We start from the raw sequence: 227,988 nt of genomic DNA, 5'->3' as shown, positions 1-227,988 counted from the left end.
CGATCTCGCCGCGATGCCCGATAAAAGCCGTGGCGCACTCCAGACCGCCTGGCCGCTGTGGTTCAGCCACGGCCAGGCACATTATGAAAAGCCCGTTTTTTACTGCATCAATACCGAAAGGCCGGAAGCATTGAGGACGCTGCTGACTGAAGTTAACCGGCGGGCTATCTTTCTTAACCTCGCGGATGATGGCGACAGCTTTTTACCGAAAGGCGTGTTGCCCTGGTTTCCAATCGGCGTGACGGCAATTCAGGACTGTCTGCCTTACGATCCGGCCAATGCGCAGGAAACCCGCGCAATTGTCAGCCACGCCCTGCGCTCGCTGTATCTGGACGATCGGCATAAAATAGCCTATATCGCCACGCATGGTGAGCGGGTCGTTTTACCCGATTTAACGGCGTGCGATGGGGAGATGGCCTGGAAGGGGATGTATCGTATTCGCCGTGATAATCCCCCAAATGACCTGCACGTTCGCCTGTGCGGCGCGGGAAAATCGCTGTCGCGCGTGCTCAAGGCCGCGGCGATTCTGGAGCAGCACTGGGGCGTCAGTTCTGATGTCTGGAGCTGCCCCAGCTATACCCGGCTGGCGCAGGAGGCAGAAGCGGCGCAGCTGGCCTCGCTGGCTGACGATGCTGATGAATTATCCCTTTCGCATCTGCACCGCTGCATGGCGGGAGAGGATTCCCCGGTGATAGCCGTTACCGATTATCACCATCTGATTGCCACGCAGCTGAAACCGTTTATCCCCGGACGGTTTATGGCTGTGGGTTCAGATTCCCTGCGCCGCGACGGGGCGAACGCTCCCCGCGCCGAATGGATTGCCCTGTGCGCGCTGAAGCTGCTTGCCGACGACGGCAAAATAGCGACTGCGCAGTTAGAAAGCGCAATGAAGCAACTACGCCTGATGTCTGACTAGGTTAACCGCGCCGTTTCGGGGGCGATCAGTCAGCCCCCCGGACGGAATGCGCAGCGGCATCCAGTGCAGCAGAGAACTGAGCAATCTGCTCTTTATTGAACTGGCTGAGAAAGTGCTGCTGGATCACCGCCTGATAAACAACCCACATTTCTTTCCGCAGCGCCTTACCCTGCGGGGTGATCGTAGCAAACGCGGCACGACCGTCATCCACCGAACGGTGGCGCTCCACCAGATTTTCTTTCTCCAACCGGTCGATCAAACGGGTGAGGTTATAGCGCTCGATCACCAGCACGTCGGCCAGTTCATGCATCCGGCGGGTGCCGTTCTCGCCGCTTTCCAGCCCCCAGAGCACATCGTACCAGGCATAAACCGGCAGCCCGGCCGCGCTCAGACGCGCCTCAACCAGCCTGATAATAGTGCGGTGGGAGCGCACAAATGAAAACCATAAATCCGGTGTGTTACCTGCCATTGACGACCTCTTTGTCTGTCCGTGAGTTGCAAATGCAATTATAAGCGGATAGAGTTGCTTTTGCTATTGTTGCAGTTGCAATGATTGCGGTTGCAATCGATTGGTGGGTGAGACTCGCTGTCGCGCAGATTTCACCGCTACTATTCTCGGAGAAGATATGAATCAACACGCAGTAGAAGCAGACCTGGACCCGCAGGAAACGGCCGAATGGCTTCAGGCTTTTGACAGTGTCGTCGATGCGGACGGGCGGGTGCGGGCGCATTTTCTGATCGATAAAATGGCGGAAGCGGATAACCGGCGGCACGGTGATTTTTACAGCCTGGTTACCACGCCCTACGTCAATTCGATTCCTGCCGATAAGCAGCCGGTCTACCCCGGTAATTTAGCCACCGAATCGAAGCTGAATGCGCTGGTGCGCTGGAACGCGATGGCCATCGTGCTGCGGGCGGGTAAGCACTCTAACGTCGGCGGACATATTGCCACTTACCAGTCTGCGGCGGTGCTTTACGATGTGGGATTCAATCATTTCTTCCGTGGCCGAACGGAAAGCTTTGCCGGGGATATGGTCTATTTTCAGGGGCATTCGGCCCCGGGAATTTACGGCCGCGCATGGCTGGAAGGGCGGCTGGATAACGAGCTGATGGATAACTTCCGCCGTGAATCAAACCGGCGCGGGCTCTCTTCTTATCCCCATCCGCGCCTGATGCCGGACTTCTGGCAGTATCCTACCGTGTCGATGGGGCTGGGGCCGCTCACCGCGGCTTATCAGGCGCGCTATATGCGCTACCTTGAATACCGCGATCTCAAACCGCATCAGGGGCGAAAAGTCTGGGCATTTCTCGGCGACGGCGAAATGGATCAGCCGGAATCGCTGGCGGCTATCTCCCTCGGCGGCCGAGAGAAACTGGATAACCTGATTTTCGTCGTTAACTGTAATTTGCAGCGGCTGGATGGCCCGGTGCGCGGTAACAGTAAAATTGTTCAGGAGCTGGAAGGGGCATTTAAAGCCGCTGGCTGGAACGTAATAAAAGTCATCTGGGGCAGCGGCTGGGATGCGCTGCTGGCTAAAGACACCAGCGGCCTGCTGGCACAGCGCATGATGGAGTGCGTGGACGGTGATTATCAGACCTTTAAGTCGCAAAGCGGGGCCTACGTTCGCGAGCACTTCTTCGGTAAGTATGCGGAACTACTGGCGCTGGTAGCCGATATGAGCGATGACGATATCTGGCAGCTGAACCGCGGCGGCCACGATCCTGAGAAGGTCTATGCCGCCTACCATCAGGCGGTGAATACGCGCGGTATGCCGTCGGTGATCCTCGCCAAAACGGTCAAGGGCTTTGGCATGGGGGAGGCGGGAGAAGGGCAGAACATTAATCATCAGCTGAAAAAAATGAGTCAGGATGCAGTCAGGGCGTTCCGCGATCGCTTTAAGCTGCCGGTGCCTGATGCGCAGCTGGAAGAAATCCCCTTTCTGAAAGCGGAGGCAGGCAGTGACGAAGAGCACTATCTGCACGCCACGCGGGCGCGGCTTGGTGGGTATATTCCTGCCAGATTTAACCAGTCGACGGCCCTGCCCGTGCCGCCGCTCAGCCAGTTTGCCAGCCTGCTAAAGGGCAGCGGCGAGCGCAATCAGTCTACGACCATGGCCTTTGTTACCATTTTGAACGTGCTGCTGAAGGATAAGGAACTCGGCAGGCTGGTTGTTCCTATCGTACCGGATGAGTCACGAACCTTTGGTATGGAGGGGCTGTTCCGCCAGATTGGTATTCACTCCTACCTCGGCCAGCTTTACACCCCGCAGGATGCCGGTCAGCTGAGCTATTACAAAGAGGCGAAGGACGGCCAGATTATGCAGGAGGGGATTAATGAGTCCGGTGCTATCTCCACCTGGATTGCCGCCGGAACGTCTTACAGTAACCACGATGTGCCGACGATCCCATTCTATATTTTCTACTCGATGTTTGGCCTGCAGCGCGTGGGCGACCTCGCCTGGGCGGCGGCCGATGCGCGAACCAAAGGCTTTTTGCTGGGTGCGACGGCAGGAAGAACCACGCTGATGGGCGAGGGGCTACAGCATGATGACGGCCACAGCCACGTTCTTTCCTCGGTGATCCCCAGCTGCGTTTCTTACGATCCTGCCTTCTCCTTCGAGCTGGCGGTGATCGTTCGCGACGGGATGCGCAGGATGTACGCCGATTTTGAGGATATCTATTACTACATCACGCTGCTGAATGAGGGCTATCCGCAGCCCGCGATGCCGGAAGGAGCAGAAGACGGCATTGTGAAAGGGGCTTATCTGTTTAAAGCGCATGGGGATGCCAGCCATACGCGGCCCTGCGTACAGCTGATGGGAAGCGGCGCGATTCTGCGCGAGGTGATGGCCGCCGCCGATCTGCTGCTTAATGATTTTGGCGTGGTAAGCAATATCTGGAGTGCGACCAGCCTGACGGAACTGCGCCGCGAAGGGATGGCCGCCGACCGCTGGAATATGCTGCATCCTGACGACGCGCCGAAGATCCCTTACGTCCAGCGGATGTTCGACGGGCACGCCGGGCCGATTGTGGTGGCGACGGACTATATGAAAATCGTCGGCGACCAGATTAAGCCGTTCCTGGCCGACAGGCGTTTTATGTCGCTCGGCACCGACGGCTTTGGTCGTTCGGATACCCGCGAGGCGTTGCGCGAGTTCTTTGAGGTTAACCGGCACTATGTTGTTGTCGCCTCGCTGAAGCTGCTGGCCGACGAAGGCGCGGTGCCGAGGGAGACGGTGGGACGGGCCATGGCGATGTATGGTCTTCGCGGTGACAAGCCCGATCCGGCGGTGGTGTAACTGGGTTCACTGCAGATTGTGAGGGTTTTTATTAGCGGGGAAGCGTCGGCTTCCCTGCTGTTTGTCGTGGTGGTGGTGCGGAAAAATGCTCAGCGTTTCTGCTTTATTTTTTCCGCGGTGGCGGCCTTTAACCAGCGCTGAAAGGTCGGGCACTCTGCGTGGCTGGCGGCCGGGCATTCCGCCACGTGGCGCAGCCCCTGGCTCATGGCACGCAGGCGGCTGATGGTGGCATCGATTTCATCGGCCCGGGTCAGCAACACCGCCCGGTCAACCTGCGGTTCGCCGCCGGGAGACAGCATGCTGCGGATTTCATCCAGCGAAAGTCCCCCTGCCTGGCCCAGGGCAATCAGCGCCAGCTGGTCCAGCACGTCTGCGGCAAAGTGACGCCGTTCCCCCTCGGGACTGATTGCGCGGATCAGGCCCATCTTCTGATAGTAGCGCAGCGTGGAGGCGGGCACCCCTGAACGCCGGGCAGTCTCGGAGATATCCATTGTGAGCCTCTTGACTTGAAGTTGACTTTAACTTCTATCATGCCTGCAACCGTAAAAATGAGAAAGAGGAACAGGCTGTGATGGGCATTTTTGATGAGGCGATAAAAATTATTCTGGTGGGGATGGGCGCAACGCTGGTGATGGACATCTGGTCTTCGATCCTGAAACGGCTGGGGAACCCCACTCTGGATTATGCACTGGTCGGTCGCTGGGTCGGCCACATGCTACACGGACGGTTTGCACACGAGGCGATCGGCCGCGCGTCGCCGATTGCGGGGGAGCGCTGGCTGGGCTGGATGATTCATTATGCCACCGGGGTGGTTTTTGCGGGACTGTTGGTGCGGGTTGCAGGCCGCGGCTGGCTGGCGAACCCGACCTTATTGCCTGCCTTATCCGTTGGTGTAGTAACCGTCGCATTTCCGATGCTTATTATGCAGCCCGCGATGGGCGCTGGATTTGCCGCGTCGCGCACGCCCACACCGATGAAAAACCGCCTGCGCAGCCTGGCTACACACGCGGTCTTCGGCTGCGGGATGTATCTGGCGGCGGTGTGTTTGTGGTGGGGATGGGGTGGGTGAGGTTTGGGAGAATGTGTGTTGGAGGCCGGTGTCTGAAAGATGTTGGCCTGCGTCAGGTTTTATTACTGCCCGCAGCTTGTGTTCCTGGATGTTTGCTTTTAGCGAGAAGCGGACATTAAGTTGGCAGGATTATTGGACTAGAGCTTTATGGCCAGGATGGCTATGAAAAGATCCACCATGAAACTGCGTAATTAAAGTGTTCAGCCTGATTCGTCATCATAATCTGTCAACACGAACAAGTCTTACTCATCGTTAAAAATGATTTACTTATAATTTCAATCCTATTCTATCCTCTAATCACTTAATATCCCTTCTCAGATATACCCCCTGTATTCGTTAAAAAAGCAAACGCCAGATTGGAGCATCGACTTAGAGTTTTCATTTCTGCCAGCGCTCGGCTGCGATTTTACAGCTGTTTTTCGAAAATTAAGCTGTTTCCGGTGCTTACCCAATCGGCTCTTTCAAGTTCGTTCTGCCGCAATACCGTCAGGCGCTTTCATCAAGAAAAACGTTTCTAAAAAATGCCGCTGCACGAGGTGCCCTCGTCTGCACCGCTCATCTTTCCTCTCCCTTGGCAGGTTTTATCTTAAACTCAGGCGCGGGCTGGGCAAGGAAACCTCTGCAGTCAGCATAAACAGCCTGCAGAGGCTGGCTTCCGTAAAGCGACATTGTCAGGGCTGATATCACGCCTGACTGATGTCTCAGATAACATAAAGCTCAGACAGGTATTTTACGGTTTGAATAGCGAAGCGCGTCAACCAGCAGGGCAAAAGCCGGCGTCGGCTGTCGATGCGCAGGATAATAAAGGTGATACCCGGAAAAGGGTTCACACCACTCTTCCAGTACCCGTATCAACTGCCCTGACGCAATGTAAGGTTCTAATTGACGTTCTGGCAGGTAGGCGAGACCGCGGCCTGCCAGGGCAGCTCTCAGGATCATGCTGCCGGTGTTGAAAACAAGCTGACCATCAACCCGCACGTTCAGTTCACGGCCACCCTTCTCAAACTCCCAGGCGTAAAGTCCACCGTGTCCGGAAAGCCGCAGGTTGATACAGCAGTGCTCCGTCAGTTGCTGGGGTACTTCCGGTACCGGTTTGTTGTTGAAATACGCAGGCGACCCCGCTACTGCCATGCGCATGGGAGGTCCCACTCTGACCGCAATCATGTCTTTGGCAATGGTTTCGCCCGGGCGCACGCCGGCGTCAAAGCGATCTTTAACGATATCGATCAGGCCGTAGTCCGTCAGGATTTCGACTTTAATATCGGGATATTCAGCGACAAGCCTTTCCACGGCCGGCCAGAGCACTGATTCTGCAGCATATTCCGTTGATGTCAGCCGTATCGTACCGGCAGGTTTGTCACGCAGTTCACTCAGCCCCATCAGCTGCTGCTGAATTTCTTCTATACGGGGTCCCACGGAGGCAAGCAGGCGCTCTCCTGCCTCGGTCGGAACGACGCGACGGGTGGTACGGTTCAGTAGTCTGAGCCCGAGCTGAGCCTCCAGTCCCCGTACTGTCTGGCTCAGCGCAGACTGTGAAACGCCCAGACGTTTGGCAGCGCGCGTAAAGTTTTGCTCTTTCGCCACCACCATGAATGCGGCGAGATCGTTAAGGTTATCACCTGCCATTTAGAACCTCTCCTTATAATTTCAATCTCATTTTAGCCTCTAATCACTGAATAAGTCCTCCGATATACTCTCCGTGTTCATTAAACAATCAGATGTGGGACGTGTGCATCAGAAACCGATTCGGCACATCTGATTTCTTATGGCCCTGCGGAGTGTGGGGTTGAATGCGGCGGGAGCCGAAAGCTGAACAAGGAGTACATGATGTGCGGAAACTGCAGTAACAACTCTCATACGGACGCGCCAGCCAGCCCTACACGCAGGCGAGCGCTTCTGGCTGGGGCCGGGCTGGCCGCGGCGTCGTCTCTGGCGATTATGCCGGGGCAGGCACAGGCACAGGAGTCGTCTTCGCCTGCCGGAAACGGCCCGTGGCGCGTCCGGGCATACGGTAACCAGCGGGCCGACGGCCCTTTCGGGCCGCTGGAAATCCCGCGACGCGCTCTTCGTCCGAACGATGTGCTCATTGACATCATGTACTGCGCCATCTGCCATTCCGACATCCACATTGCCAGACAGGAATGGGGGCCTCCTTATCCGGCAACGAATTTTCCGTGCGTGCCGGGCCACGAAATTATCGGCCGGGTGACCGCTGTTGGCAGTGAAGTTACCCGGTTTCGGCCGGGGGACATCGCGGGTGCCGGCGCGATGATTGACTCCTGTGGCGAGTGCGAAAACTGCGTCAACGACCTTGAGCAGTATTGCGTGAAGGGATGGACGCTTAATTTCAACACGCCGGATAAATTCCTGGGCGGCTATAACTACGGCGGGTTTTCCCAGCGCGTGGTCGTGCCGGAGCGCTTTACGGTTCGCATCCCGCCGGGCATGAACCTGGCCGCCGCCGCGCCGCTGATGTGTGCCGGCATCACAACCTTTTCGCCTATGCAGCACTGGGCCGTTAAGGTCGGGCAGCGCGTGGGTGTAATTGGCATGGGCGGGCTGGGACATCTGGCCGTGAAGCTCGCCGTGGCACGCGGCGCTCACGTCACCGTCTTTACCAGCACGCCGGCAAAAGTGGCGGACGCGAAGAAAATGGGCGCCCGTGAGGCCGTGGTCTGGACGAAACCCGACGCGCTGAAAGCTTACGCGAACAGCTTCGATTTCCTGATTTCCACGGTGCCGACCAGCGTGCCCACCCACCCGATTACCGGCATGCTTAAGCTTGACGGCACGTACGTCATCGTGGGCGCACGCGAACCCATTGAAGACGTACGTGGCTCCGGCCTGTGGCTGCAGCGCCGTCAGGTCTCGGCTTCACTGATGGGCGGCATGGCTGAAACGCAGGCGTTTATCGACTACTGCGCGCGCCGCAACATCGTGGCGGACATTGAACTGATTAAGCCGGACCAGATTGATCGGGCATTTGAGCGTATCAAGACAAAGGACGCCCGTTACCGTTTCGTTGTGGACTTGACCTGATGACCGTCTCCGGTTCCCGCCGGAGCCGTCTGTGAACACATAATTAACTGTGAGGTGAAAGATGAAAGCGATTATCGCTGCGGCCGCTATGGCTGTACTGGGTACGGCGCAGGTGTCGGCCGATGAAATTGAAATTCGCCGTAACGGTCAGACGCCTTCCGTATCGGGCAAAGCGGAAAACTTTACGGGGCAGGCGGTTATCAGCTCCCTGCTGCCGCCGAACGACAGCACCCGGGCAAACCTGGGCCAGGTAGATTTCGCGCCCGGCGCGCGTACCGTCTGGCACACGCATCCGGCCGGACAACTGCTGATTGTGACCACCGGACAGGGCTGGGTACAGGAAGAAGGCAAGGCGCGTCAGGAAATCAGCCCGGGCGACGTAGTGTGGATACCGGCAACGGTGCGCCACTGGCATGGTGCGACGGCCACGTCTCCGATGAGCCATCTGGCCATGACGTATATGGTGGGCGGCAGTAATGTTGAGTGGCAGGAGCCCGTGACTGACGAACAGTACAAGTGAACCGGAGGCAATGATGAAAAAAACAACGGCCGCTGCGCTGGCGCTCACGCTCGGTTCCGGCGGAGCCATTGCCGATGCGGGCTCCCAGAGAGGACCATTGTCAGAATCGGATATGCAGGCGGTTTCCCCCGCCTTAGAGCGCTATGCCGATAACAGGCTTGTCAGCAAACTCTGGAAGGGCGCTGACCTGTCGCCGCGCGACCGGAGCCTGATCACCGTGGCCGCTGTCATCGCCCGCAACCAGACCATTCTTTTGCCGGAGCAGTATGAGCTGGCGCTGGATAACGGCGTCACGCCGGCAGAGCTTTCGGAGACCATTACACACCTGGCGTTTTATGCAGGCTGGGGCAATGCCGTAGCCGCCACGGCTGCGGCAAAAGAGGTCTTTGCCGCCAGAGGCGTCAGGGCCAATCAGCTTCCTGGAGCCAAAGAGCCGCTTTTGCCGCTCGATGAAAAGGCTGAAGCAGCGCGCGCGGCCCGGGTGGATAAAAGCATCGGAACAGCGGCACCAGGTCTGGTCAGGGACACCACTGACGTGCTCTTCCGTGATTTGTGGCTTCGCCCGGGGCTGACGCCCCGGGACAGAAGCCTGATCACCGTTTCAGCGCTGATTGCGAACGGTCAGGATCAACAGATCCCGCCACATCTGAACCGGGCGATGGACAACGGGCTGACCCAGGAGCAGGCGTCGGGTGCGCTCAGTCACCTTGCTTATTATGCCGGCTGGCCGAATGCTTTTTCAGCCGCTCCGGTCTTCAAAAAGGTCTTTGAACAACGTGAAACTAAGTAGCGCGGGCTGAAAGTCTGCCGTACAGGAGAAACTCATGTCTCAGAATATTGAAAATAAAGTTGTCGTTATCACCGGCGCCAGCAGCGGCCTGGGTGCTGAAACGGCGCGCCATCTGGCGGCTCAGGGCGCGAAGGTCGTTCTGGGTGCCCGCCGGCTGGACCGCCTCGAAAGTCTGGCCGCCGAGCTGGGACTGGATGCCCGTGCGATTCTGAGCACTGACGTGACGGACTACCTGCAGGTTCAGGCGCTGGTTGATCGCGCGCTCGAGCTGCACGGTTGCATTGACGTGCTCATCAACAATGCCGGCCTGATGCCAAGCTCAATGCTTGATAAGCTGAAAATCGACGAATGGAACCGAATGATTGACGTCAACATCAAGGGCGTGCTCTACGGCATTGCGGCGGTGTTGCCGAAGATGAAAGAGCAGAAGTCCGGTCAGATAATTAACGTCTCTTCCGTTGCTGGCCACAAGGTTGGTCCTGGCGGTGCAGTCTATGCAGGCACCAAATGGGCAGTAAGGGCCATTTCGGAAGGTTTGCGTCAGGAAGTGAAGCCCTGGAATATCCGCACGACCATCGTTTCGCCCGGCGCAGTTGACACCGAGCTGACCGGCACCATCACCGATGAGGATATTGCGAAAGGCATGGCAAAAACCTATGAAAATGCGATCCCGGCCAGCTCGTTCGCCCGCGTAGTGGCCTTTGCCATCAGCCAGCCAGATGAGGTGGACGTAAACGAAATTCTGTTCCGCCCGACGGTTCAGGTTTATTAATCATCCTGTCTGGCGCGCACCTGCGCGTCAGACAGCTCCCGTCAGCCTGACATTGCCCGGACGGGAAGATCTGAGATTAAACATCATGACAAAAATATTAACAGGCCGCTGCGGCAGCCTGCGGGTTTTTTTACGCCTGAATTTTCCTCTGGAAGGCCACGCTGAGCGTCTGCAGGGCGGCATACGCCGGCGGCTTATACAAGTGGCAGCTCTGCCGGCCGCTTTCCCGGCACTGCTGTTAACAAACGCCTTTGCTGCAGAGCCGAAAGTCGTTTTTCCGTCGGAATACGCGCAGGGGAAGCACTACGCCAGCATTGTACGCGGCGACACGCGCGAGGAGCTGTACACCACCCCGGAGGTTATTGCGGCGGCCAGTCGCGGTGAACCGCTTCCTGAAGGGACGGTAATTACCATGGAAGATTACCGGAACAATCAGCTTTACCGGTATGTGGTCATGGAGAAGCGCAAGGGATGGGGGCAGGCGCATCCGGCAGAGCTTCGCACGGGCGACTGGGAGTTTCAGTGGTTCAATCCTGATCGCTCGGTCAGGCCCGGCGAAAACCTTGACCGGTGCCGCGCCTGCCATACCTCGCAGGCCGGCAATGATTACGTTTTCAGTTACGACAGAATGAAGGAGGCAAACTGATATGCCGTTAAACCACTCTTCCCCCCCTGCTGGCTCTGGAGTAGTGATGACCCTGATGCCGGTCATCGCCGCTGTGCTGGTTGGCTTTATCATTATCGGCGTGGCGCTTCCCGTTCTGCCCCTGCATGTGGAAAACGGTCTGGGATACGGAACCTTCATCGTAGGATTAGTGGCAGGCGCGCAGTTTGCCGCCTCACTTATCTCACGCATCTGGTCAGGCTCCTATTCTGACCGGCGCGGGGCAAAAAAAGGCGTCGTTGCCGGGCTGATTGCTGCGGCGGCAGCCGGACTGCTTTATCTGGTGTCACTCTGGATGATCAACTTACCTGCCCTTTCTGCCAGCATTCTGATGGCGGGCCGTGCCATTCTGGGCGGCGCTGAGAGCTTCATTATCACCGGTGCGGTAGCCTGGGGGCTGGCGCTGGTTGATAAAGCTCATGCCGGAAAGGTGATTGCCTGGGTCGGGACGGCCATGTTTGCCGCCATGGCGCTTGGCGGTCCGGTGGGAACGGTGCTTTACGGTGCGTTTGGCTTTAAGGCCATTGCGCTGATAACCCTGCTGCTGCCCTTGCTCGTACTGGTTTATCTGTCACGCATGCCTGCCGTGGCTCCGCATCCGCACGCTGATCACGCCTCGTTTGGCTTGGTCATGAAGGCGGTATGGTTACCCGGTCTGGGCGCCGCGCTTGCCAGCACGGGCTACTGCACCATCCTGGCGTTCAGCTCGCTCTACTACAGCGCCATGCACTGGCAGCCGGTGTGGATGGCATTCACCGCGTTCGGCATTGCCCTGATAGTGGCCCGTACTTTTGCCGGCCACCTGCCGGACCGCTTCGGCGGCGCGCGCATCGCGCTCATCTTCGTGCTGGTTCAGGCGGCAGGGCTGTTTCTGATGTGGTACGCCAGAACCCCGCTAACGGCTTCCGCCGGGGCCGCGTTTGCCGGCTTTGGCTATTCGCTGGTTTACCCTGGGCTGGGTATTGAAGCCATCAGCGGCGCAACGCCGCAAAGCCGGGGCATGGTGATGGGTATCTACACGGCCTTTCTCGATGTGGCGATGGCCGTTGGCAGCCCGGCGCTTGGCTGGGTCGGCGGCCACCTTGGGCTGGACAATATCTTCCTGGCCGGGGCGCTGGCCGTGCTGAGCACCGCCATCGTGGCCGTCCTGCTGCTCAGGCGTTCGGCGTTAAGGAAAGCGCACGCTTCCTGAAAAATTTTCCGGTGAGTGTGTATCTCTCACCGGAGTGAGCACTGCACGTTTATTCATCCTCTGGAGCGTTAAGGAGTTAACATGAAGCTTGTGTCATCAGTGAGTAAAATTGCAGCCGTTGTGCTGCTGGGCGCGACGCTGGGCATGAATATCAGCGTCGCTCAGGCGGCTGATATGTCCCATGGCGCGGACAACTTTTATAAAAGCGACAAGGTTAATTCTGAGGTCGTGAGATTTAAAAATGCCTACGGTATGGAAGTCACCGGCACGCTGTTTACGCCGAAACAGATGGAGAAAGGTAAAAAATACGATGCGCTGATTGTCGGGCACCCTTTTGCTGCCGTCAGGCAGCAGGCCGCCAACCTTTATGCGACCAAAATGGCGGAAGCGGGTTTCGTCACTCTTTCCTTTGACCAGTCTTACTGGGGGGAAAGCGCAGGCACGCCGCGTGGCGCAGTTTTACCGGACGTCTACGCGGAAAACTTCAGCGCAGCCGTCGATTATCTGGGCACCCGGACTTTTGTTGATCGGGAAAAAATTGGCGTCATTGGCATTTGCGGCAGCGGCGGGTTTGCTATTGCGGCAACGAAAGTTGATCCACGCATCAAGGCGCTGGCAACGGTTGCTATGTACGATATGGGTGAATACTTCCGTACCGGCCTGAACCATGAGCGCACACCTGAGATGCGAAATAAAGATCTGGCCACAGCTGCTGAGCAGCGTTACCAGGCCTTTACGACCGGTAAGCCTGTTTATGGTCCGGGCCAGAATGATCCTATCTTTATCGAAGGTAAAGAGTCGAACGATTTTTACCAGACTGAGCGCGGTAAAGTCGCTTCAAACGATCGCCGTACCGTGCCTGCTACATATGCCAGGTTCATGAATTTCCATCCGTTTATCGATATTGAGACCATTTCTCCCCGTCCTATATTGTTTGTGGTCGGCGACGCGGCACCGTCCCGCACATATACCGATACCGCCTATAAAATGGCGGCTGAGCCTAAAGAACTTGTGGAAATCAAAGGTGCCAACCGCATCGACCTGTATGACCGCACCGAGCTGATCCCCTGGGACAAGCTGATTTCATTCTTTGATAAAAATCTGAACAGCACCCGCTAATCGATCACGTGCTACCCGGGGCGACACCTCATTATGCAGGTGTCGTTTTTCACCGATACAGAAGATAAAACCGGAGATTTTATGTTTAAACCGACTCTGCTCGTTCTGGCTTCCATTACTGCTGCATCATTTTCAGCAGTGGCGGCTAACTCAGCGGGCATTAAAGTCAAAATCACTGCTGGCGATCATACAATGACCGCCACGTTTTATGATAACGCCACCACCCGTGAGCTGATTTCGCGGTTCCCGCTGACCCTGCCCATGGAAGATTTATATCACCGTGAGATGTGTTACCGCTTCCCTGACGCCCTGCCGGCCACTGAAACGCAGACAAGCGGATATGAGGTAGGCGACATCGTATACTGGGCACCTCGCCACAGCTTTGTGATTATGTACGGTCAAAACGGAGAGCGGATCAACAACCTGCAGAAGGTTGGACGCATCCATTCCGGCGTGGGAATATTCAAACACACGGGAGATGTCAGTGTGAGATTTGAGCTGGACGATGAACGGATAGCTCAGTGAAAAATTTACAGTCAGTTGGTTAAGGCGAACCTGCGCTTTAAGCCTGGTTAAATCTCATTATGAATAACGCCGTATATTTTCTTCTATAGTTCATACATAAAGGCAACTAGTGCCTCCTGGTGCTCTTTACCATTAATCGGGCAGGAAGTTTAAATCAGCAGGCTCTGCCCCCTGAATGTCCGCTCCTGCCAAAGAGCGGGCGTAACCCGCGTCCCGCATCGATCAAAACCTGCCTAATTCAAAATAAGGATGCTGGCGGACAGCCCTGCCACTAACTCAATCCCGGCGGGCAAGGTATCTAACTGGATACGCACCGGCACGCGCTGAGCCAGGCGCACCCAGTTAAACGTCGGATTGACATCCGGCAGCCCAAGTGCGCCCGTCTCGTCGTTGCTGTCACCGATCCCACGTCCGATGCTCTCCACGTGCCCCGTAATCAGCGGGTCAAACCCCATCAGCGAAATCTGCGCGCTGTTGCCAACGCGGATATGACGCAGCTTCGTCTCTTCAAAATAGCCCACCACCCAAAAACTTTTTGCATCGACAATCGCGACTTTTGTTTCTCCCGCCGTGGCATAGTCGCCGGGGCGCAGCCGAAGGTGGGTGACGTAGCCCGCAACGGGTGCGCGAACGGTGGCATGGGATAAATTAAGCTGTGCCAGCTCAAGCGCGGCCAGTGCACCCTGATAATTGGCTGCCGCGATGCTGGCCGTACTGCCCGTTTGCCGGATGTCCTCGCCGGAAATGACGCCTTTGATCAGCGCACGTCGCCTGGCGGCATCCTGGCGCATCAGCATCTCATGGCGTTTTGCTTCAACATCGGCCTGTGCGCTGAGCACGGCCAGCTTCAGCCAGTGCGGATCGATAGCATAAAGCACATCGCCACGGTTAACCCACTGATTATCACGGACAGCCACACTGCTCACCTGTCCCGAAACATCCGGCGCAATTTGCACCACATCTGCGCGAACCCGTCCATCCCGGGTCCAGGGTGTTTGCGCATAGTGCTTCCATAAAATAAATGCCAGAACCGTCGCCACCGCTACGGCCGTGAATGTCAGTGCGTAACGTGCCAGCAAAGAGAGTAATGATTTCATGTGAATAACCCCAAAATGGTCAGACCATGTAAGAGCAGGAAAAAGGTAACGACATACGCCGAAAAATCTATCAGCGGGCGAAAGGGCAGGCGGCGATAAACTCGGCTGAAAGAGAAAAACGGTAAGAGCGAAAGCGTGCAGACCAGAGCGGCGAGCGCTGTCACCAGCAGGCCGGGGATAAACACGCCCCCGATATTGATGTCATTTATCATCGTCGGGTTCCTTATCCTGCGTCCTTAATGCGCAATGCAGATCGACCAGCCCGTCGACAAACTGGCGCGATGGTTCGTCTGCGGCGGGCAGGCAACATTCTGCCATTGCCAGAATTTGCTCGCGTAAAGCGTCGGTCTGGGTGGTGCGTGTAAGGCGATGCAGCACATGGTTGATTTCGCCGCCCGTCGGGATGGCGCAGCGGCGCAGGCGCATGACGCAAAGGCCAATGCGCAGAAAGTGAAGCAGATGATCGAGTGCCAGTGCGGAGGACGGCCCGCTGCGCTGTAAGCGCGGCAATAACAGGGCAGCCCGGTCAATCATCAGATTGGTCCAGTGCGTCTCATTGCCTTTAAAAACGCCGTTTACGCTGCGTCGAATATCGCGCTGGCAAAGTTTCAGCAGGCGTTTAATCGCCGCGTCTGCCTGTACGGTTTGCAGCAGGCTCATGCTGATAACCGCGAAGCCGGTCGCGAAAAATAACGCGGCAGCCGTGTTGGCCGCACTGGCGAAGTCGCCCGTGTAGTGCGCACCCAGTTCACATAGCACAGGCAACGTTAACGTTATCCCCATCGCCATAAAGGTTGTGGGCGGCCGCGCCTGGAGTGACCCGGCAAACAGAAAGGCGGGGGCGAAAACGGCCACCAGAACGGGGAAATCACTGACCTGTGGCAGCAGGGCGAAGGTGTAGACAAGGCTTATCAGTACGCCCCACACGGAGCCGATAATGTATTTCACGATATGCGGTGCCGGGGTATCGAAACTGCCAAACAGCGTGCAGCAAACCCCAAGAATGGATACGGCCGTGCCGCCCTCTGGCCAGGCTGAGAAAATCCAGAGCAGACAGCCGACGAGGATGATAGCGAACGCCCCCAGTGCCGTTCGGCCAGCACTTAAAGGATCGCGATGGAAAACATACCCCTTTACTGCGCTATCTTCCTCCAGTTCGAGGGTGGGTTTTGCGTGACGGATGGCATCCGAAAGGCGCTCACACTGCTCTATGAGACAGATCAACTCAGCGATATAGCCAACGAAATTCGCCCGCATCGCGTCCTCAAACGTCAGTGCCTGTGCTGCGTACGACGCCATCAACTGCGCGCTGCGTTTTTGTAGCGCATTCGCCGCGCTTTTGTGTTTCCCGATATTGTCACAGGTCAACCAGGCCTGAACATCATCCAGCAGCGTCTGTATATCGGCTGGCATATTCGCGATCGTGCGTAAGCGATCGTGTAATTCACTGTTCACCATCACTAACCGTGCCAGCCGGTCATGAAGTGCTTTCCTTGCCTGACGGACGGGAGCCGAAAGGGAAAAATCATACGGGATGTGGTGGCTGATGCCCTGTAGAAACTGCAGGGCCAGTGCGAGGTGCAGCGGTTCTGACACTGTATCGGACCTGCCTGCCAGGGTGTCGGCAATCCGCCGTCGCGCGGTGTGCATCACTTGCGCTAATTTGCTGTTAAACAACCCGGATATGCGGGTGGGCAAAATGTATCGGTGAATCAGCGCGGCGCAAAGGATACCGATCGTTATCTCCTGTACGCGGACGATAGCGATAGTAAACACCGAGCCAGGATCGGAGACGGCGGGAAAACCAATCAGACTTGCGGTGTAACCGGCCAACACAAAGGCATAGGCGCGGGGTGTGCGTTCAAGCAGCGATAACCAGAGGCAAAAGGTTATCCAGCCTGTCAGCATCACACTGCATAGGATGGGCATATTCACAAATGTCGGCACGATCAACACGGTTGCCGCCGCACCTGCCACGGTACCCGCCAGGCGATAAAGGCTCCTGCTCAGTGACGCACCGACTGAGGTTTGCGAAACGATATAGACGGTGATGATGGCCCAGGAGGGGCGATCAAGACCGATCGACAGGGCGATATAATACGCGAGCATGGCGGCCGCAAAACTCCTGACGGAATAGAGCAGGGCATGCGCGTCGCTCAGCAGCGTGGGGGAGATGATGCGCCCTGGCCAGCGACTTATCGCGTGCAGGGAGTGTCTGTAACGAAGGTTTATTTTGATCATGCCCGGGATTATTCCCGGTTTGCACATGTCCTTAAATACTCTATTCTGTCAAAAAATACCTAAATGTTGCCAATGCTATGCCATCCAGACTCGCCCATACTCTGTTCGATCCCGACAGCACGCTCGCCCCTGCCGTCGCACGCCAAATCGACTTCGCGGACTACGCAGCAGAAGTGCCGGTTCACACGCACCGTAAAGGGCAGTTGATCATCGCCCTGTATGGCGCGGTGATTTGTCGTGCCGAAAATGATATCTGGATAGTGCCGCCGGATTGCGCCATGTGGATTCCAGGAGGCGTCCCGCATAGTGCCAAAGCCACCTGGAATGCCCATCTCAACTACTTGTTTATTGAACCCGGCGCTGCCGCGCTGCCGGAGAAATGCTGCACGCTGGCGATTTCACCGCTGATTAAAGAGTTAGTTGAGCGCTTAACGAATGAGGACATTGATTACGCGGCGGAGAGTCATGCTGGCAGACTGACCAGAGTGACGCTCGACGAACTCGTTACCATGCCACAGCAGAAATTAAGCCTGCCGGTTTCGACGCACCCTAAAATCCGCGCGATGGCCGATGCGCTGGTCAGCCAGCCGGAAGATCGGAGTACGTTTAAAGTCTGGGCCAAGCGGCTGGCAATCAGCGAGCGTTCATTAGCCCGTTTGATGCTGCGCGAAACCGGCTTGACCTTCGGGCGGTGGCGCCAGCAGCTGCATCTGATAATTGCACTCCGGGAGCTGGCAAGCGGCGTATCAGTACAAAACGTGGCGGCTAATCTGGGCTACGAGTCGGTTAACGCGTTTATCACCATGTTCAGAAAAACGATGGGGAGTACGCCAGCGCAGTATTTCGCGGTTCAAAGAGCGGCGAATCCGTGAGTGAGCGGGATGTTTGCTGCGGTGTGAGGTTCCTGAGACAGCGACGGTAGGCAGCGGACAAAAGGTCTTTTGCACGTACAGAACCAGATATCATCTCGTGCGCAGGTAAGTGGTTTGGACCAGTGTCTCCAGTACGACTTCATTTTTTGTCACTTTGAAGTTCAGTGACTGTTTCAGTTCACTAAACAATGGGATGCCGCCACCCAGTAAAAGGGGAAAGCGAGTAATAATCAGTTGATCGATAAGATCCTCATTGAGGAAGCTTTGAATTGTTGCGCCACCGTCGATGTACAGATCGTTAAATCCCCTGGCATTCAGCTCAGCGATAATGTCTTTTAATTCACCTTTGACTATGAATACCTTTTCCTCATAGCCCTGCGGCACTTTCGTCATCGTATTGCTTAACACAAACACGGGCTTTGAATAGGGCCAGTCGCAGTCAAAACCGAGTACGGCCTCAAGGGTGTTACGCCCCATCACCAACCCGTCAATTTGCTCCATCAAAGCGAAGCAACCCGTATCGATGTTATCGGGATTGGGCACCGAGTTTAGCCAGTCGAGTTTCCCCTGCTTATCTGCAATGTAGCCATCCAGACTGGTTGCAATGAATACGATGTTTGCCATAAATCCCTCATCAAATTAGTCGTGGTTGAGCCAGGCGGAGACAGCGTGTATAGTTAATTCTACAGTGTAGAATAAAGTGAATTTTATGGGAGGGATCGGATGGCTGTCAATGAGAAAAAACGTGGACGACCCGTTGGCAAGTTGACTCAGCTAACCGCTGACGGGATTCTGGAAACGGCGAAATGTCTGATGAAGGAGAATGGGAAAATCCCCAGCATCCGCGCATTAGCAACGCGGTTAAATGTGGACCCCATGGCGATTTATCACTACTTTGAAAACAAGAATTCGCTGTTAGAGGCACTAACGACATCGCTGGTGGTGGGGATCTATCTGCCTCAGGCACGTTCGGACTGGCAAAACGAGTTAAAGCACTTATGTGAGAGTTACATCGAAATATTGCGCGAGTACAGCGGACTCCTGGAAACCATGCTGAGCATGACATCACACGGCCCGGCGCAGATATTTACTGAACGCTATAAAATTATTGTTTCTCCTCTGGCGCTACCCAAACAAACCGAAAAAGACGGCCTGGATCTGCTGGCAGATTATTTGCACGGTTTCGCGTTATCGATTAGCTGTAACCCTGACGAAAGTAGGATCAAAACTGAAATGATGAATGGGCCTTTGGCATTAATCTGTCATGCACTGGAATCTTCAAGAACCTGAGCCTTTGAGTGTTGTATCTAATCCTGGGTTTCAGGACAGCTTAGCTGTGATGAATGAAACATCAAAAGTGACTGGTGCACTAAAGTGAGATACTTACACCGCCATCGAATGAAAAGTCCGTTGCTGGGAATAGTCTTGAGAAATACCGGGATTCAGAAGCCTGCTGAAGATAGCGGATTGCATATGAGGAGAGTGACTGATTCAAAGTAAAGTACGAGAAAATACCTCTGAATTGTTGGCGATTATCGCCTATAATTGAAGACTAAAGCCTATCTTCCAGGAGTCTCAATGAGCAATAACAAAAATACTCAGGAAAGTTACGCTCAGCCATCTCGTGCGGATATTGTTCGCTCTGTAGTGACCTCTACGGCTGTCGAAACAGGAAAGCCGTCCGCGAAGATTGAAGCTTTGCTTGAAGCTACGCGAAAAAAATTCTCCCATTTACGTCTTGCTGTTTAGTCCTTTCTTAATGCTTCTCTGACCCAGTGTTTCATCGGCTCGTAGTCCATGGACATGCCTGCATGAATAGCCGAAATATATTGGGTTTTGTTTTGTTCCCAGCGTTGATAGTCAAGTGGTTTAAAACCCGCCTGAACCGCCATGACATCGGCTAAAAGCCGCGATAAGCGTCCGTTTCCTTCTCTGAACGGATGAATGAGTATCAGCTCGACATGTGTTATGGCGATAGCTTCAATCAAATTGTCTTCATTCATATCTGTACACGGTGTGTAACGGGCGAGATATTGCACATCATAATCGTTCTCAGTTTTGACAGTTGCGCTGAGGGAGCAACATAAAACCTCCTTTGCTTATATTGACCGTCCTTTCATGTCCTGCCCACTGATAAATGTTGCCTAACCACCGACGATGCCAGCTTTTTAGCAGGGATAAACTGAGTTGCCCGTGTGGAAAATGTTCTTCAAAAACAGAATGGTAAAGTTGTTCTAATAGTACAAGCTCTGCCTCATCTATTTAATCTAAAGAAGCAATCCCTAACTTATTAGCCAAAACTTGTTCGCCGGAATCTTTCTCAAACTGACCTTCGCTGCCAGGAACGTGGTATCGGTTCATGAGTACGCTCGGGAACGGTGACGGGTGGATATATGAAGTATATCGTTCTGTGACTAACGCAACAATATTATTAGAATCAGAGGATTAATAAAAGGCAGGTTAAAACATGGCTTTTTTTGATGCAATATGAAAACAAAAATCCACGCAGCTGCGTGGATTTTTAGATTTCCGCTGTCCCAACGAGGTTCAGAAAACTTCGTTTGGCAGCAAAAGCGAGAAAACGGATTACACGTTAAACAGGAAGTTCATCACATCGCCATCTTTCACGATGTAGTCTTTACCTTCTGAACGCATCTTACCGGCTTCTTTCGCGCCCTGTTCACCCTTGAAGGCGATGAAGTCATCAAACGCGATGGTCTGAGCGCGGATAAAGCCTTTTTCGAAGTCGGTGTGGATTTTACCGGCGGCCTGTGGCGCGGTCGCACCAACAGGGATAGTCCAGGCACGCACTTCCTTCACGCCAGCGGTGAAGTAGGTTTGCAGGTTCAGCAGGGCATAACCGGCGCGGATCACGCGGTTCAGGCCCGGCTCTTCAATACCCAGCTCGGCCATAAACTCTTCACGGTCGCCGTCTTCCAGCTCGGCAATATCAGACTCAACGGCAGCGCACACCGGCACCACAACGGAACCTTCAGCGGCGGCGATTTCGCGCACTTTATCCAGGTACGGGTTGTTCTCGAAGCCGTCTTCGTTGACGTTGGCGATGTACATGGTTGGCTTCAGAGTCAGGAAGCTCAGGTAGCGGATGGCCGCTTTGTCTTCTTCGCTCAGGTCCAGCGCGCGCAGCATGCCGGCTTTTTCCAGCTGCGGCAGGCATTTTTCCAGCGCGGCCTGTTCGGCTTTCGCGTCTTTATCGCCGCCTTTGGCTTTCTTCTGCACGCGCTGCAGGGCACGTTCGCAGGTATCAAGGTCGGAAAGCGCCAGCTCGGTGTTGATGGTTTCGATATCGTCCGCCGGATCGACCTTGTTATTCACGTGAATAATGTTGTCGTTCTCAAAGCAGCGCACCACGTGGCCAATCGCTTCGGTTTCACGGATGTTGGTCAGGAACTGGTTGCCCAGGCCTTCACCTTTAGATGCGCCCTTAACCAGGCCCGCGATATCCACGAATTCCATAGTAGTTGGCAGAATGCGCTGCGGCTTAACGATTTCGGCCAGCTGATCCAGACGTGAGTCAGGCATTGGCACTACGCCGGTATTCGGCTCAATGGTGCAGAACGGGAAGTTAGCTGCTTCGATGCCCGCTTTGGTTAACGCATTGAACAGGGTGGATTTCCCGACGTTTGGCAGGCCCACAATACCGCATTTGAATCCCATGTTTGAATCACCTTAATAGCTTGATAATCAAGGTATTGTTAAATACCTCAATGTTGTCACAGACAGTGTCTTAAAAGTTTCCGCACATTATACACGTAAAACCGGCCGCGATGGCGTTGATTTGTCACGCAGCGGGCAGGTTTCACTTGAGATCGCCTTCACAATTTCCCATACTGACATATCTTTACCCTTATCGGAGAACCGCGCAGATGCATTGCTTCCTGCTTACGCCACCCTGAGAATGCTCCCCTCTGCGCAACAGATCCGTTGCCTTCACTCGTCGCTTGAACGAGTCCGCTGTACTCGCTGATAGCCTGAATCGCGCGGTGCAGAACTTCTGTCTGAAAAAAATAACTGGAAATAACATGTTTAACCTGAGCAATTTCAGGGCGAGAGACGTCAAAAACGACGTGCTGGCCGGTGCTGTCGTTTCGGTGGCGCTGATCCCTGAAGCGACCGCCTTTTCCCTGCTGGCCGGGCTGTCGCCGACTATCGGCCTGCATACCGCCTTTATCCTCGGCATTATTACCGCCTTTTTCGGCGGAAAGCCGGGGATGATCTCCGGTGCGGCCGGGTCGATCGTGGTGGTGCTGATTAGCCTGATTACCCAACACGGCTACGAGTATGTGCTGGTGGCCAGCATCCTCGCCGGGCTGATCCAGCTGGCGATTGGCGTGCTCAAGCTGGGCAAGTTTATTCGCCTGGTGCCGCAGCCGGCGATTTATGGTTTTGTTAACGGTCTGGCGATCGTCATTATGCTGGCGCAGTTCCCGATGATTAAAGGGCAGGGGCCGATGATGTACGCGCTGGTCGCGCTGGCGATGCTGATTGTCTGGCTGTTCCCGAAAGTGACCAAAATTATTCCCGGTTCGCTGGCGGCGCTGATCGTGATTAGCGCGATCGCCATTGGCTTTGGGCTGGATACTAAACGCGTTGGCGATCTGGCGGATATCTCCGGCACGCTGCCGATGTTCCACCTGCCGCAGGTGCCGGTGAGCTGGGAAACGCTGAAAATCGTATTGCCGTATTCGGTGGTGATTGCGCTGGTCGGACTGATTGAGTCACTGCTGACGCTGGCGGTGCTGGATGAAATGGGCAGCAAAAAAGGCGCGGGTAATCAGGAGTGTGTGGCACAGGGCATCGGCAATACGCTGTGCGGCTTCTTCGGCAGTTTTGCGGGCTGCGCGATGATCGGCCAGTCGATTATTAACTTCACCTCCGGCGGCCGCGGGCGCATCTCAAACCTGGTCGGTGCCGTGCTGCTGATCCTGTTTGTTGTCAGCCTGTCGCAGTACATCGCGCTGCTGCCGGTGGCGGCGCTGGCCGGGATTATGTTTGTGGTGTGCATCAATACCTTTGAGTGGAGTTCAATCAAGCGCCTGAAGCGGATGCCGAAAGCGGATGCGGTGATCATGATTGCCGTGACGCTGGTGACGATCTTTACCGATCTGGCGATGGCGGTGATTTGCGGGGTGATTATCTCCGCGCTGGTCTTTGCCTGGCAGCATGCGCGCATCACTATCGTCGCGCAGGAGAGTGAAGAAGGGCAGAAAACCTATCGTCTGGAGGGGCCGCTGTTCTTTGGTTCGACAACCAGTTTCCAGGAGCTGTTCGATCCGCAGCAGGACCCGGATCGGGTGGTGATTGATTTTGCGCGTACCCGGGTGATGGATTCCAGCGGCGTGGAGGCGATTGATAAGCTGACCGCGCGCTATCTGGAAGCAGGAAAAACCCTGCGCCTGCGCCATCTCAGCGAGGACTGCGTCAGCCTGCTGAAAAAGGCGGGGCCATACTGTACGCATGAACTGGACGACCCCGATTATAAGGTCGCCAGCAACGACGCCTGACGGAGAACGTCGCAAGCAGGCCCGAATCCGGGCCTGCTGCGATTAACCCGCTTTATAGCTGTGCAGGCGGTTCATCGCCTTCAGCTTATCTTCCTTCAGCCACACTTCGGTGCAGCGCGCCGCTTCGTCAATGGCGTTATCAATCAGCGGCTGTTCAGAGGCCATCGGTTTACCCAGCACGAATCCCACCACTTTATTACGATCCCCCGGATGACCGATGCCGATGCGCAGGCGGTGAAAGTTCAGGTTATTACCCAGCTTGCTGATGATATCTTTCAGGCCGTTGTGCCCGCCGTGGCCGCCGCCCTGTTTGAATTTTGCCACGCCCGGCGGCAGATCCAGTTCGTCGTGCGCGACCAGAATCTCTTCCGGCGCGATGCGATAAAACGTCGCCATCGCCGCCACGGCTTTACCGCTGAGGTTCATAAAGGTAGTCGGCACCAGCAGGCGCACATCTTCACCGCCGATATTCAACCGCGCGGTGTAGCCATAAAATTTACTTTCTTCCTTTAGCGACTGATTGTGACGTTCAGCCAGCAAATCAACATACCAGGCGCCGGCATTATGGCGCGTAGCGGCGTATTCAGCGCCGGGATTGGCAAGGCCAACAATCAGTTTAATGCTGCTCACGGTGTATTTTCCTGAAGCGTACGAATTAAGGCAGGTAGTTTACTGAAGCGGAAGGGATAACTCAAAGGCCACCGGACGCTCGCTGCGAATGGCAGATAGTTAGTCAGCGTGATAATACATTTTCTATACAAATTCAGTCGATTAGATGTAAAGAACTGTCAAAGATTTAGCGATAAATGTGATCGCGCCCGCAACGACCGCGCAGACGATTTCCTACACTATGGACATCTGGCAACGGAGTTTGCCCTGTTAAACCGTCTGGAGGTGCGTAATGAAACGTAAACATACACATGTAATGGGCAACGCCCTGATGGTGCTGGGTTTAGTGGTGATGATATTCGGGGTTGGTTACTCGGTGCTTAATCAGATGCCGCAGCTGCAGCTACCGCAATTTATGGTGCATGGGGCGATTTTCAGTATCTTCATCGGCGCGCTGCTGTGGCTGGTTGGTGCCCGCGTTAGCGGACGAGAGAAAATTGCCGACCGCTACTACTGGGTGCGTCACTGTGGCGATAAACGCTGCCGCCAGGGTAATCGCCAGCACTAATTAAGTCCCGTAGTGGACAATAGGGTTAAATCATTCAGCTTCGCTGACCTTCATTAATGCCCGCCTTCGCGGGCATTATGCTTTGCTCAGGCTTGATTTAAGCAATCATCAGCTTGAGATGGCGTAGCTCATTTGTCTATTGTTTAACCGGCTACCGGCAGGGTTTGTAATCGCTGTTCGTCCGGACGATACACCTTTATCTGATTACGTCCGGCTGCTTTGGCCTGATACAGTGCATCATCCGCCGCCGCAATCAGCGAATCCACGAGCAGGGGACCATAAGAGCTGCTGGCAACGCCGATGCTGACGCTGTAGTGCACCTGCTGCGGCCTCGAAGCTTCTATTGTCTGACGAATCCGCTCTGCCGTTTCCATCCCCACTTTTTCATCGCATAAAACAATGGCGGCAAATTCCTCGCCCCCAAGCCGGGCAAAAAAACTGTCCGCGGGTAGTTCAGTGACCACTTTGTGGCAAAAATCGATCAGCACCTGATCGCCATGATAGTGACCAAAGCGGTCGTTGATGCTTTTAAAATGGTCGAGATCGAATAACATCACGGTGATCTCTCGGGCCGTGCTGACAGGGTTTGCCAGCTGATCGGCCTTTTCGAACAGCGCGCGACGATTCCAGACGCCGGTCAGTGGATCGAGCAGCGAAGCCTGCTTGTACTTGATCTGCGTGCGTTCGTTGACCATCGCCATCAGGGTAAAACTCATTCCGATCACAATCAGTATCGATTCCAGAATGACATAAACCGAGAAGGTTGAGCCGCCGATTGCCCCGTAGAGTGGGCTGGGTATACCGCCGTCTAACAGCGCCCGCGCCACGCTGAACAGCAGATGTATCCACAGCAGAAGTCGGGCGGGCCAGAAGGTCACCGGCAGCATGGCGCGCGCACGGTGCAGTTCGCGGATCATCGCCGCAGTGTAGATAATGCACATCAGGCAGGAAACCAGAATCCGGTTATGCATCGAGTTCCAGAACCACGGGAACAGGCACAGTACGCCCCAGAACACCATGCCCAGAGTCCAGTCGTAGCCGCACCGCGCGCCGCGAAAGGCGCGGAATGCGCTGAGTAACAGACCATAGGCCAGCAGCACGCAGATATTGCCCACCGCCACTGACCAGAACAGCAGGCCTTCACTACGAAGGCTGCTTAACCAGACGGCAATAACACTGACGATCAGCGAGATACAGTTAAATCCCAACACTTTATCGTACTGCGCACCGCTCCAGGCGAAGGCGGTGATGACGATAAGAAACAGCAGTACGTACAGCTCGCAGATAAACAGGGTTGCGACGTCTAGCGCCATATAAGAATATTCCGATTAAGTCAATTCGAGCAAAGTAGCATTAATAAATGGTCCTCAAAAGGGGGGGTTATGCCAAATTGCTAAAAAAAACTGTCCGGCATCACTATCCGCTTAATTAATCTGCTTACCCCGGGGAACCAGGCACAGCCAGATCGCGATGGCACAGATCACGGTAACAACTAAAAGCACCCACAGCAGCTGCTGGAAGGCGTGCTCCGCCATCGGTAACAGTGCGGAGTCGATGGCCGATCCGGCACTCAATGTCGGTAGCGATTCGGCAGAGACGTGGTGAAGATTCGCCAGGCGGGCCAGCAAAAAGGTAAACAGACTGCTGACGCTCGCCAGCGCCACGCCTTCCCCGGCTACGCGCACCGTACTGAAAATTCCGGTCGCCATACCCGCACGCTGCGGCGGCACCACGCTGACCGACAAGTTGTCCATCAGCCCCCACGGCAGCCCGCTACCCGTTCCGATCAGTAACATCGCCAGCAGGGTTAACAGCAGCGAGCTTTGCGGCGTTACCGCACTCAGCAACCCGATACCCGCAGCGGCCAGCAGCAGGCCACCCGCGCTGACCGTGCCGGGATGGTAGCGGCGGGTCAGACTGACCGCGATCGAGGGAATAATCAGCATTGGCAGCGAAATGGCTAACATCAGCAAACCCGTGCTTAAAGCGTCATAGCCGTAAAAGCCCATAAATCGTAGCGGCAGCAGCACCAGCAGTACCACGAAGCAGTAGCAGGTCGCGACCGGCAACAGTTGTACACCAACGAAGCGTCCATAGCGGAACAGGCTCAGATCGAGCATCGGGAAGGCAGTGCGCCGCTCAATAAAGACAAACAGCGCCCCCGTCAGCAGGGAAGCCAGCAGCAGAATGCGGGTGAGCGGCGTACTGCCGCCGTCGGCCATTTGTAATAATCCCCAGGTAAACAGCGTCAGCGCGGTGCTGAAGGTGATGATACCGGCCCAGTCCAGCGGCTGCGGCTCGGGGTTGCGTGACTCGGCCAGATAGCGGGTGCCAAAAAGTAATGCCACCGCACCAAACAGGGCACAGCAGAGGAAAACGCTGTGCCAGCCCGCCGCCTGCATCAACATTCCTGCCACCACCGGTCCCGCCGCCAGTCCCACGCCGAAACTGGTTCCCAGCATGCTAAAAGCCCGGGCGCGCGCTTCGCCGTTAAAACTGTTGGCCATGGCTGCTGAACCTCCGGCCAGTGCGGCAGCGGCAGCCGCCCCTTGTAGCGCGCGAACAATATCCAGCCAGACCACCGAAGGCAGCCATGGGGTCAGCAGTGAAAGCAGGGTGAATACCGACACGCCGCTGATAAACAGGCGCTTGCGGCCATAGCGATCGGCCAGGGAGCCAGCGGCCATTAGCAAACTGCCGAAGCTGAGCAGGAATGAGTTGGTTATCCAACTCAGCGCGAGGGGAGATCCGCCGGGATGAACGGCAATGGCGGGCGTGGCGATGACCCCGGCAGAAAAACTCAGCGGCAGCATCAGCGCCGCGCTGCAAACGGCCAGCACGCTCCAGCGGCTGCTTTGGGCTTCAAGTGTCAGGGAACTCATTTTTTATCTCCGCTTTCATCAGTCAAAAAAGCAGGATAGATTGGCATGTGTGGGTGATAAACAGGCCGCATGGCCGAAGATAAAGGACAAAAAGTATCGAATGAGCAGCGTGGAAAGCCTGAGTGGTTTGACGGCCTTTGTGAAAGCGGCGCAGGCGGGGAGTTTCGCTTCGGCGGCAGAGCGTCTTGGCGTGTCGGCGTCGGCGGTGGGTAAAAGCGTGGCGCGGCTGGAAAGCAGCCTCGGGGTGAGCCTGTTTAACCGCAGTACGCGCAGCCTGAGCCTGACGGAAGAGGGGGCGCTGTTTTATGAGCGCAGCCAGCGCATTGTGCAGGAGCTGGAGGAGGCCGAGCAGGAGCTTTCGCGGCTGATGTCCGCCCCGCGCGGGCGTTTGCGGCTGAGTTTTCCGGCGATTGGCTACCGTCTGCTGCTGCCTCTGCTGCCCGGGTTCACCGCGCAGTACCCGGATATTGAGCTGGATCTTGATTTCAACGATCGGCTGGTGGATGTCATTAGTGAAGGCTATGACGCCGTGCTGCGCAGCGGGGATTTTGCCGATTCGCGGTTAAAGGCGCGGCGGTTGGGCGGCTTTCGTTTTTGCCTGGTTGCCTCCGGCGATTATTTTTCCCGTCGAGGGCGGCCCATGCAACCCTCGGACCTGAGCGAACATGAGTGCCTGCTGTACCGCTTTTCCGGCAGCGGCCAGCTTCAGCCCTGGCAGTTTGACGGCGTTGATGCGCGTCAGCTTTCGCTGCAGGGTTCGCTGGTGTTCAACAATCTTGAGGCGCAGATTTCGGCCGCCCGGCGTGGGCTTGGGTTGATTTACGTGCCGGATTTTGCGGTGCAGGAGTATCTGGATAGCGGGGAGTTGGTTTGCGCTCTGGATGATTGTATCAGTGCCGGAGGGCAGTTTTCGCTGCTGTGGCCGGGGAATCGGCATCTGTTACCGAAGTTGCGGGTGTTTATTGATTATCTGGCCGAGCATATTGGTTTGGATCGGTGATTTACTGCTTAGGTGGTTTTTGCAGCGACGGTGTTTGCGCTGACTGGCCCATTAACACGGATGCTCCAGCTATGACAGACCAGACACAAAAAAACCGCCGTCCCGAAAGACAGCGGCTATATAAATTTGAACGCTAAAAACAAACCGGCCGGAATAACCCGGCCAGTGAATTAATGCTCAAACATCGCAGAAATGGATTCTTCGTTGCTGATACGACGAATCGCTTCCGCCAGCATGCCTGACAGCGTCAGGGTGCGCACGTTTGGCAGCGCTTTAATCTCTTCTGGCAGCGGAATCGTATCGCACACCACAACCTCATCAATCACCGAATGACGCAGATTTTCAACCGCGTTGCCGGAGAAGATTGGGTGAGTTGCGTACGCGAATACACGCTTGGCGCCACGCTCTTTCAGCGCTTCCGCCGCTTTGCACAGGGTACCGCCGGTATCGATCATATCGTCAACCAGCACGCAGTCACGGCCTGCCACATCACCGATGATATGCATCACCTGAGAGACGTTAGCACGTGGGCGGCGCTTGTCGATAATCGCCATATCGGTATCGTTCAGCAGCTTGGCAATGGCACGGGCGCGAACCACGCCGCCAATGTCCGGGGAAACCACAATCGGGTTCTCCAGGCCAATCTGCATCATATCTTCCAGAAGAATCGGGCTACCGAAAACGTTATCAACCGGAACGTCGAAGAAGCCCTGAATCTGTTCGGCGTGCAGATCAACGGTCAGAACGCGGTCAACACCAACGCTTGACAGGAAATCAGCAACCACTTTAGCCGTAATCGGTACACGAGCAGAGCGCACGCGGCGGTCCTGACGGGCATAGCCAAAATACGGAATGACCGCTGTAATACGACCAGCGGAAGCACGACGCAGGGCGTCAACCATCACAACCAGTTCCATCAGGTTATCGTTGGTTGGGGCACAGGTGGACTGGATGATGAAAATATCACCACCGCGTACATTTTCATTAATCTGTACGCTCACTTCACCATCACTGAAACGACCGACGGCGGCGTCGCCCAGGCTGGTGTAAAGGCGGTTGGCAATACGTTGTGCTAGTTCCGGGGTGGCGTTACCAGCAAAAAGCTTCATATCAGGCACGAGAAGAACCTCAGGCTTTGCGTCGAGAGAATGAAATTAAGTCAGGGTTGGCGCAAGACCACTGACGATTTCATGCGGGTGTTAAATGAGCCTGGTGCAGCGTCCGGATCATGGTGACGCTGTCACTTCAGCTCGAATGCTCTGAAAGAATGCGGTGAAGCGGCGAAACGTTTGCGCCTCGCGCGACGAATCCCTGCAATTCTTTCGGGGCCAGCTCAAGCACCTGGCGTGCGGCGGACTCGGTGTCAAATTCAGCAAACACACAAGCACCCGTTCCAGTCAGGCGCGACGGCGCATATTCTAGCAGCCAGGAAACGAGCTGTTCAACCTCGCGGAAACGTTTTCTGACGACGGCCTCACAATCATTGCGGAAATCGGCCTCTAACAGCTCATTGATTTGCCGATATGGCGTATCTCTGGTCAATAACGGATCGTTGAACACCACCGGGGTCGCCACGCTGACGCCGGGGTGCATGACCAGATACCATTTTTCCGCCGGGGAGACGGGCGTTAGCTTTTCACCCACACCTTCTGCATAGGCCGCAAAACCCTGCACGAACACCGGTACGTCGGCACCGAGGCTCAGGCCCAGCGCCGCCAGTTCTTCAAAACTGAAACCGGTCTGCCACTGATGATTCAGCGCAACCAGCACCGTAGCCGCGTTAGACGAACCGCCGCCCAGGCCGCCGCCCATCGGCAGGCGTTTATCTACCGCAAGGCTGGCTCCGGCATTGGCGGGCAGGGTGCCGCGTGCTGCTGCCTTCTCGCGCAGCAGCCGGGCGGCGCGAACAATCAGGTTCTGTTCATCCGACACGCCGGCAACCGGCGTTAACAGTTTTAGTTCACCGCTGCTGTCGGCGGTAATGGTCAGCGTGTCACCATAGTCCAGAAACTGGAACAGCGTTTGCAGATTATGATAGCCGTCTTCACGACGGCCGGTGATATAGAGAAATAAATTTAGTTTTGCCGGTGAGGGCCACTGTTCGATCATTTAACGGTCCAGCTATCCATTTTCAACTTGATGCGCTGACTGCCTTCCTGCAGTTCCAGGTTTGACGGCAGCGTGGGGTTCTGTTTGCTGTCGTAGCCCTGATAGGTCACGTGCCATGTTTTGCCGTCCTGGCTGTAGTTCAGCTCGCGCAGGCGATACTGGTCGTCAAGCGAGTAGTCGGTGGCATCGCCCGGCAGGCCAAGAATCCACTGACGTAAATTATCCAGCGGAATGGTCATGCCGGTCAGCTGTGAGATCATCTGCGCGGCATCGCGGCTGACGTAGCGCTTACCTTTGTTATCCACGATTTGCGCCACCTGGCCCTGCTGGTCGAGCTGTAGCTCTGTACTGCCCAGCGGATTGGTCAGCAGCAGGCGATAGCGGTCCGGGGCGGTTTGCTGCCAGTTAAAGCGGGCATAAACTTTCTGCTGGTCGGAAAGGAAAGCAAAGGCACCGCGAGTTTGATACTGAGTAATTTTTTCCACCGCCTGCTGGTGGTCGCGCCACTGCGGTGAGGTCGGGCTCTGGCCGGGAGTCTGTGGCTCTGGCGTGATGCTACAGGCCGCCAGCAGCACGCTGGCAAGGGGAATAAGCCGCATCAGGCGGCGATTCGACAATAACATTATCAGGTCAACTCCTCGGACGTAATTCGGGCATACTTGCCGCAATCAACCGCTCACGCTAACCAGCTTGCCGGGCGGCGTCAACGCTCAAATTGTCTGATTTGCGCTACAACAGGTAAATCTTGTTGCAGGGATAGGCCACGCATGACTTTTATTGATCCCGCGCATCTTGTAGAATGCGCTTCAGAAAACCCTATCAACTGTGGGATATACCCAATCTGGCACCATGACGTTACTGGCTCTTGGCATTAATCACAAAACCGCTCCCGTTGCGCTGCGTGAACGTGTTACGTTCGCGCCGGATACGCTCGATCAGGCTTTAAACAGCCTGCTGGCGCAGCCGCTGGTGCAGGGTGGCGTGGTGCTTTCCACCTGCAACCGCACTGAAATCTATCTCAGTGTAGAACAGCAGGAGAATTTGCAAGAGCAGCTGACCAAATGGCTGTGCGATTACCACCAGTTAAGTCCGGAAGACCTGCTTAAAAGCCTCTACTGGCACCATGATGATGGCGCGGTCAGCCATTTGATGCGCGTGGCCAGCGGTCTGGATTCTCTGGTGCTCGGCGAACCGCAAATCCTCGGGCAGGTTAAGAAAGCCTTTGCCGACTCCCAGCGCGGCCATTCTCTTTCCAGCGAACTGGAGCGGATGTTCCAGAAATCGTTTTCGGTGGCCAAACGCGTGCGTACCGAAACCGAAATCGGTGCCAGCGCCGTTTCGGTGGCGTTCGCGGCCTGTAGCCTGGCGCGGCAGATTTTCGAATCACTTTCCACGGTCACCGTACTGCTGGTTGGCGCGGGCGAAACGATTGAACTGGCTGCCCGCCATCTGCGTGAACACAAGGTCAGTAAACTGATGATTGCCAACCGTACCCGCGAACGCGCTCAGGTGCTGGCCGATGAGGTGGGTGCTGAAGTGATTAGCCTGCCGGACATTGATTCTCGCCTGGCCGAAGCCGACATTATTATCAGCTCCACCGCCAGCCCGCTGCCGATTATTGGTAAAGGCATGGTTGAGCGGGCGCTGAAGCAGCGCCGTAACCAGCCGATGCTGCTGGTGGATATTGCCGTACCGCGCGACGTTGAGCCGGAGGTCGGTAAATTACCTAACGCCTATCTGTACAGCGTGGACGATCTGCAGGCAATCATCGAAAGCAACCTCGCACAGCGCAAAGCGGCGGCGGTGCAGGCCGAAACGATCGTGGTGCAGGAAAGCAGCGAATTTATGTCATGGCTGCGCGCACAGGGCGCGGTGGAAACTATTCGCGAATATCGTTCTCAGGCCGACCAGGTCCGCAGTGAGCTGGAGGCGCGCGCGCTGGCCGCGCTGCAAAACGGCGGTAATGCGGAAGAGGTCATTCGCGACCTCGCGCATAAGCTGACCAACCGTCTGATCCATGCCCCAACCAAATCTCTTCAGCAGGCCGCACGCGATGGCGATGGCGAACGTCTGCAAATTTTACGCGACAGCCTCGGGCTGGAATAGCGTTTCAAGCCTCTATTAACAAGGTAAAACTACACGAATGAAGCCTTCTATTGTTGCCAAACTGGAAGCATTACAGGAACGTCACGAAGAAGTCGAGGCGATGCTGGGTGATGCCGGTGTGATTGCCGATCAGGAACGTTTCCGTGCGCTGTCACGTGAATATGCTCAGCTGACCGACGTCAGCCAGTGTTTCCGCCGTTGGCAGCAGACCCAGGAAGATATTGAAACTGCCGAGATGATGCTCGACGATGCGGAAATGCGCGATATGGCGCAGGAAGAATTAAAAGAAGCGCGTGAAGCCAGCGAAGATCTGGAACAGCAGCTGCAGGTGCTGCTGCTGCCGAAAGATCCTGACGATGAGCGCAACTGCTATCTGGAAGTGCGCGCAGGAACCGGCGGTGACGAAGCAGCGATCTTCGCCGGCGATCTGTTCCGTATGTACAGCCGCTATGCTGAAGCGCGTCGCTGGAAAGTAGAAATCATGAGCGCCAATGAAGGCGAGCACGGCGGCTTTAAAGAAGTGATCGCGAAAGTGGTCGGTGAGGGTGCCTACGGTCGCCTGAAGTTTGAATCCGGCGGCCATCGCGTACAGCGCGTGCCGGAAACCGAATCCCAGGGCCGCATTCACACCTCCGCCTGCACCGTGGCGGTGATGCCGGAGCTGCCGGAAGCCGAACTGCCGGATATCAACCCGTCAGACTTGAAAATTGATACTTTCCGTTCTTCCGGCGCGGGCGGCCAGCACGTTAACACCACCGACTCCGCCATCCGTATTACCCACCTGCCAACCGGTATTGTGGTGGAGTGCCAGGACGAACGTTCGCAGCATAAAAACAAAGCCAAAGCGCTGGGTGTGCTGGGTTCACGTATCCGCGCCGCTGAAATGGCCCGCCGCCAGCAGGAAGAATCCTCCACGCGTCGCAATCTGTTGGGCAGCGGCGATCGTTCAGACCGTAACCGTACCTATAACTTCCCGCAGGGGCGCGTTACCGATCACCGAATCAACCTGACTATCTACCGCCTGGATGAGGCGATGGAAGGTAAACTGGATTCGCTGATCGAGCCTATCGTGCAGGAATATCAGGCCGATCAGCTGGCAGCCCTCGCCGGGCAGGACTGATGCAGATCCGAGCCTGGCTGCGTGAGGCCATCATCCGCCTGGCAGGCGGCGACAGCCCAAAGCGTGATGCGGAAATTCTGCTCGGCTGGGTAACGGGAAAATCGCGCAGCTGGCTGATCGCCTTCGACGATAGCGAACTGGATGCCGACCAGCAGGCGCGGCTCGATGCCCTGCTGACGCGTCGTGCGGCAGGCGAACCGGTGGCCTATCTCATCGGCGAGCGTGAATTCTGGTCGCTGCCGCTGCGCGTCTCTCCCCATACGCTGATCCCGCGTCCGGACAGTGAAGTGCTGGTTGAGCAGGCGCTGGCGCGCTTGCCGCAGAGTGCCTGTGCGGTGCTGGATCTCGGCACCGGGACCGGGGCGATTGCGCTGGCGATCGCCAGCGAACGGCCCGACTGTCAGGTCACCGGCGTCGATCGCATTGCCGATGCCGTCGAACTCGCCCGGTATAACGCCACAAAGCTGTCGCTGAGCAATGCGCGTTTCCTGCAAAGCAACTGGTTCTCAGCACTGACCGGGCAGCAGTTTGCCATCATCGTCAGTAATCCTCCTTATATTGATGCCGAAGACGGCCATCTCAGCCAGGGCGATGTGCGTTTCGAACCGGCCAGCGCGCTGGTTGCGGGCGATCGCGGTCTGGCCGATATCAAACTGATTGCCGCCGCTGCCGGGCAGCATCTGCACCCTGAAGGCTGGCTGCTGCTGGAACATGGCTGGCAGCAGGCGGAGGAGGTTCGCCAGATATTGCGCGATAACAACTTTACCGCAGTAGAAACCTGTCAGGATTACGGCGGTAACGATCGCGTGACCTTTGGACAGAAACTGGCTGAGTAAGGAGTCAACATGGCTACATGGTATCTTCCGCTAAAACATTTCCATCTGCTGACGGTTTGCATTACCGTGCTGATGTTTGTTTTACGTTTCTGGTGGTTACAGCGCCAGTCTGCCATGCTGCAGCGTCGCTGGGTTCGTATTGTGCCGCACATCAATGACACGTTGCTGTTGTTGTCCGGTGTGCTGCTGGTCACGATTACCCACTTTTACCCGTTCTCGCCACAGGGCAGCTGGCTGACTGAGAAGCTGTTTGGCGTTATTATCTATATTGCACTGGGCTTTATTGCCCTCGGACGACGTCCGCGTGCGCAGAAAGTGCGCTGGATAGCGTTCATTGTGGCCCTGGTCGCGGTTTATGCGATTGTCCGGTTAGCCACAACTAAAATGCCACTGTTGGGGTTTGTATGACGTCCTTAGCTGATTTTGATTTTACTGCCGCCCCGCTGAGTGAAGCGGTTATCGCGGCATCGCTGGCCATTCGCAGCGACTTTCCGGCTGAAAACGTCAGAGAGCAGTTGTCGGCGCTGGTAGCCGAAGCGCGTGCGACTATTTCGCCGCAGCTTGAAGCCGATTTACAGCTGGAGAAGCTGATTGAGCTTTTCTGGCACCAGTGGGGATTCGGCGGCGCGGGCGGTATCTATCGCCTCTCTGATTCTCTGTGGCTGGATAATGTACTGCGTACCCGTCAGGGAACGGCGGTGTCGCTGGGGATTGTGTTCCTGCATATTGCCCGCCAGCTTGAGCTGCCGCTGTGCCCGGTTATTTTCCCCACGCAGCTAATCCTGCGCGCCGAGTGGATTGATGAAGATATCTGGTTAATCAATCCCTTTAACGGTGACACGCTGGATGAACATACCCTTGAGGTGTGGCTGAAGGGCAATATCGGCCCGATTGCCGAACTGTATGATGACGATTTGCAGGAAGCCGAGCCGCTGGCCGTGCTGCGCAAAATGCTCGATACGCTGAAGGCCGCGCTGATGGAAGAAAAACAGATGGAAACAGCGCTACAGGTGAGCCAGGTTCTGGTACAGATGGACCCTGAAGACCCCTATGAAATTCGCGATCGCGGGCTGATTTTCGCCCAGCTGGAATGCGAACACGTGGCGTTGAGCGATCTGGCTTACTTTGTGGAGCAGTGCCCGGAAGATCCGGTGAGTGAAATGATTAAGCTGCAGATCCACTCCATTGAACAGAAACAGATAACCCTGCACTGATGCACTGTGCGCGGTGAATACCTCTAAGACATAAGGCGAAGACATGAAACAAAAAGTGGTTAGCATTGGTGATATCCCGGTAGCAAACGATCTGCCATTCGTCCTGTTTGGTGGCATGAACGTGCTTGAATCCCGCGATCTGGCCATGCGTATTTGTGAACATTACGTCACCGTAACCCAGAAACTGGGTATTCCTTATGTGTTCAAAGCGTCATTTGATAAGGCCAACCGTTCTTCTATTCACTCCTATCGTGGTCCGGGACTGGAAGAAGGGATGAAAATCTTCCAGGAGCTGAAGCAAACCTTCGGCGTGAAAATCATCACCGATGTGCACGAAGCCAGCCAGGCTCAGCCAGTGGCGGACGTGGTTGACGTTATCCAGCTTCCGGCCTTCCTTGCCCGTCAGACCGATCTGGTGGAAGCGATGGCGAAAACCGGCGCGGTAATCAACGTGAAGAAACCGCAGTTCGTCAGCCCGGGCCAGATGGGCAACATCGTGGATAAGTTCGCGGAAGGCGGCAACGATAAAGTTATTCTGTGCGATCGCGGTGCTAACTTCGGCTACGACAACCTGGTGGTCGACATGCTGGGCTTCAACGTGATGAAACAGGTTTCCAACGGTAGCCCGGTGATCTTCGACGTGACCCATGCCCTGCAGTGCCGTGACCCAATGGGCGCCGCTTCCAGCGGACGTCGTGCACAGGTGAGCGAACTGGCTCGTGCCGGTATGGCGGTGGGCATTGCCGGTCTGTTTATTGAAGCACACCCGGACCCGGCCAATGCCAAATGCGATGGCCCGTCGGCGCTGCCGCTGGACAAGCTGGAGCCGTTCCTGGTGCAGATGAAAGCGATTGACGACCTGGTCAAAAGCTTCCCTGAGCTGGATACCAGCAACTAAGATAGCGTAATCTCTCCGGGCCTGATTTTCAGGCCCGTTTTCTTTCCTGCTCTTCTCGTTACCCGCCGGAGTGTGGGCCGAAAGCTTGACTCAAGGAGCCATGATGAAGAAATCTATTCTGCTGATGCTGGCGGCGCTCGTCGCCAGCGGCTGTAGTAGTGACGGCAACCGTTTAAATGAGCAGCAGCTGCTGAATCAGTACTTCGTGCTGAGTGCGGTTGATGGCAAACCCGTTGAGCAACGTGCCGGGATACGTCCGGGCATTAGCTTTGCACCGGGTTTGAGAGTCAGCGGCGTGATGTGCAACCGCTTCTTCGGACAGGGACAACTCGAACAGGGCCGACTGACGGTTCCGCAGCTGGCAACGACCAGGATGCGGTGTCACGATGGTGAACTTAACCAGTGGGAACAACTGCTGGGTCAGGTGCTGACGGCGGGGGCCAGCGTGACAATGCAGCAGCAAACTCTGACGTTGAATGGGGCTGGACATACGCTGGTGTATCGGGTTGAGCAGAGCGCAGAAAAGAATTAAGCAGTAAAGAATAAAAAAAGGCCGGTGAACCCGGCCTTTTTTACGTTACAGCATAACCGTCATCAAATAGGCGGCAAACAGCGCCAGATGCGCCGCGCCGTTCAGCACGTTGGTGCGGCCGGTAGAGAAGGAGATCTGGCACAGTATCAGTGCGGAAATCATGACCACCATCTGCGGTGACTCCAGGCCGAAAATCAGCTCCTGCCCGGTCAGCGAGGCGATAATTGTTACCGCAGGTACGGTCAGCGAGATCGTCGCCAGCACCGAACCAAAGAACAGGTTCATCGCGCGCTGTACCTGATTGGCCAGCACCGCTTTAATCGCGCCAAGTCCTTCCGGCGACAGGATCAGCAGCGCCACCAGGAAGCCGGTAAACTGCTCCGGGGCATTCATCGCCGTCAGCAACTCACCCAGCGGATTCGCATTCATTTTCGTGACGGCAATGACCGCAATCAGATGCACAATCAGCCACGCGGTATGCCAGGCACTGCTGTGTACGGAAGGCTTGCCGTGGTGCGGATCGCCGTCATCGTCTTCATGTTCGTAAACAAACAGGCTCTGATGGGTTTTGGTCTGGATCAGCAGGAACACCCAGTACATGGCGGCTGAAATGGCTGAAACCAGCAGCGCCTGCGCAACGCTAAAATTACCGCCCGGAAGCGCCACGGGAAGCACCAGAACGATAATTGCCAGCGGGAAGATGGCGATCAGATACTGTTTTACACCCACCAGATTAACGTACTGAGTGGCGAATTTGCGGCCGCCGAGCAGCAGGGCAAAGCCGACCAGGCCACAGGTAACGATCATAATGATCGAGAACAGCGTGTCGCGCATCAGCGCCGGTGCGGCATCGCCGGTGGCCATCAGTGCGGAGATCAGGCTGACCTCAAGAATAACGACGGAGAGACTGAGAATAAGCGAACCGTAGGGTTCACCCAGACGGTGCGCCAGGACGTCGGCATGACGCACTACGCTAAAGGCGCTGCTGAGAATAGCGACCAGCGCCAGTAAATTAATGCCGACAACGACAGGTAGCGATGTGGTATTTCCCCAGAACCACAATATCAGCAGTGCGGCCAGGGGGAAGATCAGGGAGTACTCGGTGTGGCGGGTTTTACTGCTCTCGTGGGCACTCATAGGCTAACGCTCCTTATCGAAATCCGCTGGCCCAAAACCGACGAAATCGGGGGGCCTCTTAAAGTCGTGACTGAAGTATCAGTGACAAGTGGCGAAAGTGTAATCTTTTTTTTTAACGTGGCGGTAAATATTTACGCGATTTTACGGACTTTGGGTTAATTAATGCTGAAGTCTTCATTTTTAATAATTAACTTTTTATCCCAATGAAATATCAGGGTGTTTATTTTTTATAATCTAATGATTGGGTGAAATTAACCGCTCGTAGTGAGTTTTGTGGTCGGATAATGTGCCCGGTAATGAGAAATTCAATCCAGGCTTGTAAAAAAAGAAGGTGGCAAAAAAGCGTCTGTGCGCCAGGCTTAACGGTGATTGATTTATGCTCATTCAGGAGGTCAATAATGCCCTACGATTCCCGCCAGGCGCTGCCTGATGCCGTTAAACACGTACTGCCTGCACATGCCCAGGACATCTATAAAGAAGCATTTAACAGTGCCTGGGAACAGTATAAAAAGAGCGACGATCGCCGTGGAGATGATTCACGCGAGGAGGTCGCCCACAAAGTGGCCTGGGCTGCAGTCAAGCACCAGTACCATAAAGGCGACGATGATAAGTGGCACAAGACGCGCTGAAGTCATAATGCAACGCGCTTACCGAAGGCGAAGCGAGGTTTTGCTGATGTCAGAATGATGTCGCTCACCCGGACAAGTTGAGCTCTCGTTTTCCAAACGGACATGGCATTACGCCCGAAAGGGCGTATTACCCGGTTAAATTTCTGGATTTTTCGCCCGACGCCATTTCAGCCGCGCAGGTAGCCAGCGCTGAGTTGTCTCCGGGGGCTGTTCATCAATCAGTTGAGTGATCATTTCAAAGCAGTTCCACGCCAGCAGGCGCTCGTCCTGCTCGACCGTATCAATACGTACCGACAGGGCGTCATAAAGATAGTGATCGTCAAAGCTACAGAGATGCATCGGGGTATCCAGCAGTCCGTGCTGGCTGAGGTAGCGCAACACGCCTTCCTGTAGTCCACAGGCGGCGCAAAACAGCGCCTGCGGCACGCGGCCCAGACGGGCATAAAGATCGGCAAACATCTCGTAACCGGAACTGGAGTGGTAATGGCCGTGCATGATCCACTCCGGGCGCACCGTCACGCCAGCGCGTTCCAGCCCCTGTTGATAACCGGCCAGACGATCGCGGGTGGGGGAGATACGCGGCTGCCCGCCAAAGAAATAAATTTCTTCATAGCCTTCTCGCGCCACCGCTTCCAGCAGGGTCGCCGTCGGGGCTGTCGCGTCGGTGATCACCAGCGGCAGCGATGACTCACCCAGATGGCGGTCAAACAGCACTACCGGCAGCTGCTGGTTAATCTTCTGATACTCGGTGTCATTGAGCATGCTGGAGGCAACAATCAGACCGTCGATCTGACGCTGGATCAGGCTACCGACAGCCAGCGTTTCCTGGCTGGCATTTTCAGCGGTGCAGGCGATCAGCAGCTGTAGTCCGGCATCGCGGCACAGCATCTCAAGTTCATGAGAGAAGCGGGCAAAACCGTGGTTGGTCATTTCCGGTACCACCAGGCCAAGGGTATTACTGCGGCTGGAGTTTAACGCACGGGCGTGGATGCTGGGCTGGTAGTGATGCTGGCGGGCGATTTCCATTACCCGACTGCGGGTGGCTTCCGCTACGCGCAGCTCTTTACCGCGACCATTAAGTACCAGACTGGCGGTGGATTTGGATACACCGGCCAGTCGGGCGATATCGTTAATGGTGATACGTTTGTTTTTAGTCACAGTGGCTTAGGCGTGAATGAACAGGCGATCATTCTATCACGCATTGCCGCAACCTCCAGTGACTGAGGCTAATCTGCGCGCTGCCGTTAAACCTCAGATGCGGCTGAGCGTCCGGGAAATAGCGCGATGACAGCACTGCCTCGCCATCGTTAATAAAGATCTCCACGCTGGAGCGATCGCAGAGGATTTGCAACGTGCGCACCTCACCGCCCCAGTGGCGCTCTTCCAGTTCGCCGGTACGCAGATTTTTACGCGCCAGCGTCAGGCCATGACGATCGACATGAAGATTGAGTGCATCGGCAAAACTGGCGCTGAAGCTGCCATCAATCGATACGTGCAGCTCAGCACTGTCCACATCCAGCGCGGGCAGGTTACCGGCAATACCTTTAAGCTGAGTCTCATGCTGACGAAGTTGCTGAAGTTCGCGCGCCGGGCGCTGAATTACGCGATCGCCGCTCAGGGTCAGTTCGCGGGGGCAGGTCATGGTGTGTATCCAGCCATGGCTCAGCGTTGGCTGATAAAACTCATCCGCGTCCGGCAGTCCCATCCAGCCGATCAGCAGGCGGCGGCCATCGTCGCTCAGACAGCTCTGTGGCGCATAAAATTCAAAGCCGAGATCGAGCTCATTAAACTCCCCGTGGCTGAACTGCGCCGTATCGTAATCCAGCGTTCCGCAGAAATAACCGCTCTGGAAGGTGTTGCGATAGCGCCAGCCGTCGGCCTCCAGACCCTGCGGACAGGTGAGCAGAATTTCACGATCGTCCAGACGGAACAGATCCGGGCATTCCCACATATAGCCGAATTCACCCAGCCCGTTCAGGCCGCTGCCGGCCATCTCGCCCAGCAGCGTCCAGCTGTGCAGATCGGGGGAAATCAGCAGCAAAATTTTACCCTGTAGCTGCTGGTCCTGCGCCGCCAGCACCATGTACCAGCTGCCGTTATGCTGCCAGACCTTGGGATCGCGCACGTGGCCGGTATAGCCTTCCGGCAGCGGCAGTACCGGGCCCAGCTTGCGGAATTCACCATGCTCGTCGCGCACCGCCAGGCACTGCCAGGCGGTGCGTCCGTCGTCAAACTTCACATTACCGGTGTAGACCAGCGTCAGCTCGCCGTGGTTATCCACCGCGCTGCCGGAGTAGCAGCCGTGGCTCTCATAGCTTTCAGAAGGCGCCAGCGCCAGCGGTTCATGCCGCCACTGCACCAGGTCCGCCGAGCTCCACTGCCCCCAGAACTTGGCGCCGTGCGCACAGGCCAGCGGATTCCACTGATAGCACAGGGTATAGCGACCGTTAAACTGGATAAATCCGTTCGGATCGTTCATCAGCCCGACGGGCGGAGCCAGATGCCAGGCCGGGCGATGACGATCGGCGGCCGCGCGCTGCTGGCCGCTCAGTACCGCACGCAGCGCCTGTTTCACCAGATGGGCGTCGCTCATGCTTTCACCTCAACTTTGATTTTCAGCAGCAGCGACAGCACAAAAGCGGTAACAAACGCAATCACCATGCCGATCAGGTAGTTGATCATCGAACTGCTCTGTACGATCGCCAGCCCCGGCAGGGCGGTCAGGCCGACGGCTACCATATTGACGTGCATCGCGACCACCCATGCCCCGCCGAGCGCGCCGCCGATCAGACCGGCGATAAACGGCTTAATAAAGCGCAGGTTGATACCGAAAATAGCCGCTTCGGTAATCCCAAGCATCGCCGAGAACGCCGAGGGCAGAACGATACTGCGGGTGCGCACGTCGCGGGTTTTAAACCACACGGCCAGGCAGGCACCGCCCTGGGCGACGTTGGCCATTGACCAGATCGGCAGCAGGAAGTTAACGCCAATCGACGGATTACCCAATAACCCCGCCTCAATGGCGTGGAAGCTGTGATGCACGCCGGTAATCACAATAACCGAGTACAGACCGCCGAAAATTAAACCGGCCAGCCATCCCGCGTGGGCAATCAGCGTGCTGAGTACCAGGGAGATCCCTTCTCCCAGCCCGCGACCGGCGGGGCCGATAACCAGCAGGGCAACGAAGCCGGAGATCACCACCGTCAGGAACGGCGTAAGGATAATATCCAGCGCGTTAGGGATAAATTTGCGTAAGGTTTTTTCGCAGTGGCTCATAAACCAGACCGCCAGCAGCACCGGGAATACCGTGCCCTGATAGCCGATCATCGCAATCTCCAGACCAAAGAAGTTCATGGTATGGAAACCGCTGGCCACGCCCCACGCGTTGGTTAGCGCCGGATGGGTGAGAATGCCGCCCAGCGTTGCGCCCAGATACGGATTGCCGCCAAACTCGCGCGCGGCGGTAAAACCAATCAGGATCGGCAGGATGATAAAGGCCGCCGAGCTGCACATATCCAGCATGATAAATAGCGCGCTGCTGGCATCGACCCAACCATAGGTTTTCACCATACCCAGCAGGCCCATCAGCAGGCCTGATGCGACAATCGCCGGAATAATCGGTACGAAGATATTCGACAGCGTGCGGGCGATGCGCTGTAGCGGATTCAGCTTTTTCGCTGCAATATCAGCCGCTTCGCTTTTGCTGGATTCATTAATACCCGCTGCTGTAATAAACGCGGCGTGGACTTTATTGACGATGCCGCTGCCAAAGATAATCTGCATCTGGCCCGCATTACGAAAACAGCCTTTCACGCCTTCGATCGCTTCAATGGCCTCTTTCTGCACTTTATCATCATCGACCATCACCAGCCGCAGCCGGGTGGCACAGTGCGCGGCGCTGGCGATATTTTCCCGGCCGCCCAGCAGCGGCAGTAGTTCACGGGCTATTTTGTCAAAATCCATCATTCCCTCAGTCGGTGATTTAATGTTTCAGGCCGGTTATCAGAACCAGGTTTCCATCTGTACGCCAAAGTTCCATTCACCACCGGCACTGAAGCCGGTGCTGCCGAACGAATCATCGCTGGCGTAGCGATCCAGTGAGCTGTTCCAGTCCATCCAGGTGGCGAAGAGACGAATTTCAGGGCGCGTGAAGAAGTCACCGATATCGGCAACTTTAAACGTCGGCGCAAAGGTCAGCTTCCAGAAACTGCCGGAGACCGCCTGCCGATCTTTATAGCCCTGCGGATCGAGATCCATGTATTGATAGCTGCCTTCATAAGCCAGCGCAAAACTCGGGTTGATTTCCTGGATCAGGCGCGCATTTAATGTCGCCCAGCGGTAGTGGTCGCCCGCTGCATAGCGGTCGCTGCTACTCTGCGCCAGCACCGCCGGGGCAAAGCTCCAGCGATCGCTGAGTGGGGTGACACCGTAGCTGGCCAGGCGCCAGGTTTCCGCCTGCTGGGTCAGGTTACCGTCGGATCCGATGCCTTTAACTTCGGCACCCAGCCCGCGTCCGTAAAGCACGGCGGTTTTCGCCTGACCCTCACGCAGCCCCCAGAAGCTGTCGTTGTGCAGGGCCAGCATGGCGTGCAGGCCGGTGTCGCCCGCGTTATCGTTCTGGCGGGCGGTATTCACCCGCTCGTCGTTATCCTTCGCCCGCAGGCCGCTTAGCATCAGCTGGAACGGACCGGCAAAGTTGTTGGTGGTGACGATGTAGTTTTGAATGGTGTTATCAATCGCTTCGATATCGCCGAAGTTACGGCCATATAGCGAGAAGCTGCTCTTCAGCCCTTCATTCCACTGCACGTCGTAAATACCGCCGCCGGTCCCGGCGAGGAACACCACGTCGGAATCCAGCCAGTGAATATCAAAGTTATCGCGGTCGAAGCGCTTACCGGCCCACAGGGTACTGTGGCTAAACGGACCGCTGAAATCCGGTAAATTGCCCAGCTCCACGAACGCCTGGCGAATATTCAGTTCGCTGGTGCTGCCGGTCCAGTCGTTGTAGTCCTTCTGACCGTCCGCCAACATCGCCTTAAAGCGGGTGGTTGCGCCGTTAGCCAGCTGCTGTTTGTGTTCAAAATTCAGTTCAACGTAGGTGTTGTTTTCATTGCCCAGTCGGCCTACCGCACCACCGGTTTCCCCGGCCGGCGTCAGATAAGGACCGCTCTGTGTGCCTGCAGCAGAGTCGTTCATGATCAGGCCGGAACGGGCATAGCCGTGGAATTCAAATCCGTCAGCGAACGAGGGTTTGCTTTCCACCGGGGCGGCACTGGCCGTTTGCGCTGGCTGGGCGTTCGCCGCAATGGCAGAGCCCGCGACGGCAGAAGCCGCTACGGATGCTGAACCCGGCTGGGCGCTACCGGATGCGGAATGTGAAGACGCCGGAGAATCTGCCGTTGCCGATCGGGCTGAAAGCGTAGCCGTTTCATTTTGACGCGCCGTCTGTGCCTGAAGTCTGGCGACATCTTTTTCTGCCCGGCTGGCGCGGGTTTCCGCGTTGGCAGCACGGTTTTCAGCCTGTTGCAGGCGTGCTTCCATCGCGGCTAATCGCGCTTCAAGACTGCTGAGAGTCGGGGCGGCGAAACTGAGTGTGGGTGTTGCAAGCGCCAGACCGATGGCAAGGGTCAGAATTGATGGTTTGATCATCTTCTCGGTTTTCCAGAGTGTGTGTTTTATGATTTTGCTAAACCGGTTCGATCGCGAGGTTATGCCAGGTGGCACGAAATGATCAATCTGAATTGCTAACCCGGTTTAGGAAGTGTGATCGGGTTAGCATTTTATCCATCTAATTAGTGAATTTCGGCCAGGTCAGCGGCGTAGGGCAGAGCGGTCATTGCGCCTTTGGCGGTAGTGGCTGCTGCCCCGCTGCGCTGCGCCTGCTGGATAGCGGTTTCCAGCTGACGCGGTGCCAGCGGATTGTCTTCCTGCGCCAGTGCCGCCAGCAGCCCGGCAACGAAGGCATCGCCCGCGCCGGTGGTATCGACGACATTCACGGTCGGAGCCGGGAAGTGCCGCTGCGTGCCGTTCTGCCACAGCCAGACGCCTTCGGCACCGCAGGTCACCAGCAGCAGTGCGGGCTGATAGCGGCTGCCGAAATCGGCAATACGTGCGGCAAGATCGCTGGCGTCACTGAGGGTCGCTAACTCGTCTTCAGACAATTTGATGATATCGGCCAGCTGGAAGGCGGTATCCAGCAGGGATGTCAGCAGCTGGTGGTCAGGCCACAGATCTTCGCGCAGATTGGGATCGAAACTTACCCAGCCCCCGGCCTGTTTGATGGCACGCATTGCCTCCAGCGCTGCGCTGCGGCTGGGTTCGGCGCTGAGCGCAATCGAGCAGAGGTGCAGCCCTTCACCGGCGGCGAAGCGCGGTAGCCGCTCGCTGCTGAGGAACAGGTCAGCGGCGGGGCGCACCATAAAGGTAAACTGTCGCTCGCCGTGCTGGTCCAGGCTGACCAGCACGGTAGAGGTGCGATGGCCTTTTTCGCGATGCATATTGCTGATATCAACGCCTTCGTCGCGTAGTGTGTGCTGCAGGAATGCGCCGAACGGGTCATCGCCCACGCAGCCGATAAAGGCGCTATTACCACCAAGCCGCGCGATACCAACCGCGACGTTAGCCGGTGCGCCGCCGGGGCATTTCAACAGGCGATCGTCCTGTTCCGGTAGCAAATCGATTACTGCATCACCCAATACCCAGATTCGTTGCGTCATTGTGATTGTCCTGAAGTAAAAATCTGCCAGTAAGCTAAACTGGTTTAGCAAAAAAGAAAAGTGTTAATGATTGGATAGTTGATGGTTGTCTGAGCATTCAGGGACATAGTGATGTGAGCTTGTAGCTGCGTATCTGGAGTGTTGGGACCCGCCTCTGCGGCTGACGGGCGGTCCTCGCGCCGCTATGCGGTGCCTTCGGTTACGGCATCACGCCTTTCGGATCGGCGCGGTGCGGGCGTCCTGCCCGCGCCACGCCTGATGTCAGCATCCCTGCTGCCATCTCCGGTCGTGCTGCCTTCACCTCAGCGCTGCGGATTGCCCGTCAGCCGCAGAGGCGGGTCCCTTCGGTACTAATGAGTCGCTACAGATCTAAAAACTTACATTTCAGGCCACACAAAACTGTCAAAGCAGACGGGTAGCGATCCCGAATGGGTTATCCGTCAGCGCGGGCACTGCGGATGAACACATATCAAATTTCACCTGCCCGTCACCACCCGGTCATTTTTTTTCTTTTGTGATCCACCTCCAACTTGAAAGCTGCTGAATAAATGCATAAGGTCAGTAATAATGTTTGATAAAATAACTAAAAATAGTTAAATCGCGGACGGCGAAATCAGCAGGGTGTATTTTGAGCAGTGGCTTGGAGGTAAAAGTGTTAACAAGAGATTTCTTATTAAAAGCTGACTGTAAAACCGCTTTTGGTGATATCGAGGAATCACTGTTATGGAGTGCGGAGCAGCGGGCTGCTTCGCTGGCGGCGACCCTCGCATGCCGCCCTGACCACAGCCCGGTATGGATTTTCGGCTACGGTTCGTTAATGTGGAACCCGGTGTTTGAAGCCGATGAAGCCGCTACCGGTACGCTGGTCGGCTGGCATCGCGCTTTCTGCCTGCGCCTGACCGCCGGACGGGGAACGGCCAGTCAGCCCGGACGCATGCTGGCCCTGAAAGAGGGCGGTGAAACCACCGGCCTGGCCTTTTGCCTGCCGGAGGCAAAGCTGCATGAAGAGCTGGAGCTGCTGTGGAAACGCGAAATGATCACCGGCTGCTATCTGCCTACCTGGTGTGAACTGGCGCTGGACGATGGCCGAAAAGTCACCGCACTGGTGTTTATCATGGACCCACGCCATCCGCTGTATGAAACCGACTCCTGCCCGCAGACCATCGCGCCGCTGATTGCTAAAGCCACCGGTCCGCTGGGAACGAATGCGCAGTATCTGTTTTCACTGGAAAAAGAGCTTAACCAGCGCGGCATCAATGATGACTGCCTGACCGACCTGGCAAGTAAGGTGCGCGAACTGCAGCAGTGCCACAGTGGACTGGCGGGATAACCCCGCCGGATCTGCACATCAATGCGCCGGGTTAATCAGCCAGGTTCCGGCGCGGTCGATTTTCAACTGCTGACTGTAGTCGCCTTGCGTACTGTGTACCTGAAGCAAATAGTCACCTGCCGCAAGATTCAGCACGGCGTAGCCACTGTTATTTGGCGTCACCGTCATCGCGTTATTGTTAAGCAACAGCGTATCCCCATTGCTTAGTTTCAGATACACCGTTGCCAGCGCTGGCGTGTCGGCAGCGGCTGCTGTGGCGTCGGCTACGGGAGCTGTTGGTGAAGCCTCGGTTACCGGCTGCGCGACGTCAGACTGCGGAGCGCGGTTTAGCATCCACAGCACCGTGCCCACGGCAAGAACGGCCAGGGCGCTCAGCAGCAGCAGCGGCTTTGACAAGCGAAGTGGGCGCTTTGCCGCAATGAGTGGTTCAGCGGCGCTGGCTGCCGGGTTTATCGCTGCCACAGGTGCTTCTGTCTCTGTTGCCGGAACGGGTTCCGCTTCGGGCTGCGCTGTCGGCGAAACGGGCGGTTCGCCAATTGTGCTGAGCAGATCTTCAACGTCAGTCACCGGCAAATTAATCAGCGACGCCAGCTCATCTATCGACTGCGGGCGCTGCGTGGCATCCATCATCAGCGAGCGGTCAATGGCGTTGAGCAGCGGCAGCGAATATCCCTCAGGGCGAAGATCGCTAAGCGGCTGATAGCTGTCCTCAATGCTGCGCACAACGCTAACCGGCGGAGGGGTTCCGATAATCAGCGTATGCAGCACCGCACCCAGGGCATAAATATCGGTCCACGGCCCCTGTTCCGCATCGCTTTCTTCGCAGTACTGCTCCAGCGGTGCAAAGCCCGGTTTGAGCATAATCTCGGTTTCGTCAGAGAGGTTTCCAATCTCCTTGCGGGCAGAACCAAAATCAAGCAGCACCGGCAGCTGGTTTTCCTGGATTTGAATATTATCCAGCGAAATATCCCGATGCAGGAAGCCTGCGCGATGGATGGTGTTGATGGCACCAAACAGCGGCGGTAGCAGTTGACGGATCAATGCTTCATTAATCGTCTGCGGCTGGCTGGATTGCCATGCTTTAAGCGTCATCCCGCTATAGAACAACGTCCCCATGTAGGCGGTGCCATTGCCTTCCCAAAAGCGCAGAACGTGCAGCAGTCCGGGATGGTTAAAACGCGCCAGCAGCCGGGCTTCCTGCACGAAACTGTTCATCCCGGCGTTAAACAGCCGCTGATGGCGCTCGGCCCGAAGTATGACGGACAGATCCTCGCTGCGAGTCGCCAGCGAGTTCGGCATAAATTCCTTGATAGCGATAGTGCGTTCCAGCAGATGGTCCCAGGCACGATAAACAATGCCGAAGCCACCGCCGCCAATCACTTCCTGAATTTCGAATTCATTGAAGCGATAGCCCGGCGGAAGCGCTTTGGTCGCATTTTGTTGCTGCTCGTTTGCCGACATAATAAAACTCTCCTAACGTACGCTACGCCAGATACTTAATTAACGGTGCGCCAGGCACCTGTTGCCGGGTCGGCAAGATCGGCATGCAGGGCATCAACCAGCAGCACGTTCACTTTCACTTTGGGATCGATCGTCGCTGACCATGTCTGGCGCAATTTCTCAACCCGCTCTTTAATTTCTGCGGCGTTACTGGCGTCGGTTTTGTCCATCTTAATCAGCAGCGTTCCTTCAAAAGACCAGACGTGAAGCTCAGGAATGAATGGCAGTACCAGCCAGCTGTCCGGTGCATCCGGGCGGCTGACTACCATGCGCTGATTATTCACTGTGACAACGTCAAGTTCGCCCGGGGCAGGATGCAGATCCCGCAGCGGGTAACCCTGATAAAAAGTAACTTCCAGCGGCAGCGCAGGTTTTTGACCATCCATCAGGCTCAGTTCACTGCGCCCCTCCAGCCAGCCGTCGGAGGTACAGGTCATCGATTTCGTTTCGGGGATAAACAGCGACGAGCCGCGATCGTCCCACCAGGTACGGAAGTGGCAGCCGCCGGGCAGATCGAAGTAGTGAAGCGGTACGGTGTTTGCCGGGCGGGAGATATCCAGCGGTGCGGCGTTATCGGCGGTGGCCGTGGCGGTGGCATCGGCGGTAATGACCGGCTGCCAGCCACCGCTCTGCAGGGCATTGCCCACTGCCAGTACTGAGCCACGACTGCTGGTCATTTGCCACGGCAGCTCTTTCAGCTTGCCGCACTGGTTGTGCAGCAGCTTTCCGACCTGCGGCAGGAACTTATCGAGCACGACGGATTCAGTGGCTTTTGCGGAAACAATGCGCAGGTTGATCGTTTCCTGGCACCAGGACTGCGGAGCACTGCTGGCAACATTATCAATAAATACGTCCAGCGAAAGGCTGGGAGAGGATACGACCCGGTAATCTTCCGCCCGCGCGCTGGCGGCAGCCATCAGGCCCAGGACAACTGGCAACCAGTATTTCATAGCATTCCTTGAAATTAATCGCGCGGTGGTAAAAACCGGGCTGAATCCGTCAGAGAAAAAAGCAAAGTAGTGTCCTGCGGTGACCCATACCAGACGGCCACGGCGCTAAGATTATCCTTTTTTTCACTGCGGTCGATAGCTTTCTGCATTAGAGCCAGCCATTCCTGCGGTGAGTTTACCATTCTTAGTGCCTGTTCCATCTCGGCAGGTGTCAAATTATTCCAAAAACCATCGCTGCACAGCAGAAAAACATCGCCATCTTCCAGCGGCAATACGGCGCTGTAATCGTGGGGCTGAACGCTGTCGGTGCCCAGGGCGTTATACAGTAAATGACTGTTTATTCCCGTATTATCATACCCGGCGTCATGAAGTTGCTGCACCAGACTATGATCGCGGGTCATGTCATGAACCACACCGCGACGAAAATGATAAACGCGGGTGTCTCCGGCGTGGCACCACCAGGCCCGCCGTCCGGGGCGATCGATAAATAGTGCGGCAAGGGTGGTACTCATTTTCTTCAGTGCGGGTTCTGCCCGCTGCGCCGCACGGATGGCCTGTTCGCAGGCGGCAATCATCTCTTCGGTCTGCAAAGGTGAAAGCGCATTGTGCCCGGCAGTCTGCGAAAGCAGCGTATCGCGTGCAATGATGGCGGCCCGTTCACCGCCGGGGCTGCCCGCCACGCCGTCGCAGACGACGAACGTACCGAATTGCTCGTTAAGCTGTGTACCGGTGGCGTCCTGATTACTGACGCGCCCACCAATCTGTGACGTGCTGCAAAAGGTGATATTCATCGATCCTCCTCGGCGCTTTGAGAATCTTTGTACTGGTTGACTTCCATCTCATACGCCTGCAAAAACGCCTCGCCAAACAGCGAGTGAAAGTCATCCTCAATATCTCCGGATGTGTTCTGATAGTGGCGTAAAAAGTAGTCCCACAGAGCCGCCTTGCGCGATGTGCTGAGGGCCAGTCTGGGGATGGCGCTGTCCTGGCGGGCGTGTTCTTCCAGCCGCTGCGGGTTAAACGACTGAAGCATTGCGGCAATAATTGCCCGAATCCCGGAGGTCATCCCCAACTGATGGGCCTGTAAATCAACCAGCGCGTCGCGCACCGCCTGCTCCGGCGGCATAAATCCCGGCATCTGGCTTTGATAAATTTGCATCAGTACCGTTTTACCGCTGGGCAGGATTTTAAACGGATTGTTTGCCTCATTGAGGATCATGGTCATTTCGGCTTTGACCCCGCGTTTGAGGATTGAACGAGAGGAGAGCAGGGCGACCGTGCCCTGTGAGAACAGGCTCAGCATACGGCCGGTCAGGCGCATCTGCTCTTCGCTGAGTTCAGCGGTTTGACCGGCCGCCGGCTCCAGACCCATACCTTCCAGTAGTGCATTGAGCAGCCGCTGCTCATGACTGCCATCCCTTGCCGGATCGCCGTTATCACTGTAGCTGGTGGGCAGAGGGTTTATCGTCAGCCTGGCGGCAGCATCGCGTGCGGCGCGCAGTTCAAGCTCTTCCGCACTGGGTTTTTCCTGAACGCTATCGGGTAACGTAACCGGGTTAAGAATCCCCAGTGGATCTTCCGTGCTGCTGCTTTCACCATTAAACAGCAGCAGTGGATCGTCCAGTACCGTACTGTCGTCGGTCCTGTGGGGATCGGTAACCATAATATGATAGTGACCAATCGTCAGCGTATCGCCGTGCATCAGCCTGACCTGTTCACCGCGGGCAAGGGAGCGTTCATTATGTATCACCGCGATAACGCTACCCTGGCTGGTCAGACGACATTCCCCGGCGGGAGAAACATGAACCAGCGCCTGTAAACGAGAAATGGTGCGTTCAGGGTCGGGAAGGATCAGATTGTTATCCGCGCTGCGGCCGATGGTGCCACCTGGCGGTGCGAAATCACAGCTTACGGAGACGTCCTGCTCCAGATGGTTTAAAAGAGTAAGTCGCATACTTCTGTTTTCGCCCCCGGATCAGTCAGCCTGGTCAAACATGGGTGGATAAAGTCCGTGGCGGCCCGGATTTTCGGCCAGAGTCGGATGAAATAATTGTGTAAACAGCTGCGCGGTTAAATTACCGCTGTGCTTGTGCGTAACCAGCGGGCAGCCATCATACTGATTCGTCCACCAGTAGCTGGTGTACTGTAGCGGATCGAAACGGCGCGAAACCTCCGGCCATGCGAGAGTCGGACTATCGCGATAGCCAATAATCGTGCTGGCGTCGAGTTTTACAGTCTCAGGCAGCGGGGCGAGGTTAGTTATCGCCAGCTCGGCCTCATCGACGCTTTTCTGCTGGCGAACGGCCTGTTGCAGCGCAGTGCCCAAAGCGTTAAACCACTCACCGGCCATTGCCAGCTGAACCGGGTGCCACTGCGACACCGCGATCTTTTGTGCGGCCATCAGCGGCCAGACGCGGCCCACCCGATCCCGCGACGGCATCAGGCAGCCAATTTGCACCTGCTGTACGCCAAGTGTGGCAGGCAGCGCAAAATTCCAGATCGGCGCACGCGCGAAGGCTTCAGTACAGTTGTTGTGCAATTGTTGCCACTGTACTACGCCGGATTTAAACCAGTTTGACCACTGGGCAAGCTGCGATTCGGGCATCCGGCGATGGACAAAATCCCCTGCTGCCGGGAGTTTGCCATACCATCCCAGTTCAGTGCTGGTTGCCATTTTGTTTTCTCATTATCAATACGCCGTCACGCGCGTAGGGTGAGCTTTGGATCTGCTTATCGAGAAGCTGGCTTAAATGCCAGTCCAGTTGCTTAAGCTGGGCATCGGTAATATCCGGTGGCGGATTTTTTGACAGATTCTGCATCACCCAGCCCCGCAGAAAACGCCCATCGTATGTCCGCGGCTGGTACAGCATCTGATAAGCGCGGATCGCGTCGCGGGTGAAAGATTCGTCTGCGCCGTTATCTTCCTGCAGCGTGAGCGTGATCGCCTGGGCAACGCGCGGCAGCAGCAGGGATTTCAGGGCATTTTGATACAGGCCCCAGCTGGCGTTATACAGTTGCTCACCCCGATACAGCCCCGCTCGCATTAACGTCGGCGGAGAGGAGAGCGAAAAGTCCGGCGCTTCAGGTAGTGCCACCAGGCTGTTTAAAAACGGCAGCAGCCCGGTAATATCGCCGCTGTTGTTATCGCTCAGCGTACGGGCCTGCTGCTGAATTTCCGGTAACCTGGCGTCAATTTGTTGCAAATAACGCTGATTCTTATCATAGCTGGTGTACCACAGCCCACAACACGCCACTAATGCAGCAGCCGTGGCGGCATACCCCATGCGGTGCAGGCGCTGGTTACGTAACTCCCAGCGGCTGTCGCTGCCAGCCAGCGCACTTTCACGAAACACCACTTTACTGAGCAGGTCGTGAATAAAATAGCTTTGCCCTTTATTGGCCGGGATGGGCGAAGTACGGCTGACGCTGTTCCAGCTGGCAATTGACTGCCCCTGCGACTGTGGCAGCTGGAGTTTACGCGCCAGTTCGCCCATCACGCGATCGAACGGCAGACCTTCCTGCGTGCCGCTGGTAAAGAATAGTCCACGTATGGACCAGGCCGGGTCACCCTGTCGGGGCGAGAAAATGGTGGTGAGATATTCTGCCAGCAGCGGGCGTAAGGACGCGAATTCCTGCGGAAAAAGGAAGCAGTCTGCGCGCTGCTGTAAATCAGTTTGCCTTGCCATATTGCAGGCGAGATCGTTCATCAGCTGGTTGCACAGCTGATGGAAATAGTGCTCAAACTGGGGCAGCAGCGGGTCGTGTTCAACCGCTGTGGCCTTTAGCGGGAAAGTGAAGCCAAAGACCTGCTCCCGCTGGCTTTTGTCGCACTGGGCAAAATAGCTCATAAAGCCTTTAAGCAGATCGCTTTTCGTCACCATGATATAGACTGGGAAGTGGATACCCGTTTGCTGGTGAAGTTCTGCCATGCGGTTGCGTAGTGCTGTCGCCTGCGCCTGACGCATCTCCGCCGAGTCACTTAACAGGTCGGCCACGCTGAGCGTAACGATCACGCCATTGATTGGCTGACGCGGACGATAGCGTTTAAGCAGGGCGATAAATGTCTGCCATTCACTGGCATCACGTGTACGCTGGCTCTCCTGAAGGGTATATCTTCCCGCAGTATCAAGCAGTACGGCCTGTTGTGTGAACCACCAGTCGCAGTGGCGCGTGCCGCCCACGCCTCGCAGTGCGCCTTTATTCAGGCTGTCGGGTAGCGCAAACTCCAGTCCGGAGTTCAGCAACGCGGTAGTTTTACCCGCACCCGGTGCGCCGACAATCAGATACCACGGCAGCTGATAGAGGTAGCGGGCGCTGAAAAAGCGCAGCCAGCGGCTGCGGCGTGATGGGGAGCTATTCGGAAACTGGATCTTTTTTAGCAGTTGAGTTGCGTCGTGAAAGCGCATATCCAGCATTTCACTGGTAGCCTGTAACTCATTCTGCTCGTGGCTGTTCAACTGTAATCGCGTTAGCATCCGTCGGTTATACCAGGCGCGATAGAGCTGGGGCAGCAGCATAAACAGCCCCCACAGCAGATAGCAGCTGGCGATCAGCAACTGACGGTTCAGATCGCTATCAAGTAACTGAAATTGACTGAGGGCCAGTAAAGGCCCGAGCATCCAGATCAGGGCGCAGAGGGCGCTGACGCCGAGCAGGCCCCATATCGGTCGGCAGGTAAGCAGGGCGAAAATTGTTTTCAACATCATGATTTTCCGGTGCTGTTGCTGCGGTCATCGTTTTCAGGCGCGGCGAACAGGGTAATCTCTACACGCCTGTTCTGAGCCCGATTCTGAGCGCTGTCGTTGGGCATCAGTGCACCGCTGTCGCCCCGCCCCTGGGTGCGAATAGACACACCGGGCTGGGCAATCAGCTGCTGCATCAGGCTGGCGATGGCGGATGCCTGCGCCTGGGAATATTCATAGCTTGAGGGGAAACGTTCTTCACGCCGCGGTCTGTCATCGCTGAAAACGCTAATCAACAGCGTTCCGTGAACGGCTTCCAGCGCCGTGGCAACTCGGGCGATAAGCGCGCGCCCCTCGGCTGAAAGTACCGTACCAGAGGCATTGAACAGGCCGTCTACCGGCAGGATCACCCGGCTGCCACTGCTGGTATCCACCACATCCAGCTGATGAGCGGTAATCAGATCGCTAAGCCGCAAACGCAGGTCGGTTAACGCCTGTGGAACGGGGCCGCGCTGGCCAGCGACCGTTTCCGGTAGCGGGGTTTGCCAGATTTGCTGTAGCAGGGTGGTGGCGGTGTTACCCAGACGCCAGTTCAGGCTGGAGAAGACCAGGCAGGCGATAAAGGCAGCAATTGACATGCATGCCCAAAGTGGCACCGGCGCGCGCCATGGTGCACCTTCATGCGGCAGCTCGACCGGGGGAGAAATACGGTTGTGATGCGGCGTATCACGGACATTAGCAATGAGCGTGGCAAGTCGATCGCGAATGGCATCGCGCTGGCTGCGACCGTTTTCCATTGTGCGGTAGCGGCCTTCATAACCCAGTAGCAGACAGTAGTTAATGACTTCTAACAGCGAAAGATGCTGATCGGGATTCTGCGACAGTCTGGAAAGCAGCTGAAAAAACTTATCGCCGCCCCAGGCTTCGTTATGAAATGTTACCAGTAGTCCGTTACCTGACCAGACGCCGCGATTGCCCCACGGCGTTTGCGCAGCCGCCTCATCGAGTACCGTGCACAGGCAGTAGCGGGCACCGATAATCGTCTCAAACGGCAGTTCCACCTTGCGGCAGCGACTTTCAAACAGGCGGATCTCATCAACCAGCTGCTGGCGTAAACCTGCCGGATCGTCATGGCTGATGGCCTGGCGGATCTGCACCACGGCGTTCAGCAAGGGAAATGCTGCTGCCAGCAGAGGATTATCAAGGGCCGCGTAGCTCTCTGTCGCCGGAGAAAGTTCTGGCATCATCAGGATTCGAGGATCTCAGCTGTGTGCTGCAGCCAGGAAAAGGCCCGCAGCCGCATAAATTATTTTATCCATTCACCGGCAGTGTGGCTGCCGCATCGGGTTCGGGTTATTGCAAGATCCATGTCGCCGTATCGCCGCTGCGGCAGGCTTTGCTCTGCCCACCCACGTCGACGCACTCTTTTTTACGCGCTTTGCGCGGGCGAGGACGATCGTTGCGCAGCGTAGCGTCATACAGTTCGCTTTTTACACCGGCCTTCAGCGGAACATATCCTGCCAGCTGTTGCGGATCGTCGCCGGCAATGGCCAGCCAGTGGTCCGCTTCACCCAGTACGGTGAAGGGTTTTCCGGTTTCCAGGTAACGAACAATCTTGCCGCTGTAGTCGGGCCGGGTCATCACCGAGGCTTTATACAGCGCACGATATTGCTGGTTTACAGGTGTAAAAGAGGTGGGGGCCTGTACTGCATATCGATGGACCAGCTTCACGCCATTGACCTCACTGGTCACCAGAGTGTCATCATCCGGCTGTGACGGGGCCGTTTTGCATCCTGCGAGGGAAAACACGGCCAGCAAGATTAACGCGCTGCTAATTTTCACTTTGATCCCCGTGAATCTGTTCAGAATATCTGGCTTTAAAACGCGACAGCGCCGCGCCAGCCACGCTCCATTGCAACCAAAATGAATGTGTTGGCACATTTTTCGGTTGAGAGGAATAAAATTGCCCGGTTTGACATCAGGATACATCGTTAATGGTCTTACCTGACGTTTTTGGGAATAGAATCCATTGCAGGCGCTGAATGAACATGCTAGCAGTCGCCTTGTTTGCCAGATTTTGCCTGAAAGGAGTGATAACGGCAATTTGATTAGCGCTAAAAATGCTAATTTTCCTTATCTGCTACATAGTTGGCGTGAAAACAGGCGTTTGGCGTGGCCCGGTGATGCGCAGGGCATCACCGGACGAGTGATTAGCTGAAGGCGTAAAATGAGATCGCTTTAGTCGTTGCCATAGCGGCCGATGATTCCGGCACCGGCCAGCGCGTGGCCTTTCAGCGCGTTGAGCAACTGGTCGCGGGTCAGCCCGGAAGGAAGTGCATCTGCCGCCAGATCGCTGGCGATAAGCGTAAAGACATAGTGGTGCGCGCCGCTGCCTGCCGGAGGGCAGGGGCCGTGGTAACGATCGGTTCCCGGGCTGTTTTTTCCGCCGGTGAATCCGTTGCCGCTGGTCAGGTCGCCTCGGGCAAACTGGGTACGGCTGGCGGGGATGTTGTAGGCCACCAGATGTGAGACGCCGAGTCCTTTCGCACCTTCAGGGTCAAAGACCATCAGCGCAAAGCTTTTGGTTCCTGCGGGAGCGTGGTTCCAGCTAAGTGCCGGGGAGACGTTTTTACCCGTGCAGCTGACGTTACCCGGGGTCGCACCGGCGAACTGTTTGTCCAGCAGGGCATTATCGGTAAAGTCGGGTGAACTGAGGGTGAAGATTTCCTGTGCGCCAGCGCCGAGGCTGGCTAACAGGAGTGAGGCGGCGAGTAGCGTTTTTTTCATTGACGTTCTCCGTTTTAAAGTGGTGCTGATTATCTGATGGTTGATATTGTCACTGGCTGGCCTGTCATCGCGCTGTGGATGGCCCCTACGGTGGACCGGCCAGCCTGCTTTGTTTATTTTCGTGCTGTCTGAAGAAACGGACCAATGGCCGGGTTTCAGTGTGGTCGGCGTTAGCGATGGTGCTGGCTGGGCGACTTCTTATCTTTCAGTATGGTCTGAGAATGGTGAGCTGCCAGTCTGTTGAATCTGTTCAGGCAATTCAACGGTTGGGCTAAATCAAACAGCAAGCAGAATGGTTGAAGGGGGAACAGCCTCTGCGGAGGTCGGGTAATCCGCAGCGCTGAGATGAAAGCATCAGGCCAGGATACGCCAACAGGACGTTGGCGTAAGGCTGCCTCGTGTCAGGGATGACGCGTCGCAGGCGGTCCGACAGGACGGATGCTGGAATCGAAGGCACCGGGCGAAGCACGGCGCGAGGACCGCCCGGCAGCCGCAGAGGCTGTTCCCCTGATACCCAGGCACCAGCGACTATCCAGACACACAGTTAGTCAAGTAGCCACTAAAGTCGTGGAACCTGTGCACCAGCTGGTTAATGGTCCACGAGTTCACCTGAACGACGCATCTCTCCCCGGCGATTTTCACCGACCCGCCGAATCTGTGTTAAGGTTATAACTCGCCAATTTTGTGAGGCACCACACATTTAACCCGCTATAAAAACATTGCTTTTGCTATTTTAAATGCCTATGAACCGATTTATCCGCCGCTATCCCATTGCACTTTCCCTGCTGATCGCCTTATCCGGCCAGCTTGCAGAGCATGCCTGGGCCTTTGACGCTGAAAATCAGGTTGCCGAAGCCCCCTTTGACGATCCCGCCCGCTTCAGCAATATGGTGCAGCAACTGCCCGCGCTGAATAGTGGAGCTAACGACGACCTGCTGGAAAAACGTATTGCCGAAGCGGCGAAAAGTATCGGGGAAGCCAGCATGGCCAGCGACAGTGATAAGCCCCTGCGTGAACAGGCCGAGCTGTGGGCATTCAACCGCTTTCGCGATTTTGCCGCCGAACGCGCGGCCAGAGAAGGGGAGCAGCTGCTGTCGCCTTACGGGCGTGCCAGTGTCTCGCTGGCGGTCGACGATGCAGGTAGCTTTAATGGGACGTCGGCGCAGTTGATTACCCCCTGGCAGGATAACTACCAGTATCTTACCTTCAGCCAGCTGGGCCTTGAGCAAACGGAATACGGCGCGGTGGGTAATGCCGGACTGGGGCAGCGCTGGATAGCCGGAAACTGGCGGCTGGGCTATAACGCTTTTATCGACGATCTGCTGACCGAAAACCAGCAGCGCGGATCGCTGGGTAGCGAAGCATGGGGCGAATATCTGCGTTTTTCCGCCAACTACTATCATCCCCTTAGCGGCTGGCGTAATCGCGGGAGCACCAGCCAGATGCGTATGGCGCGCGGCTATGACATTACCACCCGCGGCTACCTGCCGTTCTATCGCCAGCTTGGCGTTTCCCTGAGTTACGAGCAGTATCTGGGGCGCAATATCGACCTGTTCCACAGCGGAAATATGATGGACAACCCTACGGCGGTGACGCTGGGGATTAACTACACGCCGGTTCCGCTGTTTACCTTCAGCGCCAATCACAAAGAGGGCGACAGCGGCGAATCCCAGGATCAGTTTGCCCTGAAGATGAACTACCGCATCGGCGTGGCACTGAGTAAACAGCTCTCCGCCAGCAACGTTGATGCCGCGCAGTCGCTGAGCGGCAGCCGTTATGATGCGGTGAATCGTAATAATTCTCCGGTGATGGCCTTCCGGCAGCGGAAAACGCTGTCGGTGTTTCTTGCCACGCCGCCGTGGCAGGTGCAGCCGGGAGAAACGCTGCCGCTGAAATTGCAGATTCGCCACAGCAATCCGATCAAAGCAGTGAGCTGGCAGGGGGATACTCAAACCCTGAGCCTGACGCCGCCCGCTAACAGCAGCGATCCGCAGGGATGGAGTATCATTATTCCCGCCTGGGACAGTTCGTCAGGGGCGAGCAATGAGTATCGTCTGTCGGTGACGCTGGAAGACAGTAAACAGCAGCGCGTCACCTCAAACTGGATCACATTGAAACTGGCTCCGCCGGTAGCATTGCAGGACCCGCGTGCGGAGAATTACGATTTTCTAACCCCCTGACGACGGGAAAGATAGCCCCGCTGAAATGCAAAAAGTTGTCAAGATAGCGCCCTAAAATATATGTGATTAAAGTCACAAAATACTCCTTCCCAACGTCAGGGTTTTTCTGCACAATCTGCGAAAAATTCTACTCACCTGCTCATCATGATCATCCGTCCGCATCGTCACTGGTTTGTTCGCCTTTTCGCCTGGCACGGCTCTGTGCTACCCGGAATCTGGTTTCGCCTGACACTCAATTTAATGATGTCAGTGATCGCGATTTTGTGTCTTGACTGGTATGAAACGCTGGGGATTAAGTTGACCCTTGCCCCGTTCAGTCTGCTCGGGGTGTCGATCGCGGTATTCCTTGGTTTCCGCAACAGCGTCTGCTTTGGCCGTTTTATTGAAGCGCGCATGTTCTGGGGTAACCTGCTGATCGCCTGCCGTACGCTACAACGCCTGGCGCTGGCCATCTCCCCGGCTGAAGCGCCGCGCGTGATGTCGCTGCTGCTGGCTTTCTGCTACAGCCTTAAGCACCAGCTGCGCCGTACCGATGCCCACGAGGACATGCGCCGCTATCTTGGCGATGAGGCCGATGAGATCCTGACCCGGCGCTCACCGACCAACTTTATTGAGCTACAGCTTTCCAACTGGCTGGCGGTACAGCGTCGCAACGGTAATCTTTCTGACATTCTGTATGCGCATATGGATGCCAGCATCAATCAGCTGTCGCAGGTTCTGGGAGGATGTGAGCGGTTGGCGAGTATGCCGATTCCGTTTGCCTACGGCCTGCTGCTGCACCGTACGGTGTATCTGTTCTGTACGCTGCTGCCGTTCGCGCTGGTGCCGGATTTGCACTACATGACTCCGCTGGTATCGGTGTTCATCGCCTATACCTTCCTGTCGCTGGATACCCTGGCGGAAGAGCTGGAGATGCCCTTTGGCCTGGCCAACAACCATCTGCCGCTGGATGCCATGTGCACCAATATTGAGATCAACCTGCGGGAGATGAATCTGGAGCAGGAACTGCCGGATACGCCTCAGCCTGACAGGCATTATCGTTTAACCTGATATGACAAAAGGGCGATCTTAACGATCGCCCCTTGCTATCCCATCAGAACTGATAGTTCAGACCGATGCCGGTAACGTCGTCGTTCGCCAGCCCCAGCGGGTTGTTGTCGCTGAGCAGGTTAACTTTGTATTCAGCGTACGCCAGGAAGTTTTTGTTGAAGTAGTAGTTCGCACCGAAGGAAACGTACTTCACGATATCCGCGTTGCCGATGTTTTCAATGTCCTTACCGCGTGATGACACGTAGGCCAGAGACGGACGGAAACCGTTCAGGAACTGGTACTGCGCCACGGCTTCAAAATTCACCGCTTTGTTAGCAAAGCCGCCGCTGATTGGCGTCGCGTTATGGGTGTTGCCGTACACCGTTGCCAGATAGATCTGGTTAGCGTCGTACTTAATCGCCGTTGCCCATGATTCCGCACGGTCGCCTTCACCACGCGCTGCGTTATTTTGTGCCTGAGTGCGGCCGAGGTTGGCATAAGTTCCCACCACGCCCAGACCCCAGTCGGCGTTGTAGCTGACGGACGTCGCGTAGCCGTCACCGTTGCTGCGGCGCACGGCATCAGTGCCGGTACGATCGTTTTTACCCTGGTACTGCAGCGCCACATTCAGGCCATCAACCAGACCGAAGAAATTGCTGTTACGCCAGGTTGCCACGCCGGTTGAGCGCGTGGAGAGGAAGCCGTCCGCGTAACCGGAGTCGCCGCCGAATTTCGGCAGCATATCGGTCCAGGCCAGCGCGTCATACACCAGACCATAGTTACGACCGTAATCGAATGAACCCCACTTGCCAAACTTCAGACCGGCAAAGCCCAGACGGGTTTTGTCGCCGCTCAGCGCATCCGCGCCTTCGGTTTTGTTCAGCTGGAAGTTGTACTGCCACTGGGCGTAGCCGGTCAGGTCCTTCGCAATCTGCGTTTCGCCTTTAAAGCCAAAACGAGCATAGGAAACATCGCCGTCGTTGCCCGTATCGTCTGAGAAGAGGTGGCCGACGTTGATCTTACCGTTCAAATCCACCTTGTTGCCGTCTTTGTTATAAATCTCTGCTGCCTGCACGCCGCCAGTGGCCAGAAGAGCCGGTATCAGTAATGCCAGTAAAGAACGCTTCATCATGAGTAACCCTGTTTTAAAATTATATTTTCTTTGCATTTAGTGCGGTGGTGAAGGTGACATAAAAATATGTTTCATGAAAATTGAATATATGTAACAAATTATTTCATAATGATTTTTGACAGGGTGTTTATAAGTTATTCCTTATGATGCAATACGTATTAGCTATGCATCTTTTAAGAGTTTGTGGAATTTAAGTGAGTTAATTGCATGATTTAAATGTATAAACTAATATTTCATTTTTATGAAAAACAATATTTATTTATCGCATTATGAGTAATTATTGAGCGATTTCGGCGGTTTTGGTTTCATGGTTAATTATCGAAATTGGGTTAATGCTATTTATCGTAAAGCTTTTCTATTAATACAAAATGTCCATATGTAATATCTGTGTTTTTGGGTTTTTTTATTAATATATCTAAATAATACAGGGCGGGATTATAAGGCTGAGTGTTAAAAAAATGATTTCTCCAGCGAGTTTACGCTGAAGAGGTGGTGTGCACGGTTCTGGTGCGCACCTGCTGCATTATGGTGCGTTAACCTCCTCTTTTTACGACCAAATTCTATCGGCGATCACATAAACAATATTTTATTTTACCAATGCATAATTCCTCTTTTTTTTGTGTGGCGAAGCCGGGGATTTACATTGATATTCACTTTTTATGCATTTATGGTGAATAATAAGCTGTCGTAAGTTATTGATATTTGGTTGTTGAATTTGGTTTATGCATTTTTTTGCTGGCTGGCACGCTCTGTGCAATTTACAGTAGAGCTGCAATGAATCATTTCATTAACATTTTATACATCTTTAGTTCACCACAAAAACTAAAGGGTTAAGCGATAAACGAGGCCGCTATGCAACCGTCAATCACCCGTGAAAATTTCGATCAATGGATTGTTCCAACTTACGCTCCTGCCAGTTTTATTCCGGTGCGCGCGGAAGGTTCAACGCTGTGGGACCAGGAGGGGAAGTCCTATATCGACTTCGCCGGGGGAATTGCGGTGAATGCACTGGGCCATGCACACCCCGATCTGCAGCTGGCCCTGCAACAGCAGGCTGCGCTGCTGTGGCATACCGGAAATGGTTATACCAATGAGCCGATCCTCCGCCTGGCAAAGCAGCTGGTGGATGCTACCTTCGCCGACCGCGCGTTTTTCTGTAACTCTGGTGCGGAAGCTAACGAAGCGGCGCTGAAGCTGGCGCGTAAGGTGGCTCACGATGGCGGCAATCTGCAGAAAAACGGCATCGTGGCGTTCAATAACGCGTTCCATGGTCGCACGCTGTTCACCGTTTCTGCCGGTGGCCAGCCTGCCTATTCGAAAGATTTTGCGCCGCTGCCGGGTGGCATTCAGCACGCGGTTTACAACGATTTGGATTCCGCAGCCGCACTGATCAACGACCAGACCTGCGCAGTGATTGTGGAGCCGATTCAGGGGGAAGGTGGGGTCGTTCCTGCTGAACCTGCCTTCCTGCGCGGGCTGCGTGAGCTCTGTGACAGGCATCAGGCGCTATTGATTTTTGATGAGGTGCAGAGCGGCGTGGGCCGTACCGGTTCGCTGTATGCCTACATGCATTATGGCGTGACGCCGGACGTGTTGACCACGGCTAAAGCACTCGGCGGTGGCTTCCCGATCGGGGCCATGCTGACGACCGAAAGTCTTGCTGCACATCTCAATATCGGCAGCCACGGCACCACCTACGGCGGCAATCCGCTGGCCGGAGCGGTCGGTGGCAAAGTGATGGAACTGATCAACCGCCCGGAAATCCTGGCGGGTGTGGCAGAGCGCCATCGCTGGTTTGTTGACGGCCTGAATGAGATTAACCAGCGTTTACAACTGTTCAGTGAAGTCCGTGGGCTCGGCCTGCTGATTGGCTGCGTGCTGAATCAGGATTACAGCGGTAAAGCCAAACTGATTAATCAGGCCGCTGCACGTGAAGGGCTGATGGTACTGATTGCCGGAGCTAACGTTGTACGTTTTGCTCCGTCGCTGATTATCACTAAACAGGAAGTCACGGAGGGGCTGGCACGCTTCGAACGCGCCTGCCGCGCCGTCATTGAAGGAGCCGCCGTATGATGTTTATTCGTCCCGTTGAACGAGACGATCTGGCTCAGCTGATGTACCTCGCCGGCAAAACCGGCGGGGGACTGACCTCTCTGCCCGTTGACAGCGATACGCTGTCAGCGCGTATCGAACGTTCATTAATGACCTGGCAGGGAAAACTGCCGCGGGCTGAACAGGGATACGTTTTTGTGCTGGCAGATGGAGATACCGGTAAAGCCGTGGGGATCTGCGCCATTGAGGTGGCGGTGGGTTTACAGGACCCCTGGTACAACTTTCGTGTCGGCACCCAGGTGCATGCCTCGAAAGAATTGAATGTATACAACATGTTGCCCACGCTGTCGTTAAGCAACGATCACACCGGCAGCAGCGAGCTGTGCACGCTGTTCCTTGACCCGGACTACCGCAACGGAAAGAACGGCTATCTGCTGTCAAAATCGCGATTTTTATTTATGGCGGCGTTTCGCGACCGCTTTATGCAAAAAATTGTCGCTGAGATGCGGGGTGTCAGTGATGAAAATGGCCATTCGCCATTCTGGGATAGCGTCGGCAGCCGCTTTTTTTCGATGTCATTCAGCGATGCCGACTACCTGAGCGGCACCGGGCAAAAGGCGTTTATCGCCGAGCTGATGCCTAAACATCCTTTATATATTGATTACCTGTCGCCGGAAGCACGGGCGGTTATCGGCGAAGTTCATCCGCAGACGGCCCCTGCACGTGCGGTGCTGGAGGCTGAAGGTTTCCGCTTCCAGAACTATGTCGACATTTTCGATGGCGGACCGACCCTTGAGTGCGATATCGACCGCGTGCGCGCTATCCGTAAAAGCCGCGAACTGGTAGTTGAATTGAGCGAGCAGCCGGATCAAACCCTGCCGCTGTGCCTGGTGGCGAATCAACACTATCAGCACTTCCGCGTGATGCTGCTACCGGCCAATATGCAGAGCGGCACGATTGCTGTCACCGCCGCGCAGGCTGAAATTTTACATTGCCGTGCAGGAGAGAACCTGCGGGTAGTGACACTTTGTCGTGAGGAGAAAACAGCATGACGCACTGTATTAATGGTCAGTGGCTGACCGGCGGTGGTGAGACCATCGCTAAACTGGACCCGGTAAAAGGCGAACTGCTTTGGCAGGGCAAATCGGCTACCGCCGCGCAGGTTTCCGACGCCTCTGAAGCCGCCCGGGCGGCATTCTCCAACTGGGCACGCCGGCCGTTTGCCGAGCGTCAGGCGATCGTAGAAAAGTTTGCGCAGCAGCTGGAAAAGAATAAGCGCGAGCTTAGCGAAACGATTTCTCGCGAAACCGGCAAGCCGCGTTGGGAAACGTTGACCGAAGTGCAGGCGATGATCAATAAAGTGGCGATTTCTCTGCGCGCTTATCATTCCCGTACCGGAGAACAGGCTGAAGGTGAAAGTTCACTGCGGCATCGCCCGCATGGTGTGATGGCGGTCTTCGGACCTTATAATTTCCCCGGGCACTTGCCTAACGGCCACATTGTTCCTGCGCTGCTGGCCGGGAATACCGTGGTCTTTAAACCGAGCGAACTTACGCCGCTGACCGCGGAACTGACTGTCAGAATGTGGATCAATGCCGGGTTGCCTGGGGGCGTAATCAATCTGGTGCAGGGCGGCCGCGACACCGGCCAGGCGCTGGCGCAGGATAATCAAATCGACGGCGTGCTGTTCACTGGCAGCGCGGCAACCGGTTACCAGCTGCATCGTCAGCTGGCCGGTAAACCTGAAAAAATGCTGGCGCTGGAGATGGGCGGCAATAACCCGCTGATCGTCGAAGATCCTGACGATATCGATGCAGCCGTGCATATCGCCGTGCAGTCGGCCTTTATCAGCGCGGGACAGCGCTGTACCTGTGCCCGCCGACTGCTGGTGAAAAAAGGGTCCGCCGGAGATGCCTTCTTACAGCGTCTGGTTGACGTGTCGGCGCGAATTCGCGTTGGCGGCTGGGATGATGAACCGCAGCCGTTTATGGGCAGCGTGATTTCATTGTCTGCGGCGGAAAAAATCTATGCCGAATGGCAGTCACGGGTGGATGCCGGTGGCCGGGTGCTGCTGCCGATGCAGTGGCCACAGCGCGACAGCGCGATCCTGACGCCGGGCATCATTGATGTGACCGGTTTGCAAAATCTGCCGGACGAAGAGGTCTTTGGTCCACTGCTGGCGGTGATCCGCTACGATGATTTTGATGCGGCTATTCGCATCGCCAACCACACGCGCTATGGCCTTGCCTGCGGTTTGATCTCCCCGCAGCGTGAGAAGTTTGAACACCTGCTGATTGAAGCGCGAGCCGGCATTGTGAACTGGAACAAACCGCTGACCGGTGCCGCCAGTACCGCACCGTTTGGCGGAATAGGGGCCTCGGGCAATCATCGTGCCAGCGCCTGGTACGCGGCTGACTACTGCGCGTGGCCGATGGCGACGCTGGAATCGGCGGACTTGAATCTGCCTGCAACCTTATCACCGGGGCTGGACTTCAGCACGGAAGGAGAGACGCGATGAGCGCCCGTGAAGTCAATTTCGATGGTCTGCCGGGGTTAACCCACCATTACGCCGGCCTGTCGTTTGGTAATGAAGCCTCAACCCGCAATCAGCACCAGCTGTCTAATCCCAAACTGGCCGCGCAGCAGGGTTTGGTGAAGATGAAAACCCTCGCGGATCTGGGTTTTGCTCAGGGGGTGATCCCGCCGCATGAGCGGCCAAACGTTGAAGCACTGCGGCAGATTGGCTTTTGCGGCAGCGATGCGCAGGTGGTGGCCCGGGCGGCAAAACAGGCACCGCAGCTGCTTTCCGCCGTCAGTTCGGCCTCTTCGATGTGGGTAGCGAATGCTGCCACGGTGTCACCCTCCGCTGATAGCGCCGATGGCCGTGTACATCTGACGGTGGCTAACCTGAATAATAAGTTCCACCGGGCGATAGAAGCACCGACCACGGCGAATCTGCTGCGGGCGATTTTCCGCGATGGTAACCATTTTTCAGTGCATGATGCGCTGCCGCAGGTGGCGATGTTCGGTGATGAGGGGGCGGCCAACCATAACCGCTTCAGCCACGGTTACGGCACACCGGGCGTGCAGATGTTTGTCTATGGCCGCAGCGAACGCGGTGGCGTAGCCCCGACCCGCTATCCGGCTCGTCAGACGCTGGAAGCCAGCGAGGCGGTGGCGCGCTTGCACCAGCTCGATCCGGCCCGCACGGTGTTTGCTCAGCAGAATCCGGCGGTGATCGACCAGGGCGTTTTCCATAATGATGTGATCGCGGTGAGCAATCAGCAGGCGCTGTTCTGTCATCAGCAGGCGTTCCTCAACCAGCCGCAGCTGCTGGCCGAACTGGCTGAAAAGCTGCCGGGCTTTACGGCGATTGAGGTGCCGGATAATCGTGTCAGCGTGGCCGATGCGGTGGCTACCTATCTGTTCAACAGCCAGCTGCTCAGCAAACCGGATGGCAAAATGCTGCTGGTGCTGCCGGAAGAAGCGCGTCGCCATGCGGGCGTCTGGGGCTGGCTCAATGAGCTGGTCGCCAGCGGCAGTCCGATTGATGAGCTGAAGGTGTTCGATCTGCGTGAGAGTATGTTCAACGGCGGTGGTCCGGCGTGTCTGCGCCTGCGGGTGGTGCTGGATGATGCGCAGCAGGCGGCAGTAAATCCTGCGGTGATGATGAACGATCGGCTGTTCCAGACGCTGAACGGCTGGGTAGAACGCCACTATCGCGATCGCCTGTCGCAGGCCGATCTTGCTGACCCGCAGCTGTTGCTGGAAGGTCGCGAGGCACTTGACGAACTGACTAAGCTGCTAAACTTAGGTAACGTATACCGTTTTCAGCAGTAACGCGATCGTTGCAGGGCCGGGGCATGTCCCCGGTCCCTCAGGGCTGAGCGGCGATGCTTGAAGGAGTAATGATGCAAGATTTTCTCACCTTAACCCTCGCCGGAGACCGGCCCGCTGCCGTTGCCGGGCAAAATGCCCAACTGAGCTGGCGATGGATTGATGAAGGTATTCTGGAGCTGACGCCAAATCACCCGGCGCAAATGGCCCTGGTGATCTCCACCGGCATCCACGGTAACGAAACGGCTCCCGTTGAAATTGTCGACCGACTGTTGAATTCGCTGCTGAGCGGTGAGATACCGCTGGTGGCGCGCCTGCTGGTGATTTACGGCAATCCGGCGGCGATGCGGCAGAATAAGCGCTATGTGCATGGCGATATGAACCGGATGTTCGGCGGCAGATGGCAGCAGTACGAAGACTGTCCCGAGGCGCGCCGCGCATGGCGTCTTGAGCAGGCAATGGAGAATTTTTGGCAGTTAAGCGAGCATGATGAAGTGCGCTGGCATATTGATATGCATACGGCGATTCGCGGTTCGTATCATCCACGCTTTGGGGTGATGCCGCAGCGTGAAACGCCGTGGCCGGAAGATTTTCTTCACTGGCTGGGTGCTGCGGGGCTGGAGGCGCTGGTGTTCCATCGTGCGCCCGGCGGAACCTATACGCATTACAGTAGCCATCATTTCCATGCGGCCAGCTGTACGCTGGAGCTGGGTAAAGCACTGCCGTTTGGCCATAACGATCTGACGCAGTTTTCCGCAGCCGACAGGGCGCTGAGCGCGCTGGTGAGCGGCGACACGTTGCCTGCGGTGGGGGTTCCACCGCTGCGCTATCGCGTTTCGCAGCAGATCACCCGGCATTCAGACCGTTTTGTGCTGCATATGGGGGGAGAGACGCTGAACTTTACCGCGTTTGCTCAGGGGACGCTGCTGGCCGAGGATGGTGATACGCAGTATTACGTTCAGCAGGCGCGGGAGTATGTTTTGTTCCCTAATCCGAATGTGGCTGAAGGTTTGCGGGCGGGTTTGATGCTGGTGGCAGAGGATGCCAGCGAGGTGATTGATGTCCCTGAGGCTGAGGGAGCCAGCGTTTTTAGTCCTCCTGCTTGACTGGTGTCGCGGTGGCATTGGTGGCTGGCTGAGCCTCTGTGGCTGCGGTCGGGCGGTCCTCGCGCCGTGCTTCGCCCGGTGCCTTCGATTCCAGCATCCGGCCTGTCGGACCGCCTGCGACGCGTCGTCCCTGACACGACGCAGCCTTACGCCAACGTCCTGTTGGCGTATCCTGGCCTGACGCTTTCATCTCAGCGCTGTGGATTACCCGGTCGCAGCCACAGAGGCTCTGCCTGTAATATCTCCGTCGCTGGCTTTTAACAGGCAATTCTGGATTCCAGGAGCATGCTGGCGGTTCCCCAGGCTGGTAATCCGCAGCGCTGAACGCAGAAAGGAAGCCAGGATGTGCCCGCAGGACGCGGGCACAAGGCTCGGTCGGCGCAGGGACGCGACGTCTGAGCCGGTCCGGCAGGCTGACGAACGGAGTGAAGGGACCGCACAGCGGCGAGAGGACCCGCCAGCCTGGGGAACCGCCAGCGTGCTTATCCCCCCCTTATCGCTACAAATCTTACCCTCAAATTTCCAGCAGCGGACATTCGCAGAAAAGTGTAAAGGGCTTAACTTTTTCCTTCCGAAATTCAACCTGGAGGATTACACTCCTCCATATTCCCTGCATAAATCCCTTCAAATTCATATTCTTTTGCAATTCTTCACCATAATCTTCTCATTCTCTCCATGATTGGCTTCAAATTGTCTTTTATGCTTTCAGGCCTTTACCAACCCTCTGAGTACTTGACGTTGGGCATCGTAAACTGGCTCCCGACAACGCGACAACCGGGTCGCCATAGAAATGAAACATAAGGACAATACTATGCGTAAATTAACTTCCCTGATTGTTGCTGCCACGCTGGCAGTGGGTGCAGCAAATATCGTTCATGCTGCAAACGACAACCTGACTCCACCTCCTGCCGGTGGCGACAAACCGATGATGCATAAGCCACCTCGTCACGGCGGCGGTATGCACGATATGTTTAAAGGTCTGAATCTGACCGATGCGCAGAAGCAGCAGATTCGCACCATCATGAAAGAGTCGCACAAGGACATGAAACGTCCTTCGCTGGAAGAGCGCCGTGCAATGCACAGCATTATCGCTTCCGACACCTTCGATCGGGCTAAAGCGGAAGCACAGGCAACGCAGATGGCCGCCAACGGTAAAGAACGCGCCCTGTCTATGCTGGAAACGCAGAACAAGATGTATAACGTGCTGACGCCTGAGCAGAAAAAACAGTTCAACCAGGATTTTGAGAAACGTCTGACTGAAAAACCGAAGCATGAAGGTAAAATGCCTCCTGCAGACGACTAATCCTCGTTAAACGTATTTGAAACCGCCGGTGTTGCTCACCTCCGCCCTCAGGGCAGTGGGCAACACCGGCGGTTTTGTTTGGTGATGAGTTCAGAGTGCCACGATCGGCAGTTTGCCGGCCATCAGCGGTTTACTGAGGATCTTATAGCCGTCGCTGTCAAAACCCGGCAGTGTGGTGCAGAGCGATGTTGCTTCCGCGATATCGCTGACCGAGCCCAGATAGAGCCAGTTGTTAATGATGTGGATTTGCTTCCGGTCAACCCCTTCTTCAATCACGCCAACGGCTCCCTGCCACGGCCAGCACTGCACACGCACCGCTTCCAGAGCGGCCAGCAGCCGCTGTTGATGCGCTTCCACGCTCTCTTTACCGCAGCAGGCCCCGCCACAGCGCCGTAGCGCCGAACGGAAACAGCCGCGACCGGCTTTCAGCGGTTCCATACCCAGCAACCCGTAGCAGAGCTGCTGCTCGTCGGCAATTTTCTGTAAATGCTGAAGAGCAGCGCGGCGATTGGCATACAGACCGAACAGGTTTGGCGTGTGTGAGAAATCAACCTCTTTGGCGTAGACCACCTGCGGGCGCTGATTCACCAGCTGCAGCGCGCACAGCTGACGGTTTTTGCGCAGACGTTTGTTAAACAGCGGCTGCTGGATCTTAATCATCTGCGCTTCAAGCAGCAGCGCGCCCAGTTCGCCGGCAGTGGTAATAAAGCTGATACGCGTTGACTGACGCAGCATTTTTGCTTCATCAGCGGTACGCAGGTGCGACATCACCCGGCTACGGATATTGACACTTTTGCCGATATAGAGCGGCAGGTTGTCACTCTCGCCATGAAAGGTATAGACGCCGGGAAGGTTGGGGAGATCGTCTATCCACGGGCGCAGATGCTCTGGATATTGATAAATTGCCGCCGCTTCAAACTCCAGACGGTGGCTGACGATTTTTTTGACCACTACGGACTCCAGTTGCTGGTTGTTCATACAGTATAGCGAAAATATCTATCAGCGGTTAGTTGTGGACAGCTGCGCGGAACCAAAGACCAGGGGGAGTAGAAGTAGTAACAGGAATAAGTGAATCAGAAGCAATAAGTTGGAGGCAGGCAGTTTGCGGTAGGAAATCGGCAGGAGAAAGATCATCCAGCTGGCAACAGAAGCCGCCGCCGGCCAGATGATATGAAATGCCTTAGTAAACCAGCGGCTCGCGATGAGCCGCTTTATTATCGCATTGGGCGATGGCCTGAACGGTTATCTCTAACTCCGTGCAGCCACAGAATGAATTACCGGCTTATTTTTTCCAGAAATCATCAAACACGGTAATCGGCGTACGGCGCTTGTGCTCGGTTTTCTGATACCAGCCTTCAATGATTTTCGCTGCGGCAGGATCGATAGTTTCACCTTCCAGGTAACGATCGATCAGCTCATAGGTAACCCCTAGAGCAACTTCATCCTGCAGGCCGGGGCGATTATCTTCCAGATCCGCGGTCGGCTGCTTCAGATAGAGGTGTTCCGGGCAGCCCAGCGCTTTCAGCAGCTGTTTTCCCTGTCCTTTATTCAGGCGGAAAATCGGGTTGATGTCGGTGCCGCCGTCGCCATATTTGGTGAAGAAACCGGTCAGCGCCTCGGCCGCATGGTCGGTTCCCACAACGACGCCCGCCGTCATGCCTGCGATGCTGTACTGGGCTTTCATGCGTTCACGCGCTTTTTCATTGCCGCGAATAAAATCAGACAGGGTAATACCGGCATCGCGCAGCGCCTGCTCGCTCGCCAGCACCGCCTGCTTGATATTCACCGTCAGGACGCGGTCTGGCTGGATAAAACCAATCGCATCCTGACAGTCCTGTTCATCCGCCTGCACGCCGTAGGGCAGACGCACGGCAATAAACTGATAGGTGGTGTCAGTGGTTTCTTCGCGCAGTTCGTTAATCGCGGTCTGGCACAGCTTTCCGGTGAGCGTTGAGTCCTGACCACCGCTGATGCCCAGCACCAGGGTTTTCAAAAACGGATACGTTTTCAGGTAGGACTTAAGAAAATCAACGCTGGTGCGAATTTCTGCATGTGCATCAATCACCGGTTTCACACCCAGTGCCGCAATAATGTCCTGTTGCAGAGCCATTTACCTCTCCTCAGATTCAGCGCCGATGGACGGCAGCCAGTAAAATTATGTCTGTTTAAGCTAACGCGCCCGGCGCGAAACAACAATCTTCATCCGCGATGTTTATCACCGACTGCTGACAAATCAGACTTTTTTTGGCTTTTGTGCCAGTAGCGTAAACATCACAATAGCCAGCATGTAACAGCCAAAGATGGTGGCCGCCATGGTCATTACCGACGTTCCGCCAATGCCGGTAACCGGCACGCTGATGCCACCGAGGGTGAACATTGCCACGCCCAGCACCGCCGATGCGCTACCGGCCCGGTGTCCCTGGCTTTGCATCGCCAGCGAGGAGGCGGTAACCGAAATCACCCCGTTGCTGGCTACACTAAAGAACAGGGCGATCAATACGATCGGCAACGCCGCGGCGCTGAGACCGGCAAGCAGTAGGGTACCCGACGAGATAAATGCCAGTATCAGTCCACCCTTCAGTACCCGATATTCTCCCCACAGCGGGCTGAGGCGCGCGCTAACCTGAGAGGCAATAATCAGGCCGATACCGTTAGCCGCGAAGCAGAAGCTGAATGCCTGCGGGGACAGATGGTAGATTTCCTGCAGGACAAACGGCGACGCGCCGATGTAGGCAAACATGCCCGACATCATAAAGCCCTGGGTCAGGCAGAAGCCCATAAACGGACGATGGGTAACAACCTGGCCGAGTGCAGCCCATGCGGAGAGAATGCTGCCCTGGCTCCGGCGTTCTGCAGCCAGCGTTTCATGCAGCTTAAGCTTAGCCAGAATAAACAGCAGCACGGCGATAACCGCCAGCGCCATAAACAACCCGCGCCAGTTAAGGAAGGTCATCAGCGCACCGCCCATCACCGGAGCGGCAATCGGTGCAAGACCATTCACCAGCATTAGCAGGGCAAAAAAGCGCGTCAGCTCATGGCCGGTATACATATCGCGAGCAATGGTGCGCGACAGTACGGCACCACCTGCACCCGCCATTCCCTCGAACAGTCGCGCCAGCAGCAGCTGGTGGATATCCTGTGCGAGCGCGCAGCCAATGGAAGCAATCAGCAGCAGGACCAGCGACAGCAGCAGCGGGCGAATGCGGCCGTATTTATCGCTGAGTGGGCCAAAGAACAGCTGGCCGAGACCCAGACCAAGCAGACCCGCGGTGAGGCTTAACTGAGCGGTGGCTGTTGGGGTTTGTAAATCGCTGGCAAGTTCCGGCAGCGCCGGCAGATACAGGTCTATGCACAGCGGGCCGAGCGCTGCCAGAAGGCCGAGCGTAATGGCGTAGCCAAGACGGTTTGGAGATGCAGGTGTCATGAATCCTCTGAATGAAATAGCAGTTGGTGGATCTCTTGGTAGAGCGGGTAGAGCATTTCGGCTGACGCTTTCTGCGGCGTCAGGCGGCGGTAAGCAGTGCCTTCAACCAGCACAGCAAGGACTTCCACACAGCTGCGGATCTTCTCGTTGCTAAAGCCGGGGTACTCTTGTTTAACGTTTTCGCAGGCCCGATCAAATATGCGGGTGTCGGCTTCCTGCATCATCAGTGCAACACGAGGATTGCGGGTCGCTTCTGCAGCAACCTCCAGCATTAACGCCTCATCATCTTCATTCAACACATGACGCCAGGCCAGGAGTTGGGGTAGATGATGACTGCTACTGGTATCGATCATTTGCTCGATTCGCCGGTCGATAATGCGCTTAATCATCTCTTCGATAATCGCGTCTTTATTGGAAAAATAACGATAAATCTGCCCAACGCTGAGTTGGGCTTCCGATGCCAGGTGCGCCATGCTTGCAGCATGAAAGCCGTACTGACGAAAACAACGGCGTGCGGCGGTGATGATTTCATCCTGACGCAGGCGGTGTCTGGCATCACGCGCTTCGTTATGCATGGTGAAAAGCCCTCCGCGACCGGGTATTTTTACCCGGTATTGCATATGAAACGGGTTAAAACTGGAATGTGAACGTTCATTCTCATTAACAGCAGTATAAAGCCAGCGGTGGCAGAAACGTAATAATTTCGCCAGTTAAAGTTGAAAATCCGGCACTTATATTCCAGGCTTATATCCACATGGACAATAAATGAGGAATAACATATGCGTAAATTAACGGGATTGATTGGTGCTGCTGTGACTCTGGCCGTTCTTTCTGGCTGTACCGCTTACGATCGTGCCGAAAGCTATGTCACCAAGCCCGTGGTACAGGATGTGAAAAAAGGCATGACCCGCCAGCAGGTCCGTGATATCGCGGGTCCACCGTCTACGGAAATCACCATGGTGCACGCGCGTGGCACCTGTCAGACCTACGTTCTGGGTGAGCGAGACGGCAAACAGCAAACCTACTTTGTGAGCTACAGCGACACGGGGAAAGTGATGAACTACGGCTTCCAGAGCTGTAAAGAATACGATACCGATCCGCAGGCCGGGCAGTAATCCAGCAAAGGGTTGAGTTAGTACAGCCTGGATCGCTAAAACGAACGGCAACGCGCAATATGCAGCGTTGCCGTTTTACGTTGCAGATAGCTATTCTTTCTGCGCCTTGTGGCCGGTCATAGCCCCGGTGGACGAGGAACTTCCAGGTACTCACCGTTGATATTGCGGCGGTAGTAGTGGCCGTCCTGAACGTAGTAGCGTTCACCGTTATAATCCAGCGCACGCATATCCGTTACCCGGTCAATGGGGCGATCAACCACCACATAGGTATTGTCGTTTTGCCGCTGATAGTAGTTACCGTTAAGCACATAGTAGGTCAGCCCGCCGATCAGTACCGCTGCTGCCGCATCAGGCAGAAACGACAGCCTTCCTGGCCCGCCGCCGCCGTGCCAGCCTGGACCAGGCCCCGGTGGGCCCCAGCCTCCTGGATGGGCGGATGCCAGCGCGGGTGCCAGCAGGGATAAGGCGAGCAGGGTGGTCATCACCTTTTTCATAAGCAGTTCTCCAGGTTCTTTGCGCTAGCATCGCCCCAGGCGTAGTGAAATACAAGCGGCTCCCGGCCGCTATTAGCGGCTGCTTACAGCGCTTAACGCTTCCTTAACCTGAGGACCACGATCGGGGGGGAATATGGGCAAGGCCAGCGACATTTTGAGGGAGCCGACGGCAAGGCTGCTGAAGAATGAGATTTCTGGCGAGGGAATCAACGCGTTCGTAAAAGAGCTGAGGTTGAACGAGCGGCGAGCGTAACAGAGAGTATGGCTGCTTAACCCGATGCCCATCAAGGCACCGGGTTAAAGCGAACGGCTGGCGATCAGCGGTGAGCGAGCTCGGCGTCGTTTTCCGCATCGGTGTTCAGGATCTGCTTGTCGGTCTGCTTAAGCCACTGGCTGGTCAGCGTGCCGGCAGTCATGGAACCGTTGACGTTAAGCGCGGTGCGGCCCATGTCAATTAGCGGCTCGATGGAGATCAGCAGAGCCACCAGCGTGACAGGCAGGCCCATGGCTGGCAGCACGATCAGCGCAGCGAACGTTGCACCGCCGCCTACGCCTGCAACGCCCGCAGAGCTCAGGGTAACGATACCGACCAGAGTGGCTATCCATACCGGGTCAAACGGGTTAATGCCAATCGTTGGCGCGACCATGACCGCCAGCATTGCCGGGTAAAGACCGGCACAGCCATTCTGACCGATGGTGGCACCGAATGACGCCGCAAAGCTGGCGATGGATTCTGGTACGCCAAGGCGACGGGTCTGTGCTTCTACGCTCAGTGGAATGGTTGCTGCGCTGGAACGGCTGGTAAAGGCGAAGGTAATCACCGGCCACACTTTGCGGAAGAAACGCAGTGGGTTCACGCCGTTTACCGACAGCAGCAGAGCGTGCACTGCAAACATGATTGCCAGTCCAAGGTATGACGCCAGCACAAAGCTACCCAGCTTAATAATGTCAGCGACATTCGAGGTCGCTACCACTTTGGTCATCAGTGCCATGACGCCGTAAGGAGTCAGCTTCATAATCAGGCGCACCAGCTTCATCACCCAGGACTGCAGGGTATCGATGGCTTTCAGCACGCGCTGGCCTTTCTCTGCATCATCCTTCAGTAACTGCAGCGCCGCTACCCCGAGGAAGGCGGCAAAAATCACCACGCTGATAATCGACGTTGGATTCGCGCCGGTCAGGTCCGCAAACGGGTTTTTAGGGATAAAGGAAAGCAGCAGCTGCGGGGCGCTCAGATCGGCAACTTTACCCACGTAGTTGTTCTGAATCGCCGTCAGGCGCGCGGTTTCCTGCACGCCCTGCACCAGACCGCTGGCGTTCAGCCCGAACAGCCAGGTAACCAGCACGCCAACCGCCGCTGAAATGGCGGTAGTAAACAGCAGCACGCCAATGGTCAGTACGCTAATTTTACCCAATGATGACGCATTGTGCAGGCGAGCAACGGCGCTGAGAATAGAGGCGAAAACCAGCGGCATAATGATCATCTGCAGCAGCTGGACATAACCGTTACCGACGAGATTGAACCAGCTGACGGATTGTTTAATCACGTCACTGTTTTCACCATAGATGGTGTGCAGCACCAGGCCAAACAGCACGCCAACCACCAGGCCTGCGAGGACCTTTTTCGACAGGCTCCAGCCGCGGCGGCCGGTTTTTGCCAGCAGCAATAACAGGGCGACGAAGGCCACCAGGTTAATAATGAGCGGGAAATTCATTAGGACATTCTCCAAAAGTGACGGCGCGATGGCACCGCCGTAGTGGGCGACAGTTAATTTCTGCCGCGCAGCAAGTAGGTCAGTGGCGAAATGGTAACAGTTTGGAATGGTGCAGGTTTATATCCAAAAGGAATTATTTATAACTTTTTGGTGTTATTTGTTTGATTATCGCTCTGGTTGCACATTAATTATTCTGCTGATGCTGTTTTGTACGGTATTCATTACGGAACTGGCCCATCCGCCCGCACCAAAATGCTGCATGCCGGGTGGGAAGAACATTGCATAGCCGACCAGCGCCAGGCATAACATACGTTCCAGCTGATTGCCTTTCTGGCTATTGAGCAGCGGAAGCCGAAAACGCCAGCGGCACGGCCAAAGCAGCGGCACGCCTGCGGGCGTGAGCATATCGGCAACAATATGGCTGAGATAGCCCAGCACCATTCCCTGAAACGCATCGGCGGGAATAATCCAGCCCGCGGGAAGTTTCATCTGTAACAGCGCTACGCCACCGGCCACGGCCAGCAGGCTGTGGGTAAACCCCCGATGGCCAAAAGCGCGGGCAATGGGCTGCGACAGCCATTTAAGCCGCTGACCGAGCAGCGACTTTGGGTGATCGATATCGGGTAGCAGGCAGGTCAGCAGCGTGGCCGGAATAATGTGCCACCAGTCCGCGCTGGCCAGAACCGGGGTCAGTTCGGCGCGCTTGGCAAAAATTGCGCTGGCAATGGCAAAAATAAGATGGCCTTCGGCCGTCATGGGAAGTACCTGGCTGCATAGCTGTCAATGCATCCAGTATAGGGAATATATACAGTAGAATAAATATGTGACGCTGTAACGAAAGATAAATATTTTTAGCCCGGATTAACATTTAAGCAACGAAAGGTGAAAACAGCCTCGCTGCGTTAGCTTTCCGGGCGATAAAAGTGAATTAGTTGACCTTTTAGCGGCCGAGTAAATGCTGGCCGGTCAGCTCGGTCAACGACGTGAGCTTAACGTCCGCCAGCGCCCAGCGCGGATCGGCAGCGTACTCTGCATCAGGTACGACAATGGATCGCATACGCGCGGCTTTGGTGGCAACCATACCGTTGAAGGAATCCTCGAGCGTGACGCAGTTGAGCGGATCAACGCCCAGACGTGCTGCGGCATCAAGGTAAACCTGTGGGTGCGGTTTGCTGTAGGGCAGGGATTCAGCAGAGGCGAGGATCTCAAAGTAACTGCGGATGTTAAACATCTCCAGTACCCGCTCAAGCATAAACAATGGAGAGGCGGAGGCTAATGCAATCTTTAACCCTGAACGCTGGCAAAGCTGCAGCGCGTTTTCCACGCCGGGCAGCAACGGTCGTGTTTCTTCCACCAGACCGAGTGCACGGTCGATAACACGCTTTGTAACTTCCTGCTGCGTTGGACCGCTCCACGGCAGCGTTTCGTACCACATGCGTACCACCTGATCGATGCGTAAGCCCAGGGTGTCGGGCAACTCTTCACGGCGGCTCAAATCGATGTCAAGCGTGCTGAAAATATCCAGTTCAGCCTGTTCCCAGAGTGGTTCGGAGTCGATCAGCAGGCCATCCATATCAAAAATGGCGGCAACGACGGGGCGGTGATAGGACATTTTGTGGCTCCATTAAACGGTTTATGTCATTTTAACATGAACATGGCATCGACCAAAAATCGCCGCAGGCCGTGACATTAAGTGAACGCAGGCATAAAGCCGCCCCGCGGGCAGCATTTAGCAGGCACTTTTCTTTCAGTACAGGTAGACTGTCGGCGAAATATCATATGGACGGGAGAAAGCATGACTTATCAACGGGCTGGCCAGATCGCAATCGTCAAGCGTATCGCAGGCTGGATTATCTTTATTCCTGCACTGCTATCCACGCTGATTTCGCTGATGGGTTTCCTGGAAAAAAGCCAGGAACAGCGGGACGGCATTAACGCGGTAATGCAGGATTTTACCCATGTGATGATCGATATGATCCGCTTTAACACCGGTTTTTTGCACAGCTTCTGGACGAATTCTCCGGTGCCGAACTTTAACGGCGGCAACAATCTTCTGTTTTGGGCGATCTACATACTGATCTTCGTCGGGCTGGCACTGCAGGCTTCCGGCGCGCGTATGTGGCGCCAGTCGCGACATCTGCGCGAAGGGATTGAAGACCGTATGATTCTGGAGCAGGCAAGAGGGGATGAAGGCCTGAGTCGTCAGCAGCTGGAGGAGAAAATTGTGGTGCCACGGCACACCATTTTCCTGCAGTTTTTCCCGCTCTATATTTTGCCGCTGATCGTTGCCGTGGCCGGGTATTTTGTGCTGAAACTGCTCGGTTTTATTGTCTGATCGCAGCGCGCGCAGGCTGGCATTCAGGCCAGATGCGCGCGCTTCCTACCTGATTCATCCTCGTCCAACAGTGCAACGACTGCACGCTGCGCCTCACCCAACCAGCTACCGCCAAAGACATTTGCCCTGTTAAGCAGATAGTAAAGCTGATAAACCGGCTGTCGTTGAATATAGTCCTCCGGAAGCGGCCATACCGACTGGTAGCCAGCCAAAATCTCTGCGGGAAGATCGGGATACCAGGCCAGCATTGCCAGATCGCACTCCCTGTCGCCCCAGTAGCAGGCAGGGTCGAAGATCCACGGCCCGCTGCTGCTGCCTGCACAGTTTGCCGGCCACAAATCACCGTGAAGCAAGGACGGTTGCGGATGATGCGATGCCAGAATGCTCTGCGCGCAGCGAGTGATTAATTCGATGTCGCCGTACTGAATCCCTTTTTCCGCCGCCAGCTGCAGCTGCCAGCCGATACGCTGTTCCGCAAAGAACAGTGACCAGCGGCGAAGCCAGCTGTTGGGCTGTGGTGAGGTGGTGATATTGTTATCGAAATCGAGGCCAAACTGCGGCTGCTCGCTCCACTGATGCAGACGCGCCAGCTGTTCGCCGAGCGTTCGGGCTGTAGAGGCATTCAACGGGCAGGGTTGGGTATATTCCAGCAGAAGGAAGCTGGCTTCACGAACGCTGCCGACGCCGTAGACCTTCGGCACGCGCACGGTTCCGCTGCGAGCCAGCAACTGGAGCTGATCGGCTTCCCAGGTGAACAAATCCAGCATCTCTCGCTGATTGCACTTAACGAACACCTGCTGTTCGCCATAATGCAGAAGCCAGGCTGGATGGACGTCCCCGCCCGGTAGCTCCGTACGGTGGGTGATTTCTCCGGGACCAAGCTGTTCATTCAACAAACGACTGATGGCTGACCACATAGGAAGCTCCTCTTTTGTACGCCGTGAACAGGGTTACCGTATCGCTTAAAGGATAACCAGTCTGCGCGTGAATGCACGTTAATCGTACATTTTTACAAAAACTTAGCTTTGATCCTGCTTATTAAATGATTCCAAAGTCCGGACTTCGACCTCCGGTTGTTTTCCCAGAACCAGTTCACCAATACTTTGCGCCTGCTCCCTGAGTTCTTCGAGAGACAGGGCACTGACGATACCGAAATTGTTGGTGCCCAGTTCATGCGGGTGCCCATCAGAATCGTTGTGGGTGGTTGAAAAACCGGCATTTGCCATAGTGCTGTTAAGTTCAAGCAGATTAGCGAGCCCGGTTTCGTGATAGCGGAAGGTCACTACGTATTGGGTTACGGAAGAACTCATGGCGTACCTCTTTGTCAGAAAACTCATTACATCATAGGACATGGCCGGGTCTGAATGGATGATCTGGTCATGGTGTGCTCATGAATTTTATTAACACTCCCACCAATTTATTGGTAGCGGCATAGAATCAGGTCGCACGTGATGCCTTTTTTTTCCCAAACGTTGCCAGATACCGAGTGTGGTTTATCTGCCGGTCTGAGGTTCGATCACACTTTGCAAACGTCAGTGGAAGAGGGCATGAGACAATGCTTCTGAATATTTACTTTTTGTTACATTACTGCGTTTTCCTGATGCTATTTTCGCAGTGGCTAGAGATATTTCTTATTTACAGGCTGATGTTTTCCCGTCAAATACCCTCTATAATGCGCGCCGTTAATGAGATTGTTCTCATTCGTAGAGTAATTTCGTCATGATGCTTGTGAAAAAGAGTGATTTAACAAATTGTTACGTTTATTACCGTAAATTGCGTTGATCGTCCTTCAAAAGGCTTCAGACTTAATCTTTTCAAAACTGCCGTACGGGTCACATTAAATGAAAGCGCTGAGTAAACTGTCTGTCGTTCTGCTGCTCTCCGGGGGAGCACTGTGTCAACAAGCCCTGGCTGATAACAACGTATTTACGGTTATGGATGACCCGAGCACTGCGAAGAAACCATTTGAAGGGAATGCTGCGGCGGGCTATCTGGCTCAGAGCGGCAATACCAAAAGCTCATCGGCCACGGCAAATACCAATATGACCTGGTATCAGCCAAGCACCGCCTATAGCCTGTGGGGAAATGCGAGCAACACCTCCTCTAATGATGAGCGCTCTTCCGAAACCTACCAGGTGGGCGGACGTACACGTTATAACATGAACAGTGCAGACTACCTGTTCGGTCAGGCCAGCTGGCTCAGTGACCGTTTTAACGGCTACGACGGTCGTTCAATTCTGGCCGCCGGTTATGGTCGCCAGCTGCTGAATGGTCCGGTGCACTCTCTGCGTGTGGAAGCCGGTCCTGGCGTGCGTTATGACGACTTCCATGAAGGCGGCCATGAAACTCAGGCCCTGGCCTATGGCGCATTCAGCTACCAGTGGCAGCTGACCGACAGCACCAAATTCATTCAGGGTGTGTCCGTGCTGGGTAGCGACGATACTACCGTCAACTCTGAAACCGGCCTGCAGGTAGCCATCAACGATCACTTCGCGCTGAAATTGGCATACAACGTGACCTGGAACCAGAACCCACCAGAGTCCGCGCCGGAAAGAACCGACACCAAAACGTCGGTATTACTTTCCTACGCAATGTAATGCTCAACGGGCCGATAATTCGGCCCGTTATTCTTTTGGCACACAGTCAGATCTCTGGCGACACTTAATTCCCCTGCCGCAATTTAATCCCGCACCGTGCAATTACCCGCCATGACGTGTAAGATACTACACCTTCAAAGGTTTCTCTGAATTTGAGTCGCTTTTGAGTCTGTGTACCAAACCGTGTACCAAACCGGCAAATGTGAGCGGGTTTTAAGTACTAAGGGTCTGGTTTATAAAGTAAAACCAATGTTTGTATGTAGCCTTGCGTATGGGTTACCACTGCAATTAAGGATGTTACATGCCAGTTATTACTCTTCCTGATGGAAGTAAGCGTTCGTTTGACCACGCGGTAAGCGTGATGGATATTGCCCTGGATATCGGTCCTGGCCTGGCGAAAGCCTGTATTGCCGGACGGGTAAATGGTGAACTGGTGGATGCGGTTGATCCGATCACCGAAGATGCCAATGTGGCCATCATCACCGCCAAAGATGAAGCCGGTCTGGAAATTATTCGCCACTCCTGCGCTCACCTGTTAGGTCATGCGATCAAGCAACTGTGGCCTGATACGAAAATGGCTATCGGTCCGGTGATCGACAACGGATTCTACTATGACGTAGACCTCGATCGTACCCTGACGCAGGAAGATATCGAACAGCTGGAAAAGCGTATGCATCAGCTGGCCGAAACGAATTACGACGTCGTCAAGAAGAAGGTCAGCTGGCAGGAAGCGCGTGACGCCTTTGCTGCACGTGGGGAAACCTACAAAATGACCATTCTTGATGAGAACATCAGCCATGACGATCGTCCTGGGCTGTATCATCACGAAGAATATGTCGATATGTGCCGTGGTCCGCACGTACCGAATATGCGTTTTTGCCATCACTTTAAGCTGCAGAAAATCTCCGGTGCCTACTGGCGCGGCGACAGCAATAATAAAATGCTGCAGCGTATCTACGGTACCGCATGGGCCGATAAGAAACAGCTCGCCGCGTATCTGCTGCGTCTGGAAGAAGCGGCAAAACGTGACCACCGCAAAATTGGCAAGCAGCTCGACCTGTATCATATGCAGGAAGAAGCACCAGGTATGGTGTTCTGGCACAACGACGGCTGGACTATCTTCCGCGAGCTGGAAGTGTTTGTGCGTACCAAGCTGAAAGAGTACGACTACCAGGAAGTGAAAGGTCCGTTTATGATGGACCGTGTGCTGTGGGAAAAAACCGGCCACTGGGAAAACTACAAAGAAGCCATGTTCACTACCTCTTCTGAGAACCGTGAATACTGCATTAAGCCAATGAACTGTCCGGGTCACGTGCAGATCTTTAACCAGGGGCTGAAATCGTATCGCGATCTGCCGCTGCGTATGGCTGAATTTGGTAGCTGTCACCGTAACGAGCCGTCAGGTGCGCTGCACGGCCTGATGCGTGTACGTGGCTTTACTCAGGACGATGCCCATATCTTCTGTACGGAAGAGCAGGTGCGTGATGAGGTGAACAGCTGCATCAAGATGGTGTACGACATGTACAGCACCTTTGGCTTTGAAAAGATCGTGGTTAAGCTCTCCACGCGTCCAGAAAAACGTATCGGTAGTGATGACCTGTGGGATCGCTCCGAGGCCGATCTGGCCGCCGCGCTGAAAGAGAACGAGATTCCGTTCGAATATCAGCCGGGTGAGGGTGCTTTCTACGGTCCTAAAATTGAATTTACCCTGCATGACTGCCTGGACCGTGCCTGGCAGTGCGGCACAGTACAGCTCGACTTCTCTCTGCCGGGCCGTCTGAATGCCTCTTACATAGGTGAAACTAATGAACGTCAGGTGCCGGTAATGATTCACCGTGCAATCCTGGGGTCCATGGAGCGCTTTATCGGGATTTTAACCGAAGAATATGCCGGTTTCTTCCCGACCTGGCTTGCTCCGGTACAAGTTGTGGTAATGAATATTACCGATGGCCAGTCCGAATATGTTGCAGAATTGACTCGAAAATTGCAAAATGCGGGCATTCGTGCAAAAGCGGACTTGAGAAACGAGAAGATTGGCTTTAAAATTCGCGAACATACTTTACGTCGTGTCCCGTATATGTTGGTCTGTGGTGATAAAGAGGTGGAATCTGGCAAAGTGGCCGTTCGCACCCGCCGCGGTAAAGACCTGGGCAGCATGGACGTAAACGAAGTGATAGCGAAGCTGCAGAATGAAATTCGCAGTCGCAATCTTCATCAATTGGAGGAATAAAGTATTAAAGGCGGAAAACGAGTTCAACCGGCGCGTCCTAATCGCATTAACAGAGAAATTCGCGCCACTGAGGTTCGTCTGACAGGCGTCGATGGCGAACAGATTGGTATTGTCAGTCTGAATGAAGCTTTAGAAAAAGCTGAAGAAGCAGGCGTTGATCTCGTAGAGATCAGCCCTAACGCCGAGCCGCCCGTTTGCCGTATTATGGATTACGGCAAGTTCCTTTATGAAAAAAGCAAATCTTCTAAGGAACAGAAGAAAAAGCAAAAAGTTATCCAGGTTAAGGAAATCAAATTCCGTCCTGGTACCGATGATGGCGACTATCAGGTAAAACTACGCAACCTGATTCGCTTTCTGGAAGATGGCGATAAAGCTAAAATCACACTGCGGTTCCGTGGTCGTGAGATGGCGCACCAGCAGATCGGTATGGAAGTGCTTAACCGCGTCCGTAAAGATCTGTGTGAAGATATTGATCTGGCAATTGTCGAATCCTTCCCTACGAAGATCGAAGGTCGCCAGATGATTATGGTGCTCGCTCCCAAGAAGAAACAGTAGGCCCTAAAGTAATCTTGCCGTGCGTTTCGGCGTGCGGCGTGATTCGCCTGTCTGGTTCATTTTATTAACAATGCGAAGTGGATATTTTTTAAATGCCAAAGATTAAAACTGTACGTGGCGCGGCCAAGCGCTTCAAGAAGACCGCTTCTGGCGGCTTCAAGCGTAAACACGCTAACCTGCGTCATATTCTGACTAAAAAATCTACTAAGCGTAAACGTCACCTGCGTCCGAAAGGTCTGGTGTCTAAAGGCGATCTGGGTCTGGTTATTGCCTGCCTGCCGTACGCATAAGTATTTTTTTTAAACTTTCAGAATATTAACAGGAGAGCTAAATGGCTCGTGTAAAACGTGGTGTAGTTGCTCGCGCACGTCACAAGAAAATCTTAAAACAAGCTAAAGGTTACTACGGAGCACGTTCACGTGTTTACCGCGTTGCCTTCCAGGCCGTTATCAAAGCTGGTCAGTATGCTTACCGCGACCGTCGTCAGCGTAAGCGTCAGTTCCGTCAGCTGTGGATTGCGCGTATCAACGCAGCAGCCCGCACTAACGGTATTTCTTACAGCCGCTTCATCAATGGCCTGAAAAAGGCTTCTATTGAGATCGACCGTAAGATCCTGGCTGACATCGCCGTATTCGACAAAGCAGTATTCTCTGCTCTGGTAGAAAAAGCGAAAGCAGCTCTGGCGTAAGCCAGATTTGAAGAGGGGAGCCTGTCTCCCCTTTTTTATTGCCTGTAACCTAAGCAAAAGATTGACTTTTCTGCCTCCGGGCATTTCAATAGAACGGTTTCCGCAAGCAACCAGGTAACATTAAGCATGAACGCTAATTTTCGTTTCTTTTTTTACTTTAGCACCTGATTCTCGGGGGCTTTTGCGCAAAGAAAAGAAACGAAAAATCGCGCTAAAAGCCTCCCCCGTGGAGGCTTTTTTCGTTTCTACACTGAATACATAACGATGTTATCGTAAAGACTAAAAACAGACCGGCCACGGTGGCTGGAAGAAGAGGAAAGCATGTCACATCTCGCAGATCTGGTGGCGCAAGCGAAAGCCGCCATCAATGATGCTCAGGATGTCGCCGCGTTAGATAACGTTCGCGTCGAATACCTGGGGAAAAAAGGGCTTCTTACCCTGCAGATGACTACCCTGCGTGAACTGCCAGCGGAAGATCGCCCGGCAGCCGGTGCGGTAATCAATGAAGCTAAACAGCAGGTGCAGGATGCGCTTAATGCGCAAAAGAACGTGCTGGAATCTGCGGAGATGAACGCCCGTCTGGCCCAGGAAACTATTGATGTGTCCTTGCCAGGTCGTCGCATTGAAAATGGCGGTCTGCATCCGGTTACTCGTACCATCGATCGTATTGAAACCTTCTTCGGCGAACTGGGCTTCTCGGTGGAAACCGGGCCGGAGATCGAAGACGACTATCATAACTTTGATGCGCTGAATATTCCTGGCCATCACCCGGCGCGCGCGGACCACGATACATTCTGGTTTGATGCCAAGCGCCTGCTGCGCACTCAGACTTCCGGCGTGCAGATCCGCACCATGGAAACCCAGCAGCCACCGATTCGCGTCATTGTTCCGGGCCGCGTTTATCGTAATGACTACGATCAGACCCACACCCCAATGTTCCATCAGATGGAAGGCCTGATTGTTGATAAAAACATCAGCTTCACCAATCTGAAAGGCACGCTGCACGACTTCCTGAATAATTTCTTCGAAGCCGATCTGCAGGTTCGTTTCCGTCCTTCCTACTTCCCGTTCACTGAGCCTTCGGCGGAAGTGGATGTGATGGGCAAAAACGGCAAATGGCTGGAAGTGCTCGGCTGCGGCATGGTGCACCCGAACGTATTGCGTAATGTCGGCATCGATCCGGAAGTGTATTCCGGCTTTGCCTTCGGTATGGGTATGGAGCGTCTGACCATGCTGCGCTATGGCGTTAACGATCTGCGCGCCTTCTTCGAAAATGATTTACGTTTCCTCAAACAGTTTAAATAAGGGCGGGTAAAACCAATGAAATTCAGTGAACTCTGGTTACGTGAATGGGTCAATCCGGCCATTGACGGTGAAGCCCTGTCCGATCAAATTACCATGGCCGGTCTGGAAGTTGACGGCGTCGATGCTGTTGCCGGTGCTTTCAACGGCGTGGTAGTGGGTGAGGTGGTTGAATGCGGCCAGCACCCTAACGCGGATAAACTGCGTGTCACCAAAATCAACGTAGGCGGCGATCGCCTGCTGGATATCGTCTGCGGTGCGCCAAACTGCCGTCAGGGCCTGAAAGTGGCCGTTGCCACCGTCGGTGCCGTACTGCCAGGCGATTTCAAAATCAAGGCTGCCAAACTGCGCGGCGAGCCGTCTGAAGGGATGCTGTGCTCCTTCTCAGAACTGGGCATTTCCGACGATCACCAGGGCATCATTGAACTGCCGCTGGATGCGCCTGTCGGCACCGATATCCGCGAATACCTCAAGCTGGACGATAGCACCATTGAGATCAGCGTGACGCCAAACCGCGCCGACTGTCTGGGCATTATCGGCGTAGCGCGCGATGTTGCTGTGCTGAACAAACTGCCGCTGGCTGAGCCGGAAATTTTACCGGTAGCGGCAACACTGACCGATACTTTCCCGATAAGCGTGTCTGCGCCAGAAGCCTGCCCGCGCTATGTGGGCCGCGTTGTTAAAGGCGTTAATGTCAAAGCAGCAACCCCGCTGTGGATGAAAGAGAAGCTGCGTCGCTGCGGCATCCGTTCTATCGATCCGGTAGTGGATATCACCAACTTTGTACTGCTGGAGCTCGGTCAGCCGATGCACGCCTTCGATCTGGATCGCATCAATGGTGAAATCATTGTGCGTCTGGCAGAACAGGGCGAAAAACTGACTCTGCTTGACGGTAGCGAAGCCACGCTGAACAGCGATACGCTGGTGATTGCCGATGCCGGAAAGGCGCTGGCGATGGCCGGTATCTTTGGTGGCGAGCATTCAGGCGTTAACGAAGAGACGCAGAATGTGCTGCTGGAGTCCGCTTTCTTTAGCCCGCTGTCAATTACCGGCCGCGCGCGCCGTCACGGCCTGCACACCGATGCGTCTCACCGCTACGAGCGCGGCGTTGACCCTGCGCTGCAGCACAAAGCCATTGAACGCGCGACGCGCCTGCTGCTGGATATCTGCGGTGGTGAAGCCGGTCCTCTGATCGATGTCACCAGTGAGCAGCACCTGCCGAAACGCGCCACTATCACCCTGCGTCGTGAGAAGCTGGATCGCCTGATTGGCCATGTCATTTCCGATGCGGACGTTACCGATTTCCTGACCCGTCTGGGCTGCGAAGTGACCGTCGGTAACGGCGAGTGGCAGGCGAAGGCACCAAGCTGGCGTTTCGATATGGAGATTGAAGAAGATCTCGTTGAAGAAGTCGCGCGCATTTACGGCTACAACAATATTCCACACGTTCCGGTCCAGGCATCTCTGGAGATGACCAAACACCGCGAAGCGGATCTGTCTCTGAAACGCGTCAAATCTCTGCTGGTCGATAAAGGCTATCAGGAAGCGATCACCTACAGCTTCGTTGACCCGAAAATTCAGGCGCTGCTGCATCCGGGTGAAGAGAGCCTGCTGTTGCCGAGCCCGATTTCCGTAGAAATGTCGGCGATGCGTCTGTCATTATGGAGCGGACTGCTCGGAGCTGTGGTGTATAACCAGAATCGCCAGCAGTCTCGTGTGCGTCTGTTCGAAAGTGGCCTGCGCTTTGTTCCTGATACACAGGCAAACCTGGGTATCCGTCAGGAGGTTATGCTGTCTGGCGTGATCACCGGTAATCGTAATGAAGAGCATTGGGATCTGGCGCGTCAGGCCGTTGACTTCTATGATTTGAAAGGTGATTTAGAGTCTCTGCTGGAATTAACCGGCAAGCTCGATGAGATCCAGTTTGTAGCAGAAGCTAATCCGGCGTTGCATCCGGGGCAGAGCGCAGCAATTTATTTACGCGGCGAAGCCATCGGATTCATCGGTGTGGTACACCCGGAACTTGAGCGAAAACTGGATCTTAACGGTCGTACGGTGGTGTTCGAACTGCTGTGGGATAAGGTCGCAGACCGCGTCCTGCCTGATGTCAGCGGTATTTCGCGCTTCCCGGCAAACCGCCGTGATATTGCTGTTGTAGTGGCAGAAAACGTCCCTGCAGCAGATATCATCACAGAGTGTAAGAAAGTTGGCGTAAATCAGGTAGTTGGCGTAAACTTGTTTGACGTGTACCGTGGTAAGGGTGTAGATGATGGTTTTAAGAGCCTCGCTATCAGCCTGATTTTGCAAGATACCAGCCGGACACTCGAAGAAGAGGAGATTGCCGCTACCGTTGCAAGATGTGTAGAGGCACTGAAAGAGCGATTCCAAGCATCCTTGAGGGATTGAACCTATGGCGCTTACAAAAGCTGAAATGTCTGAATATCTGTTTGAGAAGCTTGGGCTTAGCAAACGGGATGCCAAAGAGCTGGTAGAACTGTTTTTTGAAGAAGTGCGTCGTGCTTTGGAGAACGGTGAGCAGGTTAAGCTGTCAGGATTTGGCAACTTCGACCTTCGCGACAAGAATCAACGTCCGGGACGTAACCCAAAAACCGGGGAAGACATCCCGATTACGGCCCGTCGGGTAGTGACTTTCCGCCCTGGTCAGAAGTTGAAGAGCCGGGTAGAAAACGCTTCACCGAAAGAAGACTGATATTCGCAATTCAAAAAGGCCGCGCAAGCGGCCTTTTTCACTGGTGTATTTGCATGATTTTAAAGGTAAAGTTTTTGTTTGTGTCCACTCAATGACCACGCCAACAAAAAAGCCACGATACTCCGTGGCTCAATGTCATAATCACCGCGACTATTTCCAGCCACAAGCCTGCTTCAATGGCTGTAGTGCATCACTCAACCCCGCAACATCGAATGTGACTGATACGGGACTCTCATTGTATGGTGTTATCCTCGCAAACAACTTGTCAGCCTTGGATATGCTCTTAACAAAATCAATAACCTTCCCACTATAGAATGTGGCTTTTGTGTCAGTTGATATTGTCCATGTTCTTTCAACGGCTTTTTGTTTGTCCAGTCGATACAGCATGCTTGTTTCATTGAGCCCCAGATAAACATCCCAGTTCACATATAGCTCTGTCTTTTTCTCTCGACAGGTAACAAAAATGGCTGGCGTTACCGTTTCTCCAAATGCTGTTCTGATAGTGTCGTTACTTTCAAGCATAAGCACTACATTTTTTGAGTCATCAACAGGTGAGGTTGTAGTGTGGGTAAACCACTTCCCAGTGTTTATTGCTGGCTTGTTAGCTGATTCTTCACCCTCATCTGATGATCCAATTGGGAATAGCTTGTCATAGCATGCAAGCCTTTTAGTGCCGTTTACCTCTGTTCGGCATTCAGCAATATCGGCTTTGCTTGTAGTTACTTCTTTTGGGGCGGGGGGTTTGGATACGTCTTCAACTTTGAATGTGGGTAAAAAGAATGAGTCATAGCATGTTAATCTTCTCTCAATGTCTTTTTCATCAGGACATTGCTCTCGACTTTCAAATTTTTTAGTAGTCTGCGTTTGTGTGGGAGCGATAGTTTTATCGTAACAAGAGATACGCTGCGTATTGTCTTTTATTGAGCGGCACTGAAGTACACCGCTAAAGTCAGTAAACTTCTCCTGTGCACGAATAGCAGAAGGGGATGTTGCCACCACTAAACATGCAACTAAGAAAATAAAACGTGCCTTCATGAAATTATCCTTTCAGTTTACTAAAGCCCTTAAAGAACCCGTCGAACAAATTGTTAACTGATAAATGTTACAAAACATTTTGATTTTATCTGATTGTCTTACCCTGACAAGAAAATAACCCCGCATATGCGGGGTAATTTTAAAGAGCAAGGTTTAGCTGATCGCGTCCGTAGTGCGACACGGGAAAAGCGTCTTTAGGGATAAAGTCCGGCGGTAACGGTTCGCGGCGGCCGCGCTTAGTCACCAGCTTTTCTACGCTGTTCAGGGTGGTAAAGGTTTCGCTGCATTCTAAATTCTGGCACTGATGATACTGGCGTATTGTCAGTTCACTAAGACGACGGCTGGTGCGGGTACGGGCGTGAGCGCCGCAGATTGGGCAAATAAACATGATGGCTCCCTCATGGGAGTTGAACTCGCTGTTATTATGACCGTTATGTCGTCGTTTCTGCAATCCACTCCGGTATTTTTGCTTCCAGCTCCAGGCGGGTTTTAAAGCCACCGTCATCAATCGTGTGGCTCACCCGCGATAATACCCAGTCCTGATTATCAATATCGGTTTTAAATCCTGAAACGGTGCCTTGCATTTCCGGGTACAGATCAGCGCGGCCCTCGGTCAGGGTAAGCGAAAACTCTGCGGCACCGCGTTTTAGCTGCTGCCACTTCGCCGCAGCTGCGCGGCGGGCTGCTGTCTCGTTGCTGTACGTTGAGCGCAGCACAAATAAATTCCCGTCTTCACCGGCAATATAATCCCCCTCACGGCTGCTGCTTTTTGCTGGCTTGTCCGGCTTAGGTTTTGTCGCGCGCTTCTTAACTGTGACCGTTTTCTTTTTGCCGTAATCCAGATCCAGCCAGTTTGCCTGCACGCCGGTATAAGCATCCCTGTCCGCGATGCGAAACGAATGCCGGTCACCGCTTGAACGGGTGAGGGCAAACTGCGGCAGTGCGATACCACTGGCACTGACGCCACCGCCGGGCAGTATAAACAGCAACGATCCGTTCTTCACCGTAGCGATGGCCCCTAACAGCTCCGCAATGCGCGTCAGAAATGACATGTCGCTTTCCTGCGTCTGGTCTGCGTGGTCGATTTCCGCTTTCATCAGCTGTTCTGAAATCACCGGCGTCAGCTTGTAGCGCCGGGCGATAGCAGAAACGATGCGCTCAACCGTCACGTCATGCCATGACACCTCACGTTTGACGTTAAATTCATCCCGAAAGTCGGCGCTGCGGGCGGTGATATCGATCCTGTCCGGCGGCCCTGAATAAGCCACCTCGTCAACGGTGTAAACCCCTTTGTAAACCAGTGGTTCGCCATCCCAGCCAAGCGACAGGGAAAGCTCGGCACCGCGAGGGGGTAACTGGAGGTTGCCATCCGTATCGTCAATCGAGATAGCCAGTTCATCGGCTTCAAAACCGCGGTTGTCGGTCATCTCCAGTGAGATGATGCGTGGGTCCAGCTGCGTCAGCGCCTTGCCGCCCATCATGACGCTGAAAGCCGGTACCCGTGACAGGCTGGACTGGTACTCCTTCAGGTTTTTCAGCCCGTCATCCATCAGCGTTTTTGCCTTGTCGATCGTGTCTGTAGTCAGCGCCATTTTCGTTCCTCCGGCGCTGATGTTTTCATGCGCGCGCGATGGCGGAAACAGCCCGTTGTTGTCGGCGGACGGCGAGAGCAGGCAGGGCGTGTGCGGGGCGTTAAATTCAGCGAACATCATCCCCGAACTCAACAAACATGATGGCGGTACAGTATGACCGACAACTTTTTCCACGGGGCACGCGTCCAGGAAAACACCGACCTCCAGACGGCGATCAATGACATTGATTCAACCGTTATTGGCCTGGTTGCTGTTGCCGACGACGCCGACCCGTTAGCATTTCCACTCAACACGCCGGTGCTGATCACGCGGGTTATCAGCGTGCTCGGCAAAGCCGGTAAAACCGGTTCGCTGTACAAATCCCTCAAGGCGATTTCCGACCAGGTCAGCACCCGCGTGATTGTGGTACGCGTGGCAGCGGCTGGTACGGCTGAAGGTGCGCCAACGCAGTCACAGCTGATTATCGGCGGCACGCAGGCGGATGGCAGTTACACCGGGATGTTTGCGCTGCTGACGGCGGAGCAGAAAACCGGGTATCGCCCGCGCATTCTCGGCGTTCCTGAGTACGACACTGAAGAAGTGACCGCACAGTTGCGCGTTATTGCGAAGCAGCTGCGGGCATTCTCTTACAGCTACTGCGACGGCTGCGAGACTATCGCGGAGGCCAAAACCTACCGCGAAACCTTCGCAGAGCGTGAAGGTATGCTTATCTGGCCGAACTTCATCGCCTTTAACCCGCTGACCGGCGTTAACGAAGAGTTTCCGGCGGTGGCCTATGCACTCGGCCTGCGTGCGCTGATCGACAGCGAGCAGGGCTGGCATAAGTCGCTGTCCAACGTGGCGGTTAAAAACGTGCTGGGGATTTCTAAGGACGTATTCTGGGCGTTGCAGGCGGAAGACTCCGATGCCAACGAGCTCAACGCGCATGAGATCACCACTCTGATTAAGCGCGACGGGTTCCGTTTCTGGGGTAACCGTACCACCGACACCGAAGAGTTTACTTTCGAGGTCTACACGCGAACGGCGCAAATCCTGGCTGACACCATCGCAGAGGCTCAGTTCACCACGGTAGATACCCCGCTGACACCGGCCAACGTGAAAGACGTGGTAAGCGGCATCAACGCCAAACTGCAGGGGCTGGTGACCGCCGGTAAGTTAATTGGCGCGGCCTGCTGGTTTGATATCGTCGATAACCCGACTACCGGTATTCGCCAGGGTAAAGCGGTAGTGCGTTACAACTACAGCCCGGTGCCGCCACTGGAAGATCTGACGATGATTCAGACGTTCACCGACCAGTATTATGAAGCGGCGTTTGCGTCGCTGGGGAGTGCGTAAATGGCCATTCCAAAAAAACTCCGCCTCTTCACGCTCTTTGTTGATGGCACCAACCACGTCGGCAAGATCCCCAGCGTCACGCTGCCTAAAATCACCCGTAAAACGGAAGATTTTCAGGGCGGCGGCATGCTCGGTGCAGTAGCTGTCGATCTCGGTCTGGATTCCGGGGCGCTGGACGCGTCTATGATTGTCGGCGGCGTGGAGCAGGAACTTATTCTGAAATACGGCGGTGACATTGACGGGCTGCGCCTGCGCTTTGTCGGTGAAATTTACAGCGGCGGTGTCAGCTCGTTGATGGAAGTCGAGATGCGCGGTCGTATGACGGAAATTGATCAGGGTGAGTCGAAACAGGGTGATGATACCAACCACACCTACGCGATCAAGAACACTTATTACAAGCTGTCCATTGACGATAAGCCGCTGCTGGAAGTTGACCTGTTGAACTTTATCTATAAGCGCAACGGCGAAAACCTGTACCCGGACCGCATTACGTCTGCGCTGGGCCTCGGCAGCTGATAACCCCTTATGGCGGCCTGCGGGCCGCCCGGAGAATCCTATGTCCGTAACGCTGAATACCCCGATTGTTCGTGGCAACCAGACAATTACCAGCATCACCATCAATGACACAATTAAGCAGGCTGGCTCCCTGCGCGGCCTGCGCCTGGTGGATGTTCTGAACTTTGATTACACCGCAGTTTCCACGCTGCTGACCCGTGTTGCCACGCCTGCGCTCACCGGGGCGGAGATTGCTTCGCTTGAAACCGGTGACTTCGTGGCGCTGTGCGAAGAAATCACACCTTTTTTGACGAAAGCGGAGCCGTCAGCATCGAACACGGTGGCAGTGGCGAAAGAGTAAGAGAGGCACGTTTTACCGACGTCGATGACTTGATCGCCGACGTCGCGGTTATCTTTCACTGGCCGCCCTCTGCCATGTACGGCATGGAGTTGCGCGAACTGATGGCCTGGCGCGATAAGGCGGCCATCAGAAGCGGCAACAACGAGGAGGATGACGACGATGGATCTTAGTATTCGCGTTGCGTTCAGTGCAATTGACAGGCTATCCCGCCCCGTGAATGCGGCCAGCGCTGCTGCTGGCCGTCTTTCTGAATCACTCAAATCCACACAAAACGCCGTCAGAGAGGTGGAGCGCCAGTCCGTGGCGTTTAACCGGCTTCGTGACAACGTCCAGAAGACCTCCCGCAAAATTGATGAAACCAGCAACACGCTGGAGGGGTTACAGCGGGCGCAGCAGTCCGGTGTCGCGCTTACGGATAAGCAGCGACGCCAGATGACGAACCTGGCAGCGCAGCTGGACAGGCTCAAGGCTAAGCGTGATTCAGAGGTAAACGGCCTGCGCCTGGCCTCTGAGGCGCTACGCCGTCACGGTGTGTCCCTGGCTGGCGGCGCGGCGACAACGGAAAGCGCACGACGACGGCTGGAGCAGTTTAATCAGACGCTGGAACGGGAGCGACGACAGCTGGCCGCTGTGACGCAGGCGCGACTGCGCTATGACCGTGCGCAGCAGGTGGCAGGGAAAATGCGTGGCGCTGGCGCGATGGCCGTGGCAGGTGCTGCGGGGGCGGGTTATCTGGGCGCGCGTCTGATGGCACCGGAGGTGGAAACACAGCAGCACGCGTCCGTCATCGCTGCACAGAATGGCGAAGGTGTGGCAGGCAGCGACCGGTACTCAAAAATCATTCAGGATCTGAACGGCTCAGGCGTCAGCAATGACCTCAATCGTATCGCGGAGTCCGTTGCAGCAGTGCGCAGCACGTTGGGTGCGCTGGGCGAAGTGGGAGACGACGAACTGACGCGCATATCCCGGAAAGCGATGGATATGCAGAAAGTGTTCGGCGGGGATATGACGGAAAATATCCAGATGGCCGGGATCATGATGAAAAATGGCCTCGCGCGTAACAGCGATGAAGCCATGGACCTGATCACCGCAGGCATGCAGCGCGTTTCAACGCAGATGCGCGGCGAGCTGCCGGAAATCCTGCACGAATACTCCACGCACTTTCGCAATATGGGCTTCACAGGCGCTGAAGCGATGTCGCTGCTGGTCAATATGTCGAAGCAGGGCAAGTTTGCGCTGGATAAAACCGGGGACGCGATCAAGGAGTTTTCGATCCGTGGCTCCGATATGTCAAAGAACAGCGTGAAAGCCTATGAGGAAATCGGGCTTAACGCAGCATCCATGTCATCCTCGATCGCGAAAGGAGGTGACAGTGCGCGGGTGGCGATGCAGAAAACAGCGCAGGGGCTGCTGAAAATTCAGGACCCTGCCACGCGCGCCAATGCGGCTATCTCGCTGTTCGGCACGCCGATTGAAGATCTTTCCGTAGACCAGATCCCGGCGTTCCTTTCTGCCCTGGCGAATGTGTCCGATCAGATGGGCGATACACGCGGTAGCGCCGATAAAGTTGGCGACACGCTGCGTGATAACCTGGCCGGTGATATTGGCAAACTCGGCGGCGCTTTTAACAGCCTGCGCACCGGTGCGATGGCGAGTCTGGATGGCATGCTCAGGCAACTGGTGCAGGGTATTACATCCGCCGTCACCAGTACGCAGGCCTGGATGAAAGAGCACCCGCAGCTTACACAGGGGCTGCTCGTTGCTGCGGGCGCGCTCGTCGCACTGGTTGGTGTTATCGGCATTGCCAGCCTTGCGGCTTCCTTCATTCTCGGCCCGTTTGCAAAGCTCAGGCTGGCTATCGGCATGATGGGGCTTTCCAGTGTTACCGCGGGCACCAACATTGCGACGCTGAATCTGACGCTGACTGGCCTGCGCACCATTCTTTCCGGTCTGCTGGGCGTTCCGGGACTGATAGCCGCCGCGTTCATCGCCGCCGGTCTGCTTATCTGGAAATACTGGGAGCCGATAAAGGCATTCTTTGGCGGGTTCTTCACAGGTGTCTGGCAGGCACTGGCACCGGTCAGGGACGCACTGGCCCCGTTTGCGCCGATATTTTCCGCCATTGGTGATGCGATAAAAACCGCGTGGGAGTGGTTCAAGAGTCTACTCACCCCGATGGAAGCCAGCAAAGAAACCCTGGATAAATGCGCCAGCGCCGGTGAGACGTTCGGCAATGTAATCGGTGGTGCATTGCAACTAGTGCTTACACCGGCACGGATGCTGCTTGATGTGCTGGGCTGGATTCTGGAGAAACTGGGCGTATTGCCAGACGAGGCGGAGCGCGCCCGCAGGAAAATTGAAGAGGCGCAGGCATCAGCAACCTTGCAGGGAAGGATCGCACTTCTTCAGGGTGATTTGGCGGCCATCAATCCGAAAAAGCCTGACGGACCGACTGGATTTGTTGGCCCGCTTCAGCCGCCTGGTGGTGTCCTGACCGGGGCAAATTCTGATACAAACAAAAAACTCAGCAAGATAGCCGACAACACGAAAGCCACCGCTGATAACACAAAGAAAATCGGCCCCGGCGATATCGTGTTTAAAAATCTGCCGCAGGCGCTGGCGTTGCGCGGGGCATACCAGGAGGCACGTGTAATACCGCAGCCAGTGCCGCGTGTTTCAGCTGCGGCGGCGGGCGGCGTTCTGTCTGTACCGAGTGCAACAGAACGGCCAGCTGCGGTGCCGGTTTCCGCTTCAGCAGGTGCCGCGCCGATCATCCAGATAATTTTTCAGGATGCTGGAAAATACTCGCTGCAGGAGCTGGAAAAAATGGCACGCAAGGCTATTCGCGAAGAGATGGCCAGCACCCGCAGATCTAACCGTGGTTCTTTCCGTGACAGGGAATAAGGGGATGATTTTATGATGATGGTTTACGGGATGTTCGTTTTTACACTGCGCACCGTCCCTTATCAGTCGTTGCAGCATTCGCAGTCATGGCGGCATGTCAAAAACGACAGAGTGAATGCGTCGGCGGGCTGGCAGTATATCGGCCCGGGTGATGATACCGTTACCCTGGAGGGGGTACTGTATCCTGAGATCACCGGCGGCAATCTCTCGCTGGCAGCGCTGAACAGTATCGGTTTTTCCGGGCGGCCGTGGCCGCTGATTGATGGTGTTGGGCTGATTTACGGTATGTACGTCATGACGGCGCTGGAGCGGGGAAAATCGGAGTTTGACCGCTACGGGAACCCGAAGAAAATAGAGTTTACCCTGAGTCTCAGTCGTGTTGACGCCGACTTCCGTGAAAAGCTGCAATCCTCATCCGTCAGTGACGTGCTGAATGATCTGAAAACCAGCGCGATGAAAGCCGTTAACTCGGTTTCTGATTCGGTTAACATTTTTTAGCTAAGACTTGACCCGACAAATCTAAGGCACAGAGCTGAATCTAATTTGACAGGCGGCTCTGTGCCAGAAGCGGATTTTGTAAGCATCAGCGCGTATAGGTTCGTCAGCAAAAACCACAATGTATGTTGAAACAAATGAGAGTGATGATATTTTACTGTCATGGCGTATTGGAGCTAAAATTTTACTTAAGGGGATGAAATAATGTTCAACATATTGTCAGGTTGTTTTCACGCAGTAGGAAATGGCACTTTTTTCACTTCAAAAATTAGAGGTATAGATGGCAGGGAATTCAATTGGGGTTATGACTGTGGCTCTACCAGTGAAAGCACCATAAATAAAATAATTGACTCATCTTATTTGGAGTTCAATGACGGTGATAGTATAGATATGATGGTCATTTCTCATTTTGACGATGACCATGTTAATGGATTATTAACTCTATTAAAAAAGCACACAATAAAGAGATTAGTCCTCCCCTATAGCGACTGGACTCAGACCGTTAGGGAAATATCTGTAAATGGGTCCCATGGAGTATCAGCTTCTGTCGCACTTTTTCAGTTAAATCCAGCGTTATGGTTATATAATAACGAGCTGTCAGATCGGGTTGAAAAAATAATATTAGTACAAGGCAACGGAGGTCCTGAGGATTCTGATGAACCGAAAACCCCTAAACCTTTTCCAAAAATTCTTGACGAGCCTTTAATACTACGAGGTGATTCAGAGGATTTAAACCTTCCAGAACAAGAAAGAAGTATAAATGATGCGTTCGATAATGTTTTTTTTGATTTGGGAAGGCCAATCAATAGTAGCGGAATAAAACTATCAAAAATTACCCACATGCAACCTATTGGTGCACTCAGTGGTGTGTTTGAGTTTATATTTTATAATGCCGAAAAAACATTTAAAAAACTCAATCTTGTATATGAAAAAAACGGGGAGCTTTATGCAAGCAAATCTCATGTTAAACTTGCCGATGCTAAGAACGATATACAACAGACAATTGAGAGTATAAACCTACACCAGAGTGTAAAATCTAGCCTAGATGCAAAGTGGAGGGAAACGCTCAAGACTTGCTACCAGAAACATTTTGGCAGTACTAGCAAAGCGAAGAACAACATTTCTTTATGCATGTATGCTTCACCTAAAATGACACTACATACTCACTATCCCATATTCACTCTATATCACCAAAGCTACGAAATTCATTCTGCTGGTTTGATATTTACAGGAGACATTAATCTCACAACCCCTGTTTTGGATGATTTCAAGTCTCATTTGGGCGCTGATCGATGGATGAATTGCGGATTATTTCAGATTCCTCATCATGGTTCTGCCGATTGCTGGGAGAAAGGACATACTAAGAAGATCAAGCCAGCTTATTTTATTCAATGCGCCACTCCTACATTAAAGCATCCCAGTCAGTTTGTTTTAGATGATTTGAATGATGAAAAAAGCGTTGTTTATAATGCTTCTCGACAAAACCCAGTGCATTTTTTATACGGATTTTAACGGCGACGAATGTAAGAATAAATTATTGCGAATTCACCAGACAACAAAGCCGTTGGTGAAATGTTGTATTGTAATATTATCCGACCATAACTTAAGGTTCAGTCCGCTCCTCGCTTAAAAGCAGACTGTCAGATTTAATGATGCTTTACCTGCTAAACCTGTCAATTTAAGTTTGAGCTGATACAGTTAATAGCCTGTTCTGAGCAATAAAAAAGCCCCGCTTCAGGGGCTTTCTTCTGGCTGCAGCACTGCCATTTTTAACCATACTGCAGCTAGCTTTTACGCGGTTCGCGCCCAGCACATGAACAGGGTGTGTTCCTCAACGATGCTTATCGTTTTACCCTGGCCGAGCGCCTCGGTTTTACCGCTAACATCTCGTTCGGGGACCGTCAGGCTGATGGTGTGTTTATGGGGCTGGATCTCCACGGGTACAGGGATATCGCCCATATCCACGTCATCCAGTGAGAACGGTGCGATAGAGTTTTCCCGACCTTCCTGACCAAAACGATACACGTTGAACTCTGCGCCACCTGCCCCCGTGGTTTCCACGTCGTTGAGTTCGACAGACGCCGCTTTGCCTGAAACATCGAGCGTTTCCGCTGGCAGGTTTTCACGTTTGATTGTCACGGTATCGCTGCCGCCGGTCTGGCCGACGTTGGTGCCGTCAGCTTTGCCTACACGGATGGATTTGTTCTCGCCGGTATAAACCCACGTAGACCACGGATACAGTTCATTCGGGTCCACCTTCTGCGCGAAAAATCGCACCGTGCCTTTAGGGTTTTCTTCTTCCCAGAAATCACGCTTAGCATTAGTTATCGCCTCTGAAACAGCTTCGCTGATCAGGGTTTTCAGGCTGGCGTCCAGCGCGCTAATCTCGTCGTCAGTGTAATCTTTCACTTCATTTTTAGCGCGATTGACTTCATCCACAGAGGCCAGAATGACTGACGGATCGGCTTTCAGCTCCACGTTCTCAGTGCTGCTGACCGCGATCCAGATATTCACCGCCTGCATTCGCCCGGAACCTTCGGACAGAAGCGGTTTGTACGTGGGGGCCATATTGGCCACCGCCAGACAAATCCCGTTTTCGTCGAACAGTGCCGTCTCGCGAAGCCAGAAACCTCCTGCTTGTGGCGGAATAATCATTTCCGCGCGAATGATATTGTTACCCTGATCGGCAATCACCAGGCGGTTAAGTTGCGCGCGATAACACTCGTTAATCAGCCCGACCTGTTCAGGCGTCGGGGTTGGTAGCGTTCCGCCACCGTCACCCACGGCCATTTCAGTAAAGCCAACTGTCTCCCCCGACAGTGCCGCCTGTGCCAGTGCGGCCACTCCGGCGAGGGTGAGCGTGGCGAAATACTTCCTCGTTTCCATGATATCTCCCACTGCTCAGTTAACGATGCTGGTGTTGACCGGTGCATTGGTGCCCGGCTTACGGGGTGTTCCGCTGCCGGTATGTCGGCAGTCCATCATGTGTGTTACTGCAAAGCCATAATTCACCGGGTCGATAGATACACAACCAATGCATTTCATTGTGGCTTTGATTGATGGGTCGGCGGTATCGCCAGACCAGTACCCGTTATAGTCTCCATCTGAAATGCCGTAATACACCGTAACTGACGTGGTGACGCCCGGATCAGAGGTTAGCGGGCTCATGTGTGACTCTATACCACCCCGCTTGCCGTTGACCTTCCGAATCTGCAACGCGTTACGCGAGGTATACGGGAAGTAGTACACCGCCTGACACCCGTAGGCCGGGGTGCCGCCGCCACCAAGATTTGCCACCATCACAGGCGACCAGCCGATTTCGTAGCAGTTTTCATGGCAGGAAATTCCGTCATCCACATTATCCGTAAACAGGCAGTTATGGTGTTCCAGCACGCTGAAGTTATGCGCGTTCACCCCGTCAAACGTCCCGGCGATATTCGATGACCCCACCCCCTGAAAGCGGCAGCTGTACATTTTCGTCCAGCAGCCGATATCCATGCCATTTTGCGGGCAGCCGAGACTGTGAGCGTCGGTCAGTACCGACTCACGGAATCCCACGGTGTTGATTGTCGCGTATCGCACCTTGATGCCGGTGACACTGACGCGCCCGCTGGCCGACCAGACGGTGGCACTGCCGGAAAACAAAGCCGCCCAGCCTGTGGGAGCGTAAATCGCAGTGCCAGCGGCGGTCGCATCGCCGCCATTCGGCAGGGTGAAGTACACACGTCCTTCTGACTCCACCCACCGGCACAGCGGTGAATTGCTGGCGTCCATCTCTGTCAGGGCTGCAGCTTTATCCGTCGCCGTGGTCAGCCAGATTTTTGTGCATTCCAGCCGGTGCGCCATGCCCCGCATGTATTCCGACATGCGGCTGACTTTCGTTTCGCGCGTGTCTTCATCCGGTACGCCGTCCTGCCACATCCACGCGGGGTGTGTACCGGCGGCATAGCCGGTCAGTGGTGCAGAATAGACCCGGTTGTAACCAGCCAGCTTCGTCACGCCTGACAGGGGATTACCAAACCTGAATACCGGGTAGTTGAATCCGCTGTCGGTCAGCCCGACGATACGCAAATCGCCCACGAGATTTTGTGGGATGCTTTCGCCCGGGTACATGCCTGGAGCCACGTTAACCGTACCGGTTCCGCCGATTTTCGCGATGGCCGCTGTGAGGGTTTTCAACGGAGAGGCGGCTGTGCCGTCTGCACTGTCGCTGCCCGCCGGAGCAACATAGACCGTTTTCAGCCCTGTCCCGGTTGATGCCTGTACCTCGTTATCTGTCCAGCTCGCGTCTTTCCCGTCGCGCAGCAGCCAGTTGGTCGGGTGCATCTGCGGGCAGGCCACTGCCGATGTGCTTTCGGCGCGGATATTAAATACCAGCGCCACGGCACCCGCCGGGATCGGAATGCCTTCCCCGATCACCATCCGGGTGCGTGATGTGATATCGGCGCGGGTTACGTTACGGGTGAAATACTGACGCGCTGACCCGCCTGCGGCACTGTTCGGGTCGTCGTTGCCGCTGACGCCCGCCCAGGCATCGAGCATCAGGGCACCGCTGGCATCCTTTGCCCAGATACGCACGCGAAGGTTGTTCATGCCTGTACTGTTAACGCCCTGGTCACCGGTTTTCAGCATGATATCCACGGCGGCCGAGAAGAAACCGGAGGTAAATCCGGTGATATCAATCGGCGTGTCGTTGTACCCGGCAGCAGCATTGACCAGTCCGGCCACCGGCACCTGTAGCGCCATGACACCGTTGATTTTCTGGACACGCAGCGGACTGCCCCAGCGCGTTGAATATGCCCCGGCGGTTTCCGCCTGCATACGGGAGTCCGGGTATCTGTTTTTGTTCACATCCCAGAAGTTCTTTCGCTTTATCAGCTCACCGGTCAGCGCTTCCGTCATGAAATGACGGTTGTCGGTCGCAGGCCATGACGGTGCGGTCGGGCCTGCTGACGGATACGGTGCAAGGAACACGGCAGAATAGCCGGGAGACATCACGATCCCGTCGAAAATAATCTCCGGGCACGGCGCGGCTACGGTGCCACGACGATAGACGTTGAGAACAAGTTTTGCCGCATTCGCCGGAATAACCACGCCACGGGCGACACTCAGACGCGTCAGCGACGTGATACCTGAGCGCGGCACGTCACGGCTGTAATACTGCCACCCGGTGCCGGACTGACCGGTATTGTCATCGTTACCCTCTGCATTCTGCCAGGCGGTGTTAATCAGCGCGCCTGCACTGTCAAATGCTGCCAGACGGAACCGCAGATTGTTCAGACCGCCTGTAACACCCTGATCGCCGGTCTTCGCCAGGATATCGACGGAAACCGACACCCGGCTACCGGCCAGCGCAGACACATCGACTGACGGGCTACTGGATGCGGACGCTGTGGTGGTGGCCAGGGCGCGGAGCACTTTTTTTCCCTGTACTGTCGCTATCTGCACGTTAGCCCAGCCCGCCGGGATATCACCGACGGCGTAGGCACTGAAATCGTACTCCGGGAACAGGTTCGACTGTGCCAGGCCACTGAGTATCTGATCCAGTGCAACTGCGGCCTGTGGTGGCGAGAGGACGGTTTCGGCTCCGCGTCCGGTCACTATCTGCTCTGTGGTTGACTGTTCGCGCTCCCGGCGACGGAAAGACGGATTAACGCCGTCGGCCATCAGTAAATCGCGGAACCACACATTACGCACAGCCGCACTGTTGCCGGTCGTGATACCGAGATACAGGGCAACGCTGGCGCAGGAGGCGTGCCTGGTTGCGCCCGGAATACTGACAAAAAGAGGGCCGCTGACCGATTCGGTTGTGGCAATCCGCACGGTATTTCGCGCGCCGCCAATTTCATTGCCTGCTGAGTCGAACTGCATCACCAGCAGGCGCAACTGCGACGCACTTCCCGTTGAAGCATCGGCATCGAGGATACTCAGCGAGCCGGAGATAAAACCGGACGGGAAATTATCGGCGCTGAATATGCCCAGCGTCTCGCCGGATTCGGTAACGGACCCCGGCGCGGTACTCATTTTAAAGCAGGGCGTTCCATTCAGCCGGGTAATAACGGGCAGTACGGTAGCGCCGCTGACGGGCGGGAGGGCTTTGGTGTCTGACACATCGTTGCTGAACAGATTTGGCTGGCTGACGGTCAGCCCGCTGGCCGCTGCGTGCATTAAAACCGTTTTGCCGTTTGCTTCTGCGGCCACCAGGCGTGCGACTCCACCATCATTGAAATAATAAATAAACGAGTAGTAGCCGTTTTCACCCTGCCAGACGCGAAAATACTGTCCGCTCACCGTCTTACTCATCCCTTCGGCAATATCTGCGGCTATGAGGATCTCGGCATAGACAGCCGCTTTCAGCTCCATCAGGTTGTTGTAAAGAAACCGGGTACGGTTAGCCAGCTGTGATGCCTGCACATTAGCGGGTCCGGCCGGACCACCTTCAACCTTATCCCCGCGCTTTATCTGATAGATACTGCTTTCCCAGTCTGGCGTTTCGTTAATGTTTGTCATCGTTAAATCCCGGTGTAATAAATAAAGCCGTTGTAATTCGCCATGCCATCAAAACAGAGGCTGCCGTCAGGCTGGTAATCCTTCGGATAAACGTCTGTCACCTCGCCATCGAAAATCGCTACGCCTGTCCAGGCATTACCCTGCGTACTGACAGCGACGGTCATCTGGGCCAGGTGCCGACTGACTGGCTTTGCATCCGCTATCATGCGATTGAGTTCGTCCAGGGTTTTCGGTGTGAGTCCGACCTCGTTAACATCCACCTCCAGCCGGAACGTACCTGGCGCATCGCCCACATCGAACCACTCGGCAAACGAGGCCGAAAAGCCCATGTCCTCGATCACACGCCGCACCGCTGCGCGCGTACCCTTGCGCCGGTGAAGCCAGTAGGACTGCCGGATAGCGCCAATTTTTTTATCGGCCGGCCAGTCCTTGTCCCAGCGGTCAACCGACAGCGCCCAGGCCAGATAGGGCAGCAGCTCCACCGGGCAGGCGGTCGGCGTCCAGATTGTGCGCAGGGCAACGGTGATCGCGGAAAGCCTGGCAGTTGCGGCTTCGGTGTGGCGCATCCAGTCACCGGCAGAGGGCGGCAGCAGGGAGTTATTCATCTGTGCCACCGTTGTCCACTGTGTAACCGGTGTTGCGTGCCGCCTCGGTATTGCTGATCTGCAGGTCAGTGACGGGCGAGTTAATCACCACGCGCTGGACACCCTGCACATGCAGCGCAGCGGAAAGCGCGGAGCGGACAATATCGCGGCCAATCTTTTTATCGTTGGCCGTGAGGAAGGTCTGAAGCGAGGCCATTGCCGCATTGATAATCGGTTCAGACTCCGGCCCCGGATACAGATATAAAGTTGCGTCGATCGCGTATTCGACGATGTCTGCGCTGCGCACCGTTACCCGATCCCCCAGGGGGCGCACCTCTTCGTCATTTACCGCAGAAGAGACAGCGGCCAGCAGTTCTGCCGGTGCAGTGCCGTCACCCTCAGTGGACAGCACGGCGATCACCACTTCAGCCGGTGACGGGCTGGTTGCACGTGCATCAGCCACCTGGCCGCTGGCGCTGCGGGCAAAGAACTCGTAAGCCGCCGATGGTCCGGCAACGCTCATACCTTCAAACGCCGACTGCGCCCGCAGGCGTAACGCCTCGTCGCTTTCCATCACTGCGTCGGCGGTATCGGTGGCCGCAGTGATAACCAGACGTTCCGTTTCGAGGTTCGCGGCGATGTTGTCCAGATCGTCGCCGGTCGCATGACTCAGCATGGTTGCCGCTGCGCCCTCGTTGATGCGCTGGCGCAGCAGCATCTCGCGATACGCTATCGTCTGGGCCAGTACGTTAAGCGGCTCAGATTCCAGCGACAATGCGGCCACAACGGCGCTTTGCTGGTCCGCCGGAAACGCGGCGATAATCACCGCCTTGACTTCGGTCAGGATGACTTCGAAGTCCAGCGTTTCGATAATGGCCGGTGAGGGCAGCTGCGAAAGGTCAATTGTCGGCATTGCCGGTACTCCTTAACGTCACCGTGCCGGTGCTCTTTTCCAGTGTTTCCGTCAGCATGCCGGACAGCGCAGCTGTGACTGCGCCGCTGGCTGAGTAAGTCACATCGACCGCATCCAGCACTATCCGCGGCTCCCATGCCGCCAGCGCGATGACCGCTGCGCTCATCAGCTGCATTTGGGTAACATCGTTCATCGGGCTGTCCAACAGGTCAGGGCAGAGAGAGCCGTAATTACGGCGCATCAGGCGACTGCCGACTGGCGTCAGCAGAATGTCGTTAACCGACTGCCAGACGTGATCTTCATCGGTCAGCGTGCCGGTGCTGCTGGCGTTCATGCCGCGATAGCGCTCGGTCATTTTGTCCCCTTAGTCCAGCTGCCGCCGCTCTGCACTTCGCCGTGCGCGTGGTCATCGACCTGCACGCCGTTGGATATGAACGCGCCACCGCTGTGATTAAAGCTCCCGCTCAGCTCGCCACCTTCAGTGATATCCAGTTTCTTTGCCCGCAGCAGCTCAGTGCAGTCAACCAGTGGGGTATCCAGCGTCACTTTTACCGACGCAGCGATAGTGGCGGACTTAATGCCGGTCACCTGCAGATCGCCGCTTTCGGCGTCATAGCGGAATTTCGCGCCGTCCGGTGCAGTGATGACGATCTCTTTACGTGATGCACCTGGTGCGGGGTTATCTTCGCTGTACAGGCTCCCGCCGATAATGGCGTTACTGGTATTGCCACCCATGCAGAACATCCACACCTGTTCACCCACTGACGGCGGTATCCAGATCCTGAAATCACCGGCGCGCTGGGCGTTCCAGCGCAGCCAGGTCATTTCCAGCGCACCGGATTGCACCCGTACCCGCCAGTTCTCCTCGTCAATTTCCGTCACCGTGCCGGTGCGGATGATGTTTTCCAGCAGGCGAACCAGTTCAGGCATTTCCATCAGCGGATCTCCATCGTGTCGATAACCTGGCGGGCAATCGCCAGCCGGTCTGCTTTGCTCAGGCCCAGCAGTTCACGGCGCGGATAACTCGCCATCGCGCCGCCGTCATTGATGCGGTCGCGCAGGCCGAACTGATGCGCACGCGCAATGCGCGCCACCACGCCGGAAAACCCGATCTCGGCCCCGTCAGCTGTCGCGCGCGATTTCAGGAACGTGGCCGAGCGCAGGCGGCGGAACATCGGATCGGTTTTGGTGGTGTCCCGGCGGGTTTCGTTCAGGCGGATATCGAGATAGCGCTCAATGTCTTCCCGGTAAAACGATCGCAGGCCGCCTCGATCGGTATCAAAACCGGTCAGCATGCGCCCGCGACGGCCACGGCTGGCACGCCACGTGCGCAGGTTGCGGGTTTCGCCCTGCCAGATGAAGCTGATACCGGCCTGAGAACGCAGCACGCGGCGGCGGCGCTTTGCGTATTTCGTGCCATCCGGGTTTTCCTGCTTGCCGATGCGCTGCGACTGACTGCGGCGCAGCGTTGTGCCGATGCTTCTCGCCATGCGCAGGCGGCCCGCCGGTGCAATGCCCTGGATAATCGCCGCAAAGACATTGTCGAGCTGGTCAAAACGCGCGTCGTCATTCATACCAGCGATCCCCCGTTATCGGGTTCCAGTACCGCCTGCCACTCGCCGCCGCTGATAATCGGTCTGGACTCGGCCAGATGCTCGGCAGTGGTGATGCCGTTCTCCGTTTTGACCATCACGCGCTCCCAGACCGGCACGCGGAACAGAATGTCGGCAGCCTCGTCGCTGATGATGTCGGCATCAAATTCGATCTTGCTGTTGCTCTCCGGGTTCAGCAGCAGGTCAGGCTGTTGCTCCCAGACCCACGCCAGCAGCGGCAACATCAGGTCATCGATCGCGCCGGGGAAGTCCATCGCAAACGCCTGGATGCTGTAGCGGTACATAAACGACGGCTCGCCCGTTGCCTGGATCTCAATACCGCCTTTTTCCACCCACACGGTGATGGCATCAGGGTTGGCTTTGCACCAGGTATTTCCGGCAATCAGTGCCGCGCGCAACAGTTCAGCTTTTTTCACTGTATCCCCCGGGCGATGCGCCTCAGTTCCAGTTCACGAATGCCAGCCTTGTCGGCATTGCACGTATCCAGCGCATCCAGCAGCGCATCGGACCACGGTGCCAGTTTCCCGTATGTCATCGGCCTGGCCGGTGCCGGTGGCACGTCAGTTTTTGCCGTCAGGCTTTCTGGCAAAGGCTCCTGAATAATCACCGGCGGCGACTTCTGCGGCGCGCTGGTACAGGCTGTCAGCCACGGCATCAGGCACAGCAACAACAGCGCACTGTTCACCTGCCAGTGCAGCGTTAATTTTTTCACGGCGTGATTCCCCTGTTGCGTTGCGGTTTTGACCCAGCTTTTTCAGCCGGGCTTCCACGTCGCTGATGTCTTTGCGCAGTGCCCGGACTTCTTTCAGCACATCGCCCGTCTGTTTCAGTTCGCCCTGCGCGGTTTGCAGTGATGCCTCGGCCAGACTGCGCTGATGGCGCTCCCATGCGATACCGCCCACGGCAGCAGCCAGCAGGGTCAGCAGTACCACGGCCAGCACCGGCAGCGCTTTCACCTTGCCACCTTCAGCGCAGGGTCAGACAGGCACCACTCGCTAAACTCGGCGCGGCGTTTCACCAGTCCCGGCAGTTTCTTTCCGGCGGCGTTAACAAAGTCCGGCAGGCGTTCGCAGACGCCACGCCAGTCACCGGCCTGCGCGTTACGCCACAGCGTGGTGCGGACTTTCTTGAGCTGCTTATTCGTGTACCAGGCCAGCCCGGTACAACCGAGGTTAAACGCGCCGTCAGTCATGCTGTCAAAGACACGCGGTGGCGCAGCTGCGCCGTTAAATTCGCGGTTAACACACTTTTCGGCGCGCATCACATCGTTAACCCAGCGTTCGGCAATCTCTCCCTCGCTGTGCAGCCGGTCCTGCACCTTGCCGGTCGAACCGATCCCCACGGTCAGCACGCCTGCCGGGCAGTAATACGGGGTTTTGCGGCAGTCTTCATACTTCGCCATCATCTGCTGTGCTTCCGGGCTGGTGCGCAGCGTCTGCGGCCACAGTGTGGCGGCCAGCGAAATGATCACGGCGGTAGAGCAGGCGATAATGCGTTTTTTCATCGTGGCGTCTTCCTGATATCGGCTATCAGGTCTTTAATGTCCCTGCGGTGTTCGTTGTCGTCACGGATGGCAACGATCAGCTGGCCCAGCAGTGCATTATTCGTTTCCTGACTGCGCGACATCCGGCGGCGGTGCAGTTCGCCCATCACGGCAGCTGCGACACCAATCACCACGCCGATTGCCGCCAGCCAGTCCTGCTGCGTCATCATGCCGACGCTCGCCAGCAGGGTTAACCAGCCGTACGTCAGCCAGTTCCATATGCGGTTAATCAGTTCCATAGCTGCACCGTCTCCTTAACCGCCGGGGTGGTAATTTCCGGCATCTCAACCAGCTGGCCTGCGGTCAGGAAAAGCTGACCGGACAGCGCCTTGTTGGCCGCCAGCACAATTTCGGTCACGCCCTGCGTGGTGCCATAATGCCGCTGGCACAGCAGGTCCACCGTGTCGCCCTGTAGCGCCTGCACTTTCATCAGAACGCCTCCGCAGAGTTACGCACGGTGCCGATGATGTCGGTAATCGCCCAGCGGGCATCACGCCACATATCATCAGCCTGAGTAGCCAGCGCGGCCGCGCGCTTTTCACCGGCGCTGCCGGTGGTATCCACATTGCGATACGTCCCCAGGATGTGGGCGCTGGCGATGCTGGAGACTGCGCGGCGGAAGCGGTGAACCTTTACGCTCTCGCCATCAATTTCAATGGCCGGTACATCAGCCAGTCGCACATGGCCTGCGGCGAGCTGCACAGCCTGCCATCCGGCCAGCTGGTCAAGTGTGTGGGCCATACCTTCGATCACCGCCTTTTTCAGGCGGGTGGTGGTGACCACACCGTTGATGCGCATCTCTTTACGGATATCACTCAAAACGATCTCCGGCCAGAACGCACCGGCGGTGACTTTTTCCCCGCCGTCGTCCGTGTCCGGCACATCCTCCGAGGAGGGGGTTACTGTGCGACCGGCAACAAGGCTCATAACATCTCCTGAAAAGGTTGGCGGTGAGCGAACGGAGAAAAGCACACGCATTGCGTTGCAGATCTCCGCCCGCGCCGCCAGCGCACGGGGCGCAATTCGGTTTACTGTTCTTTGGTGACGGATACCGCTTTTTTGGCCGCGGGCTTACGTGCGGTGGCCTTGCGTGTCGCAGGCTTGCGCGCTGTCCTGGCCGCCGGTTTCGTGGCCACCACTGCCGGATCTGACGATGCTGCAGCGTTACTTTCTGGCGCACCTTCTGCTGCCTTCTTCACCACGCGGGCCAGTCGGTCAATTTCTTTCTTAACCCCGGCCCCGGCGTCGAGCGTCATCGCAAGCCGCAGCAGCGCCAGTGCGGTTTCCTGTTCTTCAGCAGTGCCGTTGCGCAGTGCGAAAGCGCGCAGCTTATGCAGTTTGGCCCGCACCATGTCTGGCATATCCTTACCGCTCGTTATCTCAACCACTTCATCCAGCAGAGGCAGATACGACGTGACATCAGTGCTCTCATTGGCCTTGACCTGCACCAGAATCGGATCGCAGATTTCGTCAACCAGCACCGTCGCCGCTGTACGGTTAAAGCGGTCAGGCATCGCCAGGCCGTGCGTGACGACATAGCGCCCGATGCGAACTGCCAGCGCTAAATCACCGGCATCAATCGCCCACACCATCAGGGTGACGATCACTTCATCCTGGCGGCCGCTGTTACCTTCCAGCGTTCCCTCGATCCAGCCCTCGTAATGGGGCAGCAGGGTGCGCTTCAGTTCGGCTTTCGCCTGGTCAGACTGCACTCGCTTTAATGCACTCTGATCCATACGCAGCCGGTGCATGATTTGCTCGTGCGCAGTACGCACGGTTTCTGACTGCGCATCCGTTCTGCCGTGGCGTTCAGCCATGACTTTTTGAAAATGTTTCTGTGCCGGTGTCAGCATTGTCCTGTCCCCGAATAACGGCGGGCCGCAGCCCGCCTGATGCGTATCAGCCGCCCGCAGCCTCGGCAAAAGTGATGCCGTCAATAAACGCCACGTTGCCGTAATCTTCGATCACGAAGTCATCGTTAGATGACTGGTAGGTTGCGATACGGTTGTAATGCGGCTCTTCGATAACCGACCGACGCAGGCCGCCGCGCTGGTAGTAAACCGACAGGTTTTTGAATGGCGTGATCAGAACCCCATTTACCGGGAAATACGGCGCGATAAACGTCGGCATATTGCCCACGCGCTCTTGCGCGACGATCAGCTGACCGGCCAGCATTTCGCTATTCGGGTTGGTCTGGCTCATGGCATTAATGGCCGGGAAATTGGTGGTTGTCAGCAGGTCACCTGCCAGAATTACCATGTTGTCCGGGTTGCGCTTATGCCATTCATCCATGAGGCTGTTTTTGGCGTCGTAGACTGCCGCAGCAAGATTTCCATAGGTGCCTTTAGCAATGACTTTGTTATCTTCATCACGTGAAGTGACGGTGACGCCTGAAATAACGCGGTGCGGCGCTTCGGTGCGGATTTTTTGCAGCCAGCCAATACCGCAGTCCTGCAATAGTGGATTTTCAGCGCGGTTGGATGGGTCACTGTACTTAATGCCGTTAAAGCCAATCATGATGCGGTCCAGTGACATCTGCCGCGCCATAGCGGTACTGATCAGCGGCTGGAAGTTCGGCTGATGCGCCCAGGTATCCATCTGCTCGTAGCTGATGCCATAGTCATAATTCACCTTACGGCACATGTAATCGTAAGGTTCCATCGCAGCATTGCTACCAGGATTACGTCGGGTGGTTGAACTGTTATTGACGCCAGCAAGCGGGCCTTTGCTGCCGATTAACACCTTCTGTCCGATCTGCTGGGTGACACCAAAGACATTGATTTTGCTCAACAGGCTGTCACTTTCCTGTGCCGCCGCTTCCAGACGCTGCTGCACCGCCGGATCAACAGCAAATTTGGCCGCGATAGCCGATGGCGATACACGGTTAAGCTGCGCCTGCCGGGCGACATACTGCTCAAACAATTGACGGGTAGTGTTTTCCATTCGGGTTACTCTCGTTGTGAATATCAGTAGGCGGCTGAAGGATCAGTAATCAGCCAGCTGTACGTTACCGCCACCACTTGCCGGAGGGCGCTGGCTGAAGTTGCCCGGTGCGCTTTCCAGCTGCTGACGCAGTGAGGTCAGTTCGCTGGCCAGCTTCTGGATCTCAGCTTTATCTGCCGCGCGTTCCTGCTCAGCGGTGCTGAACTGATCGCTGATATCCGCCTGAGTCTGCGCAATCATTTCAATGGTCTGATGCACCTGGCTGAAACGCTGGTCATCCGTTTTTTGCGCCTTACCGAGGATGCCCATCACGCGGTTGTACCAGTTACGCCCGGAATCAGTCCGTTCCTGATTTCCCTGCACGATTTCTGCATCGAAAGCCGGTGTGAACAGGGTTGGCTCTGCCGTGGCTGACGAGAAGCGCAGGACTTCAGTGCGTTTTTCAGAAGTGAATTTCAGCCGGTCGGTGCCCAGGCTTGCCGGGGTATCGGTCATCGCCAGACCGACCAGATACGGGCCGTTGGTCAGGGCAAAGTTCGGATGGATCTCGACGCTGGAATAAATCTTTTTCCCTTCATCGGTCATCGTCTTCATGCGTGCGGTAGGCTCGATTTCCGCGAACAGCGCCACTTCACCGGCCAGTGCGCCCTCGGAGATATCTTCAACGGACAGCGCCACCACATCCCCCATCGCGCAGAACGTGCTGTCAGGGATCGGTGAGAGGTAGTGCTCAATATTGACGCGTGCACCGTAGACCGTCGGGTTATACGCTGCGGCCATCTGGCGCAGCTGCTCGGGCGTTGTTTTGCGTCCGTCAATAGTTGCGCCGCTGGTCATCACCTTAAATTTCTTACGGGTGTTCTGGGCCATGTTCATTTGCTCGCTTTGTTGAGTTCGCAGTGATGATGGCAGGGGCCAGCCCGCCCGCGCTATGCGTTGTTGTTGTCGGCGAACGGTGAGAACAGGCAGGGCGCGAAAGCATTCGCGCGCGCGGGTTAATCTCCCCGGCAGGAAGCGAGGAGGCTAAATGGCGGTTGAAGAAGCATTCATCATGCAGCGTGCGCGGCAGCTGTACTGGCAGGGTTATCCGCCTGCGGAAATCTCGCGCCTGATGGGCGTCAATGCGAACACGATCTACTCATGGAAAAAGCGTGATGAATGGGACACCACCCCTCCGATCCAGCGGGTCACGACGTCGATTGATGCCCGGTTAATTCAGCTGACCGGCAAGGACAAAAAGAGCGGCGGGGATTTCAAGGAAATTGACCTGCTGACGCGACAGCTGAAGAAGCTGGATAACGGCACGGCGGTAACTCAGCCTAAAAAGAAGGTGCGTAAAAAACAGAACTTTTTCTCTGAAAGCCAGATCGCGGCACTTCGCGCAAACATCCTGGATTCGCTGCACTGGCATCAGAAGGGCTGGTATGAAAACCATCATCACCGCAACCGGGCGATCCTGAAAAGCCGTCAGGTCGGCGCGACGTGGTATTTCGCCCGCGAGGCGCTGCTTCGGGCGCTGACCGGCGACGTGAAGTACAAGCACCAGCTGAATCAGATTTTCCTGTCTGCCAGTCGTCGCCAGGCCTACCAGTTCCGCAGTTTTATCCGCTCAGCAGCTGAAGAGGTGGACGTCGAGCTGAAGGGCGGTGACATGATCCAGCTGGCGAACGGGGCGGAACTGCATTTCCTCGGCACATCAGCCGCAACGGCGCAGTCATACACCGGCAACCTGTATTTTGATGAGTATTTCTGGGTCGCGCAGTTTGCCAAACTGAAGAAGGTGGCCGGTGCAATGGCAACCCTGAAGGGACTGACACGCACCTATTTCTCCACGCCATCAGCTGAAAGTCATGAGGCTTATCCGTTCTGGTCCGGAGAGGCGTTTAACAAAGGGCGCAGCAGCAAAGGGCGTATCGAGTTCGACACGACATGGAAGACGCTGAACAGTGGACTGATGTGCCCGGACAAAATCTGGCGGCAGATAGTTACCCTGCAGGATGCTATCGATCACGGTTGGGATCTGACTGACCTGGAAGAAATCCAGCAGGAGAACAGCCCGGAAGAGTATGAAAATCTCTATAACTGCGTCTTCATCAAGAACGGTGAAACGGCGTTTGATTACAACCAGCTGCTGACCTGCGGCGCGGACGGTTTCGACGAGTGGCAGGACTGGAAACCGTATGCCGTGCGCCCGATGGCAGATCGTCCGGTGTGGATTGGCTATGACCCTAACGGAGCAAGTGGGAAGGGGGACAGCGGGGCGATATCGATCAATGCCGTACCACTGGTGCCCGGCGGTAAGTTCCGCACGATTGAGACGCACAAAATACGCGGCATGGAGTTTGAAGCACAGGCCGCTCTGATTATCAGCATGTTGTCACGCTACAACGTTCACCACATCGGCATTGACGGTACCGGAATCGGTGAGGCGGTTTATCAGCTGGTTAAGAAGAAGTTTCCTGCGGCAGTTTGCTACCAGTTTTCACCGGCAAGCAAGCGGATGCTGGTACTGAAGATGCTGCAGCTTATCCGTGCCGGTCGCTGGGAGTATGACCGCGGGGAGTATGACCTGATCACCGCATTCAGTGCCGTGCGTAAGGTTGTTACGCCTGGCGGGATCATTACCTATGACACTGACCGTGCGCGCGGCGTCAGTCACGGCGATCTGGCATGGGCAACCATGCTGGCAACCATCAACGAACCGCTGGGCCAAGACGCCAGCGGTAGCGGCATGACAGTAATGGAGTATTAATGAGCAAACGAACCCCAGCGCGCGCCCGCGCCCGGACCTCTGAACGTGAAGACCTGGCGGCAGCGTTGAAGTCTGCACCCGGCCTCAGCATGTTTACCTTTGACGGTCCCTGGCCGGTAGCCAACGCACATGACCTGCTGGATAACATGTACTGCGCCAACAATGGCCGGTATTACGAAACGCCGGTGAGCTGGTACGGTCTGGCCCGTCAGTTCGGCCATGCCAGCTGGCACCAGTCGGCGATTATCTTTAAACGCAACGTACTGGCAGGCTGCTTTATCCCGCACAAGCTCTTATCCCGTCAGGCGTTCTCTGCGTTTGCTATGGACTGGTTTGTATTCGGTAACGCCTATCTGGAGATGCAAAAGAACCGGCTCGGCGGTTCCTTTGGTTTTAAGAACTCGCTGGCGAAATACACCAGGCGAGGATCTGATCTGGATACGTACTGGTTTACGCAGGCGGGTATTGACGATCACCAGTTCGAAACCGGTTCGGTTTGCCACGTCATCAATCCCGATATACATCAGGAAATATACGGCATGCCGGAGTATTTTGCCGGTCTGCTGTCGGCCAGCCTGGCACATTCAGCTGATAAGTTCCGCAAGCTGTATTACGACAACGGTTCACATGCGGGCTGCATCGTTTATGTAAACAGCGCGATGGCTGACAAAGAAAGCATCGACCAGCTCAAGCAGACGCTGACTGACACACGTCGGGGCGGGGCATTCAAAAATATTCTGCTGCATGCTCCCGAGGGCGGTAAAGACTCGGTGCAGATCCTGCCGTTCAGCCAGATATCGGCGAAGGATGAATTTGCTAACGTGAAATCATCAACCCGCGATGACATTCTGGCAGCACATCGCGTGCCGCCGCAGCTGATGGGCGCGATCCCGGAAGGTAACGGTTCGTTCGGAGATGTGGAGAAAGCGGCCCGTGTATTTGCCATCAACGAACTGACGCCGGTGATGGAAACCATGAAGCACGTCAACGACTGGCTCGGTGAAGAAGTGATCCGCTTCAACCCCTACGCATTACTGGCCTCAACGGATTAACGTTCTGGTACCACACCGTCATTACTGGCGGTGTGGTACCGCTGCAGCATCATCATTTCTGAACACAACAGGCACCTGAACCGCGACACAACCACCCACTCAAACGCAGCCAGCGCCACGCTGGCGCGATATCTCGTTTCCGATACCCCAAATGCGTATTTCCTGTATGCGTTCAGCACGTTTTTGCTGGCGAAGACTGACCCCTGTGCCACCCCAAAGCGCGGGATTGCTCCCCCGCCTCGCCCGCACATGAAACGTGCCTCTTTTTGTGCAGGTTTCAAAACCGGGCGGAGCGCCGCCAGCACTGGCGCGGGCGGCTATTCATAGTGGGTAAAAAAATGTGCAAATTCGTGCAGGTTTTTGCAATATGTTGAGTACGGGTTAGTTAGCGTTTGGTTTTTCAGTTGATAATCTAACCAAACGCAATTATTTTGATTTATATGCAATCTACATCTAAGGGTTATATATGGAAGAAGGTAAATCTAATAAAAGGCCGGATATTCCTGAGTCAATAAAAAGAGAAGTTAGGAAGAAATGTTTTTTTGGGTGTGTTATATGTGGCATGCCTTTTTTTCAATACGATCATATTGATGAGTATTCTGAAGTTAAGGAACATACGGAAGAAAACTTAGTGCTTTTATGCCCTAACCATCACGCTGCAAAAACAACTAATAAACTTTCAAAAGAACGTGTGCGCGAAGCAAAGTTAAATCCCCATAATTCAAATAGAGCTCATACCACTGGTTTTAAGCTTGAACCTTCTAAGAAACTTTCCGTTCAGTTAGGAAGTAATACTGTTTTTGGATTAAATAATAAAGAAAATGGAATACATTGCCCAATTTGGATAAATGGAATGGGATTTTTCTTGATTCACAAAGAAGACGGCTGGTTAACCTTTTCATTATCATTGACTGATTGTAATGGTAATGTGCTCTTGAATGTTCTTAAGGGAGAGTTAATGATTTCAGTTGATGCCTGGGACTATGTTTATGAAGGTGAAAACATTAAAATTCGCTCTGGTTTGAAAAAGATATTGCTTGAGTTAAATCTTTCTGATGCAAAGGTTGAATTAAAAAAAGGGATTTTCTTTGATGAAAATAAAGATGGGTTTGCGGTTGATGCTGGGACACTATTAACGTTTATTAATGGTGTGTGTCTAGGTGCATCTCATGGCGGGGTCGCCAGTAATAATGGCTTTGGTGGATGGGGGCTTTTGAATAAAAAAGAGCACCCTGAAATTTCAAAGCCAGGAAGTTTCGGTTTTTTCACAGAGGTGTAATTTATTTTTCCTCAACCTTCAGGTCTGTCCTTGTAAAACTGGGCAGTTTCTGATTGTTACTTGATTTATATATTCGTAACTTATTAAAGCGCGATATCAGTTCTTCTGATTTAATTTTTATTCCAATGTGTACATTTGACGTACGAACGGATTCTTTTTTACTGTAAATATTCCCGTCATTTCGGGAATAATAGCGCTCGCCGTTCATTGACAGCTCGCCGCCTGCTGCCAGATGGCGCGCCCAAAGTATGAGATTGTTATCGCGCCAGCCGAGCGACTGCGCGAAATCATAAATTTCAGCCACTTTCTGGCTGTCCTCTGGTGCATAGGCTGCTTTTTTCACTGGTTTTGTCGGGGCGTTTTCGCGGCGGATGCGCCGGAGGATTTCCCGGCGTTCCTGTCTGGTCGCCTTCTTCAGATCCGGCGGCCATATTTCAGCTGCCGGCACCGTCATTTCTGACGAAATGCTGTGGATAACAGTCCCGTTTTTGCTGGTTTTTTGTTCCGGGGGACAGTTATTGCCACAAGTCCAAGGGGCGCAAGCGCCCTGGTCGGCTGAGGCCTCCTGAACGGCAACGGCCTTACGAACCTTTTTCCACTTCGTCGCATGCGTGCATATCCGGCCCGTAGCCAGACGTGACCACACGCCATAAATACGGATGCCGTGATCGCCGTAGGCGTTTGCCTCTTCGTTGATCTCGTATGCAGTGCGGATAAGGTGAAGATCGCGTGGTACCAGGACGCCGCCCTGCTTCATGATGTAGGTAGCGAAGCAGCCCACGTCAGCTGCGGCCAGCACGGCATCAAGGCGTGGATTTTCCAGTACCTGCGCGCCCGGCTTTTTGTCTTTCTGCTGCCTGCCAGCCTGACCGGCCAGCAAACGCAGTTCGCGGTAAGCCTGGCGGCTCGGTATGCCAAAGAAACGGAATTGCTGTACGCGGTGCAGTGATGCCCAAGCAGTAACATGCTCCGCGTTATCACGCAGTGACTTGCCGGTTTCTTTGCTGACCTCGTTAGCCAGCCCGCGTCCGTCGATGTTCTTACTGATGTATTTCGATATGTAGCTGGTCGGCGTCCCCTTGCGGCGGTCAATCAGCTTTGATTTGAAACGAGGGCCGGTATTGTTCCCCAGCTCTGCACGATCTTCACGAATAGAGAATTTCCGCAGCATTGCGGTAACAGCCCGGCGGTCTTTTTTGCGCATAAAGCACAACAGGTGCCAGTGTACCGTACCGTCATGATGCGGCTCCGCTACACGCACGCCATACCAGCGCAGGCCAGCTTTGTGCATGGCCTTGCGGAAAGCAGCGAACATACCCACCAGGTAATCGCTGCTTTGCCTTACAGTGGCATTTTTCCACGTTGGGTTCGGTCGGCCATTACTTAACGTCGCGTGGAAGCGTGACGGGCAGGTGATGGTGTAGAAAACCGCGCAGTCGCCGCGCATTTCGGCGATCAGCTCCAACCCCTTCACACAGGCCATCATTTCATTGCGCCGGTGCGCCGGGTTGCTGCTGCTGGCGTTCACAACGTCCTCCATATCCAGCGTGTCACCGTCCTCATTCACCAGCTCATGTGCGCGGAAAAACTCCAGCGCTTTGCGACGCTGTTCACGCTTATGGATCACGGCCTCATAGCTGACATAGGGTGATGCTTTCTTGTTAACCAGACATACCGCGCGCAACTGTTCTTCGCGCCACTCGCAGCGCATCTGCCATAACTTGGCATACCACCAGTCGGCACAGCGCATACGCCCTATCGAGCCGGGGATAACGTCGTAAGGCACAGGTTTGCGGCGGCGCTTTTTGCGTCGCAGCCTGTCAAAGGCGGGCGGGATAACATCAAGGCGCATTGCCTCATCAGCAACGCGTTCCCATACACGCCTGATTTGTTCAGGCAGCGAATCACTGCCGGTTAGAAACTCGCTGCATGCGGCCTCCAGACACATATCCATATGAGCGGCAACCAGCGTGGAAAGCCTTTTCACCTGGTTCTGATTCATTTCCGGCATCACCAGCAGGCCGTCCAGCCCCTGATAGCTCGCCATGAAGCGGAAAGAGATGGAGAGCTGCGAGTCACGCACGCGGTCGAGGCGTTCGAGGCAGGGTCTGACAGTCTCACGCAGGTAGCGTGAATAGGCTTTCGGCCGGTTCAGGCTGTACAGGTAATCAATACGCTGCAGCATCGGTTTGCTGATAAATGATGGCTGGGCGTGGACGTCTGCACGGATTATCAGATCCGGGTTGAATTGCTGGCGTTCATGGGCCATTTTCGCCCGGCTCAGTAAGTCGGCCTGGTCACTCTCGCGCTGAACGGGATCGCGCGACTCGTTATAGAAATAGCGATTCCAGACCTCATCACTCAACGCCTCGCGGCGCAGCTGTTCGCGCTCGCTGTCTTTCGCATAGAGAGTGATCAGGTTTAAAAGTGCTGATTCTGATGCGTTCAGTGCAGGGGCTAGATAAGGATTAATCGCGTTTTTAGGGGCGTTCCACGAATAAACCCCAGCAACGCTGTCTGGGTTGCTGGGTGGGTTATCATCTGAAGCAGATTTAGCTGGGTTAGCTGCGGTCATTCACAAACCCCGGCATAAACGCTGTTGCAAACAGCGCTATCATTTAGCCCTGCAAACAGATCGAATTGGCTACCGCCTCTGGTTGTCATCACCCAATCGCGATAAGTCTCAATTCCATAGGCTTCTAAAGTGACAATCTCAATACGCCTTTCTGCACGGAGAGGATCGTGAGTGGACATGAAAAAAGTGGAGTTACCGCGGCGTGAGCAATCTGCTACCAGTCGTTCCCATGCAGCGACGCGCTGAATCTCTTCCGGCCAGCGATGGAAAATTTCCGCCAGCTCAGATTTTCTGGCGTGAATGCATGGCATGCATCCGACGCGGCTGCAGCCCTGTAAATAAAGTGGGTTTGGTTTTATGCCGTGCCGCTTAGCTATGGCGAAAACATCTTCATGCATCCAGTCAAGAATCGGTCGATAAATAGCTAAACGAGGGCCAATATCTAGCCCTTCCTCCCATTCGGCTAATGCTGCACGATCAGGGGACTCTTGAGCGCGCACGCCTTGCCATGAAATAACCGTCTTGCCTTCACTGAGCAAAGGATCAACGACCTGCACCTTAATTGGTTCATGCTTAAGTTCGAAGGTACAAAACCGGGCTTTAGTTGATGGGAATCTCCCTTTCCACATGCACAAATCAAGAAACGGTATCCCGGTCGGATGCAGTATTTTCAGTGCCTGCGCAATGCGTTCTGCCGCCTGCTCAGGCGACATTCCGCACTCTTCCACTAAGGAAGTAGGCCATTTCTCGGCAATGAATTTTCTTTTGCCTTCGATCTGGCGGGTGAAGTCAGCTTTCACACGGATTATCTTGCCCAGCTTAGATTCTAAGTAAGCCAGATAGTCCATGGTTTGAGGGTGCTCATGCCCAGTGTCAGCAAAAGTCATGAGCGGCTCAATGCCGTTCTCCTTGGCAACTAAGCACTGGGCCAGACTGTCTTTTCCTCCAGAAATAGTGACGCAATTTATTGTGTTAACTGCGTGGCATCGAGAATCGGCGATTTTCATACGCCATCCCCAATCGCCAGATCGAAATCCATCATGTATTTCGGGTTTGAAGTCGCGATTATTTCTGCGCCTTTCTTTCCTTGTCCGGCAGCAACGGTAACGCTGCGGGATGTAGTGATGTGGCTGAGGATGAAGTCGCGGTACGCCTTGCGGTTGAACTCGGTATCGCTATTGGAAACGACAACACGAAAACCCTCACCGGCAAGCCGATTAAGCTGTGCGGCAAGTTTTTCATGTTCTAGGCGGGCAAAGCCGCTGGTGTGGTACTGGCTGAATGTTCCGTCATAGGGCGAATCGCTATAGATCACATCGCCGGGCTGAACCATTGAAAGGGTGTCGGCGAAGTCTGCACAGATGAACGTTGCTCGTTTGGCTTTGGCAGCAAAGGCACGGATTTCATCAACAGGAAAATACGGTTTAGATATTTTCTCGTACGGAACGTTAAAGCCGCCGTTCTGGTTGTACCGACACACGCCGCGCCAGGCATGACGATTCAGATACAGGAAGGCCGCTGCCCGATACAGCAGAGTCATGCCAGGATTGTTATTGAAATCATCGCGCAGCGCGTAATAGTCCTGTTCGCCAGCGTTCTGGGCGAACAGTTTCGCAGCCAGCGCAATGAATGCGTTTTCGTGTTGCTGGATTTGCTGGTACATGTTGATCAGATCGCTGTTGATATCAGCGACGAGATAGGTGGGATAGTCAGTGGCCATCATGACGGCGCAGGAGCCGCCGAATGGCTCAACCAGGCGCTGACCGGCTGGCAGAAACTTTTTCAGCTCGGTCATGACTTTTGACTTGCTGCCGACCCATTTCAGAGGGGTTTTGACGGTCATAAGGCACCGCCTTTGCTGTCGTGAGGCATGGCAACCGTGGCATAGTCAAACCCATTACCGGTCTGGACAAAGCACTCCTGCTCCACAAAACGCTTTAGGATATCTCTTTCAGTAAATGCCTGTTTTGCACGTTCAGCCGATCCTTTATCTGTGAAATCACAGAGAGCCTGGCTTAAGCCATCCGTGTCCCGCTCATACAAAGTCCAAAACTCAGCAGCATCATCATCGACACGGCTAACGGATGCGCTTGAGTCAACAATACAACCAGAAATGAAATACTTAACAAAGATATCTCTGTAATCCCGCTGCACTTTTATCGCGATTTTTTTGCTCATTTTGCACCGCCTTTGAAGTGCTTTGCGCGACTCTCGATCAGTGACTGGCAGTGGTGGCACGTTGAAACGCCTGGCACGGCGATTCGCCGCAACTGCTCAATCTCTACGCCGCAGGATTCGCAGAAAAATGCACTTTCTGCCGTTACATGCGATCTGACCGCCATGATTTGACGCTCAAGAGTCGCGTTCGCGTGCTCCTGCGCAATGTCGATTACGTCAGCCATCAGCAGATCTCCCGCGCTTCGTTGCGAATTTTTTCAGCCTCTGCGCACAGCAATTCCGCCGCGGCTGTGGCATTCATCTGACTGCGCACGACATGGGTTGCGATTCTTTCAAGGCGGGCCGCCATAACTTCAGCGCGATTTCTGCGCTCGTCTTTGCGGGCTTCGGTAAGCAGGAAATTTATTCCTGCATCATCAACGCCAGGTTGAATAGGCCGACGCTCTACATTACGCATTTTCTGAACTCCTGAATTTTGGCAATAAAAATCCCGGCGAACAGATTCGCCTTTTTATTGACCATTAAGGATTAACGGAAAAGTATTTCGGGATTATCAAGAATTCCCGGTTTTGGTATAGGAGGTAATCCGCTCTATTGCAGCCCATTTTTGTCAGGGCGCGACCAGATATCTCCTATTTAATGAGACACTAACTAATGTGTCATTAAATAGGGCCGGTATTACCCGGCTATGCAGAAAAGTGTTCCAGGCTGACAGGTGAGGGGATTTCACCGCAATTGCACATACTGACTAGGGATTCCAGGGCATCAGCACTGACATCATCACCGGCGGCGCGGGCCACACTGGCTAACCCTTCCATGCCTACGCTCAGGCGAAAGGCGTAATCATTCAGCGACAGCTGGCGAACGGCCTCTGCGGTTGCAGTGGCGCAGTTCAGGTTTTCTTTTTTGTTGTGATATTGCTGAAGCAAATCATTAGTTAGGATTGCGTATGCTTTTTTCATTTCTTTGCCTTTCTGATGATTTCATCAATGGTTTTTTCTGCCTCAGTTGAGGAGAAGTCCCGCCCCAGATATATGCCATTGCGCATGATTTGATATGCACGGCGATTAGTTTTGCTATGTTCTGGGCATATGTGAATCGTGAAACCACAATACAGGCGCGTGTGCTTTGATATTTGAATTGTTGCGCCGGTGAATTTATTCATCTATATGATTCCTAAATAGCTAAAGAACTATCAAGCAATGCAATTAATTCAAATCTTCATCATCAGCGCTTCTTGAGCTTCCGCATACGCTTCTAAAAACTCGTAAACCATATTCACCTGGCGCTCGCGTCCTGGCTTGGTTTTTGTCAGAACCAATTTTCCTTCATTGGCTTGCTGCTGAATTGTGCGAACGGTCTGACCGGTGATCTCTGCATATGCTGAGAGGGTCAGCTTGGGGTAGGGAAGACAGAACACAACCGGGCAATCCGGCATTCCTAATAACGTTGGTTTTGGTTTCTTAGCTGTCATGGATTATCCTCTTAGATCGCGCCGGATTTACCCGGATTATTTTGGATCTGCGGTGTCAAATGACACTGTTTTGGGTGAGTATAGGGAGTCAAACGACACCATGTCAACATCGTTAGGTAAAAAGATACGTGAGATAAGAGACTGCGAAGGTCTAACGCGGGAGGAATTTTCAGCATTAACGGGTGTTGCAGCCGCAACGCTAAAGCAGTATGAAAGTGGGCGTAGAGAAAACATTAGTAGCGAAATTTTGCTGAAGATTACTCAGCACGCTCAATTCCAGAAATACACGCTTTGGCTGATGACTGATCAAACATCAGAAGCCGCCGGACAGATCGCCCCGGCTCTCTCCCCTGATGGGCAAAACATCACATCGAACCCCCAAAAAGGCCAAAAGGCTGGTTAACTGCCTTAAATATAAAAGAAAAATGGTCAAAGGGCGGAATTTGCTACCAGCGGGGGCTGTGGAATGACGATTTCTAAATTGGAGACCGGCCAGTATCGGGTCGATATTCGTCCCCAGGGCAGGGATGGCAAGCGTATTCGCAGAACATTCAAAACCAAGTCCGAGGCGCAGCAGTATGAGCGCTGGATTGTCGCAACTCAAAACAATAAAGAATGGATAGATAAACCTGCTGATAGACGACCGCTTACAGAATTGATTGAGCTGTGGCGTTCGCAGCACGGTAGAACTCTCAAGGACGGCGAGGCTATATATAAAAAGCTGATTAATATCGCCGAACGAATGGGGCATCCGCGAGCTGATCAGATCAATCGTTCCAGCATTGCCAGGTATCGCGCGTTGCGACTGGAGGCAGGAATAAAGCCTGAAACCATTAACAAAGATCAGACCATGTTAAGCGGCGTTTTTACTGCTCTGATTGAAACTGGGCTTTATCACAATGAACATCCGCTAGCCGGGCTTACGCGCATAAAACGCAGTGCCCGGCAGATGGCCTACCTCACTCAGCCGCAGATAATTGCTTTCCTGAGTGCATTGGATGGTGATGATCTCAAGGTGGCTCGTCTGTGCCTGGCTACAGGGGCAAGGTGGAGTGAAGCCGCAACATTGATGCGGGACGCAGTCATCCCTTTCAAATGTACTTTCGTTAATACTAAGAATGGCAAAGATCGCACGGTGCCAATTTCAAAGACACTCCATCGGGAAATTACTGGAGACGGTGACGGGCGCGAGCTGTTCCCCATGGTCGATTATGACAATGTGCGAAAAGTCCTCAAAAAACTGGTTCCCGATTTACCCGATGGCCAAGCCACCCACGTGATGCGGCATACTTTTGCCAGTCATTTCATGATTAACGGGGGCAATATTATTTCGCTTCAGAAAATCCTTGGGCACTCCACCATCTTGCAAACAATGGTCTATGCGCACTTTGCACCAGACTATCTGAATGATGCTGTGAAACTTAATCCATTAGCACCGTTGGAAGGGGACAAGTGATCCACATTTTGACCAAAACATCAGGATTATGGCGGATTAATTAAGACCTGTGTTTCATCTAACATCAAGATAATAAACGTAAAATACTGATTTATATGATGTATGTAAGGCCGCGCAAGCGGCCTTTTTCATGTCATTTATGTTATTCAATCTCTTGATAGATGGCATAAACACCCGTCGCAGAAAAATCCCCATGGGCGCAGTAAATGGCCTTCTTTTGTTCCATAAGAATAAATTTTCTGACTTTTTTCGTGTAGTAAATGGTGAAGATAAAACCCAGGAGAAGCCACAAAATGACCGCTAAGGTAAACGGAATCATTGACGTGACGAAGAGCTTTTCCTTGTTAAATTTAGCGATCGCATTTTCCAGATGAGACTGGCCCTCGGCTGTTGTCAGCAGGGTACATAAGTCCTGTCGGTTCCTGGCGCTGAGTAACCCCTGGCTTTCTGTTGCGGATAACGTGTTCTGCCGGCACTCCTCCACCGTTACAGACCAGCTGGAAGGCAGGAAGGTCGTGGCTTCCGACGCTTTCTTTGCGGATATGTAGAAGGGTTTTCCGGATTCTTTCCAGATCAATAGCGTTGAGTCTGGTGGGGTTCTCAATGTCTGAACCAGAGCGGGAATCAGAAACCAGGACGCCAGCAACAAAATAATGAAAAAGACAAACGTAATGACTTTCTCAGGTTTGCCGATTGTGGGGAGTTTCTTTAATGGAATTGAGATGATAAAGAAATTCAGCATGAATGCCGGGACGCCACCCTTTTTCAAAATTTCACTGTGTCCTTTTTTATAGGTGAAAATTCTGTTGGCAATTTTAATCGTTGGCTTGATGAGCAAGGCCAGAATGGTGATTAAAGCAACCGTTGTTCCTAACGGGGCATTGGTGAATTCAGCGTTGACCATATTAAGTGAGGGGGTGATATTCTGCATTTCTGCACCTTAATCTGCTGTTCTGTAAGCCAATTATTATCACCTCTGATAGCGTTGATAAAGTCCAGGAAAATAACTACCAGGGATCGATTCCCCGATTTATCACTGTAACTTCTGCTGCCAAACGGCGCGAACACGGGGGTTGATAGCACGGTTACAGAGTGAATAACACATCCGCCGCTTCCAGAGGACGCTTCCATTTTTCAGATTTCCCTCTAAAATTAACTCTCTGTTTTCACTCCAAAACGTCGCTTATGACCCTGCTTAACCAACAGATTACGCGTGCAAAACGGCGGTCAGGAATATGGCTGAGCGCGCTGGCGATATTTTGCCTGGTCCTGCTGCTGCTCAGCCTGTGTGTTGGCGATCGCTGGGTGCCACCGACGCGCTGGTTAACGGCTGATGCCGAACTGTTCGTCTGGCAGCTGCGCCTCCCGCGCACGCTGGCGGTATTGCTGGTGGGGGCCTCGCTGGCGGTAGCGGGCGCGACGATGCAGGCGCTGTTTAACAATCCGCTATCGGAACCTGGGCTGCTGGGTGTCTCCGCCGGGGCGGGCGTCGGTCTGGTGCTGGCGGTATTTGCAGGAAACGGCGACCCGTGGGTGATGAGCGTCAGCGCTATTGCCGGTGCCCTGTTCATCACACTGTTGCTGCTGCGTTTTGCCCGCAGGCATCTTTCCGGCAGCCGCCTGCTGCTGGCCGGGGTGGCGCTGGGGATCGTTTGTAGCGCGATCATGACCTGGGCGGTCTATTTCAGCAGCAGCCTCGATCTGCGTCAGCTAATGTACTGGATGATGGGCGGTTTCGGAGGTATCGGCTGGAACGAACGCTGGCTGATGCTGGCGCTGCTGCCGGTGTTACTCTGGCTGACGACTCGCTCGACGGCCCTGAATCTGCTGGCGCTGGGTGAAACGTCAGCTCGACAGCTGGGGCTACCGTTGGTTCTGTGGCGCAATCTTTTGGTGCTGGCGATTGGCTGGCTGGTGGGTGTCAGCGTTGCGCTGGCCGGAGCGATAGGTTTTATTGGCCTGGTGATCCCACATATTTTGCGCCTGAACGGTCTTAGCGATCATCGTACGCTTTTACCCGGCTGTGCCCTTGCTGGCGCGGGTGTGCTTTTGGCCGCTGATATTATTGCCCGCGTGGCGCTGAATTCCGCCGAGCTTCCGGTGGGCGTGGTGACCGCCACGCTGGGTGCACCGATCTTTATCTGGTTATTATTGAGCAACCGCTAGCCGCTAAAACGGCTATCCATCCATGTTAAACAGGAAAATTCAATGAGCATTTATGCAACAGAGCTGACTACGCTGGACGGTGAGAAAACCACGCTGGCACAGTGGCAGGGGGATGTCCTGCTGGTGGTGAATGTCGCCTCAAAATGCGGCCTGACGCCGCAGTATTCTCAGTTAGAAAATCTGCAAAAGGCCTGGCACGATAAAGGCCTGACGGTGTTGGGTTTTCCCTGCAACGCATTTCTTGAGCAGGAACCGGGTACTGAAGCGGAAATAAAAACGTTCTGCAGCACCACCTACGGCGTCACCTTCCCGATGTTTAGCAAAATCGAGGTAAACGGGCCGCAGCGCCATCCGCTCTATGCTCAACTGGTTGCCGCGCAGCCGCAGGCGCTGGCCCCGCAGGGGAGCGGCTTCCTTGAACGCATGACCAGTAAAGGCCGCGCGCCGAAGCAGCCGGGCGATATCTTGTGGAATTTTGAAAAATTCCTTATTGGCCGCGACGGTCGCGTCCTGCAGCGCTTCTCACCGGACATGGAGCCGGAAGATGAAGTCGTAGTCAGCGCAATTAAACAGGCGCTGGCAGGATAAGTGCTGCTGGATATCCGCCAGGCCGCCGTTGAACAGCGCCTGTTCCCCTTTAGCGCTGAGGTCGACAGCGGCCAGCTGATCCATCTGGTGGGGCCAAACGGCGCGGGTAAAAGCTCGCTGTTAGCCTCGCTGGCCGGCCTGCTTGACGTAAAGGGCGATATTCTGCTCAACAATGAACCGCTGATGGCGTGGGCCGCACCGCGTCTGGCGCGACATCGCGCTTATTTGCCGCAGCAACAGCGGCCTTCAGAGCAGATGCCTGTCTGGCACTATCTGTTAATGCACGATGTACAGCAGACTTCGGCCAGCGAGCAGCAGCTGATGTATTTTACCGATGCGCTACAGATTAGCGATAAGCTGCATCGCCCGCTGGGCCAGCTTTCCGGCGGTGAATGGCAGCGGGTCCGGCTTGCTGCCGTCTTTTCACAGGTCAGCCAGCCGCAGGGGCAGCTTCTGCTGTTAGATGAACCGATGACCGGGCTGGATATTGGTCAGCAGGCGGTGTTTGATCGCCTGCTTCCCGGGCTGCTTGAACGAGGCGTGACGGTTATCATGAGCAGCCACGATCTGAATCACACGCTGCGACATGCCGATATCGTATGGCTGATGCGAGCCGGGCAGCCTGCGCTACAGGGCAACCCGCAGGAGATCCTGACGCCAGAGCACCTGTCCGCGCTGTATCAGGTGCCTTTCCGCCAGCTGCAGGTAGAAGGGCGCTCTTTTCTGACCACGTTCGTGTAACCGGCCGCTAACGCTGTCAGCGTGGCGAGTTTGCCGCTAAAGTTAATATTCCGACTCCAGAGGATGGTGTGCTATGCGTTACTGGTTTGTGCTCATGATCGTGATTCTTGCCGGCTGCAGCAGCCATGCCCCTCCGCCAAAAACGCAGCTTGCCGACCGGATAATGGTGATTGCGCAGCTCGACGATCAGCTTTCTCAGTGGCACGGAACCCCTTACCGCTACGGTGGCATGAGCCGGGGTGGCGTTGACTGTTCGGGTTTTGTTTATCTGACCTTCCGCGATCGCTTTGATTTGCAGCTGCCGCGCACAACATCCGCGCAAACTGATATAGGTACACGCATCAGTAAGGACGATCTGCTGCCCGGCGATCTGGTGTTCTTTAAAACCGGCAGCGGCGAAAACGGCCTGCATGTGGGCATTTATGACACCGACAATCAGTTTATCCACGCCTCGACCAGTCAGGGTGTAATGCGATCCTCGTTGGATAATGTTTACTGGCGCAAAGTGTTCTGGCAGGCGCGACGGATTTAAACGGACGAACGCAGCGTTGACCGCTTTTGTCAGGCCTGTTTATTCGATGATGCGGGAAGAAAGCAGAATAACCCTTCATAGTCTCCGTGTTTTATCCACGCTCCGCGATTTACACTAGTTCCTGCACCTGCCTTCGGGGATGTTCCCGCGGGCACTGATGGAGACAGCATGCAATTTAATAATACCTGGTTCCAGGAACTGAGCGGCTGCTACAGCGCCGTATCGCCCACACCGTTAGCGAATCCGCGCCTGCTGTATCGTAACGCAGCGCTGGCGCGTGAACTGGGGCTGGGCGACGAGCTGTTCAACGTGGAGAACGTTGGGCTGTGGAGCGGCGACCGCCTGGCGGATGGCATGCAGCCGCTGGCGCAGGTCTATAGCGGTCATCAGTTCGGCGTCTGGGCCGGACAGCTCGGTGACGGGCGCGGGCTGTTGCTCGGTGAACAGCAGCTGGCCGACGGGCGTAAAGTTGACTGGCATCTGAAGGGAGCGGGGCTGACGCCTTATTCGCGGATGGGGGATGGGCGTGCGGTTCTGCGCTCCACGCTGCGCGAGTTTTTGGCTTCGGAAGCGATGCACGCGCTGGGCATCCCGACCACCCGGGCGCTGACTATTGTTGCCAGCGACGAACCCGTTTACCGCGAAACTACCGAACGCGGTGCGATGCTGCTGCGCGTTGCGGAGAGTCACCTGCGCTTTGGCCACTTTGAGCATTTTTACTACAGCGGCAACCAGCAAAAAGTCAACGAGCTGGCCGACTACGCTATTCGTCATCACTGGCCGCATCTGCAACAGGAAGCGGATAAATACCTGCTGTGGTTCAGCGACGTGGTGAAGCGCACCGCACGACTGATCGCCAGCTGGCAGAGCGTAGGGTTTGCCCATGGCGTAATGAACACCGATAACATGTCGATTCTCGGTCTGACGCTGGACTACGGCCCTTATGGTTTTCTGGATGACTACCAGCCGGAATTTATCTGCAACCATACCGACCATCAGGGACGCTACAGCTTTGAGAATCAGCCAATGATTGGGCTGTGGAACCTGAACCGCCTGGCGCATTCGCTCTCGGGCCTGATGACTACCGAGCAGCTTAAGCAGGCGCTGGCGAACTACGAACCGGAGCTGATGCGAGCCTGGGGCGAAAAAATGCGGGCGAAGCTGGGGCTGATGACCGCCGACAGGCACGACAACGATATTCTGACCGGGCTGCTGTCGTTAATGACGCGTGAGGGAAGCGATTACACCCGTACCTTCCGAATGTTGAGCGACAGCGAGCAGCAGCAGTCCCGTTCACCGCTGCGCGATGAGTTTATCGATCGCGATGCGTTCGACGGCTGGTATAACGTCTGGCGTCAGCGGGTCTTGCAGGAAGAGCGTAGCGATGAGGAACGCCAGCGGGCTATGAAACAGGCTAATCCGGCGGTAGTGCTGCGTAACTATCTGGCACAGCAGGTCATTGAGAAGGCGGAACAGGACGACACCAGCGCACTGGCGAGACTTCACCAGGCGCTGTCACATCCGTTTGAAGACATCGAAGAGTTCGGCGATCTGGCACGTCGACCGCCGGACTGGGGTAAAAAAATCGAGGTCAGCTGCTCCAGCTAGCGGCGCAGAGCCACCTGTGGCACCCCTTCGATCTGATGCGGGTGCACCATCACGTCGGCGTGATACCAGCGCGTCAGCGTCTCTTCATCCAGCACGTCGGCCGGCGTGCCTTCGGCTACCAGTTTCCCCTGCGCCAGCAGTATCACACGGTCCGACCACAGCGACGCAAGATTCAGATCGTGCAGCACGCAGCAGACGCTGAGCGAATGCTGTTGGGTCAGCTGCGACAGCAGGCGCAGCAGGTGCTGCTGGTGATAGAGATCCAGTGCGGAGGTCGGTTCATCAAGGAACAGCCAGCCTCGGGGTCCGTCCTGCTGCCACAGCTGCGCCAGCGCGCGGGCCAGCTGTACCCGCTGCTGTTCACCGCCGGAAAGCTGCAGGAAGTCGCGATTAGCCAGATTCACACAGCCGGTCAGCGCCATCACTTCCTGAACGATCGCCTTTTGCGGCTGTCCGGGCCAGGGCGCACGGCCCATCGCCACCACATCGGCTACGCTGAGCGGGAAGCTCATATTGCTTTGCTGGCGCATTACCGCGCGCTGCTGCGATAATTTTGCCGGTGACCAGGCCGCCAGCGGCTTGCCGTTAAGCGTGCACTGCCCGCGCTGTGGCGTGTAGAAACCGGTCAGCAGACGCAGCAGTGTCGATTTACCGGCCCCGTTTGGCCCAATCAGCGATACCAGCTCACCGGGACGCAGACTGAGGGAGATATCTTCAAGCAACCAGCGCTGGCCCGGGTTATAGCCCAGACCGCTGGCTGTTAATGACTCATCCATTCATACCTCCACGGCGGCGCAGGATCAGCCACAGGAACCACGGACCGCCTATCAGGCTGGTGAGCAAACCAACGGGCATTTCTGCAGGAGCTACCAGCGTGCGCGCCAGCGTATCTGAAATCAGCAGCAGGATGGCACCGCTGAGCAGCGAAGAGGGCAGTAGCCAGCGATGATCGCCACCGAGCCAGAAGCGCATCAGATGCGGCACGACCAGGCCGATAAAGCCGATAATACCGCTGACAGATACCGCAGCGGCGACCAGCAGCGCGCTGAGCACCAGCAGATAGCGCTGAGTACGCGGCACATCAACGCCGAGATAGTGCGCTTCTTCCTCACCCAGCTGCAGCAGGTTGAGGCGCCCGGCAAGGCGCTGAACCAGCACCATCGCCGGTAACACCACCGAGGCGCAGACCAGTACGGTTGGCCACTGCGCGGAACCCAGACTGCCCATGCCCCACAGCGATAGCTGGCGCAGCTGCTGGTCGGTGCTGACCCACGACAGCACGCCCACGGCAGCGGCACAGAGGGCATTGATCGCAATCCCCACCAGCAGCAGGCGGCTCAGTCCGCTAAAACCCTGGCGGCTGAGCAGGAAAATTAGCACCGTTACCGCAATACTGCCGATAAACGCCGCGAACAGCGGTACATACAGCGCGAAAATTCCCGGCAGCGAAACAGACATGACGATGGAGAACGCCACCGCCAGCGCCGCACCGCTGCTGATCCCCAGCAGGCCAGGATCGGCCAGTGGGTTACGGAACAGACCCTGCATGACGCAGCCGGAGAGCGCCAGAGCACCGCCAACGATAACGGCCAGCAGTACGCGGGGCAGGCGAATAGTAAACCAGATTTGCCACAGGCTGCTGTCCGTTCCGGCGTGCCACAGCATCGGCAGCGACAGCTTCATCGCCCCGATATTGGCTGCGCTGACGGCGAGCGTCAGCAGCAGCAGCAGTAAAATGCCCAGCCAGCGTAAGGCGCGTGCTGACATCACTTAATGGTTTCCGCGGTCTGGCGCAGCTTCAGAATAGCCGCAGGGGTATCGATACCGAAACCCAGCAGTGCCATATCATCAACCACCAGCAGCTGCTTGTTTTTCGCCGCCGGAGTCAATGCCAGACCCGGCAGTTTCCACAGGTTTGCTTCACCGCCGACGGTTTTCAGACCATCGGTGGTGATCACAATCAGCTGTGGCGCACTGGCAACCACGCCTTCCTGCGACAGTGCCTGATAACGGTTTACCGAAGCCATGGCGTTTTGCAGACCTGCCGCCTGGATAGCGCTGTCAGCAGACGTACCGCTGCCCGCAGCCATAGTGCCCATGCCCTGGTGGGCGAGGATAAACAGCACCTTCACCGGCAGCTGAGTTTTAGGAATGCTGGCCAGCTCGCTGGAGATCTTCGCCTGAAGCGCTTTACCTTCCTGCTCGCGATGCAGCGCGACGGCAACAGTTTCAATTTTCTGATTGATTGCAGAGACGTCGGTCTTACCGGTGACATCGACCACTTTCACGCCGTTTTTCGCCACCTGTTCCAGCGCCAGCGCCGGTTTAGCCAGTTCGGTGGTCAGCACCAGCGTCGGTTTCAGCGCGAGAATGCCTTCAGGGTTCAGCATGCGCATATAGCCGACGTCGGGCAGTTTCTTCACTTCTTCCGGGTGCAGACTGGTGGTGTCACGTGCGACGAGATCTTTCTGTCCGTTAAGGGCATAGATAATCTGCGTTACATCGCCACCGATGCTGACGATGCGCTCAGCGGCCAGGGTTGAAAACGACAGCGGTAAAACGCAAAGCGCGGCTAACCATGATTTCATGCTGAAACTTCCTCGCTGCTGAGGGTTGCTAACTGTTCGCGCCACTGGCTCTGTTCCGGCTGACCTTCGCTACGCTGACCGTAAAGCTGGGCGATCTGCGTGCCGTCAGCGGCGAAAAGCTCAAGGCTGGTGACAATACCGTCGGCGGTCGGTTTACGGGTGATCCAGGTTTCGGCAATTTCCAGCTCCTGCAGGTGCAGGGTGAATGCCGGGTTGAAGATATTCAGCCAGTTGTGCATCGGCATCAGTTTCTCAATCACGCCGGTGAAAATCTGGGTGCAGGCGCGGTTGCTGACGAAAATCATGATTTCGTTGCCGTCGCGCTTAACGGTTTCCAGCAGCGTCGCCAGTGACGTATTGCTGACGCGGGTCGCCAGATCGTCGGCAACGGCGCGGAAAGCCTGCTGGCGGGATACGTTGTGGCGCTTCAGCAAACGGAAGAACTGGTGCACGTCGGTCATTGCACGCCACTCGCTTTCCAGCAGTGAGGCATCCACGCTGTCGGCAAAGCTGGCCGGCTCGGCGGCGGCTACGCTGAATTCAGCGGCCGGTTCGGCGTTGAATTCTTCCAGCACGGCCTGCCAGGCATCCATATCGGTTTTATCGGTCGCGTAGACTTTCAGCACCGCATCGCCCTGGCGATCGAAGAACTGAATGCTCTGACGTTCGCCGTGGCCGGTCATTTCCTGCAGATGGAACACGCTGGCCCACTGATTCACAAACACGCGCAGATCCAGGGCGCGCGGGTTCAATACGATCCCGGCATGTTCATTGATATGGATATTGTTAAAGGTGCCCAGCTGTTCATGAACGGCATATTCGTTGCGGGTGATGCATTTGGTTTCACCCACTTTTTCCAGCGCGTGCAGCAGTTCGCGCATCGCAGGGCGCAGTGGAGCAGCCTGATGGCCAACGCGCGCAGCGGTCAACTCGGCTTCGCTGATCCCCATCAGCGCAGCAAGATCGCGGGCATATTTTTTCGGATGCTCTTCTTTTAATTCGGTGTAACGTTGGTATTGCGCTGTCATTGCTGCTCCTCACAAAGTTCATCCACTGACAATCGTCAGTGACAATCATTACCACTGATGGCTCGTAAATTCATGGCTGCCGATCGCATACTCGGGAGCGATCACACAGAATAGCCGTTGATAGAAAAAGGATATTCATTATCAGAATGATAATCATTATCAGGGAAAGGTGGCGGTAATCAAGCAGAAATTCAGCTTATTGACGAGGGAGAGCATAGAAGTTGAAAGACTGGCCATAAAATGGCCAGCCAGAAGATTAAAAACGACTGTCGATAGCGTCCGCCAGCTGCGCCAGAACGGCGGCGCTGTCATCCCATCCCAGGCAGGGATCGGTGATGGACTGGCCCCAGGTCAGCGGCGTGTCCGGCAGAACTTTTTGCGCTCCTTCCTGCAGGAAACTTTCAATCATCACCCCGGCAATCGCCGTTGAGCCGTTGCGGATCTGCCCGGCGATGGAGGCTGCAACGTCTTTCTGTCGACGGTGCTGTTTCAGGCAGTTACCGTGACTGAAGTCGATCACCATCTGCGTCGGCAGGCGATGTTCGGTAAGTGCCGCGGCGGCTTCAGCAATGTCCTGTGCATGGTAGTTAGGCTGCTTGCCGCCGCGCATAATGATATGGCCGGAAGGATTGCCGCTGGTCTGGTAGATCGTCATCTGCCCCTGCTTGTCAGGAGAGAGGAACATGTGACTGACGCGGGCCGCACGAATAGCATCTACGGCGATACGGATATTGCCGTCGGTGCCGTTTTTGAAGCCGACCGGGCAGGAGAGCGCAGAGGCCATTTCACGGTGAATCTGGCTTTCAGTGGTGCGCGCGCCGATAGCGCCCCAGCTAATCAGGTCAGCAATAAACTGCCCGATCACCATATCGAGAAATTCAGTGGCGGTGGGCATACCCAGGGCATTGATATCCAACAGCAGCTTGCGTGCCACTTCCAGCCCGTGGTTAACGCGGAAACTGCCGTCCAGATCCGGGTCTGAAATCAGTCCTTTCCAGCCCACTACCGTGCGCGGCTTTTCAAAATAGGCCCGCATCACGATTTCCAGCCGGGACTGATACTTATCGCGCAGTTCGTTGAGGCGTGAGGCGTACTCCAGTGCTGCAGCGGGATCGTGCAGCGAGCAGGGGCCGATGACCACCAGCAGACGCTTGTCCTCGCCCGAAAGAATGCGGGCAATACGCTGGCGGGAGGTCATCACAGTTTCGGCAACGGCTGGGGTAATGGGGTGTCTGGCAAGCAGTTCGGCAGGCGTTATCAGGCTGTCGATGCGCGCGGTCCGCAGTTCATCTGTTTTATTCATGGTCTTCTCTAAATTTTTGTCTTCGCAACGGCAGGAATACCGGGAAGTAATGGCGATCACCTTAAAGCAAACGGCGATGATTTCAACCATCGCCGCAGGATAAATGCCATAAAAAAACCGCAGGCCGTCGGTTTGCCCGGCGTCAGTACATGCGTCGCGCCAGTCCCATGATATCGAGGATCTTGGTGGCGATTTCTTCTACCGAATAGTTGGTACTGTTGAGATAGCGGATCTGATTGGTGCGGAACAGAGCTTCAACTTCACCGACTTCCAGTCGGCACTGGCGCATTGAGGCGTAACGGGTATTCACCGCGCGCTCCTGGCGAATCGCCGCCAGACGTTCCGGGTCGATGGTCAGGCCAAACAGCTTGTTCTGGAACGGCTTCAGCGCGGGCGGCAGCTTCAGGTTATCCATATCGTCGGCGATAAACGGATAGTTCGCCGCTTTGATACCGAACTGCATCGCCAGATAAAGGCTGGTCGGGGTTTTACCGCAGCGCGATACGCCGAGGAGTATCACCTGTGCTTCCTCCAGCCCGCGCAGAGAAATACCGTCATCGTGGGCCAGCGTGTAGTCAATGGCGGCAATACGGGCGTCGTATTTGCCCAGGTTGCTGGCGGTCAGACCGTGGGTACGGTTAGCGACTGGCGCAGGCGCAACGCCCAGCTCCTGCTGGAGCGGTGCCACCAGCGACTGAACGATGTCCTGGCAGAATCCATCACTTTGTAAAATGATCTCGCGGATTTCCGGCGTAACGATAGAGATAAACACCAGAGGGCGAATACCGCTGTGCTGATAAATGGTGTTGATTTGTGCTTTCACTGCCTGTGCCCGCTGCACGTTCTCCACAAAGGGCAGCGTCACGCTGTTGGTTTCCACCGGGAACTGGGAAAGTACGGCATGACCCAGCACCTCGGCGGTTATTGCCGTACCATCTGAAATATAGAAAACACTGCGTTCGGCATTCACGTCCATTTTATCTCCAGATTGAGCTATGCGGGCAGACTAATTTATTTCCGATGCAGAAAGCAAACTGTGATTTCATCGACAAAATAAAATGAAAAATCCAAATAAATGATGATTTGAAATTTTTATTCTTATAATATTTGCAGTATCATTTCATTAAGCATAAATGAAATGACGTTTCTGTTTACTATTCATTTTATGCGTCCCTTCTTTTTAAATCATTCTCAAAAGGAATCCTGTTTTTGTTGCGCAAACAAATTTGCGCGATTTAGGAGTGATTTTTTAACTTAATGAAAATAAAAGTATTTATTTTTTAATTTGATTTCTTCCAGTCATTATCCTGCGCAGAGTTGTCTTAAAAACGTCGCCGCCGAGTTGCTTGAACGATTCAACACTTTCTCAACCCTCCGATGTTGTGACAGTCTCACTAAGCAATGCTGTATCCCTTATTCCTAATTAAATCTTACAAGGATTGCTTCAATGTCCAATAAAGGCCAATTGCCGCTCGTGCTCTGGTATAACGAACTTGGCATGCACGATGTCGATCGGGTGGGAGGCAAAAATGCTTCTCTGGGTGAAATGATTACTAACCTGTCATCACTGGGTGTGTCCGTGCCGAATGGCTTTGCGACAACCTCTGATGCTTTCAACCAGTTCCTTGATCAAAGCGGCGTTAACCAGCGTATCTATGAACTGCTGGATAAGACCGATATTGATGATATTGATCAGCTGGCGAAAGCGGGTAAGCAGATCCGTCAGTGGATTATCGACACGCCTTTCCAGCCGGAGCTGGAACTGGCTATCCATCAGGCCTATGACCAGCTGTCCTCTGACGATGCTGAAGCGTCGTTTGCCGTACGCTCTTCGGCGACGGCAGAAGACATGCCGGATGCGTCGTTTGCCGGGCAGCAGGAAACCTTCCTGAACGTGCAGGGTTATGACGCGGTGCTGGTGGCGGTGAAGCACGTATTCGCCTCACTGTTTAACGACCGCGCGATCTCTTACCGCGTGCATCAGGGCTATGACCACCGTGGCGTGGCGCTCTCTGCCGGTGTTCAGCGCATGGTGCGTTCTGACCTGGCGTCATCGGGCGTGATGTTCACCATTGATACCGAATCGGGCTTCGATCAGGTGGTCTTTATCACCGCTGCGCTGGGCCTGGGTGAAATGGTGGTGCAGGGTGCGGTTAACCCTGATGAATTCTACGTGCACAAACCGACGCTGGCCGCGGGCCGCCCGGCGATTGTGCGCCGCAATATGGGATCGAAAAAAATCCGCATGGTCTATGCCGACTCGCAGGAACACGGCAAGCAGGTAGCGATCGAAGACGTGCCGGAAGCCGAGCGCGACCGCTTCAGTCTGACCGACAAAGAAGTTGAAGCGCTGGCGGTGCAGGCGGTGCTGATTGAGAAACACTACCAGCGTCCAATGGACATTGAATGGGCGAAAGATGGTCACACCGGCAAGCTGTTTATCGTGCAGGCGCGACCGGAAACCGTGCGTTCTAACGGTCAGGTGATGGAGCGCTACAACCTGCAGGGCAAAGGCAAAATTCTGGTTGAGGGCCGCGCAATCGGCCATCGTATCGGTGCCGGTGAAGTGAAGGTGATTCACGATATCAGCGAGATGGGCCGCATTGAGAAAGGCGACGTGCTGGTAACGGATATGACCGACCCGGACTGGGAACCGATCATGAAGAAAGCGTCGGCGATTGTGACCAATCGCGGCGGTCGTACCTGCCATGCGGCAATTATTGCCCGTGAGCTGGGTATTCCGGCGGTAGTCGGCTGCGGTGATGCGACCGACCATCTGAAAGACGGCCAGAAAGTGACCGTGTCCTGTGCGGAAGGTGATACCGGCTACGTGTATGACGATCTGCTCGACTTCGAGGTGAAAAGCTCGCAGGTTGACGAAATGCCGTCGCTGCCGCTGAAGGTGATGATGAACGTCGGCAACCCGGATCGTGCGTTCGACTTCGCCTGCCTGCCGAATGAAGGCGTAGGTCTGGCGCGTCTGGAATTTATTATCAACCGTATGATTGGCGTTCACCCGCGTGCCCTGCTGGAATTCGATCAGCAGACGCCGGAACTGCAGCAGCAGATCCGCGGGATGATGAAAGGGTTTGATGACCCGGTGGAGTTCTACATCGCCCGTCTGACCGAAGGGATTGCAACGCTGGGTGCGGCGTTCTCGCCTAAGCGCGTGATCGTTCGTCTGTCTGATTTTAAGACTAACGAATATGCCAACCTGGTTGGCGGCGAGCGCTACGAACCTGAGGAAGAGAACCCGATGCTGGGCTTCCGTGGTGCCGGTCGCTATGTTGCCGACAACTTCCGCGACTGCTTCGCGTTAGAGTGCGCGGCCGTTAAGCGCGTTCGTAACGAGATGGGCCTGACTAACGTTGAAATCATGGTGCCGTTCGTGCGTACCGTGGCTCAGGCGAAGGCGGTGGTTGAAGAGCTGGAACGTCAGGGACTGAAGCGCGGCGAGAACGGGCTGAAGATCATCATGATGTGTGAGATCCCGTCCAACGCGCTGCTGGCTGAGCAGTTCCTGGAATACTTCGACGGCTTCTCTATCGGCTCCAACGATATGACCCAGCTGGCGCTTGGCCTTGACCGCGATTCAGGCGTGGTGTCTGAGCTGTTTGACGAGCGTAATGACGCGGTGAAAGCGCTGCTGTCTATGGCGATCCGCGCGGCGAAGAAGAAGGGTAAATACGTCGGCATCTGCGGTCAGGGTCCGTCGGACCATGAGGATTTTGCGGCCTGGCTGATGGAGGAGGGGATCGACAGTCTGTCCCTGAACCCGGATACCGTGGTGCAGACCTGGCTGTCGCTGGCTGAGATTAAGAAGTAATGTCTTTCATAAAGGGCGTGTGATGCTCCCTTTTTCGGATACACCGAGGCGTGTTTTCAGCCTTCGGTGATTATCTGAGGCACTTATAAAAACCGCTCTCGTTTTCGATGGCGGTTTTTTTGTTTTGTTGGCTGGTGGCTGTTAGATCGGTGCCGGCTGTCTCCCTGCTGACTATCTTGTCGCTATAACGCTGAGCTGTTGTCATTAGTTTGGGGTAGTTCTGATAAGGGGGACAACAGACATCTATTATTGTCGTCTTATGACCATAGGCGTTCATCTCAGCGTTGCGGGTTGCGCCGATGCCGCAGTAGTCCCCACAACATCCCCCACAATCACAACCAGCGGCCACATAATTGCAGCCAGGACCTCCGCTGGGCAGATTTGAAAACATCAATCGCTAAATAGCGAGACTCACTCCGTCAAAACGCAGCCAAAAAAAAGCCCATCGCAGAGGATGGGCAAAGACTACACACAGCAATTTTGTACTTCACTCAGGGGAAAGGGTGTTTAGAAATCAGTAGCTTGATTTCAAACATGGATTCAATACTAAGCAACACGCATTCTGGCGTCATTAAGAATCATCTCATTAGTTTAAAATCAATAATGCATTCACGGGCAGATGGCCAATTATTGTCATTTATTCAGAAGAAAAGGTTAACAAAAGTGCTGATTTGGCCTGTTTGCATGCTGTTTTAAGTTAATACAGTCAAGATTTGCTAATAAAATGAAGGTGGGGCCGTAAGGATGGTTTTTTGTTGCTAATGATTGCGACCAGCGATACTGGCCGCGTTAATCATTCTGAGAGCTGAGAGCTGAGAGCTGAGAGCTGAGAGCTGAGAGCTGAGAGCTGAGAGCTGAGAGCTGAGAGCTGAGAGCTGAGAGCTGAGAGCTGAGATTTGCGATCAGAGTTGTCGCGGATTATCGTTCTCAAATTCGACCAGCTCTTCGACTACCATCGTCGGATCGTCACTGGGAACCGGGACCTCGTGGACCCATACGGAGAGAAGCCGATAGGAAACCGCTAACACCACCGGACCAATAAATAGCCCAATCATGCCGAAAGCTACCAGACCACCGATCACCCCGGAAAGGATCAGCAGCAGCGGCAGGTCGGCACCCATGCGGATTAGCATCGGGCGCAGCACGTTATCCAGCGTGCCGACCACGCAGCTCCAGATCACCAGCACGGTTGCCCATGACGTGTCGCCGCTCCAGTACAGCCAGATAATCGCCGGGATAAGTACCGTCAACGGTCCCAGCTGCACCAGACAGGAGAAGATCATGAGCACGGTCAGCAGCGTGGCGTAGGGAATGCCGGTAATCGCCAGTCCAATACCGCCAAGCACACCCTGCACCAGTGCGGTGACCACCACGCCCAGCGCAACGGCGCGTATTGCCTGACCGGCAAGCAGTACGGCAGCATCACCACGGCGGGCGGCAAGGCGGAAGGCAAAATGACGTATCCCGCGCCCAACCTGCTCGCCGCGCCAGTACAGCAGCATACTGAACAACAGCATCAGACCAAGATGCAGCATAAAGCGGCCAAAATATCCCGCCTGAGCCACAAAGAAGCCGGTAGTACGGCCGATATAGGGTTGGATTTTTGCCATCAGGGCGGTACCGCCACCGGCAATCAGGGTGTGATAACCAGAATAGAGATTATCCCCGATCATCGGCACATCGTTCAGCCACTCCAGCTTTGGCATTTCCAGGCGTCCGGAACTGATCATGGCGATAACCGGCGCGCTGGAATCCAGCAAGCTGTTAACCAGTAGTGAAATCGGAATAATAAACACCAGCAGCAGCAGCAACGTCATCGCGATAACCGCCAGGGAGCGGCGTCCCCACAGCAGCCGTTGGATCTTAGTCATCAGTGGCCAGGTGGCGATGACCACCATGCTGGCCCAGGCAAAGCTCAGGATAAAAGGCTGAATTACCCAGAAGCAGGCGATGATCGCAATGCTGATAAACAGCAGCGTAAACACAATCTGCGGCAAGTCCCAACCTTTATAAACATTCTTCATGTGTGAACCATAACCTCGGGTCAGTAAATTCCCTATTCGCGGCGACCGGGTGGGGAGCGCGAATAATTTGTCATTCTGTCTTCAATCATTTTATTTCTGAAAATCCGCGCCAGCGCGACAGTTACGCTAAGGCAGCTGGTTTAATCATGATGTATGAAACGATTTTGTGACATACACAACAGGTTATTCTTTTGTTTCGTTTTTTGAAATAACGGCAGGTCATAAAAAAATGTGATAAAACGGATAGCTGCGTCATTTACGACACGCAGAATGATCCATACAACATTTTGGTCACCCGATAATGATCCCACAGATTTCCCAGGCACCGGGCCTTGTTCAACTGGTGCTGACGTTTTTGGATACACTGAAGCAGGAAGGTTTTACCGGTGATACGGCTACCAGCTATGCCGATCGCCTGATAATGTCGACCGATAACAGTATTTACCAGCTGCTACCCGACGCAGTTGTCTTTCCCCGCTCTACCGCTGATGTTGCGTTGATCGCCCGCCTTGCCGGTGAAGAACGCTTCGAGTCGCTGGTTTTTGCGCCGCGTGGCGGCGGCACCGGCACCAACGGTCAGTCTCTGAACCGTGGGATTGTGGTAGATATGTCGCGCCATATGAAGCGCATCCTGGAAATTAATACCGAAGAAGGCTGGGTAAAAGTTGAAGCGGGCGTGATTAAAGATCAGCTCAACGCCTACCTTAAGCCCTACGGCTATTTCTTCTCTCCTGAATTGTCCACCAGTAACCGCGCCACCCTTGGCGGGATGATTAATACGGATGCCTCCGGGCAGGGGTCGCTGGTTTATGGTAAAACCTCCGATCACGTCCTTGGCCTGCGAGCGGTTCTGCTCGGCGGTGATATTCTGGATACCCGAGAAATGCCTGTCGAACTGGCGGAGCAGCTGGCGCAGCAGCAGGGGGCTGAAGGGAATATCTATCGCGTTGTGCTGGATCGCTGCCGCCAGCAGCGTCAGCTGATCCTGGATAAGTTTCCCAAACTAAACCGATTTCTTACCGGCTACGATCTTCGCCATGTACTGAGCGACGACCTGCAGCAATTTGACCTGACTCGCCTGCTGTGTGGGGCCGAAGGTACGCTGGCCTTTATTACCGAGGCGCGGCTGGATATCACGCCGATCCCTAAAGTGCGGCGGCTGGTCAATATCAAATATGACTCGTTTGATTCCGCGCTGCGCAATGCGCCGTTTATGGTGGAAGCCAAAGCGCTGTCGGTTGAAACCGTTGACTCTAAAGTGCTTAACCTGGCGAAGGAAGATATTGTCTGGCACTCGGTCAGCGAACTGATTTCCGACGTGCCGGATAAAGAGATGCTCGGCCTGAATATGGTTGAGTTCGCCGGGAATGATAAAGCGCTGATTGACGGCCAGGTTGACTCGCTCTGTGAACGGCTGGACACGCTGATGACGGAAGGTCAGGGCGGCGTGATTGGTTATCAGCTTTGTAACGACGTCGGCGGCATTGAGCGTATCTACGGCATGCGTAAAAAAGCGGTAGGTCTGCTGGGTAATGCGAAAGGCCGGGCTAAGCCGCTGCCCTTCGTTGAGGACACGGCGGTGCCACCGGAAAACCTGGCGGACTATATCGTTGAGTTTCGTGCGCTGCTCGACAGCCATAATCTGAGCTACGGCATGTTCGGCCACGTTGACGCCGGAGTTCTGCACGTTCGTCCCGCGCTCGATATGTGCGATCCGCAACAGGAGATCCTGATGAAAAAGGTCTCCGATGAGGTGGTGGCACTGACCGCCCGGTATGGCGGCCTGCTGTGGGGAGAGCACGGGAAGGGCTTCCGCGCGGAATACAGTCCGGCGTTCTTTGGCGAAGAGCTGTATAGCGAGCTTCGGCGCATCAAAGCAGCCTTTGACCCGGCTAACCGGTTAAATCCCGGAAAAATCTGCGCGCCGATCGGTGTTGACGATCCCATGTTGAAAGTTGATGCGGTTAAGCGTGGAACCTGGGACAGACAAATCCCCATTTCGGTGCGCAGCGACTGGCGCGGTGCGATGGAGTGTAACGGTAACGGGCTGTGCTTTAACTTTGATGTGAACAGCCCGATGTGCCCATCGATGAAAATCACCAGCAATCGCATGCATTCACCGAAAGGGCGCGCCACACTGACGCGTGAATGGCTGCGCCTGCTGGCTGAGCAGGGCGTCGATCCCCTGGTGCTGGAGAAGCAGCTGCCGTCAAAAGGCATCAGCCTGCGCGGGATGATCCAGCGGACCCGCAACAGCTGGCATGCACGGCGCGGGGAATATGATTTTTCACATGAGGTGAAGGAGGCGATGTCCGGCTGTCTGGCCTGTAAAGCCTGTTCTACCCAGTGCCCGATTAAAATCGATGTGCCGGGCTTCCGTTCGCGCTTCCTGCAGTTGTATCACACTCGCTATCTGCGCCCGGTCAGTGACTACCTGGTGGCTACGGTTGAAAGCTACGCGCCGCTGATGGCCATCGCGCCGAAAACCTTTAACTTCTTCCTGCGCCAGCGCTGGATTGGCGCGCTGAGTAAACGCCAGTTAGGTATGGTGGATCTGCCGCTGCTCTCCTCACCGACGCTGAAACAGCAGCTGTCGAAGCACCGCAGCGCGGCGACGACCCTGGAACAGCTTGAGCAGATGAGCGTCGAACAGCGTGCGCAGCACGTGCTGGTGGTGCAGGACCCGTTCACCAGCTATTACGAAGCGCAGCTGATTGGTGATTTTGTGCAGTTGATTGACCGGCTTGGTTTTACGCCGGTGGTGCTGCCGTTCTCACCCAATGGTAAAGCGCAGCACGTGAAAGGCTTCCTGCAGCAGTTTGCCCGTACGGCGCAGAAAACATCAGATTTCCTTAATCGCGTGGCCCAATTGGACCTGCCGATGGTCGGTGTCGACCCGGCGCTGGTACTTTGCTACCGCGATGAATACCGCCAGGTACTGGGGGATAAACGCGGTGACTTCAATGTGCAGCTGGTGCATGAGTGGTTGCAGAATGCACTGGTGGATCGGGATATTCAGCCGGTCAGCGGGGAAGCCTGGTATCTGTTCGGCCACTGTACTGAAGTGACCGCGCTGCCGGGTTCGATCAAGCAGTGGGAAACGATCTTCTCGCGTTTCGGTGCAAAACTGGAAAGTATCAGCGTGGGCTGCTGCGGCATGGCGGGAACCTACGGTCATGAAACTAAAAACCTGGAAAACTCACTGGGTATCTTTGAACTGTCCTGGCAGAAGGCGCTACAAAAGCTGCCCCGTCAGCGCTGTCTGGCTAGCGGTTATTCCTGCCGCAGCCAGGTGAAACGCGTTGAAGGAAGCGGTATGCGCCATCCGCTGCAGGCTTTACTGGAGATTGTCTGATGGCTATCTGGAAACGTGAAGTAACGCTTGAACAGCTGAACCTTCACAGCAAAGGCACCATGGTAGAGCACCTCGGCATCCGTTTTACCGCACTGAATGATGACAGTGTTGAAGCGGTGATGCCGGTTGATAACCGTACCCGACAGCCGTTCGGGCTACTGCACGGCGGGGCCTCAGTGACACTGGCCGAAACGCTGGGGTCGATGGCGGGCTATCTCTGCACTCAGGGAGATCAGCAGGTGGTCGGTCTGGAAATTAATGCCAATCACGTGCGGTCGGCGCGGGAAGGGGAGGTGCGCGGCGTTTGTCGCGCCACCCACATTGGACGCACGCATCAGGTATGGCAGATCGAGATTTACGGGCCTGACAGTCGATTATGCTGTAGCTCGCGCTTAACAACGGCGGTGATAACCCAATAACCCCAAATTATCCGGGGTTTTTAGCTGCTCTGCCACGCGGTATACTGGTACCGGGACTACATAATCCACGAAGCGTGTTTCACAAAATCGCTTTGCAGTACCGTTGCCTTATCCCATTCACCGTTGAGTGCCAGCTGATGACACAGGCGACTGAGGGAATGGCGCGCCAGCTGCCAGGCCTGCATGCGGAACAGTCGTTCGCGGGATGTATTGCTCAGCTCAACAACCAGTCGTTGATGAAGTTTGCCCATTGCGTGCAGATAGCTCTGATCATCACCGTTCAGCTGGCAAAGCTCAGCCATATCGAGACAGGTATCATTGAACTTGCGTAATTGCTCAATGGTGCATTCCGGGCGGTTCAGCTTTGCCTGTGCCATATAGAAATCGACGGTGATATCACGTACGGAAAACTTATATTCATCAATCTTGTGTTGCAGCCACGCACTCATCGACAGATTCATTGCTGGTCCCAATCGCGCTAATGATAATCATTATCATATTATAACTGCGTTAATATTCAATCACCCGGCGGGATTTTTTATCGATAAATGCCGCCTTTCAAAAAAATTGGTATTAACGATAAGCGCGATAAGGGATTTAGGTGAATGATTATTATTAAGAAGTGGCTTGAGATTACAACTTAGAAACATTTTGTTTTCAACAATTTATCTTTTGCGGTTTTGACCTGAAGAGCACGTCACAATCTGTTTCGCAGGGGCTAAACTTACTCAATAAGATTAGAAAAACACCCAAAGGGTAATATCCCTGCAAAACAAGAGGTTGAAGTGATACAGGTTATCACTAACATAGAGGCACTAGCCCGAAGGGCTAACGTATCGCGAGGTAATTTATGCAATCAGCAAATCCAGCATCTTTTTCTCCAGATGACTTTATCTGGAAAGGATTGACGCTCACCGACAGCGCCGCCAAACAAATCAGCAGCCTTGCCGCTGGCGATCCTGAAATCAAAGGTTTGAAGCTGGGCGTGAAGACGTCAGGCTGCGCCGGTTTTGGTTACACCATGGATCTGGTGAAGGAGACGGCGAAGGATGATTTGGAGTTTAGCCATAACGGTGCATCGCTGTTCGTGCCCCTTCAGGCAATGCCCTACATTGACGGTACGGAAGTTGATTTCGTCCGTGAAGGTCTGAACCAGATTTTTAAATTTAATAACCCTAAAGCTCAACACGCCTGTGGCTGTGGTGAAAGCTTTGGCGTTGAGTAAACTCTATGTCTCGTAATACTGACGCATCTGATGATGTACAGGTTTGGGAAGGCGGCCATCAGAAATATAAAGAAGGCTTCTTTACCCAACTGGAAACCGAAGAATTTGCCCACGGCATCAACGAAGATGTGGTGCGCGCGATCTCGGCCAAGCGTAATGAACCTGAGTGGATGCTGGATTTCCGCCTGAAGGCGTTCGCGGCCTGGCTGGAAATGGAAGAGCCGCACTGGCTGAAAGCCAACTATAAAAAACTGGATTACCAGGATTACAGCTATTACTCCGCGCCGTCCTGCGGCAGCTGTGATGATGCCTGTGCCTCAGAGCCGGGTGCCACTCAGACCTCCGGTAGCGAAGCGCCAAACTACCTGACGCAGGAAGTGGAAGAGGCCTTTAAACAGCTGGGTGTTCCGGTGCGCGAAGGCCAGGAAGTGGCGGTTGATGCCATCTTTGACTCCGTGTCTGTTTCCACCACCTACCGCGACAAGCTGGCGAAAGAAGGCATCATCTTCTGTTCATTCGGGGAAGCGATTCACGATCACCCGGAGCTGGTTAAACAGTATCTGGGTACCGTGGTGCCGGCCAACGACAACTTCTTTGCCGCGCTGAACTCCGCTGTTGCCTCTGACGGCACCTTTGTGTACATCCCGAAAGGCGTACGCTGCCCGATGGAGCTGTCGACCTATTTCCGCATCAACGCAGCGAAAACCGGGCAGTTCGAGCGCACGATCCTGATCGCCGATGAAGGCAGCTACGTGAGCTACATTGAGGGCTGCTCTGCCCCGGTGCGCGACACCTATCAGCTGCATGCGGCGGTGGTTGAAGTGATCATCCACAAAGACGCAGAGGTGAAGTATTCCACCGTGCAGAACTGGTTCTCCGGCGGCGATAGCGAAGGGGGTATTCTGAACTTCGTGACCAAGCGTGCACTGTGCGAAGGCGAAAACAGCAAGATGTCCTGGACCCAGTCTGAAACCGGTTCAGCCATTACCTGGAAGTACCCGAGCGTGATTCTGCGCGGCGACAACTCCATCGGTGAGTTCTTCTCTGTTGCGCTGACCAGCGGACGTCAGCAGGCCGATACCGGCACCAAGATGATCCACATCGGTAAAAATACGAAATCGACGATTATTTCGAAGGGTATTTCAGCCGGTAAGAGCGAAAACACCTATCGCGGCCTGGTGAAGATCATGCCGACGGCGACCAATGCGCGTAACTTCACTCAGTGCGACTCGATGCTGATTGGTGCTGACTGCGGCGCGCATACTTTCCCGTATGTGGAAGTGCGCAATAACACGGCCCAGCTGGAGCACGAAGCGACAACGTCACGTATTGGTGAAGATCAGCTGTTCTACTGCCTGCAGCGTGGCATTAGCGAAGACGATGCGATTTCAATGATCGTTAACGGCTTCTGCAAAGACGTCTTCTCTGAGCTGCCGCTGGAGTTTGCGGTAGAAGCGCAAAAACTGCTGGCAATCAGCCTGGAACACAGCGTGGGCTAAGCCCGCGCCAAGAACTTTACCCAAGGGTATTTACAGTGCCGGAAAGCACTGCAAAGGAAACCATATGTTAAGCATTAAAGATTTACAGGTCAGCGTTGAAGATAAAGCTATCCTGCGTGGGTTGAATCTTGAGATCAAACCCGGTGAAGTTCACGCCATTATGGGACCAAATGGCTCAGGGAAAAGTACGCTGTCTGCAACGCTGGCAGGGCGCGAAGATTACGAAGTGACCGGTGGCTCCGTCGAGTTTAAAGGTAAAGATCTGCTGGAACTGGACCCGGAAGAACGTGCTGGTGAAGGCATCTTCATGGCCTTCCAGTACCCGGTTGAGATCCCGGGCGTGAGCAACCAGTTCTTCCTGCAAACTTCCGTGAATGCGGTGCGTAAATACCGCGAACAGGAAGAGCTGGACCGCTTTGATTTCCAGGACTTTATCGAAGATAAAATCCACCTGCTTAAGATGCCTGAAGATCTGCTGACTCGTTCAGTTAACGTGGGTTTCTCCGGCGGTGAGAAAAAACGCAATGACATCCTGCAGATGGCCGCGCTGGAGCCGGATCTGTGCATCCTGGATGAAACCGACTCCGGTCTGGACATTGATGCATTGAAGATTGTGGCGAACGGCGTGAACACCCTGCGCGACGGCAAACGTTCTTTCATCATCGTAACTCACTATCAGCGTATCCTTGACTACATCAAGCCTGATTTCGTTCACGTGCTCTATCAGGGCAAAATCGTTAAATCAGGAGATTTCTCGCTGGTGAAACAGCTGGAGGAGCAAGGCTATGGCTGGCTTACCGACGAAGAGTGATAACGCGCTGCAACAGTGGCACCACCTGTTCGAAACCCGCGCCGGGCATCGCTCAATGCAGGCCCAGCAGCACTGGCAGCAGCTGCTGCGCGAAGGTCTGCCTACGCGCAAGCAGGAAAACTGGAAATATACGCCACTGGATGCGTTGTTCGATCATCAGTTCGTTCTGCCGCAGCAGGCTGAACTGACAGCAGAAAACATTGATACACTGGCGCTGGCGATTGATGCCGTGCGTCTGGTCTTTGTTGATGGGCGCTTTTCCGCCGCGTTGAGCGATGCCGAACACGACCTGTTCAGCATCCAGGTCACCGGTTCCGGCGAACGCCGCGAGCTGAATGCACCGATACAGCCGGAGGTGTTCCTGCATCTGACCGAAAGCCTGGCCGAAGAGTCTACGCTGATCCATCTGGCTCGGGGTAAGGCTGCGGAGCGTCCGCTGTATCTGTTGCATATCAGCAGCGGCAGCGCGGCAGGTGAGATGAACACTTCGCACTATCGCCATCATCTGCAGCTGGATGAAGCGGCTGAAGCGACGATCATTGAGCACTATGTCACCCTGAATAATGCCACGCACTTTACCGGCGCGCGTTTTACCGCCGACGTGGGTAACGGTGCGGCGCTGACCCACTACAACTTCGCCTTCGAAGATCAGAGCAGCTACCACTTCTCGCATAACGATCTGGTGCTGGGCCGCGATGTGCGCGTTCAGAGCCACAGCTTCCTGCTGGGTGCGGGCCTGACCCGTCATAATACCAGCGGACAGTTGAACGGCGAGGGCAGCGATCTGGTGATCAATACGCTGATGCTGCCGATTGATAAAGATGTGTGCGACAGCCGTACCTATCTGGAACACAACAAAGGCTACTGCCAGAGTCGCCAGCTGCATAAAACCATCGTGCGCGATCGTGCTCGTGCCGTATTCAACGGCATGATCAAAGTGGCGAAGCACGCCCTGAAGACCGACGGTCAGATGTCCAACAATAACCTGCTGCTGGGCCGCCTCGCCGAAGTGGATACCAAGCCGCAGCTGGAAATCTATGCCGATGACGTCAAGTGCGGCCACGGTGCGACCATTGGCCGTATCGACGAAGAGCAGATGTTCTATCTGCGCGCGCGTGGTATTTCGCAGGATGCTGCTCAGCGCATGATTATTTATGCGTTTGCTGCCGAGCTGACCGAGGCGATTGGCGATGACACGCTGAGAGAAGCTGTCATGCAGCGTATTGCTCAACGCTTTCCCGGAGGTTTGCAATGAGTTTTGATCTGGCTCGGGTACGGGCGGATTTCCCGCTGCTGACGCGTGAGGTTAACGGGCAACCGCTGGCCTACCTCGACAGCGCTGCCAGCGCACAAAAGCCGCAGGTGGTGATTGATGCAGAGAGCCAGTTCTATGAGCACGGTTACGCTGCCGTTCACCGTGGCATCCATACGCTGAGCGCGGAAGCCACCACTGAGATGGAAAATGTGCGTGTTCAGGCTGCGCGTTTCCTCAATGCGCCGTCGACGGAAGAGATTGTGTTTGTCAAAGGTACCACCGAGGCAATTAACCTCGTGGCCAACAGCTGGGGCAGCAGTCAACTGCAGCCCGGCGACAACATCATCATTACCGAGATGGAACACCACGCCAATATCGTTCCGTGGCAGATGGTGGCCCAGCGTACCGGAGCGGAAGTGCGCTTTATCCCGCTCAACGCTGACGGCGAGCTGGATCTGGCTAAACTCCCTGAGCTGATTGATTCACGTTCCCGACTGCTGGCGGTGACCCAGGTTTCCAACGTGCTGGGCACCGTTAACCCGGTGAAAGCGCTGGTGGCGCAGGCGAAAGCGGCGGGGCTGGTGACGCTGATCGACGGTGCGCAGGCTATCATGCACGGGCAGGTTGACGTGCAGGATATCGACTGTGATTTTTATGTCTTCTCCGGGCATAAGATCTACGGACCGACCGGTATTGGTATCCTGTATGGCCGTAAGGCGCTGCTGGACCAGATGCCGCCGTGGGAAGGGGGCGGTTCGATGATCGCCACCGTCAGCCTGACCGAAGGCACCACCTATGCTGCTGTACCGGGTCGGTTTGAGGCGGGAACGCCGAATACCGGTGCGATTATCGGCCTGGGGGCGGCACTCAAGTACGTGACCGAACTGGGGCTGGATGCAATCCAGCGGCGTGAACAACAGCTGATGCACTACGCGATGGATAAACTGGCCTCTGTACCGGATCTGGTTATCTACGGCCCTCAGGAGCGCAGCGGCGTAATTGCCTTTAATCTGGGCAAGCATCACGCCTACGACGTGGGCAGTTTCCTCGATCAGTACGGTATTGCGATTCGCACCGGCCATCACTGTGCGATGCCGTTAATGCAGCACTACGGCGTTCCGGCGATGTGTCGCGCCTCGTTTGTTCTGTATAATAGCGAAGAAGAAGTCGATCGCCTGGCGGCGGGGTTAATTCGTATTCACCGTCTGCTGGGGGGCTGATCGCTCTCTGAGCAGGAGCGATTTCAGCCTTAAAAGGGCGAGGCATGCCTCGCCCTTTCTACGTGTTTACCCGATAGAGTCATGTCGTTAAGAAGCCGATTTAAGTGAGGAAGCAATGGCAACTCTGCCAGATAAAGAAAAACTGGTGCGCAACTTCAACCGTTGCGCAAATCAGGAAGAGAAGTATCTGTATATTATTGAACTGGGTTCGCGCCTTGAGGCCGCATCCGAAAATCTTCACCAGCAGGAAAATATCGTTCCGGGCTGTCAGAGCCAGGTTTGGGTGATCGTTGATCTTGATGAGAATGGCCAGGTCCGCCTGCAGGGCGACAGCGATGCCGCACTGGTTAAAGGACTGATTGCTATTGTCTTTGCCGTTTACCAGAAGATGTCGCCGCAGGAAATTATCGATTTTGATGTTCGCCCTGTGTTTGCCGAACTGTCTCTGACCCAGCAGCTTACGCCATCCCGTTCTCAGGGACTGGAAGCCATGATTCGTGCCATACGTCAGAAAGCGCTGATTCTCACCGGCGCGTGAGTTGCTAAACTACTCGGTCTGCGCCCCGCTGATATACAGTGGGGTTGTTCTCCCTTCATAACCGAGAAAAACGCATGAAACCTTTGTTCCGTTTTGCATTTATGGTCACGCTGCTGACCGGGGCGTACAACGCCAGTGCTACAGAATATCCCCTCCCGCCCGACGACAGCCGTTTGATTGGGGAAAACAGTACGTACATCGTGCCCAATGACGGAAGGCCGCTGGAAGCGGTAGCGAAGGAGTATATGATTGGCCTGCTGGGCATGCTGGAAGCCAATCCGGGAACCGACCCCTGGCTGCCGAAAGCCGGTACGCAGTTAACGATCCCCACCCAGATGCTGCTACCGGACACGAAACGTGAAGGTATCGTGATCAACGTAGCGGAGCTGCGGCTTTACTACTATCCGAAAGATGAAAACAAAGTGATTGTCTACCCGATTGGCATCGGTCAACTGGGTGCCAATACCCCGGCGATGGTCACCAGCATCAGCCAGAAAATCCCCAACCCAACGTGGACCCCCACCCCTAACATCCGCAAGCGCTACGCAGCCAAAGGCGAGATCCTGCCTGTCACCGTGCCTGCCGGGCCTGATAACCCGATGGGCCTGTATGCGATGCGTCTGGCTTATGGCAAGGGCCACTATCTGATCCACGGCACGAATGCTGATTTTGGTATCGGTATGCGCGTCAGCTCCGGCTGCATCCGCCTGCGCCCTGACGATATTGAAGCGCTGTTCAACAGCGTGCCGAAGGGAACGCGCGTTCAGGTGATTAACCAGCCGGTGAAGTATGCCGTAGAGCCTGATGGCAAGCGTTGGATCGAGGTCCACCAGCCGCTGTCGCATAACGAGAATGACGATCCGCAAACCATGCCGATTGCGCTGAGCCCGGCCGCGAAGAAATTCATTAATAGCGCCAGCAGTGATGATGCGGTCATTAAAGCGGCATTAACGCGCCGTTCGGGTATGCCCGTTCTGGTTAGTGAAGGGGAAGTTGTGAAAGATGACTCGGCAGTACCCGAATTTCTTCACCAGAAGGGAGCAGAGGGATTTAAATCACAACCGGCGGGGATAACTCAGGTTGGGGGAGAAAGCGCTCAAAAATGATTACAGTGCGTTTGGCGGCGGGGTCAACATCCGCCGTCGGCGAAGCTGATTTGCAGGCAAAAAAAATGGCGCACAGTGTGCGCCATTTTCAGTACCAGAACTCTTACTTACGGTAAGAGTGAGCCTGGTTGTCCAGACGCTGGTTAGCACGAGCTGCGTCATCTTTAGCAGCCTGAACGTCAGAGCGAACTGCGTTCACGTCGTTGCTCAGCTGGTCAACTTTAGCGTTCAGAGTCTGAACGTCAGAAGACAGCTGGTCGATTTTAGCGTTGCTTGAGCAACCAGCCAGCAGAGTTGAACCCAGGATTACCGCGCCCAGTACCAGTTTAGTACGATTCATTATTTATACCCTCTAGATTAAGTTAATCTCCATGTAGCGTTACAAGTATTACACAAAGTATTTTCTAATGAGAATAATTTTTTGATGAGAACGTGCTTAAATTTGATCGTTCGCTCAAAGAAGCATCTTCTTTGGGTGTTAAGGCAAAAAATTAAGCGAAAACAGGCGATTTTAATCGGACAGGTCTTAGTTTTTAGTGCAGTTGAATAGTTAATTTCGATTGGAAATTTTGTGAAATCAGGTTACGCAAATTGAAAAAAAAGCACCCCTGAGGGTGCCTTATTAGTCGATAGTGTAATCTTAAATTACAGAACGTGGACCGAAGAGGTATTGGTCGTACCGCTTGGTACCAGCGCACCGGAAACCATCACCACAACATCGCCTTTCTGCGCATAGCCGCTGGCCAGCGCCGCTTCTTTGCCCAGACGGTAGAAATCGTCGGTAGAGGCGATTTCCTGCACCATGCTGGTAATCACGCCTTTGGTCAGCAGCAGCTGACGGTTGGTCAGCTCATTGGTGGTCAGCGCCAGAATGGTGGCGTGCGGGAAGTATTTGCGGATGGATTTCGCTGATTTACCGCCTTCGGTCGCTACGACGATAACCGGGGCTTCCAGATTCTCAGCCGTTTCAACCGCACCGCGGCAAACCGCTTCAGTAATGCGCATTTTGCGATCGTCGTTGCGAGGATCGATGCGGCTCTTCATCACGCGGTCAGTACGTTCGCAGATCGTGGCCATAATGGTCACGGACTCCAGCGGATATTTACCTTTGGCGCTCTCGCCAGACAGCATGACCGCATCAGTCCCGTCGAGGATGGCGTTAGCCACGTCGCCGGCTTCTGCACGGGTAGGGCGCGGGTTCTTGATCATCGAATCCAGCATCTGGGTGGCGGTGATCACCACTTTACGCGCGCGATTACACTTCTTGATCATCATCTTCTGAGCGAAGATCACTTCTTCAACCGGAATCTCTACGCCGAGGTCGCCGCGAGCAACCATGATGCCGTCAGACGCATCCAGGATCTCGTCGAAGTTGTTCAGGCCTTCCTGGTTCTCGATTTTCGAAATGATCTGGATATTTTCGCCGCCGTGGGCTTTCAGATGCTCACGAATTTCCAGCACGTCTGAACGCTTACGAATAAAGGATGCAGCGATAAAGTCAACGCCCTGCTCGCAGCCGAAGATCAAATCGAGCTTATCTTTTTCCGCCAGTGCAGGCAGTTGGATTGAAACGCCCGGCAGGTTCACGCCTTTGTTTTCGCCCAGATCGCCGTTGTTGCGCACTTTACAGACCACGGTAGTTTCGGTGACTTCGGTGACTTCCATACCGATCAGGCCGTCATCAACCAGAATGGTGTTACCCACTTTCAGGTCAGCCGCGAAGCCGGTGTAGGTGACCGCTACGCGCTCATTGTTGCCGATAACGCTCTGGTCAGTAGTAAAGGTGAATGTCTGGCCAGCGGTCAGCGCAACGTCGTTGCCGCCTTCCAGTTTCATGGTGCGGATTTCAGGGCCTTTAGTATCCAGCAGGATAGCTGCCTGATGGCCGGTGTTTTTCACCACGCTACGCAGGTTTGCAATGCGCTTGCCGTGCTCTTCGTAGTTACCGTGTGAGAAGTTCAGACGCATAACGTTCATCCCTGCTTCGAGCAGGTTGGTCAGCATCTCTTCAGATTCAGTTTTTGGACCGATGGTGCAAACAATTTTAGTCTTTTTCATGACGGATTATCTGTAAGTTGTGATGGATGATAAGAATGGGTTCCGATGGCGTGGCCAGCGGAGGAGAAATTAGGTGCCTGAGGCAGATTGCGATACTGAGTAAGGATAGGTGACAGATTAAAGGTATGCAGAAGACGTTGAGACATGGTTTCGGCGCGAGCGCAGCACGTTGTTGCGCAACAGGTACGGCTTATAAATTGTGTATTTACCATGCGCTGAAACCATTCAAGTGAAACAACGGCTGCATTATAAAGGCTAAGTGCTAGAAAACCAATTAAAAAGCGTTAAGACGTTTAAGTAAGTGCGTCAGAGCGGCGTGTTGCGCAACAAGATTAATTGGTGAAGCGGAGTCTTAAAAAGAGGGAAGAACTAAGAGTGGTGCGTTCTAGAGGACTCGAACCTCCGACCCCCACCATGTCAAGGTGGTGCTCTAACCAACTGAGCTAAGAACGCTTTCCGGATAATCTCTGGTGCGTCCGAGTGGACTCGAACCACCGACCCCCACCATGTCAAGGTGGTGCTCTAACCAACTGAGCTACGGACGCAAATTGTTACTTCAGAGATTTGGTGCGTCCGAGTGGACTCGAACCACCGACCCCCACCATGTCAAGGTGGTGCTCTAACCAACTGAGCTACGGACGCACTGTTGCTATCTGGGTGACAGCGGGGACGAATATTAACGGCAGCCTGTACGCCTGGCAAGGAGAAAAAAGCTTTTTTCTGCCTGATTGCTGCGCATCTGTGCGAAGCGCAGCAATTTTAATCATATTTCAGTGAAATCTACCGAAAAATTAGTGTGCTGCGCGCGCCAGAATACGTTCCGATGGCTGCCGCTGCAGGCGGATAATTCGCCAAATCATCATTATCGCCGAACTGGTTAGCCCAATAATAAAACCGGTCCAGAAGCCCGCCGGGCCCATCGGTGACACGACCCAGTCGGTCATCGCCAGCACGTAGCCGCTGGGCAGGCCGAGCACCCAGTAGGCAATAAAGGTGATAAAGAAGATGGCGCGGGTATCTTTGTAGCCGCGCAAAATACCGCTGCCAATCACCTGGATAGAATCCGAGAACTGATACACTGCCGCCAGCAGCATCAGCTGCGCCGCCAGAGTCACAACCTCGGGATTGTCGTTATACAACAGGGCTATTTCGTGGCGGAAAGTGACCGTGAACAGTGCGGTCAGGCAGGCCATGCAAACGCCCACACCCTGTGCGGTCCATGCCGCCACGCGCGCCTGCTCGGTTGAACCCTGGCCGAGGCGGAAACCGACGCGAATGGTCGTGGCTACGCCCAGCGACAGCGGGATAACAAACATCAGCGAACTGAAGTTCAGCGCAATCTGATGACCGGCGACCTTGACGATCCCCATCGGTGAAACCAGCAGGGCTACCACGGCGAACAGCGTGACTTCAAAGAACAGTGCCAGCGCAACCGGTAGTCCAAGGCCAACAAGGCGGCGCAGCACTTTCCAGTCAGGCGGGGAGAATGAACTTTCCAGACGAATATCATGCATAAAGGCGGCACGGTTCACCCAGAACTTCATGGCAATAAACATCACCCAGTAAACCGACGCCGTCGCCACGCCGCAGCCAACGCCGCCGAGGGCCGGCATGCCGAAATGTCCATAGATAAAGATATAGTTAACCGGAATATTAACCAGCAGACCGATAAAACCCATCACCATGCCGGGTTTGGTTTTCGACAGCCCTTCACACTGATTACGTGCGACCTGGAAGAACAGATATCCCGGTGCACCCCACAGCAAAGCGTGCAGATAGCCGAGTGCCTTGGCTGACAGTTCCGGATCGACATTATGCATTGCACCAATCAAATAGCCCGCATTGTAGAGCACCACCATAATAATGAGTGATGAGAAACCCGCCAGCCAGTAACCCTGGCGAACCTGCCAGGCAATGCGATCCCGTCGGCCTGAGCCGTTGAGCTGCGCGACCACCGGCGTTAAGGCCAGAATCAGGCCGTGGCCAAAAAGAATAGTCGGTAACCAGATTGAGGTTCCCACTGCAACGGCGGCCATATCCGTGGCGCTAACGGCACCGGCCATCACTGTATCGACAAAACCCATGGACGTTTGCGCAACCTGCGCAAGGATCACGGGAATTGCCAGCATTAATAACTGACGCGCCTCTGTGAGGTACTTCTGCACGTAATACACCTTTATTTTAATTGTGGAGGGGTTTTAGCTGGGGAATACACGGCGTTTGCTCATTGCCACAGCATAGCAGGCCGCTTAGTGTAGTGTCCGTAGACGAATTAGCCAATAAGCTGCCGTAAGAATAGCTCTTCATGTCACGCAAACCGCTTTCAGTTCAGTTGGCATTACGTGGCAGCCAGGGCAAACTAGTGCCAGCGACAACACATTAATAGAGGCATAGCTATGTTTACCGGAATTGTGCAGGGCACTGCTGAAGTGCTGGCAATTGAAGAGAAACCCAATTTTCGCACCCATATCATAAAAATGCCGGAAGCCCTGCTGCCCGGACTGGAACTGGGTGCATCGGTTTCCCATAACGGTTGCTGCCTGACGGTAACGGAAGTCAACGGCGATCGCGTGAGTTTCGATCTGGTTAAAGAAACGCTGCGTATTACCAACCTGGGCGATCTTAAAGAAGGGGATACGGTAAACGTTGAGCGCGCAGCCAAATTCAGCGATGAAATCGGCGGCCATCTGATGTCGGGTCATATTATGACCACGGCAGAAATCAGCAAAATTATTACTTCGGAAAATAACCGGGAAATCTGGTTTAAGGTGCAGGACGCCAGCCAGATGAAATACATTTTGCATAAGGGCTTTGTCGGCATTGACGGTATTAGCCTGACGGTAGGTGAAGTCACTAAAACCCGCTTCTGCGTTCACCTTATTCCTGAAACGCTGGCGCGCACCACGCTGGGCGCGAAACGTCTGGGTCACCGGGTGAATATTGAGATCGATCCGCACACGCAGGCGATTGTCGAAACGGTTGAGCGCGTGCTGGCCCAGCGCGAAGCTGCACTGCTGGCAGCCGCCGCGGCTGAAGAATCCGCTGAATAAATTCAGCCGGTCCGTCAGCGATCGCATCACACTGTTGCTACTTTTTTAAATATACAGCGCGTGGTGCCAGCCAGAGCGTATTTGCGCAAGGAGATACTTCTTTGCGTGCAGCATCAGTGGCCTCGTTTTCCTGACGTTAAAAAAGCCGCTATCTGATAACGATAGCGGCTTACGTATTATTTCAATGCCGTATTTTGCCAAGACAGTCAGTAATGCTCCCCATTATCCGCCGTCTTTTTCTGCTATAGCGACATCACCGCGCCACGCGCAGTCCACCATCAGCCCCATGAGTGAAGACGACCTGCCACAGTTGAATATCACGCGCGCGGAAAGCCCCTGCACAGGCGTTAAGATAGTAGCTAAACATACGCTTAAACCGTTCCCCATAGTTATCCGCAATCTGCGGCCACGCCGCGAGGAAACGGTGGTACCAGGCCATTAACGTCAGATCGTAATCTGCGCCGATATTGTGCCAGTCCTCCATCACGAAATGCGGTTCGCTGGCATTGGCAATATGCCTTACCGACGGCAGACAGCCATTGGGGAAAATATATTTGTTGATCCACGGATCAACATTCTCATCGGTTTTGTTTGCCCCGATGGTATGCAGCAGGAAAATACCATCACGTTTTAAATTGCGATCGACCACGGAGAAATAGGTCGCGTAATTTTTTGGCCCAACGTGCTCAAACATACCCACTGAAACAATACGGTCGAACTGCTGGTTCAAATCGCGATAATCCTGCAAAAGGATTGTCACATCCAGCCCTTCACAGCGCTGCTGGGCCATTTTTTGCTGTTCAGCAGAAATGGTAACCCCAAACACGCTGACGCCGTAATGACGAGCAGCATACTCCGCCAGTCCGCCCCAGCCGCAGCCAATATCCAGCAGCGACATGCCGGGGGCCAGCTCAAGCTTCTCGCAGATCATTTTCAGCTTCGCTTCCTGCGCCTGTTCCAGTGTCTTGGCTTCTTTCCAGTAACCGCAGGAATACTGCATATACGGATCAAGCATCAGCGAAAACAGGTCGTTACCTAAATCATAGTGCTCTTTACCGACAATCCAGGCCCTTTTCCGCGACTGGAGGTTGGTCAGGCGAGCAGCGGCAATGCGAAGCGTATCTTTAAAATGATGGGGGAGTTGTTGATCGAGTTTTGCCAGCAGCACGCGCTGGAAAAAGATATCCAGCCTGTCGCACTGCCACCAGCCGTCCATATAGCTTTCACCCAACCCCAGCGAGCCTTCCTGCAGCACGCGCTTAAAAAAGTTGGGATTACTGATTCGGATATCCCATGGACGGGAACCGTTTATTTCTATGTCAGCCTTGCGCAACATCTCCTGGACAATTCGGTACCACTGGTTTTCTTCCAGGCTCACTTCTTCTATACACGATGAACTCATTAGCTTCTCCATCACCCTGTGTGATTGAAACCTGAGAAAAAGGATAGTCAATTTCTACAGATTTATGAGAAAACTCACGGCAGAGCCGCAGTCTGATATCCGACGTTAACAGAGGACTGAATTATAACCGGCAGAGGCTGAAACAGACGTAACATAACAGAACGGTATGACAGCCTTGTCAGTAAAAAAACACCGAGCACCGCCAAAGCGATCTTCGGATTTAAATGTTGGTAACTTGTTATTTTGTAGTGCCTGACGAGTATATGCTCCCGTCAGGCAATATTCAATGCATTATTGTTAGCGTGCTAACCAAGTGATTTTACAGCATATCACAACGGGTTTTCCATCGTTTGAAGCGCTAATTTTTTAGCCGCTTTACGCTGAATCAGGAAACCCATCGTAGCAAGTAAAATGGTCAGTAACATGACACGAACGGTGGTTTCTAGCGGTGATTCAATCCAGGTTGAAACGGCCAGACTGGCGATAAAGCACAGACCGAGCTGCAGCATATTTTGCAATGCGGCGGCTTTCCCCGTTGCCTGCGGGAACGGCAGCAGGGCGCTGGACACCACCACCGGATAAATCGCACCGCTGGCCATCGACATAACGCAGAACGGCGTCAGCAGACTGTACAAAGATGGCGCCTGCTGCTGTGCGGCGATAAACAACGCAATAACCCCCAGGCTAAAGCACAGCAGCATCCACGGCAGCAGCTGCCCGCCGGAGAAGCGATTAAGCAGCGCGCGACAGCCAAAGCCACCAATCAGAAAGGCGATAGTCTGCGGCACATAGCTCAGGCCGATATCGGCAGGAGACAGGCCCAGATTACCGAGGATAAACGGTGAGCCGGTCAGCCAGGCAAAGAAGCTGGCGGAGCAGGCGGCAAACACCAGCACGTTACCGCTGTATACCGGGGATTTCAGCAGCGTCAGGAAACCGGGCGCCGGGCCATTGGGTGCCGCTTTCTCGGCGGATGCACGGCCGGACAGGCGCAGAGTGGGGATCAGCAACACGACGCTAATCAGCAGCAGCGCGACGAAGATCGCCCGCCATGAAAAATGTTCAAGTAGCCAGGCTCCCAGCAGCGGTGCCAGCGCCGGTGAAAGCGCAACCAGCGGCATAATGGTGGCGAATACGCGTTTTGCCTGCTCGGCGCTGTAGCGATCGACAACCAGTGCCTGCCAGCTTACGGCGGCGGCGCACACCCCCACAGCCTGCAGGAAACGGAAAAACAGCAGCCACGGAGCGGAGTTAACCCACATCATGGCAGCACAGCCGATAGCGAACATCCCCAGCCCCACCAGCAGAACGGGCTTGCGGCCAAGGCGGTCGGACAGTGTTCCCCAAATCAGCTGCGCGCAGGCAAAGCCGGCAAGGAAGATGCTCAGGCTGGCGCTGATAACGCCAGAACCGGTGGCAAGATCCTGCTGCATCTCACCAAAAGCGGGCAGGTACATATCGGTAGCAAGGAAACCCAGCATACTCAGCATGGCCAGATAAACGATAAAGAATTTTGAAGGCATATTTTACTCGTACAGGGCAGTTTTTTATCGCAGGGAGTGTAAAGGGATGCACTTACGCTTGTGAAACGCTAATATTCGTCGGTTCCGTTGAAAAAATTTGCAGGCAAAGCGATGTGGTCAGAACATTCTCTGGAAGTGATAGAAGCCGTTGCCAGAACCGGCAGCTTTACCGCCGCAGCGGCCGAGCTTCACCGCGTGCCTTCTGCGGTTAGCTATACCGTACGCCAGCTGGAGCAGTGGCTGGCCGTCAGCCTGTTTGAACGCCGCCATCGCGATGTGGTACTGACAGAAGCGGGGCGGGTGTTTAGCGAAGAAGGGCGTTTTGTTATCAAAAAAATGCTTGCCACCCGACGCCGCTGTCAGCAGGTGGCTAACGGCTGGCGCGGTCAGATTAATATCGCCGTTGACCGCATCGTCAGGCCGCAGCGCACCCGTCAGCTTATCGTCGATTTCTACCGTCACTTCCCCGATATGGAACTGCATATCTTCCCCGAGGTGTTTAACGGCGTATGGGATGCGCTGGCGGATGGCCGCGTTGATGCGGCTATCGGGGCCACGCAGGCGGTGCCGGTGGGCGGGCGCTTCGCCTTTCGCGATATGGGCAGCCTTAACTGGCGCTGTGTCGTGCAGGCGGATCATCCCTTATTGCAACAGACGGGACCGCTTAGCGACGATCTGCTGCGGGAATGGCCATCGCTGACGCTTGAGGATACCTCACGCGCGTTGCCGAAGCGTAACACCTGGACGCTGGATAATCAGCGGCGGCTGGTGGTCCCGGACTGGGACAGCGCGCTAGACTGCCTGCGTGCCGGACTGTGCGTCGGCATGATCCCGGGGCACTTTGCCCAGGGTTGGATTGCCGAAGGGGGAATTGCGGAACTGACGCTGGCAAACCCGTTTCCGATCAGCCCATGCTGCCTGAGCTGGTCGGAACAGAGTGCATCACCGGCGCTGAGCTGGCTGCTGGATTATGTTGGCGACAGCGATACGCTGAATGCTGAATGGCTGAGTGAACCGTCCGCCTGAGCGAACGGTAAACGGGGAAGGAATTAACGGCGATAGTCGCGGAACGGACCGTCGGCAACGGAGCGGCGTTCAATCAGTGACGGATGAACTTCAATGGTCTGCGGTTCTTCACGCTTGCTGGTGATACGATCGAGCAGCATATCAAACGCGGTTTCTCCCAGCCGTTCTTTCGGCTGGTGCACTGTAGTCAGCGCCGGTGTGAAATAGCGCGCGTTGCGCACGTTATCATAGCCGATCACCGAAATATCCTGCGGAACGCGCAGGCCCATCTCATCTGCGGCACAAATTGCGCCCATAGCCATCACGTCGCCGCCGCAGAAGATGGCAGTAGGGCGCTGTTTCTGCGCCAGGATCTGCTGCATGGCGCGATAACCGGATTCAGGTTCAAAGTCGCCCTGGACCAGCCACTCTTCGCGCAGGGTAATCCCGGCTTCGTTCAGCGCTTTGAGGAATCCGGCATGGCGACCGCCGCCGGTGTTGCGCTCCAGCTGTCCAGGAATGGCACCGATATCACGGTGACCACGCTCAATCAGATAACGCCCGGCCAGATAGCCGCCTTCAAAAGCGTTATCCAGCACGGTATCGGTGAAATCGCCACGCGATTCACCCCAGTCCATCACCACCATCGGGATATTGCGGTGGTCTTCCAGCATCGAGATTAATGAATCCGGGTACTCAGAGCACATCACCAGCAGCCCGTCGACGCGCTTCTGCGCCATCATCGACAGGTAGGCCTGCTGTTTGTTCAGGTCATTATGTGCATTCCCAAGGATCAGGGTATAGCCTTTGGCAAAGCAGCGGTTTTCCACGGCTTCAATAATTTCGGCAAAATAGGGCGCTTCGCTGGAGGTGGCGAGCAGGCCGATGGTTTTGGTGTGGTTGACCTTCAGACTGCGTGCCACGGCGCTGGGGGAATAGTGCAATTCCTTAATTGCTGCCCACACCGCTTCACGGGTCTCTTCGGCTACAAAGCGCGTTTTATTAATTACGTGGGAAACCGTGGTGGTTGAAACCCCGGCTCGCTTTGCCACATCCTTAATTGTTGCCATTAAACTTATGCTCCTGGTGTTATCGTAACTATTTGATAACAGGTTGGTTAAACGTTTGCCTGGGTGCAGCCTTTTCCCGCCAGACCAAAGTGGTTTGGATGCTGCCGCAACGGGTCGGAAAGGGGAAAAAATCGTCCGTAGAGTGACTGCAGAGCTGGCAAAAACCGTTATCCGTTACTGTTGCGCAACGGAAAAGAGGAATTCTAACAAGGCTGCGCAGAGAAAACGAGATTTTTACGGGGAACTGTGGGAAAATCTTTGTGCATACATTTTACAGGGTTATTAAGGAGAGACGATGAGTACCGATCTGAAATTCTCACTGCTGACCACGGTGGGTGCGCTACTGATGATTATTGCATTTAGCTTTACGGCTATTCTGCACTAAGAAAATCGGGAGGAGCATGGCTCCTCCCGATTAGCAATAAAGTTATGGCGGTCCGCTGTTGCGCAATCAGCGAATGGTTTTTGGCGTCATCATTCGGCGGGCACCAATATAGTGCTCCTGCCAGTAATCATCCCCCAGTGCGCTTACCTGAATGTCTTTGCCGGTTCTCGGTGACTGAATGAATTTTCCACCACCAAGATATACGCCAACGTGATCGGCTGTACCGCGTCCGTTGATGCGGAAGAACACCAAATCGCCTTTTTCCAGCTTATCGCGTTTGATTGGTGCAGCATCGCGCAGGTGATACATTTCATTCGCCGTGCGCGGGATCTTAAACTTCACCAGGTCTTTATAGGCATACCAAACCAGTCCGCTACAGTCGAAACCGGTTGACGGTGATGCGCCGCCCCACTGGTATGGCTTACCCAACTGGCCCATCAGTTTGTTCATCGCCGTTTCACGGGCTTTCTGATAGCGCGCGCGGTGTGCTTTGCTCAACTTAAGCGGTGATTCAGGGGATTCAATTTCATCACGCTCAATAGCGCGCAGCGGGCCCTTCTTGCCTTTTTTGGTCTGCAAAGAGGCGAGACGCTCCCGACCGTAGCGTTTTTTCTCCATCTTACCGATGCGGGTGGTTTTCACTTCGCGTGAGGCCGTCGCTTCCTGGCTCTTCTTCAGCTTTGCCTTCTGGGTAGCAGAAACTTTGGTTTTCTTAAGCGCGGGCTCTTTGGTTTTTTTAATGAGGGGTTCTTTGACTTTCTTTGTGGCAGCCGCTTTCACCGGCCGACGCTTGCGGCGTTCATCTTCACGCGCAGAGTTGTGGTCAACTTTATGTTGATTAGCGTTAACGGGAGCATGAGGCGAAGCATGCGCCATATTAAAGAACAGCTGGGCGAGGGCCAGCATGCTAAGCGTGATGATTAAACGCAACGTTCCCATTAACAGTTAAACTCAGTGTAATGACTGCATGGCAATCGAAAAAGAATTCTGCAATTTGCAGGGGTTAGGGCAATTCTAATCTAACTTCTTAACAAAAGGTAAGGTGTTTTTTGTTTCAATAAGACAGATTAAGTAAATGATGAATTATTAAGCGCAATCAGCTGCTTAACTCAACAAAAAAAAGTAATCCAACATCGAGAAACGCTGCAACGATGATAGGAAAATGTTATTTTGTTTTCATAATTTTGCATTTTGTTGCGTTCTGTTCATCAGCGCTGCATAAAATGTCGTTTTCAACGGCGGAGCAGAATCGCTACAATAACTAAACACGAAGTATCGTACTGAGGAAGTCATTTATGAGTACTGTTGAAAAAATTCAGCGCCAGATCGCAGAAAACCCAATCCTGCTGTATATGAAAGGTTCTCCAAAGCTGCCAAGCTGTGGTTTCTCCGCACAGGCCGTTCAGGCTCTTTCTGCCTGTGGCGAACGTTTTGCCTACGTTGATATCCTGCAGAACCCGGATATCCGTGCAGAAATGCCAGCCTACGCTAACTGGCCTACCTTCCCGCAGCTGTGGGTTGACGGCGAGCTGGTCGGTGGTTGCGATATCATTATCGAAATGTTCCAGCGCGGTGAACTGCAGCAGCTGATCAAAGAGACTGCGCAGAAGTACCCTGCGCCGGCTGCTGAATAAGCCGCTGCCAATAAAAAAACCCTGCATCGCAGGGTTTTTTTTCGTCTTTATATTGTCAGTGCGGTGGTTAATGCACGCCGCAGAGTCAATATGGTTCAGTACTCAGGACTGAATAATCAGGACTCCGCTTCCGGCACGGCCAGCGGCCAGCCGCCCATACGCTTCCAGCGGTTGACCAGCTCACAGAATAAGTCTGCCGTCTGTGTGGTGTCGTACAGAGCAGAGTGTGCCTGGCTACTGTCAAAAGTGATTCCGGCCGCGATACAGGCTTTAGCCAGTACGGTTTGCCCAACAACCAGTCCACTGAGCGCGGCGGTATCAAAGGTCACAAACGGATGGAAGGGATTGCGCTTCAGGCTGGCACGTTCCGCCGCCGCATTCATAAAATTCAGATCGAATGTGGCGTTGTGCGCCACCATAATCGCTCTGCTGCAGCCGGTATCCTTAATCCCTTTACGAACCAGCTTAAAGATGGCGTGCAGCGCTTCATACTCGCTGACCGCGCCGCGCAGGGGATTGCTGGGATCGATGCCGTTAAAGGCCAGCGCTTCCGGCTGTAAAACTGAACCGACAAAAGGCTCTACGTGAAAATGCAGGGTTTCATCTTTCTCCAGCCAGCCATCTTCATTCATTTTTAAGGTGACGGCGGCGATTTCCAGCAGTGCGTTCGTTTTGGCATCAAATCCCGCAGTTTCCACATCGATCACTACCGGATAGAAACCGCGAAAGCGGCTGCTCAGAGTATTCAGTTCATTTAATTCAGACATCAGCTTCTCATTGGCGCAAAAAGGCAGGGCGTATTATGGCAAACTTTGCTACGTGATGCAGCAGGCAGGTGAGAAGGAGGGCCAGAAGGCCCTCAGAGGAACTTAATTGCCCAGGCCGTGACCGGCGTGTTTATTCTCAATCAGTTCAATCTTGTAGCCATCCGGATCTTCAACGAAGGCAATGATCGTGGTGCCGCCTTTAACCGGGCCGGCTTCACGAGTCACGTTTCCGCCGTCGTTGCGAATGCGATCGCAGGTTGCGGCAACATCATCCACGCCCAGCGCGATATGGCCATAGGCGTTACCGAGATCGTAGCTATCCACGCCCCAGTTGTAGGTCAGTTCGATAACTGCACCTTCGCTCTCTTCGGTGTAGCCAACGAAGGCGAGGGTGTACTTATATTCGGTATTTTCACTGGTACGCAGCAGACGCATGCCCAGCACTTTGGTGTAGAAATCGATAGAACGTTGCAGGTCGCCAACGCGCAGCATGGTGTGAAGTAAACGCATAACATCCTCTTTTTTTTGGCGTCATCGGCGGATGACGTTAGAAAAATAGTATAGCGATAATCGTTACAACTGCGAGCGTTGTAGCAATTATCGCTATTAAAACAATCTATTATATCACAAATGTGCCGCTTAACTTAGCGCAATTATCCTAAGACAGGATAATCCGTATAGCCTTCCGCACCACCGCCGTAGAACGTTTCCGGGCGCGGTTCGTTGAACGGCGCGCCAGCCTGCAGGCGTTCGACCAGGTCCGGGTTAGAAATGTAGCTGCGGCCAAAGGCAACCGCATCAATCAGCCCGCGTTCGATCAGGTCTTCGGCTTTTTCAGCACTGTAACCGCCCGCACCGACGATCACGCCGGGATACACGGCGCGAATCGCCTGACGGAAGCTTTCGGTATACGGTTTGCCACCGGCCCAGTCCGGTTCTGAAATATGCAGATAGGCCAGGTTGCGTTTTGCCAGTTCGGCAATGTAATACAGCGCCGCTTCTTCCTGATCTTCGCCGTTATCCAGGCCGTTAAACGGGCCGAGTGGTGAAATACGGATACCGATACGATCAGCGCTCCATCCGTCAATGGCAGCATCAACCACTTCCAGTGCGAAACGGGTGCGATTTTCAATACTGCCGCCGTACTGGTCCTCGCGCTGGTTAGACGCCGGGGAGAGGAATTGATGAATCAGGTAGCCGTGCGCGGAGTGTAGCTCAACCAGATCGAAATCCGCTTCGCGCGCGTTAATCACCGCCTGGCGGAAGTCGGTAACGATGCCGGCAACCTCGGCAGTGCTTAGCGCCCGGGGGGTAGAGGTTGCTTCTCGCAGCGGTTTACCTTCAGCATCGCGCAGCGAGGTGCGGGTTTCGGCATTAATCGCCGAAGCGGATACGGGTGCTGCGCCTTCAGGTTGCAGGCTGTTGTGCGATATACGCCCGGTATGCCACAGCTGAACCGCGCTGTGACCGCCATCCTGGTGGATACCCTGGTTAATCGCCTTCCACGCGGCAATCTGTTCCGGACTGTGCAGCCCCGGCGCACCGGCGTAGCCTTTCGCCTGGAAAGTAATTTGGGTCGCTTCAGTAATAATTAATCCAGAGGAAGCACGCTGGCGGTAATACTCGCCCATCAGCGGCGTTGGGATATCGCCTGGCTCAATGCTACGCAGGCGGGTTAACGGAGCCATAAAAATGCGGTTTGGCACGGTGATCGCGCCGGTTTTTAATGGGGTAAACAGTTTATTCAAAGCCATAACTTACTCCTGGTAGACCGGTCGACTAGTAAGGGCGTTTTTTTTTAAATCGCCTGAAGAATACGTGTCATTTGCTGCACGGCAATCTGTAAAGGCGCACTGTCGCGGCGAATTTTGCACTGCAGGCTTGCGCCAAGCCACAGCATATAAAGCGTTTCCGCCGTGGAGGCGGCGGAGACGGCAGGTGACAGTTTTTCCTGCTGCTGCGCCTTTTCCAGCGCGGAGGTCAGTTCGCCAATCAAAGCCGCTGAACCCGCCGCCAGCGCGTTGCGCATCTCTTCGGAAAGATCGCAAACCTCAGCGGAGAGCTTAACGGAAAGGCAACCGGCAAACTGATGTTCCTGCCACCAGCTGCACGACTGCTGATAATATTCCAGCACCCGCTGACGCGCATCGCCCTGATGTTCCGCAAGAAACGCGCTCAGGTTCTGCACATATCGAGCGAAGTAGCGCTCCAGCATTGCCACTCCAAACGCTTCTTTGGAGGGGAAATAGTAGTAAAACGACCCTTTAGGCACTTCAGCTTTTTTTAGCAGCTCGATCAGCCCCGTGCCGTTAAAGCCGCTCTGCACGCAGAGCTGCTCACCGGTATTGAGGATATGTTCGCGCGTATCAAATCGGGTCGTTTTATTCATCGCAGCAGACTACCCGACCGAATGGTCGATTTCAACCTGCGCTGATGGGTAGGGCACGATCCGCCTGGCATTTTTCCTCAAGCGCTTTTACGACAGCCCTGGAGCATATCCAGATTTTGCTGATACTCATTCGTTTGTACGTTGAGCATGCCGAGCAGCGTATGGAAGATATTATCCTGCGACACCGGCTGGCTTTCTGCCTGTTGCTGCAGGCAGGATGAATTAATGCTAAACGCGCTTTCATAATCCGGTGACAGCCACAGCAGGAACGGAATATGCGTTTGCTGCTCAGGTGCAAACAGATACGGTGCGCCGTGCAGATACATCCCGCGTTCGCCCAGCGATTCACCATGATCGGAGAGATAGACCATCGCGACGTTAAATTTACTGCTGTAACTTTTCAGCAGCGTGATGGTGCTGTCGAGCATCGAATCAGTATACAAAATGCTGTTGTCATAGGTGTTGATCAGCGCCTGACGATCGCAGTCCTGGATCTGATTACTGTCGCAGGTCGGCGTGAACTGACGCATTGCAGCTGGATAGCGCTGGTAGTAGGCCGGGCCGTGGCTGCCCATCTGGTGCAGCACAATAATCGAATCATCCTTAATGCCGTCGATATAGTTGTTCAGGCGGTGCAGCAGCACATCATCCAGGCAGAAGTCGCTCTTGCACAGTTCATTAACCTGCCATTTGGTCATATCCGTATGCGGTACGCGATCGCAGGCACCTTTACAGCCGCCGTCGTTTTCACGCCACAGCACGTTAACATCGGCATGCGCCATGATATCCAACAGCCCTTCCTGATGACGAGCAAGCCCGGCATCATATTGCGTGCGAGGCATATTGGAGAACATGCACGGAACGGAAATCGCCGTTTCAGTTCCACACGAAGTGGCGTTCTTATAATAGATAACGTTATCGCCTTTCAGTTTAGGATTCGTTTCCCTTGGATAACCGCCCAGAGAGAAATTCTCCGCTCGGGCCGTTTCACCCAGTACGAATACTACCAGCGTCTTTTTCTTTTCTGCGCTAATGATCGGACCTTTACGGGCATCAAGGCCGATTTTTACCAGCTGCTGACTGCCGGCAAACCAGCGATCGTGCATGTAGTGACCAATACCGCTGGCAACGTTAGCCGGGGTAATCATCTTCACCAGGCCTTTGTTGTTGCGCACCATCGACGCGTAGTCTTTATAGAAGAGCGCCGCCATCATCAGAATCAGCAGGATAGCCGCCAGTGAACTGACCGAACGCCAGATGATCGATGCCCACCACGGGCGTGAAGATTCAATCTTGCTCCGCCACATTACCGCGACCGGCAGCAGTCCGAGCAGTGTCAGCCAGATAAGATAACGTGTGCTGAACAGCGAGGCGGCTTCCTGCATGTCGGTTTCAAACACATTCTGGATCATATTGGTGTCAATCACCGTGCCGAAACTGTACATAAAATAGTTAGCGGCGGCACTGAGCAGGATAAGTAAGGTTAACAGTGGCTTACGTACCCATGGCAGGGCGAACAGATTAAAGATCAACAGAAAGGCGCAGAACAGCACCAGCGGAATAGAAGCCGCAAAAAAATAGTCCTGTAGGCCAACATAAGGAAAGGTCTGCCACGCGCGCAGCAGAAATACGCCGTTAAGGGCAAAAGTAAACAACAGCGCAGCACAAAGATTAAAGGTCAAATCGTTACAACGTAACTTTAAAAAAGATTTCATGGTATTCCAGTCGCAGAATTATCTGCGTGCAGAATAACGATGAAACCTTAGATGAACCTTAAATGCGATGTGAACCGCCTGGCCTGCCTTAGGCAGGCCAGGGGATCAGTATGCGGCGGTGAACTGCTGACGAATATGCTGCGGGTTTTCAATTTCATCGACAATAGCCACGGCCAGGTCGGCCACGCTAATCGAGGCCGGATGTTCACCGTTCATCAGCAGTGACGTGGTCCCGAGGCGGAAAGTGCCGGTACGTGGCCCCGGTTCCAGCATCGCAGCGGGTGACAAATAGGTCCAGTCCAGCGCCTGCTCTTCTGCTTGAAGACGGTTACGCAGGTCACGAGCGCCCAGCGCACCGGGCTTGATGTTGGCCGGGAAGGCCTCGGTATCAACCAGCTCAACGCCGGGTGCCACTTCCAGGCTCCCTGCGCCGCCCACGACCAGCAGGCGCTTCACGCCGCTGGCTTTTACCGCCTGCAGGATAAGGTCGCTGCCGCGGGTGAACTTCTCATACAGATCGTTTTCCGACCAGCCGGGGTTGTAGGCGCTGATAACCGCATCCTGGCCTTTCAGGACGCCGCTGAGCCACTGCACGTCGTGAACGTCACCTTGTGCAACGGTCAGGCCGGATTGCGCTGCCAGTTTATCCGCCGAACGAGAGACGGCAACGACCTGATGCCCGCGCGACAGGGCTTCTTTGACGATTTCAGGGCCGACAAATCCGGTTGCGCCAATGATGGTAAGTTTCATGAAGTCATTCCTTATTAACGGGTGTGGATTGCACTTTACAGCTTAACAGTGAGGCTGATAAGTGGCATATTTTGACTTTTATAATGAAGCAAAACTTACGAATAATGGAAAAACTCAACAGAATGGCGGTGTTTGCTATTGTGGTTAGCGAAGGCTCTCTGGCTGCGGCCGCCCGCCGTCTGGGGATGTCGGCCTCGGCGGTGAGCCAGCACCTGCGGGCGCTCGAGCAGGCGGTGGGCGTACCGTTGCTGTACCGATCCACGCGCAAACTGACGCTGACCGATGCCGGCGCGGCTTTTTATCCCGGCTGCGAGGCGATGCTGAACCACGCTCAGGAAGCCGAAAGGCGTCTGGCCGAGATGCGCGATACGCTCACCGGTGAGCTGCGCATCAGTGCCACCGTGGGGATTGGCGGACAGCCGCTGTGCAGCGCGATGTCACCGCTGCTGCTACAGCACCCCGGACTGCGGCTGCGGATCATCGCCACCGATAACGTGCTGGATATGATTGAACATCGCATAGATATTGCCCTGCGCTTTAGCCGACAGCTTAGCGATGCCAGTATTATTGCCCATCCGCTGGTCGAATGGCCGATGGTGATTTGTGCCGCACCGGCCTATCTGACTCGCTACGGCGTGCCCGAAACGCCGCAGCAGCTGGCAGGGCATCGCTGGATTCAGGGGCATCTTTATCAACGGGTGATTGAGCTGCACCATCCGCGCGAAGAAATGCAAACCCTTCGGCTTAGCGAAGGTCAGGTGCAGAGCGACAGCATGCTGGTGATCCGCGAGTTCACGCTGGCCGGAATGGGGCTGTCGCTGCAGCCGCTGAACGAAATCCGTGCCGAACTCAACAGCGGACAGCTGATGGTGCTGTTGCCGGAATGGCGGGCGCCTTCACTCAAACTAACCGCGCTGACTCTGGAGAGAGTGCTGCCGGAGAAAAGCCGTCAGGCGTTGCAGGCGCTGCGCGATTATTTTTCCAAATTTCCGCTAAGCGGACTTGCACAGTAATCGCCGACGAACTTCAATAGAGGCAATACGATCCAGCAGGAGGCGGTGTGGCAGAACAGTTAGAGTTTTTCCCGGTACCCAGTCCCTGTCGCGGTATCTGTCAGGCAGATGCACGCGGCTACTGTCGTGGCTGCCTGCGTAGCCGGGAAGAGCGGTTCAACTGGAACAGCTTCAGCGACGCGCAAAAACGCGACGTCTTGCGTCTTTGCCGCCAGCGTTATCTGCGGCAGCAGCGAGCACAGCCTGCTTCTGCTGCTGACGAGCCGGATCAACCCACCCTGTTTTAAGTCGAGCCGCGTCAGCGGTGCATACTACGTTATGGAGAGAGTTATGCTGCAAGCCGTGCAAATCGCCCCGCAGGGACCTGAATTTTCGCCAATGGTGATGGGTTACTGGCGTCTGATGGAGTGGCAGATGTCGCCCCAACAGCTCACCGGTTTTATCGAACAGCATCTGGAACAGGGGATCACCACCGTCGATCATGCTGACATTTATGGCGGTTATCAATGTGAGGCGGCGTTTGGCGAGGCGCTGCGGCTTCAGCCGTCGCTGCGCGGGCGCTTGCAGCTGGTCACCAAGTGCGGCATTGCCACCACCGCCAACCCGGATCATAAACTGGGCCACTACCGTACCGATGCGCAGCATATCCGCCAGAGCGCGGAAAATTCCCTGCGCTATTTTCACACGGATCATCTCGATCTGCTGCTCATCCATCGTCCCGATCCGCTGATGGACGCCGATGAGGTTGCTGAAGCGTTTATCCAGCTGCACCAGAGCGGCAAAGTGAAACATTTCGGCGTATCCAATTTTACACCGGCACAGTTCTCATTATTACAGTCACGCCTGCCGTTTACGTTAGCCACTAATCAGGTGGAGATCTCACCGATCCATCAGGAGCTGCTGCTGGACGGAACGCTGGATCAGTGCCAGCAGATACGTATCAGGCCGATGGCGTGGTCCTGTCTGGGGCGTGGGGAAATTTTCACCCAGCCACAGTATCAGGCCCTGCGCGAAGAGCTGGAGCGCGTGCGTGAGGAAATCGCCGCTGAAAATATCGAACAGGTCATCTACGCCTGGATTCTGGCGCTGCCTTCACGGCCGCTGCCGATTATCGGCAGCGGTAAAATTGAGCGGGTCCGCAGTGCCGTCGCCGCCGTCAGTCTCTCTTTAAGCCGCCAGCAGTGGTTCAGAATTCGGAAGGCCGCACTGGGCTACGACGTGCCTTAAGAAAATGATGATCCGACGAGCTATCAGCGTCGGATCGCTACCGTTCAGGTCTTTGTTTCACGGGGCTGAAGCTGTGACAGAGAACAGTAAAGGCGCCAGACGATCCCCGCCAGTTCGCTCTCCTGCGCATCGCCGCTCTTAATCAGCATATCAATGCGCTGCTGTAAGGTTGCCAGCGTGTCGTTCAGTGAAACATGATGAACGCCGCGTTCGCTGATGATGTTCTGCAGATCGTGCAGCACTGAATCCCGCACCGAGGAAAGCGCCCGGGAGGGCGTTTGCCACTCGCGCAGCTGCCAGGCTATTTGCGCGCAGTTCAATAGCACCATTCCCCAGCGCAGCAGCCAGAGTCGTGCATTTTCATCCCGGCTGTTGTTCAGTTGATTGATGCGATGATAAATCTGCGATTCAAAGCTGCTTTCGCTGAGTCGCGGCTGGCGCCCAAGCTGGTCAAGAAACTCGCGGCGCAGAGCGCGAATATGACGACGGCTGCGCCGCTTATCTGAACTGGGCCGTAATATGCTGAACGCTATCCAGACCATCGTTACGCAGCTAACCTTGGCCAGATTATCGTTAACGAAGCTCTGATAGTTGTAAACCGGAGGGTTGCTCACAGAGATGAACGAGCCTAAAAAGACAATCAGCATACCCCACAGTGCCGCATGCTTTTTCTGTTGAAGCTTAAAAAGCTGCATGGTGATCAGTAGGGGAAACAGGACGATCAGGAACTGCCAGAGTACGGTAATTTGTACCATCAGCCCGAACATCATCACAAAACTGAAAATTGATAGCAGGATGAGCGTTTTAAGCATCAGCAGCGTGCTACCGGTTGGTGACGGTGATGATGAATAGAGCACACAGCCTATAGCTGCCAGCGTAATGCCTGCTGCGCCAGAATCCCATTGTGTGGCAATCCAGTAGCCGCATCCCAGACAAACGACGCTGAACGTACGAATGGCATTCCAGCCCGCCTCGGCGCCGTCCGCCTGGCGAGCAAGGGCCGGAACCACGGGGGGAGAAAGCCGGGTATCGCTGTCGGCGTGTTCAAACTGACGAAGCCAGCGCGAGTTGTTCAGATACAGCCAGCAGAAATAGCGTAAATGTTTCCAGTAGGCGTTATGCTGGTACGCTGAAGTGTCCTGCGGCGCTGCCGTTTGCAGGATCTGCGCCAGCCGATACTTGTCGCAGTTTTTCAGCGCCAGTTCAGCGAGCAGTTGTTGGGTGGCCTTGTACAGAATTTCAGGCGGGTCCTGCCAGTTCAACAGCATTCTACGCAGACTGGATATGACACTGGCCAGGTGTAGCTGCTGGTGGAGAACATAATTCAACACATTGTTCTGGCGTCGGAAACGATAGTGGCTCCAGAAGGCCTGAACACGCAGCAGATTCATTGTCAGGATCTGGCTGATAACGTTTTCGTGCGCGTGGCGCATACCGTCCGTGGTTTCACGCTGCAGTAGCAACGTGGCATGTTCAAGCAGCCTTGCGTGCATTTGCTTAAGCGAGTTGATCAACGTTTCACCGTCAGAGGTGCTCGGCAGAACCATCATCATCAGCCCGCCGCAGAGGATGCCGGATATCACTTCACACACGCGTGCCTGTGCAATAGTCCACAGCTCGCTCGAATCGGTAACATTAACGCAGGTGAACGCGATAATCGCCGCAGTATACCCCGACAGAGAAAACGCGTAGGCGACGTTGTTCTGATAGTGATTCGAGACCCATGTGCAGAAAGCCAGCCACGCGGCAATAGTAATGGTAAAAAGCCACGGCTCATTCAGGGTATGGCCGGCAATCAACAGAGCGGCACCGGCTCCGATCATGCTGCCAACAATACGGCCCAGGCTTTTGCTTATTACGCCGCCCACCGTAGGGAAACTGACGACAGCAGCTGAGGTCATTGCCCAGTAGGGCTGATCGAGCTGCAGGCCGTAAGCAATACTCAGGGCAAGACACATCGCAATTGAGTTACGCAACGCATAACGCCACTGGGCACCCGTCGCTTTAACCCATGGCAGTTGCTGCCACTCCAGCCAGCTCAGATTCATCGCGACCTCAGTGCTGTAAGGATATAGTCACCGTGGTACCCGCGACCAGCGGCAGATCCGGCGGAATATCGGTGAGTCTGATACGAACCGGTACCCGCTGCGCCAGTCTGACCCAGGGAACGTTAGGCTTGATATCGGGAACCAGCCCACTGTCGGTCTCAACGCTTTGATCGTAGATGGCTCGTCCGATACTTGCGACCACGCCACCGAGCTCGCGGTCATCGCTATAGAGGCGCAGTCTGGCTGTAGCACCAGGTTGGATATGGCGCAGTTTGGTCTCTTCGAAATAGCCCATGACGTAAAAAGAATGACTGTCAACCAGTGCAAACAGGGGGGACCCGCTGCTGGCATAGTCGCCTACTCGAGTCACCAGGTTATTAATCCAGCCATCGACCGGAGCATAGACGTTCGTTTGCGACAGTTCCCAGCGGGCCTGATTAAGCTGCGACTGTGCTGTTTTTTCGCTGGCTTCCATTGATTTGACCGCCAGATTGGCCTCATCCAACGCTTCTGCCGAAATAACGTTGCGCGGCAGATCCTGCCGACGTCGGGCCTCATGCTGTGCTTTAACTAAATCAGACTGTGCTTTTGCCAGCTGCGATTCGGCCGTTGCTTCGGCGATGCGATAGGGATCGTCGTCAAGACTAAACAGTTTGGTGCCCTTGCTGACGAACTGATTATCTTCTACGTACAGATGCATGATTCGTCCTGAAACCTGCGGGGTAATATTGACCAGTTCCGCGCGAACTTTGCCGTCACGAGTCCAGGGAGACTGCATGTAGTAGTTCCATAACCACCATGCAGCGCACAGCGCCGCGGCAAACACAATCAGGGTTGAAAAATACTTGAGCGAATTCAGTTTCATCATTTCATCCAGAAATCATCAACCACAGCCACAGCGAAGCGCTGACACAGAGTATAAAAATCGACAGATCCAGTAGCGTTGGGTGCCAGATCTCCCCGGAATACATCCAGTCCCGGAGCAGGGGATGAAGTATCAACCAGAGGAAAAAGCCCAAAAGAACGGCCTTAAACAGCGGGGGGAAATAGAGCGAAGCACCAAAAACCAGGTCGGTGAATGGGGCCGCTGTCAGTGAGAGAGTCATCATCACATTGTAAATCCTTATCGTCGTCGGCCCTGTGGCGACTAAAAATCTGATACAAGCGCTGTAAGGAGCGATTTGTATTTTGTCCTGTAAACTCGCAGAATAGTCTAAAATGAGGCTTGATAGCTAGCAAGCTAATTATAAGGAGTGGAAATTGGATACCCCGTTGGGAACTGACCTTGCAAGACTGGTGCGCATCTGGCGCGCACTAATCGATCAACGATTGAAACCACTGGAGCTAACCCAGACTCATTGGGTGACGCTGCACAACATTCATCAGCTGCCTCCCGAGCAGTCACAGATACAGCTGGCAAAGGCGATCGGCATCGAACAGCCTTCACTGGTGCGTACTTTGGATCAGTTGGAAGAGAAAGGGCTGATAGTGCGCAGTACCTGCGCTAACGACCGACGCGCCAAGCGAATCCGTCTGACGGAAGCAGCAGAACCGATTATTAATCAGGTTGAAGATGTGATTGATGCCACGCGTGATGATATTCTGGTGGGTATCTCTCAGGCTGAGATTGACAAACTGGTGACGCTGATTGCGCGGCTGGAAAAGAACATTGTGGAACTGCAGCGTAAAGCTGAGTAACATGCCGGTTATATGTCGCAGGGAGCAAACCTGCGTTAAATCTTTACTCTTGATTGATGCATCGTGGAGTATTGTGTGGGATGAGCATCGCGCTAATTGCAATGCTCATCAATGCTGACTCCGCTGATTCAAATATCATCAATGGTATGATCTAAAACGATCTCCAGCGTCTTACGTACCACATCAGCACTGACAACATTGTCCGTTAATTCGAGTATTTCAATCAGGCGCGCAATGATCGCCTTATTGGTAAGATGCCCATCTGTGGCGACAATGCTATTGATAACCTGCCCGAGCAGGGCTGACTCTTCCGCCAGCGCCTCGCCTGATGTGCGAAAGTACTCAGAGAGGCTTGCCCCTGAAACGCCATGAAAAGTTTGTGGTTTTTTAGTTGCAATCTGATTCATCGTTCACACCGTTCAGGTTAAATTCGCCATTGTCAGTCAATGTTTTTTAGCGTTGCCGGAAATTGTCGTCGCGGCAAACAGAGGAAAAACGTTGTCCGTGTGTTGTTCATTTTTTGACGTTGATTCTTTACGATGCAGAAAGTGCTCAGTGTTACCATTCAATTGTGTAACCAGATAGGCAATATATTGGCATCGTTCGGCATCAGACTCATCAGCGCCCATTTGTTTGAGTTGTTGAATTAAAGAATGCTTATTGATTGGCCCTTTGCGCTGTAAAAGGGCGAAAGCTGCTTCTCCTATAATCTCGGCAGCCAGCCTGTCATGTTCAATTCTGTTCATAGCTACATCTCTTATCGCTGCAATTACCGCTCGAACAACATAGAAATCAATGCCTGATAATGGCTTTCTTCTGTTTCGTCTGAGGCATTTTCAAGGCGGCGCAGTAATTTAGCGCAGATTGCTTTGCGGTTCAGGCTGCGCCCGTCGCTGAGTATCTCAACAACGATTTCACCGAGAGTCACCTGCTGTTCGGATTGATCTGCTTTTTCAAAATAGCGGGCAATGGCATTTGCTGGGGTCGGGCTGTAACCGTTCTGCTGCATATGTCACTCCTGTAAATTAATCAGTTATCCACCACCTCTTAAAGTTATACCAATACGTAAAATCTGTACATAAAAACTTGTACATAATTTTAATGGTGCGGATCTTTACCGTTCTAAACTCGTGATTCCTCCAGTACTCTCTGGTATTAACAAGACGCAATGACAGTCATCTGCTAAGGTGGCAATTCACACACTTTTCCTTTGGAAGTAGCATGCTTACCACCCTTATCTATCGCAGCCATATTTGTGAGCATTTCCCGCCTAATGACCTGAAAGAAATGGTCAACGCTGCTAACTTTAAAAACGGTCAGGCAGATGTTACGGGCATACTACTTTTTAACGGCGTTCACTTCTTCCAGTTGCTGGAAGGCCCTGAAGAGAGCGTTTTTAATATTTACCGCCGGATTTGTGAAGACCAGCGCCATTACAACGTGGTCGAGGTCTTCTGCGATTTCGCACCTCACCGTCGGTTTGGTAAAGCGGGAATGGAGCTTTTTGATCTGCGGGAATATGAAAGGGAAGAGGTGTTACAGAGCGTTCTGAACAGAGGAACGTCAAAGTATCAGTTAATTTATGACGACCGGGCGCTGCAGTTCTTCCGGACTTTTGTTGAAGCCACCGAAAAAGAGAATTACTTCGAGATCCCTCCCGCTGATTCATGGGCATTTGTTTCTGATGGTAATAGCGTGCAGTCCGCATCGCTCCCCGCTGAAATCACGACCGAGTGCAGTTTTGCTTTTCAACCGATTGTCGATCCTCTGGCCCAGAAAACCGTATCGCTGGAAGCATTGATCCGTACATCTTCGGGAGAGAGTTCAGCGGCATTTTTCAACGGTCTGGAAGGGGATGAAGTCTATAAGGCTGACTTGAAGAGTAAAAAGACCGCCTTCGCCCTGGCTGGAGCCATCAATGTGGGCGCCCGGACGCTCTCTATCAATCTGCTCCCCATGACGCTGGTCAGAATCCCGGAAGCGGTGAATTTCCTGCTGAAGGAGATTAATGTTAACGGATTGGTCCCGGAACAAATCATCGTTGAGTTTACAGAAAATGAGGTGATCTCTCGCCTTGAAGAGTTCACTAATGCGGTGAGACAGCTCAAGGCTGCCGGCATCCGCGTCGCCATCGATCACTTTGGCGGTGGTTTTGCCGGACTGTCGTTGCTGGCCCAGTTTCAGCCAGAAAGGATCAAGATCAACCGAGAACTGATCCGAGATGTACACAAAAGCGGGCCACGGCAGGCTATTGTCCGGGCGATCATTCAATGCTGCGCTTCGTTGGAAATTATGGTTTCAGCCGTTGGCGTCGAAAAACCCGAAGAGTGGATGTGGCTGGAATCTGCCGGCGTGTCACATTTCCAGGGGCATCTTTTCGCCGCGCCTGCCTTCGAAGGGATCCCTGCCGTCTGCTGGCCTGAAATGTTGAGCGCGATGTAATACCGGTGTGGCTGAACCGAAACTGTACAGTGCAGGTGGTAAAAAACTGCACTGTCAGTGATCTCTTTCGCTAAATGTAGTGCTGGTGCCTATCCCCTTTATTAACTGTGGCTTACGTTAGTTACAATCTCGTACAGTTAACACACTTTCAGCCCAAAAAATCCAACATCTCTGTATAATTGACAGAACTTTGTACAGCTTTAACGTGTATACTTTTACCATGGTGTATTGGCTGGCTATGAGGAAGTGAATGGCCTTTTACAGTATTGGTGACGTCGCTGAGCGATGTGGAATCAACCCGGTGACCCTTCGTGCATGGCAGCGGCGTTACGAGTTGCTCAAACCGAAGCGGACGGAAGGGGGACATCGTCAGTTTGATGAGGAAGATATCCAGCGGATTGAGGAGATTAAACGCTGGATTGAAAGCGGCGTCTCCGTCGGTAAGGTCAAAGCGCTTTTAGAACAAAGTGAAGTGAATTTGCAGGATGGCTGGGAATCTCGCCAGGAAGAGATGATGGCCGTGCTTCGTCAGGCCAGACCGGCTAAGCTGCGCGCGATTATCACCGAACTGGATCGTAAGCATTCGGCGGACGCGGTGATCGACCAGATCATTATTCCCGTGCGCCAACGTTTGATTCTCGATCTGTCAACGGCACGGTCTATGAGCAGCCTGTTTGATGGTGCACTGATTGATTATGCCAGTTCATGCCTTGTTGCATCGCGAAAAAAAGCAGGCAGAAATACGCTATTAATGAGCTGGGATAATGGCGATCGGGCCCGGCTGTGGCTTGAGGCCTGGCGGCTTTCACAGCGAAGCTGGCACGTTGACGTACTCTCTGAACCGCTGGAAAATCCGCGACCGGAACTCTTCCCAGGCCAGCACGTTTTCCTCTGGACGGGAAACGCGCTTACGCAAGAACAGCAGGAACAAATGACCCACTGGAAGGCACAGGGATACGACGTTGCATTTCATGCAGGATAAAAAAATACCGGCCTCTTGCGATGACCGGTATCAGTAATATCGAGAGTTTTGCTGTGTGGGCTTAGCGAGGCGAAACGGTAATCTGGCTGCCGTTTGATGCCATTGCTACGCGCTGACCCACCGAGAAGCGGCTGGCTGCCTGCTTCTGTACCACCATGATGGTATTGCCATCGTCCTTACGAATTTCCAGTTCAACGCCCTGGCTTTTATTGTAGGCAGACTCAACGCCCTGGCCTGCTACACCACCGGCAATCGCACCCGCTGCTGTCGCCAGGCTGCGACCGGTACCGCCGCCAACGGTGTTACCGAGGAAACCACCCAGTACTGCACCGCCGATAGCACCAATAACGTTGTTTTCTTCGCCGCCCTGAATCTGAATAGGACGCACGGAAACCAGGGTACCGTAAGAGACGCTTTGAACCTGTTTGGCCTCAGATGCGGAATACACATCACCTGACAATGTGTCGTTATTTGCACAACCCGCCAGCGTCATCCCGACAAGAGTCACGGCTAGTAAACGCTTCATCATATTAAGAACTCCTTTATATTGCAGTTGCTGCACATAGTCAGGCAGCCGTAATGGCATCATTATATGTTACCAGCTGTGCATTTCTCACTATTGGAAATGAAAAAAGTAAAAGAAAATATAGCCCGCGATGCTTAAACACCGTGTCAATCACCGCATGAAATGTATTCGCGGTGCAATTAATGACAGCGAGAATAAAAAAATGTTCACTAAATCATGGTATTGCTAACCATATTTTGCCAGGCTGGCAGCATCATTCTCATGCCCTTCAACGGGGTTAAGGCAGACGCATGAAATCGGGACGCTATATCGGTGTGATGTCGGGCACCAGTCTGGACGGTGTGGACGTGGTGATTGCTGCGATTGACCAGCATATGGTGGCGCAGCAGGCCAGCTATTCGCATCCCATTCCTCACGAACTCAAGCTGCAGATTCTGGCTATCTGTCAGGGGCAACCGTTGACACTTTCTCAGCTTGGCCAGCTGGACACCCGGCTGGGCAGACTGTTTGCCGAGGCCATCAATACGCTGCTCAAACGCCAGGGATTGAGCCATGAAGACATCACAGCGATTGGGTGTCACGGGCAAACCGTATGGCATGAACCGCACGGAGACGCGCCCAATACCCTGCAAATTGGCGACAATAATCAGATTGCCGCCGCCACCGGTATTACGGTTGTAGGCGATTTCCGCCGCCGGGATATGGCGCTCGGCGGGCAGGGGGCACCGCTGGTTCCTGCTTTCCACCATGCAGTATTGATGCATCCCGGCGAGCGCAGAATGGTGCTCAATATCGGTGGCATAGCTAATCTCTCTCTGCTGATGCCCGGTCATGCACCGCGTGGTTTTGACACCGGACCGGGCAATATGCTGCTTGATGCCTGGATCTGGCGGCAGCAGGGTAAACCCTACGATCTCGACGGTGCCTGGGGAGCTGGCGGTCGCATTATCTATCCGCTGTTGCAGCAAATGCTCAGCGATCCCTATTTCGCACTGAGCGCACCGAAAAGCACCGGCAGGGAATACTTTAATCTCGGCTGGCTGGAACGTTATCTGGCGATGTTCCCGGGCCTTGCCGCACAGGATGTTCAGGCCACGCTCATCGAGCTGACCGCCAAGACTATCGCCGATCAGGTATTACTCAGCGGCGGCTGTGACCGGCTGCTGGTGTGCGGCGGCGGCGCTCGCAATCTGCAGCTGATTGCCCGGCTGGTGGCGCTGATTCCGGGTACGGAGGTCACCAGCACCGATAAAGCGGGGATCAGCGGCGACGACATGGAGGCGCTGGCGTTTGCCTGGCTGGCGTGGCGTACGCTGAGCGGGCTGCCGGGCAATTTGCCATCGGTGACCGGTGCGCGCGAGGCCAGCGTGATAGGGGCAATATTCCCGGCAAATCGTCCATTACGCTGATTGCATCTGCGGAAATAGCGTTTTACGCTGGGCTGAACTGACGTAAAAACACAGGAGATAGCGATGAAACAGGGGATTTTTGTGGCAGCGCTGCTGCTTTCTGGCTGCAGCTACTTTCAACATTCCGCTGAGGAACAGCCGAAAACGCTGCATTACACCTGCGGAACGCTGCCGCTGACCGTTCAGCTCGACAACGCGAAAAGTGAAGTCAGCATGATTCTGGACGGTAATCAACTGACGTTGAAACAGCAGGTGGCGGCATCGGGCACCCGTTACAGCGACGGCAACTATGTGTTCTGGTCAAAAGGTGATTCTGCCTTTATTGAGCGTAATGACAAAATTATCATTAACGACTGCCAGCTGCAGAACGCTGGTTAACGCATTGAAATTATGAAGGGTGGGGCGCACAATGCCTTATCCCTTCTCAACCAGAAGTCAGAGCGATGAGCGACAGCGATCACCTGCAACAAATTGCCCACCTGCGGCGCGAATACACCCGTGGCGGCCTGCGCCGCAAGGATCTTCCCGATGACCCGCTGAAACTGTTTGAACAGTGGTTCGAGCAGGCGGTAGCGGCTCAGCTGCCGGACCCCTCGGCGATGAGCGTCGCGACGGTTGATGAGCACGGGCAGCCTTACCAGCGAATTGTGTTGTTAAAGCATTTCGACCAGCAGGGTATGGTGTTTTACACCAACCTTGGCAGCCGCAAGGCGCAGCAGCTGGAGAAAAACCCGAAGATCAGCCTGCTGTTTCCCTGGCATATGCTGGAGCGGCAGGTGATGGTGCTGGGCAGCGTTGAGCGCCTCTCCACGCTGGAAGTGATTAAATATTTCCACAGCCGTCCGCGCGACAGCCAGCTGGGTGCCTGGGTTTCAAAACAGTCCAGCCGCATCTCAGCGCGTGGGGTGCTGGAAGGCAAATTCCTCGAGCTTAAGCAAAAATTCCAGCAGGGTGAGATTCCGCTGCCCAGCTTCTGGGGCGGTTTCCGCATCAAAATCGACTCGATGGAGTTCTGGCAGGGGGGCGCTCACCGCCTGCACGATCGCTTCTTCTATCAGCGCGAAGATGACAATTCCTGGACGATCGACCGCCTGGCTCCCTGAAGCGCGAAATGAAACGTGAAATAATGGCTTAACCGCTGGATTCGAGCGGAGTGGGCCATTATTCTATATCCCTTATTTTTCTCCGCGTGTGAGCGGAAAGCTGTGTACCAGCTTAGGTGCAGACTTTTTTTACATGGAGTCTTAGATGGCCAGCAGTAACCTGATCAAACAATTGCAAGAGCGGGGCCTGGTAGCCCAGGTGACGGATGAGGACGCGTTAGGAGAAAAACTGGCGCAGGGCCAAATCTCCCTTTATTGCGGCTTCGATCCCACCGCAGACAGCTTGCACTTGGGGCATCTGGTACCGTTACTCTGCCTGAAGCGCTTTCAGGATGCCGGCCACCGGCCGGTGGCGCTGGTGGGTGGAGCAACCGGTCTGATCGGCGACCCGAGCTTTAAAGCAACTGAGCGTCAGCTGAACACCACCGATACCGTTAACGAGTGGGTAGAGAAAATCCGTCACCAGGTCGCGCCGTTCCTCGACTTCGACTGCGGCGACAACAGCGCGATTGCGGCCAATAACTACGACTGGTTCGGCGGCATGAACGTGCTGACCTTCCTGCGTGATATCGGCAAACACTTCTCCGTTAACCAGATGATTAACCGTGAAGCCGTTAAGCAGCGCCTGAACCGCGACGACCAGGGTATCTCGTTTACCGAGTTCTCCTACAACCTGCTGCAGGGCTATGATTTTGCCGCGCTGAACGAGCGTCACGACGTGGTACTGCAGATTGGCGGCTCCGATCAGTGGGGTAACATCACCTCCGGTATCGATCTGACCCGTCGTCTGCACCAGAACCAGGTCTTTGGCCTGACCGTTCCGCTGATCACCAAGTCTGATGGCACCAAATTCGGTAAAACCGAAGGCGGCGCGGTGTGGCTCGATCCGAAGAAAACCAGCCCGTACAAGTTCTACCAGTTCTGGATCAACACCGCCGATGCGGACGTTTACCGCTTCCTGAAGTTCTTCACCTTTATGAGTATTGAAGAAATCAATGCGCTGGAAGAAGAAGACAAAAACAGCGGCAAAGCCCCGCGCGCGCAGTATGTGCTGGCGGAGCAGGTTACCGGGTTGGTTCACGGTGCTGATGGCCTGGCTGCGGCAAAACGCATCACCGACAGTCTGTTTTCCGGCGCGCTGAGCGATCTGAACGAACAGGATCTGGCGCAGCTGGCGCAGGACGGCATGCCAACGGCTGAACTGGAGGCCGGTCAGGATCTGCAGCAGGCGCTGGTTAACGCCGAACTGGCCCCGTCACGCGGACAGGCCCGTAAGCTGATCGACGCAAAATCCATCAGCATTAACGGTGCGCTGCAAACTAATGCGGAATATGTTCCGGGCGAGGACGATCGTCTGTTCGGCCGCTACACGCTACTGCGCCGCGGCAAAAAGAATTACAGCTTAATCTGCTGGAAATAAAAACTCTCGCGGGGTTAGCCTCGCAGCTAAAGCCGGGTAAACCGGCTTTTTTATTGGCAGGAAAGTACAGGTCAGCACCATGAAAAATATTCTCTCCATCCAGTCCCACACGGTTTTTGGTCACGCAGGTAACAGCGCGGCAGAGTTCCCGATGCGTCGTATGGGCGCAAACGTTTGGCCATTAAATACCGTCCAGTTTTCCAACCACACTCAATACGGTAACTGGACCGGCACGGTGATGCCCGCAACGCATCTTACCGATATTGCCCGTGGCATTAACGATATCGATCGTCTGAAAACCTGTGATGCGGTCCTGAGTGGCTATCTGGGCTCCGCCGAGCAGGGCGAACAGATTCTGGAAATCGTTCGCATGGTCAAGGCGGCGAACCCCAAGGCCTGGTATTTCTGCGATCCGGTAATGGGTCACCCGGAAAAGGGCTGCATTGTTGCTCCCGGCGTAGCGGAGTTTCATCGACTCTATGCGCTGCCGGCCAGCGATATTATTGCGCCAAACCTGCTGGAGCTGGAGATCCTCAGTGGTCGCAGTGTGGCCAGCGTGGACGAAGCGGTTACAGTGTCACGTGAACTGATTGCCCTGGGGCCGAAGGTGGTGCTGGTGAAGCATCTGGCACGTGCGGGATACCGTAGCGACCGCTTCGAAATGTTGTTAATTACCGCTGACGAAGCCTGGCATATAAGCCGTCCGCTCATCGACTTCGGTGTGCGTCAGCCGGTGGGCGTGGGCGATCTGAGCAGTGGCCTGCTGCTGGTGGATCTGTTGCACGGACTCTCACTGCAGCAGTCTCTGGAGCACGTCACTGCGGCAGTATATGAAGTGATGTTGAAAACGCATCAGATGGGCGAATACGAACTGCAACTGGTTGCGGCGCAGAATGCCATCGCGGAACCCGTACAGCATTTTGACGCGGTAAAACTGTAATATCGCAGGTAGATCCCCGCTCAGCGCAGCAACAATACTCGTCGGGCAGGCCTTCAGGGCCTGCCCGTTTTTCTACTGTTCAGATCTTAAGAATCTGAACGTTTATCAAACCAGGCCTTCTGCCTTCAGCGCTGCTGCAACCGCCGGGCGTTCGGCTACGCGGTCGAACCAGCTGTTCAGTGCATCCAGTCCGCTCAGATCTAATTTCAGCGCGTGAGCCCAGCGGGTGACGGTAAACAGGTAGGCATCCGCCACGGTAAAGCGCAGACCCATCAGCCACTGCTTATCTTTCAGCTCGCCGTTCACATAGCTGAATTTCTGCTCCAGCAGCTCGCGCGTGCTCGCTTTGAATTCATCCGGGGTATTGGGGCGGAACAGCGGACTGAATCCCTTATGCAGCTCGGTGGCGACATAGTTCAGCCACTCCAGCGTGTGGTAACGATTCAGGCTGCCGCACGGAGCCAGCAGCTGGCGATCGCTCTTCAGGTCGGCCAGGTACTGCACAATAGCCACACCTTCTGTCAGCAGCGAACCATCGTTTAACAGCAGAGCAGGAACCTGTCCTTTGGGGTTGATCTGCAGATAATCTTCACCCTGTTCGGTCTTTTTAGTCTGGAGATCGACCGTTACAAGAGTGAAATCGATGCCGGTTTCGCGCAGCACAATATGGGGGGACAGCGAGCAGGCGCCGGGTTTACAGAACAGCTTCATTGCGTTCTCCTGAGGTTTTTGGGGGGGCGTTCGGAGATTATCTTACTGCGCGAGTGGCGAAATGTCAGCGCGACAGATCAATTGATTATGCGGTTTCAGAAAGGAGGATGGCGCGACTGGGGAAAATCAGCCCGGAGCAGGGTGCTCCGGGCGGTCAGGCTATCAGGCCGTGACGTTATCAGCAGCAGGCTTTTCTTCCTGCGTCATGCGGTTCAGGCGCGATGCCGTCAGCAGCATCAGCACGGCAATAATCCCGGTGACAACACCAATCTTCATAAAGACGTCACCGTAGATATGCAGTGATTCCAGAGGATTGGTAATGTCAGATGGGATGGCCATCATGCTGGCAACGTTACCGGCAATCATTGCCGCACCGGCGGTGGTCAGGAACCATGAACCCATAATGAAGCCCATCAGGCGCTGTGGTACCAGCTGCGCCACCATCGCCAGACCGAGGCCGGAGATCATCAGCTCGCCCACGCTTTGCAGCGCATAGCTGAGAATCAACCAGGTGACCGGCACAATGCCCTGTGCATTCGCGAAGGAAACGCCCAGCGGCAGCACGAGGAAGGCGGCAGAGCACAGCACCATACCCAGCGCGAACTTATGCGGCATCGGCAGGCGGTCGCCCATTTTGTTGTAGATCGCGGCCAGCAGCGGGCTGAACACCATAATCCACAGTGGATTCAGCGCCTGATATTGCTGAGGCTCAAAGGCAATCCCCAGAATGCTGTGTTCCACGTTACGGATAGCGAAGAAGTTCAGCGAGGTTGGCATCTGCATATACAGCACAAAGAACACAATCGCTTCCAGCATCAGCACGAAGGCGAGGATCATTTTGCGGCGGGCAACGCCCTTCAGCGCCAGCGCTTCTTTGGCAAAGACAAGTAAGATGCCGATAGCAATTATCGCCAGCACCAGACGGGCAATACCCTGGTTATGCAGCAGCCAGTACGCCAGAGCGATTAGCACCACAACCCCTGCCAGCGTTGCCAGCAGTTTGCCCATTTGCATTGGAGCGAAGTCAGGCTTTGAACCGTAGTCTTTGACCGTCTTACGGAACAGCAGGAAGTTCACCAGGGTGATCAGCATCCCGACAAAGGAGAGAGCGAAAGCCACGCTCCAGCCGAATTTCGCCGCCAGAACCGGGGTAGCGAGCATCGAAAAGAACGAGCCAATGTTGATCGACATGTAGTACATGGTGAAAGCGCCATCAAGACGCGGATCGTCTTTCGCATAGCAGGTCGACAGCAGCGAAGACGGGTTGGCTTTAAACAAGCCGTTACCCACGGCGATGGTCGCCATACCGAGGTAGACCATCGACACATTATGGCCGGACCAGGCGATCAGTCCGTAACCGGCCGCGAGAACAATGGTGCCCAGCACGATAACGCGTTTGGTGCCCAGCACCTTATCGCCCAGCCAGCCGCCGATGGCTACCATGCCGTAAACCAGCGCACTGAAGGAAGCAAACAGCGTTACGGACTGCGCTTCGGACATGCCCAGCGTATTGACCAGATAACCGGCCATAATGGCCTGCAGGCCGTAAAAACCAAAACGCTCCCACAGCTCAACGGAGAAAATCAGATAAAACGCTTTTGGCTGTTTAAAAGCGTTGAGGCTTGCCGCCTCGGGATGTTTGTTTGCAGTAGACACGTGTACCTCTAAATAAGACCTGTTTTGTGGCAGGAATTAAGCTGACGAAACGCGGGACGTACGTTCGCCTTATAGTTATAGAACAGGAAAAGCGGCCAACAATTTCGCCGATCGTTCCTCTGAGGGCAAGCATTTTTTGAATGCTAAATTTCGCTATTTATTTGGCGGTGACCTGGCGAATACGGCTATAAAGCAGCATTAAGTGCTGGGTATTTTACACTAAAACGTTTTTAATTTTTAGTGTGGCGCAGACTTTAGCCAATAAGGAGAGAGCTCTGCTGAAGAGAGGCTTGGTGATATCATCTGCCGCAAACGGCTGTGAAATTGACATATAGGGTTGTCTGTTCGGGATTAAATGGTTTTAAAACAGTTATTTAGGTTGTGGTGTTGGTGTGATTGGTTATTACAGTGCTTTTTTGTGATTAAAGTCAAAAAAATGCCGATAATTGTCGAAATAAAAAAACTTTCCTGCGGTATCCCCGTGATTTGCAGGGGATATGCCGCAGATAGTGAATTGGAAAGGCGAATATGCGCTCTTGTATCGCAAACGATACAGGATGAAGGAATGATAGTGGTTTTCGCGTGAGGAAGAAGGCATTTGGAGCTGAAACGGCAGGGGGGATATTCTGTACCGTGCGTTCATACTGAGTCGCACGGTGCAGTAAAGGGCGCGGCAAGAAGGTTAAATTTCTACCTTTTCCGGAAACTCGCAGAGATCTTCAATCAGGCAGGAGCCGCAGCGCGGTTTGCGCGCTACGCAGGTATAGCGGCCGTGCAGTATCAGCCAGTGATGGCAGTCAACCTTGAACTCCTTCGGTACCACCTTCAGCAGCTTTTCTTCGACCTGTTCAACATTTTTACCGGGAGCAAAGCGGGTCCGGTTGCAGACGCGGAAGATATGGGTATCTACCGCAATAGTCGGCCAGCCAAAGGCCGTATTTAAAACCACATTCGCGGTTTTACGACCTACGCCGGGCAGTGCCTCCAGCGCCTCGCGGCTTTCCGGCACTTCACCACCGTGCTGCTCAAGCAAAATTCGGCAGGTTTTAATCACGTTCTCAGCCTTGCTGTTAAACAGACCGATAGTCTTGATGTATTCCTTCACACCCTCCACACCCAGCGCCAGTATCGCTGCCGGTGTGTTGGCTACCGGATAGAGCTTCGCGGTCGCCTTATTCACACTGACATCGGTCGCCTGCGCTGACAGCAGCACGGCGATCAGCAGTTCAAAAGGGGAGTTGAACATCAGCTCGGTGGTAGGATGCGGGTTATTATCCCGCAGGCGGGTCAGAATCTGCTGACGTTTATCTTTGTTCACTGAGCCATTTTTCCATCCGGCGGCACCGCCTGCGCTTCTTTTTCGGCTTTCAGGGCGGCGCGCTGTTTCATTTTATTATCGATCAGATATTTCGCGGCAAGCAGCATACCAAGGCCAATAAACGCACCCGGTGGCAGCATCGCCAGCAGCATCGGCGAATCAAAATGAATCACCTCGATACGCATCACTTTAGCCCACGGACCCAGCAGCTGATCGGCACCGTTGAAGATGGTGCCGTTGCCGATGATTTCGCGAATCGAACCCAGCACCACCATCACGCTGGTGGCCCCCAGACCAATCGCTGCCCCGTCCAGTGCGGAAAGCGGAATGCTGCTTTTCGATGCTACGGCTTCCGCGCGGCCCACGACGATACAGTTGGTGACGATCAGCGGGATAAAAATCCCTAACGACTGATACAGTCCATAGGCATAGGCGTTAATCAGCATCTGCACGCAGCTCACCACGGCAGCGATAATCATCACGTAAATCGGAATACGAATTTCCGACGGCACCCAGCGGCGAGACATCGATATGCCGCTGTTGGTCAGAGTCAGTACCAGCGTGGTCGCCAGACCCAGCCCGAGGGCGTTGGTGGCGGTTGAGGTCACGGCCAGCAGCGGGCAAAGTCCCAGCAGCTGAACCAGCGCCGAGTTGTTCTTCCACAGCCCGCCGATCAGCAGGGTTTTAGCTTCACTCATTGGCATCTCCACAGGTTGGCAGCGAGGAAATCTGCCCGGATAAGGTTTCAATATACAACGTCGTGCGCTTCACTGCATTCACCACCGCACGCGGGGTGATGGTCGCACCGGTAAACTGGTCGAAGTCACCGCCGTCTTTTTTCACCGCAAAATGCGTATCATCGGCACCGGTGACCTTTTTGCCGTTAAAACTGTTAATCCAGTCGGAAATACGCAGCTCGATCTTATCACCCAGCCCCGGTGTTTCATGATGCTCAACAACACGGGTGCCGTAGACCGTTCCGCTGAAATCAGCACCGACTACCATCTGAATTGCGCCCGAATAGCCGTCCGGCGCGGTAGTCTCAATTGCCACGGCCACCGGTTTATCATCCTTACGGGCCAGATAGAGGTGGTGCGGTGCGCCGTTGCCCAGTGCCGGATTGCTGACGATATAGCACTCTTTTTGTATCGAGTTATTGTACAGCTCCGGGGGCACTACCTGGTCCAGCAGGACCTTCTGCTGTAGCGCCGTTTGATGCTCGATGGTGGGTTTGGTCACCGTATTAATCACTGCGGTCATACCGGTGGTGATGGCGGCAAACACCGCCAGCGTCACGCCGTTTTTACGAATGGCATCCAGCATCATTTATCCTTACGGTGGCCGTAAACGCGCGGCTGCGTGTAGTAGTCAATCAGCGGAACGCAGATATTCGCCAGCAGTACTGCGAAAGCAACACCGTCCGGATAGCCGCCGAAACTGCGGATCAGCCAGACCAGCAGGCCAATCATCACACCGTAAACCAGCCGTCCTTTATTGGTGGTGGAGGCGGTGACGGGATCGGTAGCAATAAAGAAGGCACCGAGCATGGTAGCTCCGGAGAACACGTGGATCATCGGTGACGCCAGGGTTTCCGGCGAGGCCAGCCAGCCGATAGTGGCGAACAGCGCCAGCGAGCCGATAAAGCTCACAGGAATATGCCAGCGAATGCTGTTGGTCCACAGCAGGAAAATACCGCCGGCCAGGTAGCCAATGTTAATCCACTGCCAGCCAAGCCCGGCTAACACGCCGCTGTAAATCGGCTGCGCCAGCAGCTGCTCGGCGGAATGCCCGGCGCGCAGACCGGTCTTGAAGGTATCCAGCGGCGTTGCCTGGCTGATGCCGTCAATGCCGATCTGCAACTGCTGCATGTTATGACCATCCACAGTGTGGAAATGGAAAATCATGCTCAGCGTGTCGCTGAAGGTCGGGGTGATGCCCTGTAACGAATCCGGCGGCAGCCAGCTGGTCATCTGTACCGGGAAGGAGATCAGCAATACAACATAGCCGACCATCGCCGGGTTGAACGGGTTCTGCCCCAGGCCGCCATACAGCTGCTTGGAGATCACCACTGCAAAAAGAGTCCCGATCACCACAATCCACCACGGTGCCAGCGGCGGGATACTGATCCCCAGCAGCAGGGCGGTCAGCAGGGCAGAATTGTCCTTGAGCGTTGGTGCCAGCGGCAGCTTGCGCAGGCGCAGGATCGCGGCTTCCGCGCCAACACCGGCGGCGGCGGCGATTAACACCTGGATAATATTTCCCCAGCCGAAGAAGTACCACTGCGCGGCCATGCCGGGAATAGCGGCAAGCAACACCAGCAGCATAATGGTACTGGTGCTGCGGCGGTTATGGGTATAGGGCGAACTTGCAATACGAAATGCCATTTAATCCTCTTGCGTCGAAGGCTGCTGAGCTTTGCGCGCTTTGACCCGCGCAATTGCCGCAGCCACCGCTGCTTTACGTGCATCATCAGAAGCGACCGCTTCCTGTTCAATTTCTACCGCAGGCGGCTGTGCATCAATGCCACCCGCCTGCGCCGCTTTCTTCGCTTTAGCGCGGGCAATAGCAGCGGCGATAGCGGCTTTGCGTGGATCTTCAGCGGCTGCCGGTTCAGCAACGACTTCGGTAACGGGTTCCACTGCTGCTTCAGGCTTCACAGCAGGGGCTTCTTCAGCAGCATCACCTGCCTGCGCCGCTTTCTTCGCCTTAGCGCGGGCAATGGCAGCGGCGATAGCAGCTTTGCGTGGATCTTCAGCGGCTGCCGGTTCAGCAACGACTTCGGTAACGGATTCCACTGCTGCTTCAGGCTCCACGGCTGTAGCTTCTTCAGCAGCATCACCCGCCTGCGCGGCTTTCTTCGCTTTAGCGCGGGCAATCGCTGCCGCAACCGCAGCTTTGCGTGGATCTTCAGCGGCTGCCGGTTCAGCAACGACTTGGGTAGCGGGTTCCGCTGCTGCTTCAGGCTCTACGGCTGGAGTTTCTTCAGCTGCATCACCTGCCTGCGCCGCTTTCTTCGCCTTAGCGCGGGCAATAGCAGCGGCGATAGCGGCTTTGCGTGGATCTTCAGCGGCAGCCGGTTCAGCAACGACTTCGGTAACGGGCTCTGCTGTTGCTTCAGGCTCCACAGCTGGAGCTTCTTCAGCCGTACCACCCGCCTGCGCGGCTTTCTTCGCTTTAGCGCGGGCAATGGCTGCGGCAACAGCGGCTTTACGCGGATCTTCAGCGGCAGCCGGTTCAGCGGCAGCTTCAGATTTAGCCTCTGAGGCTTCTGCAACAGATTCACCCGCCTGCGCAGCCTGCTTAGATTTAGCACGGGCAATCGCCGCAGCAACGGCAGCCTTACGCGGATCTTCCACCTGGCGGGTCGCCGGTTCGGTTTCAGCCTGCTTCTCGGCCTGGCGTGCTTTCGCTTCAGCCAGACGCGCTTCACGCAGCGCAGCGCGTGCGGCATCGTCAGCCGGGCGCGTATTCGTTTCTATAGCAGCGACATCCGCTGCCTGGTCCTGCTGCTGTTTCGCCTTCACGCGTTCGCGTGCCGCATTCAGCGCATCGGCATCCGTCGCCGCAACGGTGCGTTTCGCCTGCTGATGCTTCGCTTCACGCGCCTGCTTCTCACGTTCAAGGCGCAGCTGTCGGGCTTCAAAGCGGGCTTTGGCCTGCGCATTGCGCTCCGATTCCAGATCGATAGCCTGGATTTCAGCTTTCTCCTGGCGGTAATACTGCACCAGCGGAATATTGCTCGGGCAGACGTAGGCACAGGCACCGCATTCGATGCAGTCGGCAATATTATGTGCACGGGCTTTATCGTGATCGCCGCCGCGGCTGTACCAGTAAAGCTGCTGAGGCAGCAGACCGGCCGGGCAGGCGTCGGCGCAGGCGCTACAGCGGATGCAGCCTTTTTCCGGCTCGCTGACGCCCATCTCACTGGCGGAAGGGGCCAGGATGCAGTTGGTGATTTTCACCACCGGGACGTCCAGCGACGGCAGCGTAAAGCCCATCAGCGGGCCGCCCATCACCACCATCTGTTCGTTGCCAGGTTCAAAATCCGCCTGCTGGAGTAAATGACTGATTGGCGTACCAATGCGGCCCCAGACGTTGCCTGGGCGCTTTACGGCTTCACCGGTCAGCGTTACAACACGTTCGGTCAGTGGCTCACCGTCGATCACCGCACGCTTAACCGCAAAAGCGGTACCGACGTTTTGCATCAGCACGCCAATATCGGTGGAGCGTCCGCCGTGCGGGACTTCCTTGCCGGTCAGAATACGGGTCAGCTGTTTGGCACCGCCGGAGGGATATTTGGTCGGGATCACCCGAATTTGCAGATCGCGTTCGTTGCCAAGCGCCGTTTTCAGTGCGGCAATCGCTTCCGGTTTGTTATCTTCAATACCGATAAGTACGCGCTCGGCGTTGAGTATCCACGCCAGTATACGGCTGCCTTCCAGCACTTCGGCAGCACAGTCCTGCATCAGTCGATCGTCAGCGGTGATATAGGGTTCGCATTCGGCGGCGTTGATAATCAGGGTATTCACCCCGCGCAGACCGCCTCGCAGCTTGGTCGCCGTCGGGAATCCTGCACCGCCCAGACCGGCTACGCCGGCTTTGTGCACGCGCGCCACCACCTCGCTGCGCTCAAGCTGGCGATAGTCGCTGACCGTTTGTTTCTCGCACCAGCGATCTTCACCGTCCGGCTCGATAAAAATACACATTTCGGCCAGCGCCGAAGGATGCGCGGTCATGTGCGGGGCGATTTTAGTTACCGTACCGGACGTCGGGGCGTGGATCGGCAGCATCCGGCCGTTACCGAAGGTCAGCGGTTCTCCGCGCAGGACTTTATCGCCCGGGCGCACCCTGATTTCACCCTCGCTACCGATATGCTGCTTCAGCGGCAGAATAAAGCGGGCAGGCAGCGGCAGCTGACGCAGCGGCGTGCCGTTAGACTGGGTCTTCATTTCCGGAGGATGAATACCGCCGTCAAAGTCCCAGATTGCGTCTTTTTTGAATCTCTTAAACAGATTAAGCATGACTTTCTACAGGAATAACCCGGACCGGGATGGTTTGCAGATCCCATTTCCAGTTGGCAGTGGTCGTTGCAACCGGACGCATTTCAATGCAGTCGGTCGGGCAGGGGGCAACGCAAAGATCGCAGCCGGTACAGACATCGCTCAGCACGGTGTGCATCGCGCGGGTGGCGCCGACGATGGCATCAACCGGGCAGGCCTGAATGCATTTGGTGCAGCCGATGCAGTTAGCTTCATCGATCCAGGCAACTTTGCGCTCCGGCTCCAGTTCGGCTTCATCGCCCAGCGGCTGCGGATCAACGTTAAGCAGCGCGGCCAGCTTGAGCATCGTCTGCTCTCCGCCGGGGGCGCATTTGTTAATCATCTCGCCGCCGTTGGCCACGGCTTCCGCATAGGGGCGGCAGCCAGGATAGGTACACTGGCCGCACTGGCTCTGCGGCAGCAGGGCATCGATCTGCTCAACGATCGGATCTTCTTCAACTTTAAAGCGGCGTGAGGCGTAGCCCAGCAGTCCCCCGAACACCAGACTGAGGGCGCTTAATACTGCAATTGCAATCCAAATCGCCGTCATCAGAATTTAACCAGACCGGTAAAGCCCATAAAGGCCAGCGCCATTAACCCGGCGGTAACCAGTGCAATGGAAGAACCCTTGAACGGCGCAGGCACATCGGCCAGCACCAGACGTTCACGGATACCGGCAAACAGCACCATCACCAGCGAGAAGCCGAGCGAAGCGCTGAAGCCGTAAAGCGCGGCCTGCAGGAAGGTGTGGTTAAGGTTAACGCTCAGCAGCGGCACGCCCAGCACGGCACAGTTGGTGGTGATCAGCGGCAGGAAAATTCCCAGCAGGCGATATAAATCGGGGCTGGTTTTACGCACCACCATCTCGGTGAACTGAACCACCACGGCAATCACCAGGATATAGGCCATGGTACGCAGATAGACCAGATCGAGCGGCAGCAGGATCAGGTGATTCACCAGCCATGCGCAGATCGAAGCCAGAGTGATAACAAAGGTGGTGGCGAGTCCCATGCCAATCGCCGTTTCCAGTTTTTTGGAAACGCCCATAAAGGGACAAAGGCCGAGAAACTTCACCAGAACGAAGTTATTCACCAGCACTGTGCCAATAAAAAGGAGCAGGTAGTCGGTCATTCTTATGCCTGAAAAAAGAAGAAAGAGCAGATTTTAGCGACCCGAAGGTCAGTACTGTTAACCGGCGGCAATGCTCACGCGGGTTGTCAGCGCTGCAGCTTAAAATTGCAGGGGTTTATTATCGGATATTGCCCGCCGGACCACAACCGTTGTGCGCTATTCAACGGTGTTATAGCGCACTCACGATTAAATTCTTGACGGTTTTTGCATCAGCAATCGGCAGTGAAGGTATTTTTCACCCGTTTTGAACGTTTGAAGTAGGGTACGAGAATACCCGCTGCCAGCAGTGCGATAAGCAGAGTCTGTACTGCGCGGCCATCCGCAACCGGTGCAAACGCGAAGGTTTTTAACGCCAGCACAACGGTAATTAACAGCCAGATAATATAGTGTCGGGGCAGGCGGCGGGAGCGTTTGCAGAAAATCCATGTTACCCAGCCAGTGTAAAACCATACCAGCGTCGAGGTCAGCAGCGACAGCCCCCAGTTCAGTAGTAGCGCACTGTCCTGCGAGAACAGCTGCTGGCGCATGGCAGGATCAAACAGGGCACTAAGATACAGTGCCATCACCAGGGCGCTGGTCAGTAAGGTCATGATCAGCCAGGCCAGCGGCGCCAGCAGCCAGCCTCCGATGCGATTTTTGGAATCTACAGCCACGCGAAGTCCTCAATATAGCCAGAATAAATGCGATAACTTCGCATTAGCAGAAGCCAACTATACGGAAAAATACCTGCCGAATCACCAGGCTAAGACAGCTTTAGCGGTTTTATACAACATAGTGCCAGAGCGTTTTCGGTACGCAGCCCGGGTCAAATAGACGACCACCGGAGGCCAGCTCGGCGCGGCGATGATCGGCTGCACGATACATTAAGATGATTTCACTATCCTCAGTGAGCGTATAATTGAGGTGATCAAAAAGTTTTTCCAAACTTTCAAGGTTGTTAACTTTGCGAAACTTTAAAAGGTAGTCGTGAATGCTCATGAGGCCCATATCGTGCAGCAGTAGAAGAAAATCAGTATATAACGGCTACTTACGGAATCCATCTCCCTGATGTTAAAAAACATCAGTTTCGGATAACTGATTAATTTTGTGAAGAATCAGTGGGAAACGCTGATGAATCGTGAGAAACTTCACAGTTCAGGATAATTCCTAATCCACAATTCACATCGCGAAGAATGACAGAACTTCACGCGGTGCTGTAATCGCTTCCAAATGCTCAGTCCGCAACCGCTTCTGTTTATTACACTTATTTAACCTGATTTTCATCTATTGCAGGCGAATTATCCATATTCCTGGCGCTGATTTTTGCGGCGCAATTTACCTAATCTCATTGATTTTTAGCGTTTTGTGAGCGTTGTCGAATATGTTTTTCCACTAATAGTCCAGGATTTAGGTGCAGTTACCCTATACGGCAAAATCCCATCAGAGGAAAAATGATCATGTGGAAGCGTTTACTCTTACCTGTCCTTATCAGCGCAAGCCTGTCTGCTCCCGTGCTGGCTGAATCAATGACCGTTGGCTTCTCTCAGGTTGGCTCCGAATCGGGCTGGCGTGCAGCTGAAACCAGCGTGGCAAAAACCGAGGCGCAGAAGCGCGGAATTACACTGAAAATTGCTGATGGTCAGCAAAAACAAGAGAACCAGATCAAAGCGGTACGCTCATTTATCGCTCAGGGCGTAGATGCCATCTTTATTGCGCCAGTGGTACAAACTGGCTGGGAACCCGTGCTGGAAGAAGCGAAGGATGCCAAGATCCCGGTATTCCTGCTGGACCGCGCTATCGTGGTGAAGGATAAATCGCTGTATCAGGCGGTGGTCACGGCGGATAACGTCTATGAAGGCAAGCTGATCGGCGACTGGCTGGTGAAAGAGCAGGCTGGCAAACCCTGTAACGTTGTAGAACTACAGGGCACCGTCGGCGCCAGCGTAGCCATCGATCGTAAAAAAGGCTTTGCCGAAGCGATTGCCAATACCCCGAACATCAAAGTGATCCGCTCGCAGAGCGGTGACTTTACCCGCAGCAAGGGTAAAGAAGTGATGGAGAGCTTTATCAAGGCCGAGAACAACGGCAAAAATATCTGCATGGTATACGCGCACAACGACGATATGGCTATCGGTGCCATTCAGGCGATTAAAGAAGCCGGACTCAAGCCGGGTAAAGACATTCTGACCGGATCGATTGATGGCGTGCCGGATATCTATAAAGCGATGCTGGCCGGGGAAGCTAACGCTAACGTTGAGCTGACGCCGAACATGGCTGGTCCGGCCTTCGATGCGCTGGAAAAACTGAAAAAAGACGGCACCGTACCGCCAAAAATCATCAAAACCGAAACCAAACTGTTCCTGCCTGCGGACGCACAGGCACAGCTGGATCGTAAAAAAGGTATGGGTTACTGAGCCACGTGCCGCTCCACCCGGAGCGGCTTTTTTCATGGTTTGAGGCGCAGCGTATGACCATCGACACCTCCTCTGCAACGCTTCTGGAAATCAGCGGCGTCAGTAAATCCTTCCCCGGCGTGCGCGCGCTGGATAATGTTTCCTTTGATATCCGCCCGGGCGAAATTATGGCGCTGCTGGGTGAGAACGGCGCGGGGAAGTCCACGCTGATTAAAGTGCTGACCGGCGTGTATCAGCGCGATACCGGTTCGATTTCACTCTCCGGGCAGGCAATTAACCCGCGTAACACCGCCGAAGCTCAGGAGCTGGGCATCGGCACGGTGTATCAGGAAGTGAACCTGCTGCCGAATATGTCGGTGGCGGACAATCTGTTTATTGGTCGCGAGCCAAAGCGTTTTGGGCTGATCGATCGCAAAACGCTGAACCAGCGCGCGGTGAAACTGCTTAACGATTATGGCTTCGAGCTGGACGTGACCCGGCCGCTGGGCCACTACTCGGTCGCCATGCAGCAGATTATCGCCATCTGCCGCGCGGTGGACCTGTCGGCGAAGGTGCTGATCCTCGACGAACCGACCGCCAGCCTGGATGCCAGCGAAGTGGAAATGTTGTTCACCCTGATGAGCCAGCTGCGGGCGAAAGGCATGAGCCTGATCTTCGTCACCCACTTCCTCGACCAGGTGTATCGCATTACCGACCGCATCACCGTACTGCGCAACGGCCAGTTTATCGCCACCCGCGATACCCGCTCACTGCCGCAGATTGAGCTGATTAAGCTGATGCTCGGCCGCGAGCTGCTGGAAACGGCGCTTCAGCGCGCGGGCAGTACGCTGCGCAGCGACACCCCGGTGGTGGAATTTAAGGACTACGGTAAAAAAGGCACCATTGAACCGTTCAGTCTGAGTGTACGGCCGGGTGAAGCCGTGGGTCTGGCTGGCCTGCTCGGTTCCGGGCGTACTGAAACCGCCGAACTGCTGTTTGGCATTAAGCGCGCCGACTCCGGCACGGCCGTTATCAAAGGCAAAACGCAGACTATCCGCACCCCGGCTCAGGCCTCCCGCTTAGGAATGGGCTTCTGCCCGGAGGATCGCAAAACCGACGGTATTATCGGGGCCGCCTCGGTGCGTGAAAATATCATTCTGGCCCTGCAGGCGCAGCGCGGCTGGCTGCGGCCCATTAAGCGCCGCGAGCAGCAGGAAATTGCCGAACGCTTTATTAAAAGCCTGGGTATCCGCACGCCGGACGCCGATCAGCCGGTGGAGCTGCTTTCCGGCGGCAATCAGCAGAAGGTGCTGCTCTCCCGCTGGCTGGTGACCCGTCCGCAGTTTTTAATCCTCGATGAGCCGACGCGCGGCATCGACGTGGGTGCGCACGCTGAAATTATTCGCCTGATTGAAACGCTCTGCGCTGACGGCCTGGCGTTACTGGTGATCTCATCAGAACTGGAAGAGCTGGTCGGCTACGCCGATCGGGTGGTGATCCTGCGCGACAGGCAGCAGGTAGCCGAAATCCCGCTGGAACAGCTGTCGGTTGCCGCCATCGTTAACGCTATTGCGGCAGGGGGAGAACAGCATGCTTGAGAGCCATTTTCTACCGGGGAAAACGCCGATGTTGAAACGTAAATTACCGCCGGGACTGCCGCAGATCGGTGCGTTGATCCTGGTGCTGCTGATCGACAGCATGGTGGCGAACAACTTCTTTGCCATTCATCTGCAGGACGGGCGGCTGTTCGGCAGCCCGATCGATATCCTTAACCGCGCCGCGCCGGTGGCGATTCTGGCTATTGGGATGACGCTGGTCATTGCCACCGGCGGGATCGACCTGTCGGTGGGCGCAGTGATGGCCATCGCCGGGGCAACCGCGGCCACGATGACCGTAGCCGGGCACAGCCTGGCGGTGGTGATTCTGGTGACGCTGGGCAGCGGCCTGCTGTGTGGACTGTGGAACGGCATACTGGTGTCGCTGCTTAAAATCCAGCCGTTTGTTGCCACGCTGATCCTGATGGTTGCCGGGCGCGGTATCGCACAGCTGATCACTCAGGGGCAGATCGTTACGTTTAACAGCGATGCGCTGGCACGGCTCGGCAGCGGTACGCTGTTCTACCTGCCGGTTCCGCTGTGGATCACTATCGCACTGGCTTTGGTGGTCTGGCTTCTGACCCGTAAAACCGCGCTTGGCATGTTTATCGAGGCCGTCGGTATCAACCTGCGTGCCGCGCGTAACGCCGGAGTTAACGGCTGGCTGGTGGTGATGAGCACCTACGTGCTGAGCGGGCTGTGTGCAGCGGTAGCTGGACTGATCGTGGCGGCGGATATTCGCGGAGCCGACGCCAACAACGCCGGATTGTGGCTGGAGCTGGATGCCATCCTTGCGGTGGTTATCGGCGGGGCTTCACTGATGGGTGGCCGCTTTAATCTGCTGCTGTCGCTGATCGGCGCGCTGATTATCCAGGCGATGAACACCGGGATTCTGCTTTCCGGCTTCCCGCCCGAACTGAACCAGGTCGTGAAGGCGGTAGTGGTGATGATTGTGCTGCTGTTGCAGTCACCACGCTTTATTCAACTGTTTAAAAGAGGGCCGCGCGGTGGTTAAACGTCATCTTCCGTTAATGATAACCCTGCTGGTATTCGTGGTCGGTTATCTGTTCTGCCTGAGCCAGTTCCCCGGCTTTGCATCAACCCGGGTGATTGCCAATATTCTGACCGATAACGCTTTTCTTGGCATTATCGCCGTCGGCATGACCTTTGTGATCCTCTCCGGCGGTATCGATCTGTCGGTTGGCGCGGTGATCGCCTTCACCGGGGTGTTCCTCGCCCGCGCCATCGGCGATTTCCACCTGCATCCGTTTGTGGCGTTCGGTCTGGTGATGGTGATGGGATCGGCGTTTGGTGCCTTTATGGGATGGCTGATCGATGCTTTAAAAATTCCGGCATTCATCATCACCCTGGCCGGGATGTTCTTCCTGCGCGGCTGTAGCTATCTGGTGGCGGAAAGTTCGCTGCCGATCGATCACCCGCTGTATTCCACGCTGTCGTCGATGGCCTGGAAAATTCCGGGAGGAGGCCGTCTCAGCCTGCTGGCGCTGATTATGCTGATGGTGGTCGCGCTGGGAATTATTGTCGCCCACCGCAGCCGCTTCGGTAGCCAGGTGTATGCCATCGGCGGTAACGCCACTTCGGCGCAGCTGATGGGCATCTCCACCCGCAGCACCACGATACGTATTTACATGCTGTCCTCCGGGCTGGCGACGCTGGCAGGAATTGTTTTCTCCATCTATACCTCGGCGGGCTATGCGCTGGCGGGTATGGGCGTGGAGCTGGATGCCATTGCGTCGGTGGTGATCGGCGGCACGCTGCTTTCCGGCGGAGTGGGCACGGTGCTGGGAACGCTGTTTGGCGTGCTGATACAGGGGCTGATTCAGACCTGGATCAACTTCGACGGTACGCTGAGTTCCTGGTGGACGAAGATTGCCATCGGCGTGCTGCTGTTTGCCTTTATCGCGCTCCAGCGGTTGCTGACGGTGATGTGGGATCGACAGCAGAATGCGCCGGTTAAGCGGTTGAGTACCTGATAGTTGGGGTGTTTCGGAAGAGCGGTAATCTGATGGTGGAGGATTTTCGCGGCGAGATTGGCGAACGGGGCGACCGTTACGGGCAGAACGCCGGGTCGCCGTGAACCCAATCCCTGGGGGCTTGGCTGCCGCATCCCTGCGGCAGACACCCGGCTAACCTGTCCCGTTACGGTCTCCCTTTTGAATCCTTGCGTTGCTGCCAGATACAATCAGTTGTTCCAGCAGCAACACCAAAATATGCGGGCAATCCGGCCAGCCCCGATACACCAGATGCAGGATCTGAAGCAACTCCCCAGCCCCCCCGATACGCCATACGCAAAATCTGAACGCTATCGATATAGCTAATTATATGGTAAAAACAGCAGTTATTATTATCATAAATGGGATAGCGAATGCGTCCGGCGCTTGATTTTCATACCCTGAAAGTGTTCATTGCTGTGGTTGAAAAAGAGAGTTTTGTTGGGGCATCGAAAGTCCTTGAAATGCCAACCTCAAATGTCAGCCGCTGTATTTCTCAGTTAGAAGAAAAACTGAATCTTCAGCTCATCGAGCGCAGCACCCGGCATATGAAACTCACTCAGGCCGGGCATCTGCTCTACAGCCGTGCGAAGCCATTACTGGAGGCGCTTGAGCAAACGGAGACAGAGCTAACGCAGCGCCAGATGCAGCTCAAGGGGCCATTACGTCTCTGTATCCCCAATGAGATCGGACCCGCACTGCTGGGTTCCGTTATTGCCGAATTCGCCTGTCAGTACCCGGATCTGGAGATCGGCTGTGTCACAAACCTCTCGGGTTTGGAATCACTGCGGGACGATCTGGATTTAGCGATCATTGTAAGCCGGGGCCAGATGGATGACAGTGACTATATAGCCCGTCATCTGCTGACTATCCCTTGCACCATTGTTGCCGCGCCCTCTGTTATTCAACGCTATGGCACCCCTGCTAATATCCGGCAGCTTGAAGCATTACCCTGTATTACCACCGTGAGTGCGCTGAAAGGAGCGCCCTGGCAGTTTGTCAATGCAAAAGGGGGATTCGAGACGGTTAAGGTTAACGGGCATTATCGGGTAAACAGCGGAGAGATGGCAGGGCGCGCTGCGCTGGCAGGCGTCGGTTTTGCCATTCTGTCAAAACAGGGCTGTGAACCCTACATTAGCGATGGGCGGCTGATCGAGGTTGAATTTGAACAATCGGTAGCGCCGCTGCAACTGTTCGCACTTTATTCAAACCGGCGTTACCTGCCCACGAAAACCAGAGCGCTGATTGATTTTATCCAGCAGGAATTAAGCAAACTCCCCTGACAACCCAATACGGGGAAGAGATTGCTCAGCTATTCATCGAAAGGAAGTTAAATGCGTTTGCCAGATTCGGGACTGATAAAAACCCTTCATCGATCATCATTCGCAGAATGAGTCGTCAACTGTTTGTTACGCTGGATGGACCCAAGGGCGCGGGAAAAACCACGCTGTTAGAAGCCATGGCGAAAGTATTACGCGCGGATAACCACAAGGTGGTCCGTCTTTGCGAGAAAAAAAGCGATCCCTGGCGGGCAGCAACTATGCTCCTCGTAAACCAGTTTGCCAGACATCCCAGCCTGGATTTAGAACGGCAGGTTTGTCAGCGCCTGGCTGACAGCCGCGCGTGGATAACACGGGAGGTGCTGACTAAACAGCCGTCGGACAGCATTATCCTGATGGACCGCTGGTATCCGTCGGATGCCGCGTTTCGGCGAATGGTGCCCTTTGCAGAGATTTTACAGCTTAATATTGAACGTAACGTGCGAACGCCGGACCTGCATGTCGGGGTAGTCACTGCACCTGAAATTTCATGGGCGAGGGCGGCAGCCCGAACGCGTGGGCTGAGCAGTACGGTAATGCATAAGCTGGAAGAGCATGCTGCCTGTACCCGGGCGTTCGAGCGAGAAATCACCGGGAACGGCTGGTTGTTATGCCGTAATGAAGGAACCCTTGAAGACGCAGCGATGCAGGTGATTTCTGAAATCTACCGCGTGCTTTGAAGGCTAACGAGCCGTATCAACCCAAAATTTTCGCTGTGTGCCGTGGCAGCCAGGCGCTGCACGGCAGTATAGACGCTGAACCCTGTCTGTTTTGAGGATGACGATATGACCCTTTTTCATCAACTTTCTGCTACCAGCCTGCAAGGCCAGCTTATCCCTATGGCCGACTACGCGGGAAAACTGGTGCTGGTAGTGAATACCGCCAGCCGGTGCGGTTTCACGCCGCAATATGCGGGCCTGGAAGCGCTCTACAAAAAGTATGCTGACCAGGGGCTGGTGGTGCTGGGCTTCCCCTGTAACCAGTTCGGCAAGCAGGAACCCGGCAACGCCGACGACATCGCGCAGACCTGTCACATCAACTACGGTGTTACCTTCCCGATGTTCGAAAAAGTCGAGGTCAACGGTGCCGCTGCGCATCCGCTGTTTCGTTACCTGAAAGAGGAATTGCCCGGCGTACTGGGTGGGCGGATCAAGTGGAACTTCACTAAGTTCCTTATCGGACGCGACGGCAAACCGCTTAAGCGTTTTGCGCCCATCGCCACCCCGGAGAAAATGGAAGCCGCAATTCGGGCTGAACTTTGACGCCTGCGCGATTGCGTCACAGGTGTAATATGTTCATCACCGCTATGCTTTGTTGTGTACACTCTGCCATGTCATGTTTATTTTGAGAGTAAAGAATGATTGATTATGACGCCCTGCCTGAACAGAGACAGGAAGTGATTTACCAGATGCTACAGCAGAACGGTCGGGTCATTGGCGCTGATATCGCCCGCCAGTTAGGCGTGTCTGAACACACGATACGCAGGGATTTGCAGGCGATGGTCCGTAAAGGAATGTGCAAAAAAGTCTACGGGGGCGCGGTCAGTCAGTTTAAACAGTCAGCAAGTTTCGACACACGGGTTATGCATAGCGTTGAGGAAAAGACGAGTGTGGCAAAACGCTGTGCGGAACTGATCAAATCCGGAACCAGTATCTTTATAGACGGCGGCTCTACGTATCTGGCTATGGTCGATTTCATTCCCTCCGAATTCGACCTCACCATCGTGACAAATTCCCCACAAATCGCTGCAGCCCTGAGTGGACGCCAGCAGGGTGAAGTGATTATGCTCGGCGGCAAGCTGAATTCGCAGACAGGAAGCATTCTCGGGTCTGAGCCGCTTAATCAAGTCAAAGAGATGCTGTTCGATCAGATGTTTATCGGCGTCTGCGGATTGGACATTCATGCCGGGCTGACGGCTGTCTACTATGAAGATGCCTGCTTTAAAAAAGAAGTGATCCGCCAGAGCAATGAAATCATCGCCGCTGTCATTGCGGATAAAGTGCCGCAGGTGGCGCGCTACAAAGTCGCATCCTGTGACGATATCGACGTTGTCGTCGCCAGCAGCCTTACAGACGCAGGCTCGCTGGCACACAGCAACATACGGCTGGAAATCGCCTGATATGAACTTCTATCTGGGAAGGGCTGGGTGCCTTCCCGCGTTAATAACCTTCAGGCTTGTAACGCAAGCAGGCGATTGATAGTTTCCATTACCGCACTGTCATCATTGGTTCCGGTGACAAAACGCGCCGCATCCTTAACCTCATTAAAGGCGTTTCGCATAGCGAAGCTATACTCTGCCTGAGCCAGCAGCTCCAGATCATTGTAACCATCACCAAAAGCCATTGTTTCTTCCGGGCTGACATTCAGAATTTCTTGAAGTTTTTGAACTGTGCTTCCCTTGTGTACGCCATATCCGGCGATATCTATCCATGAGGCTTCAGAAACCACAATGTACACATCATCCTCAAATGGACTCAAATGTGGGCGAGTTTGTGGACAGTTTCCCTGCTCATCAAACACGGTGATTTTAACAAAATCACTGTCGACCAGGCTGAAGTCCTCAATCTCGATGATGCGGGCATAGGAGCGTCTGATTTTATCTTTGAGGGGTTTCGGAACATCGGAGCGCACGATCGCCCCTTCAGGGGTGCAGGCGATAATCACATGCGTGGAACTCACTTCTTCAAGCGTTTTAATGATTGCCCTTCCTGTCGCATTATTAATCAGGGACTGAAAGGCAAAGCTGCCGTTATGTTTGATGCGCGTGGCGCTGTCGCCAACGATCCAGATATCTTTACTGAATTCCCCAAAAAGCTCTTCCACCCGCTCACATTGTTTGCCGGTACATGCAGCAAAATGCACACCGAGAGACGACATCTTCTCCCACGTCCGGGCAAACAACGCCCGATCATAGTCACCCTGGCTGTTTAAAAAAGTACCATCGAGATCGGTAATTATCAGCTTTATCATGTTTCACTCCGGCTTCTCGGTTATCAAAGGAATGGATTTGCCCATTCCCAATTCACCAGGTCAAAGTAACATTGCATGCTCGGTTGTGCAACGTTGTGTTTATTGTTGTCTGTTGTTGTTTATTTCGAACGCCACAGGATGGTGTGTTGACTGGCGGGATTTCTAAAGTGGAGCTTTGATATGCACGTCTAGCGCCGTAGCGCTCCGGGCGGATATCCATTGACACGCTTAAAAGCCCGGCTGAACGCGGCCTGCGAAGCGTAGCCCAGGCGGTGGGCGACCGTATCAATGGATACCTTATCCCGGGCGATCCACTGCCCGGCGATCCGCATTCTCACCTCTGTGGCATAACGCAGCGGCGGCGCGCCGATAATCGCCTTAAAGCGTTCAGCAAACACAGAACGTGACACGTGTGACAGGGAAGCCAGCTCTGCAACGGACCATTCACGACCCGGATCGCGATGAATCGCCAGAATGGCACGCGCCAACCGCGGGTCGCGTAATGCTGCAACAAGGCCATCGGCGCTACCACAGCCGCTTTCAATCCATCCACGCACTATCATGGCGCTCGCAACCTCGGCGAGTCGGGCCAGAATACCCGCAAAGCCAATGCGGCCTGAGCAGATTTCAGCTTTCATCGCGCTGAGGATGGGCATCAGCCCCGGATAGCGCTGTTCATCAGCCGTCGCCACCATTGCCTCCGGCATCAGTTTAGCCAGTCCCTGCATTCCACCGAGGTCGAACTCCATACAACCATAAAACAGTACCGTGCTGGGCGTTGAATGCGTGCTGGGGCAGGTGTTAATCCCGCTGACGGCCTCGCCCAGCGGGGCCGCGCCTAATGTGTCAATGTGTTGGCATGAATGCCTGACATCTGACACAAGCTGATGGTCTTCACCCTGTGGCATGAACACCACGCTCCCTGCGTTGAGTTCGTAAAGCGTACCGTCTTTGGTGCGTAACAGGGCGGTGCCAACGGCGAGATAATGAAAATAGGCGTGCCGTGGCCGATGGTGAAAACTGACGCCGAATTCAGGCCCGGTTTGTACACGGCGGTACTGAACGCCGCGCAGACACATTTCCATTAACAGCTCACTGATCAGGTCAGAGGACAGAGCAAAAGGGGCATTCATCTTCATAGTCGGCGTTTCGGGTAAAAAAATAGGGTTTGGCATCATAGATCGTCCAGTGTTACGACTCTAGACTTGAGGCTCAATTTTTTACAGGAAGGCTGTGAGATGAGAGATGAAGTAATGAGTGCAAATAATGGGGAACCTGAGGAACCCGCCTGGATGGCCGTCTTTTCACTGGCGATGGGGGTGTTCGGATTACTGACCGCAGAATACCTCCCAGCCAGTCTGTTGACTCCCATGGCAGCCGATCTCGGTGTAACCGAAGCGCTCGCGGGTCAGGCCGTGACGGTAACCGCCGTTGTGGCTCTGTTTGCTGGCCTGCTGGTGCCCCGCCTGACGCGCGATTTCGATCGCCGAAAGGTTCTGCTGGGCTTTACGGTACTGATGATTGCCTCCAATCTGCTTGTGGCACTTTCATCCAGTCTGGCCGTGCTGTTGGTGATGCGTATTCTGCTGGGTATTGCGCTGGGGGGATTCTGGAGCATGGCGGCCGCGGTCGCCATGCGGCTGGTTCCGGGTGAACGTGTTCCGCGCGCGCTATCAATAATTTTTAGCGGTATTGCAGTGGGAACTGTGGTGTCGATCCCGCTGGGGAGCTACTTAGGCGGGCTTTATGGCTGGCGCAGCGCCTTCTTCGCGGCGGCGGCTGTCGGGGGGGTAACAATGATTTTCCAGCTATTTACCCTTCCCGGTATGGCGCCGCGAAAAATGATGAGCACGGCATCAGTGATGGGTTTACTCCGCCGCCCCGGGATTGCTATCGGAATGGCGGGATGTGTGATTGCCCATACGGGCCAGTATGCACTCTTTACCTACATTCGTCCGGCCATTGAGAATCTTGCCCACGTTAATGTGGACCGCCTGTCCGTGATGCTGCTTGGATTCGGTGTGGCTAATTTTTTCGGCACGCTGCTGGCTGGATGGCTGATGGAAAAAAGCCTGCGTCTCACCCTGATTGTGATGCCCGCACTGGTAGGTTTTGCAGCATTAAGCATGATTTTACTTCCTGTACACGAAACGGTACTGATGCTACTTGTCGCGCTGTGGGGGATGGCATTTGGTGGTGTCCCCGTGGCGTGGTCAAACTGGGTGGCCCGGGCGGTACCCGATCAGGCTGAAACTGCCGGCGGTATGGTTGTCGCAGCGGTCCAGTCATCAATCGCTGCTGGCGCGGCGCTGGGAGGCTTACTCTTCGGCTTCAGTGGCGTAAGCGGGGTTTTCATAACGTCAGGTTGCCTGATGTTTATCGCCGCCGTGGTTATCACACTCAGGGTGCGGGTTGAACCGGCACACAGCGTTGATTCTGACCAGATAGCGGAGTTTTAAATGGAGGTCAGCTGCGGTACGCGGCTGGCCTGGAAGGACGCTGAATGATATTGGTAAATGGCTTTCCAGGCGGCTCTTGAAATATAAGGGCAGGCATGGTTCGAATGATTCACGTTTTATAGTTGAATGTTTAAAACTTCAAGGTGGGATCTAATGAATGATGGAAAATATGTATTAGGCATTTCTGGCAGCCTTCGTGCGGCTTCACTGAATAGCGCTTTTTTACGGGCAATGTCTCTTCTTTGCCCGGCAGGAATAACGTTTGAAATCTATGACGGCCTGGACAAAATCCCGCTCTTTAATGTTGACCATGAATCTGCGCAGAACCCTGAGGTTGACCACTGGAGAAATGCGCTTTCCAGGGCAGATCTGGTCGTAGTAGCCAGCCCGGAATATGCACATGGTGTCACCGGAGTGATAAAAAATGCGCTTGACTGGATTGTAAGCAGTGGAGAATTGCTGGATAAACCTTTGTCATTGCCTAACCTGTCCGTTCGGGCCCATCTGGCACACTCTCAGCTTTCAGAAACGTTAAACGTTATGGGGGCGGTACTGCATGAGGAATGCTGCCCGGGAGCAACGCTTGCTGCGCCTTACACACTTCCTGATGCGACAGAATTTGTGCTCATTGAAAACGCAGAAATATGATCGAGAATACATGATTTATGGCGAAACATTGAATCGGCGATCACAAGAACTAACGAGTTATCAGCTAGTTAAAGTAAGTGGAGTATTTGCTAGTCAGGACCGAAGTCGCATGACGCACAAACTGGTTAACAGTGTTAACTAGTTTGTATGTTATCGTGCGCTGACATTCCATTCAGGTCCGGATTATGAACAAAAACGAAATACGCCAGTTCCGTGCAGCGCTGCGTGAAATGGTCAGAGAACTTGGCATGCTCAGCCGTAGAACCAGCGGAACGGAGCTTTCGCCCCTCCAGAGCCATATTCTGATTGAACTTAACAGCCAGCCCTGCGGTGCAACCGAGCTGGCCACTAAGCTGTGCGTTGATAAAGCGAGCATGAGCCGCACGCTTCGCAGCTTGATGGAGGCGGGATACTTACTGAGAGATCATGATGAGCAGGACGGCCGTGCCTCAACGTTCCGGTTAAGCGAGTCAGGGAACCAGAAGCTCTTGTGCCTGGAAGAAAATGCCGACAGGTTTACAGAAGAAGCCCTTGCCTCCTCCTCCAGTGAAGAAATTCAGCAATTCTTTCAAACGATCGAAACATTTTCGGGCAGCCTGCGAAACGCCCGCCGCCAGCGCGAAGCAGAACTGATTTTCCGGCCGATTGAAGCCCGCGACAATGCGGCAATCGCAGAGATCATCCGCACCAGCTTTCGGGAGAATAAAATTGATCACCTGGAAGGGGTAAGCCTGCATGATCCTGAACTTGAACGTTTAAGCGAAGTTTACAAGCAACCCGGTAGTGGATACTGGGTTGCAGAAGCCAATGGCAGAATTGTCGGCGGTGCCGGATTAGCTCCGTTAGGCGGTGAAAAAGGCACCTGTGAAATGCAGAAACTGTATTTCAGTAGTGAGATAAAAGGCATGGGGATGGGTAGACGGATGATTGCCTTTATCATTGCGCAGGCTACCGCCATGGGATATCAGTCCTGCTATCTTGAAACGCTGGACGAACTGAAGGATGCCGTGCGCCTTTATGAAGCGTTTGGCTTCCGGCATTTGTCTGAAAGGCTGGGCAACACCGGCCATGACGGCTGCGGTATTTGTATGCTGAAGACGCTGTGACGGAACAGAGTGCTGCTTCATCATTCAGACAGCGGCATCAGGCATGATTTTTCGCCACCATTCAGGCTTCATATCTTCAAATGAGTGAGATTGTGGTGAAAACAAGGCTTGCTCATTGTGGTCAAAAATTCCGCTCAGCAGAGCAATGACCGGACTGTCATCTATGGCACCGACAGAGGTGCCACACCGGCCGCAAAATGCCCGGGAGGAACTCGCGGATGAGCGGAACAGGGAAGGAACACCGCCTTCACCCGTCCATTCAACATCATCCGAGTGGAATTCAAGCCATACTGCGGTCTGGCAGCCAGAATGTTTCTGGCAAATATCGCAGGAGCAGGAATGAGAGGAAGAAGGGTTCACCGCGGTGAAGCTGATAAATCCGCATAAACATCCACCAGACAATTTCATATTTATCTCCGTCGCTCCGATTTTTCCCCATTAAGATAAATATCCGGCCGGGTAATGGTCCAGGCATAGTTTTCCCGGTTGACGGGTTCATAGCCTAACTTTTCATACAGCCAGGGGGCGGTAGTGGTAAACAGCATAATCCTGCGAAGCTGCTCAAAAACCGGGTGATGATGAAGACATTCCATGACCCATCGGCCCAGTCCTTTCCCCTGATGCTCCTCAAGTATGTACACATCGCAGAGGTACGCGAAGGTAGCGTAATCTGTTATCAGGCGCGCGAAACCAATCTGGCAACCATGGTGATAAACACCAAAATTCAGGCTGTTCTGTATGGAAGTGGTGACGATCTCCTGAGAAATACCCTTAGCCCACGTGGATCGCGTCAAATACCGATGAACAGCCTGCACATCCAGCTTTTCCCGGTCCGTGCTGACCAGGTAGTTATTCTGCCGCCATTCATATACCGCTGATATGCTCACTTTACTTGCCACCCGGGTGATTAAGGGAAAACTTAACCTTATCATCTTACAATGAAACAGCGCCCTTGAATCTAAGATGTCTAATCCCAGAATCTACAGAACGGTTTTTCCATCTAAACACGCGGACACCACAGTCAATGATCCCATGCCAGCAGTAGTATCAAGGGCAAGTTGCATATTGTTTACAGCTATTGATACTTCTGAACTCTAAGCCGTTTGAGCAACAGTGCGATTCACGGCAAATCCATACATTGGAAAAACTGTCAATGTTAGTTTTATCTCAGACAGTAAGACTCTAAAGTCATTAGTTTTTTTCTGCGATCAAGCGCTAGACTTCGGTTAACCTTGATATTTAAACAAGCACGAGACACACTCAGATGTTCGTCAGACGGCGATTAGATCTAGAAGATGATTAAGTTGACGAATGTGTTTGGTCTCTGTAGCGAATTCTGACCCCGAATTGAGCTTTTGTCCTCGCTCCTAGGGCACTAGATGCTGTTTGCAGAGGTTATGCCAGAGATGGCATTAAAACAGATAAATGATAATCCCAAATGCGGTTTATCATTCTTTGGTATATGCCGCATCAAGGGGCGCTAATTGATGATAACGGTTAGATACTAAAATATACTGCTGATATGAAATATCGGTGTCAGTTATAACTCGGTCAAACAGCAATCATAAAACCTCTGAAGAAAAAAACATGCCAATAATCAACAGAAAATACAAAGAATTGAAGTTGACAGATGAATACATTTCAGATCCATTGTTAATGGCACTGGCATGGAAAAAAAGTCATCATTACATACGTACCACAAATTGGTACGCGGACAATTTTGAACTCGACCTGTCAGCTCTTGATTTAACTCAGCATTGTAAACATTGGGTGAGAAGAATATGTAATATAGAAAAATTTGAGTTTAGTCCATTGCAGTTAGTACCTGTTCCTAAAGCATGTAAGTGGGAGTTTAAAGTAGTTGAGGGTGAGGTGCTGTGGCAACCCCAGGATGAGGATGAACTTACACTTCGGCCTCTTGCTCATATTCATGTGGCTGAACAAACTATTATGACATTAGTCATGATGTGTCTAGCTAATATGATAGAAACAAAACAAGGTGATCCCAGTGTTAGCTATGATCTTGTTCACCAGAAAGGCATTGTAAACTATGGGAATAGGCTTTATTGTCAATATACTGATGATGAAGCTGAGCATAGTTTTGGTGCAACTGTAACTTATAGTAAGTATTTTACTGATTATCGAGCTTTTTTAAATAGGCCGTATTATTTTGCTTCAAAAGCACAAGGTGAAATTTCTCTTAATGAATCTGTTTATATTATAGACTTGGATCTTTCAAAGTTTTTCGATTTAGTCGATAGAAGGATTTTAGTATCAAAGGTTAAATCTCATTTAAATACATCAGTCAAGGGTGAGAATGTAATTGTAAATAACTTGCTTAATTCTTTTGTTAACTGGAAATGGACGGATGAAAGCATTGACAAATACGATCTTTGCAAGTCTAAAGATGTAAAGGAAATACCGAAGGGAATTCCACAAGGGTTAGTTTCTGCTGGTTTTTTATCAAATATATACTTGCTTGATTTCGATCGTTTCTTACAAGGGAAAATAAATAAAGACATAAATGATGATATCAAACTTGTTGATTATTGTCGATATGTTGATGATATGCGATTTGTCGTTAGAGTTAAAAGGAGTAAAGGGGTTAATTCCCAAGCAATAAGCGACGCAGTTAATTATTTTCTTAGCGAAGAATTGAATAAGCTTGGTTTGATAATTAATTCAAAAAAAACAAAAGTAGAAATTTTTAGAGGAAAGTCTGCTGGCCTTTCGCGTAACTTGGAAAAAATTCAGACAAGTTTAAGCGGCCCAATCTCAATGGAGAATGCCAATGAACAACTTGGATATCTCGAATCATTATTGTCACTAACCAAAACCGAATTGGAAGTTCCGAAAAACATAAAAACCAATAGGTTGTCGGAAGTTGAAAAAGATCGTTTTGATGTGAGAGAAGATACACTAAAGCGTTTTTCTGCTAATAAAATAAGCAAGCTTTTAAAAGAAATGAGAAGTTTTATTTCGCATGATTTAGATTCTGATGGAAAAGTTATTGCCGGTGAGTGGGACTATATGCAAGAACGTATGGCTCGTCGCTTTATTGTTTGTTGGAGTCATGATCCATCGCTGGTGTTGTTGCTTAAAAAAGGCTTGGAACTTTTCCCTAGCCCTAAGCTCTTAGAACCTATACTTGAGCAACTTGGCTATATTATTGAAAGTGATGACAATAAACAAAAAGCTGTTGCAAGTTATTGCCTTGCGGAAATATTCAGGCATTCTGCAATGGTTATCCATAAAAAGAATGACCAAGAACTCCCTGCCCAAGCTGATGTTGATGGTTATTTTGAAAAAGTTCAGCATTGCGCGGCGTCGCTAATTAATAAGCATAATTCGTCAGCAGAGAATTCATGGGATATGTTGATTGAACAGGCTGGTTTTTTATTGCTGGTGCGTTTGGATAATACGCTGGAGACGGTTGGAATTAATGAAAGTCATGATCTTATTTTAAAGATTACGACAGGGTTTAGAACAATAACCATTCCTGATGGGATGAAAGAAAGCACGCTAGCGTCATGTGTTTTGTTAGCTGGTCAATTAGTAAATGAGAAACAACCTTTCATTCGATCTTGTGCCTCTATGTTCGAAAGTGTTTTTGATGGAAAAACACCTTTAAAACTAAAATATGTTGTTGATAGGATAGCCAGTCAAAATTTATCCCTTTTCAAATTATTGGTTATTCACGCTCGACAGGTAAAGCAGAAATGGGTGGTTTCAAGAGATCTAATAAGAATAGTTAAGAAGTTCAGAATTGATTTGCAGCCTTTAGCAATTCCTCTTGATAAAATATCAGGGGAGCACTCTTTGCTAAGGATTGTTTTAAGGGAAGATAATCCATATTCCAATGAAATAATGGCATTGAAATTAATGCAATCAATTTTATCTAATGAAGTAGTTTGCGATAATAACAAAAAAAATCATCACATCAACCTGGCTTATACTATGGTGAGCTTCGAAAACTACGCTAACCCACCGCGTTTAAATGTTTTTGATTCAGAAGTTATTGTAGATGCTAAATTATTCAGGTTCTCTGGGTGGGGCGATTTTATTTTTACGGATGATACGGATACTCATATATTGTATAGAGTCGCCACTTGTATTCGCTCTGTATTAATCGGGAAACAAGATTGGACTGACTTTGGTCAGGAGATTTCGCCAAAACAGGGATATCGTGGAATAAAAACCAGTAGAGCAAAACGACAATTGGGTATGATGACAACACCAGAGGTTATTTCTGGTGATAACTCTCAGGTGTCGGGGTGGTTAACAACATTGTTATCAAAATTAATAGCTTGGCCAGGTATTTCAGTCGCTGATAATGGTTATTCTTGGCCGACTTCATTTACTGTAGATGTAGTCAGAAAACTAGTCGATGCTAGGTTGGACAAAATTAAGGATGATTACTGTAGACTTTCAGGAATGCCGGGTCTTACAGAGAGAGTTAAAATGGATTGGCCAGAGTCTAAACAGTCGTTAACAGTTGTAATGGTGCAATCAAAGCTGCCTGCAACGAAAGATTTTAGTAGTCATGGTCTTCTTTTGAATTCAGTAAAATATAGGCCGACTCACCGTAAGCATGTAGCTGATGTTGCTGAGTTGGTGGTGAAACATACGGCTGTTCAAAAAATAAACCAACCCGTTAAAGATAATAAAGAAGGCATTGATTTAATAGTATGGCCTGAACTTGCTGTACATAAAGATGATTTGGATGTCTTGGTCGCTTTGTCTCGAAAAACAAATGCTATTATTTTTTCAGGGTTGACTTTTATCGAGCAGTCAGGGATTAAAGGTCCCAATAACTGTGCTGTTTGGATTGTCCCACCAAAGATAAATAGCAGTCAGAATGAAATGATTAGGCTTCAAGGTAAGTATAATATGATGGCTGATGAGAAAGGTAGAGTTGAACCTTGGAGACCATATCAAATGATGATTGAAATTATTCACCCTCAATTTCCTGACAAGAAAGGATTTATATTAACCGGGTCGATTTGTTATGACGCAACCGACATTGCGTTGAGTGCAGATCTAAGGGATAAATCAAATGCTTATTTAGTTGCTGCATTGAATCGAGATGTAAATACATTTGATTCAATGGTTGAAGCATTGCATTATCATATGTATCAGCATGTTGTGCTCGTTAATTCTGGTGAGTTTGGAGGGTCTTATGCTAAAGCCCCTTACAGAGAGCCTTTCAATCGTTTGATTGCTCATGTTCATGGTAATGATCAAGTTGCAATAAGTACTTTTGAAATGAATATGTTTGATTTTCGTCGTGATAACGTAGGTAAAAGTATGCAGTCTGGCTTAGATAAAAAAGCGGCTCCTGCGGGAGTTATAGTATCATAGTTTTTAATTATTTATATTGTAGGGGTGATTGATATCACCTCTACAATTACTACAAGTAATGGACTCAAAGATATTTTTATCGACTCATAAAACGATTATATCTCTTTTCCAAAAATTCACTGAGTATTCGCCCGCCATGTAGCATAGCTGATATGTTCCTGCCGCTTGAGCTGCTCCACCAGTTTATCCAGCTCGGCGGCGTCAACTTCCGTACTGATCAGGGTGATTTCGATATCGACATGGTCGCTGTCGGTCACGACCGTTTCAATATCCGCCGCAGGGTAGCGATGCAGCTCCAGAAACTCCTGCAGGGTATCGCGCACCTTGCCGGAATACTGTCGCGGAACCGTGGCGAGAATCACGTATTCCGCCTCGACGCTGTCGGTGTCGGCGCGGTTAATAAAATTCACCAGCGGGCGCAGTAACGTATTGCCGGCCAGGATAAAGACCGTTAAAAGCGCCGCTTCGGGGATGCGATCCACGCCGGTACAGGCCCCGACGGCCGCCGAGCACCAGAGCGTTGCCGCCGTGTTTAAACCGCTGACGTTGGCGCCTTCTTTCATAATCACCCCAGCGCCGAGGAACCCGATGCCGGAAACAACGTAAGAGATGACTCTCACTGCCTCCGTGCTGCCGGCAATAGAATCGGCCAGATCCACAAACCCCGCCGCGCCGATGGCGACCAGCACGTTGGTGCGCAGCCCCGCCGTGCGCTGGCGAAACTGGCGTTCCGCGCCGATCAGCGCACCAAAGATAAAGGCAAAAAAATAGCTCAAAAACGTGTTGGCGATACCCGAAAAATCAAAGTGTTCAACGAAATTCATGCCGGTCCCTTTGCCGCTGTTGAGTGCTGAGACACAGAGTATAAATTTCGTCTGTGAACATATCGTTGTCGGGGCCAGCATTTTATTGAAATCTTGAGATCTTTTTTTCAACGGACTGGATCAGTCCGGGGAAGGGCCTCGCTCCAGAAAGGTGGACAGGGCAATATAGCTGCGCACGGAGCGGACGCCGTCAAGGCTCTGAATTTCCATCAGAAAATTCTCCAGGGACTCCGTATCATCCGCGCGGACTTTAATTAACACGCAGCCGTCACCGGCAACGGTATGCAGTTCCTCAACCTCGCGTCGGCTGGTGAACTGCAGCAGTGCGCGCGTTGCTTCATAGCTGCTGGTGTCAATCACCAGAAACGTTAACAGCGTTCGGCCCAGCTTGCAGCCATCGAGTACCGCCACGGTGCCTTTAATCACGCCGTCGCGCTTCAACCGCTTCACCCGATCGTGTACCGCAGGGGCAGACAGATGCACGATCTCGCTCAGTTCGCTGTAGCTGCGTCCCGCATCTTCCGCCAGCGCGCCTAATATTTTTCGGTCGATGGCATCGAGTTCGATCGGTTTGTGTCTTGTCTGCCTAATACCATCTTTTTCTTTATCAATCGCGCTCATAAGCGTTTACCTGCTGAATGGAGTTATGAATATACTTTAATCCACCTAATAGTATTAAGCTAAAATTTGTACTGGAGTTTACATGCCCATCGCACTACTTGCCCTCGCCGTCGGCGCATTCGGGATAGGCCTGACGGAATTCGTCATTGCCGGTATCCTGCCGCAAATCGCCGTGGCGTTTGACGTCAGCATTCCCTCCGCCGGATACATGGCGACCATTTACGCGCTGGGTGTTTTTATCGGCGCGCCAATCATGACCGTTCTGGGTGCCAGCATCCCGCGTAAAGCGATGCTGACCGGCCTGGCGGTGATCTTTACCCTGGGCAACGCGATCACCGCCATGGCCCCGACGCTCGAAGTGGCGCTGATCGGAAGAGTGATCACCTCATTCAATCACGGTGCCTTTTTCGGCATTGGGTCGATTATCGCGGCGTCGCTGGTGGCACCTGGGCGGCAGGCGAGTGCCATCGCCTTTATGTTTTCGGGTTTGACGCTGGCAAACCTGTTTGGTGTGCCGATCGGCACCTGGCTTTCTCAAACCTTCAGCTGGCGGCTGGTTTTTTGGGGGATCGCGGCTATCGGTCTGCTGACTATCGCCAGCATCGCGCTGCTGGTCCCGCATATTGAAAAAGGCAAACCGATTGCCCTGCGAACCGAACTGCGTGCATTTTTCGATCCTCAGGTTCTGCTGGTGATGGGCATTACCGTTTTCGGTCCGGCGGGTTATTTTACCGCTATCACCTATATCGCGCCGATCATGATTGAAGAGGGCGGTTTTTCCGCCGGAGGCGTGACCTGGCTGATGGTCCTCTTTGGCCTCGGGCTGGCCGTTGGTAACTGGGTGGGTGGCCGTTTTGCCGACCGTTCGCTATTTGGTACGCTTTTCGTCACGCTTATCGCCCAGGGGATCGTGCTGCTGATTTTCTGGTACGGCGTTCACAACCCGGTGATTGCCGCCGCGTCGGTATTCCTGATGGCGGCCTTTGGTTTCGCCACCGTCGCACCGATCCAGAAGCTGGTGATGGATCGTGCCAGCCAGGCCGGTGCGCCAACGATGGCTGCCTCCGTCAACATTGGCATGTTCAATCTGGGCAACGCGCTGGGAGCCTGGGTGGGCGGGGCGACCATCGCTGCCGGTTTTGGCCTGGTGTCACCGGGCTGGGCGGGTGCCATCCTGTCGTTTATTGCTCTGGGGCTGGCTGCCCTTGCCTGGCAAAGCGCGCGCAGAGGCTACGTGTTGAATGCCGGGTCATGCTAAATGACTGAATCCACGAGAATGTAAAAGCATCACTGACAGGGGCCGCCAGTGGCCCCATTTTTATCGCCTCTCACTGATGCTTCACTATATGAAGCAATTTGATGATTTGTTCTTTGAGTCGCTTCACGCAATCCCCCCTTGCCGGCGCAACCCCTCACCAAAAACCCTACGCTGAATCCCAGAACATAACGCGTCTTTTCGGCGCGACGTTTACCTTCTGGAGGTCGTATGGAAAGTTCGGACCGCCGCTATGGCGGTGAATATGTGGCGGAAAAAACAAACAGCCCGCCGAGAAGCACGGCCAGAATCATGATGGCTGCCGGGATTGGACACTTTATCGAATGGTTCGATTTTGGTCTGTACGGCACCTTAGCGGCGATTATCGCCAGCAACTTTTTTATCAGTGACGATCCGGCCACCGCGCTGCTGAAGTCCTTCGCGGTGTTTGGTTCAGGCTTTCTGATGCGCCCGCTTGGTGGTTTGTTTTTCGGTTCCATGGGCGATCGGCTGGGGCGACGCAAAGTACTGGTCACGGTGATCGTCATCACCTCGATCTCTACCTTTGTGATGGGCATTCTGCCGACCTGGCATCAGGCCGGGATTATCGCACCGGTACTGCTGGTGATCACCCGCCTGGTGCAGGGCTTTGCCGCAGGCGGCGAAAGCTCCGGTGTGATTACCTATCTGGCGGAAAGTGCTAAGCCGCATCGTCGCGCAACGCTCACCTGCTGGAGCGAGAACTTCAGCTTTATGGCGTTTGTCTGCGGTTCCGGCCTGGTGCTGCTGTTGACTTACTGGCTCGGCGAAGCGGCGATGAACGACTGGGGCTGGCGCATTCCATTCCTGCTGGCCGCACCGCTCGGGCTGGGTGGGCTATATATGCGCCGCAATATGGAGGACTCGGCGGAATTCCACAAGCTGAAAGCCAGCGGAAAACTGGAGAAGTCGCCGCTGCGCACTGCGGTTAAGACCTCGCTTTCGGCATTGCTGTTCTGTACGGGCTTCGTGGTGATTAAAGCGGTCAGCAGCTGGGTGCTGCAATCGTTTATGCCGGGTTATCTGTCAACGCATCTGCACTACAGCCGCGCCGACTCTTATCTGATCACCACTCTGGGCCTGTTAAGCGTGGCGATTTGCATGCCGATCACCGGCTATCTGTCGGACAAATGGGGGCGGCGGCCGCTGATGCTGCTGGGATGCGCCGGCTTCATCCTGCTGACGTATCCCGCCATGCTGCTGATGACGCAGGGTTCGGTAGGCAGTTCGATTGCCGCAATGAGCATGCTGGGCGTATTTGTGGCGCTGTTCAACGGCGGCTGCGGTGCTGCAATGGTGGAGCTGTTTCCCACAGCCATTCGCTATGGCGGTATTGCCATGTCCTACAACCTCACCGTGGCGCTGTTCGGCGGCGTTACGCCGCTGGCTTCCGCAAGCCTGATCGCCTTCACCGGCGACCCGCTATCTCCTGCGTGGTACGTGATGATCACCGCGCTGATCTCGTTTATTGCCGTGTGGTTTGCCAAAGAAACGGCCGGAAAAGTACTGGATTAATGAAAACTGGAGCTTTTATGCATATTACGAACGTGGAGTGTTTTCCGCTAAAAATCACCCCGGACCAGGCTTATCTCGGCGGTAAGGCGGACGGGAACGGCCCGGATTACTACTATCGGCCGGAATACCGCTGCGTCTATTCACGCAAGATGGAAACCTGCATGGTGAAAATTACCAGCAGCGACGGCCATGTCGGCTGGGGCGAAGCGCTGGCACCGGTGGTACCGCAGGTGGCCGCCGAACTGATTAAACAGCTGTTTGCGCCGCTGCTGATCGGGGAATCTCCGTTTTCCAGCGGCGTGCTCAACGCCAGAATGTACGACTCCATGCGCGATCGTGGGCATATCAGCGGGTATCACATTGATGCCATCGCCGGTGTGGATATCGCCCTGTGGGATCTCAAGGGCAAAATTCTGGGTCTGCCGGTTCATCAGCTGCTCGGCGGTGCGTTCCACAAGTCGGTGCCGTGCTATGTCTCCGGTTTGCCCGAACCCGATATCGACAGCCGCTGCCGCCTTGCCAGGCAATGGCAGGAAAAGGGATTCCATGCCGTGAAGTTAGCGCTGGGCTACGGCGTACGGGAAGACGTCAAAAACATCCGGGCGATCCGTGAAACGCTCGGCGACGAGGCGCAGATTTTCATTGATGCGCACTGGAATTACAGCGTGGCCGAGGCCAGCGACTTAGCCGCACAGCTACACGCGCTGGGGGTGGGTTTCCTTGAAGCACCGCTGCTGCCGGAGGATATTGCCGGTCATCGGGAGTTACGCGCCAAAAGCGCGGTAGCCATTGCGTTAGGTGAAACCGAACGCACGCGCTACCAGTTCAAAGCAGTGATCGAGCAGCGGGCGGCGGACATCCTGCAACCTGACGTCGGCAGAACCGGCATCAGCGAACTGATGCACATCGCCTCGCTGGCCGAAACGTGGAATCTGCGCGTTGCGCCGCATTTAAGCGTCGGGCTGGGGCCGTGTATCGCCGCATCGATCCATGCCGCTGCGGCTATCCCTAATCTGTTTATGCTCGAATTTCAGCCCCCCGTTTTTACCCTTGCCAATCAGCTGCTGAAACAGCCGCTGATCTGCGAACGCGGCGAGTATCAACTGCCGCAGGGCGCAGGTTTAGGGATTGAAATCGATGAAGATCGCGTTCGCGACGTTGTTATGGAGGCAGCATGTTAAAAGGTAATGTCCCGATTCTCGCCACGGCATTTGATGAGCAGGGCCAGCTGGATCTGGCTTCCGTAGAACGTCTGGTGACGTTCCTGTTGCAGCAGGGTATTGATGGCCTGGCGCTGTTTGGCAATGCCTCCGAAGGCTATGCCCTGACCCTGGATGAAAAAGAGGCGCTGTTTTATTGTGTGAAAAAACGGGTGGGCGATCTGCCGCTGGTGGCTGCGGCGGGCGGAGCGTCATCCGCCGTCGCCATTGAAGAAATTATGCGAGTACAACGCTGGGGCGCGCAGGTGGCGATGGTCAATCCGCCCTCGGTGGTGAAGCCCGGACCGGAGGAGATTTATCGCTTCTGGCGCGATATCTGCCAGGCCTGCGATATCGACATCATGATCCAGGATGCGCCGCTGATGACCGGGGTAAACATTCCTGTGCCGACACTCGTACGTCTGTGCCAGGACTTCCCTGGCATCAAATACATCAAAGTGGAACAGCCACCGACCACGCTGAAAATCACCGCCTTAAAGCAGGCGCTTGGCGATAGCGTCGGTCTGTTTGGCGGCCTGAACGCGGGCTTTCTGTATGAAGAGCTGTGCCGTGGCGTAACGGGAACCATGCCCGCCTGCGAATTCCCCGAGGTGATCAATGCCATCCTGGCGGCCTGGCAACGGGATCGCCGGGAAGCACAGGCGCTGTTTTATCGCTATCTGCCTTTCCTGCGTTACGGCGTGCAGCCGGGAATAGGCGTGGCCATTCATAAAACCGTGCTGCATCAGGCCGGGATTTTTGCCAGCGATTACGTGCGCGAACCGGCGAAAAGCCTGGATGACACCACGCGGCATGAGCTCCGTGAACTGACCGAATTTCTGCCGCTGGCCGCGCTGGGAGGAGAACGATGAACTACATTGCGGTGGACTGGGGAACCAGCAATTTCCGTGCATTCAGCGTGCGCAACGGCGTGGTGATGAAAACGATACAGGACAGCTGCGGCGTCGGCCGCTGTCAACGGGCCGAGCTGCCCGGAATACTGCAACAGCAGATGCAGCGGCTGGGTGAGGATTGGGATAAACAGTTGCCCGTACTGCTTTGCGGAATGATCGGCAGCAATATCGGCATTGCCGACGCCGGTTACCTTGATATGCCGCTGAGCTTTTCGCAACTGCTGGGGAAAGGGCGGGCGCTGCCGGGCATCCTGCCCAATCCGCTCACCCTGCGCCCCGGTATTTGTGACCGACGGGTCAATGAAATCTGCCGGGGGGAAGAGATGCAGCTGGCGGGGGCGCTGACGCAGTCCGATGTTTCACTGTTTGCCGCCGTGGGTACCCACAGCAAATGGCTCCGCGTGGATCGCACCCGGCAAAGGGTCACGGGCTTGCAGACCATTATGACCGGCGAACTGTACCATCTGCTGCTGAATCATGCCGTCGTGGGGAAAGGCCTGCCGGAGCAGATTAACTCCGCGTCTGCATTCCAGTCGGGTGTTGAAACGGCGGTGACGGTGGTGCGGGATCAGGGGGAACTGGTGACAGAACTGTTTCGCTGTCGGGGCCGCTACATCCTTGATGCACTGGCAAAAGAAGAAGCCGCATCATGGCTTTCCGGTCTGTTGATGGGATATGAAATATTACGCGGTCATCCCGGCGGCGATGAAACGGTATGCTTTATCGGCAGCGAGGCGCTGCTGCCGCACTACCAGCGCGCCTGCGAAATTTTGTACTGCCGTTATCAGTTAGTTTCTGCGGAAAGCGCGACGCTCGCCGGATTCAATGAGGTGTTTCGTCATGAAGGATAATCCGCAAATTATTGCGATTCTGCGTGGGATAACCCCAGACGAGGCGGTGCCGCATATTGCCTGTTTGCTTGAGCACGGGATCAATCGTGTTGAAATTACCACCAACTCTCCCGAGTGGGAAGCCAGCCTGCACCGGGTGCGGCAGCACTTTGGTGCTGACATCCAGCTCGGGGTGGGAACGGTCACCAGCGGCGATCACCTGCGGCGCAGCGTGGCCGCCGGTGCCGATTTTATTCTCACACCGAATCTCAATCCGCAGCTGATTAATCAGGCCAAAGAGCAGGGGCTGTTTGTCTGTGCGGGCGTATTTACGCCTGGTGAAATATTTACTGCGGTCGATTCTGGTGCTGATGTGGTGAAAATATTCCCGGCCTGTGCACTGCCGCGCAACTATCCGCAGTTGATCAAAGGTCCGCTTTCCCAGCCCGTCAGTTTTTCGGCGGTCGGGGGCGTAGAAATAGACAATGCCGCTGAGTTTCTGCACTACTACGACAGTGTGGGATTAGGGTCGGCGCTGTATAAACCGGGCCAGCGGGTGGCAGACACGGCAGCCCGCTGTGAGCGGCTAAGACAGCACCGGCAGTGATTCGCCGCTGATTTTCCTGGCCGCTGCCGTCAGGTATAAACGCAGGCTGGCCGTATCCATTTTTTCACTGTTTATGTTCGACAGTGCAATGGCGGCCTGCATGCCGGGGATATTGCAGGCCAGGCGATAATCACCCGGGCCGAAATCTTTGGCAAACACCTGATGTCGGCGCGCCTCGTCAATATCCTGCCTGAGCAACTGATAATCATTGATGCCGATTTGGCCGATGATTTCTTCATCACTCATTGCCGACAGCAGTTTAATGCCGATCACGGAATCATGAACCGGAAACGACTGGTAATTACCGATGGCGCGGGCAATGCTTTCCCCGCCGCGCGTATGGATCAGATACACCACGTTTTTACCGCTCAGCGCGCCGATCACAATCGAAATGGCGTGATTACCACTCTCTTCCAGCAAATCCATCACCGCATTATAAAACGCCGAATTGTGGATCGCGTGGGCCGATAAACGATGGATGCCGATACCCAGGCTGTATTTGCGTCGGGCATCGCGCTGCACCATGTCCAGTGCCAGCAGTGTCTGCATTAACCGCGTGACCTTGGCAGAATCCAGTTCCAGCTCACGCCCCATTTCGCGGATGCCTTTTGGCCGATTTGTGGTAGCCAGTAAATTCAGGCAGCGAAAGGCATCGTAGACGGTACTGTTCATCAGGGTCCTTGCCGGAGTTGAGGTGATGTAATCATAAATGCTTCGCGTTTATCGTGATATCGGTTTAGCGACGGAGTGTGAAGCGCGTTGCCGGAACTCGTCAGCAGGAGATATCAGTTGGCATCAATACTTATTGCGCAGCAGCGATCTGCTCCCGCAGCCAGCGGTGGGCAGGATCGCGATGGACGCGTTCGGGCCACAGCATCAGCATGTCGAAGCCCGGCACGTCAACGGGCGGTTCCACAACGCGGAGCGCGTCGTTGCCGCAAACCAGCCGGGACGGTGTCATCGCCACCAGATCGGTGTCAGACAGCACCGCGCTAAGCAGCAGAAAGCTCGGCACGGAAAGCGAGACTTTGCGCGCCAGGCCGCGTTCAGCCAGTACCGTATCCGTCGCGCCCAGGAATCCACCGCCGTCGGGCGAAACAATGGCATGCTCAAGCTGGCAGAATTCCGCCAGCGAAGGCGTTGTTTTTAGCTGAGGATGCCCCGCACGACCGGCCAGCACATAGCGTTCCGTAAACAGCCTGTGGTAATGCAAATCCGCCGGGGCTTCGGTGCCGGTCATAAAGGCGAGGTCGATATCTCCGCGTTCCGCTGCTCTTGCCACCTCCGACGGCATGCTCTGCACAATCGCCAGATGTATCGCTGGCGCTGCGGTACGGATCGCATCAAGGGCAGGGACTAGCAGGGTTAACGCCGCGTAATCAAATGCAGCAATGCGCCAGCGTTGAGTTGCCTCGGCGGGATTGAACGTATCCGACGGCGCGACCGCGAGTTCCAGCGCTGCCAGAGCCTGGCGCAGCGGTTCACGCAGCTCATCAGCCCGGGCGGTTGGGCGCATTCCCCGGGGACCGGGCAGCAGAAGCGGATCGCCCAGCAGATCGCGCAGTCTGGCAAGCTGCACGCTTACCGCCGGCTGCGAGAGATGCAGGCGCGCGGCGGCCCGAGTGACGTTGTTTTCAGTTAAAAGTGCATCGAGGGTGACGAGCAAATTCAGGTCGAGACGCTGCAGGATATTACTCATGGCTATACCTGTTATCCGTACAATTAATTTCTATTATACCGCAGATAAAAATACGCTGTCCCCGTCAACTCACGAGGCGCAGATTATGAATATTCTTCTTGTACACGCACAGCCAGAAAGCACGTCGTTAACCCGTCATCTTGTCAACGTCGCCCGAAATTTCCTGGAAGCAAACGGTCATTCAGTGGTGGAATCCGATCTTTATGCGATGGGGTGGAAAGCGGTTTTCGACGGCGAGGACTTCCCTGACCGAAGCGATCCCGAACGCCTGTCCTTTATCGCGGAGTCAGCGCATGCTTTTGCCAGCGGCAGCCAGACGTCAGACGTCGTGCAGGAGCAGAACAAAGTGCTGGCGGCGGATGCGGTGATCTTTGTATTTCCTCTCTGGTGGTTCAGCATGCCCGCCATCATGAAAGGCTGGATAGAGCGCGTCTGGGCCTACGGTCTGGCCTACGGATATCAGGATAAAGGCAATGCGCATCGCTATGGCGAAGGCAGCTTCCTGGGCAAACGCGCGCTGCTTGCTGTTTCGGTCGGCGGCCCGGAAAAAGATTACGCCCCCAGAGGGATTAATGGTTGCCTGGAACAGCTGCTGTTTCCCATTACCCACGGCACGCTGTTTTACACCGGCATGGAGGTTTTACCGACCTTTGCGGTTTATGGCAGCGGGCGGCTGGATGCCGATGTTATGCCACAGGTTGAAACTGCATGGCGAAACCGGCTGGAAAGGCTGTTTGACGACGCGCCGATCCCCTTCAGGCAACAAAACGACGGCAGCTATCCGGATCGTCATATTCTGGCGGATCATCTTGCGCCTGGGGTGACCGGCCTGGCGGTGCATATTGTGGAGCGTTAACCCGGTTCCATTTTTGCCGTGGTATCTCATTTGGAACATGGCGTTCCGGCCAGCACCGATAGGCCGGGCGCGTGAACTGAAGCGAGCAACGCCTGTCAAAATGCGTCACTCATCACACTTCAAACAATTAAATTTCGCCCACCAGGCGTTATTTACGCGATTAATTACCTGTGCGTCACACTGTGTGACACTATGAGCGGTATAAATGTAACAAAGAGATAGATCAATTATGTTTAATGCCAGAAAAATTGCTGCGCTGAACGCATTGGAAATTCGTGTCCACAATTACATAATTAAAAATATTAATGCGGTCATTTATATGACCATTCGAGAGTTAGCGGATAATTCAGGGGTGTCGACAGCGACAGTTCTTCGGTTCTGTAAAAAGATGGATTTCAAAGGATACGCTGAACTTAAAACCTGCCTAAAGATTCATCTGCAAAAAAACAGCACTTTGTTGATCCCGCACGGAGCAGAGGAAATACTGACGTTTTTTAAAAGCATCAGGAATGATGAGTTCGATGAAACGATCGGCTGTGCGGCCGATCAAATCAAGAGCGCGGAACGCGTGTTTTTCGTTGGTGCGGGCAGTTCAGGCTCGCTGGCCAGGTATGGCGCGCGCTTTTTATCTAATATTGGCAAGTTCAGCAATCACATTGACGATCCCTGGTATCCGGTCAGTACGGACATGGCCCAGAGTGCCGTTGCTATTGTGCTATCTGTGTCGGGTGAAACGCCTGAAATAATAAAAATTGCCCGACAGTTTGTCATTCACAAGTGCAAGGTCATCTCGATTACCAGCAATCAAAATTCCAGTCTGGCAAAACTGGCTGACTTTACTATTCCCTATCATGTGTCGCGTATTCTTATCGATAATGAATACGACATTACCACGCAGGTTCCGGTGATGTTTATCCTCGAATCCATTGGGCGAAAGTTGGCACTAACCAGTGATGATGGCTCGTCACAGGGTGTGACATTCCTGTAATTAGTTACGAGCGTATTCATATTGTGACCACGTGACATTGCCTCAGGCTTTTCCTAACATGCCGGGAACAATTTTGTACCCGTACCTGAAATCCCCTCTGGCAATGGAAAAAAACGATGGCAATAAATTATGCAGAGTCGGCGAAAGAAATCGTAAGACTCATAGGTGGCGATGATAATGTGATCAGCGTGACGCACTGCGCGACGCGGCTGAGATTTGTACTCAAGGACTCTGCTCAGGTCGATGTTGAAACGCTAAAACGCGTACAGGGTGTGATTACCGCCGTGAAGGCCAGCGGCCAGATGCAGGTGGTGATTGGTAACCACGTAAGCGATGCTTACCATCAAGTGCAAAAACTGCTGAATATCGATGAAAACGCCGTGGTTGAAGCGCCGAATGTCGGTATCGTAAATCGCGTTATGGATATCATCTCCAGTATTTTCGCGCCTTTTCTTTATCCTCTTGCCGCCTGTGGCGTACTACAGGGGATTATCTCCCTTCTGACGGCTATCGACCTGATGGACCCGGCGGGAGGAACCTACCGCATCCTTAACTTTGTTTCCTGGACGGGATTCACTTTTCTTCCGGTGATGGTTGCCTTCACCGCCGCTAAAAAGTTTAACGTTAATCCTTTTACCGCAGTGATTTCAGCCTGTGCGCTGGTCTCCCCGGATTACTTAAACATGCTGACCGCCAACAAAATACTGACGGTCAACTCAGCGGATCCGGCCATGCAGTCGCTGATGAAGAGTGCCGTTGAAAACCCAGACATTGCCAAAGTGCTGGTTGAGGTCGCAGGCATTCCCATACAGTCCGCGCCGCTGACATTTATGGGGTTACCGGTAGAGTATCTGAGCTACACCTCGTCGGTTATTCCCATCATTCTGATGGTCTGGGGAATGTCCTACATTCAGCGCTTCTTTGAGCGGACCCTCCCGGTGGTGATCAGAAATCTGTTCACGCCGATGTTCTGCATCGCCATCATGGTGCCGCTGACGCTTCTCGCCTTCGGTCCCGTCGGCAATATGATCGGTGGGGCGATCGGCGGCGTCTATAACACCCTCTATCATCTTAGTCCTGCCGTCGCCGGGTTTGTCGTCGGAGCGCTGTGGATGCCGCTGGTGACGCTGGGCGTGCACTGGGGAATTACGCCGGTCACAGTCGGTAACTACGCGACGCTGGGCTACGACACGTTCACCGGCCTGCAGGCCTCTGCCGTATTTGGTATGGCGGGTGCGGTACTGGGCGTATACCTGAAAGCGAAAGATGCAGAGATGAAGCGACTGGCGTTATCCGCCGGGGTCACCGCGCTGTTCGGGATTACTGAACCGGCCATCTACGGGGTTGCCTTGCGCCTCAAACGCCCGATGGTTTGCGGCTGCCTGGCCGGAGCAGCAGGCGGCGTTATCGCCGGTGCCTTCAATGCTGTTTCCTGGAGCTACTGTATTCCGGGCATCGCCGTTCTGCCCGTGTTCTTTAAGGAAGGGCATATGACCCAGTTCCTGGGCTTCCTGATGTCCATTTCAGCCGCATTCATTTTGGGCATCATTTTCACCTGGATCGCCGGCTTCACCGAAAATAGCCAGCCTGATGCCCGTGCCGTTGCACAACCCGGCACCGTCTGAACATCTTTATCGAATGACAATTTTAGAGAATGACTATGAATAATGTATTTCCAGAAAATTTCATGTGGGGTGGCGCCGTAGCGGCACATCAGGTCGAAGGTGGATGGGATCGGGGAGGAAAAGGCCCAAGTATCGTTGATGTCCTCACCAGCGGGGCCCACGGTGTCGACCGGGTGATTACGGACGGCATTCAGGACGGTTTTCTGTACGCTAATCACGAAGCATCAGATTTTTATCACCGCTATCGTGAGGACGTTGCCCTGCTGGCCGAGATGGGATTCCGCTGCTTCCGTACTTCTATCGCCTGGTCGCGTATTTTTCCCCTGGGTGATGAATCTGAACCTAACGAAGAGGGCCTGCGTTTTTACGATGCGCTTTTTGATGAGCTTCTGAAGTATGGCATTGAGCCGGTGATCACCCTGTCGCATTTCGAAATGCCTAATTACCTGGTGACGGAATACGGTGGCTGGAAAAACAGGAAGGTTGTCGACTTTTTCGTCCACTTCAGTGAGGTCGTTTTAAAGCGTTACCGGCACAAAGTAAAATACTGGATGACGTTTAACGAAATTAATAATCAGCGCAACTGGAAGACGCCGCTGTTCGGCTACTGTTGCTCCGGGGTGATTTATACCCATGAGCCTAATCCCGAAGAGTGCATGTACCAGGTACTTCACCATCAGTTTGTCGCCAGCGCACGAGTGGTGAAGCTGGGGCATGAGATTAACCCAGCGCTGCAAATTGGCTGCATGATTGCCATGGTGCCGCTTTATCCTTATTCCTGCCATCCCGATGA

General features: G+C 54.5%; 225 protein-coding genes, 3 tRNA genes, 1 other RNA gene, 3 pseudogenes and 1 other annotated feature (2 of these 233 running past the window's edge). Of the genes and pseudogenes, 109 read left to right on the top strand and 123 right to left on the bottom strand.

The features are described 5' to 3' along the window. Positions 1–916, top strand: the 3' portion of a protein-coding gene (locus JOE09_RS03805; protein WP_205064844.1) for a transketolase-like TK C-terminal-containing protein. The gene continues 185 nt to the left of window position 1, outside the view; 916 of the gene's 1,101 nt are visible here — the last part of the coding sequence; its start codon lies off the left edge, out of view; it ends in the stop codon at positions 914–916. A 25-nt stretch (positions 917–941) separates the two neighbouring features. On the opposite strand, the gene JOE09_RS03800 is transcribed toward JOE09_RS03805, so the two are convergent. Next, positions 942–1,385: a MarR family winged helix-turn-helix transcriptional regulator gene (locus JOE09_RS03800; RefSeq protein WP_205064843.1), complete on the bottom strand. Its 444-nt coding sequence runs from the start codon at positions 1,383–1,385 to the stop codon at positions 942–944. 157 nt (positions 1,386–1,542) lie between these two features. On the opposite strand from JOE09_RS03800, the gene aceE reads away from it, so the two are divergent. After that, positions 1,543–4,215, top strand: a complete 2,673-nt coding sequence (aceE, locus tag JOE09_RS03795) for a pyruvate dehydrogenase (acetyl-transferring), homodimeric type (RefSeq protein ID WP_205064842.1) — start codon at positions 1,543–1,545, stop codon at positions 4,213–4,215. Positions 4,216–4,304: 89 nt separating this feature from the next. Here aceE and JOE09_RS03790 read toward each other — a convergent pair whose 3' ends face one another. Then, positions 4,305–4,706, bottom strand: coding sequence for a helix-turn-helix domain-containing protein (locus JOE09_RS03790; protein ID WP_205064841.1), 402 nt, complete (start codon positions 4,704–4,706; stop codon positions 4,305–4,307). Positions 4,707–4,786: 80 nt separating this feature from the next. Between JOE09_RS03790 and JOE09_RS03785 the strand changes: the two genes are divergently transcribed. Then, a complete protein-coding gene (locus JOE09_RS03785; protein ID WP_205065115.1) occupies positions 4,787–5,284 on the top strand; it encodes a DUF2938 domain-containing protein in 498 nt (165 codons plus the stop codon). Positions 5,285–6,001: 717 nt separating this feature from the next. Here JOE09_RS03785 and JOE09_RS03780 read toward each other — a convergent pair. Together JOE09_RS03780 and JOE09_RS26075 are read right to left on the bottom strand one after the other, a co-directional pair. Then, positions 6,002–6,910, bottom strand: a complete 909-nt coding sequence (locus tag JOE09_RS03780) for a LysR family transcriptional regulator (RefSeq protein ID WP_205064840.1) — start codon at positions 6,908–6,910, stop codon at positions 6,002–6,004. Positions 6,911–7,137: 227 nt separating this feature from the next. Continuing rightward, a complete protein-coding gene (locus tag JOE09_RS26075) occupies positions 7,138–7,407 on the bottom strand; it encodes a hypothetical protein (RefSeq protein ID WP_239552979.1) in 270 nt (89 codons plus the stop codon). Between JOE09_RS26075 and JOE09_RS03775 the strand changes: the two genes are divergently transcribed. From JOE09_RS03775 to JOE09_RS03740, 8 genes are all read left to right on the top strand, one after another. Next, entirely contained in the window at positions 7,379–8,323 is a 945-nt protein-coding gene (locus JOE09_RS03775; RefSeq protein ID WP_239552967.1) for an NAD(P)-dependent alcohol dehydrogenase, read from the top strand. The two genes, JOE09_RS26075 and JOE09_RS03775, sit on opposite strands and share 29 nt — an antisense overlap. Positions 8,324–8,384: 61 nt before the next feature. Beyond that, positions 8,385–8,843 carry a (R)-mandelonitrile lyase gene (locus JOE09_RS03770; protein ID WP_205064838.1) on the top strand — a complete coding sequence of 153 codons (459 nt, stop codon included), beginning with the start codon at positions 8,385–8,387 and terminating at the stop codon, positions 8,841–8,843. Between the two features lie 10 nt (positions 8,844–8,853). After that, positions 8,854–9,633, top strand: coding sequence for a carboxymuconolactone decarboxylase family protein (locus tag JOE09_RS03765; RefSeq protein ID WP_420830607.1), 780 nt, complete (start codon positions 8,854–8,856; stop codon positions 9,631–9,633). 34 nt (positions 9,634–9,667) lie between these two features. Then, complete coding sequence (locus JOE09_RS03760; protein ID WP_205064837.1) at positions 9,668–10,405, top strand: SDR family oxidoreductase; 738 nt, start codon at positions 9,668–9,670, stop codon at positions 10,403–10,405. 85 nt (positions 10,406–10,490) lie between these two features. Further along, the gene (locus tag JOE09_RS03755) at positions 10,491–11,051 is read left to right on the top strand and encodes a cytochrome P460 family protein (RefSeq protein WP_205064836.1); all 561 of its coding nucleotides are present in this window, start codon (positions 10,491–10,493) and stop codon (positions 11,049–11,051) included. Positions 11,052–11,097: 46 nt separating this feature from the next. Beyond that, positions 11,098–12,261 (top strand): arabinose transporter, encoded by a 1,164-nt coding sequence (locus JOE09_RS03750; RefSeq protein ID WP_239552910.1) that lies wholly within the window; start codon positions 11,098–11,100, stop codon positions 12,259–12,261. Positions 12,262–12,342: 81 nt separating this feature from the next. After that, positions 12,343–13,380 (top strand): alpha/beta hydrolase, encoded by a 1,038-nt coding sequence (locus JOE09_RS03745; protein WP_205064834.1) that lies wholly within the window; start codon positions 12,343–12,345, stop codon positions 13,378–13,380. 33 nt (positions 13,381–13,413) lie between these two features. Next, positions 13,414–13,905, top strand: a complete 492-nt coding sequence (locus JOE09_RS03740; protein WP_239552909.1) for a cyclophilin-like fold protein — start codon at positions 13,414–13,416, stop codon at positions 13,903–13,905. Between the two features lie 233 nt (positions 13,906–14,138). Here JOE09_RS03740 and JOE09_RS03735 read toward each other — a convergent pair whose 3' ends face one another. From JOE09_RS03735 to JOE09_RS03725, 3 genes are read right to left on the bottom strand one after another with little or no spacing between them, the layout of a single operon-like run. Further along, a complete protein-coding gene (locus tag JOE09_RS03735; protein WP_205064833.1) occupies positions 14,139–15,002 on the bottom strand; it encodes an efflux RND transporter periplasmic adaptor subunit in 864 nt (287 codons plus the stop codon). After that, on the bottom strand, positions 14,999–15,214 hold the full coding sequence (locus tag JOE09_RS03730; protein WP_205064832.1) for a DUF1656 domain-containing protein: 216 nt from the start codon (positions 15,212–15,214) through the stop codon (positions 14,999–15,001). Before JOE09_RS03730 ends, JOE09_RS03735 begins: the two co-directional genes overlap by 4 nt. After that, a complete protein-coding gene (locus tag JOE09_RS03725; protein ID WP_205064831.1) occupies positions 15,204–17,243 on the bottom strand; it encodes an FUSC family protein in 2,040 nt (679 codons plus the stop codon). The genes JOE09_RS03730 and JOE09_RS03725 overlap by 11 nt, the downstream gene beginning before the upstream one ends. Positions 17,244–17,320: 77 nt before the next feature. Between JOE09_RS03725 and JOE09_RS03720 the strand changes: the two genes are divergently transcribed. After that, the gene (locus JOE09_RS03720) at positions 17,321–18,115 is read left to right on the top strand and encodes an AraC family transcriptional regulator (protein ID WP_205064830.1); all 795 of its coding nucleotides are present in this window, start codon (positions 17,321–17,323) and stop codon (positions 18,113–18,115) included. 90 nt (positions 18,116–18,205) lie between these two features. Here JOE09_RS03720 and JOE09_RS03715 read toward each other — a convergent pair whose 3' ends face one another. Further along, positions 18,206–18,739 carry a dihydrofolate reductase family protein gene (locus JOE09_RS03715; protein WP_205064829.1) on the bottom strand — a complete coding sequence of 178 codons (534 nt, stop codon included), beginning with the start codon at positions 18,737–18,739 and terminating at the stop codon, positions 18,206–18,208. A gap of 99 nt (positions 18,740–18,838) precedes the next feature. On the opposite strand from JOE09_RS03715, the gene JOE09_RS03710 reads away from it, so the two are divergent. After that, entirely contained in the window at positions 18,839–19,405 is a 567-nt protein-coding gene (locus JOE09_RS03710) for a TetR/AcrR family transcriptional regulator (protein ID WP_205064828.1), read from the top strand. A 288-nt stretch (positions 19,406–19,693) separates the two neighbouring features. Continuing rightward, a complete protein-coding gene (locus tag JOE09_RS03705) occupies positions 19,694–19,864 on the top strand; it encodes a hypothetical protein (protein WP_205064827.1) in 171 nt (56 codons plus the stop codon). On the opposite strand, the pseudogene JOE09_RS03700 reads toward JOE09_RS03705, so the two are convergent. Both JOE09_RS03700 and ychF read right to left on the bottom strand, forming a co-directional pair. Next, positions 19,861–20,476, bottom strand: a pseudogene (locus JOE09_RS03700) (Fic/DOC family protein). The gene JOE09_RS03705 and the pseudogene JOE09_RS03700 sit on opposite strands and share 4 nt — an antisense overlap. 225 nt (positions 20,477–20,701) lie before the next feature. After that, entirely contained in the window at positions 20,702–21,793 is a 1,092-nt protein-coding gene (ychF, locus tag JOE09_RS03695; RefSeq protein WP_205064826.1) for a redox-regulated ATPase YchF, read from the bottom strand. 365 nt (positions 21,794–22,158) lie between these two features. Here ychF and JOE09_RS03690 point away from each other — a divergent pair, with 365 nt between their 5' ends. Beyond that, positions 22,159–23,640, top strand: a complete 1,482-nt coding sequence (locus JOE09_RS03690) for a SulP family inorganic anion transporter (RefSeq protein WP_200562652.1) — start codon at positions 22,159–22,161, stop codon at positions 23,638–23,640. Between the two features lie 42 nt (positions 23,641–23,682). On the opposite strand, the gene pth is transcribed toward JOE09_RS03690, so the two are convergent. Next, complete coding sequence (pth, locus tag JOE09_RS03685) at positions 23,683–24,270, bottom strand: aminoacyl-tRNA hydrolase (protein ID WP_105594344.1); 588 nt, start codon at positions 24,268–24,270, stop codon at positions 23,683–23,685. A gap of 271 nt (positions 24,271–24,541) precedes the next feature. Between pth and ychH the strand changes: the two genes are divergently transcribed. After that, positions 24,542–24,817, top strand: coding sequence for a stress-induced protein YchH (gene ychH, locus JOE09_RS03680; protein WP_105594345.1), 276 nt, complete (start codon positions 24,542–24,544; stop codon positions 24,815–24,817). Positions 24,818–24,960: 143 nt separating this feature from the next. Here ychH and JOE09_RS03675 read toward each other — a convergent pair whose 3' ends face one another. After that, positions 24,961–26,130, bottom strand: a complete 1,170-nt coding sequence (locus tag JOE09_RS03675) for a GGDEF domain-containing protein (RefSeq protein WP_205064825.1) — start codon at positions 26,128–26,130, stop codon at positions 24,961–24,963. A 111-nt stretch (positions 26,131–26,241) separates the two neighbouring features. Next, positions 26,242–27,699 (bottom strand): MFS transporter, encoded by a 1,458-nt coding sequence (locus JOE09_RS03670; protein ID WP_205064824.1) that lies wholly within the window; start codon positions 27,697–27,699, stop codon positions 26,242–26,244. A gap of 109 nt (positions 27,700–27,808) precedes the next feature. Between JOE09_RS03670 and JOE09_RS03665 the strand changes: the two genes are divergently transcribed. After that, on the top strand, positions 27,809–28,699 hold the full coding sequence (locus tag JOE09_RS03665) for a LysR substrate-binding domain-containing protein (protein ID WP_205065112.1): 891 nt from the start codon (positions 27,809–27,811) through the stop codon (positions 28,697–28,699). Positions 28,700–28,869: 170 nt separating this feature from the next. Here JOE09_RS03665 and prs read toward each other — a convergent pair whose 3' ends face one another. The 3 genes from prs to lolB form a co-directional block, all read right to left on the bottom strand. Continuing rightward, positions 28,870–29,817: a ribose-phosphate diphosphokinase gene (gene prs, locus JOE09_RS03660; protein WP_105594349.1), complete on the bottom strand. Its 948-nt coding sequence runs from the start codon at positions 29,815–29,817 to the stop codon at positions 28,870–28,872. Positions 29,818–29,944: 127 nt separating this feature from the next. Beyond that, the gene (gene ispE, locus JOE09_RS03655) at positions 29,945–30,808 is read right to left on the bottom strand and encodes a 4-(cytidine 5'-diphospho)-2-C-methyl-D-erythritol kinase (RefSeq protein ID WP_205064823.1); all 864 of its coding nucleotides are present in this window, start codon (positions 30,806–30,808) and stop codon (positions 29,945–29,947) included. Further along, positions 30,805–31,431, bottom strand: coding sequence for a lipoprotein insertase outer membrane protein LolB (gene lolB, locus JOE09_RS03650; protein ID WP_105594351.1), 627 nt, complete (start codon positions 31,429–31,431; stop codon positions 30,805–30,807). The genes ispE and lolB overlap by 4 nt, the downstream gene beginning before the upstream one ends. A gap of 226 nt (positions 31,432–31,657) precedes the next feature. Here lolB and hemA point away from each other — a divergent pair, with 226 nt between their 5' ends. The 7 genes from hemA (at position 31,658) to JOE09_RS03615 (ending at position 37,514) form a co-directional block, all read left to right on the top strand. After that, positions 31,658–32,914 (top strand): glutamyl-tRNA reductase, encoded by a 1,257-nt coding sequence (hemA, locus tag JOE09_RS03645; protein WP_205064822.1) that lies wholly within the window; start codon positions 31,658–31,660, stop codon positions 32,912–32,914. Between the two features lie 37 nt (positions 32,915–32,951). Next, positions 32,952–34,034, top strand: coding sequence for a peptide chain release factor 1 (prfA, locus tag JOE09_RS03640; protein WP_205064821.1), 1,083 nt, complete (start codon positions 32,952–32,954; stop codon positions 34,032–34,034). Then, positions 34,034–34,870 (top strand): peptide chain release factor N(5)-glutamine methyltransferase, encoded by an 837-nt coding sequence (prmC, locus tag JOE09_RS03635; RefSeq protein WP_205064820.1) that lies wholly within the window; start codon positions 34,034–34,036, stop codon positions 34,868–34,870. The genes prfA and prmC overlap by 1 nt, the downstream gene beginning before the upstream one ends. Positions 34,871–34,879: 9 nt before the next feature. Then, positions 34,880–35,278 carry a SirB2 family protein gene (locus JOE09_RS03630; protein ID WP_105594355.1) on the top strand — a complete coding sequence of 133 codons (399 nt, stop codon included), beginning with the start codon at positions 34,880–34,882 and terminating at the stop codon, positions 35,276–35,278. Continuing rightward, positions 35,275–36,084, top strand: a complete 810-nt coding sequence (sirB1, locus tag JOE09_RS03625; protein ID WP_105594356.1) for an invasion regulator SirB1 — start codon at positions 35,275–35,277, stop codon at positions 36,082–36,084. Before JOE09_RS03630 ends, sirB1 begins: the two co-directional genes overlap by 4 nt. A gap of 43 nt (positions 36,085–36,127) precedes the next feature. Continuing rightward, positions 36,128–36,982 carry a 3-deoxy-8-phosphooctulonate synthase gene (gene kdsA, locus JOE09_RS03620; RefSeq protein ID WP_105594357.1) on the top strand — a complete coding sequence of 285 codons (855 nt, stop codon included), beginning with the start codon at positions 36,128–36,130 and terminating at the stop codon, positions 36,980–36,982. A 103-nt stretch (positions 36,983–37,085) separates the two neighbouring features. Beyond that, positions 37,086–37,514, top strand: coding sequence for an META domain-containing protein (locus JOE09_RS03615; protein ID WP_205065111.1), 429 nt, complete (start codon positions 37,086–37,088; stop codon positions 37,512–37,514). Positions 37,515–37,559: 45 nt separating this feature from the next. Here JOE09_RS03615 and chaA read toward each other — a convergent pair whose 3' ends face one another. Then, positions 37,560–38,651 carry a sodium-potassium/proton antiporter ChaA gene (gene chaA / locus JOE09_RS03610; RefSeq protein ID WP_205064819.1) on the bottom strand — a complete coding sequence of 364 codons (1,092 nt, stop codon included), beginning with the start codon at positions 38,649–38,651 and terminating at the stop codon, positions 37,560–37,562. A gap of 398 nt (positions 38,652–39,049) precedes the next feature. On the opposite strand from chaA, the gene chaB reads away from it, so the two are divergent. Beyond that, complete coding sequence (gene chaB, locus JOE09_RS03605) at positions 39,050–39,280, top strand: putative cation transport regulator ChaB (RefSeq protein ID WP_205064818.1); 231 nt, start codon at positions 39,050–39,052, stop codon at positions 39,278–39,280. Between the two features lie 135 nt (positions 39,281–39,415). On the opposite strand, the gene JOE09_RS03600 is transcribed toward chaB, so the two are convergent. The 5 genes from JOE09_RS03600 to JOE09_RS03580 form a co-directional block, all read right to left on the bottom strand. Continuing rightward, the gene (locus JOE09_RS03600) at positions 39,416–40,438 is read right to left on the bottom strand and encodes a LacI family DNA-binding transcriptional regulator (protein WP_205064817.1); all 1,023 of its coding nucleotides are present in this window, start codon (positions 40,436–40,438) and stop codon (positions 39,416–39,418) included. Positions 40,439–40,466: 28 nt separating this feature from the next. After that, positions 40,467–41,873 carry a sucrose-6-phosphate hydrolase gene (locus JOE09_RS03595; protein ID WP_205064816.1) on the bottom strand — a complete coding sequence of 469 codons (1,407 nt, stop codon included), beginning with the start codon at positions 41,871–41,873 and terminating at the stop codon, positions 40,467–40,469. Continuing rightward, the gene (locus JOE09_RS03590) at positions 41,870–43,243 is read right to left on the bottom strand and encodes a sucrose-specific PTS transporter subunit IIBC (RefSeq protein ID WP_205065110.1); all 1,374 of its coding nucleotides are present in this window, start codon (positions 43,241–43,243) and stop codon (positions 41,870–41,872) included. The genes JOE09_RS03595 and JOE09_RS03590 overlap by 4 nt, the downstream gene beginning before the upstream one ends. 39 nt (positions 43,244–43,282) lie before the next feature. Continuing rightward, complete coding sequence (locus tag JOE09_RS03585; protein WP_205064815.1) at positions 43,283–44,929, bottom strand: carbohydrate porin; 1,647 nt, start codon at positions 44,927–44,929, stop codon at positions 43,283–43,285. Between the two features lie 143 nt (positions 44,930–45,072). Then, positions 45,073–45,996 (bottom strand): aminoimidazole riboside kinase, encoded by a 924-nt coding sequence (locus JOE09_RS03580; RefSeq protein ID WP_205064814.1) that lies wholly within the window; start codon positions 45,994–45,996, stop codon positions 45,073–45,075. A 652-nt stretch (positions 45,997–46,648) separates the two neighbouring features. Here JOE09_RS03580 and JOE09_RS03575 point away from each other — a divergent pair. Further along, positions 46,649–47,326, top strand: coding sequence for a gamma-glutamylcyclotransferase (locus JOE09_RS03575; protein WP_200544554.1), 678 nt, complete (start codon positions 46,649–46,651; stop codon positions 47,324–47,326). An 18-nt stretch (positions 47,327–47,344) separates the two neighbouring features. Here JOE09_RS03575 and JOE09_RS03570 read toward each other — a convergent pair whose 3' ends face one another. From JOE09_RS03570 to JOE09_RS03530, 9 genes are all read right to left on the bottom strand, one after another. Continuing rightward, the gene (locus JOE09_RS03570) at positions 47,345–48,787 is read right to left on the bottom strand and encodes a serine/threonine protein kinase (RefSeq protein ID WP_205064813.1); all 1,443 of its coding nucleotides are present in this window, start codon (positions 48,785–48,787) and stop codon (positions 47,345–47,347) included. 35 nt (positions 48,788–48,822) lie between these two features. Further along, a complete protein-coding gene (locus tag JOE09_RS03565) occupies positions 48,823–49,776 on the bottom strand; it encodes a hypothetical protein (protein ID WP_205064812.1) in 954 nt (317 codons plus the stop codon). 14 nt (positions 49,777–49,790) lie between these two features. Then, positions 49,791–50,567, bottom strand: a complete 777-nt coding sequence (locus tag JOE09_RS03560) for a PP2C family protein-serine/threonine phosphatase (protein ID WP_205064811.1) — start codon at positions 50,565–50,567, stop codon at positions 49,791–49,793. Continuing rightward, a complete protein-coding gene (gene tagH, locus JOE09_RS03555; protein WP_205064810.1) occupies positions 50,564–51,730 on the bottom strand; it encodes a type VI secretion system-associated FHA domain protein TagH in 1,167 nt (388 codons plus the stop codon). Before tagH ends, JOE09_RS03560 begins: the two co-directional genes overlap by 4 nt. Positions 51,731–51,751: 21 nt before the next feature. After that, the gene (tagF, locus tag JOE09_RS03550; RefSeq protein ID WP_105594370.1) at positions 51,752–52,450 is read right to left on the bottom strand and encodes a type VI secretion system-associated protein TagF; all 699 of its coding nucleotides are present in this window, start codon (positions 52,448–52,450) and stop codon (positions 51,752–51,754) included. After that, entirely contained in the window at positions 52,434–54,479 is a 2,046-nt protein-coding gene (gene tssM / locus JOE09_RS03545; RefSeq protein ID WP_205065109.1) for a type VI secretion system membrane subunit TssM, read from the bottom strand. Before tssM ends, tagF begins: the two co-directional genes overlap by 17 nt. Next, positions 54,479–55,705, bottom strand: coding sequence for a type IVB secretion system protein IcmH/DotU (gene icmH / locus JOE09_RS03540; RefSeq protein WP_420830604.1), 1,227 nt, complete (start codon positions 55,703–55,705; stop codon positions 54,479–54,481). The genes tssM and icmH overlap by 1 nt, the downstream gene beginning before the upstream one ends. A gap of 106 nt (positions 55,706–55,811) precedes the next feature. Further along, positions 55,812–56,300 (bottom strand): hypothetical protein, encoded by a 489-nt coding sequence (locus tag JOE09_RS03535; protein WP_105594372.1) that lies wholly within the window; start codon positions 56,298–56,300, stop codon positions 55,812–55,814. Between the two features lie 396 nt (positions 56,301–56,696). Then, a complete protein-coding gene (locus tag JOE09_RS03530; RefSeq protein WP_205064809.1) occupies positions 56,697–57,245 on the bottom strand; it encodes a YbhB/YbcL family Raf kinase inhibitor-like protein in 549 nt (182 codons plus the stop codon). 737 nt (positions 57,246–57,982) lie between these two features. Here JOE09_RS03530 and JOE09_RS03525 point away from each other — a divergent pair. After that, positions 57,983–59,425: a YchO/YchP family invasin gene (locus JOE09_RS03525; RefSeq protein WP_420830603.1), complete on the top strand. Its 1,443-nt coding sequence runs from the start codon at positions 57,983–57,985 to the stop codon at positions 59,423–59,425. A 144-nt stretch (positions 59,426–59,569) separates the two neighbouring features. Continuing rightward, positions 59,570–60,475: a bestrophin family protein gene (locus JOE09_RS03520; RefSeq protein ID WP_200544568.1), complete on the top strand. Its 906-nt coding sequence runs from the start codon at positions 59,570–59,572 to the stop codon at positions 60,473–60,475. Positions 60,476–60,518: 43 nt separating this feature from the next. Here JOE09_RS03520 and JOE09_RS03515 read toward each other — a convergent pair whose 3' ends face one another. Beyond that, complete coding sequence (locus JOE09_RS03515; RefSeq protein WP_275584408.1) at positions 60,519–61,586, bottom strand: porin; 1,068 nt, start codon at positions 61,584–61,586, stop codon at positions 60,519–60,521. A gap of 852 nt (positions 61,587–62,438) precedes the next feature. Here JOE09_RS03515 and JOE09_RS03510 point away from each other — a divergent pair. The 6 genes from JOE09_RS03510 to spy all read left to right on the top strand — a co-directional run bounded on the left by JOE09_RS03510 (position 62,439) and on the right by spy (position 69,884). Further along, the gene (locus JOE09_RS03510; RefSeq protein ID WP_205064808.1) at positions 62,439–63,659 is read left to right on the top strand and encodes an aspartate aminotransferase family protein; all 1,221 of its coding nucleotides are present in this window, start codon (positions 62,439–62,441) and stop codon (positions 63,657–63,659) included. Beyond that, positions 63,656–64,690 (top strand): arginine N-succinyltransferase, encoded by a 1,035-nt coding sequence (gene astA, locus JOE09_RS03505; RefSeq protein ID WP_205064807.1) that lies wholly within the window; start codon positions 63,656–63,658, stop codon positions 64,688–64,690. The genes JOE09_RS03510 and astA overlap by 4 nt, the downstream gene beginning before the upstream one ends. Beyond that, positions 64,687–66,156, top strand: coding sequence for a succinylglutamate-semialdehyde dehydrogenase (astD, locus tag JOE09_RS03500; protein ID WP_205064806.1), 1,470 nt, complete (start codon positions 64,687–64,689; stop codon positions 66,154–66,156). Before astA ends, astD begins: the two co-directional genes overlap by 4 nt. After that, a complete protein-coding gene (gene astB, locus JOE09_RS03495) occupies positions 66,153–67,478 on the top strand; it encodes an N-succinylarginine dihydrolase (RefSeq protein ID WP_205064805.1) in 1,326 nt (441 codons plus the stop codon). The genes astD and astB overlap by 4 nt, the downstream gene beginning before the upstream one ends. Positions 67,479–67,549: 71 nt before the next feature. Further along, complete coding sequence (gene astE, locus JOE09_RS03490; protein WP_205065105.1) at positions 67,550–68,581, top strand: succinylglutamate desuccinylase; 1,032 nt, start codon at positions 67,550–67,552, stop codon at positions 68,579–68,581. An 811-nt stretch (positions 68,582–69,392) separates the two neighbouring features. Then, entirely contained in the window at positions 69,393–69,884 is a 492-nt protein-coding gene (gene spy, locus JOE09_RS03485; RefSeq protein ID WP_105595010.1) for an ATP-independent periplasmic protein-refolding chaperone Spy, read from the top strand. 90 nt (positions 69,885–69,974) lie between these two features. Here spy and cho read toward each other — a convergent pair whose 3' ends face one another. The 4 genes from cho to JOE09_RS03465 form a co-directional block, all read right to left on the bottom strand. Beyond that, positions 69,975–70,862 carry an excinuclease Cho gene (gene cho, locus JOE09_RS03480; protein ID WP_239552906.1) on the bottom strand — a complete coding sequence of 296 codons (888 nt, stop codon included), beginning with the start codon at positions 70,860–70,862 and terminating at the stop codon, positions 69,975–69,977. 304 nt (positions 70,863–71,166) lie between these two features. Then, positions 71,167–71,994, bottom strand: a complete 828-nt coding sequence (gene nadE, locus JOE09_RS03475; protein ID WP_205064803.1) for an ammonia-dependent NAD(+) synthetase — start codon at positions 71,992–71,994, stop codon at positions 71,167–71,169. A 123-nt stretch (positions 71,995–72,117) separates the two neighbouring features. After that, positions 72,118–73,308: a multidrug effflux MFS transporter gene (locus JOE09_RS03470; protein ID WP_205064802.1), complete on the bottom strand. Its 1,191-nt coding sequence runs from the start codon at positions 73,306–73,308 to the stop codon at positions 72,118–72,120. Continuing rightward, a complete protein-coding gene (locus tag JOE09_RS03465; protein WP_205064801.1) occupies positions 73,305–73,883 on the bottom strand; it encodes a TetR/AcrR family transcriptional regulator in 579 nt (192 codons plus the stop codon). Before JOE09_RS03465 ends, JOE09_RS03470 begins: the two co-directional genes overlap by 4 nt. A 204-nt stretch (positions 73,884–74,087) precedes the next feature. On the opposite strand from JOE09_RS03465, the gene osmE reads away from it, so the two are divergent. Beyond that, on the top strand, positions 74,088–74,423 hold the full coding sequence (osmE, locus tag JOE09_RS03460; protein WP_200544587.1) for an osmotically-inducible lipoprotein OsmE: 336 nt from the start codon (positions 74,088–74,090) through the stop codon (positions 74,421–74,423). 116 nt (positions 74,424–74,539) lie between these two features. Here osmE and JOE09_RS03455 read toward each other — a convergent pair whose 3' ends face one another. The 4 genes from JOE09_RS03455 to hxpB all read right to left on the bottom strand — a co-directional run bounded on the left by JOE09_RS03455 (position 74,540) and on the right by hxpB (position 78,244). Continuing rightward, on the bottom strand, positions 74,540–74,917 hold the full coding sequence (locus tag JOE09_RS03455) for a DUF6515 family protein (RefSeq protein ID WP_205064800.1): 378 nt from the start codon (positions 74,915–74,917) through the stop codon (positions 74,540–74,542). 317 nt (positions 74,918–75,234) lie between these two features. Continuing rightward, a complete protein-coding gene (locus JOE09_RS03450; protein ID WP_205064799.1) occupies positions 75,235–76,632 on the bottom strand; it encodes an L-cystine transporter in 1,398 nt (465 codons plus the stop codon). Positions 76,633–76,797: 165 nt separating this feature from the next. Next, positions 76,798–77,388 carry a metal-dependent hydrolase gene (locus JOE09_RS03445; protein ID WP_205064798.1) on the bottom strand — a complete coding sequence of 197 codons (591 nt, stop codon included), beginning with the start codon at positions 77,386–77,388 and terminating at the stop codon, positions 76,798–76,800. A gap of 184 nt (positions 77,389–77,572) precedes the next feature. Continuing rightward, complete coding sequence (gene hxpB, locus JOE09_RS03440; RefSeq protein WP_105595001.1) at positions 77,573–78,244, bottom strand: hexitol phosphatase HxpB; 672 nt, start codon at positions 78,242–78,244, stop codon at positions 77,573–77,575. A 183-nt stretch (positions 78,245–78,427) separates the two neighbouring features. Here hxpB and JOE09_RS03435 point away from each other — a divergent pair, with 183 nt between their 5' ends. After that, a complete protein-coding gene (locus JOE09_RS03435; protein WP_205064797.1) occupies positions 78,428–78,967 on the top strand; it encodes a YniB family protein in 540 nt (179 codons plus the stop codon). 23 nt (positions 78,968–78,990) lie between these two features. Here JOE09_RS03435 and JOE09_RS03430 read toward each other — a convergent pair whose 3' ends face one another. Together JOE09_RS03430 and ghoS are read right to left on the bottom strand one after the other, a co-directional pair. Next, entirely contained in the window at positions 78,991–79,884 is an 894-nt protein-coding gene (locus JOE09_RS03430) for a fructosamine kinase family protein (RefSeq protein WP_205064796.1), read from the bottom strand. Between the two features lie 102 nt (positions 79,885–79,986). Next, complete coding sequence (gene ghoS, locus JOE09_RS03425; protein ID WP_105594998.1) at positions 79,987–80,277, bottom strand: type V toxin-antitoxin system endoribonuclease antitoxin GhoS; 291 nt, start codon at positions 80,275–80,277, stop codon at positions 79,987–79,989. A 531-nt stretch (positions 80,278–80,808) separates the two neighbouring features. Here ghoS and JOE09_RS03420 point away from each other — a divergent pair. From JOE09_RS03420 to ihfA, 9 genes and pseudogenes are all read left to right on the top strand, one after another. Further along, positions 80,809–81,564 (top strand): DUF481 domain-containing protein, encoded by a 756-nt coding sequence (locus JOE09_RS03420; protein WP_105594997.1) that lies wholly within the window; start codon positions 80,809–80,811, stop codon positions 81,562–81,564. Positions 81,565–81,865: 301 nt separating this feature from the next. Next, positions 81,866–83,794: a threonine--tRNA ligase gene (thrS, locus tag JOE09_RS03415; RefSeq protein ID WP_205064795.1), complete on the top strand. Its 1,929-nt coding sequence runs from the start codon at positions 81,866–81,868 to the stop codon at positions 83,792–83,794. Between the two features lie 3 nt (positions 83,795–83,797). Continuing rightward, positions 83,798–84,349 (top strand): translation initiation factor IF-3, encoded by a 552-nt coding sequence (infC, locus tag JOE09_RS03410; RefSeq protein ID WP_072166329.1) that lies wholly within the window; start codon positions 83,798–83,800, stop codon positions 84,347–84,349. A 92-nt stretch (positions 84,350–84,441) separates the two neighbouring features. Beyond that, positions 84,442–84,639: a 50S ribosomal protein L35 gene (gene rpmI, locus JOE09_RS03405; protein ID WP_010275699.1), complete on the top strand. Its 198-nt coding sequence runs from the start codon at positions 84,442–84,444 to the stop codon at positions 84,637–84,639. Between the two features lie 41 nt (positions 84,640–84,680). Next, the gene (gene rplT, locus JOE09_RS03400) at positions 84,681–85,037 is read left to right on the top strand and encodes a 50S ribosomal protein L20 (protein ID WP_105594995.1); all 357 of its coding nucleotides are present in this window, start codon (positions 84,681–84,683) and stop codon (positions 85,035–85,037) included. A gap of 118 nt (positions 85,038–85,155) precedes the next feature. Continuing rightward, positions 85,156–85,280: a sequence feature (Phe leader region), on the top strand. Then, positions 85,164–85,205: pseudogene (locus JOE09_RS03395) on the top strand (hypothetical protein). (Overlaps the previous feature by 42 nt.) Before the next feature lie 78 nt (positions 85,281–85,358). Beyond that, positions 85,359–86,342, top strand: coding sequence for a phenylalanine--tRNA ligase subunit alpha (gene pheS / locus JOE09_RS03390; protein WP_105594994.1), 984 nt, complete (start codon positions 85,359–85,361; stop codon positions 86,340–86,342). Between the two features lie 15 nt (positions 86,343–86,357). Continuing rightward, positions 86,358–88,745 (top strand): phenylalanine--tRNA ligase subunit beta, encoded by a 2,388-nt coding sequence (gene pheT / locus JOE09_RS03385; protein ID WP_205064794.1) that lies wholly within the window; start codon positions 86,358–86,360, stop codon positions 88,743–88,745. Between the two features lie 4 nt (positions 88,746–88,749). After that, positions 88,750–89,049: an integration host factor subunit alpha gene (ihfA, locus tag JOE09_RS03380; protein WP_017802142.1), complete on the top strand. Its 300-nt coding sequence runs from the start codon at positions 88,750–88,752 to the stop codon at positions 89,047–89,049. A gap of 150 nt (positions 89,050–89,199) precedes the next feature. Here the strand turns inward: ihfA and JOE09_RS03375 are convergent, their stop codons facing one another. From JOE09_RS03375 to JOE09_RS03365, 3 genes are all read right to left on the bottom strand, one after another. Continuing rightward, the gene (locus JOE09_RS03375) at positions 89,200–90,084 is read right to left on the bottom strand and encodes a type VI secretion system-associated protein TagO (protein ID WP_205064793.1); all 885 of its coding nucleotides are present in this window, start codon (positions 90,082–90,084) and stop codon (positions 89,200–89,202) included. 139 nt (positions 90,085–90,223) lie between these two features. Continuing rightward, complete coding sequence (locus tag JOE09_RS03370) at positions 90,224–90,472, bottom strand: ogr/Delta-like zinc finger family protein (protein WP_205064792.1); 249 nt, start codon at positions 90,470–90,472, stop codon at positions 90,224–90,226. A 43-nt stretch (positions 90,473–90,515) separates the two neighbouring features. Beyond that, complete coding sequence (locus JOE09_RS03365; protein WP_205065104.1) at positions 90,516–91,676, bottom strand: phage late control D family protein; 1,161 nt, start codon at positions 91,674–91,676, stop codon at positions 90,516–90,518. Between the two features lie 153 nt (positions 91,677–91,829). Between JOE09_RS03365 and JOE09_RS03360 the strand changes: the two genes are divergently transcribed. From JOE09_RS03360 to JOE09_RS03330, 7 genes are all read left to right on the top strand, one after another. Further along, complete coding sequence (locus JOE09_RS03360) at positions 91,830–93,011, top strand: phage tail sheath subtilisin-like domain-containing protein (RefSeq protein ID WP_205064791.1); 1,182 nt, start codon at positions 91,830–91,832, stop codon at positions 93,009–93,011. Next, positions 93,012–93,527 carry a phage major tail tube protein gene (locus JOE09_RS03355; RefSeq protein ID WP_205064790.1) on the top strand — a complete coding sequence of 172 codons (516 nt, stop codon included), beginning with the start codon at positions 93,012–93,014 and terminating at the stop codon, positions 93,525–93,527. Between the two features lie 40 nt (positions 93,528–93,567). Next, positions 93,568–93,867 carry a phage tail assembly protein gene (locus JOE09_RS03350; RefSeq protein WP_205064789.1) on the top strand — a complete coding sequence of 100 codons (300 nt, stop codon included), beginning with the start codon at positions 93,568–93,570 and terminating at the stop codon, positions 93,865–93,867. Positions 93,868–93,896: 29 nt separating this feature from the next. Next, entirely contained in the window at positions 93,897–94,037 is a 141-nt protein-coding gene (locus JOE09_RS03345) for a GpE family phage tail protein (protein WP_239552905.1), read from the top strand. Beyond that, positions 94,027–96,771: a phage tail tape measure protein gene (locus JOE09_RS03340; RefSeq protein ID WP_205064788.1), complete on the top strand. Its 2,745-nt coding sequence runs from the start codon at positions 94,027–94,029 to the stop codon at positions 96,769–96,771. The genes JOE09_RS03345 and JOE09_RS03340 overlap by 11 nt, the downstream gene beginning before the upstream one ends. A 12-nt stretch (positions 96,772–96,783) precedes the next feature. Continuing rightward, a complete protein-coding gene (locus JOE09_RS03335; RefSeq protein ID WP_205064787.1) occupies positions 96,784–97,269 on the top strand; it encodes a phage tail protein in 486 nt (161 codons plus the stop codon). Positions 97,270–97,470: 201 nt separating this feature from the next. Next, complete coding sequence (locus JOE09_RS03330) at positions 97,471–98,778, top strand: ComEC/Rec2 family competence protein (protein ID WP_205064786.1); 1,308 nt, start codon at positions 97,471–97,473, stop codon at positions 98,776–98,778. Positions 98,779–99,057: 279 nt separating this feature from the next. Here the strand turns inward: JOE09_RS03330 and JOE09_RS03325 are convergent, their stop codons facing one another. The 17 genes from JOE09_RS03325 to JOE09_RS03245 form a co-directional block, all read right to left on the bottom strand. Then, on the bottom strand, positions 99,058–100,152 hold the full coding sequence (locus tag JOE09_RS03325; protein ID WP_205064785.1) for a phage tail protein: 1,095 nt from the start codon (positions 100,150–100,152) through the stop codon (positions 99,058–99,060). 15 nt (positions 100,153–100,167) lie between these two features. Continuing rightward, positions 100,168–103,776 (bottom strand): DUF1565 domain-containing protein, encoded by a 3,609-nt coding sequence (locus tag JOE09_RS03320; protein WP_205064784.1) that lies wholly within the window; start codon positions 103,774–103,776, stop codon positions 100,168–100,170. Positions 103,777–103,778: 2 nt separating this feature from the next. Beyond that, the gene (locus tag JOE09_RS03315; protein ID WP_205064783.1) at positions 103,779–104,381 is read right to left on the bottom strand and encodes a phage tail protein I; all 603 of its coding nucleotides are present in this window, start codon (positions 104,379–104,381) and stop codon (positions 103,779–103,781) included. Further along, positions 104,374–105,273, bottom strand: coding sequence for a baseplate assembly protein (locus JOE09_RS03310; protein WP_205064782.1), 900 nt, complete (start codon positions 105,271–105,273; stop codon positions 104,374–104,376). The genes JOE09_RS03315 and JOE09_RS03310 overlap by 8 nt, the downstream gene beginning before the upstream one ends. Further along, entirely contained in the window at positions 105,260–105,628 is a 369-nt protein-coding gene (locus tag JOE09_RS03305) for a GPW/gp25 family protein (RefSeq protein WP_205064781.1), read from the bottom strand. Before JOE09_RS03305 ends, JOE09_RS03310 begins: the two co-directional genes overlap by 14 nt. Next, positions 105,625–106,209: a phage baseplate assembly protein V gene (locus tag JOE09_RS03300; RefSeq protein WP_205064780.1), complete on the bottom strand. Its 585-nt coding sequence runs from the start codon at positions 106,207–106,209 to the stop codon at positions 105,625–105,627. Before JOE09_RS03300 ends, JOE09_RS03305 begins: the two co-directional genes overlap by 4 nt. Further along, complete coding sequence (locus tag JOE09_RS03295; protein ID WP_205064779.1) at positions 106,209–106,847, bottom strand: phage virion morphogenesis protein; 639 nt, start codon at positions 106,845–106,847, stop codon at positions 106,209–106,211. Before JOE09_RS03295 ends, JOE09_RS03300 begins: the two co-directional genes overlap by 1 nt. Beyond that, a complete protein-coding gene (locus JOE09_RS03290; protein WP_205064778.1) occupies positions 106,844–107,302 on the bottom strand; it encodes a phage tail protein in 459 nt (152 codons plus the stop codon). Before JOE09_RS03290 ends, JOE09_RS03295 begins: the two co-directional genes overlap by 4 nt. Further along, the gene (lysC, locus tag JOE09_RS26420) at positions 107,299–107,541 is read right to left on the bottom strand and encodes an Rz1-like lysis system protein LysC (RefSeq protein ID WP_205064777.1); all 243 of its coding nucleotides are present in this window, start codon (positions 107,539–107,541) and stop codon (positions 107,299–107,301) included. Before lysC ends, JOE09_RS03290 begins: the two co-directional genes overlap by 4 nt. Next, a complete protein-coding gene (locus tag JOE09_RS03280) occupies positions 107,447–107,842 on the bottom strand; it encodes a DUF2570 domain-containing protein (RefSeq protein WP_205064776.1) in 396 nt (131 codons plus the stop codon). The genes lysC and JOE09_RS03280 overlap by 95 nt, the downstream gene beginning before the upstream one ends. Beyond that, positions 107,839–108,390: a lysozyme gene (locus tag JOE09_RS03275; protein WP_205064775.1), complete on the bottom strand. Its 552-nt coding sequence runs from the start codon at positions 108,388–108,390 to the stop codon at positions 107,839–107,841. The genes JOE09_RS03280 and JOE09_RS03275 overlap by 4 nt, the downstream gene beginning before the upstream one ends. Further along, entirely contained in the window at positions 108,387–108,668 is a 282-nt protein-coding gene (locus JOE09_RS03270) for a hypothetical protein (protein ID WP_205064774.1), read from the bottom strand. Before JOE09_RS03270 ends, JOE09_RS03275 begins: the two co-directional genes overlap by 4 nt. Further along, complete coding sequence (locus JOE09_RS03265) at positions 108,659–108,859, bottom strand: tail protein X (RefSeq protein WP_205064773.1); 201 nt, start codon at positions 108,857–108,859, stop codon at positions 108,659–108,661. The genes JOE09_RS03270 and JOE09_RS03265 overlap by 10 nt, the downstream gene beginning before the upstream one ends. After that, positions 108,859–109,356, bottom strand: a complete 498-nt coding sequence (locus tag JOE09_RS03260; protein ID WP_205064772.1) for a head completion/stabilization protein — start codon at positions 109,354–109,356, stop codon at positions 108,859–108,861. Before JOE09_RS03260 ends, JOE09_RS03265 begins: the two co-directional genes overlap by 1 nt. A 101-nt stretch (positions 109,357–109,457) precedes the next feature. Further along, on the bottom strand, positions 109,458–110,282 hold the full coding sequence (gene gpM / locus JOE09_RS03255; protein ID WP_205064771.1) for a phage terminase small subunit: 825 nt from the start codon (positions 110,280–110,282) through the stop codon (positions 109,458–109,460). Positions 110,283–110,328: 46 nt separating this feature from the next. Further along, positions 110,329–111,372, bottom strand: coding sequence for a phage major capsid protein, P2 family (locus tag JOE09_RS03250; RefSeq protein WP_205064770.1), 1,044 nt, complete (start codon positions 111,370–111,372; stop codon positions 110,329–110,331). A 42-nt stretch (positions 111,373–111,414) separates the two neighbouring features. Then, entirely contained in the window at positions 111,415–112,242 is an 828-nt protein-coding gene (locus JOE09_RS03245) for a GPO family capsid scaffolding protein (RefSeq protein WP_205064769.1), read from the bottom strand. Positions 112,243–112,399: 157 nt separating this feature from the next. Between JOE09_RS03245 and JOE09_RS03240 the strand changes: the two genes are divergently transcribed. From JOE09_RS03240 to JOE09_RS03230, 3 genes are all read left to right on the top strand, one after another. Beyond that, entirely contained in the window at positions 112,400–114,124 is a 1,725-nt protein-coding gene (locus JOE09_RS03240; protein ID WP_205064768.1) for a terminase large subunit domain-containing protein, read from the top strand. Continuing rightward, entirely contained in the window at positions 114,124–115,176 is a 1,053-nt protein-coding gene (locus JOE09_RS03235) for a phage portal protein (RefSeq protein WP_205064767.1), read from the top strand. Before JOE09_RS03240 ends, JOE09_RS03235 begins: the two co-directional genes overlap by 1 nt. Before the next feature lie 466 nt (positions 115,177–115,642). Then, a complete protein-coding gene (locus JOE09_RS03230) occupies positions 115,643–116,455 on the top strand; it encodes an HNH endonuclease (protein WP_205064766.1) in 813 nt (270 codons plus the stop codon). Between the two features lie 504 nt (positions 116,456–116,959). Here the strand turns inward: JOE09_RS03230 and JOE09_RS03225 are convergent. The 9 genes and pseudogenes from JOE09_RS03225 to JOE09_RS03185 all read right to left on the bottom strand — a co-directional run. After that, positions 116,960–119,030: pseudogene (locus JOE09_RS03225) on the bottom strand (replication endonuclease); the annotation flags it as partial. Next, positions 119,027–120,037, bottom strand: a complete 1,011-nt coding sequence (locus tag JOE09_RS03220; RefSeq protein WP_205064764.1) for a phosphoadenosine phosphosulfate reductase domain-containing protein — start codon at positions 120,035–120,037, stop codon at positions 119,027–119,029. The gene JOE09_RS03220 and the pseudogene JOE09_RS03225, both read right to left, overlap by 4 nt. Beyond that, positions 120,034–120,873, bottom strand: a complete 840-nt coding sequence (locus JOE09_RS03215) for a DNA adenine methylase (RefSeq protein WP_205064763.1) — start codon at positions 120,871–120,873, stop codon at positions 120,034–120,036. Before JOE09_RS03215 ends, JOE09_RS03220 begins: the two co-directional genes overlap by 4 nt. Next, positions 120,870–121,208, bottom strand: a complete 339-nt coding sequence (locus JOE09_RS03210) for a hypothetical protein (RefSeq protein ID WP_205064762.1) — start codon at positions 121,206–121,208, stop codon at positions 120,870–120,872. Before JOE09_RS03210 ends, JOE09_RS03215 begins: the two co-directional genes overlap by 4 nt. Beyond that, positions 121,205–121,432, bottom strand: coding sequence for a TraR/DksA C4-type zinc finger protein (locus JOE09_RS03205; RefSeq protein WP_205064761.1), 228 nt, complete (start codon positions 121,430–121,432; stop codon positions 121,205–121,207). The genes JOE09_RS03210 and JOE09_RS03205 overlap by 4 nt, the downstream gene beginning before the upstream one ends. Continuing rightward, entirely contained in the window at positions 121,432–121,665 is a 234-nt protein-coding gene (locus JOE09_RS03200) for a DUF2732 family protein (protein WP_205064760.1), read from the bottom strand. Before JOE09_RS03200 ends, JOE09_RS03205 begins: the two co-directional genes overlap by 1 nt. 229 nt (positions 121,666–121,894) lie before the next feature. After that, positions 121,895–122,170 carry a hypothetical protein gene (locus JOE09_RS03195; protein WP_205064759.1) on the bottom strand — a complete coding sequence of 92 codons (276 nt, stop codon included), beginning with the start codon at positions 122,168–122,170 and terminating at the stop codon, positions 121,895–121,897. Next, positions 122,167–122,373, bottom strand: a complete 207-nt coding sequence (locus JOE09_RS03190; RefSeq protein ID WP_205064758.1) for a DUF4761 domain-containing protein — start codon at positions 122,371–122,373, stop codon at positions 122,167–122,169. Before JOE09_RS03190 ends, JOE09_RS03195 begins: the two co-directional genes overlap by 4 nt. A gap of 48 nt (positions 122,374–122,421) precedes the next feature. Next, positions 122,422–122,682, bottom strand: a complete 261-nt coding sequence (locus JOE09_RS03185) for a hypothetical protein (protein ID WP_205064757.1) — start codon at positions 122,680–122,682, stop codon at positions 122,422–122,424. Between the two features lie 100 nt (positions 122,683–122,782). Between JOE09_RS03185 and JOE09_RS03180 the strand changes: the two genes are divergently transcribed. After that, positions 122,783–123,085, top strand: a complete 303-nt coding sequence (locus JOE09_RS03180) for a helix-turn-helix domain-containing protein (RefSeq protein WP_205064756.1) — start codon at positions 122,783–122,785, stop codon at positions 123,083–123,085. Between the two features lie 63 nt (positions 123,086–123,148). Next, on the top strand, positions 123,149–124,138 hold the full coding sequence (locus JOE09_RS03175; RefSeq protein ID WP_205064755.1) for a phage integrase: 990 nt from the start codon (positions 123,149–123,151) through the stop codon (positions 124,136–124,138). A 142-nt stretch (positions 124,139–124,280) separates the two neighbouring features. Here JOE09_RS03175 and JOE09_RS03170 read toward each other — a convergent pair whose 3' ends face one another. Beyond that, a complete protein-coding gene (locus tag JOE09_RS03170) occupies positions 124,281–125,069 on the bottom strand; it encodes a DUF6216 family protein (protein ID WP_239552904.1) in 789 nt (262 codons plus the stop codon). Between the two features lie 254 nt (positions 125,070–125,323). On the opposite strand from JOE09_RS03170, the gene btuC reads away from it, so the two are divergent. The 5 genes from btuC to JOE09_RS03145 all read left to right on the top strand — a co-directional run bounded on the left by btuC (position 125,324) and on the right by JOE09_RS03145 (position 129,773). Then, positions 125,324–126,304 carry a vitamin B12 ABC transporter permease BtuC gene (btuC, locus tag JOE09_RS03165; protein ID WP_200544606.1) on the top strand — a complete coding sequence of 327 codons (981 nt, stop codon included), beginning with the start codon at positions 125,324–125,326 and terminating at the stop codon, positions 126,302–126,304. Between the two features lie 42 nt (positions 126,305–126,346). After that, complete coding sequence (locus JOE09_RS03160; RefSeq protein WP_200544608.1) at positions 126,347–126,892, top strand: glutathione peroxidase; 546 nt, start codon at positions 126,347–126,349, stop codon at positions 126,890–126,892. Further along, complete coding sequence (gene btuD / locus JOE09_RS03155) at positions 126,893–127,633, top strand: vitamin B12 ABC transporter ATP-binding protein BtuD (protein WP_205064754.1); 741 nt, start codon at positions 126,893–126,895, stop codon at positions 127,631–127,633. Positions 127,634–127,706: 73 nt separating this feature from the next. Beyond that, positions 127,707–128,165, top strand: a complete 459-nt coding sequence (locus tag JOE09_RS03150; RefSeq protein WP_200544612.1) for a C40 family peptidase — start codon at positions 127,707–127,709, stop codon at positions 128,163–128,165. Between the two features lie 168 nt (positions 128,166–128,333). Further along, complete coding sequence (locus JOE09_RS03145; RefSeq protein WP_205064753.1) at positions 128,334–129,773, top strand: protein adenylyltransferase SelO; 1,440 nt, start codon at positions 128,334–128,336, stop codon at positions 129,771–129,773. Here the strand turns inward: JOE09_RS03145 and JOE09_RS03140 are convergent. From JOE09_RS03140 to ppsR, 6 genes are all read right to left on the bottom strand, one after another. Beyond that, positions 129,770–130,549 (bottom strand): heme ABC transporter ATP-binding protein, encoded by a 780-nt coding sequence (locus tag JOE09_RS03140; protein ID WP_205064752.1) that lies wholly within the window; start codon positions 130,547–130,549, stop codon positions 129,770–129,772. The genes JOE09_RS03145 and JOE09_RS03140 overlap by 4 nt on opposite strands. Beyond that, positions 130,542–131,543, bottom strand: a complete 1,002-nt coding sequence (locus JOE09_RS03135; RefSeq protein ID WP_105594986.1) for a FecCD family ABC transporter permease — start codon at positions 131,541–131,543, stop codon at positions 130,542–130,544. Before JOE09_RS03135 ends, JOE09_RS03140 begins: the two co-directional genes overlap by 8 nt. Further along, on the bottom strand, positions 131,540–132,361 hold the full coding sequence (locus tag JOE09_RS03130) for a heme/hemin ABC transporter substrate-binding protein (protein ID WP_105594985.1): 822 nt from the start codon (positions 132,359–132,361) through the stop codon (positions 131,540–131,542). Before JOE09_RS03130 ends, JOE09_RS03135 begins: the two co-directional genes overlap by 4 nt. Next, positions 132,358–133,389 (bottom strand): hemin-degrading factor, encoded by a 1,032-nt coding sequence (locus JOE09_RS03125; protein WP_205064751.1) that lies wholly within the window; start codon positions 133,387–133,389, stop codon positions 132,358–132,360. Before JOE09_RS03125 ends, JOE09_RS03130 begins: the two co-directional genes overlap by 4 nt. Before the next feature lie 256 nt (positions 133,390–133,645). After that, a complete protein-coding gene (locus JOE09_RS03120; protein ID WP_205064750.1) occupies positions 133,646–134,692 on the bottom strand; it encodes a 3-deoxy-7-phosphoheptulonate synthase in 1,047 nt (348 codons plus the stop codon). Between the two features lie 142 nt (positions 134,693–134,834). Continuing rightward, on the bottom strand, positions 134,835–135,668 hold the full coding sequence (gene ppsR / locus JOE09_RS03115; RefSeq protein ID WP_105594982.1) for a posphoenolpyruvate synthetase regulatory kinase/phosphorylase PpsR: 834 nt from the start codon (positions 135,666–135,668) through the stop codon (positions 134,835–134,837). Between the two features lie 471 nt (positions 135,669–136,139). Between ppsR and ppsA the strand changes: the two genes are divergently transcribed. Further along, positions 136,140–138,518: a phosphoenolpyruvate synthase gene (gene ppsA / locus JOE09_RS03110; protein WP_205064749.1), complete on the top strand. Its 2,379-nt coding sequence runs from the start codon at positions 136,140–136,142 to the stop codon at positions 138,516–138,518. Between the two features lie 430 nt (positions 138,519–138,948). Here ppsA and rprA read toward each other — a convergent pair. Continuing rightward, positions 138,949–139,054: antisense sRNA RprA (gene rprA, locus JOE09_RS03105), an RNA gene on the bottom strand. Positions 139,055–139,420: 366 nt separating this feature from the next. Continuing rightward, positions 139,421–140,542, bottom strand: a complete 1,122-nt coding sequence (ydiK, locus tag JOE09_RS03100) for an AI-2E family transporter YdiK (protein ID WP_205064748.1) — start codon at positions 140,540–140,542, stop codon at positions 139,421–139,423. A gap of 301 nt (positions 140,543–140,843) precedes the next feature. On the opposite strand from ydiK, the gene ydiJ reads away from it, so the two are divergent. Together ydiJ and JOE09_RS03090 are read left to right on the top strand one after the other, a co-directional pair. Beyond that, positions 140,844–143,897 carry a D-2-hydroxyglutarate dehydrogenase YdiJ gene (ydiJ, locus tag JOE09_RS03095; RefSeq protein WP_205064747.1) on the top strand — a complete coding sequence of 1,018 codons (3,054 nt, stop codon included), beginning with the start codon at positions 140,844–140,846 and terminating at the stop codon, positions 143,895–143,897. Then, a complete protein-coding gene (locus JOE09_RS03090; RefSeq protein ID WP_205064746.1) occupies positions 143,897–144,316 on the top strand; it encodes a hotdog fold thioesterase in 420 nt (139 codons plus the stop codon). Before ydiJ ends, JOE09_RS03090 begins: the two co-directional genes overlap by 1 nt. Positions 144,317–144,372: 56 nt before the next feature. Here JOE09_RS03090 and JOE09_RS03085 read toward each other — a convergent pair whose 3' ends face one another. Beyond that, the gene (locus tag JOE09_RS03085) at positions 144,373–144,777 is read right to left on the bottom strand and encodes a hypothetical protein (RefSeq protein ID WP_105594977.1); all 405 of its coding nucleotides are present in this window, start codon (positions 144,775–144,777) and stop codon (positions 144,373–144,375) included. A 389-nt stretch (positions 144,778–145,166) separates the two neighbouring features. Between JOE09_RS03085 and sufA the strand changes: the two genes are divergently transcribed. The 7 genes from sufA (at position 145,167) to JOE09_RS03050 (ending at position 151,970) form a co-directional block, all read left to right on the top strand. Next, positions 145,167–145,541, top strand: a complete 375-nt coding sequence (gene sufA / locus JOE09_RS03080) for a Fe-S cluster assembly scaffold SufA (protein ID WP_105594976.1) — start codon at positions 145,167–145,169, stop codon at positions 145,539–145,541. Positions 145,542–145,546: 5 nt separating this feature from the next. Then, positions 145,547–147,040: a Fe-S cluster assembly protein SufB gene (sufB, locus tag JOE09_RS03075; protein ID WP_205064745.1), complete on the top strand. Its 1,494-nt coding sequence runs from the start codon at positions 145,547–145,549 to the stop codon at positions 147,038–147,040. Positions 147,041–147,104: 64 nt separating this feature from the next. Next, complete coding sequence (sufC, locus tag JOE09_RS03070; RefSeq protein WP_105594974.1) at positions 147,105–147,851, top strand: Fe-S cluster assembly ATPase SufC; 747 nt, start codon at positions 147,105–147,107, stop codon at positions 147,849–147,851. Further along, a complete protein-coding gene (gene sufD / locus JOE09_RS03065) occupies positions 147,826–149,106 on the top strand; it encodes a Fe-S cluster assembly protein SufD (protein WP_105594973.1) in 1,281 nt (426 codons plus the stop codon). Before sufC ends, sufD begins: the two co-directional genes overlap by 26 nt. Then, positions 149,103–150,326: a cysteine desulfurase SufS gene (gene sufS / locus JOE09_RS03060; RefSeq protein WP_205064744.1), complete on the top strand. Its 1,224-nt coding sequence runs from the start codon at positions 149,103–149,105 to the stop codon at positions 150,324–150,326. Before sufD ends, sufS begins: the two co-directional genes overlap by 4 nt. A 115-nt stretch (positions 150,327–150,441) precedes the next feature. Then, entirely contained in the window at positions 150,442–150,864 is a 423-nt protein-coding gene (sufE, locus tag JOE09_RS03055; RefSeq protein ID WP_200544636.1) for a cysteine desulfuration protein SufE, read from the top strand. Between the two features lie 74 nt (positions 150,865–150,938). Beyond that, a complete protein-coding gene (locus tag JOE09_RS03050; RefSeq protein ID WP_205064743.1) occupies positions 150,939–151,970 on the top strand; it encodes a L,D-transpeptidase family protein in 1,032 nt (343 codons plus the stop codon). Positions 151,971–152,073: 103 nt separating this feature from the next. On the opposite strand, the gene JOE09_RS03045 is transcribed toward JOE09_RS03050, so the two are convergent. From JOE09_RS03045 to JOE09_RS03020, 6 genes are all read right to left on the bottom strand, one after another. After that, positions 152,074–152,310 (bottom strand): major outer membrane lipoprotein, encoded by a 237-nt coding sequence (locus JOE09_RS03045; protein WP_006118977.1) that lies wholly within the window; start codon positions 152,308–152,310, stop codon positions 152,074–152,076. A gap of 305 nt (positions 152,311–152,615) precedes the next feature. Further along, positions 152,616–154,028: a pyruvate kinase PykF gene (gene pykF, locus JOE09_RS03040; RefSeq protein WP_205064742.1), complete on the bottom strand. Its 1,413-nt coding sequence runs from the start codon at positions 154,026–154,028 to the stop codon at positions 152,616–152,618. A 376-nt stretch (positions 154,029–154,404) separates the two neighbouring features. Continuing rightward, positions 154,405–154,481 (bottom strand) — tRNA-Val (locus tag JOE09_RS03035). Between the two features lie 15 nt (positions 154,482–154,496). Continuing rightward, positions 154,497–154,573, bottom strand: a tRNA-Val gene (locus JOE09_RS03030). 20 nt (positions 154,574–154,593) lie between these two features. Further along, positions 154,594–154,670, bottom strand: a tRNA-Val gene (locus tag JOE09_RS03025). Positions 154,671–154,819: 149 nt separating this feature from the next. Beyond that, positions 154,820–156,193, bottom strand: coding sequence for an MATE family efflux transporter (locus JOE09_RS03020; protein ID WP_205064741.1), 1,374 nt, complete (start codon positions 156,191–156,193; stop codon positions 154,820–154,822). A gap of 231 nt (positions 156,194–156,424) precedes the next feature. On the opposite strand from JOE09_RS03020, the gene JOE09_RS03015 reads away from it, so the two are divergent. After that, positions 156,425–157,078, top strand: a complete 654-nt coding sequence (locus tag JOE09_RS03015) for a riboflavin synthase subunit alpha (RefSeq protein WP_105594967.1) — start codon at positions 156,425–156,427, stop codon at positions 157,076–157,078. A 253-nt stretch (positions 157,079–157,331) separates the two neighbouring features. Here the strand turns inward: JOE09_RS03015 and cfa are convergent, their stop codons facing one another. Continuing rightward, positions 157,332–158,480: a cyclopropane fatty acyl phospholipid synthase gene (gene cfa / locus JOE09_RS03010; protein ID WP_205064740.1), complete on the bottom strand. Its 1,149-nt coding sequence runs from the start codon at positions 158,478–158,480 to the stop codon at positions 157,332–157,334. Between the two features lie 329 nt (positions 158,481–158,809). After that, positions 158,810–160,003 carry a purine nucleoside transporter PunC gene (gene punC, locus JOE09_RS03005; RefSeq protein ID WP_205064739.1) on the bottom strand — a complete coding sequence of 398 codons (1,194 nt, stop codon included), beginning with the start codon at positions 160,001–160,003 and terminating at the stop codon, positions 158,810–158,812. Positions 160,004–160,114: 111 nt separating this feature from the next. Between punC and punR the strand changes: the two genes are divergently transcribed. After that, a complete protein-coding gene (gene punR / locus JOE09_RS03000) occupies positions 160,115–161,029 on the top strand; it encodes a DNA-binding transcriptional activator PunR (RefSeq protein WP_105594964.1) in 915 nt (304 codons plus the stop codon). Positions 161,030–161,052: 23 nt separating this feature from the next. Here punR and purR read toward each other — a convergent pair whose 3' ends face one another. After that, complete coding sequence (gene purR / locus JOE09_RS02995) at positions 161,053–162,078, bottom strand: HTH-type transcriptional repressor PurR (protein ID WP_205064738.1); 1,026 nt, start codon at positions 162,076–162,078, stop codon at positions 161,053–161,055. 295 nt (positions 162,079–162,373) lie between these two features. Here purR and cydH point away from each other — a divergent pair, with 295 nt between their 5' ends. After that, a complete protein-coding gene (gene cydH / locus JOE09_RS02990) occupies positions 162,374–162,463 on the top strand; it encodes a cytochrome bd-I oxidase subunit CydH (protein ID WP_105594962.1) in 90 nt (29 codons plus the stop codon). A gap of 66 nt (positions 162,464–162,529) precedes the next feature. Here the strand turns inward: cydH and JOE09_RS02985 are convergent, their stop codons facing one another. Next, positions 162,530–163,393, bottom strand: a complete 864-nt coding sequence (locus JOE09_RS02985; protein ID WP_239552960.1) for a C40 family peptidase — start codon at positions 163,391–163,393, stop codon at positions 162,530–162,532. A gap of 365 nt (positions 163,394–163,758) precedes the next feature. Between JOE09_RS02985 and JOE09_RS02980 the strand changes: the two genes are divergently transcribed. Then, positions 163,759–164,097 (top strand): Grx4 family monothiol glutaredoxin, encoded by a 339-nt coding sequence (locus JOE09_RS02980; protein ID WP_205064737.1) that lies wholly within the window; start codon positions 163,759–163,761, stop codon positions 164,095–164,097. Between the two features lie 116 nt (positions 164,098–164,213). Here JOE09_RS02980 and rnt read toward each other — a convergent pair whose 3' ends face one another. The 6 genes from rnt to JOE09_RS02950 form a co-directional block, all read right to left on the bottom strand. Then, complete coding sequence (gene rnt / locus JOE09_RS02975) at positions 164,214–164,864, bottom strand: ribonuclease T (RefSeq protein WP_205064736.1); 651 nt, start codon at positions 164,862–164,864, stop codon at positions 164,214–164,216. A 102-nt stretch (positions 164,865–164,966) separates the two neighbouring features. Beyond that, the gene (gene gloA / locus JOE09_RS02970) at positions 164,967–165,374 is read right to left on the bottom strand and encodes a lactoylglutathione lyase (protein WP_105594958.1); all 408 of its coding nucleotides are present in this window, start codon (positions 165,372–165,374) and stop codon (positions 164,967–164,969) included. A 143-nt stretch (positions 165,375–165,517) separates the two neighbouring features. Further along, positions 165,518–166,618 carry an alkene reductase gene (nemA, locus tag JOE09_RS02965; protein ID WP_205064735.1) on the bottom strand — a complete coding sequence of 367 codons (1,101 nt, stop codon included), beginning with the start codon at positions 166,616–166,618 and terminating at the stop codon, positions 165,518–165,520. Between the two features lie 44 nt (positions 166,619–166,662). Further along, complete coding sequence (locus JOE09_RS02960; RefSeq protein WP_205064734.1) at positions 166,663–167,253, bottom strand: TetR/AcrR family transcriptional regulator; 591 nt, start codon at positions 167,251–167,253, stop codon at positions 166,663–166,665. Positions 167,254–167,330: 77 nt separating this feature from the next. Beyond that, a complete protein-coding gene (gene eptA / locus JOE09_RS02955) occupies positions 167,331–168,968 on the bottom strand; it encodes a phosphoethanolamine transferase EptA (RefSeq protein WP_205064733.1) in 1,638 nt (545 codons plus the stop codon). 105 nt (positions 168,969–169,073) lie between these two features. Continuing rightward, positions 169,074–169,718: an NAD(P)-dependent oxidoreductase gene (locus JOE09_RS02950; RefSeq protein ID WP_205064732.1), complete on the bottom strand. Its 645-nt coding sequence runs from the start codon at positions 169,716–169,718 to the stop codon at positions 169,074–169,076. 104 nt (positions 169,719–169,822) lie between these two features. Between JOE09_RS02950 and JOE09_RS02945 the strand changes: the two genes are divergently transcribed. Genes JOE09_RS02945 through JOE09_RS02935 form a run of 3 tightly spaced genes read left to right on the top strand, consistent with a single transcriptional unit; the run spans position 169,823 to position 171,958 of the window. Continuing rightward, entirely contained in the window at positions 169,823–170,731 is a 909-nt protein-coding gene (locus JOE09_RS02945) for a LysR substrate-binding domain-containing protein (protein WP_205064731.1), read from the top strand. A 47-nt stretch (positions 170,732–170,778) separates the two neighbouring features. After that, entirely contained in the window at positions 170,779–171,018 is a 240-nt protein-coding gene (locus JOE09_RS02940; protein WP_200544661.1) for a DUF1289 domain-containing protein, read from the top strand. A gap of 43 nt (positions 171,019–171,061) precedes the next feature. Continuing rightward, on the top strand, positions 171,062–171,958 hold the full coding sequence (locus JOE09_RS02935; protein WP_205064730.1) for an aldo/keto reductase: 897 nt from the start codon (positions 171,062–171,064) through the stop codon (positions 171,956–171,958). 44 nt (positions 171,959–172,002) lie between these two features. Here the strand turns inward: JOE09_RS02935 and JOE09_RS02930 are convergent, their stop codons facing one another. The 3 genes from JOE09_RS02930 to JOE09_RS02920 are packed head-to-tail and all read right to left on the bottom strand — an operon-like array spanning position 172,003 to position 175,115. Then, positions 172,003–174,006 (bottom strand): FUSC family protein, encoded by a 2,004-nt coding sequence (locus tag JOE09_RS02930; RefSeq protein ID WP_205064729.1) that lies wholly within the window; start codon positions 174,004–174,006, stop codon positions 172,003–172,005. Positions 174,007–174,013: 7 nt separating this feature from the next. Next, complete coding sequence (locus tag JOE09_RS02925; protein ID WP_205065101.1) at positions 174,014–174,871, bottom strand: efflux RND transporter periplasmic adaptor subunit; 858 nt, start codon at positions 174,869–174,871, stop codon at positions 174,014–174,016. Between the two features lie 4 nt (positions 174,872–174,875). Beyond that, complete coding sequence (locus JOE09_RS02920) at positions 174,876–175,115, bottom strand: DUF1656 domain-containing protein (RefSeq protein ID WP_205065100.1); 240 nt, start codon at positions 175,113–175,115, stop codon at positions 174,876–174,878. A gap of 151 nt (positions 175,116–175,266) precedes the next feature. Here JOE09_RS02920 and slyA point away from each other — a divergent pair, with 151 nt between their 5' ends. Then, a complete protein-coding gene (gene slyA, locus JOE09_RS02915; protein ID WP_105594948.1) occupies positions 175,267–175,704 on the top strand; it encodes a transcriptional regulator SlyA in 438 nt (145 codons plus the stop codon). Between the two features lie 128 nt (positions 175,705–175,832). Here slyA and JOE09_RS02910 read toward each other — a convergent pair whose 3' ends face one another. The 3 genes from JOE09_RS02910 to ycgZ are packed head-to-tail and all read right to left on the bottom strand — an operon-like array spanning position 175,833 to position 176,713. Next, a complete protein-coding gene (locus JOE09_RS02910) occupies positions 175,833–176,111 on the bottom strand; it encodes a biofilm development regulator YmgB/AriR family protein (RefSeq protein ID WP_205064728.1) in 279 nt (92 codons plus the stop codon). Between the two features lie 36 nt (positions 176,112–176,147). Next, positions 176,148–176,450: a hypothetical protein gene (locus JOE09_RS02905; protein ID WP_205064727.1), complete on the bottom strand. Its 303-nt coding sequence runs from the start codon at positions 176,448–176,450 to the stop codon at positions 176,148–176,150. A 23-nt stretch (positions 176,451–176,473) separates the two neighbouring features. Then, complete coding sequence (gene ycgZ / locus JOE09_RS02900; RefSeq protein ID WP_205064726.1) at positions 176,474–176,713, bottom strand: regulatory protein YcgZ; 240 nt, start codon at positions 176,711–176,713, stop codon at positions 176,474–176,476. 212 nt (positions 176,714–176,925) lie between these two features. Here ycgZ and JOE09_RS02895 point away from each other — a divergent pair, with 212 nt between their 5' ends. Together JOE09_RS02895 and JOE09_RS02890 are read left to right on the top strand one after the other, a co-directional pair. After that, a complete protein-coding gene (locus tag JOE09_RS02895; protein WP_205064725.1) occupies positions 176,926–178,146 on the top strand; it encodes a diguanylate phosphodiesterase in 1,221 nt (406 codons plus the stop codon). A 250-nt stretch (positions 178,147–178,396) separates the two neighbouring features. Next, entirely contained in the window at positions 178,397–179,128 is a 732-nt protein-coding gene (locus tag JOE09_RS02890; protein ID WP_205064724.1) for a MerR family transcriptional regulator, read from the top strand. A gap of 61 nt (positions 179,129–179,189) precedes the next feature. Here JOE09_RS02890 and slyB read toward each other — a convergent pair whose 3' ends face one another. Then, positions 179,190–179,657 (bottom strand): outer membrane lipoprotein SlyB, encoded by a 468-nt coding sequence (gene slyB / locus JOE09_RS02885; protein ID WP_205064723.1) that lies wholly within the window; start codon positions 179,655–179,657, stop codon positions 179,190–179,192. A gap of 287 nt (positions 179,658–179,944) precedes the next feature. Here slyB and anmK point away from each other — a divergent pair, with 287 nt between their 5' ends. From anmK to pdxY, 5 genes are all read left to right on the top strand, one after another. Next, complete coding sequence (anmK, locus tag JOE09_RS02880; RefSeq protein ID WP_205064722.1) at positions 179,945–181,063, top strand: anhydro-N-acetylmuramic acid kinase; 1,119 nt, start codon at positions 179,945–179,947, stop codon at positions 181,061–181,063. A gap of 63 nt (positions 181,064–181,126) precedes the next feature. Then, on the top strand, positions 181,127–181,441 hold the full coding sequence (locus JOE09_RS02875) for an MliC family protein (RefSeq protein ID WP_123330359.1): 315 nt from the start codon (positions 181,127–181,129) through the stop codon (positions 181,439–181,441). Between the two features lie 65 nt (positions 181,442–181,506). Further along, entirely contained in the window at positions 181,507–182,166 is a 660-nt protein-coding gene (gene pdxH / locus JOE09_RS02870) for a pyridoxamine 5'-phosphate oxidase (protein WP_200544679.1), read from the top strand. 145 nt (positions 182,167–182,311) lie between these two features. Further along, entirely contained in the window at positions 182,312–183,586 is a 1,275-nt protein-coding gene (tyrS, locus tag JOE09_RS02865) for a tyrosine--tRNA ligase (RefSeq protein WP_205064721.1), read from the top strand. A gap of 79 nt (positions 183,587–183,665) precedes the next feature. Continuing rightward, complete coding sequence (pdxY, locus tag JOE09_RS02860; protein WP_205064720.1) at positions 183,666–184,526, top strand: pyridoxal kinase PdxY; 861 nt, start codon at positions 183,666–183,668, stop codon at positions 184,524–184,526. 105 nt (positions 184,527–184,631) lie between these two features. On the opposite strand, the gene gstA is transcribed toward pdxY, so the two are convergent. The 11 genes from gstA to ydgT form a co-directional block, all read right to left on the bottom strand. Beyond that, a complete protein-coding gene (gstA, locus tag JOE09_RS02855; protein ID WP_205064719.1) occupies positions 184,632–185,237 on the bottom strand; it encodes a glutathione transferase GstA in 606 nt (201 codons plus the stop codon). Between the two features lie 162 nt (positions 185,238–185,399). Then, positions 185,400–186,893 carry a dipeptide/tripeptide permease DtpA gene (gene dtpA, locus JOE09_RS02850; RefSeq protein WP_205064718.1) on the bottom strand — a complete coding sequence of 498 codons (1,494 nt, stop codon included), beginning with the start codon at positions 186,891–186,893 and terminating at the stop codon, positions 185,400–185,402. Between the two features lie 682 nt (positions 186,894–187,575). Next, on the bottom strand, positions 187,576–188,211 hold the full coding sequence (gene nth / locus JOE09_RS02845; RefSeq protein WP_205064717.1) for an endonuclease III: 636 nt from the start codon (positions 188,209–188,211) through the stop codon (positions 187,576–187,578). Then, complete coding sequence (locus tag JOE09_RS02840; protein ID WP_205064716.1) at positions 188,208–188,909, bottom strand: electron transport complex subunit E; 702 nt, start codon at positions 188,907–188,909, stop codon at positions 188,208–188,210. The genes nth and JOE09_RS02840 overlap by 4 nt, the downstream gene beginning before the upstream one ends. After that, the gene (gene rsxG, locus JOE09_RS02835; protein ID WP_205065099.1) at positions 188,902–189,534 is read right to left on the bottom strand and encodes an electron transport complex subunit RsxG; all 633 of its coding nucleotides are present in this window, start codon (positions 189,532–189,534) and stop codon (positions 188,902–188,904) included. Before rsxG ends, JOE09_RS02840 begins: the two co-directional genes overlap by 8 nt. Beyond that, the gene (rsxD, locus tag JOE09_RS02830; protein ID WP_105594931.1) at positions 189,534–190,595 is read right to left on the bottom strand and encodes an electron transport complex subunit RsxD; all 1,062 of its coding nucleotides are present in this window, start codon (positions 190,593–190,595) and stop codon (positions 189,534–189,536) included. The genes rsxG and rsxD overlap by 1 nt, the downstream gene beginning before the upstream one ends. Beyond that, the gene (gene rsxC / locus JOE09_RS02825) at positions 190,596–193,232 is read right to left on the bottom strand and encodes an electron transport complex subunit RsxC (protein WP_205064715.1); all 2,637 of its coding nucleotides are present in this window, start codon (positions 193,230–193,232) and stop codon (positions 190,596–190,598) included. It abuts the gene before it with no gap. Next, a complete protein-coding gene (rsxB, locus tag JOE09_RS02820) occupies positions 193,225–193,800 on the bottom strand; it encodes an electron transport complex subunit RsxB (RefSeq protein ID WP_105594929.1) in 576 nt (191 codons plus the stop codon). Before rsxB ends, rsxC begins: the two co-directional genes overlap by 8 nt. Continuing rightward, the gene (gene rsxA / locus JOE09_RS02815; RefSeq protein WP_105594928.1) at positions 193,800–194,381 is read right to left on the bottom strand and encodes an electron transport complex subunit RsxA; all 582 of its coding nucleotides are present in this window, start codon (positions 194,379–194,381) and stop codon (positions 193,800–193,802) included. The genes rsxB and rsxA overlap by 1 nt, the downstream gene beginning before the upstream one ends. Before the next feature lie 209 nt (positions 194,382–194,590). Continuing rightward, on the bottom strand, positions 194,591–195,034 hold the full coding sequence (locus tag JOE09_RS02810) for a DUF2569 family protein (RefSeq protein ID WP_205064714.1): 444 nt from the start codon (positions 195,032–195,034) through the stop codon (positions 194,591–194,593). 109 nt (positions 195,035–195,143) lie between these two features. Continuing rightward, positions 195,144–195,359, bottom strand: coding sequence for a transcription modulator YdgT (gene ydgT / locus JOE09_RS02805; RefSeq protein ID WP_105595011.1), 216 nt, complete (start codon positions 195,357–195,359; stop codon positions 195,144–195,146). 458 nt (positions 195,360–195,817) lie between these two features. Here ydgT and ytfQ point away from each other — a divergent pair, with 458 nt between their 5' ends. From ytfQ to JOE09_RS02765, 8 genes are all read left to right on the top strand, one after another. Next, on the top strand, positions 195,818–196,774 hold the full coding sequence (gene ytfQ, locus JOE09_RS02800; RefSeq protein WP_105594926.1) for a galactofuranose ABC transporter, galactofuranose-binding protein YtfQ: 957 nt from the start codon (positions 195,818–195,820) through the stop codon (positions 196,772–196,774). Positions 196,775–196,827: 53 nt separating this feature from the next. Further along, a complete protein-coding gene (gene ytfR / locus JOE09_RS02795) occupies positions 196,828–198,351 on the top strand; it encodes a galactofuranose ABC transporter, ATP-binding protein YtfR (RefSeq protein ID WP_205064713.1) in 1,524 nt (507 codons plus the stop codon). Then, entirely contained in the window at positions 198,344–199,363 is a 1,020-nt protein-coding gene (ytfT, locus tag JOE09_RS02790) for a galactofuranose ABC transporter, ATP-binding protein YtfT (protein ID WP_200558653.1), read from the top strand. Before ytfR ends, ytfT begins: the two co-directional genes overlap by 8 nt. Beyond that, positions 199,356–200,342, top strand: coding sequence for a galactofuranose ABC transporter, permease protein YjfF (yjfF, locus tag JOE09_RS02785; protein ID WP_105594923.1), 987 nt, complete (start codon positions 199,356–199,358; stop codon positions 200,340–200,342). The genes ytfT and yjfF overlap by 8 nt, the downstream gene beginning before the upstream one ends. Before the next feature lie 392 nt (positions 200,343–200,734). Then, the gene (locus JOE09_RS02780; protein WP_205064712.1) at positions 200,735–201,643 is read left to right on the top strand and encodes a LysR family transcriptional regulator; all 909 of its coding nucleotides are present in this window, start codon (positions 200,735–200,737) and stop codon (positions 201,641–201,643) included. 107 nt (positions 201,644–201,750) lie between these two features. Then, entirely contained in the window at positions 201,751–202,359 is a 609-nt protein-coding gene (locus JOE09_RS02775; RefSeq protein ID WP_205064711.1) for a dTMP kinase, read from the top strand. 105 nt (positions 202,360–202,464) lie between these two features. Beyond that, the gene (locus tag JOE09_RS02770; RefSeq protein ID WP_205064710.1) at positions 202,465–202,941 is read left to right on the top strand and encodes a glutathione peroxidase; all 477 of its coding nucleotides are present in this window, start codon (positions 202,465–202,467) and stop codon (positions 202,939–202,941) included. 95 nt (positions 202,942–203,036) lie between these two features. Further along, positions 203,037–203,798: a DeoR/GlpR family DNA-binding transcription regulator gene (locus tag JOE09_RS02765; protein WP_205064709.1), complete on the top strand. Its 762-nt coding sequence runs from the start codon at positions 203,037–203,039 to the stop codon at positions 203,796–203,798. A gap of 50 nt (positions 203,799–203,848) precedes the next feature. Here JOE09_RS02765 and JOE09_RS02760 read toward each other — a convergent pair whose 3' ends face one another. Further along, positions 203,849–204,649, bottom strand: a complete 801-nt coding sequence (locus tag JOE09_RS02760) for a Cof-type HAD-IIB family hydrolase (protein WP_205064708.1) — start codon at positions 204,647–204,649, stop codon at positions 203,849–203,851. Positions 204,650–204,837: 188 nt separating this feature from the next. Continuing rightward, complete coding sequence (locus JOE09_RS02755) at positions 204,838–205,827, bottom strand: AraC family transcriptional regulator (protein WP_205064707.1); 990 nt, start codon at positions 205,825–205,827, stop codon at positions 204,838–204,840. 75 nt (positions 205,828–205,902) lie between these two features. Between JOE09_RS02755 and JOE09_RS02750 the strand changes: the two genes are divergently transcribed. From JOE09_RS02750 to JOE09_RS02740, 3 genes are all read left to right on the top strand, one after another. After that, a complete protein-coding gene (locus JOE09_RS02750; RefSeq protein WP_239552902.1) occupies positions 205,903–207,108 on the top strand; it encodes an MFS transporter in 1,206 nt (401 codons plus the stop codon). Positions 207,109–207,261: 153 nt separating this feature from the next. Beyond that, positions 207,262–207,756, top strand: coding sequence for an NADPH-dependent FMN reductase (locus tag JOE09_RS02745; RefSeq protein ID WP_205064705.1), 495 nt, complete (start codon positions 207,262–207,264; stop codon positions 207,754–207,756). Positions 207,757–207,941: 185 nt separating this feature from the next. Then, on the top strand, positions 207,942–208,862 hold the full coding sequence (locus JOE09_RS02740; protein ID WP_205064704.1) for a bifunctional helix-turn-helix transcriptional regulator/GNAT family N-acetyltransferase: 921 nt from the start codon (positions 207,942–207,944) through the stop codon (positions 208,860–208,862). Between the two features lie 24 nt (positions 208,863–208,886). On the opposite strand, the gene JOE09_RS02735 is transcribed toward JOE09_RS02740, so the two are convergent. Continuing rightward, a complete protein-coding gene (locus JOE09_RS02735; RefSeq protein ID WP_105595530.1) occupies positions 208,887–209,270 on the bottom strand; it encodes a GFA family protein in 384 nt (127 codons plus the stop codon). 2 nt (positions 209,271–209,272) lie between these two features. Beyond that, positions 209,273–209,749 carry a GNAT family N-acetyltransferase gene (locus tag JOE09_RS02730; RefSeq protein WP_205064703.1) on the bottom strand — a complete coding sequence of 159 codons (477 nt, stop codon included), beginning with the start codon at positions 209,747–209,749 and terminating at the stop codon, positions 209,273–209,275. 700 nt (positions 209,750–210,449) lie between these two features. On the opposite strand from JOE09_RS02730, the gene JOE09_RS02725 reads away from it, so the two are divergent. Continuing rightward, the gene (locus tag JOE09_RS02725; RefSeq protein ID WP_205064702.1) at positions 210,450–214,223 is read left to right on the top strand and encodes an RNA-directed DNA polymerase; all 3,774 of its coding nucleotides are present in this window, start codon (positions 210,450–210,452) and stop codon (positions 214,221–214,223) included. Between the two features lie 116 nt (positions 214,224–214,339). Here JOE09_RS02725 and JOE09_RS02720 read toward each other — a convergent pair whose 3' ends face one another. Further along, positions 214,340–215,047, bottom strand: coding sequence for an MgtC/SapB family protein (locus JOE09_RS02720; RefSeq protein ID WP_205064701.1), 708 nt, complete (start codon positions 215,045–215,047; stop codon positions 214,340–214,342). 120 nt (positions 215,048–215,167) lie between these two features. Further along, positions 215,168–215,668, bottom strand: a complete 501-nt coding sequence (locus JOE09_RS02715) for an Lrp/AsnC family transcriptional regulator (protein WP_205064700.1) — start codon at positions 215,666–215,668, stop codon at positions 215,168–215,170. 82 nt (positions 215,669–215,750) lie between these two features. On the opposite strand from JOE09_RS02715, the gene JOE09_RS02710 reads away from it, so the two are divergent. The 6 genes from JOE09_RS02710 to JOE09_RS02685 all read left to right on the top strand — a co-directional run bounded on the left by JOE09_RS02710 (position 215,751) and on the right by JOE09_RS02685 (position 222,027). After that, the gene (locus JOE09_RS02710; protein ID WP_205064699.1) at positions 215,751–216,926 is read left to right on the top strand and encodes an MFS transporter; all 1,176 of its coding nucleotides are present in this window, start codon (positions 215,751–215,753) and stop codon (positions 216,924–216,926) included. Between the two features lie 309 nt (positions 216,927–217,235). Next, the gene (locus tag JOE09_RS02705; protein WP_200558975.1) at positions 217,236–218,477 is read left to right on the top strand and encodes an MFS transporter; all 1,242 of its coding nucleotides are present in this window, start codon (positions 217,236–217,238) and stop codon (positions 218,475–218,477) included. Between the two features lie 17 nt (positions 218,478–218,494). Continuing rightward, the gene (locus tag JOE09_RS02700; protein ID WP_205064698.1) at positions 218,495–219,658 is read left to right on the top strand and encodes a mandelate racemase/muconate lactonizing enzyme family protein; all 1,164 of its coding nucleotides are present in this window, start codon (positions 218,495–218,497) and stop codon (positions 219,656–219,658) included. Further along, positions 219,652–220,548, top strand: coding sequence for a dihydrodipicolinate synthase family protein (locus JOE09_RS02695; RefSeq protein ID WP_205064697.1), 897 nt, complete (start codon positions 219,652–219,654; stop codon positions 220,546–220,548). The genes JOE09_RS02700 and JOE09_RS02695 overlap by 7 nt, the downstream gene beginning before the upstream one ends. Further along, positions 220,545–221,441, top strand: a complete 897-nt coding sequence (locus tag JOE09_RS02690; protein WP_205064696.1) for a 2-dehydro-3-deoxygalactonokinase — start codon at positions 220,545–220,547, stop codon at positions 221,439–221,441. The genes JOE09_RS02695 and JOE09_RS02690 overlap by 4 nt, the downstream gene beginning before the upstream one ends. Continuing rightward, positions 221,431–222,027, top strand: coding sequence for a beta/alpha barrel domain-containing protein (locus JOE09_RS02685; protein ID WP_205064695.1), 597 nt, complete (start codon positions 221,431–221,433; stop codon positions 222,025–222,027). Before JOE09_RS02690 ends, JOE09_RS02685 begins: the two co-directional genes overlap by 11 nt. On the opposite strand, the gene JOE09_RS02680 is transcribed toward JOE09_RS02685, so the two are convergent. Further along, on the bottom strand, positions 222,007–222,699 hold the full coding sequence (locus JOE09_RS02680; protein ID WP_205064694.1) for a helix-turn-helix domain-containing protein: 693 nt from the start codon (positions 222,697–222,699) through the stop codon (positions 222,007–222,009). The genes JOE09_RS02685 and JOE09_RS02680 overlap by 21 nt on opposite strands. 130 nt (positions 222,700–222,829) lie before the next feature. Then, entirely contained in the window at positions 222,830–223,726 is an 897-nt protein-coding gene (locus JOE09_RS02675) for a LysR substrate-binding domain-containing protein (protein ID WP_205064693.1), read from the bottom strand. An 85-nt stretch (positions 223,727–223,811) separates the two neighbouring features. Between JOE09_RS02675 and JOE09_RS02670 the strand changes: the two genes are divergently transcribed. The 4 genes from JOE09_RS02670 to JOE09_RS02655 form a co-directional block, all read left to right on the top strand. Continuing rightward, positions 223,812–224,582, top strand: a complete 771-nt coding sequence (locus tag JOE09_RS02670; protein ID WP_205065098.1) for an NAD(P)H-dependent oxidoreductase — start codon at positions 223,812–223,814, stop codon at positions 224,580–224,582. Positions 224,583–224,811: 229 nt separating this feature from the next. After that, entirely contained in the window at positions 224,812–225,570 is a 759-nt protein-coding gene (locus tag JOE09_RS02665; protein ID WP_205064692.1) for a MurR/RpiR family transcriptional regulator, read from the top strand. A 116-nt stretch (positions 225,571–225,686) separates the two neighbouring features. After that, a complete protein-coding gene (locus tag JOE09_RS02660; protein ID WP_205064691.1) occupies positions 225,687–227,195 on the top strand; it encodes a PTS transporter subunit EIIC in 1,509 nt (502 codons plus the stop codon). A 35-nt stretch (positions 227,196–227,230) separates the two neighbouring features. Further along, positions 227,231–227,988 carry the 5' portion of a 6-phospho-beta-glucosidase gene (locus tag JOE09_RS02655; RefSeq protein WP_205064690.1) on the top strand. 676 nt of this gene lie beyond the right edge of the window, so only the first 758 of its 1,434 coding nucleotides appear in the window; it begins with the start codon at positions 227,231–227,233; the stop codon falls past the right edge of the window.

The sequence above is a fragment of the Pantoea coffeiphila genome, assembly GCF_016909495.1.
GTDB classification, from domain to species: Bacteria; Pseudomonadota; Gammaproteobacteria; order Enterobacterales; family Enterobacteriaceae; genus Erwinia; species Erwinia coffeiphila.
The sequence above is the reverse complement of the archived record's forward strand: the minus strand, read 5'-3'. Positions and strand labels throughout refer to the sequence as shown.

Coding starts and splice junctions, on each gene's coding strand:
- JOE09_RS03220 (WP_205064764.1), bottom strand. CDS start 120,037: ATGAAAATCGCCGATTCTCGATGCCACGCAGTTAACACAATAAATTGC.
- sufB (WP_205064745.1), top strand. CDS start 145,547: ATGTCTCGTAATACTGACGCATCTGATGATGTACAGGTTTGGGAAGGC.
- JOE09_RS03125 (WP_205064751.1), bottom strand. CDS start 133,389: ATGACAGCGCAATACCAACGTTACACCGAATTAAAAGAAGAGCATCCG.
- JOE09_RS03245 (WP_205064769.1), bottom strand. CDS start 112,242: ATGGCCCAGAACACCCGTAAGAAATTTAAGGTGATGACCAGCGGCGCA.
- rplT (WP_105594995.1), top strand. CDS start 84,681: ATGGCTCGTGTAAAACGTGGTGTAGTTGCTCGCGCACGTCACAAGAAA.
- JOE09_RS03215 (WP_205064763.1), bottom strand. CDS start 120,873: ATGACCGTCAAAACCCCTCTGAAATGGGTCGGCAGCAAGTCAAAAGTC.
- tssM (WP_205065109.1), bottom strand. CDS start 54,479: ATGTTGAAAACAATTTTCGCCCTGCTTACCTGCCGACCGATATGGGGC.
- JOE09_RS02945 (WP_205064731.1), top strand. CDS start 169,823: ATGGAAAAACTCAACAGAATGGCGGTGTTTGCTATTGTGGTTAGCGAA.
- JOE09_RS03595 (WP_205064816.1), bottom strand. CDS start 41,873: ATGAGCGACGCCCATCTGGTGAAACAGGCGCTGCGTGCGGTACTGAGC.
- ytfQ (WP_105594926.1), top strand. CDS start 195,818: ATGTGGAAGCGTTTACTCTTACCTGTCCTTATCAGCGCAAGCCTGTCT.
- cydH (WP_105594962.1), top strand. CDS start 162,374: ATGAGTACCGATCTGAAATTCTCACTGCTGACCACGGTGGGTGCGCTA.
- JOE09_RS26075 (WP_239552979.1), bottom strand. CDS start 7,407: ATGTCGGAATGGCAGATGGCGCAGTACATGATGTCAATGAGCACATCG.
- tyrS (WP_205064721.1), top strand. CDS start 182,312: ATGGCCAGCAGTAACCTGATCAAACAATTGCAAGAGCGGGGCCTGGTA.
- rnt (WP_205064736.1), bottom strand. CDS start 164,864: ATGTCTGAATTAAATGAACTGAATACTCTGAGCAGCCGCTTTCGCGGT.
- JOE09_RS03015 (WP_105594967.1), top strand. CDS start 156,425: ATGTTTACCGGAATTGTGCAGGGCACTGCTGAAGTGCTGGCAATTGAA.
- JOE09_RS02660 (WP_205064691.1), top strand. CDS start 225,687: ATGGCAATAAATTATGCAGAGTCGGCGAAAGAAATCGTAAGACTCATA.
- JOE09_RS03675 (WP_205064825.1), bottom strand. CDS start 26,130: ATGGCGCTAGACGTCGCAACCCTGTTTATCTGCGAGCTGTACGTACTG.
- astB (WP_205064805.1), top strand. CDS start 66,153: ATGAGCGCCCGTGAAGTCAATTTCGATGGTCTGCCGGGGTTAACCCAC.
- JOE09_RS03375 (WP_205064793.1), bottom strand. CDS start 90,084: ATGAAGGCACGTTTTATTTTCTTAGTTGCATGTTTAGTGGTGGCAACA.
- JOE09_RS03445 (WP_205064798.1), bottom strand. CDS start 77,388: ATGACGGCCGAAGGCCATCTTATTTTTGCCATTGCCAGCGCAATTTTT.
- JOE09_RS03430 (WP_205064796.1), bottom strand. CDS start 79,884: ATGTGGTCAGCCATCAGTCGTTTGTTGAATGAACAGCTTGGTCCCGGA.
- JOE09_RS02935 (WP_205064730.1), top strand. CDS start 171,062: ATGCTGCAAGCCGTGCAAATCGCCCCGCAGGGACCTGAATTTTCGCCA.
- rsxD (WP_105594931.1), bottom strand. CDS start 190,595: ATGGCATTTCGTATTGCAAGTTCGCCCTATACCCATAACCGCCGCAGC.
- JOE09_RS03305 (WP_205064781.1), bottom strand. CDS start 105,628: ATGACCGAGCGCTATCGCGGCATGAACGCCAGCAGCACCGGCACGCTG.
- anmK (WP_205064722.1), top strand. CDS start 179,945: ATGAAATCGGGACGCTATATCGGTGTGATGTCGGGCACCAGTCTGGAC.
- JOE09_RS03735 (WP_205064833.1), bottom strand. CDS start 15,002: ATGAAATCATTACTCTCTTTGCTGGCACGTTACGCACTGACATTCACG.
- JOE09_RS03515 (WP_275584408.1), bottom strand. CDS start 61,586: ATGATGAAGCGTTCTTTACTGGCATTACTGATACCGGCTCTTCTGGCC.
- pheS (WP_105594994.1), top strand. CDS start 85,359: ATGTCACATCTCGCAGATCTGGTGGCGCAAGCGAAAGCCGCCATCAAT.
- JOE09_RS03350 (WP_205064789.1), top strand. CDS start 93,568: ATGTCCGTAACGCTGAATACCCCGATTGTTCGTGGCAACCAGACAATT.
- JOE09_RS03690 (WP_200562652.1), top strand. CDS start 22,159: ATGTTTAACCTGAGCAATTTCAGGGCGAGAGACGTCAAAAACGACGTG.
- JOE09_RS02895 (WP_205064725.1), top strand. CDS start 176,926: ATGCTTACCACCCTTATCTATCGCAGCCATATTTGTGAGCATTTCCCG.
- ydiK (WP_205064748.1), bottom strand. CDS start 140,542: ATGAAGAATGTTTATAAAGGTTGGGACTTGCCGCAGATTGTGTTTACG.
- JOE09_RS03760 (WP_205064837.1), top strand. CDS start 9,668: ATGTCTCAGAATATTGAAAATAAAGTTGTCGTTATCACCGGCGCCAGC.
- JOE09_RS03195 (WP_205064759.1), bottom strand. CDS start 122,170: ATGAAAAAAGCATACGCAATCCTAACTAATGATTTGCTTCAGCAATAT.
- JOE09_RS03325 (WP_205064785.1), bottom strand. CDS start 100,152: ATGGAAACGAGGAAGTATTTCGCCACGCTCACCCTCGCCGGAGTGGCC.
- ihfA (WP_017802142.1), top strand. CDS start 88,750: ATGGCGCTTACAAAAGCTGAAATGTCTGAATATCTGTTTGAGAAGCTT.
- JOE09_RS03200 (WP_205064760.1), bottom strand. CDS start 121,665: ATGCGTAATGTAGAGCGTCGGCCTATTCAACCTGGCGTTGATGATGCA.
- JOE09_RS03090 (WP_205064746.1), top strand. CDS start 143,897: ATGGCTATCTGGAAACGTGAAGTAACGCTTGAACAGCTGAACCTTCAC.
- JOE09_RS02670 (WP_205065098.1), top strand. CDS start 223,812: ATGAATATTCTTCTTGTACACGCACAGCCAGAAAGCACGTCGTTAACC.
- chaA (WP_205064819.1), bottom strand. CDS start 38,651: ATGAGTGCCCACGAGAGCAGTAAAACCCGCCACACCGAGTACTCCCTG.
- punC (WP_205064739.1), bottom strand. CDS start 160,003: ATGCCTTCAAAATTCTTTATCGTTTATCTGGCCATGCTGAGTATGCTG.
- JOE09_RS03265 (WP_205064773.1), bottom strand. CDS start 108,859: ATGAAAGTGCAGGCGCTACAGGGCGACACGGTGGACCTGCTGTGCCAG.
- JOE09_RS02775 (WP_205064711.1), top strand. CDS start 201,751: ATGAGTCGTCAACTGTTTGTTACGCTGGATGGACCCAAGGGCGCGGGA.
- JOE09_RS03230 (WP_205064766.1), top strand. CDS start 115,643: ATGGAAGAAGGTAAATCTAATAAAAGGCCGGATATTCCTGAGTCAATA.
- ispE (WP_205064823.1), bottom strand. CDS start 30,808: ATGATCGAACAGTGGCCCTCACCGGCAAAACTAAATTTATTTCTCTAT.
- aceE (WP_205064842.1), top strand. CDS start 1,543: ATGAATCAACACGCAGTAGAAGCAGACCTGGACCCGCAGGAAACGGCC.
- JOE09_RS03160 (WP_200544608.1), top strand. CDS start 126,347: ATGAGCATTTATGCAACAGAGCTGACTACGCTGGACGGTGAGAAAACC.
- JOE09_RS02695 (WP_205064697.1), top strand. CDS start 219,652: ATGTTAAAAGGTAATGTCCCGATTCTCGCCACGGCATTTGATGAGCAG.
- ytfT (WP_200558653.1), top strand. CDS start 198,344: ATGCTTGAGAGCCATTTTCTACCGGGGAAAACGCCGATGTTGAAACGT.
- JOE09_RS02700 (WP_205064698.1), top strand. CDS start 218,495: ATGCATATTACGAACGTGGAGTGTTTTCCGCTAAAAATCACCCCGGAC.
- slyB (WP_205064723.1), bottom strand. CDS start 179,657: ATGATGAAGCGTTTACTAGCCGTGACTCTTGTCGGGATGACGCTGGCG.
- JOE09_RS02750 (WP_239552902.1), top strand. CDS start 205,903: ATGAGTGCAAATAATGGGGAACCTGAGGAACCCGCCTGGATGGCCGTC.
- JOE09_RS03340 (WP_205064788.1), top strand. CDS start 94,027: ATGGATCTTAGTATTCGCGTTGCGTTCAGTGCAATTGACAGGCTATCC.
- prfA (WP_205064821.1), top strand. CDS start 32,952: ATGAAGCCTTCTATTGTTGCCAAACTGGAAGCATTACAGGAACGTCAC.
- JOE09_RS03240 (WP_205064768.1), top strand. CDS start 112,400: ATGGCGGTTGAAGAAGCATTCATCATGCAGCGTGCGCGGCAGCTGTAC.
- JOE09_RS03705 (WP_205064827.1), top strand. CDS start 19,694: ATGAGCAATAACAAAAATACTCAGGAAAGTTACGCTCAGCCATCTCGT.
- JOE09_RS03745 (WP_205064834.1), top strand. CDS start 12,343: ATGAAGCTTGTGTCATCAGTGAGTAAAATTGCAGCCGTTGTGCTGCTG.
- JOE09_RS03710 (WP_205064828.1), top strand. CDS start 18,839: ATGGCTGTCAATGAGAAAAAACGTGGACGACCCGTTGGCAAGTTGACT.
- JOE09_RS02705 (WP_200558975.1), top strand. CDS start 217,236: ATGATGGCTGCCGGGATTGGACACTTTATCGAATGGTTCGATTTTGGT.
- prmC (WP_205064820.1), top strand. CDS start 34,034: ATGCAGATCCGAGCCTGGCTGCGTGAGGCCATCATCCGCCTGGCAGGC.
- JOE09_RS03770 (WP_205064838.1), top strand. CDS start 8,385: ATGAAAGCGATTATCGCTGCGGCCGCTATGGCTGTACTGGGTACGGCG.
- JOE09_RS03260 (WP_205064772.1), bottom strand. CDS start 109,356: ATGAGCCTTGTTGCCGGTCGCACAGTAACCCCCTCCTCGGAGGATGTG.
- JOE09_RS03755 (WP_205064836.1), top strand. CDS start 10,491: ATGACAAAAATATTAACAGGCCGCTGCGGCAGCCTGCGGGTTTTTTTA.
- sufE (WP_200544636.1), top strand. CDS start 150,442: ATGGCAACTCTGCCAGATAAAGAAAAACTGGTGCGCAACTTCAACCGT.
- JOE09_RS02665 (WP_205064692.1), top strand. CDS start 224,812: ATGTTTAATGCCAGAAAAATTGCTGCGCTGAACGCATTGGAAATTCGT.
- JOE09_RS03785 (WP_205065115.1), top strand. CDS start 4,787: ATGGGCATTTTTGATGAGGCGATAAAAATTATTCTGGTGGGGATGGGC.
- pdxH (WP_200544679.1), top strand. CDS start 181,507: ATGAGCGACAGCGATCACCTGCAACAAATTGCCCACCTGCGGCGCGAA.
- nadE (WP_205064803.1), bottom strand. CDS start 71,994: ATGGCTCTGCAACAGGACATTATTGCGGCACTGGGTGTGAAACCGGTG.
- ydiJ (WP_205064747.1), top strand. CDS start 140,844: ATGATCCCACAGATTTCCCAGGCACCGGGCCTTGTTCAACTGGTGCTG.
- JOE09_RS03205 (WP_205064761.1), bottom strand. CDS start 121,432: ATGGCTGACGTAATCGACATTGCGCAGGAGCACGCGAACGCGACTCTT.
- ppsR (WP_105594982.1), bottom strand. CDS start 135,668: ATGGACGTGAATGCCGAACGCAGTGTTTTCTATATTTCAGATGGTACG.
- JOE09_RS03120 (WP_205064750.1), bottom strand. CDS start 134,692: ATGAATAAAACAGATGAACTGCGGACCGCGCGCATCGACAGCCTGATA.
- ghoS (WP_105594998.1), bottom strand. CDS start 80,277: ATGAGTTCTTCCGTAACCCAATACGTAGTGACCTTCCGCTATCACGAA.
- JOE09_RS03050 (WP_205064743.1), top strand. CDS start 150,939: ATGAAACCTTTGTTCCGTTTTGCATTTATGGTCACGCTGCTGACCGGG.
- JOE09_RS03210 (WP_205064762.1), bottom strand. CDS start 121,208: ATGAGCAAAAAAATCGCGATAAAAGTGCAGCGGGATTACAGAGATATC.
- sufC (WP_105594974.1), top strand. CDS start 147,105: ATGTTAAGCATTAAAGATTTACAGGTCAGCGTTGAAGATAAAGCTATC.
- JOE09_RS02840 (WP_205064716.1), bottom strand. CDS start 188,909: ATGAGTGAAGCTAAAACCCTGCTGATCGGCGGGCTGTGGAAGAACAAC.
- pheT (WP_205064794.1), top strand. CDS start 86,358: ATGAAATTCAGTGAACTCTGGTTACGTGAATGGGTCAATCCGGCCATT.
- JOE09_RS03310 (WP_205064782.1), bottom strand. CDS start 105,273: ATGCCGACAATTGACCTTTCGCAGCTGCCCTCACCGGCCATTATCGAA.
- sirB1 (WP_105594356.1), top strand. CDS start 35,275: ATGACGTCCTTAGCTGATTTTGATTTTACTGCCGCCCCGCTGAGTGAA.
- JOE09_RS02745 (WP_205064705.1), top strand. CDS start 207,262: ATGAATGATGGAAAATATGTATTAGGCATTTCTGGCAGCCTTCGTGCG.
- JOE09_RS03140 (WP_205064752.1), bottom strand. CDS start 130,549: ATGGATGAGTCATTAACAGCCAGCGGTCTGGGCTATAACCCGGGCCAG.
- JOE09_RS03615 (WP_205065111.1), top strand. CDS start 37,086: ATGAAGAAATCTATTCTGCTGATGCTGGCGGCGCTCGTCGCCAGCGGC.
- JOE09_RS03725 (WP_205064831.1), bottom strand. CDS start 17,243: ATGATCAAAATAAACCTTCGTTACAGACACTCCCTGCACGCGATAAGT.
- JOE09_RS03320 (WP_205064784.1), bottom strand. CDS start 103,776: ATGACAAACATTAACGAAACGCCAGACTGGGAAAGCAGTATCTATCAG.
- JOE09_RS03720 (WP_205064830.1), top strand. CDS start 17,321: ATGCCATCCAGACTCGCCCATACTCTGTTCGATCCCGACAGCACGCTC.
- JOE09_RS03800 (WP_205064843.1), bottom strand. CDS start 1,385: ATGGCAGGTAACACACCGGATTTATGGTTTTCATTTGTGCGCTCCCAC.
- JOE09_RS03450 (WP_205064799.1), bottom strand. CDS start 76,632: ATGAATTTCCCGCTCATTATTAACCTGGTGGCCTTCGTCGCCCTGTTA.
- btuC (WP_200544606.1), top strand. CDS start 125,324: ATGACCCTGCTTAACCAACAGATTACGCGTGCAAAACGGCGGTCAGGA.
- chaB (WP_205064818.1), top strand. CDS start 39,050: ATGCCCTACGATTCCCGCCAGGCGCTGCCTGATGCCGTTAAACACGTA.
- ycgZ (WP_205064726.1), bottom strand. CDS start 176,713: ATGCAGCAGAACGGTTACAGCCCGACCCCAGCAAATGCCATTGCCCGC.
- gstA (WP_205064719.1), bottom strand. CDS start 185,237: ATGAAGCTGTTCTGTAAACCCGGCGCCTGCTCGCTGTCCCCCCATATT.
- JOE09_RS03455 (WP_205064800.1), bottom strand. CDS start 74,917: ATGAAAAAGGTGATGACCACCCTGCTCGCCTTATCCCTGCTGGCACCC.
- JOE09_RS03670 (WP_205064824.1), bottom strand. CDS start 27,699: ATGAGTTCCCTGACACTTGAAGCCCAAAGCAGCCGCTGGAGCGTGCTG.
- JOE09_RS03250 (WP_205064770.1), bottom strand. CDS start 111,372: ATGGAAAACACTACCCGTCAATTGTTTGAGCAGTATGTCGCCCGGCAG.
- osmE (WP_200544587.1), top strand. CDS start 74,088: ATGCGTAAATTAACGGGATTGATTGGTGCTGCTGTGACTCTGGCCGTT.
- JOE09_RS03570 (WP_205064813.1), bottom strand. CDS start 48,787: ATGTCGGCAAACGAGCAGCAACAAAATGCGACCAAAGCGCTTCCGCCG.
- ytfR (WP_205064713.1), top strand. CDS start 196,828: ATGACCATCGACACCTCCTCTGCAACGCTTCTGGAAATCAGCGGCGTC.
- JOE09_RS02725 (WP_205064702.1), top strand. CDS start 210,450: ATGCCAATAATCAACAGAAAATACAAAGAATTGAAGTTGACAGATGAA.
- ppsA (WP_205064749.1), top strand. CDS start 136,140: ATGTCCAATAAAGGCCAATTGCCGCTCGTGCTCTGGTATAACGAACTT.
- rsxA (WP_105594928.1), bottom strand. CDS start 194,381: ATGACCGACTACCTGCTCCTTTTTATTGGCACAGTGCTGGTGAATAAC.
- JOE09_RS03355 (WP_205064790.1), top strand. CDS start 93,012: ATGGCCATTCCAAAAAAACTCCGCCTCTTCACGCTCTTTGTTGATGGC.
- rpmI (WP_010275699.1), top strand. CDS start 84,442: ATGCCAAAGATTAAAACTGTACGTGGCGCGGCCAAGCGCTTCAAGAAG.
- JOE09_RS02910 (WP_205064728.1), bottom strand. CDS start 176,111: ATGAATCAGATTGCAACTAAAAAACCACAAACTTTTCATGGCGTTTCA.
- JOE09_RS03780 (WP_205064840.1), bottom strand. CDS start 6,910: ATGGCAGGTGATAACCTTAACGATCTCGCCGCATTCATGGTGGTGGCG.
- JOE09_RS03275 (WP_205064775.1), bottom strand. CDS start 108,390: ATGAAAAAACGCATTATCGCCTGCTCTACCGCCGTGATCATTTCGCTG.
- JOE09_RS03330 (WP_205064786.1), top strand. CDS start 97,471: ATGTTCAACATATTGTCAGGTTGTTTTCACGCAGTAGGAAATGGCACT.
- JOE09_RS02760 (WP_205064708.1), bottom strand. CDS start 204,649: ATGATAAAGCTGATAATTACCGATCTCGATGGTACTTTTTTAAACAGC.
- JOE09_RS03085 (WP_105594977.1), bottom strand. CDS start 144,777: ATGAATCTGTCGATGAGTGCGTGGCTGCAACACAAGATTGATGAATAT.
- JOE09_RS02680 (WP_205064694.1), bottom strand. CDS start 222,699: ATGAACAGTACCGTCTACGATGCCTTTCGCTGCCTGAATTTACTGGCT.
- JOE09_RS03185 (WP_205064757.1), bottom strand. CDS start 122,682: ATGACAGCTAAGAAACCAAAACCAACGTTATTAGGAATGCCGGATTGC.
- hemA (WP_205064822.1), top strand. CDS start 31,658: ATGACGTTACTGGCTCTTGGCATTAATCACAAAACCGCTCCCGTTGCG.
- JOE09_RS02875 (WP_123330359.1), top strand. CDS start 181,127: ATGAAACAGGGGATTTTTGTGGCAGCGCTGCTGCTTTCTGGCTGCAGC.
- JOE09_RS02925 (WP_205065101.1), bottom strand. CDS start 174,871: ATGAAACTGAATTCGCTCAAGTATTTTTCAACCCTGATTGTGTTTGCC.
- JOE09_RS02675 (WP_205064693.1), bottom strand. CDS start 223,726: ATGAGTAATATCCTGCAGCGTCTCGACCTGAATTTGCTCGTCACCCTC.
- tagH (WP_205064810.1), bottom strand. CDS start 51,730: ATGCGACTTACTCTTTTAAACCATCTGGAGCAGGACGTCTCCGTAAGC.
- thrS (WP_205064795.1), top strand. CDS start 81,866: ATGCCAGTTATTACTCTTCCTGATGGAAGTAAGCGTTCGTTTGACCAC.
- JOE09_RS03315 (WP_205064783.1), bottom strand. CDS start 104,381: ATGAATAACTCCCTGCTGCCGCCCTCTGCCGGTGACTGGATGCGCCAC.
- sufS (WP_205064744.1), top strand. CDS start 149,103: ATGAGTTTTGATCTGGCTCGGGTACGGGCGGATTTCCCGCTGCTGACG.
- JOE09_RS02755 (WP_205064707.1), bottom strand. CDS start 205,827: ATGATGCCAAACCCTATTTTTTTACCCGAAACGCCGACTATGAAGATG.
- sufD (WP_105594973.1), top strand. CDS start 147,826: ATGGCTGGCTTACCGACGAAGAGTGATAACGCGCTGCAACAGTGGCAC.
- JOE09_RS03170 (WP_239552904.1), bottom strand. CDS start 125,069: ATGCAGAATATCACCCCCTCACTTAATATGGTCAACGCTGAATTCACC.
- ychF (WP_205064826.1), bottom strand. CDS start 21,793: ATGGGATTCAAATGCGGTATTGTGGGCCTGCCAAACGTCGGGAAATCC.
- lolB (WP_105594351.1), bottom strand. CDS start 31,431: ATGTTATTGTCGAATCGCCGCCTGATGCGGCTTATTCCCCTTGCCAGC.
- JOE09_RS02905 (WP_205064727.1), bottom strand. CDS start 176,450: ATGAACAGAATTGAACATGACAGGCTGGCTGCCGAGATTATAGGAGAA.
- icmH (WP_420830604.1), bottom strand. CDS start 55,705: ATGATGCCAGAACTTTCTCCGGCGACAGAGAGCTACGCGGCCCTTGAT.
- pykF (WP_205064742.1), bottom strand. CDS start 154,028: ATGAAAAAGACTAAAATTGTTTGCACCATCGGTCCAAAAACTGAATCT.
- JOE09_RS03365 (WP_205065104.1), bottom strand. CDS start 91,676: ATGGCGCTGACTACAGACACGATCGACAAGGCAAAAACGCTGATGGAT.
- eptA (WP_205064733.1), bottom strand. CDS start 168,968: ATGAAATCTTTTTTAAAGTTACGTTGTAACGATTTGACCTTTAATCTT.
- JOE09_RS03585 (WP_205064815.1), bottom strand. CDS start 44,929: ATGATCAAACCATCAATTCTGACCCTTGCCATCGGTCTGGCGCTTGCA.
- spy (WP_105595010.1), top strand. CDS start 69,393: ATGCGTAAATTAACTTCCCTGATTGTTGCTGCCACGCTGGCAGTGGGT.
- rsxC (WP_205064715.1), bottom strand. CDS start 193,232: ATGCTTAATCTGTTTAAGAGATTCAAAAAAGACGCAATCTGGGACTTT.
- JOE09_RS03510 (WP_205064808.1), top strand. CDS start 62,439: ATGCAACCGTCAATCACCCGTGAAAATTTCGATCAATGGATTGTTCCA.
- JOE09_RS02765 (WP_205064709.1), top strand. CDS start 203,037: ATGATTGATTATGACGCCCTGCCTGAACAGAGACAGGAAGTGATTTAC.
- JOE09_RS03235 (WP_205064767.1), top strand. CDS start 114,124: ATGAGCAAACGAACCCCAGCGCGCGCCCGCGCCCGGACCTCTGAACGT.
- JOE09_RS03420 (WP_105594997.1), top strand. CDS start 80,809: ATGAAAGCGCTGAGTAAACTGTCTGTCGTTCTGCTGCTCTCCGGGGGA.
- JOE09_RS02780 (WP_205064712.1), top strand. CDS start 200,735: ATGCGTCCGGCGCTTGATTTTCATACCCTGAAAGTGTTCATTGCTGTG.
- JOE09_RS03150 (WP_200544612.1), top strand. CDS start 127,707: ATGCGTTACTGGTTTGTGCTCATGATCGTGATTCTTGCCGGCTGCAGC.
- JOE09_RS03740 (WP_239552909.1), top strand. CDS start 13,414: ATGCAGGTGTCGTTTTTCACCGATACAGAAGATAAAACCGGAGATTTT.
- JOE09_RS02950 (WP_205064732.1), bottom strand. CDS start 169,718: ATGAAACTTACCATCATTGGCGCAACCGGATTTGTCGGCCCTGAAATC.
- JOE09_RS03180 (WP_205064756.1), top strand. CDS start 122,783: ATGTCAACATCGTTAGGTAAAAAGATACGTGAGATAAGAGACTGCGAA.
- JOE09_RS03295 (WP_205064779.1), bottom strand. CDS start 106,847: ATGAATGACGACGCGCGTTTTGACCAGCTCGACAATGTCTTTGCGGCG.
- JOE09_RS02890 (WP_205064724.1), top strand. CDS start 178,397: ATGGCCTTTTACAGTATTGGTGACGTCGCTGAGCGATGTGGAATCAAC.
- ydgT (WP_105595011.1), bottom strand. CDS start 195,359: ATGAGCATTCACGACTACCTTTTAAAGTTTCGCAAAGTTAACAACCTT.
- JOE09_RS02740 (WP_205064704.1), top strand. CDS start 207,942: ATGAACAAAAACGAAATACGCCAGTTCCGTGCAGCGCTGCGTGAAATG.
- JOE09_RS03765 (WP_420830607.1), top strand. CDS start 8,854: ATGATGAAAAAAACAACGGCCGCTGCGCTGGCGCTCACGCTCGGTTCC.
- JOE09_RS03300 (WP_205064780.1), bottom strand. CDS start 106,209: ATGGAAATGCCTGAACTGGTTCGCCTGCTGGAAAACATCATCCGCACC.
- JOE09_RS02690 (WP_205064696.1), top strand. CDS start 220,545: ATGAACTACATTGCGGTGGACTGGGGAACCAGCAATTTCCGTGCATTC.
- JOE09_RS03520 (WP_200544568.1), top strand. CDS start 59,570: ATGATCATCCGTCCGCATCGTCACTGGTTTGTTCGCCTTTTCGCCTGG.
- astE (WP_205065105.1), top strand. CDS start 67,550: ATGCAAGATTTTCTCACCTTAACCCTCGCCGGAGACCGGCCCGCTGCC.
- JOE09_RS02930 (WP_205064729.1), bottom strand. CDS start 174,006: ATGAATCTGAGCTGGCTGGAGTGGCAGCAACTGCCATGGGTTAAAGCG.
- gloA (WP_105594958.1), bottom strand. CDS start 165,374: ATGCGTTTACTTCACACCATGCTGCGCGTTGGCGACCTGCAACGTTCT.
- cfa (WP_205064740.1), bottom strand. CDS start 158,480: ATGAGTTCATCGTGTATAGAAGAAGTGAGCCTGGAAGAAAACCAGTGG.
- JOE09_RS03435 (WP_205064797.1), top strand. CDS start 78,428: ATGACTTATCAACGGGCTGGCCAGATCGCAATCGTCAAGCGTATCGCA.
- JOE09_RS02720 (WP_205064701.1), bottom strand. CDS start 215,047: ATGAATTTCGTTGAACACTTTGATTTTTCGGGTATCGCCAACACGTTT.
- JOE09_RS03730 (WP_205064832.1), bottom strand. CDS start 15,214: ATGATAAATGACATCAATATCGGGGGCGTGTTTATCCCCGGCCTGCTG.
- JOE09_RS03630 (WP_105594355.1), top strand. CDS start 34,880: ATGGCTACATGGTATCTTCCGCTAAAACATTTCCATCTGCTGACGGTT.
- JOE09_RS03190 (WP_205064758.1), bottom strand. CDS start 122,373: ATGAATAAATTCACCGGCGCAACAATTCAAATATCAAAGCACACGCGC.
- JOE09_RS02685 (WP_205064695.1), top strand. CDS start 221,431: ATGAAGGATAATCCGCAAATTATTGCGATTCTGCGTGGGATAACCCCA.
- nemA (WP_205064735.1), bottom strand. CDS start 166,618: ATGGCTTTGAATAAACTGTTTACCCCATTAAAAACCGGCGCGATCACC.
- JOE09_RS03590 (WP_205065110.1), bottom strand. CDS start 43,243: ATGGATTTTGACAAAATAGCCCGTGAACTACTGCCGCTGCTGGGCGGC.
- hxpB (WP_105595001.1), bottom strand. CDS start 78,244: ATGTCCTATCACCGCCCCGTCGTTGCCGCCATTTTTGATATGGATGGC.
- JOE09_RS03470 (WP_205064802.1), bottom strand. CDS start 73,308: ATGACACCTGCATCTCCAAACCGTCTTGGCTACGCCATTACGCTCGGC.
- sufA (WP_105594976.1), top strand. CDS start 145,167: ATGCAATCAGCAAATCCAGCATCTTTTTCTCCAGATGACTTTATCTGG.
- astA (WP_205064807.1), top strand. CDS start 63,656: ATGATGTTTATTCGTCCCGTTGAACGAGACGATCTGGCTCAGCTGATG.
- cho (WP_239552906.1), bottom strand. CDS start 70,862: ATGAACAACCAGCAACTGGAGTCCGTAGTGGTCAAAAAAATCGTCAGC.
- JOE09_RS03360 (WP_205064791.1), top strand. CDS start 91,830: ATGACCGACAACTTTTTCCACGGGGCACGCGTCCAGGAAAACACCGAC.
- JOE09_RS03045 (WP_006118977.1), bottom strand. CDS start 152,310: ATGAATCGTACTAAACTGGTACTGGGCGCGGTAATCCTGGGTTCAACT.
- JOE09_RS03565 (WP_205064812.1), bottom strand. CDS start 49,776: ATGAAATACTGGTTGCCAGTTGTCCTGGGCCTGATGGCTGCCGCCAGC.
- JOE09_RS02715 (WP_205064700.1), bottom strand. CDS start 215,668: ATGAGCGCGATTGATAAAGAAAAAGATGGTATTAGGCAGACAAGACAC.
- kdsA (WP_105594357.1), top strand. CDS start 36,128: ATGAAACAAAAAGTGGTTAGCATTGGTGATATCCCGGTAGCAAACGAT.
- JOE09_RS02735 (WP_105595530.1), bottom strand. CDS start 209,270: ATGAAATTGTCTGGTGGATGTTTATGCGGATTTATCAGCTTCACCGCG.
- JOE09_RS03525 (WP_420830603.1), top strand. CDS start 57,983: ATGCCTATGAACCGATTTATCCGCCGCTATCCCATTGCACTTTCCCTG.
- punR (WP_105594964.1), top strand. CDS start 160,115: ATGTGGTCAGAACATTCTCTGGAAGTGATAGAAGCCGTTGCCAGAACC.
- JOE09_RS03750 (WP_239552910.1), top strand. CDS start 11,098: ATGACCCTGATGCCGGTCATCGCCGCTGTGCTGGTTGGCTTTATCATT.
- gpM (WP_205064771.1), bottom strand. CDS start 110,282: ATGCTGACACCGGCACAGAAACATTTTCAAAAAGTCATGGCTGAACGC.
- JOE09_RS03335 (WP_205064787.1), top strand. CDS start 96,784: ATGATGATGGTTTACGGGATGTTCGTTTTTACACTGCGCACCGTCCCT.
- pdxY (WP_205064720.1), top strand. CDS start 183,666: ATGAAAAATATTCTCTCCATCCAGTCCCACACGGTTTTTGGTCACGCA.
- rsxG (WP_205065099.1), bottom strand. CDS start 189,534: ATGCTGGATGCCATTCGTAAAAACGGCGTGACGCTGGCGGTGTTTGCC.
- JOE09_RS02920 (WP_205065100.1), bottom strand. CDS start 175,115: ATGATGACTCTCTCACTGACAGCGGCCCCATTCACCGACCTGGTTTTT.
- JOE09_RS03775 (WP_239552967.1), top strand. CDS start 7,379: ATGTACTGCGCCATCTGCCATTCCGACATCCACATTGCCAGACAGGAA.
- JOE09_RS03580 (WP_205064814.1), bottom strand. CDS start 45,996: ATGACGCAACGAATCTGGGTATTGGGTGATGCAGTAATCGATTTGCTA.
- astD (WP_205064806.1), top strand. CDS start 64,687: ATGACGCACTGTATTAATGGTCAGTGGCTGACCGGCGGTGGTGAGACC.
- JOE09_RS03560 (WP_205064811.1), bottom strand. CDS start 50,567: ATGAATATCACCTTTTGCAGCACGTCACAGATTGGTGGGCGCGTCAGT.
- JOE09_RS03715 (WP_205064829.1), bottom strand. CDS start 18,739: ATGGCAAACATCGTATTCATTGCAACCAGTCTGGATGGCTACATTGCA.
- ychH (WP_105594345.1), top strand. CDS start 24,542: ATGAAACGTAAACATACACATGTAATGGGCAACGCCCTGATGGTGCTG.
- rsxB (WP_105594929.1), bottom strand. CDS start 193,800: ATGACGGCGATTTGGATTGCAATTGCAGTATTAAGCGCCCTCAGTCTG.
- JOE09_RS03370 (WP_205064792.1), bottom strand. CDS start 90,472: ATGTTTATTTGCCCAATCTGCGGCGCTCACGCCCGTACCCGCACCAGC.
- JOE09_RS03790 (WP_205064841.1), bottom strand. CDS start 4,706: ATGGATATCTCCGAGACTGCCCGGCGTTCAGGGGTGCCCGCCTCCACG.
- purR (WP_205064738.1), bottom strand. CDS start 162,078: ATGGCAACAATTAAGGATGTGGCAAAGCGAGCCGGGGTTTCAACCACC.
- JOE09_RS03145 (WP_205064753.1), top strand. CDS start 128,334: ATGCAATTTAATAATACCTGGTTCCAGGAACTGAGCGGCTGCTACAGC.
- tagF (WP_105594370.1), bottom strand. CDS start 52,450: ATGGCAACCAGCACTGAACTGGGATGGTATGGCAAACTCCCGGCAGCA.
- JOE09_RS03175 (WP_205064755.1), top strand. CDS start 123,149: ATGACGATTTCTAAATTGGAGACCGGCCAGTATCGGGTCGATATTCGT.
- JOE09_RS02770 (WP_205064710.1), top strand. CDS start 202,465: ATGACCCTTTTTCATCAACTTTCTGCTACCAGCCTGCAAGGCCAGCTT.
- JOE09_RS02980 (WP_205064737.1), top strand. CDS start 163,759: ATGAGTACTGTTGAAAAAATTCAGCGCCAGATCGCAGAAAACCCAATC.
- JOE09_RS02960 (WP_205064734.1), bottom strand. CDS start 167,253: ATGAATAAAACGACCCGATTTGATACGCGCGAACATATCCTCAATACC.
- JOE09_RS03270 (WP_205064774.1), bottom strand. CDS start 108,668: ATGGAACTGATTAACCGCATATGGAACTGGCTGACGTACGGCTGGTTA.
- JOE09_RS03530 (WP_205064809.1), bottom strand. CDS start 57,245: ATGAAAAAAACGCTACTCGCCGCCTCACTCCTGTTAGCCAGCCTCGGC.
- JOE09_RS03130 (WP_105594985.1), bottom strand. CDS start 132,361: ATGAAATCATGGTTAGCCGCGCTTTGCGTTTTACCGCTGTCGTTTTCA.
- JOE09_RS03465 (WP_205064801.1), bottom strand. CDS start 73,883: ATGCATAACGAAGCGCGTGATGCCAGACACCGCCTGCGTCAGGATGAA.
- lysC (WP_205064777.1), bottom strand. CDS start 107,541: ATGCCGTGGCTGACAGCCTGTACCAGCGCGCCGCAGAAGTCGCCGCCG.
- JOE09_RS02710 (WP_205064699.1), top strand. CDS start 215,751: ATGCCCATCGCACTACTTGCCCTCGCCGTCGGCGCATTCGGGATAGGC.